Genomic DNA, 230686 nt, shown 5'->3' on the forward strand with positions numbered 1-230686 from the left:
CGAGGTATGACCCGCGTCCAGGCCTCAAATGTGTAAACGATGTCCCCGGTTTCAGATGTAAACGATGTCTACGGTTCTACACCCCGATGGCAGTGGGTCAGTCAATGAATCTGTTGACTGATACACCGACATCGGGGGCAAGCCCCCTCCCACATTTGCTCTCCGGTGTCCTCAGGATTGAGCCGGGATATTCTCGGCAATCTTCTTGCCCATGCTGATCCTCGGCTCCACCCCATACCCCAGCGCCTCATAGAACCCCACCACCGCCTCATTGCCACCGGTGATCTGCAGATTGATCTTCATGCAGCCCAGGGCCGTCAGGGCCTGTTCCGCATGCCGCACCAGCGAGGAACCGAGGCCATGACGCCGATAGCCCGGGTGCACGGCCACCGAGTACAACCAGCCGCGATGACCGTCGTAGCCGGCAAGCACCGTCCCGATAACAGTCTTTTTGTCCGTCGCCACAAAAAACAGCCCGTCATTGACCGCCAGTTTCTTATCGATCGCCAGGGTCGGCAGGTTATGCGCCGTGTCATACCCAAATACCTCCTGCCATAACGCCACCACTTGCCCACGGTGCTGGCGGTCGCGATACGGACCGATGGGATGGCGCGACAACAGCGCCTTTTCCATCACCAGCGTGCGCTCATTGCCGTGGTAGACGTCGCGTACCGTGTGAAAACCCAGCTTGGTGTAGAACGGCTCGGCGGTCAGCGAGGACGGCACACTCAGCGTCGTCACCCCCGCTTCCCGCGCGCGCAGTTCGATTTCAATCATCAGCAACCGGCCAATGCCCTGCCCTTGCAGCGTCGGGTTGACGAACACCGAGCGCACCACATTGGCATCCAGGGCCGCCGTGGCGACGATCACCCGGTCCTGGACCGCCACCAGCACCACACGGCGCTTGAGCAGGTCGAGCACCGCGTCCGGGGTGAAGTTGCTGGCCACCCGGGCAATCACATCCGCCGGATAGTCCCGCGCATTGCTGCTGTGCAAGGCCGCCAGGATGACCTGGCTGATCCCTTCGGCATCCTCGGATTGGGCAAGACGTACGACGGTAGACATGATTCCTCCTGGCTGACGGCGCGAATACAGTCGCCACTGTACCAATGTGGGAGGGGGCTTGCTCCCGATGGCGGTGTGCCAGTTGATGGATTGAGTGACTGATATACCGCAATCGGGGGCAAGCCCCCTCTCACCTTTTGACCGCGCTCCAGCTCCAACAGCCGATTCGGCTGCCTCACCCCCCTTTTCAGCTTTCCCGGCTGGGCCGCCCCTTGGTTTCAGCCGGGATTCCCCTGCCACAGCGAACAAAATAGCCCCACTGCTCAACCCCATGGATTCGTGCACCCATGCAAACCACCAATACCGTCCTGATGATTCGCCCGGCGCGCTTTGCCTTCAACCCGGATACCGCGATCAACAACCGTTTCCAACGCCCGCCCCTCGACCCGCTCAGTGCACAGCAGAAAGCGCTGGAAGAGTTCGACGGCTATGTCGACACCCTGCGCCGGCACGGCGTGGAAGTGCTGGTGGTGCAAGACACTCCGGCGCCCCACACACCCGACTCGATCTTCCCCAACAACTGGTGGAGCAGCCACGCCGACGGCAGCCTGGTGCTGTACCCGATGGAAGGCCACAACCGACGACTGGAGCGCAACAAAGGCGTACTGCAAGTGCTGGAGCAGCGCTTTGCGATCAAGGACACCATCGACCTCAGCCACCTCGAACAACAGAACATCTTCCTCGAAGGCACCGGCAGCATGGTCCTCGACCGCCAGCACCGCATCAGCTACGCCTGTCACTCCGGGCGCACCCACCACGACGCGCTGCGCCAGTTTGCCGAACGCCTCGACTACCGGCTCTGCGTGTTCCACGCCGTCGACCGCCACCACGCACCGATCTACCACAGCAACGTGATGATGAGCGTCGGCCGCGACCTCTCGGTGGTGTGCCTGCAAGCGCTGCCCGACGCCGACGAACGCCAGGCCCTGGAACGCTCGCTGCGCGACACCGGCAAAGACATCCTCGGCCTCGACTTCGACCAGCTCGAAGCCTTCGCCGGCAACATGCTCGAAGTCCACGACCGCGACCGCCAGCCGCTGCTGGTGATGTCTGCCAGTGCCTGGGGCGCGCTGCAACCGGCGCAGCGCCGGCATGTGGAGCGCCACACACGGCCGGTGGTGGTGAACATCGACAACATCGAACGCATCGGCGGCGGCAGTGCCCGCTGCATGCTGGCAGAAGTGCATCTGCCCGCCCGTCCCTCATTTCAATAAGGAGTCTTGCCATGACCCGCTATATCGACGTCAACGACCTCAGCTATCTGGTTTCGCAAAAGGGCCTGCACACCTGCATCACCGAGATGGCCGAGTACATCCGCGCTGACTACCTGCGCTGGCAGGATTTTGAAAAATGCGCACGCCTGGCCAACCACTCGCCGGATGGCGTGATCGAGTTGATGCCGGTCTCCGACGCCTCGCTGTACGCCTTCAAATACGTCAACGGCCACCCGAAGAACACCTTGGCCGGCATGCTCACGGTGATGGCCTTTGGTGCACTGGGCGACGTCGACACCGGCAGACCGGTGCTGCTGGCGGAAATGACCCTGACCACTGCCATTCGTACCGCCGCCACGTCGGCCCTGGTGGCCCGCTACCTGGCCCGCGCCAACAGCCGCAGCATGGCGTTGATCGGCAACGGCTCCCAGAGCGAATTCCAGGCCCTGGCCTTCCACGCCATGCTCGGCATCAACGAAATCCGCCTGTTCGACATCGACGCCAGGGCCACCGCCAAGCTGGCAGCCAACCTCAAGGCGTTCCCGGCGATCAAGGTGATCCTGGCCGGCAGCGTGGCCGAAGCGGTCAAGGGCGCGGACATCATCACCACCGTCACCGCCGATAAGGCCTACGCGACCATCCTCACCGACGACATGATCGAGCCCGGCATGCACCTCAACGCCGTGGGCGGCGACTGCCCAGGCAAGACCGAGCTGGACCGCCGCATCGTCGAGCGCGCCCGTGTGATCGTCGAGTACGAACCGCAAAGCCGCATCGAAGGTGAAATCCAGCACATGCCGGAAGACTCGCCGGTGACCGAGTTGTGGCAGGTCATCAACGGCCAGGTCGCCGGCCGCGAGAGTGAGCGCCAGGTCACCCTGTTCGACTCGGTAGGCTTTGCCATCGAAGACTACTCGGCCCTGCGCTATGTACTGGACGTCGCCAAGGCCCTGGATATCGGCAGCGAGCTGGAACTGGTGCCGGACCTGGCCGACCCGAAAGACCTGTTCGCACGCCTGGCCCAACAGCCTCGTGCACAGCACAAAAAGCGCGCCTGAGACCGCTCTGGCCTGCCCCTTTGCGCCAAGGGCAGGCCGGATTTCCAGGACTGAAAAGCCGATTCATAAGGTGACACAGCCGATTCCGCTGCATTGCGTGTTTTAACAGCGCAATTTGCGCTTTGAGCACCGGGTAAACGACACAAAAAACGCACCATCATGAAGCATTCTGAGCCCGGCCAAAGCGTCACCGAATACATGCACGCTGCACCCTTTCTACTGCCCTGACATCAATTACAAAATATAGGGACTGACACATGACTCCACTGCGATCACTCTTCGCTGCGTTGCTGTTGCCACTGTGCGCCAGCGCCGCCCACGCCCAGGATTGGAAAGAAATCCGCTTCGGCGTATTCCCCGAGTACCCCCCGTTTGAATCCGTGGCCGCCGACGGCAGCCTGCAAGGCTTCGATATCGAGTTGGGCAATGCCATCTGCGCCAAGCTCGAGGTCAAATGCACCTGGGTGCACAACGAATTCGACGGCATGATCCCGGCCCTGCGCGCGCGCAAGTTCGACGCGATCATGTCGTCCATGGCCGTGACCCCGGCGCGCGCGAGAGTCATCGACTTCACCGACCGCCTGTTCCTCAGCCCCACGTCGGTGATCACGCGCAAAAACGCCGACTTCGGCGACACCCCGGAATCGTTGAAAGGCAAACAGGTCGGCGTGCTGCAAGGTTCGTTGCAGGAAGCCTATGCCCGCGCGCACCTGGCCAAACTGGGCGCGCAGATCAAGGCGTACCAGTCCCAGGAACAGAACTACGCCGACCTGCAGAACGGCCGTCTCGACGCCACCCTGACCGACAAGCTCGAAGCCCAGCTCAACTTCCTGTCCAAGCCTGAAGGCGCCGACTTCAAGACCGGCCCGGCCTTCAAGGACCCGACCCTGCCCCTGGACATCGCCATGGGCCTGCGCAAGAACGACCAGGACTTGCGTGCGCTGATCAACAAAGGCATCGCCGCCGTCCAGGCCGATGGCACCTACGCACAGATCCAGAAGAAATACTTCGGCGATCAAGACATCTACAACGAATAAGCCAACACAATCCCTTGTGGGAAGGGGCTTGCTCCCGATAGCGGCGGGTCAGTCAATACAGGTGTCGACTGGCACGCCCTCATCGGGAGCAAGCCCCCTCCCACAGGGGTATGTCTGCGCCCTTTAGAGATCTCCCCATGAACGAACTCCTCAACCTGCAAGGCTACGGCCCGATGCTCGCCCAGGGTGCCTGGATGACGGTCAAGCTGGCGCTCCTGGCGCTGGCCCTGAGCCTTGCCCTGGGCCTGATCGCCGCCGGCGCCAAACTTTCCAGCGCCCAATGGCTGCGGGTGCCGGCCACGCTGTACACCACGCTGATCCGCAGCGTGCCGGACCTGGTGCTGATCCTGCTGATTTTCTACAGCCTGCAACTGTGGCTCAACGACCTGAGCGAAGTGTTCGGCTGGGACTACTTTGAAATCGACCCGTTTACCGCCGGGGTCATCACCCTGGGGTTTATCTACGGCGCTTATTTCACCGAGAACTTCCGTGGTGCGATCCTCAGTGTGCCGGTCGGCCAACTCGAAGCCGCCACCGCCTACGGCCTGAGCCGCTGGCAGCGTTTTCACCTGGTGCTGTTCCCGCAGTTGATGCGCTTTGCCCTGCCGGGCCTGGGCAATAACTGGCTGGTGCTGCTCAAGTCCACGGCGCTGGTGTCGATCATCGGCCTGTCGGACCTGGTCAAGGCTGCGCAGAACGCCGGCAAGACCACCAACGAGCCGTTGTACTTCCTGATCCTCGCGGGCCTGGTGTACCTGGTGATCACCACCCTCTCCAACCGCATCTTCAAGCGCCTCGAACGGCGCTACAACCTCGGCATCAAGGGGATGGCGCGATGATCGAACTGTTCCAGCAATACGGCCTGGCCTACCTGTTCAGCGATGGCACCGGGTTGTCCGGCGTTGCCATGACCTTGTGGCTGTTCATTATCTCGGTGGTACTGGGGTTTTTCCTGTCGATCCCCCTGGCGCTGGCCCGCGTGTCGGAACACTTCTGGCTGCGCTGGCCGGTGGAGGTCTACACCTATCTGTTTCGCGGCACGCCGTTGTATATCCAACTGTTGATCTGCTACACCGGGCTGTACAGCCTGGAGGTGGTGCAGGACAACGCCCTGCTCAACCAGTTTTTCCGCAATGCCCTCAACTGCACCCTGCTGGCCTTCGTGCTCAACACCTGCGCCTACACCGTGGAAATCTTCGCCGGGGCGATCCGCAACATTCCCCACGGCGAACTCGAAGCGGCCCGCGCCTATGGCCTGCACGGCTGGCGCCTCAACCTGTTTGTGGTGGTGCCTGCCGCACTGCGCCGGGCGCTGCCGGCCTACAGCAATGAAATGATCCTGATGCTGCACGCCACGTCGCTGGCGTTTACCGCCACCGTCGCCGACATCCTCAAGGTGGCGCGCGATGCCAATGCCGAGACGTTCCTGACGTTCCAGGCCTTCGGCATCGCCGCCCTGCTCTACATGCTGCTGTCCTTTGCACTGGTGGGCCTGTTCCGACTGGCCGAACGTCGCTGGATGCGTTTTCTTGTTCCTACCCGAGGCTAACCCATGAATCAGTCCGCGCAGGCCCTGGCCACTTATCCTGTCGATGTACCCGTTACCCAGGCGGCAACTGCTGCCGTCAAGCTGCAGGTCGAAGGCATCCATAAACGCTACGGCGAACACGAAGTGCTCAAGGGTGTGTCCCTCAACGCACGCCACGGCGACGTGATCAGCCTGATCGGCGCCAGCGGCTCGGGCAAAAGCACGATGCTGCGCTGCATCAACTTTCTCGAACAGCCGGACGCCGGCGTCATCACCCTGGACGGCATCAGCATCGAAATGCGCCAGGGCCGCGCCGGCGCCCGCGCGCCGCACCAGGAACAATTGCAGAACCTGCGCACGCGCCTGGCCATGGTGTTCCAGCACTTCAACCTGTGGAGCCACATGACCGTGCTGGAAAACATCACCATGGCCCCGCGCCGGGTGCTGGGGGTAAGTGCCGCCGAAGCGGAAAAACGCGCGCGCATGTACCTCGACAAGGTCGGCCTGCCGGGCCGCGTGGCCGATCAGTACCCGGCGTTCCTGTCCGGCGGCCAACAACAGCGCGTGGCCATCGCGCGGGCCCTGGCGATGGAGCCGGAAATCATTCTGTTCGATGAGCCCACCTCCGCCCTCGACCCCGAGCTTGTAGGAGAAGTCCTCAAAGTCATACAGACGTTGGCTGAGGAAGGTCGTACCATGCTCATGGTCACCCACGAAATGGGCTTTGCCCGCCAGGTGTCCAGCCAAGTGCTGTTCCTGCATCAGGGCCGAGTCGAGGAACAAGGCGGCGCCGAGATCCTCGACCACCCCAACAGCGAGCGCTTGCAGCAATTTCTTTCCAACCGTTTGAAGTGAAACCCATGGATACCAAGGCCAACGGACCCCATACCTCCCCTGCGCTGGATCGCATCGATGAGGCGATCATCGACGTGCTGCGCCACCAGGGGCGTATCACCTATGAAAAGCTCTCGTCACTGGTGCACCTCACCCCCAGGCCCTGCCTGGAACGGGTGCGCAAGCTGGAGAGACGCGGGGTGATTCGCGGGTACGGCGCGATCATCGATGTACAGATGGTCTCGCCCGGGCTGTCGCTGCTGGTGCTGGTGGCCTTGTCCAACCAGAGCGGGCGCTCGGCGCAAAAGGCCTTCGAAGCATGCATGAAGGCGTGCCCCCAGGTGTTCGAATGCCAGTTGATCAGCGGGCCGTTCGACTACAGCCTGCGCATGCGCTGCCGGGACATGGAGCACTACCGGGTGGTATCGGAGATCTGGCTGAACAATGATGAGCTGCACATCGATAAGTTGGTGGCGCATCCGGAGTTGGCGGTGGTGAAGAATACCGCCATCGAGCTGGCCTGAGCCCCACTCGCCAAGCCAATGAGGATCGAATGTGGGAGCAAGTCGAATCGTCGCACCGCCCCTCCCACATTTTTAACCATGCCCGCTTAAGATTTTCTTACCTTGGCGCGCCCCCACCAGCTTCGCCTGCCCATCCTTCTGCTTCCCTGTACGCGCCTCGCTGATCAACCCCGGGATCAACCTGCCCTCCGGCAGATTCTTCCAGAACCGACTCGGCAAGTGCCCTTCCATCACCTTGGGGTTCAACCGCGCCGGGTTGAAAATGTGGCTGTAGTACGTCAGCCACATCGCGCTGTGGGGATCCTCGACATTCTGCGCCAGCTGCTGCCAGGCCTCAGGGCATTGGCGTTGATGAATCAGCTGTTCGCCATCGTAATAAACCCCGTCCAACGGCGTGGCGATCATCCAGCGATGGCGCCCCATGCGCCCGACAAAATGCTGGCTGGCCGATTTGAGGATGTCATGGGCCGGTTCATGCCAGGCCACGTACTCCGGCAACTCGGGCCCTGCTTCTGCCGGCAGGGCGATAAAGCGCACAAACGCATGCAGGTGATGGGCCTCGCGACTCACCTGCTTGATGCGTCGCTGCAATTCAGTGCCGAGTTTATCCCCCGCCAGCATCGCGGTGCGGTCGCCATGGCTGACGCGCCAGAGCACTTCGTACAACAGGCTCCAACGCTGGTCGCCGTGGTAACAGGCGGCTGACTCCAACAGCTCCAGCAGCGCCTTGGGAATACGCGCCTGGAACGGCCCCAAGCCTGCGGGTATCGGCTCATCGGTGGCAAACAGGTCCGCCGCCTGCATCTCGCCCCAGCTGACCTGGCTGGGGTCGACCTGATGGCTGAGCAGCCAGCGCGCCTGTTCACGCCAGGTGCTGAAAAGGTTGTCGCATTCCAGGCTGATCATCCCCACAACCCCATCTGCTGCGGCTGCGGGCGGTCGCGCAGTTGTTCGCGCAGCAGCACGCTGGTGCTGTCCGCCTGTTGCGGGTGGTAGTCACTGGTGATGAAAAACGGCTTGGCCTTGGCCAGCACACAGCGCATGCGCGCCAGGTCTTCAAAGCGGATCTTGCGTTCGCGGCGCAGGTCCACCAGGCGCTAGGTGGTGCGCAGGCCGATGCCCGGGATGCGGGCGATCAAGGTCGGCTCGGCGCGATTCAGGTCCAGGGGGAACACCTCGCGGTGCTCCAGGGCCCAGGCCAGCTTGGGGTCGATGTCCAGGGCCAGGTGGCCGGGGCCTTCGAACAGTTCGTTGGCACTGAAGCCGTAGCTGCGCAGCAGGAAATCCGCCTGGTACAAGCGATGCTCGCGCATCAACGGCGGCGCGGCCAGTGGCACGCTTTTCGGGCTGTTGGGGATGGGGCTGAAGGCCGAGTAATACACGCGGCGCAGCTTGAAGTTGCCATACAGCGCCTCGGCACTGTGGAGGATGGTGCTGTCGTCGGTCTCGTCGGCGCCGACGATCATCTGGGTGCTCTGCCCGGCCGGGGCGAAACGCGGTGCGCGAGGTTCGTTCAGGACGGTCTGCTCGCCGGTGTAGATGGTCTGCATGGCCTGCTTGATCGAGACGATCTGTTTTTCCGGCGCAAGGGTTTGCAGGCTGGCATCGGTGGGCAGTTCGATATTCACGCTGAGGCGATCGGCGTAGCGCCCGGCCTCGGCAATCAGCGCCGGGTCGGCTTCGGGGATGGTCTTGAGGTGGATGTAACCGCGAAAGTCATGCTCTTCGCGCAGCAGTTTGGCCACCCGCACCAACTGCTCCATGGTGTAGTCGGCCGAACGAATGATGCCGGAACTGAGGAACAGCCCGCTGACGCAGTTGCGCTTGTAGAAATCCAGGGTCAGGGTCACCACCTCCTCCGGGCTGAAGCGTGCACGGGGCACGTCGCTGGAGCGGCGGTTGACGCAGTATTGGCAGTCGTAGAGACAGAAGTTGGTGAGCAACACCTTGAGCAAGGATACGCAGCGACCGTCCGGCGTGTAGCTGTGGCAGATGCCCATGCCATCGGTGGAGCCCAGCCCCGCCTTGCCTTCCGAGCTGCGCTTGGGCGCGCCGCTGCTGGCGCAGGAGGCGTCGTACTTGGCGGCATCGGCGAGGATGCTGAGTTTTTCGATCAACTGCATGGGGGCTTACCGATACTGGTTTTTTGTACAGTATCAGCCAGCCCCCCGTGTCACAAGTACAGCCTGTCAGCTGGCAGTGGCGAGGAGCAGATCCTGTACCGAACGCCCCTTGCCACGGCTACGGTCATTTTCAAACAGCGACGCCGCAATCTCATCCGCGCGAATCGGCAGTACCGACAGCAACGTATCGCTCAAGCCATGGCTGGCCTGGCTGAAGCCCTGGATGTAGATGCCGGCCTTGCAGCGCTCATCGGTGACGATGCGGTAATCGCGCGCCACTTCAAAATCACCCAGATACTCCTCCAGCGGCGCCAGCAATGCGCGGTGGGTCTCGCGCTCGTAGCCGGTGGCGAGGATCACCGCGTCGTAATGGTTGACGCTGGTTTCGCCGCTGGCGTTGTTGCGCAGGGCCAGTTCGATGCCCAGGGGGCCGGGGGTGGCCTTCTCGACCACGGTCATGGTGCGGAAGGCCTGGCGGGCGATGCCGGAGACTTTCTGGCGGTAGAAAATCCCGTAGATGCGCTCGATCAGGTCGAGGTCGACCACCGAATAGTTGGTGTTCTGGTACTCGGCGACCAGGCGCTCGCGCTCGGCACCGACTTGCTGGAACACCAGGTCGGTGAAGGCCGGCGAGAACACTTCGTTGACGAACGGGCTGTCATCGGCGGGCTTGAGCGCCGAACCGCGCAGGATCATATCGACCTGTACCGAGGGGAAGCTGTCGTTCAGGTCGATAAAGGCTTCGGCCGCGCTCTGGCCACCACCGATGATGGCGATGCGCATCGCCTTGCCGTCCACGCAAGGCTGGGCGGCCATGCGCTCCAGGTACTGGGAATGGTGGAACACCCGGCTGTCGCCCTTGAGGACCTTGAAGGTTTCGGGAATGCGCGGTGTGCCGCCGGCGCTGACCACCACCGAACGGGTGGTGCGCACATGCTGCTCGCCCAGGGTATCGCGGGAGATCACACGCAATGCCTCGACCTGTTGCTGGTGCAGGATCGGCTCGATGGCCAGTACTTCCTCGCCGTAGCGGGCCTGGGCCTGGAACTGCCCCGCGACCCAGCGCAGGTAGTCGTTGTACTCCATGCGGCACGGGTAGAAGGTGCCCAGGTTGATGAAGTCCACCAGGCGGTCGTGGGCTTTCAGGTAATTGACGAAGGAGTACGGGCTGGTGGGGTTGCGCAGGGTCACCAGGTCCTTGAGGAACGAAATCTGCAATTCGCTCTGGGTCACCAGGGTATTGCCGTGCCAGCGGTAATCGGCCTGTTTGTCGAGAAACAGTACGTCCAGTTTGCCCTGGGCCTTTTCGCGCTCCTGCAGGGCGATGGCCAGCGCCAGGTTCGAAGGGCCAAAACCGATACCGATCAGGTCGTGAACCGCGGGCGAAGCAATTGCCTGTGTCATTCCAGTGTCCTCTGGATAAGCCCCTTGGCGGTGGGGCGGGAATACCTTCGAGACCTGCACAACAGGTCATGTGTTGATAGGAAACGAGGACAGTGAAAAAAAATTTAACCGATCGGTGATCAGTGCGCGTCCCACTCGCGCATCCGCACCCGGCAGTGTTTCATGGCGTTGACGATGTGTTTTTCCACCAGGGCGCGGGAAATACCCAGGCGCTCGGCGATTTGCAGGTGGCTCAAGCCCTCGAGTTTGCGCAACAGGAAGCTGTCGCGGCAGGCCGACGGCAGCTCGGCCAGGGCGCGCTCAAGCAAGGCCAGGCGTTGGTCGTAGTCATGAGTGGCATGGGGCGAACAGGCGGCAAAGCGCTCCTCGCTGTCGAGTACCTCCAGGGGTTCGACCTGGCGCAGGGCATTGCGCCGGTGGCCGTCGATCACCAGGTTCAGCGCGGTGCGATACAAAAAGGCACGCGGCTGTTCGATAGGCGTCTCGCTGGAACGTTCCAGCACCCGGACATAAGCGTCATGCACCACATCCTCGGCCACCTGACGGTTGCCCAGCTTGGCGTTGAGGAAACACACCAGCTCGCGATAGTAGTTTTCCAACATGACTCCCGGCCGCCGGGTGGCGGCATTAGGTCCTTGAGTGCGAAAAAAGACAGCGTATTCAGTAATGGCAGTTTGGGTAGGTGCAATTTATAGTAATTCTCATCTACTTTTAAACAAGACTTGCACCTACAGACCGTTTTTTTTCTGCCCAAGACCTGTAACCACTTATGTAACGACCTAAATCCTCGGGCAATTCTCTCGTTTAACTGTCAGCTCTGCGCAACTGCGCTCCGAACTTTCCCGGCTGGAACCTAAGCATGAAACGCCCTCGACCTGCCCGACGCGCCTTGCTCGCTATCGCGTGCCTGATTCCCATCATCGCCGTGGCCGCCTGGCAGGTGTTGCCGCCGGGGCGTGACGACCTGACCACCGTCACCGTCACCCGCGGCACTATCGAAAACAGCGTCACGGCCCTGGGCACCCTGCAACCGCGCCGGTATGTCGACGTGGGCGCCCAGGCGTCCGGACAGATTCGCAAGATCCACGTTGAAGCCGGCGATCAGGTGCAGGAGGGCCAATTGCTGGTGGAGATCGACCCCTCGACGCAAAAAGCCAAGCTCGACGCCAGCCGCTACGCCATCGAAAACCTCAAGGCCCAGTTGCAGGAGCAAAAGGCCCAGCATGCCCTCGCCCGCCAGAAGTACCAGCGCCAGCAGCGCCTGGCCGCCGGCAACGCCACCCGCGAGGAAGACGTGCAAACCGCCAAGGCCGAACTGAGTGCCACCCAGGCCCGGATGGACATGTTCCAGGCGCAGATTCTCCAGGCCCAGGCCAGCCTGCGCAGCGATGAAGCGGAACTGGGCTATACGCGCATCTACGCACCGATGACCGGCACCGTGGTCGCGGTGGACGCGCGCGTCGGCCAGACCCTCAATGCCCAGCAGCAGACGCCGCTGATCCTGCGGATCGCCAAGTTGTCGCCGATGACCGTGTGGGCGGAAGTCTCGGAAGCCGACATCGGCCACGTCAAGCCGGGCATGACCGCCTATTTCACCACCCTCAGCGGCGGCAGCCGGCGCTGGACCAGCACCGTGCGGCAGATCCTGCCGATCCCGCCCAAGCCACTGAATGAAACCCAGGGCAGCGGCAGCCCCAACAGTTCCAGCAAGAGCGGCAGCGGTCGCGTGGTGCTGTACACCGTGCTGCTGGACGTGGACAACAGCGACAACGCGCTGATGGCCGAAATGACCGCCCAGGTATTTTTCGTCGCCAGCCAGGTCAAGGATGTCCTCACCGCACCGGTGGCCGCGCTGCTGGGCACCTCAAGTGCCGACAAGCAGATCGCCCGCGTGGTCGCCACCAACGGCCGCATCGAAGAACGTGAAGTGCACCTGGGCATCAGCGATCGCCTGCGGGTCGAAGTGCTCGACGGCCTGCGCGAAGGCGATCACCTGCTGATCGGCCCGGCCGACGGCAACGGGGGTTGAGGTGACCACGCCCCTGATCGAACTCAAGAACATCCGCAAATCCTACGGCGGTGGCGACAGCCCGCAGGTCGACGTGTTGCGCGGCATCGACCTGTCGATCCATGCCGGTGAATTCGTCGCCATCGTCGGGGCTTCCGGTTCCGGCAAGTCCACGCTGATGAATATCCTCGGTTGCCTCGACCGCCCAAGCACAGGCGAGTACCTGTTCGCGGGGGAAAACGTCGCCCACCTGGACAGCGACGAATTGGCCTGGCTGCGCCGCGAGGCCTTTGGCTTCGTGTTCCAGGGCTACCATTTGATCCCCTCGGGTTCGGCCCAGGAGAACGTCGAGATGCCGGCGATCTATGCCGGCATCAGTGCGGCCGAGCGCCATGCCCGCGCCCACGCCCTGCTTGCGCGCCTGGGCCTGGCCGAGCGCACCGGTAACCGTCCGCACCAGCTGTCCGGCGGCCAGCAACAGCGTGTCTCGATCGCTCGGGCGCTGATGAACGGCGGCCATATCATCCTTGCCGATGAACCCACCGGCGCCCTCGACAGCCACAGCGGCGCCGAGGTAATGACCCTGCTGGACGAACTGGCCAGCCAGGGCCATGTGGTGATCCTGATCACCCACGACCGCGAAGTGGCGGCGCGGGCCAACCGCATCATCGAGATTCGCGATGGCCTGATCATCAGTGACTCGGCCGATGACGGCGCCGCTCCCCTACCGGCCACCAGCGGCGCGCTGCAAGCCGTGGACCTGCGCCAGCGCCTGGCCGACGGCGCCGAACACAATGGCGCGTGGAAAGCCGAATTGCTGGACGCGGTCCAGGCCGCCTGGCGGGTGATGTGGATCAACCGTTTTCGCACCGCGCTGACCCTGCTGGGGATCATCATCGGCGTGGCCTCGGTGGTAGTAATGCTGGCGGTGGGCGAAGGCAGCAAACGCCAGGTCATGGCGCAGATGGGCGCGTTCGGCTCCAACATCCTCTACCTCAGCGGCTCATCGCCCAACCCGCGCACGCCGCTGGGTATCGTCACCCTCAACGACGTCGCGGCGCTGGCGGCGCTGCCCCAGATCAAGCGCATCATGCCGGTCAACGGCACCGAAGCCGGCGTGCGCTATGGCAACGTCGACTACATGGCCTATGTGGGCGGCAATGACACCAATTTCCCGGACATTTTCAACTGGCCGGTGGTCGAGGGCAGTTACTTCACCGCGGCCGACGAGCGTGCGGCCGCCACCGTGGCGGTGATCGGTCATCGCGTGCGGGAAAAGCTGTTCAAGGGAGAGGTCGACCCCATCGGCCAATACATCCTGATCGAAAACGTGCCGTTCCAGGTGATCGGCGTGCTGGCGGAAAAAGGCGCCAGCTCCGGCAACAAAGACAGTGATGACCGTATCGCCATCCCCTACTCCGCCGCCAGCGTGCGCCTGTTCGGCAGCTACAACCCCGAATACGTGGTGATTGCCGCCGCCGATGCGCGCAAGGTCCACGAGGCCGAAGTGGCCATCGATCAGTTGATGCAAAAGCTGCACAACGGCAAGCGCGACTACGAGCTGACCAACAACGCGGCGATGATCCAGGCCGAGGCGCGCACCCAGAACACCCTGTCGCTGATGCTCGGCTCGATTGCCGCGATTTCCCTGTTGGTAGGCGGCATTGGCGTGATGAACATCATGCTGATGACCGTGCGCGAACGCACCCGCGAGATCGGCATTCGCATGGCCACCGGCGCGCGCCAGCGCGACATCCTGCGCCAGTTCCTGACCGAGGCGGTGATGCTGTCGGTGGTCGGCGGCCTGTGTGGCATTGCCCTGGCCCTGCTGGTGGGTGGCGTGCTGGTGCTGGCCAAGGTGGCGGTGCAGTTCTCCCTGGTGGCGGTGCTTGGCGCATTCGCTTGCGCGCTGGTCACCGGCGTCGTATTCGGCTTCATGCCGGCCCGTAAAGCTGCCCGGCTCGATCCGGTTAAGGCGTTGACCAGTGAATAAACGATCCATTCCCCCGTACCTGCCCGCACTTGGCCTGTGCCTGCTGCTCACGGCCTGCGCCGGTGACCCGCCCACCGTGGACAGCGCTATTGCGCCGCCGGCCGCCTGGCAGTTCGCCGAACGCGACGCCGCCCAGGCCAGCAACCAGCGCTGGTGGACGCAGTTCGGCAGCCCGCAGTTGAACCGCCTGGTCGACCAGGCCCGGCGTGACAGCTTCGACGTGGCCGCCGCCATGGCCCGCGTGCGCCAGGCCCAGGCCACGGCGGTGATTGCCGGGGCGCCACTGTTGCCCGAGGTGAAGTTCAACCTTGCCGCCAGCCACCAGAAGTTATTGCACGGCACGGGCGGGCCGGACCTTGACGCCTCACAAAGCGATGACGCCGTCGATAATTTCGGCGCTAACTTCACCGCCAGCTACGAAGTGGATTTCTGGGGTGGCCGCGCCGCTGCCCGTGACAGTGCCCTGCACAGCCTGCGCGCCAGCGAGTTCGACCAGGCCACCGTGGAACTGACCTTGCTCAGCAACGTCGCCGACCGTTATGTGCAAACCCTCGCGGCCCGCCAGCGCCAGCAGATCGCCGAGTTGAACCTGGCCAATGCGCGTAACGTCCTCGACCTGGTGCAGACCCGTTACGATGCAGGCTCCGCCACGGCCCTGGAACTGGCCCAGCAGAAAAGCCTGGTGGCCAGCCAGCAACGCCAGCTGCCGTTGATTCAACAACTGGCCGAAGAATCCCAGATCACCCTTGCCGCCCTCCTCGGCCAACCGGTCCAGGCCCTGGACCTGGGCGCCGAACCCTTCCAGGACCTGACCTGGCCAACCATCGGCGCCGGCATGCCCAGCCAGTTGCTCAGCCGCCGGCCGGACATTGCCAAGGCCGAGGCCGAACTGGCGGCAGCCCAGGCGGACGTCACCGTGGCCCGCGCCGCCATGCTGCCGGCCCTGACCCTCGGCGCCACGCTCGGCTCCGACGCCTACAAGGCCGTGGACGTCCTGCGCAGCCCCTACTACACGCTGACGGCCGGCCTGGTCGGGCCGATCTTCAACAACGGCCGTTTAAGTGCCGAGCGCGACAAGGCCCGCGCCCGCCAGGATGAACTGTTGCAAACCTACCGTGGCGCGATCATCAATGGCTTTGCCGATGTGGAAAAAGCCCTCAGCAGCATCACGCGCCTGGACCAGCAGCGCCACTGGCAAACGGAAGAACTGCAACAGGCCCAAACCGCCTTCCAGATCGCCGAAAGCCGCTACCAGGCGGGTGCCGAGGACTTGCTGACGGTACTGGAAACCCAGCGCACCCTGTATGCCGCCCAGGACTTGAACGTGCAATTGCGACTGTCACGCCTGCAGGCCAGCATTGCGCTGTACAAGGCATTGGGCGGCGGTTGGAAAACCAGCATCTGATAAACGAAACTCCAGTTTCGTACATAAGTCGTCTACCGCCCCTACATTCTTCGACTCAGGTTCCTTGGTAAAAAATGCCGCTATCACACGGCTGCCAGGGAACACTGGATGAATGTTGCAAAATACCTCGCGTGCGGCTGTCTCTGGTTGATGGCAAACCTTGGCCAGGCAGAGCCACTGATCAAACCCACCGCCATTGATTGGCTGCTCGATTGCCCCCTCCCCACCACCGAACGGCTTGACCCCGAGGTGCTGTCGCGCACCCAGTGCGGCATCGTCACCGTACCGCGCAACCATGCCGCCCCCTGGCAAGGCCACCAGCGCCTCTACCTGACCCGTGTCGGCGCCCGCGACCCCCTGAACCGCAAAGGCGTGGTCTTCACCCAGGCCGGCGACACCGCGCAAAAAAACTACGGAAGCACCTTCGCCATTCACCTCGCCAGCCGCTGGGAGACTTATTCCACACAAGCCTATCGCACGCTGCTCAACCGCTACGACATGATCGAACTCAGCCCCCGCGACCTCACTCAGGAGCATGGCGTCGAACAGGCCGTACGGGATATGGAATACGTACGCGCCCAGTTGGGCGACGCCCAACTGCATTACCTGGGGGACACCATCGCCACGCGCCTGGGCAGCCGCTATGCCGCACTGTTTCCCGAGCGTGTCGCACGCATGGTGCTGGTCAACGCCGAACACACCATGGCGGGTAGGCTTGAGGTCGAACAACTGCGCCTCAAGGAGCCCGCCAAACCGGACGCCGGCGGCTGTATCAACCGATGGGTGGGTGACTTCCTCGCCTATGGCAAACAGCCGCCACCGTCGACTCGCTGCCTTGACGTGGCAGGCAGGCAGTAGCGCGTCGTTTACGACCTGTTGCCGCCGAAAACGACACCCTGCGTTGACGCTCCGTCGCAATCGTTATTAAGTGCTATTTATCCGCATTAATACGATAAATCGAACCCATGCTGACTCGCCCGCTACGCCGCAAACGCCAGAAGCTGTCCGACGTGATTGTCGAGTCGGTCAAGCGCTCCATCGTCACCGATGCCTTGAAGCCCGGCGACCGCCTGCCCACCGAGCGTGAGCTGATGGAAAGCTTCCAGTGCTCCAAGGGCTCGGCCCGCGAAGCGCTCAAGGCCCTGGAGGTCGAGGGGCTGGTGAGTACGCGCACCGGCCCCAGCGGCGGTGCCTACCTGAACCAGGCCGGCACTGAACCCGCCAGCCGTGCGCTGCGTAACTACCTGCACTTCCAGCACCTGGATGGCGAGCAGGTGTACCAGTTGCGCAAGGTCATCGAAGTGGAACTGGCGGTGTCAGTGCTCGGGCGCCTGAGTGAGGACGACTACCGGGCATTACAGGACAACGTGGATTTCTGCAGCGCCCCCGAAGACAGCGAAGCCGGCCAGCGCGAGCAACGCCTGGCGGAACTGGAGTTCCACAACCTGCTGGCCAAGGCCTGCCCCAACCCGTTGCTGAGCTTTATGGCGCAATTTCTCAACGACCTGCTGCGCGACCTGGTGGTACTGAAAAAAGCCTACAAGCCCAAGCGCAAGCAGTTCGACGCGGCCAACCTCGACTATCACAAACAGCTGCTGAACGCCTTTCGCGCCGGGGATGAAGGCGCGGTACGCAGCCTGATGCATGAACATATGTGCGACGCCGAACACCATATGACCGCGCTGGAAGGCGAGGTCAGCCCGCACTTTCTACTGGAGTTCGACCACAACCACTGAAAACACCCCGCCCACAGTTGACTGCATTCACTGCGTTATCCCAATAACAGGCCTGCCCACAGGCCCTGCTCCACCGTATCGCCCTTGCTACTCCTGCCAATAACTAAACCAGGGAGTCACCCCATGCAGCGTCGTACGTTATTGAAAGCCAGTCTTACCGCAGCCGCCGCCCTCAGCCTTCCGCTGAGCGTGCGTTCGGCATTCGCCGCCGAGCCCTTTACCTTTTACGGCCTCAAGTCCATGTCCGGCGCCTTTGCCAGCTATGGCAAGTTTGCCGACATGGGTTCGCGCCTGGCGGTGGCACAACACACCGAGCTACTGGGCCGGCCCTTGAACTACAAAGTCATCGACACCGAGGGCAATGCCGGCAAGGCCGTGCGCAAGGTGCAGGAGGCGATCCAGCAGGACGGCGCGCGGTTCTTCCAGGGCTGCACGCTGTCGTCGTCGGCGCTGGCGGTGGCCAAGGAGGTCGACAAGGTCGGCGGCGTGTTCATGACCCCGGTCGGTGCCGATGAAGTCACCGGCAAAGACTGTAACCACGCCACGTTCCGCTGGTCGGTGCCCACCTACGGCGCGATCCGCGAAACCATGGTGCCGCTGATCAAGCTGCTGCCGGATGCCAAGCGCTGGTACACCATCACGCCACAATATGTGTTCGGCGAAGCGCTGCTCGAAGGCGCCAGAAACGTGCTCAAGGAACATGGCCTGGAGCATGTCGGCAACAGCTACCACTCGCTGCAGGAGCAGGAATTCTCCGGCTACCTGACCAACGCCATCTCCACCAAACCCGACGTGCTGGTGTTGCTGAATTTCGGCAGCCAATCGTCCAACACCCTGCGCCAGGCGGTGAACTTCGGCATCAAGGAACGCATGAAAGTGCTGCTGGTGTGGTCCGCCGGCCTCGACCAGTTCCAGGAACTGGGCAGCGATATCCTAGAAGGCGTGTACCTCGGCGCGCAATACTGGCATCAGGTCGACACCCCGCTCAACCGCGAGCTGGTCAAGCTGACCCAGGCCAAGTACGGCATCAACCCCACCTACCCGTTGGCCGCCGACTACATCAGCACCAAAGTCATGCTCGACACCATCATCGCCACCGGCAGCTTCGACGGGCCGACCGTGGCCAAGGCCATGCAGGGCCTGAGCTTCGAAGGCCCCACCGGCAAGGAGTCGATCCGCGCCGGCGACCACCAGGTGATCAAGGACTACTACCTGCTGGTCGGCAAGGCCGCCGGCGAGATGGCCGACAAGGATGACCTGGCCAAGGTACTCAGCGCCGGCCAGTCCTTCCCGCCGGTGGAAGCCACGGGCTGCACGCTCGCCTGATCCGCTAAAACACCACCGTTGTACACGGCAGGGCCGCCCCGGCGGCCACCTGTTCGAGGGTTTCTGCATGCTTAATCTTTACCTGTTCCAGATACTCAACGGCCTTGGATTGGGAATGATCTACTTCCTGATCGCGGTCGGGCTGACGATCATTTTCGGCCTGCTCAACTTCGTCAACTTCGCCCACGGCGCGTTCTTCCTGCTGGGCGCCTACATCTGTTACACCGCCGTGAGCCTCACCGGCAACTTCTGGCTGGCGCTGCTGATTGCGCCGCTGGTGGTGGCCGCGTTGGCCTGGGTGATCGAGCGGGTGTTGATCCAGCGGATCTATCACTTGCCGCACATGTTCCAGATCCTGGTCACCCTGGGCATCGCACTGATCATCCAGGAAACCAGCGTGATGATCTGGGGCCCGGTGGGCAAAAGCGTCGCCGTGCCGGAACTGCTGCGCGGCGTACTGGTGGTGGGTGATTTCGTCTACCCCTACTACCGCCTGTTCCTCATCGTATTTTCCGGGCTGGTGGGCCTGGGCCTGTGGCTGCTGCTGGAGCGCACACGCTTCGGCGCCCTGGTGCGCGCCGGCAGTGAAAGCACCGAGACCGTGTCGCTGCTCGGCACGAATATCTTCCGCCTGTTCTCCATGACCTTCGCCCTCGGCGTGGGCCTGGCCGGCATGGCCGGGGTGCTGTTCGCGCCGTTGCGCGGTGCGCAGCCGTTCGTTGGCCCCGAGATTCTCGGCATCGCCTTCGTGGTGGTGGTGATCGGCGGCATGGGCTCGTTCAGCGGTGCGCTGGTCGGCGGTTTGCTGGTGGGCGTGGTGCAAAGCCTGATGACCACACTCTGGCCCCAAGGCGCGAGCCTGATGATCTACGGCGCCATGGCCGTGGTGATTCTGGTGCGGCCTTACGGCCTGTTTGGGAGAGCCTGACATGAGCGAGAAAAATCCCCTGCCGTTTGCCAAAACCCAATCGCGCGCCATGTTGTTGTGGGTCGTGGCGGTGCTGATCGGCCTGCCCTTGATAGTGCCCTCGGCGACCCTGGCCAGCGAGATCCTGATCTTTGCCATGGCCGCCCTGGCCTGCAACCTGTTGCTGGGCTACACCGGGCTGCTGTCATTCGGCCAAGGCATCTTCTTTGGTGCCGGTGCCTACTGCGCGGCGCTGCTGATGATCCACCTGCAACTGGGCCTGTTCACCGCGCTGCTGGGCGCGGCCATCGCCGGTGGTTTCCTGGCCTTGCTGGTGGGTGCCCTGGCAATACGGCGCACCGGCATCTACTTCGTGATGCTCACATTGGCCTTCAGCCAGATGGCGTACTTTGTCGCCTACACCCTCAGCGACTGGACCGGTGGCGACAACGGCTTGCTCAGCGTACCGCGCCCCGAGATTCGCCTGGGTGACACCGTGCTGCTGTCCCTGGCCGACGCCCGTGCGTTCTATGGCTTTGTCGCGGTGCTGTTTTTGCTGATCTTTATCGGCGCACGCCGGGTGATCGCCTCGCCGTTCGGCAGCACGTTGATGGCGATCCGCGAAAACGAAACCCGCGCCTCGGCCATCGGCTACGACACGCGGCACTTCAAGATCCTGGTGTTCGTGCTGTCCGGTGCAGTCACCGGGATTGCCGGGGCGCTGTACGCCATGCTGCTGCACTTTGTGCCGCTGTCGAATATCGACCTGGCGATGTCCGAGAACATCCTGATCATGACCATTATCGGCGGCACCGGCTCGCTGTTCGGTTCGTTGCTGGGCGCCGGGTCCATCGTACTGCTGGGGGATTTTCTCTCCGACCTGTGGCCGCGTTGGCTGATGCTGCTGGGGGTGATCCTGATCCTGGTGGTGATCTTCATGCGCGGCGGTTTGTGGGGCGGCCTGGCCGCGTTGTTCGAGCGCGTGCGCGGCCGTCGCAAGGCCGTCGTCGTCGCCAAGGAGGAAGGGCTATGAGCATCCTGTTGGAAACCCAGGACCTGGAACTGGCCTATGGCGCGTTCCGTGCGGTGAACGGCGTGAACCTCAAGGTCGAAGCCGGCACCATCCACACCATCATCGGCCCCAACGGTGCGGGCAAGACCAGCCTGTTCCACTGCCTGACCGGTGAACGCCAGGCCACGGCCGGGGCGATTCATTTCGACGGCAGGAACCTGATGCGCAAGCCGGCCCACGCGCGCGTCGGCCTGGGCATGGCGCGCTCGTTCCAGCTCACCAGCCTGTTCCAGAACCTCAGCGTGCGCGAAAACCTGCGCCTCGCCGCCCAGGGCCGCGACGGTGCACGTGCGCTGAATTTCTGGCGCCGCGTGGACAGCAAGCGCGAACACCTGGAGATGGCCGACCAGGTGCTCGAACGCCTGCAACTCAGCGCCCGCGCCGAGACCCTGGCCGGCGAGTTGTCCCACGGCCAGCAACGGGTGCTGGAGGTGGGCATGTCGATCTGCTCCAAGCCTAAACTGTTGATGCTCGACGAGCCCACCTCGGGCATGGGCATCGATGACATCCCGATCATGACCCAACTGATCAGCGACCTCGGCCGCGACCACACGGTGCTGTTGATCGAACACAACATGAGCATCGTCATGTCCATCAGCCAACGCATCACCGTGATGAGCCACGGGCAGATCCTGGTGGAAGGCACGCCGGAGTTCGTGCGTGCCGATGAACGCGTGCGCAGTGCTTATCTTGGGGAGGCTGCCTGATGCTGATCGTCGAGAATATCCATTCCTACTATGACAAGAGCCACGTGCTCGAAGGCGTGTCGCTGAGGGTCAACCCCGGCGAACTGGTGACCCTGCTCGGGCGCAACGGTGCCGGCAAGACCACTACCCTGCGCAGCATCCTCGGCATCATCTGCCCGCGCCAGGGCCAGATCCACTTCAACGGCCAGGCGCTGGTGGGGCAGAAAATCTTTGAAATCGCGCGCCAGGGCCTGGCGCTGGTGCCGGAAAATCGCGGGATCTTCCGCCTGCTGACCGTCGAGGAAAACCTGCGCATCGCCGTGCGCAAGACCAGCCGCTGGCAGCTCGAAGACGTGTACGGCATGTTCCCGCGCCTCAAGGAGCGGCGCAGGAACGCCGGCCATGCACTCTCCGGCGGCGAGCAACAGATGCTCGCCATCGCCCGCGCCCTGCTCAACGACCCCAAGTTGCTGATCCTCGACGAACCCACCGAAGGCCTGGCCCCGGTGATCGTCGACGAACTGGTGAAGATCCTGCGCAAGGTCAAGGACGACGGCCTGCCGGTGCTGCTGGTGGAACAGAACCTGATGGTCTGCGACAAGCTCGCCGACCGCCATTACGTCCTCGAACAGGGCCGCGTGGTCTACGAGGGCAGCGCCGCCGCCTTCCGCGCCGACCCGACCATCAAGAACCGCTACCTGGCGCTGAGCGCCTGACGGGAGAATGCAGATGAATAGTTTTGCGCAACCGCTCCAGGGCAACGCCCCCCTCATCAACCGCGACCGCCTGTGGCAATCGCTGATGGACCTGGCGCAACTGGGCGCCACGGTCAAGGGCGGCGTATGCCGCCTGGCCCTCACCGACCTGGACCGCCAGGCCCGTGACTTGTTTGTGCAGTGGTGCGAGGCCGCCGGGTGCAGCGTCAGTGTCGACGCCATCGGCAATATCTTCGCCCGCCGCCCTGGGCGTAATCCCGCCCTGCCGCCGGTGATGACCGGCAGCCATATCGACACCCAACCCACCGGCGGCAAGTTCGACGGCTGCTACGGGGTGATGGCCGGCCTGGAAGTGATCCGCACCCTCAATGACTTGAAGATCGAGACCCAGGCGCCGATCGAAGTGGTGGTATGGACCAACGAAGAAGGCTCGCGCTTCCCGCCGTGCATGATGGGCTCCGGGGTATTTGCCGGTAAGTTCGACCTGCAGGACACCCTCGACAAGCAGGACGAACAGGGCCTGTCGGTGGGCGCCGAGTTGCAGCGCATCGGCTATGCCGGTTCACGTGCGGTGTCGGGCCACCCGGTCGGCGCGTATTTCGAAGCGCATATCGAGCAAGGCCCGGTGCTGGAAGACCAGGCCACCACTATTGGTGTGGTCATGGGCTGCCTGGGCCAGAAGTGGTTCGACCTGACCCTCACCGGCGTCGAAGCCCATGCCGGGCCGACGCCGATGCACCTGCGCAAGGACGCCCTGGTGGGCGCCGCCGAGGTGGTCAGCGCGGTCAACCGTATCGCCCACCAGCAACAACCTCACGCCTGCGGCACGGTCGGCTGCCTGAGCCTGCACCCGGGGTCGCGCAATGTGATTCCCGGCCAGGTGCACATGACCCTCGACCTGCGTCACTTGCATGCCGACAAGCTGCAGGCCATGGTCGATGAAGTACGTGGCGTGATCGAAGCCACAGCAGTCCGGCACGGGTTGATCTTCGAACTGACGCCCACCGCCGACTTCCCGCCCCTGGACTTCCACCCGGCCTGCGTCAACGCCGTGCGCGATGCGGCGGGTGCCTTGGGCCTGAGCCATATGGACATCGTCAGCGGCGCCGGGCATGACGCGATTTTCGTCGCCGAGCTGGGCCCGGCCGGGATGATCTTTGTGCCGTGCGAAGGCGGCATCAGCCATAACGAAATCGAAAACGCCGCGCCGGATGACCTGGCGGCCGGGTGCGCCGTGTTGTTGCGCGCCATGGTCAACGCGGCACAGGGGGAACAGCCATGAGTGACATAGGTGAACTGACGGCCGTACAACTGCTGGCGCATTTTTGCGACAAGACCCTGTCGCCGGTGGACGTCACCGAGGACGCATTGCTGCGCATCGAACGCCACAACCCGGTGGTCAACGCCTACTGCCATGTGGACCCCGAGGGCGCGCTGCGCGCCGCGCGGGCGTCGGAGCAACGCTGGTTGAAGGGGGAGCCCTGCGGTGCCCTGGATGGCGTGCCCGCCTCGATCAAGGACCTCACGCTGACGCTCGGCATGCCCACCCGCAAGGGCTCGCGCACCTCGTCGGCCGAGGGGCCGTGGGACGTCGACGCGCCCTTCCCGGCCTTTATGCGCAAGGCCGGCGCGGTGCTGCTGGGCAAGACCACCACCCCGGAATTCGGCTGGAAAGGCGTCACCGATAACCCGCTGTACGGCATCACGCGCAACCCGTGGGACACCCGCACCACGGCGGGCGGTTCGTCCGGCGGCGCGGGGGCGGCAGCGGCGCTGAACCTGGGCGTGCTGCACCAAGGCAGCGATGCCGGCGGCTCGATCCGCATCCCCTGTGCGTTCACCGGCACCTTCGGGATCAAGCCGACGTTCGGCTATGTACCGCAGTGGCCGGCCAGTTCGATGACCATCCTTTCGCACCTGGGGCCGATGACCCGCACCGTGGAAGACAGCGTGCTGATGCTGCAGGCCGTGGCACAGCCGGATGCGCGGGATGGCCTGATCGGCGCGCCAAGGACCACGCCATGGCTCACGCCGCACACGGATTTGAACGGCCTGCGCGTGGCCTACAGCCCCACGTTTGGCTACGTGGATGTCGACCCGCAGGTGGCCAGGGTGGTCGCCCGGGCGGTCGAGGGCCTGGTGCAGTTGGGTGCCCATGTCGAGCAGATCGACCCTGGCTTCAGCGACCCGCTGGAAGTGTTCAGCACCTTGTGGGCAGCGGGCGCGGCACGCCTGACCGGGTCCATGAGCGACGCACAGAAACAACTGCTGGACCCTGGGCTGCTGCGCATTGCCCAGCGTGGCGAGCAACTGAGCCTGGATGACTTCAACGCAGCCCTCGAAGCCCGCGCCGCGCTGGTGGCCCGTATGGCGGCGTTCCACGAGCATTACGACGTGCTGGTCTCGCCGATGATGCCGATCACCGCGTTCGAGGCCGGGCACAACGTACCGCCCGGTTCCGGGATGCAGGAATGGACCGAGTGGACACCGTTCACCTACCCCTTCAACCTCACCCAGCAACCGGCAGCGTCGGTGCCGTGCGGCTTGGCGGCGAATGGCTTGCCGGTGGGGTTGCATGTGGTGGGCGCGCGGTTTGCCGATGAGCAGGTGTTGCGAGTGTGCCGGGTGTATGCCAAGGCGTTTCCGAACCGGCACTTACAGACACCGATCACCCCAACACTGTAGATCCAAATGTGGGAGGGGCGGTGCGACGATTCGACTTGCCTCTCCCACATTTTCTGAGCGCACTCCAATCCCCTGCCTCTACAATGCCTCCCATTCATCCCCGGGGGCTTCATGGACATCGAACTGGCACGCACTTTCCTGGAAATCACCCGCTGCGGCAGCCTGGCCGCCGCAGCCGAGAAACTGCACGTCACCCAGACCGCCATCACCGCACGCGTTAAAAACCTGGAAAGCCAGCTGGGCAGTACGCTGTTCGTGCGCAACCGTGCCGGTGCGCGCCTGACCGCCGACGGCGAGGCATTTGTGGTGTACGCCAACCAGTTGCTGCAAACCTGGGAAGCCGCGCGGCGCGACCTGCCGTTGCCCGATGGCTACCGCAATGTGCTGCATATCGGCGGGGAAGTCAGCCTGTGCAACCCGCTGATACTCGGTTGGGCCCGGGCCCTGCGCGAACAGATCCCCGGGCATGCCCTGCGCACCGAAGTGCGTGAAGGTGAATACCTGCTGCGGCAGCTGGAGCTCGGCGTACTCGATGCCGCGCTGGTGTTCCAGCCGCAGTACTGGCCGGGGTTGCAGGTGGAGCAGGTGCTGGAAGAAAAACTGATCCTGGTGCAATTGACGAGCAAACCGGCCCCGTACGTCTACATCGACTGGGGCCCGGGTTTCCGCCAGCAGCACGACGCCGCTTTGCCCGACAGGGCTCGCGCGGCGGTGAGTTTCAACCTCGGGCCGCTGGCATTGCAGTACATCCTCGAGAACGGCGGCGCCGGGTATTTCCGCACGCGGGTGGTACAGAGCTACCTGGACAGCGGCGTGATGCAGCGCGTGCCCAAGGCCCCGGAGTTCAGCTTCCCGACGTTCCTGGTGTACTCGCGGGCACGGGATTCGGCGGTGTTGCAACAGGCCCTGGGGCTGCTGCGTGAAGTGGTCAAGGCCGAGAGTGACTGGTCGCAGCGCTGGGACCCGTTGATTTGAATCACCGTATGTCGCCGCACATGCTAGCCTGCGGGTGTGTCCTCTCGCAGCCTTACCGATGAACAAGAAAAAGTCCGTCACCATCAGCGACATCGCCAAACGCGTCGGCATGACCACCATTACCGTGTCCCGGGCGTTGAGCAAACCTGACCTGGTCAAACCGGCCACCTTGGCGCGCATCCTCGACGTAGCGCGCGAACTCGACTATGTGCCCAACGCCTTCGCCCGCGGGCTCAAGCGCAGTGAAAGCCTGATCATCGGCGTGATCACCGCGTCAGTGGACAATCCGTTCTACAGCGAGATGATCAAGGCGATTTCCCGCGAGGCCAAACAGCACGGCTACACCATCATGCTGGTGGACACCGATGAGCTGGAGGAATTGGAAAGCAAGGCGGTCGATACCCTGCTGGGCTACCGCGTAGCAGGGATCATCCTGTCGCCGGTCTCCGACGAGCCAAGCTACCAACCCGATTACCTGGAGCGACTGGGCAATGGCAAGACCCCAGTGGTGCTGCTCGACCGTACGATCCACGACAGCCCATTCAGCCGCGTGGTGCTCGACAACTACCACAGCGGCATCCAGGCTGCACATTACCTGCTGCGCCAAACGCCCGATCTCAAGCGCCTGCTGGTGCTGACCGGCCCCGAGCATTCGCGCATCACCGTCGAACGCCTCAAGGGCCTGCGCGAAGTGCTGGCCGAACACCCGCAGGTACAGGTGGAAGTGCAAGCCGGCGACTACACGCTGATGCCCTCTTACCTGCACACCCTCGACTACCTCGCCGAACACTCGGCGCCGGACGCGATCATGGGCTTCAACCAGTTGATCACCCTGGGTGCCCTGCGCGCCCTGCGCATGCACAACATTCCCCATGACAGCCTGACCATCTGCGGCATCGATCGCCTGCCCTTCGCCGATATCTTCGGCGTACCGATTGCGTGCGTGGCCCACGACGCCTCGCTGGCCGGCAGCAGCGCGGTACGCCTGCTGCTCGATCGCCTGGAAGACCCGCACAAACCTCGGGACAAGGTGGTGATCGCCGGCAAGCTGGAGAACGGCTAGCGGCTGGTGTAGCCGCCGTCGATCGGCAGGCTCACTCCGCTGATCATGCTGGCGGCATCGCTGAGCAGGAACAGCACGGGTAACGCCACTTCCACGGTCTCGGCAAAGCGCCCCAGGGGGATTGCCGCCAATGCAGGATCACGCTTGGCCGGGTCGGACCAGGCCATGGTTGCCATCGGCGTGAGCGTTACCGTGGGGTTGACACTGTTCACGCGAATGCCAAATCGGCCCCATTCGGCGCACTGCACACGGGTAATCGCATCCAGCGCGGCCTTGGAGGCGCAGTAGCTGAGGTGGTCGTCCAGCGCGACCAACGAGGCTTGGCTGGAGATGTTGACAATGCTGCCGGCGATGTTCGCTTCGATCATTTTGGCCGCCACTCGGCTGGCCACCTGGGCGGCGGCGCGGGCGTTGATCTGCATGACCTGATCAAAGGCTTTTGCACTGATGGAGGCGGCGGGTTCCAGGCGCGAGATGCCCGCGCAGTTAACCAGGCCATGCAAGGGCGGCAAGTCTTGCAGGGCGTTGTCGAGGGCGGTGCTGTCGGCGATGTCCAGGCACAGGGTGTGGCAGCCCAGTTGCGACAGGGCATTGGCGTCGCGGCCGAGGGCAAAAACTTCGGCGCCGCTGGCGATCAGTTGCCGGGCAATTTCACGGCCGATGCCACTGCTGGCGCCGGTGACGAGAATGCGTCGGTGGGTGAAGTTGAAGACTGCGTTCATGATCACTATTCCCTAGGCGATAAAGATCCCCTGTGGGAGTGAGCAAACCCGCTCCCACACTTTTGGACCGTGTTGATTCAGGTGGCTTGCAGGTTGTGCATGATCGGTCTCAGGGCCGGATACAGTTTCAGATACTCGGCGAACACCCGGTCATACGCCTCGACGTTTTCCGCTTTGGGCTCAGCCCGCAACGCCAGGTGCACCCACCCTTTATCCATTTCCCCATCACTCACCAGCCCCACCGTATGCGCCGCCAGCAACGCCGCGCCCAAGGCGGCCTCGACTTCCTGGACAATGGTGTACACCGGTAACCGCGTGACGTCCGCGATGATCTGCATCCACAAATCCGAATGGCTCGCGCCCCCTACCACGATCAAGCGCGGGTCCAACGAGTGCGCGCCACGAGTACCCGCCTCGATGTTATGGCGCAGGGCAAAACTCACCCCCTCCAATACCGCGCGGTACAGGTGGATACGGCTGTGATACAGGTTCAGCCCGACAAAACTGCCGCTGGCGCGGTCGTCCCACACCGGGCTGCGCTCACCCATCAGGTACGGCAGGAACAACACCCCTTCGCTGCCCGCCGGAATGTTCATCGCGCTCTGTTCCAGCAGGACCAGGCTGTCCTGACCGCTGGCCTTGGCCTGTTGTTCCTCGGCCTGGCAGAACTGTTCGCGAAACCAGCTCACCGACGCCCCGGCGGTGATCGCGCCACCGAAGATGTACAGGTCCCGGTGGCCGTTGTAGACATGGGGCATGCTGACCAGGCCGTGGTGCGCCTCCACCTGCTGGTTCAGGTAGCCCCAGCACATACTGGTACCGATCATCGCCACATGGTTGCCCGGCTGCGTGACGCCGGCAGCCAGCGTTGCCATGGCCGCGTCCACGCCACCGGCAAGCACCGGAGTGCCCGCCTGCAAGCCCAGGCGCGTGGCCCAGTCTTCAAGCAAACCACCGACGACTTCGCCGGAATACAACAGTCGCTGCGGCATCATCGCCAACGGTATATCCAGCGCCGCGAGCATTGCTTCGGACCAACCCCGCGCCGCCACATCGTAGACCCCGCCGATATTACCGGCGCTGCTATGGTCCACCGCCAGCGCACCCGTGAGGCACCAGTTGATATAGCTGTTGGGCGGCAGCAAGTAGCGGGTTTTCGCCCAGACCGCGGGCTGGTGCTGCTTGAGCCAGAGCATCTTGGTGAAACCGTAATAACTGTCCACCGAGTTGCCGGTGATCGTGAACAGACGATCCAGGTCGACATGCTCGCGCACCCACGCCACCTGCTCGCCGGCGCGGCGGTCCATCCAGATCAGGCAGGGGTGCAACGGTGTCATCTGCCCATCCACCGCGATGCCCGAACCGCCATACAGGCTGCTGATGCACAGCGCCTTGACCTGGTCTTTGGCCACTCCGGCCTTGACCATGCATTGCGCCACGCAGGCCTCGACCGCATCCAGCCAGACCTGCGGCCATTGCTCCGCCCAGCGCACCTTGGGGGTATCCACGCTATACCCCTGGCGGTGCTGGGCAATGATCGTGCCTTGAGCATCCACCAGCAGCGCCTTGGTACTCTGGGTTCCTATGTCCACACCCATCACGTAGTTCATGCTGCTACTCCTGGGATGGCAGCACCGGTTTCAACAACACCTTGATCGACTTCGTCGAATTGGCCAGCTCAAAGGCTTCGGCAAAGTCATCCAGCGGGAAATCATGGGTGACGATGCCCTTGGAGGTGACCAGTCCGCGCTCGAACAGGTCGATGGCAATCGGGTAGCAGTAAGGGCCGAGGTGGGCGCCACGCACGTCCAGCTCCTTGCGGTCGCCGATGATCGACCAGTCCACGCTGGTCTCGGCGCCGAACACACTGAACTCGACAAACCGACCAAGCTTGCGGATCAGGTCCAGGCCCTGGGTGACGCCGGCCGGCACGCCGGTGGTTTCGATGTAGACGTCGCAGCCGTAATTGTCGGTAAGGCCATTGATCATCTCGCGGGCGTTGTCCCGTGCCGGGTTGATCACCACGTCGGCGCCGAATTTTTTCGCCAGCTCCAGGCGCTCATCGACCATGTCGATCACCACCAGTTTCTTCGGTGTTTTGAGCGCCGCGACCTGCACCATGCACAGCCCGAGGGTGCCCGCACCGGCGATCACCACCACGTCGTCAAGCTGGATATCGCCACGGTTGACGGTGTGGATCGAGCAGGCCATCGGCTCCACCAGCGCCGAGTCTTCCAGCGAAACCGACGCGGGAATCTTGTGCACAATGGCGGTCTTGGGAATGCGCATGTACTGCGCCATGCCACCTTCGGCCACTTCACGCTGGAAGCCGAAGATGTTGTGCACTTCGCACATCCAGTACTTACCCGACTTGCAGAAACGACACTTGCCGCACGGCACGATCTGTTCGGCGATAACCTTGTCGCCCACCTGTACCTCGAAGTGTTCCTCGGCGCCCTCCCCCACTTGCTCCACATAACCGAAAAACTCGTGGCCCGGTACCACCGGCGCCTTGACCCACGGGTTGTCGCCGCCCCAGAACATCGCCGCGCCCGAGTGGCACTTGCAGTCACTGGCGCAGATGCCGCACGCGGCGATGCGGATCACCAGTTCATTGGGCCGCGCCTGGGGTTTGCCGATGCGTTCCAGGCGGTAGTCTTTGGGGCCGTGGCAGACGACGGCTTGCATTTGGGTGTGCTTGTCCATGATGGTTGGCCTGTATGAGAGAAGTTTATTTATGGCGCTGACGGCTGATGAAAATCGCCAGCAAAATGATCCCGCCCTTGATCACGCTCTGGACGTAGGGCGACACCCCGAGCATGTTCAATCCGTTATTCAAGACCCCGAGCAGCATGGCGCCGAGCAAGGTGCCGACAATCACCCCACGCCCGCCGGCAATCGACGCGCCGCCGAGTACCACGGCGGCAATCGCATCCAATTCGAACGACACGCCGGCATTCGGCTGGCCGCTCATCAGGCGTGAGGTGAGCACCAGCCCGGCAATCGCGGCGGTCAGGCCGCTGATGCCGTACACCAGCAACTTGAAGCGCGCCGCGCGCAAGCCGGACAAACGCACGGCTTCTTCATTGCCGCCGATGGCGTAGATGTAGCGGCCGATGCGCGTGTGTTGCAGCAGCACGTAGGCGGCCAGGTAAGTGATCAACATGATCAGGATCGGCACCTGGATGCCGAACACGCTTTCGCGACCGAAGAAGGCAAACCAGTCCGGCAGCCCGGAAATCGGGTAGCCGTCGGTGTACATCAGGCCCAGGCCCCGGGCGATGCCCATGGTCGCCAGGGTGACGATGATCGGTGGCATGTGCAGGTAGGCCACGAACAGACCGTTGCCGATGCCGAACGCCACGCCGATCAGCATACCGACACCTATCGCCAGCCCCGGCGGCAGCCCCGCGACCATCAGCCCGGCCGTCAGCGTGCCGGACAACGCCATCACGGGTCCTACCGACAAATCGATGCCACCGGTGAGAATCACGCAGGTCATGCCCACCGCGATAATCGCGTTGATCGATACCTGGCGCGCGATGTTCGACAGGTTGCTGGCGGTCAGGAACGTGTCGCTGGCCAGGATCATCACCAGGGTCACCACCACCAGCCCCACGAACGGATAGAACGCCGGCGAGCGCACCAGCCGCGCCAGGTTCAGGCGCAGCCGAGCGGTGTCAGCGCGGTTAATGGACGTATTCACTTGAGCCCCCTGTTGCATGGCGCATGACCTCTTGAGGATTGACGGCGGACGCTTCCAGGACCTTGACGATCGCGCCCTTGTGGAACACGGCGACGCGGTCGCACATGCCGATGACTTCGGGCAGTTCGGAGGAAATCATGATGATCGCGTAGCCCTGTTCGGTGAGGCTGCGCATCAGCGCGTAGATCTGTGCCTTGGCGCCCACGTCGATGCCGCGCGTGGGCTCGTCGAACACCAGCACATCGCAGTGGTGGTTGATCCAGCGGGCGATCACCACCTTTTGCTGGTTGCCGCCGCTGAGGTTGAACACTCGGCTTTCGCCGCTCGGGGCCTTGATCGACAGCTGCTTCATCAATGCCTCGACGCTGGCGCACTCCTTGGCCTTGTCGATCAGGCCGCCGGCGTTCTGGTATTTGGGCAGGTTATTCAGGGAAATATTTTCGCGAATGCTGAAATCAGTGATCAGCCCTTCGCTCTTGCGGCTTTCCGGCAGCAGCCCGATGCCATGGGCCAGCGCCTGGGCCGGGTCGTCAAGGCGGATTTTTTCACCACGCAGCCACACCTCTTTGCTCACCGACGGCAGCGCGCCGAGCATGCCCAGGGCCAATTCAGTGCGACCGGAGCCGACCAGACCGGCAAAGCCGAGGATCTCGCCCTTGTGCAGTTGAAAGCTGTTATGCGGCCCGTTGCGCACGAGCTGGATGTCCTTGACCTCCAACAACAACGGACCGCGTTCGGCGCCGGGCTTGGGCGGGAAACTGCATTCCAGGCGGCGGCCCACCATCATTTCCACCAGGCGGTCGATATCGCTGTCGGCCACATCGGTCACGCCCACGTTGCCGCCGTCGCGCAGTACGCTGATGCGGTCGCACACCTGAAAAATCTCTTCCAGGTGATGGGAGATAAAAATCACCGCCACGCCCTGCCGCTTGAGCTCACGCATGATCTCGAACAGCAGTTCGGCCTCGCTGGGCGTCAGGGTCGCGGTGGGCTCATCCAGCACCAGCAAACGCGCATCCAGGGCCAGGGCCTTGGCGATTTCGACGAATTGCTGCTCGGCCACGCTCAAATGCTTGACCGCGCAATGCAGGTCGATGCTCACGCCCAAACGCTGGAACAACGCCTCGGCGGCCTCGGCCATCTCGCGTTTGCGCAGCAGGCCAAAGCGGTTGCTCAGCTCATGGCCGAGGAAGATATTTTCCACCGCCGTGAGGTAGGGAATCAGGCTGAACTCCTGGAACACGATACCGATCCCGGCAGCGATTGCGTCGCGGTAAGTAGCGAAACGTTGTGTCTGGCCGTCGATGAGGATGCGCCCTTCGTCCTGATGCTCGACGCCGCCGAGGATCTTCATCAGGGTTGATTTACCCGCGCCATTTTCGCCGAGCAAGGCATGGATCTCGCCGCGCTCGACTTGCAGGTTGATGGACTTGAGGGCCTGCACCCCCGGGTAACGCTTACAGATATTTTCCAGCTTCAGAAGACTGCTCATGCCGCCGACCTCTCGCTCAGAAGGATGACCAGGGCCCCACGCATGCCGAGGGGCCTGGGCGGTTTACCAGCTGAAGTCCTTGGCCTTGGCCTGGTCGATCAGAGTGATGTCCACCGGGATAGTGGCGGGCACTTGCGAGCCCCACTTCCTGGCCAGGGCAATACCCAGGGCCAGGCGGACCTGGTCACGGGGGTACTGGGCCGAGGTGGCGATGAATTTACTGCCGGGTTTCTGGATCGCCTTGATCGCTTCCGGCGCGCCGTCGACGCTGACCAGTTTCACGTCCAGGCCGCTGGCCTCAATGGCAGAAAGCGCACCGAGGGAGCCGTTGTCGTTCACGCTGAAAATACCCTTGAGGCCGGGTTGGGCCTGCAGCATGTTTTCGGTGACGGTCAGCGCCTGGTCACGCTCCTGCTTGCCGTTCTGGACGCTCACGATCTTGATGTCCGGGTGCTTGGCCACGGCCTCTTTGCAACCGCGCACGCGCTCTAGGATCGGCACCACGGCGATGCCGGCGAGGATGGCGATATTGCCTTTGTCGCCGATGTGCTGGGCCAGGTATTCACACGCCTGGAAACCGGCGTCGAAGTTCTTCGAACCGACGAATGAATCCAGCGGGCCTTCGGCCTGGGCGTCCACCGCCACCACCACGACACCGGCGGCGTGGGCGGACTTGACGGCCGATTGCACGCCTACCGAATCAGTGGGGTTGATCAGCAGGATATCGATGCCTTTTTGCAACATGTCTTCCACGTCGCTGACCTGCTTGGACACGTCGTGGCGGGCATCGGTGATGATGAGTTTCGCACCGATGCTCGCGCCGGCTTCTTCCAGGGCGTTTTTCATCGTGACGAAATAGGGGTTGTTGATTTCCTGGAACGACGCGCCGATGCGGATCGGCTTGGGGGCGTCGGCGAACGCCGGTACAGCGTTGCCGAGAGTGATGCTTACAGCCAATAAACACAGGGTTTTCGGGAGCATTTTCATGGCGTGGTCTCTGTTTTGTTTTTATTTTTAGAGCAAATGTTATCGTTAACATTTTGCGAGAAACTAGCAAGGAAACCAGGCCGGTGCAAGAGGCCGTTGGTCAGTCCCGAACAAATGTGGGATCGCCGGTGGCGAGCCTGTCGCCGAAACGAGCGTTGGCGAAACGAAAAAAAAGGAGCAGCCGGTTCCGGCTGCCCCTTTCATTTATCGCGATGTATCAGTGTGTGATGTTCTGGGTGCAGATGTGCCCCAGGCTCACGTAAGGGACGTTATCGCCGCCCACTCCCACACCTTGGAACTCATCCAGCTCGATGCGCCAGCCACCGAAGTTGAAGGTGGTGTCCCAGTTGTACGCCACGCCGGTGCTGCTGTCCGGGATTACCACACGGTAGTCGCCGAAGCACTCACCCAGGGAGGCGCTGGCCAGGGTCGCGCCAGCACTGTTGGTGGTGGCCTTGAAGTCGGTCCAATGGAACTCGGCACCGTCAAAGCGTTTGTCGACGCGCAGGATCGGCGTTACCCCCAGCAGCGGCACGCCCGTGGAGTCGGCCCATTGGGTCGACCAATTCAACGTGCGCGCGGTCTGCGTTGCCAGAGGGAACACCGACACCGGTACCCGCACAATGTTGTCGCCCTTCACGTCGAAGCTCTTCAACTGAGGCGCCGAACCCAAGGTCAGGTTGTATTGGACACTCGGATCCTGGGTGACGCCAGGGTTGGCACGAACCCGCACTTGCGCCACATAGCCAGGTGCCAGACCGGAGGCAACCAGGTCATCGCCGACCGGTACCTGGACCCAGTTGTTACCTTCCAGACGCTCGAAGATCCACTGGTCACTCACCTCTTTTTTGTCATCGCTCAGGGACATCGCCACGTTCTGGCCACGGGTGGCCTGGAACGCGAAGTAGTCGACATCATCCGGGTTGTCGAGATTGCCCGTCACCTTGTTCAGGGCGTCGGGCAGCACGAACGAGGCTTGCGGGGTGTCGTTGGGTTCATAGGCATCGATGTTGGTGTCCACCGCCACGCCAAAACTGAACTGCGCGTCGGTGGCCTCATTGGCCACCATGTACCAGTAATAATCCCCCGCCGGCAGCACGCCATCCAGGAACTCATCGGCATTGCCCGCGTTGTCGGAGGTACCGATCAGTTGCGGATTGCCCTGGCCGTCATCCCGGAACAGGCTCAGCGACATATTGGCACCGGCACTTTGGTCAATCAGTTGCACCAGCACGCGAGCACTTTGCGGCAGGTTGAAGTGGTAGGGAAACTCCTGGCCTGTCTGCACATCGGTGATGGTGTAGAGGGTATTGACGTCCAGTGTCGGAAACAGCGGCACGAATTCGGCAACCGCCGTTTTCAACTGGTCCTGGGCGGGTTTCTTCAGTTCGCTGTCAGCGGTGGCAACCGTGGTGGTTTTTGCCGGTTGACTGGCCACGGCCTTGGATTTTGCGGCCGCCTTGACCGTCATCGCCGCCTTGAGTTTTTGCTGCAACTGCGCGGAGATGGGTTTGGCTTCGAGCGTACCGCCCGACTTGAGGGCTTTTCCCGCGGCCTGCTTGACCGCCTGTGCACTCAGTTTGGGGGTGGGCTGCGAAGGGTATTGCTCGGCCAGGGCGAAGGCCGAAACGAAGCAGGAGGCCGCCATGGCCGCGCCCAGCATAAAGGCTTTTTTCGATTTCATTTTTTATCCATCCATAGTTAAAAACTGAAGGTCAGGTGACATCCGGTCACCTGGGATGGAATCTAGCCAACAACTGTATGTATGTCCAGTATTTTTGTAGGAAATTTCTTCATCTAATACCCGGTCATCTCCAGGTACCCCACCCCACCCTCAAACCGCACCGGCCCTTCCCAGTACGGAATACTCAGGTTCATCCAGGCCTTGGGGTTGACGGCCTGGGTGGTGATATCCAGCTGCTTGCCGGGAATCTTCAGCGACCAGCGTGTAGGAATCTGGCGGCCGTCAATCACCGTGGTGTCCAGCGGTGCCAGTTGGATGTCGGCGTTGTGCAGGGTCTGGGTGTGGCCTTCGCGGTCGATCCAGGTGCCGGTCAGGTAGGACGCGCCGTCGGTTTGCCGCACCCGAAACAGCATCAGTTGCTCGCCTCGGTCCAGGTGCAGGGAGAACCAGTCCCAGCCGGTCTGGCTGGCGGTCAGCGGTTGGCTGCTCCATTCGCGGTCGAGCCACGCAGGGCCGCTGACCTGATACGTCTTGCCGTCGATGCTGACACTGCCCTCGGCGGTAAAAAACGGCTGGCTGTAGTAGTACGACGCCTGGCCCTGATCGGACTTGCGGCTGTAGCCGTTGTCGCCTTGCAACACCAATGGCCGGCTGGAGGTGAGGCGCAGGTCGTAGGCAAATTGCGCACCGCTGGCCTTGAGCTGCATGTCCGCCAACGCGCTCGCGGCGCCGGGCTGGCTGGCGAAATTCCAGTCGTCGATCCAGGCGTTGAACGGCGCGGCCTGCGCCCCGGCCTGGCCGACGCCACCGCGGGCGAAGCGTTCGGCGGCGTAGTGGCGGGTGGCGGAGGTGACGGCGGCGTGGCCGAGCCATACGGTCGAGTCGTGCCAGCCCGCTTGGGTCGGCCCGGCCTTGAGGGCGTTGCGAAACAGCGTCCATTGCACGCCGAACACATTGCCCTGGGCGTCCTTGAGGTTGGCGGTGACGTACCACCACTCGATCCGAAAGCCATCGTGGGGGCCATGGTCCTCGGGAAAGCTGAAGACCTTGCCGGGCAGCACCTGGGCAAAGTCGGCGGCGTCACTGCCCAGGCCGGCGAAGCTTTCCTGGGGCGCGGGGACTTTGTCACAGGCCGCCAGCAGTAATACAGCGCACATCAACGCCCTAATCTTCATGGGCAAACGTCCTCAACAAATCCGCCGGACGGCTGCGGTACAGCTGCCACAGCGGCCAAGCCGACGCCAACAACGTGGCCAGCAGCGCCAGCCCCAGCAATTGTGCGAGCTGCCACGGGAACACTTGCAACGGCAGGCGCCAGCCAAAGGCCTGCACGTTGATCACCGCATCCAGGCACCACGCCAGCAACAGGCCCAAGGGCAATGCCAGCAGCAGCGTGAGCACCGCCAGCAGCCAGGTTTGCCCCAGGTTCAGCAGCATCAATTGCCTGCGCGTCACCCCCAATGCCCACAGCGGGGCGAGTTGACCGAGGCGGCTCTGGCTCTGGGTCAGCAGGCTGATGAACAGCGCCACGCCGGCCACGCCCAAGGTCAGGCTATTGAGCGCGGCGGTGGCGGCGAAGGTGCGCTCGAACACCTGGCTCGACCAGCCCTTGAGTTGCTGTTGATCGACGATACGGCTGTCTTCCAGGGCAAAGGCGCGCTGCACTTCAGCCACCAGCGGCGCCACGTTTTCCGGCAATACCCGCAGGTTGAATCGCGCCGGCGTCAGTGTCGGCCAGTGGGCCAGCAGGTGCCGGGAATTGACCAGCACGTGGCCCTTGGGGTTGCCGTAATCGGCGTACACCCCCACTACGGTGGGCGACCACACCCCCTGGGGCGTGGGAATGCTCACCGTATCACCCAGCGTCACCCCGAGCCGCCGCGCCAGCTGTTCGCTGAGCATCAGGGTCTCGCCTTGCTGCAACTGGTCCCACGGCGCCCTCGCCGCTTCCAGCAACGGCCAGTGCTGGCGATAGGTCGGGTCGTCGACCACGCCAAACAGATCCGCCGGCCAACCCTGCAATTGCACAGCGACCTGCCAGGTGGGCAACACGGTTTGTACCAGCGGTTGCTGCGCCAGCCAGGCGCTGAGTTGCTCTGCCTGGGCCGGGGTTTGCGGGTTGAGGTACAGCTCGGCGGTGAGGCGTTGCTCCAGCCAGTTGTTGAACGTGTGGCGAAAGCCCGAGGTCATGGAGCCCGCGCCGATATTCGCGGCCAAGGCCAACAGCAGCGCCATCAATGCCAGGCTCAGGGCCGGCAATTGTTGGCGGCAGTCAGCCAGGAACCATTGGCCGAGGACCGAACGGCTTCGCCCCAGCAGCGCCTCCAACAGGCCATTGAGCAGCACCGGCAGGCCCAGGGCGGCGCCGAGCAGCAAGGCCGCCATCAACACAAAACCGGCGGCCAGGCTGTCGCCCAGCCATAACGCCAACAACGCGATCAGCAAGGCCGTGGCCGCGACCCAGCCCTGGCGCCGCAACCAGCGCCCATGGGCCTCGCGCCAGGCCTGGGCGTTGGCCAGCGCCAGCAACGGCAAACGCGCCGCGCGCCATAGGCTGCTGGCGCCGGCAAGCAAGGCGCCGAGCAGGCTCAAGCCCAACCCTGCCGCCCACCACCAGGGACTCAAGCTCAATTGGCCCGGCACCTCGGCGCCATACAAGCCACGCAGGCTGGCGGCCACATCCGGCAGCAACAGGCTGGCCAGCAGGTAACCGCTGGCGACGCCGAGCACGCCCCCCAACAGTGACAACGCCCCCAGCTCCACCCCCAGGCCGAGGATCAACATCCGCGCACTCACCCCACAGGCGCGCAAGGTGCGCAACAACCCGCGCCGCTGCTCCAGGGCCAGGCCAATGGCCGCGTGCACGATAAACAGCCCCACCACAAACGACAGGAAACCCAGCGCATCAAGGTTCAGGTGAAAGCTCTCGGTCAACCGTGCAAGGTTATTCTCCTCGCCCTGCTTGAGCTGCAGCCCGGCGGGCGGTGTGGGATGGCGAGCGGCGAAGGCCTTGTCCACCAGCAGGCGCGAGAGCTGGCCGGGCATCTCCAGCAGCGCCTGGGCAAACCCGATATCGGTGAGCAACAGGCCGGGCGCCATATCCGCCTGGACCTGCAACGGCGGCAGGCGCTGCCCATTCAGCGTGAGCGGTTGCTGGCCCTCACGCAGTCCCAGGGCCTGCAAGGTGTGCGGCGCAATCCAGGTACGCCCCGGCGGTTCAAAGAAAGCCAGCATCTGCGCCTGGCTCAGGCGCTGCCCCGCCACCGCGCCGCTGCCGGGCAACGACAGTGGTTCGATGCCCATCAACTGCAGGCGCACGTCCTCATGCCCCTTGAGTTGCAGCCGCCCCTGCACCACCGGCGACACCGGCCACCCGGCGCGACGCAGTTGGGCAAACAGCGTTTGCGCGAAACTGGCAGCGTCCGGCGCACTCAGGCTGGCCTGGGGTTCGCCGCCGATCAATTGGCTGGCGCGCGCGTAACTGTCGCGGGCCTGGCTGTTGAGGGCCTGCACCCCGGTCAGCAGCGCGGTGGCCAGCCACAGGCCGGTGAGCACGCTGAAGAACTGCACCAGATGGCGTCGCCAATGGCTGAGCAAGGCACGCAAGGTCCAGTAAAACACCCTCACGTCGGCATGACCTGTCCATGATGCAGCACCACTTGCCGGTCCAGTCGGGCGGCGATGCGTGGGCTGTGGGTGACCATCAACAGACTGGTGGGACTGTCGCGCAGCAGGTCCAGCAGCAGTTGCAGGACCTCGTCGCTGGTGGCTTCGTCCAGGTTGCCGGTGGGCTCGTCAGCCAACAGCAAACCTGGGCGCGAGGCCAACGCCCGCCCCACGGCCACCCGTTGCTGCTGGCCGCCCGAGAGTTGTTCCGGATAGCGCTTGAGCAAGTCCCCCAGGCCCAGGCGTTCGACCAATTGCGCCTGCCACTGCGGATCAAAACGCCCCGCCAGGCGGGCCTGGAACGCCAGGTTGTCGTCGACGCGCAAGCTGCCGATCAGGTTGAACTGCTGGAACACCAGGCCAATCTCGGTACGCCGCCAGAGGGCCAGTTGCGCCTCGCTCATCCGGTCGAGGCGCTGCTCACCCACCTCGATGCTGCCGCCGTCCACCCGATCAAGCCCGGCAACCAGGTGCAGCAGGGTGCTCTTGCCGCTGCCGGACTCACCCATCAACGCCAGGCTGCTGCGCGCCCCCAGGTGCAGGTCGACCCCCGCCAGTACCGCCAACGGGCCCTGGGGGGTGGCGTAGCTTTTGAAGACACCTTGCACCTGCAACATGGGAACACTCATCGGATGGCTGGCAATCGAGAATAACGGCTGAGGATCAAGGTCACGCAAATTTTTCACATGGTTTTCACCGGCCGCCCACCCACCGCACTTTAAATTGCCGGCCAAGCGTCACTCGTCGACAACTTATTAGTTGCCACGCCTGGCAACTTTTAACCGCAGCATGTTCAGCGAAAAGACAGCCACCCTGTGACAGCCTCGCGCTTCACTTCGGGCACTTGCCGACAAGTTGCGCCTAATTAATACAACACAGCCGATAGTGACCATGGTGAATGTAGTGGTTGACCTTACCCTGATTAAACCACGCTCGCGCCGAGCCTTTTTCAAGCGCCTCAAACCGCTTTGGCTCGGGCTTACGGTGGTCGCCGTGCTGCTCACTTGCGTGCTGTTCTGGCCGACCTCCCCACGTGACCTCGGCGTGGGCAACCGCCTGCTGACGTCCCAGGTACTGCCGCTGTGGCGCGACGGCGACCTGATCGTACTGGTGCGTCATGAAGAGCGCTGCGACCGCTCGAGCAACCCGTGCCTGGGCCCGGTGGAAGGCGTGACGATCAATGGCAGCCAGCACGCCGAAAACCTGGGAAAAGCCTTTAAATCCCTGGGCATGGATGGCACCGACGTACTCTCAAGCCCCGCCATTCGCACGGCCCAGACCTCGCGCTTCATGTTCGGCAAAACCGACATGACCTCCAGCGAACAAGCCGTCTGCGGCAAGGCCATGGGCGAAGAACTGCTCGGCCACAAACAGGCTGGACGCAACCTCGTATTCGTCACCCACAGCGGTTGCATCGCCGACTTTGAAACCGCCCTGGGCTTCCCCCACGCCAAGTTTTCCGAGTACGGCAGCGCGCTGTTCGTGCAGGTGCTGGCCAACGGCAAGTTCAAGGCCCTGGGCATCATGAAAAACCAGGACTGGCCTGCCGCGCTCAAATAAATCCACGTCATTCCCTTTCCGCCACTACGGCATATGTTCAGCAAAAAGACAGCCCTGTTCTGGCATGTTTAGTTGCGCCCTTAATTAAGGTCGTTATGACTATTTCCTGTTATTTAGTGAACGCCGTGACGACTTTCACCATTACTTCATTAATTGAAAAAAACACCATCAGACGTCAAGGAGCGACGTTTTCATGACTCGCCTGAAACCCCTGCCGGTACTCTTGCTGGCCTTCGTCGCGTTTTATCTGTTGCCACTGGGCATGCACGGTTTGTGGATACCGGATGAAACCCGCTACGCCCAGATCAGCCAGGAGATGCTCCTGAGCGGCAACTGGGTGGCACCGCATTTCATGGGCATCCGCTATTTCGAAAAACCGGCCGCCGGTTACTGGCTGATCGCCCTGGGCCAGGCCGTGTTTGGCCAGAACCTGTTCGGCGTGCGCATCGCCTCGGCCCTGACCACCGGCTTGAGCGTGCTGCTCGCTTACCTGATCGCCCGTCGCCTGTGGAACGACCCGCGAAAAAGCTTCGCCTGTGCCCTGCTCTACCTGAGCTTTGGCCTGGTGGCCGGGCAGGCGGGGTATTCCAACCTCGATCCGCAATTCACCCTGTGGGTCAACCTGAGCCTGGTGGCGCTGTGGTTTGCCCTCGACAGCAGCACCCTGCGCAGCCGCCTGGGCGCCTGGGCCGTGCTGGGGTTTGCCTGTGCCATGGGGTTCATGACCAAGGGTTTCCTGGCGTGGGCGCTGCCGGTGCTGATTGCCGTGCCTTATATGCTATGGCAGCGGCGCCTGGGCGAGTTGCTGCGGTATGGCCCGCTGGCCGTCGGTGTGGCCGTGCTGGTGTGTTTGCCCTGGGTGCTGGCGATCCACACTCAGGAACCGGATTTCTGGCGCTTCTTTTTCTGGAATGAACACATCCGCCGCTTCAGCGCCGATAACGCGCAACACGTGCGGCCCTGGTGGTTCTTCCTGCCGATCATGGCGGTGGCTTGCCTGCCGTGGGCCGGGCTGCTGCCCGACACCCTGTACCAGGCCTGGAAAGAAAAGCGCCACCCGGCAATCGCCTTCCTGGCCCTGTGGTTGCTGCTGCCCCTGGGCTTGTTCAGCCTGAGCAACGGCAAGCTGCCGACCTACATCATGCCGTGCCTGCTGCCCCTCGCATTGCTGATGGGGCATACCCTGAGCGATCTGGTCAGCCAGGGCAAAACCCGCACCCTGCGCCTCAATGGCCTGCTCAACTTCGTGATCGGCATGGCCGCCATGGTCGGGCTGATCTACCTGCAAATCGCCAGGCCGCTGTACAGCAACAGCCATGCCGAGATGTTCAGCCTGTCCCTGGCGTTTATCGTGCTGCTGGGCTGGATCCTCACCAACCTGCTGCAAAGCATGCGGCCGCTGACGCTGTGGGCGATGCCGGCCCTGGGCATCGGCCTGCTGGTGGTGCTGCTGCCGTCGAGCATGCCGGCCTGCATCGCCGATAACGAAATGCCCGACCAATTTGTGCTGGAGCATCTGGATGAGTTGCAGCACACCCACGCGCTGCTGAGCAATGAACTGGAAAGCGCCAGCGCCTTGGCCTGGCGCCTGCAACGACCCGACGTGGCGCTGTATGACACCGAAGGCGAGTTGCGCTACGGCTTGCAGTACGCCGGTGCGGTCACACGCAAAGTGGAGTTGGAACAGGTTCAGGGCTGGCTCAAGGAGGCGCGCCAGCACGGCTCGGTCGGCGTGCTGCTGCGAGTCAACAGCACCAGTGAAATGCGCGAGGCCGGGCAATTGCCGCCCGGAGGCAAACGCTATTACAAGGGCTACCTGGAGCTTATCCTCTACCCGCAGGCGCCATGATGCCGGGTTATTTCAAGACCGAACGCGGCGCCCTGCTGCTGTTGCTCGGCGTCTCGGCCCTGCTGCTGCTCACCGGCCTGGGCGCACGTGACCTGTGGGGCCCGGAAACCCGCTGGGCGAATATCGCCTTGCAGATGCTGCAGAGCGGTGACTATTTCGACCCGTACCTCAAGGGCGTGCCCTATTACGACAAACCCCTGCCCTCCTACTGGCTGATCACCGGCGCGGCCCACCTGATGGGGGGCTTCGGCCCCTGGTCGTTGCGCCTGCCGTCGGTGATCGGCGCGTGGTTGAGTGTGTGGCTGGTGTACCTGATCGGCGAACGCCTGTTCCGCAAGGGCACCGGGCTGATCGCCGGCTGGATGCTCGCCACCACGTTCTACTTCCTGTTCTGGGCCCGCGTGGCCACGGCGGATGTGCTCACCGTGTGCGGCGTGCTGGCGGCCGTCGCCTGGTATTGGCGCGGCCCCGACGACACACGGCTGTGGCGCTACACGGTGTTTTTCCTGTTGCTGGCCCTGACGTCCTTGTTCAAAGGCCTGATCGGCTTCGTGCTGCCCGGCCTGGTGCTGCTGCCGCACCTGCTCGGCGAACAGCGCTACAAGCGCCACCTCAACCTGCGCCTGCTTTTGGCCGTACTGATCGCCGCCGCGGTGTACGCCGTGCCCTTCGTGCTGTCGCACGTCTACGGCGCACCGACCTATGGCGCGAGCGGCCTGGCCTTGGTGTTCCGGGAAAACGTGGTGCGTTTCTTCGACCCCTTCGACCATATGGGGCCGATCTACACCTACCTGATCTACCTGCCCGCCTACACCCTGCCCTGGACGCCGTGCTGGCTGCTCGGCCTGTGGCTGGCGGTGCGGCACTGGCGTCACACCCCACCGAACGTGCGTTGGCTGGTGTGGGGCCTGGGCCTGCTGTTTGTGTTCTTTACCGCCAGCGGCAGCCGGCGCAGCTACTACGTACTGCCGCTGGTGCCGTTTGCCCAGTTGCTGGCGGCGTGGTGGCTGAGTGAACGCGTGTTGAAAAAGCCCGCCAGCTGGCCGCGCTGGCAGAAGGCTCTGGGGATCGCTGCCGCACTCATGCTGTTGATACTTGGCGTGGCCTATCCCTGGTCCAACAGCAATGGCGGCGTGACCCGCTTCGCCGAAGAGGTGCAAGCCGAGGCCGTGAAAAGCGCGCCCTGGAACCAATGGCAGATGGTGCTGGTGGAAGTCGACAACAAGGTCCCGATGTACCTGCAAAATGGCGGCAAGCCGTTCTACTACATCGCCGAGACCCAGGACTTTCCCCGCCAGGGTGACACGGCCGCGCTGATGGCCTGGCTGGAAAAAACCAGCGGCCAAGGCTTTGACCCGCAACATACGATCATCGTCGCGCAGTTTTCCAAGGACGATCCGACGCCGCTGGCGTATTTGGGTGTGGATCATCAGGCGATCACGACCCAGCCGGACAATGGCGAGCGGCTGTTTCACAAGCGTGACGAGGGCAGTGTGGCGTTTATCCCTGCGTCACGCTGATGGCTGCGTATCAGGTGCGCGTGTACCGCACCGGCCGGGGCGGGGGACAGTGAGCCGCGGGATCATGGCAAACAGGTTTTGGCGTGAACATGCTTGTTGTGGCCTTATTTCGGTGAAATCACCGCCTCCGCCTCGATTTCGATCAACCACTCCGGCAACGAAAGCCCACTGACAATAATCCAGGACGACGGCGGCGGGTTATGGGGGAAGCGCTCACGCAGCGCCTGGGCGATGAGCTCCTGCTGATCACGTGCGGACTCGACGATATACAGCCGCAGCATTACCACATGGGACAAGTCACCCTCGACCTCGGCCAGGACTTTTTCGATATTGTCCAACGCCGTATCGGTTTGCTCGGCAATGCCTGGACCGACCGTAAGCTCCTGGGCATCCACACCTACCTGGCCGGAAAGCAGAATACGCCGGCCATCAGGCACTTCGATAGCTTGGCTGAAGCCGTATTGCAGGGAGTTGAATACGCTCTTGGGATTGATGACCTTGGGTTGCATGACGAGTCCTTGTTGTCGGTAGGAGTGCAAGGCTAACGTTAAAATTCTTACGTCTCCAGGAGAGGGCTTTGGGTGATGAAGATGAGCAGGTCCATCGGACCGCTCTTACGCAACTTTCGGGTTGTATCTGATCAACCTCGCCGCCCCCCCTTCGCGGGTCGCTGCACATTCAGAGAACGGGTGTGGAAGCCCGAACTCCCATCATGTGGAAGTGATTAGGGCCGCTGCGCAGCCCCACGCGGGACAAGCCCGCTCACCACAGAGGGAGTTCCCCCATTTGCTCTTCAACAGGCCGTGATAAATACGCTGACGCTACCAACCGCCCATCGCCAGGCTGAACGGCGAAAACTCCGCGAACTGCCAGCGCAAGGCCAACGCCGCCGGGCGGCGGACCACGTGGTCCACGGTCACCGTCCAGAGCCGCTGCGCGCCCTCGAAGCGGGCGACTTCAGGGCCGTCGAGGATCAGCGAGGTATGCCCCGCGATCTGCAGCACATCCCCCGTTTCAAAGTCGATAAACAACAGCCCCGCCACCGGGTTGGCCGCCAGGTTGCCCAGGGTGTTGAAGAACAGGTTGCCGGCAAAATCGGGGATGGTCAGCACGTCGCCCTCCACGCGCACGAAGCCGGTATTGCCGCCGCGATGGGAGACGTCCACCGAGCGTTCGCCGTCGACCTCCACGTAGCTGGCGACGAAGAAGGTGTCGGCGTTGCGGATCATGCTTTCGGCTGCGGCGTCCAGGCCGCCAAGACGCTCGACCCGGGTGCCGGGTTTACGCGCAACCCCATCGACCGGCCGCAGCTGGATGTATTTGGGGCAATTGCCGTAGGTCTGCACCACGTCGACCGACAGGCCATCGTGATCGAGCGCGCCGATACGCCCATTCATGCGGTTGCGGCGCCGGGTGTTGAGGTCGATACCCAGCAGGCCCACGGCAGCGCCCTTGTGCAAGGCCGCGCGGGCCGGGTCGCTGGCAGAAGGCAGGCTGTCAATCTGCAACGTATGAGGGTCGGGAGAGTGGACGAACCCCGGCGCGCCTTCAATCAGGGTCGCCCAGGGAATCCCCTGCTCATCCACCACGCCAAGCATCAGGTAGGGCAACAGCGGATAAAAATCCCGATGCTGCTCCGGCAGGTGATCGCGTATCACCTTGGGCCCGACCACCGCCATGCGCTCGGCCACGCCGACCGCTGCTTGTAACTGCCGTTCGCCGGCATGCCAGGGGGATTGTTCAATAGGGTTCATGGTGATCACCTCCAGTGGGTTGCCCCCATGCTGCGCCCCGCCAGCCAAACGCAGAATACCCAGCCCAGGCAATCCAGTGTTACGCCAACTGAAATGCCGAATGCTCACGCAACGCCGCCACGCAATGATCGACAAAACTGCGCACACGCATCGGCCCATGGCGCCCTTCGCCGTACACCACATGCACCGGCAGGGGCGCTGGCTCATAACCCTGCAGGACGCGGCATAACTGGCCGCTGAGCAGATGCTCATGCAGCGGATAGCTCAAGCAACGCACCAGCCCCGCGCCCTGCACCGCCGCATTGATCGTGCCTTGCACCGTGGCGCAACTCAGCCGCGCGCGGGCCTTGAGCTGGCAACCCTGGAACGCCCAATGCACCGGGTCGGCAGTGGCGATCAGGCGATGCCGCTTGAGGTCGTCCGGGTGTCGGGGTTCGCCGTGCGCCGCGAGGTAAGCGGGACTGGCGCAGAGGATCTGCCGCACGTGCCCGACCGGCCGCGCGATCAGTGAGGAGCTGGGCAACTCGCCGACCAGGATCGCCACGTCCAGCCCCTCTTCGTGCAGGTTGGGGTAATAGTCGTGGTAGTGGGCGGTAAGCTGCACCGCGGGGTAACGATCCATGTAGCTGGCCAACAGCGGCGCCATCACATAGCGGCTGAACAGCAACGGCATGAACACCCGCAGATTGCCCTGGGCCTGTACATGCAAGCCGTTGGCCGAGGCTTCGGCGGCGTCCACGGCGGCCAGCAGGCGCACGCAGTCGGCCATGTAGGCAGTGCCCGTGTCGGTAAGGCTGACACCCCGCGTGCTGCGTTGCAGCAACGGTACGCGCAGGCGTGCTTCCAAGCGCGCAATCGCACGCATCAACGTCGGCGCCGAGACCTGGGCTGCACGTGCGGCCGAGGCCAGGCTCGGTTGCTCGGCGAGCGCGGCAAACAGCTGCATATCGCGATAACGCTCCATCAACCGCGCCGCTTCATCGCCGGATTCAAGGCCGTGTCCTGGCCCAGGCGATGGCTGAGGAAATCCACAAAGGTGTGGATCTTGGCCGGCACGCGCGCGCTTTTCTGGAACACCACCTGGATCGGCAACGGGGCCGGCTCGAAGTCCTCGAGGACAATTTCCAGCTCACCGGCCGCCACCGCCGCCGCGACCTGATAGGACAGCACCCGCGCCACCCCCCAGCCCAGGCGTGCCAGGTTGATCGCTGCGTTATTCGCCGAGACCACCAGGCGCGGTTCGATGGGCACCGTCAGCGGCTGGCCGGCGTCGACAAACGCCCATTCACTCACCAATCGGCTGGAGGACAGGCCGACGACCTGCGCCGCAGGCAATTGCCCGGGGTGCAGGGGGCGGCCGTGCTGGTCGAGATAGCCGGGCGAGGCGCAGACCACCCGACGCACCTCGCCCACCTTGATCGCCTGTTGCCCCGGCTCGTGCAGATGGCCGATGCGCACGGCCACATCGATGCCCTCGTCGCTCAGGTTGACCACCCGATCCACCAGCAAGGCATTGATATTCACCAGCGGAAAACGGTCGAGGTACTCGCCCAGCACCGGCGCCACATACAGCTCGCCAAACAGTACCGGTGCGGTCACCGTGAGGTGGCCGCAGGGGATCGAATAACTGCCCGCCGCCGCTTCTTCGGCTTCGTCCAGCTCGGCGAGGATGCGCCGGCAATCTTCGAGGTAACGCTGGCCGGCCTCGGTCAGGTGCAGGCTGCGGGTGGTGCGCGCCAGCAGCTGGGTGCCGATGCGCGCTTCCATGGCGGCGATGGCCCGGGTCACGCTGGGGGGCGAGGTGTTCAGGCGGCGCGCCGCGGCGGCAAACCCCTCCTCCTCGACCACCGCCAGGAACACCTGCATTTCGTGAAATCGGTCCATCGATGCGCCTCAGCAACGTTAATGTGATTGCAACCCTACCGCCGTACGCGGCATGCCCACAAATCCCGGCAAGGCCTCGATGCTGGCAAGCCAGGCGCGCACCTTAGGGTAGTCGGCCAGCGACACATTGCCTTCCGGCGCATGGGCCACGTAGGTGTAGAACGCAATATCGGCGATGCTCGCTTGCTCCCCCGCCAGGAAGCGGGTTTCGCTCAGTTGCTGCTCCACCAGTGCCAACAAGGCATGGGCACGGCTGATCGCCGCCGCCGCATCCACATCGGCACCGAACACCACGGCCAGCCGTGCGGTGGCCGGCCCGGCGTGCAACTGGCCGGCGGCGGCCGACAGCCAGCGCTGTACGCGCGCCTGCCCCATCGGGTCGCTTGGCAACCATTGGCCCTTGCCGTATTTCGTGGCGAGGTAGACCAGGATCGCGTTGGAGTCCGCCAGTACGGTGCCGTTGTCGTCAATCGCCGGGACCTGGCCGAAAGGGTTGATGGTCGCAGTGAAGTCAGCGCTTTTATGCGCGCCTTGCTTGAGGTCCACCAGGATGAACTCGCTGGGCAACCCCAGCAGGGACAGCATCAGCTCGGCCCGATGGGAATGGCCGGACAAGGGGAAACCATAGAGTTTGATCGCAGGCTGGGACATGTAAGGCTCCAAAGGGTGGGGGTTTGACACCGGCATGTTCCACCGCTGCGCCGACCACTGGAATCACCAGCTTTTACAATCCAGCATTTCAGTGGGTGAAACAATCACTCGCCAAACAGTTCGACGATCAACGCAAACAACGTGGTCTTTACCGCACTGTCCAACGTGGTCCAGGCCAACCCCGTGCGCGCCTGAAACGCCCCCAACGCCAGTGGCCGCGACACGCAATTGGCCGGCAACGCCCGCGCGGCCTGCTGCGGCAAGACGCCGACGCCCAACCCGGCGCAGACCAGCGCGAGCATGGTGGTGAACTCGCCCAGTTCGGACGCGATCTGCAAAGGAATGCCCACGGCCTGGATAAATTCGTCGTAGAACCCCGGCGCATAGCGCCGCGCGAGGATGTACACCGGCACGTCGAGCAGGTCGCCGGGCTGGATCGAATCCTGCGTGGCCAACGGATGATCCATCGGCAGGGCCACGCAGAACGGCTCGCGCAACACCACGCGAGTCTGCACCCCAGGGTAGGCGGCAGGCAGGCGCATCAGGCCGAAATCCAGGCGATCATTCTTCAGCGCGGCGGCTTGATCGGGGCCGGGCATGTCCTTGAGTTCCAGCTCGATCCGCGGGTAACGCTGATGCACCGTGCGGATCAACTCGGGTAACAGGTGCGGCAATACCGACGACACAAAGCCCAGGCGCACCCGGCCGATTTCCCCCCGGTTGGACGCCCGTGCCGCCTCCGTCGCCCGCGCGGCCTGGTGCAGGGTCGCCTGGGCTTCGGGCAGGAACACCCGACCGGCATCGGTCAAGGTCACCGAGTGGCGATTGCGGTCCAGCAGGCGTACGCCCAGGCCAGCTTCGAGCAGCTTGATCTGCATGCTCAGGGCCGGTTGCACAATCGACAACTGCGCCGCCGCCCGGCCGAAATGCAGCTCCTGGGCCAGTACCACAAAGGCGCGCAAGTGCTTGAGCTCCATCGAGCCTCCCCGGTTATCACGGATATTGATCAGCTGATCATAAATGAACATTGGACCTACACCCTATACCGGAGTGAAGTTAAGCCCATCAGCCAACGTTTTGATTATCACAAGCGCGCCCGGAGAAACATGCCCATGCAAAGCGTTCTAGACACCTTTCGCCTCGATGGCCGGCTGGCGCTGGTCACCGGCTCCAGTGCCGGTATCGGCCTGGCCATCGCCCGAGGCCTGGCCCAGGCCGGTGCGCGGGTGGTGCTCAACGGGCGTAACCGCAGCACCCTGCGCGATGCCGCCGCGCTGCTGACCCGCGAGGGCCTGGAGGTGCACACCGAGGCCTTCGACGTCACCGACAGCGCGGCGATCCAGGTCGGCGTGGCGGCTATCGAGGAACGCCTCGGGCCCTTGGATATCCTGGTCAACAACGCCGGCATGCAACGCCGTGGGCCGCTGGAAGACTACAGCGAGCAGCATTGGCGCGAACTGATCAGCACCAACCTCGACAGCGCCTTCCTGGTGGGCCAGGCCGTGGCGCGGGCGATGATCCCGCGCAAGCGTGGGCGCATCATCAATATCTGTTCGGTGCAAAGTGAATTGGGCCGCCCGGGCATCGCGCCGTATGCGGCGAGCAAAGGTGCGTTGAAGATGCTCACCAAGGGCATGGCCATCGACTGGGGCCCCCACGGGCTGACGGTCAACGGTATCGGCCCCGGCTACTTCAAGACCGAGTTGAACGCCAACCTGGTGGCCAACCCCGAGTTCAGCGACTGGCTGGTGCAACGTACGCCGAGCCGACGCTGGGGCGACGTCGCCGAACTGGCCGGTGCGGCGGTGTTCCTGGCCAGCGATGCCGCGAGTTTCGTCAACGGTCATATCCTCTACGTCGACGGTGGCATCACCGCGTCGCTGTAACCCTGGAGAACCTTATGCACGCCATTGTCTGCCACGCCTCAAAAGACCTGCGGGTCAGCCCCCAGGACGAACCCCATAGCCTGGGCCCCGAGCAACTGCGCGTGCGCATCGCCCGCGGCGGCATCTGCGGCTCGGACTTGCACTACTACCAGCACGGCGGCTTCGGCACCGTGCGCCTGCGCGAGCCGATGGTGCTCGGCCACGAAGTCTCGGCAGTGATCGACGCCGTGGGCTCCGACGCCGGCCGGTTCAAGGTCGGCCAGCGCATCGCCGTATCGCCGTCGCGTCCCTGCGGCGCTTGCCGCTATTGCCATCAAGGCCTGCCCAACCACTGCCTGGACATGCGCTTCTACGGCAGCGCGATGCCCTTCCCGCATATCCAGGGCGCGTTTCGCCAGAGCCTGGTGATCGAGACGCATCAGGCACATGTGCTGGCTGATCACGTCAGCCTCGCCGAAGGTGCATTGGCCGAGCCGTTGTCGGTGGGGTTGCATGCGATCCAACGGGCCGGCGCAGTGTTCGGCAAGCGCGTGCTGGTGACCGGTTGCGGCCCCATCGGCAACCTGCTGATCGCCGGCCTGCGCGCCGCCGGTGCGGCTGAAATCGTCGCGGTGGACCTGTCCGCCAGCGCCCTGGCCTGCGCGGAAAAAATGGGCGCCACGCGCACCCACAACATTGCCGACGGCATCGACGCGCTCAAGCGCTACACCGCTGAGAAGGGTTACTTCGAGGTGATGTTCGAAGTCTCCGGCAGCGCCCAGGCCCTGCGTAACGGCCTGGACTGCATCGCCCCACGCGGCGTGCTGGTCACGGTCGGCTTGGGCGGCGAGGTGTCGCTGCCGCTGAACCTGCTGGTCAGCCGCGAGATCGACCTGCGCGGCACCTTCCGCTTCCACAGCGAGTTTGCCCAGGCGGTGGACCTGCTCAATCGCCAGGTTATCGACGTGCGCCCGGTGATCTCCCACACGGTGCCGTTCGAGCAGGCGGTGCAGGCGTTTGAACTGGCGGCGGACAAGACCCAGGCGATGAAGGTGGTGCTGGATTTTGGCGTGGTGGACGTGGAGTAAGGCCTACCCGCTTTCGGTCAGATACCCCCCCTCGACCTCAAGTGCGCGAATCCTAAGGTAATCTGCGGCGATTACCTTAGGATCGACATGAACCAGATACACCGTCCCCGGTTGACTGAACACGTCCTGCGTCGGACCAATTTGTTGTCCATTCTCGACGTAGAAAACTGCATCGAAGAAAGACTCAAGTTTGAGCAGCTCTTTCAAGAATAGATCCTTATCGAAACAGCCATTTGAACGGTTGATCAGGCAGACATTATAGGTATGTTGCAACAGTGGAGAGTCGGCCTCCCTTGCCAGCAATTGTGCAAAAAACTCCGGCTCGGCGATGGATAAAGCCACAGCTTCAATCTGCCCAAGCCCGGTGGTTTGCCTGGATACACCGGGACGCAGAATACCGTCGGTTCGCGCAGCAATTTCTACCAGTTTCGGCCCCTCTGCGGTGAACATGACTTCTGCATGACTGGGGCCGTTGCGAATACCCAGACACCGCACCACTGCCCGAGTGTAATCCACCAGCAGCGGGTAAACCGATGAGTCAGGTCCGATCAACTCATCGATGTCATAGAGTACGCCGCCCTCTTTTGTGCGCTGTTTTTGGTACCTCACGACCTCGGTAACGAGCTGTTGACCATTGAGTGAAACCATATTCACCACATATTCCGTCCCCGCCAGGTACTCCTGAATCAGCACCTGCGTATTAGGCAGGTTCAACTTATTCGTTGCTCCCAACAGCTTGCCCACCGCAGTCTCGCAGGCCTGCCTGTCCGCGCAGATAAACACACCGTCGGCGCCTGCGCTGTCGAGGGGTTTTACCACGAGAGGAAAGTGCCCATGGTCTTTGATCCAGCCGTCGGCCAACGCCCAACTGCCTGCAACGAACTGTCGGGGTGCGGGCAACTGAGCCTGGGCAACACATTGAATCATGTCGTACTTGTTTCGGCGGGCATTGGTCTTGTCGAAGTCATTACGATAGGGCAGTTGCAGTCGTTCGTTTAACAGGTCAGCCAGAAGCACACCGGTTTCGGCACCGGCGATGATGAAGTCAGGCTTGAAGCATTCGACGCCCGCCAAGGTAGTCGTCATAGAGCCATTGACAATCATCTGCACATAAATCGAATGATCGAAGCCCTTGTAGTAGTAACTGTCCAAGGCTCCCGTTGACGCAACATGCATGAGCACACAACCCTTTTCACTCAACCGCTTCGCCACAAATTTTCCCGAAGAAAAACCATCAACCACGACCACTCTAATCATGTTGCCTCCTTCCTGATTGCATACATCGCCCGACCCAAAAGCAACAACACAATGACGCTGACCGCCACCACACTGGCCATGGAAAACTCCACTCTGGTATCCAGGTATTGGAGTAACAGTACAAAGACAGGAAGTGTCAGCAAAACCAGGGAGACATGGATGGGTGTGAGGTAGTAGATGGTTTTCTGAATCAGGTAAATCGGCAACAAATGCCCGATCACAACCAAGACCACCATCGGCAGAATCAATTCGCGGTCGAGCAAAAAACTCACCTCGGAAGCAGGAATTGCGATGACGCAGACACCAATCATCGCCACGCTCCTGACAGCCAGTATTTCATGGACAGACCAATGGCGAGCGAACATCTCCTTGGAGAAAACCGTGTAAATGACGGTACCCAACGCGCAAACCATGACGCTGCCAATACCCAACAGTCGCTCCTCCACGGTAGTAGCGACCACACCGCTGTCACCGGCAAAGGAATTGAACAACATGATCCCTACCGACGTGAGCACCAGACATGAAACCAGCGTATCTGCGAAGGCAACCTTAGCACCGCGTTTATTCAGCAGCGAGATAATCAACGTGAAGGCTGGGCCGCAGGCTACTGAGGCGACTCCGACCACTGCTGGCTCTAAATAACGCAACGCATAAAACAGGCCTCCCCAGTTGAGTAGAACTGCAATATTTACGATAAAGACAAACGTCCAACAGGATCTAAACTTTGAAACCAAAGAACCTGCATCGCGATACAGCGCGCACACGATAAAAAACACTGCCGACGTTGCAAAACAATAAAAAACAACGATCAGCGTATTGATCGATTGCGTAACATAAGCGACATACACATCGAATGCTGCACTGAGCAAGCAAAAAACCAAGCCAATTATTACACCCAGCCTAAGCATATCTATCAACCGAAAAAATACCGACCTATGAAATCACGTTCACACCTTCGTCTCTAACCACTATTTTCATAATGGTTTTCACATCGATACCCGTTTGTTTTTTAACCTTTTCAGCGCCATTATTCCCCACCTTTTCAACGGCACAAATAACGTCCACTAATTCGCCACCAGCACCTTTCACTGCATTAACCAGCGCAATCACTGCGCCACCAGTACTCAACGTATCATCAATAACAGTTACGCGATCACCAGCATTAACGCCATTAAGATACATATCTCCTTGAAAATACTCTGACTGCACATTAACCACCTGCTCATTGATATCCCCCAGACTGTAGGAATACCATCTAGCCATTGCCATAGGAATACCTGTAGGCAAAGAGACCGTCGTAGCAAGTGCAGCACCCTTATCTTCTTCAGTTACAATTTTTGAAATATTAAAATCCATGAGTCTAACGATTTTTTGAGCCACCTCCATTAATACCTCCGGCCTTAATGCCGGAATTTGATCAGTAAACTCGTTTACGGTAGTCAATGCTGCACCAGAGTTCACAACTCTGGCATTCCTATAAACTTCTTCAAGTAACATCATTCACCTCACTGTATTCTGGATAAACACCATCCCAGCGACTTTCGTACTTCCATGAACTATCAAAAAACAAGGTGACTATATTTTTTTTGTGGAATGTTCGTGCAAACTCATCGCAGACCAGCAAGTTCGCACCACAGGTCGGGCCAATTGGGATTTTTTCTTCGTCAATAAAGAGCTTCATTCGAGCCCATGCGTCTGAGCCTTCAATCACTCGGACCTCATCAACGAGTTCAGAGATTGTATTAGCTGACAAGACTCCGGCACCGAGCCCCATTAAGTTATGAGGTCGATGTTCAAAAGCCAAGTGATGCCTTTCTGCAAATAATGGAGCAGAATTATTGACTTCAACCCCTACGGTTCTAATTTCGCTGTACTCTCGCTTCAAGACCTCAGCAATACCAGAAAACGTTCCACCCGTGCCTATCGAGCAAACAAAAAAATCAGGTACTACGCCATGCACCTTCAGGTCCCGTACTATTTCCTCACCACAGACCTTCCAACTTTGCCTGTTCAATAAATTGCTGGACTGATCCAGAAAATAACTTTCTCTCGCCGAGTTCTCCGCTTGATAACGTTTGGCTCGAAGTACGGCTTCTGATAAAAAACCTTCTCTTGGCGTTTCAACTATTTCAGCCCCATAAGAGCGTATTTGAACTTTCCGCTCCTCAGTCATACCTTCCGGCATAAAGATTTTCACCTTATAGCCTTTTAGCCTTCCGATCCATGCAAGTGCTGCTCCACCATTCCCGGTAGAACAATCTATCAAGGTCATGCCCGGCCAAATGACGCCGGCCTCTTCCAATCGGCTAACAATATTTAGATAAGTCCTGTCCTTGTGACTTCCTGAGGGATTCAAAAACTCACACTTAGAAAAAACTTTGTTGCCATTTATCGAGAGTGTTTTCAACTCTACAAGTGGCGTACCACCGATATCTGCGAGCTCCATTCTGAAGCCCCCTATCCTCGACATAGAATACTTGAACGCTAACAGATTACTTCCCAGGCAAATAGCTAGCCGAACGGATAGGTAGTTTCAAGCTCGAAGTGGCGACCTGAGTGTGGGATTTTTCTGCAAGCAATCCCTGCAAGAACTAACACATACAAAAAACAATCAAGCACGCCCACCAGTGACTTACAGTCTCTGCTTATCAGCGATCGGACCGGTCGCGCGGTTTCTAGAATGGAGCGCAGCATCGATTTAACATTGCCCGCAACAAGCTCGAGTGCAACCTCGAACCGTCGCGGCCGCACATCTGCGATGAAGATTCGATTGCTAAGGGTTGCAACACCTGAGGCTCAGACGCGCTCTTGCAAGCGCTCACGCAAAAACCGGTGGCTCCTGGAAAACAACCGCCGATAGGTCAGCAACACCGCCCCCACCGTACCCAACGCCGACGACGCGGCAATCAGGAACATGATCACGATCTGATAGCGCACCGCGTCCACCGGGCTTTCCCCCGCCAGCACCTGGCCGGTCATCATGCCGGGCAGGCTGACGATGCCGACCACGGTCATCTGGTTCAGGGTCGGGATCATCCCCGCGCGTACCGCCTGGCGGATCGCTTCCTGGGCGGCCTCCCAGCGTGAGCCGCCGAGGGCCAGGATCATCTCGATGGTGTTGCGCCCCGAGGTCAGTTCCTGGGTCATGCGTTCGATCCCCAGGGACACGCCGGTCAGGGTATTACCGAGGATCATGCCGAGGATCGGGATCGCGTACTGCGGCTCGTACCACGGGTGGATGCGGATCACCGCAAACAAACCCACTGCCGTCACCAGCCACGAACTGCCCCACACCGACAGGATGCTGTCGACCCTTTGCCCACGGTACGTCCTGCGCCCGCGCCCCGCCGCCGACAGCCCGGCGATCAGGGTCATTGCGCCCATCAACGGCAGTACCACATACCAGTAGGCGAACTCGAACACCCAGCCCAGCAGGTAACCGATGGCCAACAGTTGCACCACGGTGCGCACCGCCGCCCACAGCAACTGGCGGCCCAGGCCCAGGCGCAGCAGCAGGGAGAGCGCACCGTTGACCAGAATCAGCGAAGCGGCGATGCCCATGTCCAGAGCGGTGAGGTTTTGGTAATTCATGGCTGGGTCGCCTCGCTCAACACGCCGGCACTCATGTGCCAGTGGATGTCGCTCATGCGCCGCGCCTGGTCGAGGTCGTGGGACACCCAGACATAGGCGCGGGCGTTATCACCGGCAAACCAGGCGCTGATCAACGCTTCCACATCGCGGGATGAGGTGGGGTCGAGGGCGGCGGTGGGTTCGTCCAGCAGCAGCACCTCGGGGTTGAGTTGCAGGGTGCGGATCAGCGAGACCACCTGGGCCTCGCCACCCGAGAGGTCCAACGCGTTCCTGGTCAAAAAATCGGCCGTCTTACCGGCATGCCCCAGCAAGGCGGTCACCGCTTGCGGGTCGAAGCGGCGCTGGCGCAGGGTCTTGAGGCTGAAGGGAAAGCGCAGGTTGTCCTCCACCGTGCCTTCGAGCAGCGCGGGGCGTTGGGAGAGGTAGCTGATATGGCTGCGGTAATGGGGAATCTCGGCATTGGCAATCGGCTGGCCGTTCCACAGGACCTGCCCGCTGGTGGGTGCATCCAGCAGTGCCAATGCACGCAGCAATACGCTTTTGCCGGAACCGGAAGCGCCGGTGATCGACACGCGGTCGGCGCGGTTCAAGGTGAAATCCGTGGGCTGCAGCAAGGGCACCTGGCGGCGTTCGTCCATGCGCGTGAGGGCGCGGGTTTCGATCAGTGCACTCATGGACGCGGTGTTCCTCTTAAACCTGTTGGGTGCAATGGTGCGGCAGGCGCGGGAAGTTTTCATGAGAAATTTCAAACTATCGCCACCCACGTCGTTCAGAACTTCAGGTTCAACGTTAAGTAGGAGACGATATGCAATACCGACAACTGGGCCATTCGGGCCTGCTGGTATCCGAAATCATCCTCGGCACCGTGCCCTTTGGCGGTCGCGCCGAGTTTGAAAAATGCGGATCGGTAGACGTGCCCCAGGCCAGGCGCATGTTCGATATCGCGTTCGACGCCGGGGTGAATATGGTCGACACCGCCGACCTTTACTCCCACGGACTGGCCGAAGAAGTGGTCGGCAAAGCCTTGGGCGACAAACGCAACGATATCCTGCTGGCCACCAAGGGCCGTAGCCCCGTGGACAACAACCCGAACAACTCAGGCTCGTCGCGCTACCACCTGATTCGTGCGTGCGAAGCGAGCTTGAAGCGCCTGGGCACCGACCATATCGACCTCTACCAATTGCACAATTGGGACGGCATGACCCCCATCGAGGAAACCCTCGAAGCCCTGCGGCTGTTGGTTGGCTCAGGCAAGATCCGCTACTTTGGCACCAGCAACTTCACCGCCTGGCAGATGATGAAAACCCTCGGCAAGGCCGAATTGCACGGCATGCTCAAGCCCATCACCCAGCAGATCTACTACACCCCGGAATCCCGCGAGGCCGAGTACGAGTTACTGCCCCTGGCCCTGGACCAGCACGTGGGGACGCTGGTGTGGGGGCCGATGGGCGAAGGCCTGCTGACCGGTTCCACCCGGCGCGGGCAGCAGCCACCGGCCAATACCCGCCAGGGCAGCGGCTGGCCCGAACCCTACGTGCATGACCAGGAACGTGCGCTGGACATCATCGAGACCCTCGCCGCCGTGGGCGATGAACAGGGCGTATCGGTGGCGCGCACCTGCCTGGCCTGGCTCAAGGACCGTCCGGGAATCACCTCGCTGATCGTCGGCGCCCGCACTGAAGCGCATCTGCGTGACAACCTGGCGGCCACAGAATTGAAACTCACCGATGAACAGTTCTCGCGTATTGAAGCGGTGACACGGCGCCAACCGTTGTATCCGTACTGGCATCGTTTTACTGCCGGGATTGATCGCTTCGACCCGGCAGAACGGCCGTTCCTGGCCGAGCACCAGAAGACCATGGATGCACGCAAGGACAAATAATCCAGAACAGCGTACCTATGGCGAGGGAGGTGCCACTACCTCTTCGACGTAGCGCTGTCGCGCAGCAAACTGGGACCTCTGTGGCGAGCGGGCTTGTCCCGCGCTGGGGTGCGAAGCACCCCTGATGGAGACAAATGTGGTGTATCAGACACTCCTCTGCGCCTGGTTTTGGGGCTGCTGCGCAGCCCAACGCGGGACAAGCCCGCTCACCACAAGAATGCGCTCGCCTGAAATTATTTATGCAGGACTCAAAACTTCAGTGTGAAATTTTACCCCTTTAAAATCAGTAAGTTATTTTAAGTTTGATAAGAGCTTGTTCCCTCGCCACAGGTTACTTTTGGCCCTTTCTACGTCTTCATTGACTGGCATGAGGGCAAATCCCCCTCGCACATTTAATCCCGTACACCCCCCAAAAAGAGTACGGCTTTGATCCCAAGCCTGATTTGCAATCAAACGCCGCAATGCCTATATTTCCCGCCTGGCGCTCTCTACGCCACCTTCCGCGGAAAGGGATGCGCCCAGGACAATGAAGCTTTACCTCATTTCTACGACTCCCAACCTTAAAGCGGAAAAGGTTTGTGCAAGGAGATCGTATGTCGCAACGCCCTGTATCCTCCAACACCGATGGCCGTCTCAACCTTGAGCAGCAGCGCAAGCGCGCCAAGGAACTGTTGCGCCAGCTGAAAGCCCAGGACCCCTGCGCCACCCTGTCCCAAGCCCAATGGCAGATCGCCAGGCAACTGGGCTTCAGCAGTTGGCCCAAGCTCAAGGCCCATGTCGACGCCATTGACTTCGCCGCCCGCCATCCCGACTTTGCCGCCAGCGACGAAGCGCGCACCACCCACTGGCGCTGCGGCAATGACATTGCCCACAGCCTCCAGGTGGCCGGGTTCAAAGGCCGCTTCCAGATGCTCACCGACCCGCTGTGCATGGGCCCGGTGCGCGACGTCCCCGCCGCAGAATTCCGCGCCCTGCGCAGCGCGTTCATCAGCCAGGCATTTGCCCTGCCCTTAGCGGACGTCACGCGCCGCGTCGACGATGAATACGATCAGCTCCACACCTTGGCCAGTGCCGAGCACAGCGTGCTGTGGTGCGAGGCGGACGCCTATGACCAGTTGTTCCTGATCCGCGCCCTGGCCGGCCTGGAGCAGGCACCGCCCAAGCTGGAGCTGATCGAGGTGGATCGTATCCCCGGTGTCGAGCGCTTTATCGGTATCGGCCAACTGGCGCCGGATGTATTGGCGTGGCTATGGCCACAGCGGCGCTTGATCGGTGACGATGCGGTGCACCTGGCCAAACAGGCCTGGTCGGCCTATTGCGACAGCTCACCGACCCAGTTGGCCGAGCTTGCCCATGGCAAACACCCGGCCCTGCCGTTGCTGGCTCCAGCGCTGTTGCGTCAGTTGCAGGAGTTGCCGGGAACACACGATGGCCTGTCGCTGACCGAACGCCTGGCCCTGACCTACCTAGCCGAAGCCGGGCCGCTGCCATTTGGCCGAGTGTTCGCCGAGCTGATGGCCAGGCGCGACCCGTTGCCGTTCCTGGGGGACATGATGTTTCATGCGCTGTTGCGGCCGTTGATCGATGGCGAGCAGCCGTTGCTGACGGAAACCGAGACGCATCTGGACTGGCCCCGCCGCACGTTGTCGCTGACCACATTGGGCCATAGCGTGCTCAACGGACAGGCGTACTGGCTCGACCATGCCAGCCACGAACGCTGGGTGGGCGGTACATGCATCAGGCCCGGCCAACCGCACTGGATGATTGATGACGCCCTGCGCCCCCAGTACAGAACACCGTAAAAAAACAGCCCGCCGTGCATCACGCACGGCGGGCTGTTTTAGTAGTCATCGGCGCCCAGGCTGAAGACGGTGGTGCATCAACGCCGAATCAGGCTAAGGTGCCGCCCACGCGCCCTTTCCCTGCGAGACCTCTGCATGCGACCCCTGATCTTCGCCAGCCTGTGCCTGCTGGCAGGCTGTCAACAAACGCCGCCGGCCAACGACCAGCTCGACGCCGTACTCTGGACCCAGACCTCCATCGAACACGAGTTGATCTATCGCCAGGTCTTCGCCCATGCCACCCGCCAGCTCGACGTGGCGCTGGCCGATCCCCGCTGGGACGCGCTGCCCTTCCCGCCCCGCAACCTCAGCGGCCTGCCGCCGGCGGTGGTGGTGGATATTGATGAAACCCTGCTGGACAACGTGCCGCTCAATGCCCGCGACGTGATCAATAACCAGGTGTATGGCTACGACCGCTGGAACACCTGGGTTGACCAGGCCAAGGCCCAGGCCCTTCCCGGTGCCGTGGCGTTCCTGCAAGCGGCGAAGCAAAAAGGCATCCAGGTTTACTACCTGACCAACCGCGAACACAGCCAGGTCGCGGCCACGGTGGCCAACCTGCGCCTGCGCGGTTTTCCGGTGGAGAGCAATCAACAGGTGCTCGCCGCCAGCACGCCTACCGGGCACTGCGAAAGCGCCGGCTACGGCAAGAACTGCCGCCGCCAATGGGTCGCCAGCCAGGCTCGCGTGCTGTTGATGGCCGGTGATTCCCTGGGGGATTTCGTCCAGGCCGAACGCAACACCCTCGAGGCCCAGCGCAAGGCCGTCGCCCCCTATGTGAACTGGCTCGGGCAGCGCTGGTTTTTGCTGCCCAACCCGACTTACGGCAACTGGTACAGCGCGCCCTATGGGGACGATGAAAAGCTGCCGTTCGCGCAGAAACGCCAGCTCAAGCAGCAGGCGTTGCAGTTGCAGGAGTAACGCCGACCTAGTGCAAGCGCCCGCCCAACGGGTACTCGACCGCCAGGCGGATCTGGTTGGCATCCAGCTCCGCCTGGGCCGCATTGCCCCGGTGCACGGCGTGGCGCAGGGTAAAGGCAAGGTTTTTCGCAACACCGGACTGCACCACATAACGTGCTTGCAGGTCACGTTCCCAATGCTTGCCCCCTTCACCGTAGCCGAGCCATTGGTAGCCGCCGCCAGGATCCATGTGGCGGCCGTCAATGCCACTGCCACGTACATACAACGCCGCCAGGCTCAGGCCGGGCATGCCATGGCCCGCCAGGTCCAGGTCATAGCGCGCCTGCCACGAGGCTTCCCGGGGAGCGTTGAAGTCGGACAGCGCCACGGCGTTGCTCAGGTAAATCGCCCCCCGCGTCACGTAGTCGAACGGCGTGTCGCCACGGACTTTCTGATAGCCCACGCCCACACTGTGGGCGCCGAGCCGATAGGTCGAGAGCAGGCTCCAGGTGGTGTTATCGATGCGCCCCGACAACGCCTTGCCGGTGTCCTGGGTGCGATACAGGTTCAGGTCAACGGTCAGTGCCTGGCCGGGAAACAGCGGCCGGGTGTAGACCGCCCCCAGGTAATGCTGGCGCCAGGTATCTTCATAGACAGCACTGAACACGCTGGCGCTCAGCCCCTTGATGGCCGTATTGCGCACGCCCACCAGATCAAAGCGATCGCCTTGCTTGCCATTGGAATAGTTGACGACAAATCCTCGGTCATGGCTGCTGGCGTTGCGGTCGGTGCTCTCATTGAAGTGCCCCGCGAACAGGGTGGTGGCCGGCAACTCGCGGCTGGTCAACCACCATCCCGTTGCGGTTTCCGGCAGCAAGCGGCTGTCGGACGAGGCAAACACCGGGGTTTTCACCCGCTGCTCGCCGTAGCGCAATTCGGTGGAGGAAACGCGTAGTTTGGCAACTGCGCCACCGCGGCTGAACTGCTCCTTGGGGTGGCCGTCATTGTCCACCGCCAATAGCCGTGCCTTCCCGGCGCGCCCACCGCCACTGTCCAATTGCCAGGCGGAATAAACGTGCGCATCCAGGCCAAAACCCAGGGTGCCGGTGGTGAAACCCGAGGCGTAGTCAGCCATCAGGCCATAGGCCCATTCTTCCGCCAGGTCGCTGCGCTGGGATCGAGGCTTGTAGGCGTTGCGTGCGCCGTTGCTGAGGGCGCCATGCCGGTAGTCGCGGCGGTCGTAGACACTGCGGTTGAGCAGGTTCCACTGACTGTCCTCGATAAAGCCGTTGGCGGTGTCTTGTTCGGCGGCGAAGGCGAGCAGGCTCTGCCCTCCCAGTGCCAATAGCAGGGTGCGGGTCGATAGCATCTTCACGGTTTGACTCCAGAACGTGTCAGGCAAAGGTGTTCCGCAGGGCGCAGAACACCGTTGGTTCCGTCAGAGGTATTTGAGAATCGCGATGTCGCGACGACGCTGTTTGAGGTCGGCGAACCAGCGTGTCGGGAAGAACAGCAACACCCCGAGTATCACGCTCCACAACCACACCATCGGCAGGTCGTCAAAACCATAGTAGGTGCCCTGGTTGGCGCCCCAGATCGCCAGCGCGACCAGGTACATGGCCTTGAGCACGTAGAGGTGCAGCAAGTAGAAAAACATCGGCGCCCCACCGTAGATCGCCAGGGTCGCGGTAGCCCAACGGGCCTGCCATTTCTCGAACAGCGCCAACAGCAGCAGCGACAGGCCCAGGGTCGGCATCAGGAACATCAGCGACGGCGGGTATTTCTTCGCGCTCATGAAGCTCATAAAGGTGCGCAATGCATCACCGGTCTGCACCCAGGGTTTCTCGCCGTACACGTTGAGGTAGCGGATAAACACAAACGCGACCAGCAAGCCTGCTCCCAGCTTGACCAAGCGGGTGATACGCTCGGCCGAAGGCATCGCCTTGCCAAACCACGGGCCGATGCCCCAGCCCAGCAGGATCACACCGATCCACGGCAATATCGGGTACGTCGTGCGGGCGCGGGTGAATTCGGTAATGTCGATAAATACCCGCTGATGCAGGATCGACCAGGGCACGAAGAACGGCGACTCCGGCCCGACGGTCACGCCGTCGAGCAAGTTATGCCCAGCGACAATCGCCACCCCCAGCACGATCAGCCAGGCGCGCTTGAAGTGCAGCAAACCGGCGAGCACGATCATGCACAGGCCGATACACCAGATCACTTGCAGCCACAACGTCTTGGGTGGGAACTCGGCGTTCCAGGCAAAGCACACGAAGGTGATTTCCAGGAACACCAGGAACAGCCCGCGCTTGAGCAAAAACACCGAGGTTTCGCGGGCGCTGTGTTTCTGGCTGTAGAGCCAGGCCGACAAGCCCGTCAGGAAGATAAACGCCGGGGCGCAGATCTCGCTGAGCATACGGGTGAAATACAGGTCCGGGGTGACACTCAAGGCGTCGATCGGGTCGGTGACCTGCCGGTGCAGCAAGAAGGTTTCGCGCACATGGTCGATGAGCATCAACAGCATCACAAAACCACGCAGCGCATCGATAGCCAGCATGCGTGTGGCCGTCGTGACGTTCGTGCGGGCAAGCGTCGGCGCAACAGTGCCCGCCTGACCGGCCAATCCTGAAGAAAGGGTCATATCAATCACTCATGAAGGAGGCAATGAATCAGGCTGACTTTTTCAGCCTGGCGACTTCCGATGCCGGCAGTTGCGACGGCGCGCGAGGTAACGGCGCCTGGCCTTGCTGGCGGTGGAACGACAACGTCGAACTGAAACGTTTGACGTCAAACCGCTCGGGCTTGCCCGCCGGATCAAGACGCTCCCCAGGGCTGTTGTCCTGGTACTCGACGGCCACCACATAAGTGCCCTGCCAGGGCAGCGCGAAGCTGACGTTGCCGGCGGCATCGCTGCGCTGCTTGAAGACTTCACCGGAGGCGGTTTCCAGCAGAACCTCCTGGCCCGTCAGCGGCTTGCCCGCGTAGAACACCCGGAACTGTGCACCGCCCGCATCGGCAACGCCGGTGGGGACGATATCCAGGGTCAGCTCCGGGCTACGGGCCCGCAGGTCACCGACCCAACGCGTGGCCGGGGTCCAGGCGGCTTTCAAGGTCTTGGCGCCTTCATGCACATCGAACATCGGATAGTGCAGGTCTTGCGCCAGCAGCGAATCCTCTTGCCCGGGCTGCTCCGCCAGCAGGAACGCCTGGCGCTGCAGGCTCAGTTGCAACGGTGCCGACCGGTCGGCCATCGACCAGGCCTGGAGCTGCCTGAACCGATCCATTCCCCCCGGGGTCACCTCCAGAACATTCTTGTCATACTCCCCGTAGTACAAGGCCAAGGGCTGGCCGGGAAGTTGTTCGTACCAAATCTGATGCGCCTCGCTGGCGGTTGCCAACATGAACGCGCCATAACCCAACAGTGCTTTTGCGTTGCTCATTCGCATTTTTTTCGCTCCGATTGGTGGTGTTCAACCCAAGGCTGTCGCGGCTGGAAAACACCGCACAACCCTGCGCTCCCTCACTCTGCGAGCATTACAGCGCAGGCCCTTTTGCGTTTTTCGCCGAATTGCGCCCACGGATCGGCGCAGACCACTGTTTAAGGGCCCGAAAAAGTGTTTTATGCGGGTTGCGTCGAGATGAGGCGTTTAGCCAAGACTACGAGTGAGCGTGTCCAATTGAGGTGCAAAAGCAGTGAGCTTTGATCGTTCCCACGCCCTGCGCAAAGCTGTGTACCTGATGTACCGAGGTGCCTGCATCGCAGGCAAGCCAGCTCCCACCTTTAGGTCGTGGGGCATCCGTTAGATAGTCGTCGGCTCCCGAGCCGTCACGGGAGCAAGCTCCCTCGCCACAGCTTCAGGGCCGCGCCAAAGTTGTGTAGATACCTATGGCCATCGGGGGCAAGCCCCCTCCCACAGGAAAGCGAGCGTGGGTCAGTGCCGCAGCAACTTGCGCAACGGCACGCCATCCTTGAGTACCGGTGACTTGATCACGATGTAGCTGAAGTACTTGGAGATGCCAATGTTCTTGTCCAACAGGCTCTCGACCACTTCCTGGTAGTGCTGGATGCTGCGGGTCATGAAACGCACCAGATAGTCGTAGCCACCGCTGATCAAGTGGCACTCAAGTACCTCGTCCACCAGGCGGATATTCGATTCGAACTTGGCGAAGTCTTCACGCTTGTGGTCGCTGAGGGTGATCTCGGTAAACACCGTCACCGAGTCGGTGATCTTGGCCAGGTTCAAGTGCGCCTTGTAGCTGGAAATATACCCGGCCGATTCCAGCCGCTTGACCCGTTGCAGGCAGGGGCTGGCGGACAGGCCCACGGCGTCGGCAAGGCTGACATTGGTCATCCGCCCGTCTTTTTGCAGTTCAACCAGAATACTGATGTCGATCCGGTCCAGCTTGACTTGCCCTTCCATCACGTACCTCTTGACTGCCGTTTGTAAGACAATCTTCTAGCAAAATCAGCGCCGTAAAGACAGCTGATGCTGCGCCACCAGATCCGCCATGCTGTTGATGCAGTACTCCGCCGCACAAGGCGAAGGCTGCCGCGCCCGGTGGCGGCCGATCAAACAGCGGTCCAACGCCCCATGTGCGCCGACCGACGGTCGCGTTACATGCAGCACCGGTTGCAGCTGCGTGCCTCGGTCCGTGAGCCATTGCGGGTCTTCGGCGAGGGAAATGAAATCTTCCGGTGCAATCCCCAATCGCTCGCACAACACCCCGCGGTCCTCGGCATCACGGTCGCCACGCACCAGCAAACGGTAGAACTTGCGCAGGTACAGCATCGCCCCCGGCGCATCCTCGAACAACGACCAATTGCCCGCCGAACGCGCAAAGCTCATGCCCTCCTCCCAACTGGCGTGCAGCCCCCAACTCTCAGCCAGTTGGCGATGGGCAAAACACAACACGCCACTGAAGCCCAGCTCGGCGAAGCGCGGGTAGAGCCTGGCGACCTGCGTGTTGAATTCGGCCAGCACCTGATCCTTGGCCGGCTGCCCGCCACGGCTGTCGAGCAGCGGCTGCAACGCCGCCCACACCCCTGAATCGCGATCCACCAGCACTTCATCGCAATCGATCAGCAACGCTCGATAATCTGTCAGTCCCATGTGGGGTCAAGCCTCCAATGCCGCAGTTGGCCCGTAGCGGGCACAGCCTCAGTTCAAGACCCGTGCCAAGGCGCCGTCGAGGATTTCCAGCGCTTCGTCAACCTGGGCTTCGCTGGTCACCAGCGGCGCGAGGAAGCGCAGCACATTGCGATGCACCCCGCACTTGATCACCAGCAAACCACCGGCCCGGGCTGCATCGATCAGGCGTTGATTGAGGTCGGCATCCGGGGTGCGGGCCGGGTCATCCTTGATCAACTCCATCGCCAACATAAAGCCGGTGCCGCGCACATCGCCGATGCGCGAGCAGCGCGCCTGCAAATCGAGCAACCCCTGGCGCAGGCGCTCGCCCAGCACTTGGCTGCGCGCCAGCAACTGCTCCTGCTCGAACGCATCGATCACCGCCAGCGCCGCCGCACAGGCCAGCGCATTACCACCGTAGGTGCCGCCCAGCCCGCCGGGCAGCGGTGCATCCATGATGTGCGCCTTGCCGACCACGCCGGACAACGGCAAGCCGCCGGCCAGGCTCTTGGCCACGGTGACCAGGTCGGGCTGGATACCCGCGTGCTGGAAACCGAACCAGGTGCCGGTGCGACCGAAGCCGGTCTGGATTTCGTCGAGGATCAACACGATGCCATGCTTGTCGGCCAACGCTCGCAGCGTCTGGAGAAACTCAGGGGGTGCGGTGAGGAAACCGCCGTCGCCCTGCACCGGTTCGATGATGATCGCAGCCACCCGCTCCGGCGCTACCTGGGTCGCCAGCAACTCATCCAGGGCCTTGAGTGCGATGTCGCTGGTCACGCCGCGATAAGTGTTCGGGTACGGGGTATGGAACACCTCCGGCGCAAACGGCCCGAAGTTCTGCTTGTAGGGTTGGCTCATGCCGGTGAGCGTGGTGCCCAGCAACGTGCGCCCGTGGAAACCGCCACGGAAGGCGATGACCGCCGAGCGATTGGTATGGGCGCGGGCGATCTTCACCGCATTTTCCACCGCCTCGGCGCCGGAGGTGAAAAACGCCGCTTTATAGGCTGCCTGGCCGCCGATCATTTCACACAGGCGCTGGGCCAGGTCGAGGTAAGGCTGGTAGGCCACCACCTGGAAGCAGGCATGGGAAACCTTCTGCAACTGGGCCTGCACGGCGGCGACCACCTTGGGGTGGTTATGGCCGATGTTGAGCACGCCGATACCGCCGACGAAGTCCAGGTAACGCTTGCCATCCACATCCCACAATTCGGCGCCCTGGGCGCGGTCGATCACCAGCGGGTGCGCGGTCACCAGGCCACGAGGCACGAACTGCTCGCGCTGACGGAGCAAATGAGGGGTTTCGTCGACTTTGCTATTCATGGCATTTCCCATCGTGAGTCCGGCAACCGGAAGGTGGTTGCGATGCAGTCCAGAGTACGGCCTGCGGGCAACCAACTACGCCGAACTTGCCCCGTGAGAAATTCGGATCAACTGTTTTCGCCCCGCGTTTCAACAGATCCTGCGCCGGGCTTTGGGCGATGATGATGCTTCCGTTTATCCAGCAGGAAATGCCCATGGCCTTGCTCTACAAAGCTGACCCGGTGCGCGGCCGACACTGGCAGGCACTGTTCGCCCAACACGCGCCGGAGATCGAGTGGCGCACCTGGCCCGACCTCGGCAACCCCGCCGAGGTCGACTACCTGGCCGCCTGGCAGGCACCGGAAGATCTGGCCCGCGTGCTGCCCAACCTGAAGGTGTTGTTCGCCCTGTCGGCCGGTGTCGATCAGTTGGACCTTGATCGCCTGCCTGCGGGCCTGCCGGTGGTGCGCCTGCTGGATCCGGGCATCACCCGCGGCATGTGCGAATACGCCAGTTGGGCGGTGCTGAGCCTGCACCGGGATATGTTGCGCTACCGCCAGCAGCAGGTGGCGCGCTGTTGGCAGGCGCACCTGTTGCAGCCGGCTGCGAACCGGCGTGTGGGGGTAATGGGGTTGGGTGCCCAGGCCCAGCAGATCCTGGCGACCTTGGCACCGCTGGGCTTTGCCCTGTCCGGCTGGGCGCGCAGTACGCACCGGGTGCCGGGGGTGGCGTGTTATGCGGGGGAAGCGCAACTGCCGGCGTTTCTCAGCCAGTGCGATATTTTGCTGTGCGTGCTGCCGTTGACGGAGCAGACCCAGGGGATCCTGGACCGGCGCTTGTTTGCGCAACTGCCACGGGGGGCAGGGTTGGTGAATATGGGCCGTGGGGGGCACCTGGTTGAAGAGGATTTGCTCGAGGCGTTGGAGAGTGGGCAGTTGAGTGGGGCGGTGCTGGATGTGCTGCGGGAAGAGCCGGCGGCACCGGAGCATCCGTTTTGGGAGCATCCGCAGGTGTTGTTGACGCCACATATTGCGGCCATGACCCAGCCGGAGAGTGCGTTTGCGGTGTTGTTGGAGAATATTCGGCGGTTTGAGCGGGGTGAAGAGATGGTCGGTGAAGTGGATCGGTTGCGGGGGTATTAAGTACCTATTCGGTTCCAAGGCAGTCGGTTCCAAGGCAGTCGGTTCCAAGGCCGAAAGAGCAGGCCAAGGTTTACCTGATGTATGCAGATCAAACGGTGGAAGGGGGCTTGCCCCCTCCCACATTTTTAACCCAGTACACCAGGCACAATGCCGGTCGGCTATAAGGCGGCCGCGCTTTGATCAATTCGTCTCAGTCAACCGCGTCGCAATTGCCAATCCCACATCCTGAGTCGATCCCCGGCCCCCCAGATCCGGCGTCACCACCCCTTCTGCAATCACCGCCTCAATCGCCCGCAATATCCCATCATGCGCGTCCCGATAACGCCCTTCCCCATTGCCCAAAAAGTCCAACATCAATGCCCCCGACCAGATCATCGCAATCGGATTGGCAATGTTCTGCCCATAGATATCCGGCGCCGACCCATGCACCGGTTCGAACAATGACGGAAACCGCCGCTCCGGGTCCAGGTTCGCCGAGGGTGCTATCCCGATGGTCCCCGCACACGCCGGTCCCAGGTCCGACAGGATGTCGCCGAACAGATTCGAGGCCACCACCACATCAAAGCGGTCCGGCTGCAACACAAAGCGCGCACACAGGATGTCGATGTGCTGCTTATCCCACGTCACCTCGGGATAGTTCGCTGCCATCAATGCCGTGCGCTCATCCCAGTAAGGCATGCTGATGGAAATCCCATTGGACTTGGTCGCCGCCGTCAGCTTCTTGCGCGGACGGGTCTGGGCCAGGTCGAAGGCAAACTTGAGAATGCGATCAACCCCACGTCGAGTGAACACCGATTCCTGCAGGACGAATTCATGCTCGGTGCCTTCGAACATCTTGCCGCCCACCGAGGAGTATTCGCCCTCGGTGTTTTCGCGGATCACCACAAAGTCGATGTCCCCCGGCGCGCGCCCGGCCAAGGGGCATGGCACGCCGGGGAACAGCCGCACCGGGCGGATGTTCACGTACTGGTCGAAGTCGCGGCGGAACTTGAGCAGCGAGCCCCACAGGGAAATATGGTCCGGGACTTTGTCGGGCCAGCCCACGGCGCCGAAGTAGATCGCGTCAAAGCCCTTGAGCTGCTCGAACCAGTCCTCGGGCATCATCTGCCCGTGTTCCAGGTAGTAATCGCAGTGGGCCCAGTCGAGCACTTCGATGCTCAGGTCCAGGTCCCAGATCCTGGCGGCCTGTTCCAGTACCCGCAGCCCTTCGGGCAGGACTTCCTTGCCGATGCCATCGCCGGCAATCGCGGCGATTCTGAATGCCTTGCTCATGGTGCGTGCCTCGCAAAAATTCAGTTCAAGCCGCCGATATGGAAGGCTTTGACTTCAAGGTATTCGTCCAGGCCGTACTTGCTGCCTTCGCGCCCCAGGCCCGATTGCTTGATGCCGCCGAACGGCGCGACTTCCATCGAGATGATCCCGGTGTTGAGCCCGACCATGCCGAACTCCAGGGCCTCGCCAAAACGCCACGAACGCTGCAGGTCCTGGGTGAAATAGTAGGCGCCCAGGCCGTACGGGGTAGCGTTGGCCAGGGCGAGGGCCTGGGCTTCGTCGGTAAAGCGCATCAGCGGTGCCACCGGGCCGAAGGTTTCTTCATTGGCCAGCAACATCCCGGCGTGGGTGTCGCCGAGTACCGTGGGTTGCACGAACTGGCTGTCGCCGCTGGGGACGGCGCCGCACAGCAGCCGGGCGCCCTGGCTCAGGGCGTCGTCGATATGCCGCGCGACTTTGCTCACCGCTGCGGGGTTGATCAGCGGGCCGATGGTCACGCCGTCGTCCAGGCCGTTGCCGACCTTGAGCTTGCCCACCTCTTCCACCAGCCGCGCCGCGAAACGCGCGTAGATACCGTCCTGCACCAGGATGCGGTTGGCGCACACGCAGGTTTGCCCGGCGTTGCGGAACTTGCTGAGCATCACCCCGGCCACCGCCTGTTCGAGGTCAGCGTCATCGAACACGATAAACGGCGCATTGCCGCCCAGTTCCAAACTCAAGCGCTTGATGTGCTCGGCGCTCTGGCGCATCAACAGGCGGCCGACGGCGGTGGAGCCGGTAAAGGAAATCTTGCGCACCGCCGGGTTGCCGGTCAGCTCTTCGCCAATGCCGGCGGGCAAGCCGGTGATCACATTGAACACCCCGGCCGGAATGCCGACGCGCTCGGCCAGCACCGCCAGGGCCAGGGCCGACAGCGGCGTGAGGTCCGAGGGTTTGACGATGATCGGGCAACCGGCGGCCAGGGCCGGCGCGCATTTGCGCGTGATCATCGCGTTGGGGAAATTCCATGGGGTGATGGCGGCGCATACACCCACCGGTTGCTTGAGGGTCAGCAAACGCCGATCACCGCTGGGCGCGGGCATGGTTTCGCCGTAGACCCGGCGCGCTTCTTCGGCGAACCATTTGACGAAACCGGCACCGTAGCGCACTTCGCCCTTGGCTTCGTTCAGGGGTTTGCCCTGCTCGCCGGTCATGATCAGCGCCAGGTCATCGAGGTTGTCGATCATCGCCTGGTACCAACGCTCCAGCAGCGCCGCACGTTCGGCAGCCGGTCGTGCGCGCCAGGCGGGCCAGGCACGCTCGGCGGCTTCGATGGCGCGGCGGGTGTCCACCGCGTCCATGGCCGGCACCTGGGCAATCAAGTGGCCGGTGGCCGGGTCGCGGATGTCCAGGGTGGCACCGCTGTCGGCAGCGATCCACTGGCCATCTACGTAGGCGAGTTCAGCCAGCAGGCTGGGGTCTTGCAAGCGATTCTTGAGCATGGTCGAGTCCTGATCCGAGACACGCTCCAGTCTAGGGAGGTACCGCAAACGAGGATGCCGAAAGCGCGGTTAAAGCAGCGTGCCGTGCTGAAATTCACCCCAGGACGGCAGGCTCTGCTAGGCCGTCAGCGAACCGAGCAAGCCTTGCAAAAAGCGCTCGCCGGCGTCCATCTGGCTGATCTCGATAAACTCGTCGGGCTTGTGCGCCTGCTCGATGGAACCCGGCCCGCACACCACTACTGGCACGTCCAGGCGCTGCTTGAACAGGCCGCCTTCGGTGCCGAACGAGACCTTGGACGTGCCGGTGCCCGGCGCGGCGAATTGCTTGAGAAAGTGCACCGCCTCAACGCTGGGATGGGTGTCGAGGCCAGGATAGACGTTGATCGTTTCGATCTCGATGGCCGCCACGCTGGACAGCTTCTGCGCCTCACGCACGATCACCTCGGCGCGCTCGCGCATCTGCTCCAGGAACGCGTCCAGGTCGTCGGCCGGCAGGTTGCGCACTTCGAAATCCAGGGTGCACAGGTTGGGCACGATATTCAGCGCCTTGCCGCCGATAATCTGGCCCACATGCACGGTGCTGTAGGGCACGTCATAGTCGTTGTCCTGGGCGCCATGGCGTTGCAACTGCTGCTGACTGTCACGCAGGGCGGCGATAAAGTCACAGGCCACGTGGATGGCGTTGACCGAGCGCGGCGCCAGGGATGAATGCGCCTCCTGGCCTCGGCAGTACGTGCGGTAGGAGCCCTTGCCCTTGTGGCCGAGGACAAACTGCATGTTGGTCGGCTCGCCGATCACACACAGAAACGGCCGCACCGGCGCCAGCTGCAGCACGTCGAGCAAGCGCCGCACGCCGACGCAGCCGATTTCTTCGTCATGGGACAGGGCCAGTTGCAGTGGGCGGTTCAACGTGTGGTCGGCGGCATCCAGCATGGCGTCGATGGCCAGGGCGATAAAGCCCTTCATGTCGCAGCTGCCGCGCCCATAAATGCGCCCGTCCTGCACGGTGGCGGCAAAGGCGGGAAAGGTCCAGGCCTGCCCCGCCGCCGGCACCACGTCGGTGTGCCCGGACAGCAGCACGCCGGGCTGTTCCCTGGGCCCGGTGCTGGCGAACAGGTTGGCTTTCTTGCCGCTGGGGTCCTTGACGATCAGCGAGTCGATGCCCTTGCTCAGCAGCAGGTCGCGCACATACTCGATCAAGGCCATGTTCGACGCCGATGACACGGTGTCGAAGGCCATCAGCTGTTTGAGAATCTCCAATACGCGGGGTTTCATGAGGCCTGGCTCCGTTGCTCGGCAGGTGGGGCGAACCGGGTGATGGAGAACGGCTCGATCGGGGTGCTGGTGCTGCCGGTGGCAAGCAGTTCGGCCATCACATCGCCGACGCCCGGGCCCAGCTGGAAACCGTGGCCGCAGAACCCGAAGGCATAGAACAGCCCGTCGACAGTACCGCTGGGGCCCATCACCGGCAGCGAGTCCGGCAGGTAGCCTTCGATGCCGCTCCACACGCGGATGATGTTCAGGTTGCCGACGCCCGGCAGCAGGCGGCGCATCTGGCTGACCTGGTTGAGGATGCTGCGCGGTTCCACATAGGCGCGGCGGTTGAGCATATCCGGCTTGCTGCGGTAGCCGCCGCCGATGACGATATTGCCCCGGGGAATCTGGCGGAAGTAGATCACCTCTTCGGGCACCTTGGTGTACACGCCGATCACGGTGGGCAAGGCATAAGGCACCGGCTCGGTGACGGCCATTTGCGGGCCGTGGGTGTCCAGCGGCACCGGTTCGCCGAACTGCGCCGAGAGCTTCTGGCCCCAGGCGCCGGCGGTGATCAACAGTTGCGCGGCGTGGAACTGGCGGCCGTCGGTGGTGGTGACCTGGAAGTCGGCGCCGACCTTCTGCACCTCGGCCACTTCGGTGCGTTCTTCGATCTGCGCACCCAGGCGCCGGGCGGCGCGGGCAAACGCGGGCGCGGCCAGGCGCGGGTTGGCATGACCATCGTGGGGCGCGTAGGAGCCGCCCTTGACGTCCGGGCCGAGGAAGCCGAAGCGTTGATGCAGTTCGGCGCCACGATAAATCTTCAGGTCCAGTTGTTGCGCTTCCGGTGCGGCGGCGTAGGCCTCCAGCTCGGCGATTTCATCTTCGCGGTAACACACGCGCATATGCCCGCTGGGGATGAATTCCAGGTCGTCGTCGATCAGTTCCGGCAGGCGCTTCCACAGCGCCCAGGAGCGGTTGGCCAGGGCCAGTTGGCCGAGGAAACGCCCTTGCCGGCGTACATTGCCGAAGTTGACGCCACTGGCGTACTGGCCGATCTGGTCGCGCTCCAGCAGGATCACCGACTGCCCGCGACGGCGCAGAAAAAACGCGGCCGCCGAGCCCATCAGCCCCCCGCCGACAATCACCACATCGGCTTTTTGCACGCTCATGACGAGACCTCCTCGGTGATCAGCATCGACAACGGTTTGACCGGCGCCTGGCCGCGCTGGCGCCCGACCGCCTGCACCGGCACGCCGGCAGCGGCGGCGATCACTTCGGCCCCGGCCTGGGAGCAATAACGCCCCTGGCAACGACCCATGCCCACGCGGCTGAACGCCTTGGCGCGATTGACTTCGCAGGCGCCCTTCTCCTTCACCGTGCGGCGCAGCTCGCCGGCGCTGATCATCTCGCAGCGACACACAATGGCGCTGTCCGGCAACGCCTTGGCCTGTTCGCTCGGCCACGGGAACGCCTGGGCCAGGCCCAGGCGGAATTGATCCATCACCGCCAGGGCCTGCTGTTGTTCATCCCGCAGGCCGGTGTCCACCGGTCGTTGCAGGTCTTCCAGCAGCGCCAGCGCCACCAGGCGCCCGGCGTGCTCGGCGGCATCGGCGCCGCGAATTTTCGCACCGTCACCGGCCGCGTACACGCCCTTGACCGAGGTGCGTCCGGCGTCATCCGTGGCCAGCCACCATTGGCTCGATGCCTCATCGAACGCCATGCGACAGCCGGCCAGGTCACCCAGCTGGGTTTCCGGGCGCAGGTGGTAACCCAGCGCAACGGCATCGGCCTGCACCGTGACGGCCTGCCCGTTGCCGGTGGTAAAGCGCACACCGCTCACACCATTGGCTGCGTCGCCCATCACTTGCAGCGGCTTGACCCCGAGGTGCACCGCCACCTTGGCGCGGTACAGTTGCGCCAATAGGGTGATCCCGGTGAACAGCACGCCAGGCCGCGCCAGCAGTTTGGGCAAGGCTTTCAGACGCAGGCTCAGAGGCGAGGTGTCGAGCACCGCCGCCACCTCGGCGCCGGCCTTCACGTACTGGCTGGCGACCAGGTACAGCAACGGACCACTGCCCATGAACACCACGCGATGGCCGATGGACACGGCCTGGTTTTTCAACGCGATCTGCGCCCCGCCCAGGCTGTAGGTGCCCGCCAGTTGCCAGCCCTCGATGGGCATCAGGCGGTCGGTGGCGCCGGTGCAGAGGATCAGTGCGTCGTAATCCACCGTGGTGTGGCGGCCCTGGCTTACGCAGCATAGTTGCCCCGGCGTGAGGTTCCACACCAGGGTATCGGGGCGGTAGTCGATGGCGTCGCGCAGGCGGTCGAAACTCTGGTGCAGGGCCAGGGCCTTGGCGGCCTCGCTGCCGTACAGGGTCGCGTAGTCGCGGGTGAAGCCTTCTGGCTGACGCCGATAGATCTGGCCACCGTCGCGGCGGTTTTCATCGATCAGGATCGGTTTGATCCCGGCCGCCAGCAGAGTTTCGGCGCAGCGCACCCCGGCCGGTCCGGCGCCCACAATAACTACCCGTGCAGTGGCCATGTCGCCTCCGGTTGTGTGGTAACGATATCCAGCCCGTCGCGGACCTCATTGGAACAGGCGCGCAGGCGTTCGCCGCTGCGGGTCCACACCCAGCAATCCTGGCACGCGCCCATCAGGCAGAAGCCAGCGCGGCGGCCGCTGTCGAATTCCGACTGGCGCAGCGCGTTGCCCTGGGTCAGCAGCGCAACCATCAGGGTGTCGCCCTGCAGGGCTTGGACGGCGGCGCCATCCACGGTCAGGCTGACCGTCGGCCGGCCCTGTTCGGCCAGCCTCACAAAACGCGCGTTCATGCATAGGCTCCCACAGTGAGGGTGTTGACGCCCTGCTGGGTATCCAGCAAATGGGCGCTGTCGTGGTGGCAAAGGATTTCACCACCGTCGTCAAGGCGGCGGCGCGGCGGCGCGGTGCGGTTGCACAGGCCGTCGACGCGCACCGGGCAGCGATTGAGGAAGGTGCACAGTTCCGACCCATTGGCCCGCTCGCCGAGCGCCGGCAGCGTGTCGCCTGCAGTACCGCAGGTTTCCAGCCAGCCCTGGCGCAACTCGGGCACCGAGTGAATCAACAGGTCGGTGTAAGGATGGAACGGCGGCTCGGCAAACGCCTGGCGACTGCCGGCCTGGACCTTGCGGCCGCTGTACATCACCACGATGTCATCGCACAGCGCGCGCACGGTAGAAATGTCGTGGCTGATAAACAGGTACGACACCCCCAGTTGCTGGCGCAGGTCGCGCAGCAGTTCGAGGATCGCCGCGCCCACCACGGTGTCGAGGGCCGAGGTCACTTCGTCGCAGAGGATCAGGTCGGGTTTGGCCGCCAGCGCGCGGGCCAGGTTGACCCGCTGCTTTTGCCCGCCGGACAACTCATTCGGGCGCCGTTCGGCGAGGTCACGGGGCAGGCGCACCAGGTCGAGCAGTTCGCCGATGCGGGTTTGCAGCGCCGTACCCTTGAGGCCGAAATACATTTTCAACGGCCGACCGATGATGGCCGCCACGCTGTGCATGGGGTTGAGCGCGGTGTCGGCGTTCTGGAACACCATCTGGATCCGCCGGAACTGTTCCGGGGTGCGCTCGGCGAGGCTGCCGCCCAAGGGCTGCCCGTCGAAGGCCAGGCAGCCGAGGGCCGGGGTCAGCAGCCCAGCCACCACCCGGGCCAGGGTGGACTTGCCCGAGCCCGACTCGCCGATCACGCCGATGGCCTGGCCACGGCGCACGGTGAGGTCAATGTCTTCCAATACCCGAATCGACGGCATGCCGTGCAGGTTCTTGTTGCCGTAGCCGGCGGTGAGGCCGGTGATGGTCAGCAGCGGTACCTCCCCGGCGACGCCGCAGGGCGGACGAATGCTGCTGTCGGGCCGTGCGGCGGCCAGCAGGCTGCGGGTGTAGGCGTGAGCCGGGGCATTGAGCAGCGGCGCCGTGGCGCTCTGTTCGAGGATCTGCCCGCCGTTGAGCACCACGATCTGGTCGGCCATTTGCGCCACCACCGCGAGGTCGTGGGACACGTACACCGCCGTGGCACCGCGCTCGCGCACCACGCGCTTGAAGGCGCGCAGCACGTCGATCTGGGTGGTCACGTCCAGGGCGGTGGTCGGCTCGTCGAGCACCACCAGCAGCGGGTCGCTGATCAGCGCCATCGCCGCCATCACCCGTTGCAGTTGCCCGCCGGAGACCTGGTGCGGGTAGCGTTGGCCGATGCGTTCCGGGCCTGGCAGCGCCAGGTCGCGGAACAGGCCGATAGCCTTGGCGTACAGCTCGGCGCGCGTGCCCAGGCCATGGATCAGTGCGCCTTCGATGACCTGGTCGATGAGTCTTTTCGCCGGGTTGAACGCGGCGGCGGCGCTTTGCGCGATATAGGACACACGGTTGCCGCGCAGGCGCTGCAGTTGGTGTTCGCCCAGGGCGAGCATGTCGTGCTCGCCGACCTGCACCACGCCGCCGGACAGCCGACACCCGCGCCGTGCATACCCCAGCAAGGCCAGGGCGATGGTGGTCTTGCCGGAGCCGGACTCACCGATCAACGCCAGCACTTCACCTTGTTTCAGGGCAAAGCTCACGCCCTTGACGATTTCCACCTCGCCGCGCTCGCCACAGGCGACCACGCGCAGGTCTTCGACGCGAATCAATTCAGTCATTTCAATGGCCTCCCGTGCGTCGACTACGTCGCGAGGACAGATAGTCGATCAGCAAATTCACGCCGATGGTCAGCGTGCCGATGGCCAGCGCCGGAAGGATGATGGCCAGCGCGCCCTGGTTGAGGCCGCCGATGTTTTCCCGCACCAGCGAGCCGAGGTCGGCATCCGGCGGTTGCACGCCCAGGCCAAGAAAACTCATGCCGCTGAGCAACAGCACGATGTAACCGAAACGCAGGCCCAGGTCGGTCAATACCGGGTTGAGCATGTTCGGCAGGATCTCCACGCACGCCACGTACAGCCGGCGCTCGCCACGGGTACGCGCGACCTGCACGTACTCCAGGGCTTCAATGTTGACCGCCATGCTGCGGGCGACGCGGAAGGAGCCGGGGATATAACTGATCACGGCCGTACAGATCAGCAACGTCACCGATGAGCCAAACGCCGAGACCATGATCAGCGCGAGCATTTTGCTCGGGATCGAAATAAAGGCGTCCATGATGCGGCTGATGATCTCGTCCAGCCACTTGGGCGAGACCACCGACAACAGCGCACAGCCGGTGCCGAAGATGCTGGCCAGTAACGCAGCCACCAGCGCCAGCCCGACAGTAAAGCGCGCGCCCACCAGCACCCGGCTGAGCATGTCGCGGCCCAGGTAATCGGTGCCGAATGGATGCGCGAGGCTGAAGCCTTCGAAGATGTTATCGGACACCACCTCCCCCACCGGATGGGGCGCCAGCCACGGACCGAGCAGCGCCACCAGCAGCCAGGCGACACACACCACGCCGCCCAGCAGCCCCAGCCACGACGGGCCGCTGGACACCTTGGCGAGTGCCAGGGCGGAGGAAACAGGCTTGGATTTCGCAATGAGGTTGTTCATTGGTTTCTCAGCCTCGGATTGGACAGGATCGCGCACAGGTCGGCGAGCAGCACCAGGCCCAGGTAGGCCGCGCAGAACAACATGGTGCACGCCTGCACCAGTGCCATGTCGCGGTTGGTCACGGCATCGACCATCAAGCTGGCAATGCCGGGGTAGTTGAAAATGGTTTCGACGATCACCACCCCGCCCAACAGGTACGACAGGCTCAGGGCGATGGCGTTGGCAATCGGCCCGATCGCATTGGGCAAGGCATGGCGCAGCACGATGCGGATCGGGCTGACGCCTTTGAGGCGGGCCATTTCCACATAGGGACTGTCGAGCTGGTCGATCACGGCGGCGCGGGTCATGCGCGCCATTTGCGCGACGATCACGCAGCACAGCGTCATCACCGGCAAGGCATAGGTACGCAGAAATTGCAGCGGTGAGCTGATGTCGCTGGCATACGAGAGGGCCGACAACCAACCGAGGTTGACCGCGAAAATCAGCACCGCCAGGGTCGCCACCAGGAATTCCGGCACCGCGACCATCGCCAGGGTGATAAAGCTCAGGCAACTGTCGATGCGCCCGCCCCGGCCCATCGCCGAACCGATGCCGAGCACCAGTGCCACCGGCACCGAGACCAGCGCCGTGGCGCCCGCCAGCATCAGGGTGTTGGGCACCCGGCCCGCCATCAACTCACCCACCGGCATGGCGTTGGAGACCGATACGCCCATGTCGCCGCTGAGCAGGCTCATCAACCAGTGCAGGTACCGCAACACACCGGGCTGGTCCAACCCCAGTTTCAGGCGCAGGGCCGCCACCTGTTCAGGGGTCGCGAACTGGCCCAGGGATTGTTGCGCCGCGTCCCCCGGCAGTACCGCCGTGATCGCGAACACGACCATGGACACGATCAACAAGGTCAAGGCCCCGGCGCCGAAGCGCCGGCCGATCAACCACAGTGTATTGCTATTCATCCCACCACCCTCCTCAAGCGTCCAACCACACCTGCTCGGCAAACATGTAGCCCATGAAACCGCCCAGTGGGTTGCTGTCGTAGCCCTTGATGCGCTGGTCGACGCCGTCGATATTGCTGATGAACACCGGCACGCCGATGCCGCAGTGGTCGTGCACCAGGACCTGCATGTCGCCATACATTTTGGCGCGCTTGGCGTCGTCGGTTTCGCCACGGGCCAGCATCAGCAACTGGTCGAACTGATCGTTCTGCCAGCCGGACTCGTTCCACGGCGCCTTGGACTGGAAGAACTGCGAGAACATCACGTCGGCATTCGGCCGGGGGTTGATGTTGCCGAAGCTCAGCGGGTGCTTCATCCAGTGGTTGGACCAGTAGCCATCGCTCGGCAGGCGGTTGACGTCGAGCTTGAGCCCGGCCTGCTTGGCCGACTGCTGCAACAGCACGGCGATGTCCACCGAACCGGTGGCGGCAGGCGAGGCCATCACGGGCATGGTGATGCTTTCCATGCCGGCTTTCTTCAGCAGGAACCTGGCTTTTTCCGGGTCGTAGACCGTCTGCGGCAAGTCGGTGTTGAAGTAGCGCGAGCCCGGCGCAATCGGGTGGTCGTTGCCCACCACCGCAAAGCCACGGAATACGGCGGACTTGACCTGCTCACGGTCGAGCAGCAGCTTCATGGCCTGGGTGAATTCCGGGCTTTTGCCGGGCAGTTGGTCCTGGCGAATGATCAGGTCAGTGTAGTTGCCCGACGGCGCGTCGACCACGCGGTGCTTGGCGCTGGCCTTGATGCGCGTGGTGGAGCGCGGGTTGACCTCGTTGATCATGTGCACATCGCCCGACAGCAGCGCATTGACCCGCGATGGCTCGTCGGCAATCGCGATGAACTCGATCTCGTCGAGGTACGGCAGGCCCGGTTTCCAGTAGTTCTTGTTGCGCACCGCAATCGAACGCACGCCGGGCTTGAACTCGCCCACGGTGAACGGCCCGGTACCGATGCCTTTACTGAAGTCGCTGGTGCCCTCGGGGACGATCAACAGGTGGGACACCGCGAGGATCGACGGCAATTCGGCGTTGGCCGCGCTGAGGCGGATCTGCACTTCGTTCGGCCCGCTGGCCTTGATCTCGGCGAACTGCTCCATCAGCGGCATGACCTTGGAACCGGTCAGCGGGTCTTTGTGGCGGTTCAGGGAGAACACCACGTCGGCGGCGGTCAGGGCCTTGCCGTTGTGGAAGGTCACGTCCTTGCGCAAGGTAATGGTCCAGACAGTGGCGTCGGTATTGTCGATGCGCTCGGCCAGTTCCAGTTGCGGCACCAGGTGCTTATCGAAGCGGGTCAGGCCGTTGTAGAACATGTAGTGACGCACATAGTCGGTGGACAGCGCGCCCTTGGCCGGGTCGAGGGTGTCGGCGGTGGAGCTGGACATGCCGGCCACGCGGATCCTGCCGCCTGGCTTGCCTTTGCCGGCCACGGCGGCCTCGTCGGCGAACAGCTTGCCGGCGGCGCCGAACAGACTGCCGGCACCGGCGGCGGCGACACCGGCCACACCGAGCATTTGCAAGGCGTTGCGGCGCGACATGCCACGGTTGAGACGTTCGAACACCCGCAGGCTGTCCTGGCCGGAGATGAGTTCGGGGGTGTTTTTGTTGTCAGTCATAGCAAGGCTACCTGTCGATAATCGGAAGAGTCGAGTGCTCACGGATGTCCGGAGCGTCCTGGAAACACAAACGACGGTGACGCAACAACGGCAACTCAGTGCAGATAGTCCTGGAAGCGGTAGTAAGCCCCCACGAACGGCAGGAACCACGGCTTGCCGAAATGCCCGGGAATCGCCGGCCATTCCAGTTCGCGCCAGGGGTTGGCCGCGGTATTGCCGGCCATGACCTCGGCCATCACCTGGCCCATGTGCACCGACATCTGCACGCCATGGCCGCTGTAGCCCATGGAGTGGAACACGCCGCCATGCTGGCCGGCCCGGGGCAGGCGGTCGGACGTCATGTCCACCAGGCCACCCCAGCAGTAGTCGATCTTCACGTGCGCCAACTGCGGGAACATGTTCAGCATCGCCGCTTGCAGTACCTTGCCGCTCTTGGCGTCGGAGACGCTGTCGGACATGGCAAACCGCGCACGCCCGCCAAACAGCAGGCGGTTGTCCGGGGTCAGGCGAAAGTAGTTGCCGATCATGCGGCTGGTCACATAGGCCCGGTGCCGAGGCAGCAACTGGTCGATCAGCGCCTGGGGCAAGACTTCGGTGGCGATGACAAAACTGCCCACCGGCACAATGCGCCGGCGGTACCAGCCGAGGTCGCCATGCTGGCAGGCGCCGGTGGCCAGCAGCACTTGCCCGGCGTGCAGCGAGCCCTTGGCGGTGTTGACCTGGTAGCCGCCGGCCTGGGCCTTCCAATCCTTGACGGGGGTGTGCTCGTAGATCATCGCACCACGCCGCGCCGCCGCTTCGGCCAGGCCGACGCCGAAGCGGCCGACATGCATCTGCACGCCGTTGCGCTGCAGCAGGCCGCCATGAAACTGCGCCGAATTGACTTCAGCACGGGTCTGCTCGGCGCTGAGCAACTCGACCTCGGCATCCACCTCCTGACGGATCAGCTCGCAGGTGCGCGCCAGACCTTCGTAGTGCATCGGCTTGGCCGCCAGCTTGAGCTTGCCGTTGCGCACCAGGTCGCAGGCAATGCCTTCCTGCTCGACCAGCGACACCACCGTCTGCACGGCACTTTCATAGGCCTTGTAATAGGCGCGTGCCCTGGCGGCACCGAGGCTGGCGTGCAGCCCGGCGTAATCCTGGGCCACCCCGGTGTTGCACTGCCCACCGTTGCGCCCCGAGGCCTCGCCGATCACCCGCCCGGCGTCGAGCACCACCACACTGGCGCCCTTGAGCGCCAACGCCCGCGCTGCCGCCAGGCCGGTGAACCCGCCGCCGACCACAGCCACATCGACCTGGCCGGGCAAATCACCCAGCCGGGCACCGGTAAACGCCGGTGCGGTGTCGAGCCAATAGGATTCACTGCCCATGTCTTGCCCTCAGAGGTGTGCGGTTACAGGCCGACCAGCGCCGGCAGCCCACCGATATCGGTGATCTGCTGGTAACCGTAGAACGCGTTCCCCGGCACTTCGTGGCCACGGGCAACGAAGGCTTTGTTTTTGATCTTCATGTCATGGGCCGGCATCAGGTCGTAACGGAAGCTGGAAGACACATGCAAGATGTCTTCCGGGCCGCAGCCGAGGTTGTCGAGCATGAATTCAAACGCGGCCAGGCGCGGCTTGTAGGCCTGGGCCTGCTCGGCGGTGAACACCTTGTGGAACGGCGCGCCGAGCTTGTCGACGTTGGACATGATCTGACTGTCGCTGGCATTGGAGAAGATCACCAGGGGAATCTTGTCGGCAATCTTCGACAGCCCGGCCGGCACGTCCGCATGGGGGCCCCAGGTCGGCACGGCGTCGTAATACAGCTGGCCTTCCTCGCGATAGTCGATACCCCAGCGCTTGCAGGTACGGGCCAGGGCGGTCTTGAGGATTTCATCGTAGGGGCGCCAGTCGCCCATGACCTGGTCGAGGCGATAAGCCGAGAAGTCTTTGACGAACTGGTCCATTTGTTCAGGCTTGATGCGATCGGCGAACAGCTCGCGGGTCATGGTGCCCATATGGAAGTTGGTCAGCGTACCGTAGCAGTCGAACGTAATGAATTTGGGACGAAGAAAGCTCATTGAGTGCGGTCCTGAAGTTCGTTGAGTGTGACAAGCGTTCGCTGCCCTGGCGGCGCGTCGGCCTCGTTGCAGCACAGGTTCATTACACCACTGTGAAATCAGCATATGCCGTCTAAAAAGACCTGCGCTCAATACAAACCACCGTTTTGGTGGCCGGGCTCAGCAGACTTTGCGGTGCGCGCCAGGCTTGGGCAGGGCCAGTGTTTGTGCGCTTTTAGGGGGCTTTTGGGGATGGAGAGGCTTAAGCACGGGGGTGGGGGCGGCAGAAAGTGTGGCGGGTTGAACGGTGGGAGGGCGCTTGGTTCCAGGGCATGATCAGTTACCTCCTGATCATGCGTATTAACCTGTAAACCATGTCCCCGGTTAGAAATGTAAACGATGTCCCCGGTTTGTACCGGGGCAAGCCCCCTCCCACATTTTTAACCCAGTACACCAGACCCAACTCCGGTCGGCTCTAAGGCCGCCGCGCTTTGGCTTTTGATCTCAAATCGCCCCGTCAAACACGCTGGCCGAACGCAGGCTTTGGAGCGTGGGTAACCCGGCAGGACGCCGGGTTAGCCGCGCTGGGCCATGGATGGCCCATCGCGGCGGCCCACGCTCCAAAGCCGGAGTGAGGGCACACCGAGCCTAGGCGAGGTGCCGAGTGTTGGGGCGAAGACCTTTTGGTTACTTTTGGGTCTTTCCAAAAGTGACCCGCTGTAAGAGCGGAACCATAGGCAGCCGTTACCGCAGGAACGGATATGTACTCACCCCAAAAAAAAGCGGTCGGCCCGAAGGCCGCCACGGAAGCAAGCTCCCTCGCCACAGCCCACTGAAAAAAATTGTGTAGGTACTAATGCCCCGATGGCAGTGGGTCAGCTACAGATGTATCCACTGACACGGCCTCATCGGGAGCAAGCCCCCTCCCAAATTTGTACCGTGTACACCCGCCCTACTCCAGTTGGCTCCAACGCCAACCCCATGGCATTTGCTGCTGCCCCCCAACCGCAATTAAGTAGTAACTGTGGTCTCGCCCCACACTCCACGAGGAATCTACCGAATATTCCCGCCCCCCTTGCCAGCCCCTGACCCAGGTGGGATACAAGCACCCTGACGCGACAAAAAACAACGTTCTACGGAGGCTCGCCATGTCCGCCCTGCCACACCCCACTTATCTCTACCGCCCAATGACCGCAGCCGACCTGCCGGCCGCCCACGATTTGTCGGTGCAACTCAAATGGCCTCACCGCCTGGAAGACTGGGCAATGTTGCAACGGGTCAGCGACGGCTTCGTGGCAATGGATGGCGAGCGGCTGATCGGCAGCGCGTTCACCTGCCCCCAGGGCGACTACGCCACCATCGGCCTGGTGATCGTCAGCAATGACTACCAGGGCCAGGGCATCGGCCGGCGCTTGATGGAGAAGGCCATTGCCGCTTGCGATACGCGCACGCCGGTCCTCAACGCCACCCTCGCCGGCGCGCCGTTGTATGCCAGCCAGGGGTTCGTCGAGTTCGGCCGGGTGCAGCAGCATCAGGGCCAGGCGTTGGTGCCCGCGCTGCCGACGCTGGCCGACGGCGAAACCTGCCGGGCGCTTAACGCCGATGATCACGCCAGCCTGCTCGCGCTGGCCAAGGCCGCCAGCGGTATGGACCGCCGTGAAGTGCTGCGTGACCTGCAGGTGGAGCACGCCGTGGGTATCGAACGCGACGGCCGCCTACGCGGCTTCGCCCTGCTGCGGCCGTTTGGGCGTGGGCGGTGCATCGGCCCGGTGGTGGCGGAAAATATCGAGCAGGCCAAGTACCTGATCGCCACCTTGCTGGCCCAGGTGCCGGACACCTTTGTGCGCATCGACATTCCCGTCGCCTGCGGCCTCAGCGACTGGCTCGAACAGGCCGGCCTGAAGAACATCGACACCGTCGCGCAGATGGCCCTGGGTACGCCGCCCCAGGCCAGCCACGGCGTACACCCCTTTGCCCTGATCACCCAGGCGATCGGCTGACTTTTCTCCCGGAGCACTCCCCATGTCATCTCCCCGTATCCTGCTGTTGGCACGCGCCGACGGCAGCCGCGTTGCCACGTCTTTCAACAAGGCCGCCTTGAGCGCGCTGGACCCGTTCGGCGACAGCCGCCAACTTGCCTGGATGGGCGACGATGGCGTGTCCGCCGGCTTGGTGTCCTTCAGCGGCGAAGCGGTGATCGAAGAGTTCCCCCACAGCGAAACGCTGGTGGTACATGCAGGCCATGTCGTGCTCAGTGCCGCGGAACAGACCTTGGAATTGGACGTCGGCGCCAGCGCCGTAATCGGCTTCGGCACACGCCTCACGGTGCAGGCCAGTGCAGGCAGCGAATGGGCGTTCTGCGCAGTCGAGCAGGCCGATGCCCCGGTGTGCCCCGGCCTGACCCTGCTCGACCCGCACACCCTGCTCAACTCCTCCGCCGCGCCGGAACCCCAGATACTGATCGGCCCTACCCCGCAGTGCCGCGCCCTCAACCTGTTCGACGATGCCGTGACCGAGCTGCGCGTCGGCATCTGGGACTCGACGCCCTACGCCCGCAACGGCCGCCCGCACAAACTGCACGAACTGATGCACCTGCTCGAAGGCCGCGTCACCCTGCTGGATAACGAGGGTGGCGAGGTCACGGTAAAAACCGGGGACACGGTATTCGTGGCCAAGGGCGCGCCCTGCGCCTGGACCAGCACGGTGTACGTGCGCAAGGTCTACGCGGTGAAGTGACTCAGGCCTTCAACGCCTGTTCCAGAAACGTCACCAACGCCTGTACGCGCGGGCTGCGCAGTTTGCGCGACGGCACCAGCAGCAGCACCGGTGCGCTGTCAAAGCTCCAGTCCGCCAACACACGTACCAGGCTGCCGCTGGCCACGGCGTCACTCACGTCCCACTGCGAACGCAGCACCAGCCCCAAGCCTTGCTCGGCCCAACGCCGGGCAACGCTGCCATCGTTGCTCAACAACGCAGGTTCCACGCGCAGGGTCTTGCGGCCCTGGCCTTTGCGCAGGTGCCACAGGGTCACGTCCTCATCATTTTCCCGAATGCAGATGCAGCGATGGGACGCCAGCTCGTCCGGCGAAGACGGCACGCCGTGGGCGTGCAGATAGGCCGGGCTGGCGCACAACCAGCGCTCGTTTGGTGTCAGTGGCCGCGCGGTCCACAGGCTGTCATTCAGATGGCCGATGTGAATCACCGCATCGCTGTCATGGCGATCGGGCCAGGGCGTCTCGCGCAAATCCAGATGCAAACACAGCTGCGGGTGCAGTTTGGCAAACCGCGCCAACAGCGGTGCGATGCGCTGGCGGCCATAGCCAAACGGCGCCGCCACCCTCAAGGTGCCCACCAGGGTTTCATCCTGGTGCCGGAACGACTCCGGCAGCGCCTCAAGCTGCTCCAGCAACAGCGCGCTCTCCCGCGAAAACCGCTCGCCATCCGCCGTCAGGCTGAGGCGCCGCGCATCGCGATTGGCCAGGCTCAGCCCGAGCAGCGTCTCCAACTTGCGCAGGCGCATGGACAACGCCGGCGGCGACACATTCAGGGTGCGGGCGGCGGCGCTCAGCGACTCCGAGCGGGCCAGGGTCACGGCAAGACGCAGGTCTTCGATGGAAATCATTCAATTTTACTTAATGATTGATGAGCATCGATTGAACCACAGGTTAACAACAGCTGAGTAGAGTGCAGCCTGTCCCCCGCCACACGAGTTCCGCCATGCCCACGCCGATTGCTTCCCTCGACACGCCCGCCGCGCTCGTCGACATCCCGCAGATGCAGCGCAATATCCAGCGCATGCAAGACCGCATGAACAGCCTGGGCGTGCGCTTGCGCCCACATATCAAGACCAGCAAGTGCCTGCCGGTGATCCACGCCCAGATCGCCGCCGGGGCCAGCGGTGTCACAGTGTCCACCCTCAAGGAAGCCGAGCATTGTTTCGCCGCCGGCATACGCGATGTGTTCTACGCCGTGGCCATCGCCCCAGGCAAACTGCCCCAGGCCCTGGCCCTGTGGCGCAAAGGCTGCAACCTCAGCCTGCTCACCGACAGCGTCCAAGGCGCCGAGGCCATCGTCGCTTTCGCACAGCAGCATGACGTACGCTTCGACGTGTGGATCGAAATCGATTGCGACGGCCATCGCTCCGGCCTGGCCGCACAGGACCCGGTACTGATCGACGTCGCCCGCATCCTCAGCGAGGGCGGCCTGCACCTGCGTGGCGTGATGACCCACGCCGGCTCGAGTTACGAGCTGGACAGCCTTGAACCCCTGCAAGCGCTGGCCGAACAGGAACGCGCACTTTGCGTACACGCCGCAGACACCCTCCGCGCAGCCGGGCTGGCGTGCCCCGAGGTCAGCATCGGCTCCACCCCCACGGCCCTCTCGGCGCTGAACCTGGACGGCGTCACCGAAGTACGCGCAGGTGTGTATGTGTTCTTCGACCTGGTCATGCGCAACATCGGCGTGTGCCAAGCCGATGAGTTGGCGTTGAGCGTACTGACCACCGTGATCGGCCATCAGCCGGAAAAAGGCTGGATCATCACCGACGCCGGTTGGATGGCCATGAGCCGTGACCGTGGCACCCAGCGCCAGCACCAGGACTTCGGTTACGGCCAGGTGTGCAGCGAAGCGGGCGACTGGATCGACGGCGCGCGGGTCACCGCTGCCAACCAGGAACACGGCATCGTCAGCCTGGGCGCTGCCCACAGTGACGCGCTTGTCACGCGCTTCCCCATCGGCAGTCGGCTGCGCATCCTGCCCAACCATGCCTGTGCCACCGGCGCGCAGTTCCCGGATTATCACGCGGTGGAGGCCGATGGCAGCGTGCACACCTGGAGTCGCCTGCATGGCTGGTAATCGCATCCACTCGATTCATAGCACTCACGCGGCACCGCCGGGCGGGCACTATTCCCAGGCGGTGGCACACGGTGGCGTGCTGTATGTGTCGGGGCAACTGCCGGTACGCGCCAATAGCGAGCACAGCACCGGGCAACCGTTCGCGGTGCAAGCCTCGATTGCCCTGGATAACCTGGTGGCGATCCTGGGTGAAGCGGGCCTGAGCCCACGAGACCTGCTCAAAGTGACGGTGTACGTCGTCGGCATAGAACACTGGCCCGCCTTTGATCAGATTTACGCGCGCTACCTCGGTGAACATAAACCGGCCCGCGCGGTGGTGCCCGTGCCGGTGTTGCACCATGGCTACCTGATCGAAATCGACGCCGTGGCCCGTACCGCACAGGAGCAGCCCGCATGAACCCGCAAAAAAGCGCTGTGCTGATCATCGGCGGCGGCATCATGGGCGCCTCGTCGGCGTTTTTCCTGCGCCGCCGCGGCTGCTCGGTCACGCTGCTGGAACGCGACCAGATCGGTCAGTACGCCAGCGGTGTGAACTTCGGCAATGTGCGCCGCCAGGGCCGCTACCTGGGGCAACTGGAACTGGCCAACCGTTCGTGGGCACTGTGGAAGCGCCTGCCGGAGCTGATCGACGATGACCTGGAATTCATCCCCAGCGGCCACATGCGCGTGTGCTATCGCGAAGATGAAATTGCCGAACTGGAGGCCTACGCCGCCGCGCCGGAAGCCGCGCAACTGGACCTGAAAATCTATCGCGGCGCCGAGTTGCACCAGCGCTTCGGTTTCCTCGGCCCCGAGGTGAAAGGCGGCTCCTACGCGCCCCACGACGGCCACGCCAACCCACGGCTGGCCGCGCCGGCGTTTGCCCGCGCCGCACGGCGCCTCGGTGCACGCATCGAGGAAAGCACCGAAGTGGCCGACGTGGAAAAGGTCAACGGCCTGTTCCACGTCACCACCACCGACGGTCAGTTGTTTGTTGCCGAGCAACTGTTGATTACCGCCGGCGCCTGGGCCGCGCGCCTGTCCGAGCGCTTCGGCGAGCCGGTGCCGCTGGAGCCCAACGGCCCACAGATGTCGGTGACGGAACCGGTGCCCTATGCGCTGAAAACCGTGATCGGTGTGTTCACCAAGCTCAAGGAAGAGGTGATCTACTTCCGCCAGATCCCGCGCGGCAACATCATCATCGGTGGCGGTGCCCGCTGCACGCCGGACATGCTCAACCGCCGCGCGTTTTTCAAACCCGAAAGCCTGCTCAACCAGATGCGCCAGATGAAACGGCTGTTACCGGGCGCCGAGAAACTGAACATCATCCGCGTGTGGAGCGGCATCGAAAGCTACACACCCGACTCCCTGCCGGTGATGGGCCCCAGCGGCAGCGTGGACGGGCTGTTTTATGCCTTCGGCTTCTGCGGCCACGGCTTCCAGCTCGGCCCTGGCGTGGGGGATGTGATGGCCGAACTGATCAGTACCGGCAGTACCAGCACCTTGATCAGCCCGTTCGATATCCGGCGCTTTACCCAACCTTCGACGGTGCCTGCAAACGCCCCCACCACGGGAAAACTGATATGAGCCACGCCAGCCTGCCAGATTCAGCAGATTATCCCTTGCAGCGTTGAATAACGGCATCTTTGCGCGGGAGCCTTTTGCTAGCTTATCCGGACACCGGGCCGTGCTGTTTGCAGCGCCTATTACCGCTCTAGGGAGCCAGTTGGATGACAACTCAATCTTCAAACAGCTACAGCGTTGATGCGCAAACGGCTCACCAGTTTTACATCAACGGGCGTTGGACGTCCCCGGCGATCCCGGCGACGCTGCCAGTGATCAACCCGGCCACTGAAGCCGTGGTTGCCGAGGTGGCACGCGGGTCTGCCGAGGATGTCGACCGGGCCGTCGCGGCGGCACGCGGGGCGTTCGCCGGTTGGTCTGCGACCCCGGCTGCTGCGAGAGCCCAGGTGCTGGGGAAAATCCACGCACTGATCATTGAACGCAAAGAGCAGCTGGCACAGGCGCTGTCCCTGGAAATGGGCGCGGCCATCGGTTTTGCGCGGGCCATGCAAGTGCCGCTGGCGGCCGAACACGTGCGGGTCGCCCGTGACCTGCTGTCCAGCTATCGCTTTCAGACCGTGGAAGGTGGTACCGCAATCGAGCGCGAGTCTATCGGCGTGTGCGGCCTGATCACGCCGTGGAACTGGCCGTTGTATCAAATCACCGCGAAAGTCGCCCCGGCCATCGCCGCCGGCTGCACCGTGGTGTTGAAACCCAGCGAACTGTCGCCATTGAGCGCCCTGCTGTTTGCGCAACTGGTGCATGACGCCGGCCTGCCGCCTGGGGTGTTCAACCTGGTGAACGGCAGCGGCGCGGAAGTCGGCGCGGCCATGGCCGCCCATGGGGATATCGACATGATTTCCATCACCGGCTCCAACCGCGCGGGAGCATTGGTTGCCCAGGCGGCTGCGCCGACGGTCAAGCGGGTCACCCAGGAATTGGGGGGCAAGTCGCCGAATGTGCTGCTGCCCGACGCCGACTTCGCCAAGGCTGTGCCGCTGGGGGTGATGTCGGCGTTTCGCAACGTCGGCCAGTCGTGCAGCGCGCCGACCCGAATGATCGTGCCAAGAAGCCGCCTGGCCGAAGTCGAAGCCCTGGCGGCGGCCACCGCAAATGCACTGATCGTCGGCGACCCGCAATCGGAACAGACGCAGTTGGGCCCGATTGCCAACGAAGCCCAGTTCCATCGCGTCCAAAGCATGATCCAGGCCGGCCTCGACGAGGGGGCCAGGCTGGTGTGCGGTGGGCCTGGACGGGCGGCGGGTTTTGACAAGGGCTTCTATACACGGCCAACGGTTTTCTCCGAAGTGGACAACGCCATGCGCATTGCCCAGGAGGAAATATTCGGCCCGGTGCTGTGCATCATTGCCTATGACACGGTGGATGAAGCCGTCGCCATCGCCAACGACACGGTGTACGGGCTGGGCGCCCACGTTCAGGGACAGGACCTTGATCTTGCGCGGGCGGTGGCGTCGCGCATACGGGCAGGCCAGGTGCACCTGAACCATCCGGCGTGGAATCCGATGGCGCCGTTTGGGGGCTACAAGCGCTCGGGAAATGGGCGGGAGTATGGGGTGCAGGGGTTTGAGGAGTATCTGGAAACCAAGGCGATTATCGGGTTTGGCGAGTGAGTGATGGGCCTTTATCAAGATCAAAATAACTTATTGATTTTAAAGGGTTAAATTCTCACTCTAAAATATTCAATCTTGCATAAACAAATTTCAGGCGACCACATTCTTGTGGTGAGCGGGCTTGTCCCGCTCACCACAGGGAGATGTGTCAGGGTTTGAAAGGTTGTGTGGATACCTATGCCCTCTCAGCGCATCACACCTTGACGTTCTGCCGGATATTCCAGCCAAACTTCACCGGTCCACCGTCCTTGGCACCATCGGCCTTCTGCGGCTGATAGCTGACGTCGACGGTGGCGAAGTTCAAGGCGATGCTGTCGTACAACACATCATCGGCCGTTTCAGCGCGGGTGCTGTAGGACACCACCATGACCTCCTTCAAGGTGATCACCAGATATTCCACCGGGCTGACTCCGCCGGCCTTGCGCACCACCAGTCTGGCTTCGGGATAATGCTTGCCGCTGGCGCACGCCATCATCAGGTTGGGGCTGGATTTATCCAGGGGTTTGGTCAGGTTCAGGTTGGCAAAGTCGGCCTTGCCCGAGCCGCCTCCCGTACCGGAATGCATCGAGCCCGTTTGCGATAAACACCAGCCCCAGTTGGTAATGTCGATCTCGTCACGATGGGCCTGGTCCCGCGATTCACCCTTGATATCGCCCAGTTTCAAAAACATATCGACTGCCATGTTGGCTCCTTGTCCTGTGGTCCGCCGGAAGTGACGTGGGGCGCACTTTTCCTCAATCGGGAGCGGGCCTACAAGACGTCAAAGTCGCATCAGGAAGTGCCCGACTGCAAATGGCGAAGCTTCCGACATTCATCCCAGCCGAGGCGTCTTTACTCTCTCAACTCCCAAAAAAAGGAGTTCAGGAATGACCGTCGCCCTGTTCAAGGATGGATTCCCATCAGCCCACCGCACTACACGCCAACGCATTGAAAGCAGCCTCGACCTGCGGCGGTTGTTTTTCGCCATAGACGTCGACCCCGCGTTGATCGGCGCGGGGGTGGTGTATATCGATGGGGATTTCAACGTGGTGGTACTACGTGAGTTCCAGGCGATTTGCAGTGTGCGGCCGATCAAGGTGGTGCTGCGGGAAGCGCCGAGGTCTGTGGGCCCGGTGGAGTTCAAGCGGATGTTGGAGCATGAGCCTCGGGAGTCGGAATGGGTAACGGAGGCTTTGAGGACGGCGGTGACGTGTACCGGGGCGCTGTTGAGTTGGCATGTTATTTACAGCGGAATCGCCTTGATGCCTTTTACGGGTGGCGCAAGTGTTGTTATCTCATTCATTGGCACCGCAGCAGCAGCGGGGTTGTTCCAGTGCGCCGCCGGAGTCTATCGAACGGTAAACGAAGTTTGGGATCCGCAGATGAATGACTACCTGGACAGTAATGCTCGGTACGAAGGGATGATGGCAGCTCTGGATGCTGTGTCTTTACTTGGTGTCGCCTCTTCTGCCGTAACGACAGTGAAAGTCATCAACCTGTCCAAGCGCGCAACAGGTAAACCACTAAGAAAAGTATTGCGTGGGCTGAGTCGACAGGAACGGGCAAAATTAACGAATGAGCTCCTGAGAATCCAAGACCCGCGCCTGACACCCAAGCTCCTCAAGCTCAAGCAAGCCGCACGTAACGCGCCAAAACGCATTCCAGCAACAAAGATAAAACCCATCATCGCGACCCATCGCAATGATGCCATTGCAGCAGCATTGGGCCTCGCCAGCAGCGGTATGTCCGGAAACACCAAGACGCTGGCCATCGGTATCTACGAAGAGTTCAGCGAATGAAAAACCGCCAGGAGCCCCTTTACCTTATAGATCCTCGCCCTCTTTGGGCGCGTCACAGACTGGCGTTGTTTGGCGGCCTTATAGCCTTGTGCCTTTCGATTGCCACCACCGGCACCCTGATGAATCTCACCTACTTCGCCCACGCATCCGATGAACTGACCAGTAATGCGTTCTTCATCGCAGGCGGGATTGCGTGTGCGGTATTCGGCGTCGCGCAGAGCTTGGTCCTTCACGGTTACCCACGATGGGTGTGGCTTCAGGTTGGGGTGTTCATCATCTACTTACTGCTCGTATTACCGACAATCCTTTACAGCCCCGATCACCTCCTATTTACCCTTGCCTTACTAAGCCCGCTGATCGGACTTCTCTGCCTGAACAGCAAACGCCAACGACAAATGCGCCGAGAGATGTTGGAAATCAGGCATAAACGCAACAGCGTTATCGCGACCCTGAAACAACAGGGCCGCTGGAAATGGTGGTGACCCTCACGCCGCCTCGCTCCTTGCCGCCGTATGCCGATTCACCGGCACCGGCAAGCCCAGATGCCCACGCAACGTGCTGTGGCTGTACTCACTGCGAAACAACCCACGCTCACGCAACAACGGCAGCACCTGGTCGGTAAACCGCGCAAAGTCATCCGGCGCGCCGACGTGGATATTGAACCCATCCACCGCACCTTCGACAAACCAGCGTTCGATCTCGTCGGCCACGGTCTTGGGCGAGCCGACAAAGCTGGAAAACGGCTTGGCAAAACGCAACGCCGCCTCGCGCAGGGTCAGGCGCTGGTCGCGGGCGACTTGCTTGATATTTTCGGCATGCCCGCGATAGCCGTTGCTGCCCAGGTCGCCCAGGTCCGGAAAGGGTTCGTCCAGCGGGTACTGGCTGAAGTCGTGGTAGTTGAACGGCCGCCCCAACTGCACCAGGGCCTTGTTCAAATCCAGCTCGCCATTGCGTTCGCGGTCGATGGCCTGGGCCTGTTCGTCGGTGTCGGCAATGATCGGCGAAATGCCCGGCAGGATGGTCACGTGGTCGGGGTTGCGTCCGGCGGCGGCAGTGCGTTGTTTGATATCGCGGTAGTAAGCCTGGGCGTCCTCGAAATTGCCCACGCCGGCAAAAATGCCCTCGGCATGCCTGGCCGCCAGGCTGCGCCCGGACTCGGAAATACCCGCCTGGAAAATCACCGGCTGGCCTTGGGCTGAGCGTGCGATATTCAACGGCCCGGTCACCGAGAAGAACTCGCCATGGTGATCCAGGCGATGCTGGCGTTGCGGGTCGAGGAACACGCCGCTGGCCTTGTCGCGCACGAAGGCGTCGTCTTCGTAGGAATCCCATAGCCCTTGCACCACCTCCAGGTGCTCGGCCGCGCGGCGATAGCGCTCGGTGTGATCGATATGCTGCTCACGGCCGAAGTTGCCGGCCGCGCCTTCCAGGCCGGTGGTGACCACGTTCCAGCCGGCACGGCCGCCGCTGATCAGGTCCAGGGAGGCAAACTGGCGGGCGACGTTGAAGGGTTCGGTATAGGACGTGGTCAGGGTCGCCACCAGGCCGATCTTCGAGGTGGCGCCGGCCACGGCCGAGAGCAGGGTCAGCGGCTCCAGGCGGTTGAGAAAGTGCGGTGCCGAATCCGGGGTGATGTAGGGGCTGTCGACGATGAACACCAGGTCGAACTTCGCTGCTTCCGCCTGTTGCGCCTGGGTGCGGTACCAATTGATGTCCACACTGGCATCGCCGGGGATTTGCGGGTGCAACCATTCGTTTTGCGCGGTGCCGACGCCGGTGAGGATGGCACCGAGCCTGAGTTGCCGGGGTAAGTGGGACATCACGATATTCCTCCGTGGATGGCAGCAACGCTGACCTGTGGAGAAGGACCATAATGCCCGCCGGCAGGCTTGTGAAATGCTTTGTGGATCTATGCTAATCATTAAAAATAATGATCAAAACAATTAATGACATTCCATAAACGCATAATAAGCCCAACGCTCTCCCATCAGCAGACTGACCCGATCGAGCAGCACCGCCCACTAAGCCGTTTGTTAAATCGAGGCGTTGCGCCTAATATCGCAAGCAATACCTTGTATAAAAACCACCAAGGCTTGCTCATCACCCAGCCCGCATATTCGAAGGAGTGGCATGCAGATGAAAGAATCCAAAGAAGTGTACGAACGCATCAGTGAACAGTTCGAGGATTTCACCGCCAGGGCCTCTCAGCGCAAGGTCGAGGTCGATACCTTCCGCAGCATGGTCGGTAATATCGAGGGCCTGCATATCCTGGACCTGGCGTGTGGGCATGGCTTCTTCAGTCGCCAGTTGAAGGACTGGGGTGCGGCCAAGGTACATGGCGTGGATATTTCCGAAAACATGATTTACCAGGCGCGGCAAGCCAACGACGGTATCGCCTACGAAGTACGGGACGTGGCGAAGATGGGCCGTATCGGCGCCTACGACATGGTGACGGCGGCCTGGCTGTTCAACTATGCCAGCAGTGTCGACGAACTGAGCAAGATGTTTCAGTCGGCGGCCGACAACCTGAAGCCCGGCGGCCAATTGGTGGCCTACACCGCCAACCCGTCGTTCGAACTGCAAAAAGGCAATTTCACTCGCTATGGGATTGAGGTGTTCGATGAAACCCCGGTCGCTGGCGGGTTTCGCTGCAATGCGCAATTCATGTCATCGCCACCCGCACCGTTTACCTACTACCGCTGGGAGCAAGGCGTGTACGAAGAAGCCGCACGGGTGGCTGGTTTCAACCAGCTCACCTGGGTCGCCCCGCTGATCAGCGAACACAGCCGCACCACCATGGGTGCGGGGTACTGGCAGCTGTTCGAGCGCAACAGCCTGCAGATCGGTTTGACCTGCCGCAAATAATCACGCCGGGGCGGCGACCGGGCGCAGTCGCACCCGGATGTCCGCCCCCACCAGGCACTGCTCGATGATCGACAAGGGTTGCGCCTGGCCCAGATCGGTCAAGCCATCCAGCGCCAGCAACGGCCGTGCATCACTGCCCAGGAACAGCGGGGCGATGTAGACCAGCCATTCATCCACCAGGCCTGCCGCCGCAAAGGCGCCACACAATACCGGGCCGGCCTCGACCTGGACTTCGTTGCACCCCTCCTCAGCCAGGACCGTCATAACCTCTCGCAGGTCGATCCCTTCGCCGTTCACCCCGACCTGCCGGAAACGCACACCCGCAGGGGGTGGGTGCGCCGGCTGGACGCCGGGCCCATGAAACACCAGGGTCGGTGCCGCACCATCCAGCACATGGGCCTGGGCATCGCCCTTGAGATGCTGGTCGAGCACCACCCGCAGCGGAACGGAAAATGCCGCGTGCGGGTCGGGCAGGCGCACCGTCAGGCGCGGGTTGTCCGCCAGCAGCGTGCCACTGCCGGTGAGTACCGCGCAGGCCCGGGCGCGCCACACTTGTACATCGTCCCGGGCCTCGGGCGAGGTGATCCATTTGGATTGCCCGTTACCCAGGGCCGTGCGCCCGTCCAGGCTCATGGCCAGCTTGACCCTCAGCCACGGCCGCTTGCGCTCGGTACGCGAGAAAAACCCCTGGTTCAACTCGCGCGCCTCCGGACACGGCAAGTGTTCGACCAGCACCCCCGCCGCCTCAAGCCGCTCAACGCCATGATGCTCATGCTGAGAGCGGTCGACACTGGCGATCACCACCCGCGCCACCCCGGCCCTGATCAACGCGTCGGCACAGGGCGGCGTGCGCCCATGACCGCCGCACGGCTCCAGGGTGACATAGGCGGTGGCGCCCCGCGCATCGACGCCCGCCTCGCGCAACGCATTGACTTCGGCGTGTGCCTGCCCCGCCCACTCGTGCCAGCCCTGGCCAAGCAGCAAATCGCCCTTGGCGATCACGCAACCGACCCGGGGGTTGGGTGCCGTGGTAAAGGCCCCCCGGTCAGCCAGTTTCAGGGCGAGCCGCATGAAGTGCATGTCGCGCGCCAGCGCCAGGCTCATGTGCGAACCAGCGCCAACAGGTACACCGCCTCACCATGCTGGCGCTCGATCACCACCAGATCCTGCCAGGTGAAACCAAACGCTTCCAGGGTGTCGCGCACACCCTGTTCGGTGAAGAAATAACCTTGACGCTGGTTATCCATCTCGCGCCAGCCCGGCTCCGGGTTGCTCGCGTCGACGCCGAAGACGTTGAGCCCCATCAACGCGCCAGGGCGCGCGTACTGGCGGATATTGGCCAGGTAACGGTCCCATTCATCCGGATGCTGGTGATGGAAGCAGCCATTGTCGAGTACACCGTCAAACGCCTCCCCCGCCGGTGGCTGCCAATCCTGCAGGGCGCTGCACACCAGGCTGAGACGCTCGCCCCAGCGTTTGCGCAGCAGCGGCCAGCTGGAATTCTCGACGATGTCCAGGCCGGTCACCCGGTGCCCTGCCAGGATGAACTCCGAGGCGTCCCGCGCACGGCCGACGCCCACGTCGAGGATATGCTGGTCCGGCGTCGGCCCCAGTGCCTCGAGGAAAACCCGGGCGGCCTTGGCCATGCCGATGTCCCAGGACCACTCATCTTCACCATGGCTGTAGCGATGGACAAATGAGGTGTCGAGCGCCCGGCGGTACGTCGATACGTCCATGAATTGCGCTTGCTTGCTCATATCAGGCAGTCCTTGGGTCAAGAGGCGCGACGGGTGGCGATCCCGTAGATCTGGCCATCGTAGGAACTGGCCAGGAAATCATCGCTGGCCGCGCTGTGGGTGATGCAGGAGATGCCACTGGCCGTGGGACGCTGCACTTGCTGCCAGGAACGGCTGGGCAAGTCGAACAGCGCGATGGTGCCGCTGTAGTTCGCGGTGGCAATCACCTCCCCGTCGGCCGAGGCACAAATGCACTTGATGGAATTGCGGTGCGGCGTGTCATAGACCTCGTCACCGGACTCCAGCCACAGGCGCAGCTTCAGGTCGCGACCAATGCTGGCGAAACCGCCGTCGACCCGGCAGCAGCCGTTGGAGATACGCGTGTGGGCATTTTCGATATGCCGCGCGCAACTGAAGTCGCTGATGGTGTGCAGGGCGGCGGCGGCCGAGGCGCACACGCTGAACAAGTGATGCTCGTTGGCCGCCACGCCTTTGATCGCGTTGTCGTGCATCGGGATCGACGCCACCAGTTCCAGGCTGTTATCGCCGGCGATGACAAACACCAGGCCTTCGCCGGTGTAGGTTCCGATCAGTGCATGCAGTTGGCCATTGCGCTGGAACGTGGTGCCGCAATTGAGCGGCGAGCGATGCTGATACAACAGGCGCCCGCTGAGGGCATCGAACACCTGGCCCATCTGCCCACCGGTCAGCAGCAGCGGACCGAACGGCAGCAGGAAGTTGCACAGGCTGCCGACGCCGCTCACGGGCTGGTTATCGCGAAACAGCAGGCCCGCGTCACCGATGCTGTATTGCCCGCCCTCGGTGGTCACCACGGCGTTGATACTCACCGCAGGCTGAATGCCGTCCACGGTCCACTGATCGTGTTCATAATCCCAGGTGGCGTAGCGCGAGCCGAAGGTGGCGAACACCAAGGCATCGCTGCCGACGAACGCACAACTGCGTGGCCAGACGATGCTCGGCAAATTGGTGCTGCGCAGGCGCTCCAGCTGGGTGCCATCGAAGCGCCAGAGGATCGCCAGGCGGTCATAACTCAAGGTCACCAGCAGCTGTTTTTCATCATTCCAGACAATGCGCTTGATCCCGGCATCGTGGGCAGGAATGGAGCGGATCTCGCCCCCATGGATGATCGAGATGCGCCCTTCATCGTCACCGGCAAACACCACGCCGGCACGGGTAATGGCGACGGTATCGGTCTCGACGCCGCCGATGTCGACTTCATCGCATTGCTCGAAGGTGCTGGTGTCCCACTGGCGTACAGTGCCGTCGTCGCTGCTGGAAATCAGGCGCTTGCCATCCGGCGACCAGACCACGGAAATCACATCGGCCTGATGCCCCCGACAGGTGCCCTTGAGGTTGCCGTCGAGGTCGAAGAGGCGCAGTTGATGATCGCGCGAGCAGGTCGCGATCGACGCACCGTCCGGCGAGAACACCGCCATTTCCACGTCGTCGTCATGCCCCGACAGCACGGCCTTGAGGCGCATGCTCGGCACTTCCCAGACGCGGGCGGTGTAGTCGCTGCTGGCGCTCACCAGGTACTTGCCATCGGCACTGAACGCGCACTGGTTGGCCAGGTGGTCATGGCTGACACGGTGGATCGAATGCCCGGTCTGGGCGTTCCACAGAATGACTTGGTTGTCGTAGCCGGCGGTGGCGATGAACTCACCAGCATGGGCGGCGACGCCGCTGATAGGGCCTATGTGTCTCATCGAAAAGTCCTTTTCCTGGAGGATGAAATCAAAGCTTGATGGTGTGGCTCGACTTGCTGACTTTTGATCGCAGGTAGTTGTGGTTGTGCTTGGTCAGGAACACCCCGGTCGGCACTGAGCTGACCACGTCGATCCCGCCATCGCGCAACTGCTTGACCTTGTCCGGGTTGTTGGTCAGGAGCCGGCAGCGATGCACATCCAGGGCCCGCAGCATGGCGACCGCCGGGGCGAAACTGCGCGAGTCTTCCGGGTGGTTGAGCTTCACGTTGGCCTCGTAGGTGTCCATGCCGGCGTCTTGCAGCAGGTAGGTTTCGAACTTCGAATACAGGCCGATACCGCGACCTTCCTGGCGCAGGTAGATCAGGTAGCCGCCTTCGGCATCGAGCGCCTTCAGGGCTTCCTGCAGCTGCGGGCCGCAATCGCAGCGCTGGGAACCGAATACATCACCGGTGATGCATTCGGAATGCACGCGCACCAGGGGCACATCGGCATCGGGCTCACCGGCTTTGACGGCAAAGTGTTCATTGTTCTTGTCAAAGCCCTTGAACCCGTAGAAGTGGGCGTTGACCTCACCGCCAAGAATGGAGATGGGAACTTGCGTATGAAGCGTTACTGGAGTGTCCATGGCATAGCCTCTATGGAAGTGTCGCGTTCTGGCCAGAGTGGTTTTCTACCAAACGGAATCCCATGACATAGATGGGTCTTGGATAACGTCCATGTCGGCGCTGATTGCGCGCAAGATCCCTGAAGCGGGTGAAACTGCCGCCACGGGCTACCCGGTGCCGACCAACATCCAGCACCAGGTCATCGTTGATCTCAGGCCCGCCCGGATAGGCCCGATAATCGTCGGCAACGTACTCTTCCACGTTGCCGGCCATGTCCAGCGCGCCAAACATCGAGGCGCCCTCGAGGAACACCCCGACGGGTGTCGACGTGAGCAACCCCAACTCGATGGTGTTGGCGTACTCGACATTGAAGGTTTCGCCCCAGGGAAACTGAGAGCGCTGCGGCCCTGCCGCGGCGTATTCCCACTGCGCTTCGCTGGGCAGCGCGAACGCCCGGCCGGTGCGTCGGCTCAGCCATTGGGCGTAGGCGTCGGCATCCACGTCGCTGACGCTGTAGACCGGGTGGTTGGCCTGGTGCTGGGGAAAGCGGCCAAAGGCCCAGCCGGTCGGCAGGAACGGATAACCGGTATCCAGCAGGAAGGCGCGATATTCGCTGTTGGTGACCGGGTAGCGACCGATGCGAAAGCTCGCCAGGTCGACCCGATGGTTGGGGGTTTCTTTCTCGATCCAACTGCGGTCCAGGCCCAGCCCGGCGTAGGCGGTCATGACCGCATCGACGCGCTGCGGCTCCAGGCCGATCTCGACCTGGGCGGCAGGAACGTCGCACATGGCGGGGCTGAACACGTCGATGCGCGGGTCGCCCTTGTAGCCCAGCACTTCACCGGCGGCGATACGCCGCACCAGGGGTTCGGCAACCGACTCGACCACCCGCAGCAGTTGCTCGATGGGCGCACTCATCAGCTGTCCGGTGGCGTCGGCGATTTGCCGGGTCAGTTCATATTCGACGTAAGCCTGCGGGTAGCCCATCAATACCCGATCAGACACGTTCTTTGGCAAAGGGCTCGGCAGCGTCGGCCAATGCCAACCGTATTGATTCGTCATAGGTACACCTTTATTCCGAGCGAACACATCCACGACCGAGCGCGAAACCGCTCGGCGTGTGGATCAGTCAGGTATCAGAGTCGGTCGAGCAGCAACCTTCGATTGGTCTCGATCATCTCGATTTCGGTGGAGTACACCTCAACCACCAGGCCATCGGGATCTTCGAAGTACACGGCCGTGCGGACGTTGTCCGGGCCGTGGTGATAACCCGGCGCGGGGCCATTACCCTTGACCAGGGTGATGTTGTCGTCGGCAGCCACCTTGTCGGCGATGCGCTTGACATCCTCGGGCAGCGCACGAATGCCGATGTGGTAGCCCGGCGGGTAGACAAAGTCGGGATTGTGCTCGATGAAGAAGTCGAACCCGTTCAACTCCATCACCACTTTGCGTGGCCCCAGGTTGTAGCAATAGTGGGCGCCGAAAATGTCGCGGTAAAACGCCTGGGAGGCTTCCAGGTTACGGGTGAGGATGTTGATGTGGGTCAGTTGCGGACGCTGGGATTCCAGCGCGGCCGCCTCGATGGATACGCCTTCCAGGGACCGCCACATTTTGATCGCGGCGGCGAATTTGGAGAAACCGGCCAGCCAGTTTTTCACCGTGTCCGGGGATACGCCCGCGTCAGTGATCGTTAGGCCATGGGGGTAAATGAAACAGGCCGTGCGTTGCAGCAATGCCGCGTTCAGCGGATCGCCGGCAGGTTGCCCGGCGCTGCCTTCGGCAAGGCGCACGATGCTGACCGCCTTGTTGTGGTAGCCATCGGCCAATGCCGCGAGCCGGGTAGTGAGGGTATCGAGGCTGTCTGCCGCCGACACCAGCAGGATAAACCCGTCGGCCTGGGGTAACTGCGCGCCCTCAACCGCCGCGCACAGTTCAAAACCGGCGGCTTTCGCGCAGGTGTTCAACGGTTCGAGAAAGCCGTTCAGACGTGCGGCCGTGTCGGAGCTGTACAAGGTAATAAAGCGCAGCATCAGGCAACCCTCCCCTCAGTGCGGCGACCGATCAACAGGCTGTAGCGCCCGATAGGCTCCTGGACCACCTCAAAGCCCTGGGCAACCATCTGTTCGGCGATCCAGCGGGTGGGATGCAGTTCGCCGTGCACCGTGTTGACCATCATGTGCAGGGAGAAATCCGCCGACAGCGCCGGGTGAATTTCATCGTCTTCCAGGGTCATGCTCAGCACCAGCAACGAACCGCCGTCGTTGACCAATTGGGCCGCCGAGCGGATCAGCGTGCTGGTTTCTTCGCGGGTGAAATAGTGCAGGCAATCATTGACCATGATCACGTCGGCGCTTTCACCTTCGTAGCGGGCCAGGTCCAGCAGGTTACGCTCCTTGAACGTCAGGCGCCCAGCCAACTGGTACTTCTCGACGGTGCTTTCGGCGGACTGGCGCGTGGCGGCCAGGTCCCAGATTTCGCCCTGGACCTGAGGGTGCCGCCGAGCGATTTCGGCGATGTAGGTGCCGTGTCCACCGGCCAGGTCGATGACCTTGCTGGCGGTATCGAACACTGGCAATTCCTTGAGCACATCGACCATGGGTTGACTGAAGCGCACCATCGCATCGTTGAAGGCATCACGTGCGGCGATGTCGTGCTTGAAGCGGTTCTCCTGCTGGAAATCCATGGACTCGGCGCTGCTCAGGATTTCCCCGAGGCGTGGCCAGTTCTGCCACTGCAAGCGCTGGTGGGCAATGATCGGGCCGATGAACTCGGCGCTGCGGCTGACCAGGAAACGCTCGGCCAGGGGCTGGTTGGTATAGGTGTCGGCGGACTTTTTCAACAGGCCCAGGGCGACCAGGCCATTGAGAAAGATCTTCGCCTTGTTGGGCACCCAGCCCAATTGCTGGCTGATTGCGTCGGCGGTAGCCGGGCGGGTGGTTTGATCGAAGAGGTGCTGCGCCACGGCGAAGTGAAGGATGGCGGATTGTCGATACTGGTCGGAGAGTTTCACCAGGTCGACCACGCTGGACAGAGCGGTTACTTCATCGGCGTGCTCATAGATGGTCGTCGGCTTTTGCGCATTCATACAGATTCTCTTCCTTGGATGTTTTTGTCTTCACCGGCGTCGGCAAGCGATCAGTGCTTGAGACGTAGCGTGTTTTCTAACGGTCCGGAGTCGTGTGCAAATGTATGTTTAGAAGCAGCTTCCAAAAAGCTAGCTACGATCCTAGTCGTAAGCCCTACAAAAGCAAGTCAAACCTTTTATAATTATTTGATATTTATAATTACTCATTGATTCCATTTATTTATTATTTTCCTGAGCAGCAAAAATGACTATGCTCATGCCCACTACCCCTTACGCAATGGATGGCGCCAAAGGTCGACGAACTCCAGTGATGCCCTCACTCCCCATGGTTACACGCGATTTATGACCTCCAGACCTGCCGACGATAGCCAGTCATCCACCGCTGAACGCATCCTGTTTTTGCTCAAGACCCGTGGCCCGTTGAAAACCACCGAGCTGGCGTCCCTGCTGGAACTCACGTTCGAGGCAACCCGGCAACAAATCCAGAAGTTGCAGACATCGGAGCTGATCGTCGGCGTTTCGGCACCCACCTCCGGGGCCGGCCGCCCTTCGTTGAAGTGGGCGCTGACGGACACCGCGCAGAATAAATTCCCCGATTCCCACAGCGTGCTGACCCTGCACCTGATCGAATCCATCGAGGGCGTTTTCGGCAGCGACGGCATCGAAAAAATCATCTCCAGCATGGAAGCGACCAACCGCCAGGAATACGTCCAGGCGTGTTCGCAAGCCTCATCCCTGGAAGAAAAAGTCGCCATCCTGGTGCGCATCCGCGAACTCGCCGGCTATATGGCGCATATGGAACCCGCAGGTGAAGGTTGGCTGCTGATCGAAAACCATTGCCCGATCTGCGCTGCCGCGCGCAAATGCCAGGGTTTCTGCCGCTCGGAGCTGCAGATATTTCGTGCAGCCATGGGTGACGACACCCTTGTCGAACGCTGCGAACACCTGATCTCCGGGGACCGGCGTTGCGTCTATAACATTCAACCGCGCACCTGACCGCCCCACACCAACCGCCCTAAAGGAATAAGGCCATGACCCCGACTATCGACTTGCTCGCCAACCACCGCAGCGAGCGCAGCTTCCAACCCACGCCCGTCAGCGACGAACACCTGGATGCCATCTTGCGTGCCGGCCACCTGGCGCCGACGTCCTTCAATGCCCAGCATATTTCCGTGGTGGTCGTGCGCGACGCAGGTACCCGCCAACGCATTGCGGCAATAGCCGGCGGCCAGCCCTGGATCGCGTCGGCACCGGTGTTTATCACCCTGGTGGTGGACTTTCACAAAACCGCCGTCGGTGCCGCACTCAATGGCCAGCAACAGCAGATCCAGCGGCATTTGGAAGGGCTGATCGCCGCCAGCACCGACGGCGGCATCATCCTCAGCACGCTGATGATCGCCGCACGCTCATTGGGGTTGGGCGTGGTGCCGGTGGGCGGCATTCGTGCCAACGCCGAGGCGATGATCGAGCTGCTCGGGCTGCCCGAGCAGACCTTCGCCCTGTGCGGCCTGGCCCTGGGTCATGTGCACGAGCCGGCGGCACAGAAACCGCGCATGGGCATCGAAGCCTTCCGTCACGACGAGCGCTACAACCCGGCCGCGCTGGCACCGGCGATCAGTGCCTATGACCAGCATCTGATGCGCCATTGGCAGATCATCGGCCGTGCGGACGGCCAGTCCTGGTCAAGTACCGTGGGCCGCACGTATGCACGTAACTACCGGCCCGATCTCAAGGCTCAGTTGCTGGCCAATGGTTTGTCCGCTGATTGAGCCTGCTGCGCACCGCCACTGCCCCAGCCCAGCGCCTTGTATAACGCGATGGCGTTGAGGTAGGACGCCGTCTCGGCATCGGCCACGTCCTTCTTGATCAGGAAAAACGCACGCTGGTTTTCCAGCACCGCCATGTAGGTGCCCGAACCGCTGCGGTAGCGTTTGCTGGCGATGTCGATCGCCTGCTCGGCATGGGTGGCGGACGCCAGCAACGCGCCCAGGCGGGTCTGGTCCTGCGCCAGGCGCATCAGCGCATTTTCCACATCTTCCTGGGCCTTGAGCAGCGACTGTTGATAGCGCGCCAGGGCACCTTCGGCCTGGGCCTGGGAACCGCGCAGGCGAGCACGCACATTGCCCAGGCGAAACGCCGGCCAGTCCACCGACGGCGCCAGCTCATACGCGCGGGACGCGCTGCCCAGATCGCCGCCGCGCAGGGCGAAGAAGCCAATGAAACCGCCCAGGTTCAGGCGTGGGTACAACTCCGCCGTGGCGGCGCCGACGTCTTCGGTGCTGGCGGCCAGCAGGCGTTCGGCGCTGACCACATCCGGACGATTGCGGATCAACTGGTCGACATCGCCCAAGGGCAGTTGCCGGGCCAGGGGCGCGAGGAAATGCGCCTTGGCCAGGGCCTGCTGTTGACGCGGTGGTTGGCCGGTCAATACGTCCAGGCGATAACCGGTTTCCTGGATCCGCGTCAGCAACGGTGGAATCGCCGCCTCACTGAGCAGCAGGTTGGCATGGGCGTTTTGCTGATCCTCGAATTGGCCGCTGCCGGCGCGCACCTGAGCGCTGGTCAGCGTGAGCGTTTCGCGCCAGGCACTGACCTGGGCCTGGGCCACTTCCAGGCTGCGGCTCAAGCCTTGCTGCTCGTAGTAATAACGCGCGACATCGGCAGCGATGCTCAACTGCATCAGCGCCAGGTCCGCCTGCGCCGCCTCCGAGCGTGCCATGGCCGAGGCGGTCAGGCGTTGCAAACGCCCGAACACGTCGATCTCCCACTGCACATCAAAGCCGGCGCGATAGGTCTGCGACAGCATCCGCTCCGGTGGCCCACCGTCGAACGGCAACTGCTGCTCCAGGCTGCGGCCATAGGCGGTACGGGCGGTGACGCCGGGATACTGGTCGAGCCGGCGGTCATCGAACACCGCACGGGAGGCCAACAGGTTGGCCTGGGCCTGGCGAATGTCATGGTTATGCGCCAGCGCCGTGTCGATCAGGCGATCGAGCTCGGCGTCGTCAAAAAACGACCACCACTGGGCCTGCACCGGCGCCTGTTGGGCGAACAAGGCCTTTTGTGCAGTGACCAGGCTGATCGGCGGGGTTATGGGCTTTTCGTAATGCGGCCCGACCATGCAGCCGTTGAGCAGCGCCAACGCCAGCAGGATCGTGACAGTTTTGCCGGGCTTCATGGTTCACTCCTCAGGGTTTGCGCCAGGGACTGGGCCCGTGGGGTCGAGGCCGCCACTGAATGCTTGCGGGCCAGCAGGGTGTAGACCGTCGGCAGCACGAACAGGGTGAAGCAGGTACCGATCAGCATGCCCGATACAATTACCACCCCCAGGCCATAGCGGCTGTTGGCCCCGGCACCCGAGGCGAACAGCAGCGGCACCAGGCCGACCACCATGGCCGCCGTCGTCATCAGGATCGGCCGCAAGCGAATCTGCGCGGCCTTGCGTATCGCCTCGGAACGGTCGAGGTGTTCCTGGGCCTGCAGGGCGTTGGCGAACTCGACCATCAGGATGCCGTGCTTGCTGATCAGCCCGATCAGGGTCACCAGGCCGATCTGGGTGTAGATATTGATCGTGGCGTAGCCCAGCGCCAGGGGAATCAGCGCGCCGCTGATGGACAGCGGCACGGTGATCAGGATGATCAGCGGGTCCATCAGGCTTTCGTACTGCGCCGCCAGTACCAGGTAAATCACGATCACCGCCGCCAGGAACGCCAGCAGCAGCGCATTGCCTTCCTGGGTGTACTGCCGCGCATCGGATTGCCAGTCGTAGCTGAACCCGACGGGCAACTCGGCGGTGACGCCCTCCAGGAACGCCACGGCGTCGCCCAGGGTGACCCCGGCCGCCGGCACGCCCTGGAAGGTCGCGGCGTTCTGCTGGTTGAACTGGGTCAGCTTGTTGGGTTCGACGTGCTCGGACACCTGGATCACCGTCGACAGCGGAATCAGCGTGCCATCCTCGGTGCGCACGTACTGGCGGGTCAGGGCTTCAGGCGTCAGGCGTTCGCTGCCGGGGCTCTGGGCTATCACATCATAGGAGCGGCCCTCCAGGCCAAAGCGGTTGAGGTAGTTTTCCCCCACCAGCACCGCCAGCGATTCGCCGATGTCCTGCATGCGGATCCCCAGGCTGTTGGCCTTGGCCCGGTCCACCCGCACCTGTACCACCGGGTTGTTATAGTCCAGGTCACTGTCGACCACGGCGAACAACCCACTGTCGCGGGCCTTCTGCTTGATCTGCTCCATGGTTTCGTACAGCACGCGGTAATCCTGGGAGCTGCGCAGCACCAGTTGCACCGGCAGGCCACCGGTGGAGCCCGGCAAGGCCGGCAACTGGAAGGCAAAGATGCTGGTGCCTTCCACGTCGTTGGTGGCCGCCTGCAGGTCTACCTGGATCTGCGCGGCAGTGCGCTCGCGCTCGCCCCACAACGTCAGGTTGATGCCGCCAATGCTCGAGGCGATGCCGTCGCTGCCATTGATGATCCAGGTGCTGACGGTTTCCGGCAGGCGCCCATAGACCTCATTCAGCTTGGCGGAAAAGCGTTCGACGTATTCCAGGTTGGCATGTTGCGGCGCCTTGATGGCGGTGAGCAGCCCGGCCTGGTCTTCGGTGGGCGCCAGCTCCCGCTGCGGCAGCTGGTACAGCCACGGCAGGCTGATCATCACCAGCAAGGCAAACAGCCCGCTGAGCCAGCGATGCCGCAACGACAGGTCCAGTACCTTGGCATAACGCAGGGCCAGGCCGTCGAAGAAACGGTTGGCCAGGTGTGCCATGCGCCCTTCCGATTGCTTGGACTGCAGCAGGAACGAGCTCATGACCGGCGACAACGTCAGCGCCACCACGCCGGACACGATCACCGCGCCGGCCAGGGTCAGGGCGAACTCACGAAACAACGCCCCCGTGAGGCCGCCCATCATGCCGATAGGCGCATACACCGCCGCCAGGGTAATGGTCATGGCGATCACCGGCCCCGCCACTTCCCGCGCACCGACCAGGGCGGCCGCCACCGGGGTCTTGCCCTCCTCGATATGCCGGTGCACGTTCTCCACCACCACAATCGCATCGTCCACCACCAGCCCCACGGCCAGCACCATCGCCAGCAGCGTCAACAGGTTGAGGCTGAAACCGAACGCCAGCATCAGCGCCGCGGCCCCCAGCATCGACAAGGGGATGGTTACCACCGGAATCAGTACCGTGCGCAACGACCCCAGGCACAGGTAGATGACGATCACCACGATCAGCAAGGCCTCGAGCAGGGTCTTCATCACCTCGTCGATGGAGGTCTGGATAAAGCGCGCGGTTTCAAACGCCAGCTCGGCCTTGACGTCCGGCGGCAGGGTCTTGCGCACGTCCGGCAGGAGTTTCTTGATACCGTCGACGATCACCAGCGGGTTGCCGCCGGGCGTCGGGAACAACCCCAGGTGCACGGCCGAAACGCCGTCCATGGTGGCGCTGGTTTCGCTGGACGCCGCGCCCAGCTCCACGGTACCGACATCCTTCAGGCGCACCAGGCCGTTGCCATCGTTGCGCAGCACCAAATCGCGAAATTCATTGACGTTGGTCAGGTCGGTATTGACCCGCAGGTTGGCGACCACGAACAGGCCTTTGACCTTGCCCGGCGCCGCCTGGTAGTTGTTGCGGCGCACCGCGTCGGCCACATCGGCGGCGGTCAGGCCGCGAGCGGCCAGCCGTGCGGGGTCGATCCACAGGCGCATCGCCAGGGTTTGCCCGCCGAACACCTGGACCTTGGCCACGCCCTCGATGGTGCTCATCACCGGCTCCACCACCCGCGCCAGGTAATCGGTCAAGGCCGGGGTCGACAGGGTCGGGCTGGAGAACCCGATATAGGCCACCGCCGTCGACTCGCCGGACGAGCGCTCGATCACCGGGTCATAGGCCTGCTCCGGCAGCCGGAAACGCACCTGGTTGACCTTGGCCATGACTTCCGTGAGGGCCTGGGTCGAGTCCCGGTTGAGCTCCATGCGCACCGTGACCACGCTGCGCCCCTGCACCGACGAACTCGACAGGTAATCCACGCCTTCCACCGATGACACCGCCTGGGCAATCGGTTGAGTGACGAAGCCTTGCATCAGGTCGGATGACGCGCCGGGGTATTCGGTGGTCACGGTGATGGTGGAGCTTTCCAGCATCGGGTACTGGCGGATCGGCAGCTGCAACAAGGACATGATCCCCAGCAGCAGGATCAGAATACTGACGACAAGCGCGAGCACCGGCCGCCGAACGAAAATATCGGTGAAAGTCATGAGCGTTCTCTGGGCGAAGAATCAGATGCCCGTCACAGGCGGTTTGGACGCAGGCAGGGCCAGGGTGTCATCGGTCGGCTGCACCGCCATGCCGTCACTGAGCTTGAGTTGCCCGGAGGTCACCACCTGGTCACCCTCGTGCAAGCCTTCCTGGATCTGGACCCAACCGTCCTGGCGCTGGCCGATTTTCACCGCCACCCGCTTGACCACCAGCGTGGCGCCCTGGTCCGGGCGGGCAAGGAAAACGGTATCGCCATAGGCGGTGTAGGCCACCGCCGTTTCCGGCACGGTGAGCACATCGGCCACCTCGGTATCGGCCACTTTGACGCTGGCGTACATGCCCGGCTTGAGGGGGGCGTCCGGGCTCTCCAGCGTGGCCTGCACCTGCACCGTGCGTGAGCGGCCGATCATCGGGTCGACGGCACTGATCCGCGCCTTGAACACCCGGTCAGGGTAGGCGTCGATCAGCACGCCCACGGTTTGCCCGACGACCAGGCGGCGACTGAGCTGCTCATCCAGGGAAAAATTGACATAGAGCACCTGGGTGTTGACCAGGCTGACGATGCGGTCGCCGACATTGAGGTACTGCCCTTCGTTGACCTGGCGAATCCCCAGCACTCCGGCGAAGGGTGCGCGGATAGTCTTCTGGGCAATCAGTGCCTGGACTTTTTTCAACTCGCCCAAGGCCATGTCATGGGCGGCCCGGGCGTTGTCGAGCTGTTCCTGGGTCGCGGCGTTTTCCCTGACCAGCCCGGTCACCCGCTTGCGGATGATCTCGGCATTGCGCACCTGGGCCTGCAGCCGCAACTGCTCGGCCTGTTCCGGGGCATCGTTGAGTTTGACCAGCACCTCGCCAGCCTTGACCTGGCGGCCCGACTCGAAGTTGATCAAGGTGACCCGCCCACCTGCCTCGGCGGAAACCTGCACCTGGGAGGCCGCTTCCAGCTCACCAACGCCGGCGAAATACACATTGGCCGGGCGCAATTGCACCACCCCCAGGGCCACCTTGGTCAAGGCGCTGGCGGGGGCATCGGCAGATTGGGCCTGGGACGGCGCGCGCGACATCATCACCACCGCGATGACCGCCACCGGAATCAACACCAGGCTGGTTATCTTCTTCTTGTTCATGGACGTCCTTATCACGATGAGTACGTTACGCGCGGTTCACAGCCAGCTGTGGTTGAACAGGAAGAAGGCCAGTACCGCCCAGATCGACAGCACCAGGTGAGTCAGTTGCAACCCCTCCTGGCGAATCCAGTAGCCGAACCACAAGCCCCCCAGCAGCATCGCGAAGACAAACGCCGAAAACGCACTCAGGGCGAGGTTGAGCCAGGGCCGTGCCGACAGCAGGCCGTCGCCGAGGATCAACTGATAACTGCCGGTCCAGGCCGCGAGCGCGGCGACCAATTGCAGGGCCAGCACCACCAGCAGCGCCAGTTGGTGCAAACGGGGTGAACGCACGGCCCGCACCAGCAAGGGAATATCGATGGCGGGGCTCTGGCGCAACGGCTCCATGGCCATGGTCGCGCCTACCGCGCCTACCGAGCTGCGAAACGCTTGCCAGTTGTTAAGCACCGCAATGCTCAGCCACAGGCTCAAGCCAATGGCCTGTACGCACAGGAACACCGACATCGAGTGACCCAGTAACCCTGCCTCCACAGTCATTCAAACCTCCGTATTTGCCGAAAGGGAAATCCAGCCTCAGGTATATACACAAGACATTGCTTGGATAATACGTCGCAGGCGTTTAAATACAAGATTTATCTTTGTGCGGGAGGGGCTTCAGGAAGGTTGGAAACGCTGTCTGGCAGGCGCCCGCCGGGGCGTTCGGCGCAGTCACGCCGAAGCCCGGAAGCGGTTGTGAGGGGGGTTACTTGCGAGGGATTATCACGCCGTCCTGGCAGCGATGGCTTCGATTTCCACCAGTGCACCGGGCAATGGCAACGCCACGACCTGCAACGCGGTGCGTGCCGGCTTGTTCGGCTGCTCGGGGGTGCCGAAGAACTGCGTATACCCACGCTGCAACCCGGCGAAATCCAGCTTGCCGCCCGTTTCCTCGGCGCCGACCAGGAATACCCGTAACTGCACGATATCGCCCAGGTCCAGGTCTTGCTGGCGCAGGATCTGGCGCAGCTTGTTGAACACCGAAACCGTCTGCACTTCGGTGTTGCCAAACACCCCGGGAACCGTTGGATCAACCAGGTCCGGCAAGGTCCCGCTGACAAAGATCAGGCTGGCGGACGCCGGTACGGTGACGGTCTGCGAGATCGGGAAATCGCCGACGCTGGTGCGTTGAATGCTGTCGCTCATGATGTGTCTCCTTAAGAGGCGGCGAGTGCCGCGACCTGTCGTTGTTGGGTCACGCGGTCAGCCAGTTGCGCGACCACATGCCGCGCCGAGTTGGCCGCCGATTCCTGCCAGATGCCCACCCCGCTTTGCACCAGGCCGTCGCCGGCGAAGTACACGCGGCCGTGGCCCTCTTCGAGCAAGGCGCTGGCATCGGCGGGGAAGTGTTCACGTTGCAGCCACGGGCCTTCGCTGAAGGGGATCTGTTCCCAGGACACCGCCAGCGGGTGACGCAGGTGCCTGGAGTAGCCCGGATGCAGCAGTTCCACCGCTTCCTTGGAAGTGGCGTACTGCTGGTCGAACGGTCGCGCACCAAACGCATCGGCGCCCTCCCCGGTCACGTAGCCGGCTACCAACAAGCCCTCGCGGGTGTTGAGGTCGTTGCTCGGGTACCAGAGCAGGCGCGCCGGGTGTTCGATCCACGACAGGCCGCCGTAGGTGCGGTAGTCGGTTTCCCAGAAGCGTGGGGACTGCCACGCCACTTTGGTGGCTTGGTCGCTGCGGGTGCTGAGCAAGGCGGCCTTGATCGGGTCGCTGAAGTCGGTGTCGAGCTTGGCCAGCAGTGGCAGCGGCAAGGTCGAGACCAGATAGTCGGCGCGCACCACCTGCTCGCGACCGCTGCGTTGGTCGTGGTAGGTCACGGCCACGCCGTCTTCCAACTGACGGATCTGGCGCACCTGGGCACCCAGTTGCACGTGATCGCTGACGCGCCGGTAGAAGGCGTCGGTGATGCGGTCCATGCCGCCCACCGGTTGGAACATGGTCGCCGAAAACTCCGGAAATTCGGTGTGCAGCAAGGCGCCCCACAGTTCGGGGTGCAGCAGTTGGTCCAGTGCCAACGGGCTGCGGCTGGCGGGCAAGGCGCCAGGATGTGCAGGCGATTCCAGGTGCCCCGAACGGATCGTGCCCTCGAAGGCCAGCTCCTGGGACAGGTCGCCATACACTTGCAAAAACGCCAGTAAGCGCGTGCGTTCCTCGGCGCTCAGCACATCGTCGAGGGCATCGCGCTGCACCGCCTTGGCCAGCAACCCGGATAAATGCCCGCGCGCATCGTTGATCGCCTGGCCGACGCTGAACGCCGGCTTTTGCACATCCGGCCGCACCTGGGCGCCATGGCTGCTGTTGACCAGCACTTCCAGCGGCACCCCCAGCTCACTGCAATAATCGAGGATCGTGCGGTGCTGGCTGGGAATCCGTGCCGGCCCGGCGTTGAAGTAATGCCCCGGCTCGAACGCGGCGGTCTGCGTACGGCCATCCTGGTAGTCCACGCGGTCGCCATGACGGATTGTCCAGGTGCGACCGCCGACCCGCTCACGGGCTTCCAGCACCTGCACGCTGAACCCGGCGCGGGTCAGTTCCAGGGCGGTGACCAGCCCGGCAATCCCGGCACCCAGCACCAGCACGCGGGTGCCCTGCCCCAGGCCGTCCTTGAGTTTCAACGGTTGCGGCCGCCGATGCGATGACGGACCCAGGCCGAGTACCGCGAGTGCATCCTTGACGGCTTTTTCGCCGCCTACCGCAGCGATGCTCGACAACGCTTCACGTCGTGTCAGTCCCATGTCGATTGCTCCTTAATCCGGCAGGCCCGGTGGGTTGATCAGCGACTTGTCGACGCGCTCCACATCCAGGCCCCAGCGTTGCAGAACCTGCTCGTACTGGCCGCCGGCAATCGCGCCCTCCAGGGCGGTGTGGATCGGCTTGACCAGGCCGTTGTCCTTGCGGGTGGTCACGGCAATGTCCGCCTGCAATGGCCAGCCACCGTTCACCGTGCCGACGCGCTTGATGCCGCCGGTAATCGCCGCCGAATAGGCGTACACCGAGTTGGGCCCGAACAGCGCATCGCTGCGCCCCGATTGCACCGCCAGTTGCGCGGCGGCCTGGTCGTCGAAGTACTGCAACAGCGCGGGCTTGAGACCGGCCTTTTCGTTGGCCTCGTTCCAGGCCAGCAGGACTTTTTCCTGGTTGGTGCCGGAGCCGACGATGATCTTCAACCCGGCAATATCGGCTGCCTGCTTGATCTCGCTGATCTGGCTGGTGGTCTTGACGTAGAAGCCGAGCACATCCTGGCGATAGGTGGCGAAGTCAAAGCGCTTCTTGCGCGCCTCGGTCACGGTGACGTTGCTGATCACCGCGTCGTACTTGCCCGAGCTGACGCCCAGGGGCCAGTCTTCCCAGCTGGTCTGCACCACATTGAGTTGCAGGCCGAGGCTGTCGGCCACCAGTTGCGCGGTGTCGGCTTCGCTGCCGATGGTGGTCTTGTCGTCGCTGGCCAACAGCGCCAGGGGCGGCCCGGCCACGCCGGACACGGCCACGGTGAACTTGCCCGGTTGGGCGAACTTGAAGCCCGGCGGGATCTGCGCAATCGCCGCTTCGTTACGCGGCACATGGATGCGTGGGCGGTCGGGGCTGAGGTCGACCTGTTGCACGGCGAACGCGCTTTGCGCAGCACTGACGGCCAGCGCCAGCAGGGCCACGCGGGTGGTGTTGATGAACATGGGCAGTCACTCCTTGAACTAAAGCACCTTGCCGAGAAAGGCCACGGTGCGGGGATGTCGGGGTTGGCGGAAAATCTGTTCGGGCGGGCCTTCTTCGATCAACTCGCCGTCGCAGAGGAACACCACGTGGTCGGCCACTTCGCGGGCAAAACCGATTTCGTGGGTGACGATCACCAGGGTCACGCCCAGCTGGGTCAGGCCCTTGATCACGTCGAGTACTTCGCCCACCAGTTCCGGGTCGAGGGCCGAGGTGGGTTCATCGAACAGCAGCACCTTGGGGTCCAGCGCCAGTGCGCGGGCAATCGCCACGCGCTGTTGCTGGCCGCCGGAAAGCTGGCGTGGGTAGGCATCGACCTTGTCCGCCAGGCCAACCTTGGCCAACAGTGCGGTGGCCTTGGCCTGGGCGCCGGCCTTGCTCCAGCGCTTGTGCGCCAGCGGCGCCTCGGCGACGTTTTCCCAGGCGGTGAGGTGCGGGAACAGGTTGAAGTTCTGGAACACAAAACCGACGTCGATACGGCGCTTGAGAATCTCGCGTTCCTTGAGCTCGTAAAGCAGGTCGCCCTTGCGTCGATAACCCACGTATTCACCGTCGATGGTGATGTGCCCGCTGTCGATCTTTTCCAGGTGGTTGATGGTGCGCAGCAAGGTGGATTTACCCGAGCCGGACGGCCCGAGAATCACCGTGACCTTGCCCGGATCGATGGTCAGGTCGATGTCTTTCAACACCTGTTGATTGCCAAAGCGCTTGCCCACGCCCTGGATCTGGATACGGCCGGCGCGGGCTTCACTCATGGGTGTTCTCCTTCAGCCAGCGGCGCACGCGTTGCAACGGCGTGGGCGGCAGCACCCTGGCCGTACCCCGGGCGAAATGACGCTCGACGTAGTACTGGGCGCTGGTGAGCACGGTGGTGATGATCAGGTACCAGACGGTGGCGACGATCAGCAGCGGGATCACCGCCTGGGTGCGGTTGTAGATGACCTGCACGGTGTAGAACAGCTCCGGCAAGGCCAACACGTAGACGATGGAGGTGCCCTTGACCAGGCCGATGATTTCATTGAACCCCGACGGCAGGATCGAGCGCAGCGCCTGGGGCAGGATGATCCGGAAGATGCGCCGCGAGGCCGGCAGGCCCAGGGCCGCCGCCGCCTCATGCTGGCCGGCATCCACACCGATCAGGCCGCCGCGAATGATCTCCGCCGCGTACGCCGCCTGCATCAGGCTCAGGCCCAGTACGGCCACGGTGAATTGGCTGAGCACGTCCACCGTCGACCACTCGGCGAACACCACGCCGGTAAACGGCACACCGAGGACGATGTGGTCGTACAGGTAAGCGAAGTTGTAGAGGATGATCAGCACCAGCAGCGCCGGCATCGAGCGGAAAAACCAGATGTAGCCCCAGGCCAGGGCCGCCAGCAGCGGCGAGCCCGACAGCCGCGCCAACGCCAGCGCAGTGCCGAGGATGGCGCTGAACACCGTGCTCAGCAGCGTCAGCAACAGGGTCTGGCCGAGGCCACGCAGCACCGACGGCGAGAAGAACCACTGGCCGAACACGCCCCACTCCCAGCGCGGGTTGGTGGCCAGGGAATGCCCGATGGCGAGCAGCACCAGCGCGGCAAAGATCGACCCGGCCCAGCGCCAGGGATGCCGCGCGGGCACCACCTGCAGGGCTTTGATCGGCGTGGACACACGGGCCTGGCGCAGCGCGCCGGGCGAGTCAATCAGGTCATAGGATTTGGCAACGATGGGCATGGTGTATTCCTCGGCCTAGAAGGCATAGGTCAAGCGGGTGTAGTAGTACCCGCCGGTAAAACCGTAGGGCGAATAGGTGCCGTAGCTGCTGACCATGGTGCTGCTCGGTACACCTTGTTTTTTCGGGTAGACGTCGAACAGGTTCTTGGCGCCGATGGCCACGTTGAGGTCTTTGGTGAGGTTGTAGCCAAGGTCGAGGTCGGTGATCCACTTGGCGCTGTAGACCCGGTCGAGGCTGCGGTCGGCGGAGACGTTGACCTCTTTGTAAGAGCCGTAGCGGGTCAGGGCCAGGTTGAGGTTGAAGCGCTCGATGCTCCAGTCGCCACCGAGGATCAGCTTGGTGCTGGGCTGCACGCCGGTGATCAGGTTGCGGGCCTGGCGGTCCATCAGGTCATAGGCCGTGCCCAGGATCGTGGTGGATTCCTTGTAATTGAGGATTCTGGTCTGGTTCCAGTTGAACGCGGCGGTCCATTTCAGCGCGCCATAGGGGCCGAGGTCCTGGCTGTAGTTGCCGACCAGGTCCAGGCCTTTGGTGCGGGTGTCGGCGCCGTTGATGAAGTACTGGCCGCCGGAGGTGGAGGTGATGCCATTGCCTTGCAGCACCTGGGTGATTTCCGGGCCGAGCAAGGTGCCCGTGAGGGTGATGCGGTCGCGCAGGTTGATCACGTAGGCGTCGGCGGTGAAGCGCAGGCGATCGCTGGGGGTCAGCGTGAAACCCAGGCTGAAGTTGGTGGAACGCTCGGGTTTCAGTTCCTGCGCCCCCAAGGCCTGGGCAGCGGCCGAACCTACCGGCAGCACGCCGTAGTTGATCGATTGGTACACGCCGTCGACCACGCCATAGGTGGTGGACCGCGCACTGAACAGGCTGTTGGCCAGGGACGGTGCACGGAAGCCATTGCTCACGGTGGCGCGCACGGCGAACTGCGGGGTGAAGTCGTAGCGGGTGGTCAGCTTGCCGCTGCGGGTAGCGCCCACGCCCTGGTTGTAATGCTCGTAGCGAAACGCGGTACCCACGTACCAGTCCGGCACCGGGTTGAAGCCCACGTCGACGTAACTGGCGAGGCTGTTGCGCGAGGCGCTGCTTTCTTCATCCGGCGAGATGCCGTTGGTGACCTGGGCCCCGGACGACGCACAGTTACCCGGTGCCACGCAGTAGCCGCCGTTGGCGTAGGACTCATAGTCACCGGCCTGCACCTCGTAGGTGTCGCGGCGATGTTCGAAACCGTAGCTCAGGTCCAGCGGCTTTTGCAGGCCGATGTCGAAGCCGCGCTTGAAATCGAGGTTGGTGGTCAGCTCGGTGGAAATCCAGGTACCGGAGGTGAAGCTGTTCGGCGTGGCCTCGCCCAGGGATGGGTTCTGGTTATGGGTGGTGCCCTGCTCCGCCTCGTTGCGTCCGTAGGTGGTGGACAGGTCCCAGTCCCACTCGCCGACGGTGCCTTTACCGCCGAATGCGGCCTGGAAGTCGTCCTCGTCGATATACCAGGTCGGCGTGTAGCCGCCGGGGTAACCGTTAGGCCCGGTGGTGATGGTGTTGGTGATGGTCGGCAGGCGGAAGTTCTGGCCCTGCTCGGCCTTGCGCCGCGAATAGGTGGTGAAGGAATACAGGCTGAAGCTGTCGTCGATCGGCAATTCGGCGTTGTAGCCCAGGGTCAGCAGGTTGGTCTTCGGTGTGCCGTAGCCGCCATAGGTGGAGCGGCCGGCCTGCTCAAAGGCCTGGGCGTAGGTGTAGCCGTTGGCGCTGGCCTTGTTGTCGTCGTTCTGACTGCGCGCGTCCAGGGCCAACTGCACGATGCCGCCGTTGCCGATCTCGAAGCCCTTGTTGAGGCTTTGCTGCACGGTCTGTTTCTTGCCGTCGTAACCCTGGCCGACATTGGTCACCGAGGTGCCACTGGTGTCGGCCTTGAGGATTACGTTGATGACCCCGGCGATGGCATCGGAGCCGTACTGGGCGGCGGCCCCGTCGCGCAGGACTTCGACGTGGTCGATGGCGCTGATGGGGATCAAATCCAGGTCTGCCGGCGCGGCGCCGGTGTTGATGCCGTTGATGTTCAGGGTGGCCGCGGTGTGGCGGCGCTTGCCATTGACCAGCACCAGCACTTCGGCGGCACTCATGCCGCGCAGGTTCGGCGCACGGGCGATGCCGCTGGCGTCCCAACCGGTTTTTTCCGGCAGGGTCAGCGACGGGATCACCGCGCTCAAGGCCTCCATCAGACCGGGCTTGCCGGTGCTCTGCAATTGCTTGGCGCTGACCACATCGATCGGCACCGGGCTGCTGGTGACCGTGCGTTGTTCGGCGCCACGGTTACCGGTGACCACCACGGTGGACAGGGTGCTGTCGTCCTGGGCCCGGGCGGTAGTGGCCAGGATTGCCAGCGCCAGGATGGCGGTCGGTTGTAAGACTTGCTTCATAGCCACTCCAGACATTCCAAATCGCGAAGTCGGGCAGTCACGCGGGCGGGCGCGGTGCTCGATTTTTTTCAGGGGTGTTGCGGCGATTGGGGACTAGGTGTGGGGCAGTCGAGGGGTTTGAGTCGGCAACATACGTTGAGCTCCCTTCCAACGATTCTGCCGCGGGGCTATCCCCCGGTTATGGCGCGCAGAATCTGAATCACGCTGGGTACCATCCGAGGTCAGGGGTAGGCTGTTGCGATCAAACATAACGGAATGGGTTTTGAAAATATAATGCTGTTTTGGTATAAGCTAATATTCTCTAATTTTATTATTCTTTAGTTTTTTTATTCATATAAATAATGTTTTTTGAGATTGGCCTTTAGCTCGGGCCGAGGTCTACCTGATGTAGAGAGATCAAACTGTGAGAGGGGGCAAGCCCCCTCCCACATTTCAGTTAGCCGGCTTCAACAACTGCATCTGCTGGCGATAGTCATCCGTCACCTGCCGCGCCTGGCTGCTGCTGGTAATCACCCTCGGGGTAATCAGCACAATCAATTCCGTGCGGTCCTTGGACTTGCTGGTATTGCCAAACAACCAGCGCAACCCCGGAATTTTCCCAAGGTAAGGCACCGCACTGACACTCTCCGCGTTGTCCTGCTTGATCAACCCGCCCAGTAGCACTGTCTGCCCACTCTGCACCGCGACCTGGGTGGATACCGAGCGCGTGGAGATACGCGGGTTGGCCTGGGTGTCGTTGCTGGACGCCTGCTGGTCCTGGGCATCGCTGACCTGCTGCTGGATGTCCATGTACACCAAACCACCCGGATTGATGCGTGGCACGACGTCGAGGATCACCCCGGTCTGCACGTATTCAACACTGCTCAACGTGGTGTCGGAGGTGCCGGTGTTGACCGTGGTCTGGCTGATCGGGATGTTGTCGCCCACCTGGATCTGCGCCGGTTGGTTGTTCATCACCACCAGCGACGGCGCCGACAGCACCTGGGTGCGACCGTTGGTTTCGAGGGCGTGCAAGGCCACTTGCAGGTTGGAGCTGACGAAGGAGTAGAACAACGAATCCGTCGCGCCCAACCCTGCCCCGCCACCGCCCAACGCGCCTTGGCTGCCGGCGGTGTTACCCACGGTGGTGCTGTTGGAATTGCCCGCCAGGCGACCGAGGTACCACTGCACGCCCAGGTCCAGTTCGCCGGTGAGCTTGACCTCGAGGATGCGCGTTTCGATCTGCACTTGCAGCGGTGGGTTGTCGAGGCGTTTGATCGCCGATTCGATCTCTTTCCACTGCACCGGGCGGGTGCGGACCAGCAGTTGGTTACTGCTTTTCTGCGCGGTGATGCGGGTGCCGGCGTCGAGGCTTTTGGCCGGGGCGTCTTCGCTCGCGCCCTGCTCGGCGGTGTCCTGCTCGGCGTCGGGCGCCTGCTCCTCATCCTCTGCGGCGGGTGGGTTGCCATTGAGGTTGTTGCTCAGGCCACCGGGCGTGCTGCCGGAGGTGCTGTTGGTGCCCGGCGAGGACAGGGTCGCGGTGCGCAAACCGGGGGCGACCTTGGCCGGGGTGTCGTCCTTGATCGCGCCCGTGCCGTAGATCTGGCGCAGGTACTTGGCGAGGTCGGTGGCCTTCATGTTGCGCACGTCGTAGACATACATCTGCGGCTCGTTGCCGCCGCCTTCGTCGATGGTGTGGATCCAGTCGCCGACTTCACTGAGGTACTGCGGCTGCGACGAGATCGCCACCACCGAGTTGGTCCGCTCGATGGGCAAGAAGCGCACCATGCCGGCCAGGGGCATGCCGCTGTCGGGGCCGAACATTTTTTGCAGCTCGGGCATCAGCTCGGCCACCGACGCCCGTTGCAGGCCGAACACGCCCACCGACATGCCCTTGAGCCAGTCCACGTCGAAGGTGTCGATGGTGTCCTGGTAGTTGGCCAGTTCCTCGGGGGTGCCGGCCAGGCTCAACACATTGCGCGCCGGGTCCACCAGCAGGAACGCATTCTCGCGGGCGAACGGCTTGAGCAGTTTCTGCATCTCGGTGGCCGAGATATAACGCAACGGAAACAGGCGTGCCGACAAACCGCTGGAGGGCTGCGACACGCGCATCTCCGGCACCAGCTTGCCCGCCACCGCCTGGTTGGCCGGCAGGATCACATAGCGGTTGCCCTGTTTGATCATGGCGTTGTCGGTCCACGACAACAGGGTCTCCAGAATCGACAAGGCCTGCTGCTTGTTCACCGGCTTGGACGTGGAAAAGCTGACATTGCCCTTCACGCCCTGGGCGATGCTGTAATTCTCGTGCAGCAGGTCGCCCATCACGCTGTTGATCACCGCTTCGATCGGCTGGTCGGCGAAGTTGAACACGATGTCGCCGCTGCCCTCCTCCTTGGCGGCCGAGACCGCTGCCGGTTGGCGCACGAACTGCTGGTTGCCGCGTATCAACTGGCGCTGGGGCGGTGTCTTCGCCTGGGGTTGGCCGCTGTCGACCGGCGCCTGTTCGCTGGCCGGGTCCACGGGTGGGCGTTGCGAACCGGTGCCCTGCATCGCCTCATGCAGCAGGGCCTCGTCCGGGTCGAGATGCTCGGGGAAGGTGCCACAGCCACCGAGGGAAACGGCGGTGGTCAGGCACAACACGGTGGTGCGCAAGGCGCCAGGGAAGGTATCGATCAAGGGGTGGACTCGTGAGGAAGGGTAATCGGGGGTGTGGTGGACGGCGGCGGCAAACGCAGGGCCCGCAGGCTCAGGGTTTGCGTACGGCCGTCGAGGACAAAGCGGGCATCGCGGGGCGTCAGCTGTTCCAGGCGCCAGCCGTTGGGCAGGGTCTGGCCCTGCTGGACTTTGAGCGGCGGGCCATCGGCACGCTTGAGCAGCGCCACGCGCAGGTCGCCGTCAAGGACGATCCCGGTCAGCACCAGGCTCGACAGGCTGGAAACACCGGCCTGGCCCACCGCACGGTCGGGACTGCGGTCGGGGCTGAACAGCGGCGCTTGCCAGGTGCCGGCCAGGCTTTCAAGGGTCGCGCTCGGCGCCACCAGCACCTTGGCGGCGGTGTTGGCGCGCGCATCGGGGTCCGGCGCCGGCAACCACTGCGGCGCATCGCCGATGCTGCTGAGGATGCCGACCATCAGCAGGCCCAACAGCCCGGCCACACCGAGCAACAGCCATTCCAGGGGACGCAATGCATGGATCATCGTTGCACCTGCCGGGCGGCGGCCGGTTGCAGGTAACCGCGCACCAACAGGTGCACCACCAGTTGCCCGGCGCCGCCACTGGCCGGCGCGTTCGGTGGGCGGCGAATGCTCATCTCATCGACAAACAGAAACGGCCGCTGGTACTCCAGCTCATGCAGGATCGCGGTCAAGGGTTCGATGGCGCAGTTGAGGGTCAGGCTGACCTTGACCTGGCGATAGGGCTCGGCGTCGTCCTGCTCCGGGGTGATGGGCATGCGCTGGGTCAGGCTGCAACCGCCACCGAGGCCGGCGCGGCTGTTGATCAGGTCGGCGATGCGCTGCATCAGGTCCGCCGCCACCGCGCTTGGGTCGTCGCCGGGCAACAGGCTGGTGCTGCTGGCCGGGTCCTGCCGCGCCTGTTCCAACTGTTGGCGCAGGCTGTCGCCCTGGCGCAACACGCCGGCGTAGCGTTGCTGCTGTTCACGCAGTTGCTCGGCCTGCTCGCCCATGGCGCGCAAGGGGCCGGCGAACCAGCTGTCGATCAACAGCCAGTAACCGGCGCCGAGCACCAGGGCCAGGGCGATCAGGGCCGCGCCACGGCGTTCACGGGGTGTCAGTGGTCGGCGCATCGGCGGCCTCCTGGTGCAGGTGGGCGCGCAAGGAAAATTGATCCTTGCCGGTTTGCGCATCGGGTTGGATCACCCCTTCGAACTGGGCGTTTTCCAGGCTGTGGCAGCCCTTGATCCGGGTGATCAAGGCGCTGGCCTTGGCGCTCTGCCCGGAGAAGGACACGTCGGCGCCGTCGTTGACTTCCAACTGGTCGAGCCAGGTGTCCGAGGGCAGGCATGCGGTCAGCTCGTTGAGCAGCGCCGCCAACGGCGGTTGGGCGGCCTTGCGGCGAATCAGGTACTGGGCGGCGCCACGGGTATTGAGCAATTGCTGGCGCAGGGCCTGGATCTCGGCGACCTGGGCTTTCTGCTCGCGCACGCTGTGTTGCATGGCATCGAGTACGCGCTGGCGGTCGTTGAGCCACAGCAGCATCGCCGCAATCAGCAAGGCGCCGCACAACCACGGCAGGCTGCGTTGCAGGCCCTTGCCCTGGGGACGCTGGCGGGGACGCAACGGCGCCGGCAGCAAGTCGATGCCCATGGGTTTGCCTGCGCTATCGGCGACATCCACGGCATGGGGCTGCAAGCCGAGGGCCGCGCAGTCATTGAGGATCTGGTCGAGGCGCTCACGCAGGATCGCCACCAGCGTGACGTGCAGGTGCGTGGGGGTACGGCGCTCCTGGCGCGCGACGAAGTAAAGCTGGGCGGCTTCGAACGGCGTGAAACGGTCCAGTTCATAGCCGACCACCGTCGACAGGTTGCGCGCCGTCGCCGGGGGCAATTGCAGGGTTTGCACCAGCACCGTTTCAGGCGGCAGCACCAGCACCTGACGCGCTTCGCCAGGCAGCTTTTCGACCGGCGCGGTCAGCGGCCAGGCGTAGACATGCTCGGGAATATCGGCAAACGACAACCACGCCGGCAGGCAGCCACGCAGCTCCTTGAGCCACAGGCGCCAGCCCAGTTGCAGCAGGCTGCCGCGCCAGCGCTGGATGATGGGCTGCGCCAGCGCCTGAAACCGTGCGCTCAACTGTTCGTTCATTCTTGCCAACGTAGGACTCGATAAGGTTGTGCGCTGCCTTGCGCGGGGCTCAATAACACGGTGGCTTGCACCTGGGCGTGGTAACCGCCGGGGCGTTGGGCGCGGCTGCTGACCACCAGCACGTCGCCGGGATCGGCACTCACCGCGCTCTGGTGCGGCAGGTTCAGTGCGCGGCGCATCAAGGCACTGGCGAATGCCGGATCGGGCCGGTCCAGGCCGCTCCACAGGCTGATCTCGGGCACCAGCTCGCTGTACAGCGCCTGGGTCATGCCCGGCAGTTGGCGCACCTCTTCCACCACCCGAAACGGCGCCAGGCCCTGGTTACGCCGCACCTCCAGGGCTCTGGCGAGTTGGTTGGCCTGGGCCTGGATCGCTCCGCAGGCCAGGGCCAGGCGGGCAAAATCACCCACCTCGGCGCTGTTCAAATACAACTTGCCGCGCTCGCTGTGCAGGCTGACGTGCAGCTGCGCATCGTCGAACACCAGCGGAATTTCACGCCCGTCGGCAATCCACTGCTTGCGCTGCAACGGGTCCGCCAGGGCCTGCATCGCCAACGCCACCCCAGCCTCGGCCGCCAGCACCGCCTGGGTATGCTGGCGGTGCCAGGCGGCCTGGCGGGTTTCCAGTTGCACCCAGCCGGCCAGGCCGCCGAGCAACAGGCTGAGCAAGGCCAGCACCCACAGCACCAGCAGCAGAGCCACGCCGCGTTGATGCCGGATCATTCGGGCGCCCCGCCGGACAGGTTCAGGCGCAAGGCAACCACCTGGGTTACCCACGGCACCGGGCCATTCACCCGTGCGTCAATCCGCACCGTGTAAGGCAGGCGCTTGGTCCACGGCCACGTACTGATCCAGCCGGTGGCCTGGCCCTTGGGCGACACGCCGCGATAGCTGAATTGCAGGTCCTCGACATCCTTCAACAACACCTGCGGCTCACTGCGCGAGGCCGGGACGCTGACTTGCGCGGGGGACTCAAACCGCGCGAACGCCACCTGCAAGTCGCGCTGCGATTCAGGACCCACCAACTGCAAGGTGAAGCGCTGGATACCGCCGCCGAGCACACCCGGCAAGGTCGCGACAAACTGCATGCGCTGCGGCCCACCGGCGAAAAAGCCATCGGTCTGGCTGTCGTCCTCGGTCACGTCCAGCGGCAACGCCTCGCTGATGGCCGTGCGCAAAAACTGCTGCGCGGCGCGCATTTCATCCAGGCTGACCGTGTAGCGCTGGGCCTTGAGCACGGCGCGATTGGCCCCCAGCAACGCGCCGCCGACCAGGGTCAGCAACACCCCGAGCAGGCTCAGTACGATCATGATCTCAAGCAAGGTAAAGCCCTGCTGACGCGCCTTCACAAGCCGGCCCCGACGCCGGCAGCGCGCAGTTTCAAGGTGCTGAAACGGGCCTGGCGCGGGCCTTCGCTGACGGTGAGGTCCAGGCGAAACAGATGGGCCTGGCCGATGCGGCTGGGCTGCTGGGCGATGCGCAATTGCCAGGCAATACCGTCAAGCTCGCCCTGGCGGGTGCCGCTGGCCAAAGGGCCCATGCCTTCCTGATCCATAACACTCACGGCGGCATGGGTCAGGCGGTCGCTGTGGGCCACCTGCAACAACGAACGTGCGCTCTGGCCGAAGGCGACCAGCAGCACGGTGCTACAGATCGCCATCAGCGTCAGCGCGGCGAGCATTTCCAGCAGGGTGAAACCCGCCTGGCGCTTCATGGCAGGGCCTTGGATTCGACGCTGCCGGTCAGCCAGCCGATGTCGATGCGCCAACGCCGACTGCCGTTGGCCAGCAACACGTGGCCGCCGGTGGAGCTGCCATCGGGGTAGAAATCCACCGCCGCGCCGGCTTGCTCGGCGGTGTGCAGGGTCACTTGCAGCCCGGCCGGCCAATACTTTTTCGGACGGCCCGGCGCCTGCACACTGAGGTTGCGCAAATCGAACACCGTGCTTTCGGTAGTGCCACTGACAATCGCCCGCGCCCGCGTGCTGCGCAACGCCTCGACCACCTGCCCGACGGCCTGGCGCTCTTTGGCCGCACGCAGGCCTTGTTGCAGGCCAAACCCCACCAACCCGGCCGCGATGCTGATCAAGACGATCACCACCAGCATTTCCAGCAGGGTAAAGCCGCGTTGGGCGTTGGCCATGGTCGTGGGTTATTCCCAGTTGCCCAGGTCGGCGCTGTAGCCTTCGCCGCCGGGCTGGCCGTCCTGACCGTAGAAAATCAGGTCGAACGCACCGTGCTCACCGGGGAAGCGATAGCCGAAGGCATGGCCGAACGGGTCCTTGAGGTCCGACGGCTTGGCATACGGCCCGGCCCAACCGGCGCTGTTGCCCGGCTTGTCGACCAGTTGCTGCAGGCTCTTGGGCGGCGAACCGACGTCCAGGCCGTAGCTTTCGATCTTCATGCTCAGGCTGGCCAGCTGGGCCTTGCCCGCGCCGTATTTGCCCTTGTCCACATTGCCGCCGACCTGGCGCACCACGATGGTCGCGACAATGCCCAGCAGCACGATCACGGCGAGCATTTCCAACAAGGTAAAACCGCCCTGGCGGCGGGCGGGCTTGAATCGGGTATGGCGCATCAGCGTGTTTCCTTAAGGGTTCATATATTGCTGGTCAGGCTCATCAGCGGCAGCATGATCGCCAGCATGATCACCGCCACCAGCACCGCCATGACCACGGTCAGGGACGGCACCAGCGCGGCGAGCAGGCGGTCGATGCCGCGTTTGGCTTCGACGTCGAACACCGCGGCGACCTTGAGCAGCATGCTGTCGAGTTCGCCGGCCTGTTCGCCGACTTCAATCATTTGCAACGCCAGGTCGGGCAGCAACGGCTCGCTGCCGAAGGCGCTGGCCAGGGTGCCGCCGCCCTTGACCGACTCGGCGGCCTGGGCGACCTGGGCTTGCAGGGCGCGGTTGGTGCAGACCTGGCGGGCAATCACCAGCGCTTGCAGCAGCGCCACACCGTTGCTCAGCAGGGTGCCGAGGGTGCGCGCCAAACGGGCGGCTTCGACCCGTTGCAGCAACGGGCCGATGATGCGGATGCCCAGCACGCGGCGGTCATAACGTTCGCGGCGCTGGGGATCGCGCAGGCGCGCGGCCAGGGCCCATGCGCCGACAATCAACCCGGCCAGCACCGCCAGGCCGTAGGCCCCGAGGAATTGGCCGAGGTCCAGGATCACTTCGGTAATCAGTGGAATCGGCACGCCCAGGTCCTTGAAGATCGGCACGAACTGCGGCACCACATAGGCCAGCAGCAACGCCAGCGAACCGAGCACGCCGACCACCAGAAACGCCGGGTAGATCAACGCGTTGATCACTTCGCCCCTGAGCAGTTGGCTGCGCTCCAGGTAGTCGCTGAGCTGGCGCAGGGTGTCTTCGAGGGCGCCGCCCGCCTCGCCGGCGCGGACCATGCTCAAGTACAGCGGCGAAAACTGGCTGCCCTCCGCCTCCAGCGCCTTGGATAACGGCTGGCCGGCCTTGACCTGTTCGCGGATGCGCTCGATCAGCGCGCGGGTCTGGGGCTGGCCGGGCTGCTTGAGCAGGATGCCCAGGGAGCGTTCCAGCGGCTGGCCGGCGCCCAATAGTGTGGCCAATTGTTGAGTGAAACTGACCAGCGCCGCGCCGTTCAACTGACCCCGGCCAAAGGCCTTGCGCAGGCCCTGGGCGCCCGCCACCTCGATCTGCAACAGCAGCAAACCGCGCTTGTGCAGGGCGGCGACTGCAGCGTCCTGGTCCTTGGCTTCGAGGGTGCCGTTTTGCGCCTGGCCCTGGCTGTCGAGGGCGCGGTATTTGAACAGGCTCATGCGCCCTCTCCCCGGGTGACGCGCAGCACCTCCTCAAGTGAGGTGACACCGGCCACGGCCTGGCGCAGGCCTTCTTCATGCAAGGTGCGCAGGCCGCCACGGCGGGCGGCCTGTTCGAGGGTGGCGGCGTCGGCCTGGCGCATCAACAGGCTGCGCAGTTCGTCGTTCATCACCAGCAGTTCGGTGATCGCACTGCGGCCGTGGTAACCACCGCCCGGCGCATCGGCGCGGGGGCGATAAAGCATGATCGGACGCTGCTCGGTAAACCGGTCGAGGCCGTGTTCGGCGATCAATTCCGCCGGTGCTTCGAAGGCTTCGCGGGTGGCCGGATCCAGGCGCCGCACCAGGCGCTGGGCAAGGATGCCGTTGACGGTCGAGGCAATCAGGTAGCTTTCGACACCCATGTCCAGCAAGCGCGTGATACTCGCTGCCGCGCTGTTGGTGTGCAGGGTCGAGAGCACCAGGTGGCCGGTGAGGGACGACTGGATGGCGATGCGGCAGGTTTCCAGGTCGCGGATTTCACCGATCATGATTACGTCCGGGTCCTGACGCACGATGGAGCGCAGCGCGCCGGCGAAGTCCAGGCCGATGGCCGGCTTGACCTGGATCTGGTTGATGCCCTCAAGCTGGTATTCCACCGGGTCTTCGACGGTGATGATCTTGCGCTCGGCGGTATTGAGCCGCGACAGCGCGGTGTACAAGGTGGTGGTCTTGCCCGAGCCGGTGGGCCCGGTGACGAGCAGGATGCCGTGGGGCCGCTCGAGCACTTCGAGGAAGGTTTCCAGGCGCTGGCCATCAAAGCCCAGGCTCTGGAAATCGAACTGCACGGTCTGGCGGTCGAGCAAACGCATGACCACCGACTCGCCAAAACTGGTGGGCACCGTGGACACCCGCAAGTCCAGCTCCTTGCCCTGGATGCGCAGCATGATGCGCCCGTCCTGGGGCAGGCGCCGCTCGGCGATGTCCAGGCGCGCCATGATCTTCACCCGCGAAATCACCGCTGCCGAAGAGCTGGACGGCGGCGCCTCGGCGTCGTGCAGTACGCCGTCGATGCGGTAGCGCACCTTAAGCTGGTTTTCGAAGGGTTCGATATGAATGTCCGAGGCGCGATGTTCCACCGCGCGCTGCAGGATCAGGTTGACCAGGCGAATCACCGGCGCTTCGGAGGCCATGTCCTTGAGGTGTTCGATGTCTTCCAGGGCACCGCCCTGCTCGTCGAGGTTTTCGATCAGGGTACCCATGGCCGAACGGCCCTGGCCGTAGTAACGCTCGATCAGGGTTTCGACTTCGTTGCGCGGCCCCACCGCCAGCCACACCGGCACGCCACAGGCATAGGCCATAGCCTGGAACGGATACACCAGCGACGGGTTGGCCGCCAGCACCCGCAGGCCGCCCTGGCTCCAGCCCACGGGCACCACCTGGTAGTGGCGCATGAAACGCTCGGTCAATACCGGCAACGGGTCCAGCAGCGGCGGCGCGGCATCGGCCAACAGCAGCGGTGCGCCGAGCAGGTCGGCCCAGGCACGGGCCAGTTCCACTTCGGAAACCAGCCCCAGGCGCGTGAGCAGGCCCAGTAATTCGGTGTCACCGCCCTCCTGGGACAAGCGTCGGGCGCGCTCCAGGTCAACGGTTTTCAAGCCGGCATGTTGCATCAGCCACGCGCAGACCTGTTCGGTGTGCGGGATGTGCAGTTGGCAGGCATTGAGAGGTGTTGAGGAGCTGGGCATGGGTAAAAATCTGAGGGGCGATGTTCTAAAGGGCGATGGGAAACCCCTGTGGGAGGGAGCTTGCCCCCTCCCACAGGGGACCGCATTTCCCCGTTAGTTCGAGGTCTTCGGCGCGGCCTGGCTGCTGCTCAGCGGCCGCCCACCCTTGGTAGTTTCAGCTTTCTGTTTTTTGACGGCCTTGGCATCGTGAGCCTGGGTCAACACCGTGGAATCGGCAGCCCCGGATTTCGCATCGGCGTCCGTGGACTCGGCCGCCATCGCCGCGCCACTTAGCGCAACGCCCAATACAACACCGGCACCCAACAGGGAAATCTTCATCAACTTTCTCCAGATCAAAAACAGCAGATAGCCCAAGTGGCGCCTTGAACTCGATCAAGACCCTACACCAAAGCGTTGTGTATGACAGCTTGTGTAAACATGGCACTTTAGAACTACCGAGCAATGCCACTAGTTAGCCATGACTCGACAAATTTTCTTAAACCAATCGACTGGTAGGTTTAGCCTTAGTTCCGAAAGGTAAGAAAATATTTCTTATTTCACGCAAAAATTAGCTTTCGTTTGACTTATAACCGCAAGAATTGCCTTAATTATGCGGTTTTCGCGGTTCAAAATGCCATCCCGTGATATCGCTTAGACACTACCCACAACAATAACTAATACAATTATTACACTTATAAAACTGCGAAATTCGCCAAATAGTTGCAATTAGCCATCGGTTGAAAATTGCGATCACGGGCAACTATTGCCCAGAAAAAAGTGACGAGGTGCAGTGCAACACGCACTTCTCGGCGCGCCATGTTTACTGAATTGTTGTCGGAGAGCCCCATGAATAAACGCAAAATGATCGGTGCACAGTCGGCTTTCGCCCTGCTGGCACTGGCCGTGTCCCAGGTGCATGCAGCCACCAGCCCGGCCCTGGATGAAGGCCGGGTCAGCCGCGCGGAAAAAGCTGCGGACAAAACCCTGGCGAAGATGACTATGGAAGAAAAACTCGCCTACATCGGCGGCACCGGTGGCTGGGACGTCAAGCCACTGACCCAGTACGGTATCCCGCAGATCCACGGCGCCGATGGCGGTGTGGGCGTGCGCTACACCAGCGAAGGCAACGCCCAGGGCGTGGTCTACCCGTCGGGGCCGAACCTGGCCGCCAGCTGGAACCCGCGTCGCGCCATCGACCTGGGCCGTGCCCTGGGCTATGACACCGCCAGCGGCGGCTATCAGTTCGTCACCGGCCCTGGTGTGAATCTGTACCGCATGCCGTACAGCGGCCGGGCGTTCGAGTACCTGTCCGGTGAAGACCCGTTCCTCGGCGCCAGCCTGGCGCCGGCCGTGATCAACGGCATTCAGTCCCGTGGCGTGTGGGCCAATGCCAAGCATTTCGCCGCCAACGACCAGGAAAGCAACCGCTTCCACCTCAATGAAATCATCAGCGAACGCGTGCTGCGCGAGATGACCCTGCCGCCGTTCGAGTCCGCCTCGAAGAACAGCAAGGTCGCGATGATGATGTGCGCCTTCCAGAAGGTGAACGGCGAGTTCGCGTGCCAGAACAAGCACCTGATGCGTGACATCCTCAAGACCGAATGGGGCTACCCGGGCTTCGTGCAGAGCGACTACAACGCGGTGGTCGACGGTTTGCCGGCGGCACAGGCGGGTACCGACCTGGACATGATGGGCTACCAGATGAACAGCACCATCCTCAAGCCGTACCTGGACAGCGGCGAGCTGAGCAGTGCGACCATCGATGACAAGGTGCGCCGCATACTCAAGCAGATCTACCTGTACAAGTTCGACAGCAAGGCGCCGCTGACCAGCCACAACATGAACAGCGCCACCAGCAACCGCGTGGCCCTGAACGCCGCGCGCGAAGGCATCGTGCTGCTGAAAAACCAGAACAGCCTGCTGCCGCTGGACGCCAGGAAGGTCAAGCGCATCGCCGTGGTCGGCACCCTGGCCAAGTACGCGCCGCCTACCGGTTTCGGCAGCGCCAACGTCATGGCCGCCAACTACATCAGTGAGCTGAGCGGCTTGCAGCAACTGGCGCCAGGCGCCAAGGTCGAGTTCATCGACGGGCTGTCCCTGGATCCGGCCACCTCGACCTGGACCCATGCCGACGGCAATGGCAACAGCGTCAAAGGCCTGAAGACCGAGTTCTTCAGCAACACCAACTGGTCCGGCGACCCGGCCGCCAGCCGCACCGACACCCATGTCGACCTGGACTGGTCCACCGACAGCCTGCCGGTGAACGGCGATACCGCCGCCACCTCGATTCGCTACAGCGGCCAGATCACCCCGACGGTCAGCGGCGAGCAGGTGTTCAAGGTGCGTGCCGACGGCGCCGTGCGCCTCTACGTCAACGGCAAGAAAGTCCTCGACAACGGCGACGGCAAACCGCTGCCGAACAACAGCATTCCGCCGACCATCCCGGTGTTTGCCAAGGTCAACCTGGAAGCCGGCAAACCGGTCGACATCAAGCTGGAATACTCACGCCGCAACGGTTACCTGTCGACCATGGGCGGCCTCGTCGGTGTGCAGATGAGCTGGGCCTCGCTGGTGGCACCGCAGGACCTGGCCAAGTACGACGCGGTACTGGTCGCGGCCGGTAACAGCAATGAGTACGAAGGCGAAGGCTTCGACCACAGCTTCGACCTGCCCGAATACCAGAACCTGCTGATCCAGAGCATCGCCAAGGTCAACCCGAATACCGTGGTCACCCTGCACGGCGGTACCGGCCTGAAGATGAGCGACTGGATCGATCAGGTACCGGCTGCGCTGCATGCGTTCTACCCTGGGCAGAACGGCGGCCAGGCCCTGGCGGAGATCCTGCTGGGCAAGGTCAACCCGTCGGCCAAGCTGCCGATCAGCATCGAGCGCAACATCGAAGACAACCCGATCTACGCGACCTTCCCCAAGTTCGACAACCAGGAAACCCTGGCCGAAATGAGCTACAAGGACGACCTGTTCCTGGGCTATCGCGGCTACGAGAAAAAGGGCATCAAGCCGCTCTACCCGTTCGGCTATGGCTTGTCGTACACCACCTTCGGCTACAGCAACATCAGCGTGACCCCTGGGGTAGCGGTGGGCGGTGCGCCGATCAAGGTGTCGTTCGACCTGGCCAACACCGGCAAGGTCGCGGGCGCCGAAGTGGCCGAGTTGTACGTGGGCCAGAACAACCCGAAAGTCGAACGCGCGATCAAGGAACTCAAGGGCTACAAGAAGGTGTTCCTCAAGCCGGGCGAGAGCAAGCGCGTGACCATCGAGCTCAACGATCGCTCGCTGGCCTACTACGACGTGGCGAGCAAGCAATGGGTCGTGGATGCCGACAGCTTCAACCTGTCGGTGGGCGCGTCGTCCCAGGATATTCGCCTGAACGCCAAGCTGGTCAACCCGTTCCGCCAGGAGCTGTCGACCACCACCAGCAACCCGCTGCCGCGCTCGGCGCTCAACTCGACGCTGCGTGAATCGACGGTGAAGACCGGCGGTGTGCTGCATCAAAACGAAGGTGACAGCGGCACCAGCGACGGTGATGGCTATGACATGAGCGATGACAGCAGCCAGGGCAGTGCCACCGGCAACTGATCCCCAACGATCGTGCCCACGCTCTGCGTGGGAACGATCAATGTGTTCAACTCAGGTTCTGATGGCTGCCTCGACCCGCGCGATGTAGCTGTCAAACCGCGCCACCAGGTCCACCTGCTCGGGAAACCGCAGCCACTGGATCTGCAGGCCATCCATCATGGCCAGGATTTCTTCCACCAGCCCGGCGATGTCCACATCGCTGCGCATCTCCCCCGCCGCGACCAGGTCGGCAAACTGCCCCTGCATGCGCTGGTGAATCGCCGCATAGCGCGCCTGGAACCAGGCCCAGGCCGGATGGGTGTCCAGCAGGCTTTCGGCATTCAAGATGGTAAACGCGCGCACCACGCCCGGTGCCGTGGCATTCGAACGATTGATCGCACGCAGGCTGCCAAGTAAGCCATTGAGGGTTTTCTCCGCACGAACCTCATCGGCAATCCGTTGATTGACCTCATCGCGACGCTGCAACACCCCCATCAACAGCGAGATCTTACTGGGAAAATGATGCAGCAGCCCGGCCACCGAAATACCCACGATCGCCGCCACCTGGGCCATCGAGGCGCCGCTGTAGCCTTCCAGGGAGAACACCTGCAGGGCCGCGTCCAGCAGCTCTTCGCGGCGTTTTTCACCTTTGGGGGCGCGGCGGGTCTTGGGGGCGGGTTCGGTCATGGGCAGGTCCTAGTGGGCGGTAAAAAAGCTCAGGCGCTTTCCCGTTCGATCAAGCGGCAATCCAACAGGTTCAAACGCTGTACGGCATCCGGCAACACGCCGAGGCTTTCCAGCACGCGGGTTGCCGCCAGTACGCCGATCTCCAGGGCCGGCGGTTTGATCGTACTCAGGCTGGGCAACAGCATTTCGGCAAACGGGTAGTCACCGAATCCAAGCACCGCGCACTTTAACCCGGAACGCTGCCCCGCCAGCAAACCACCGGCGGCGAGGTTGTCATTGGCGAAGAAGATCGCGTCAGGTGGGGTGGCGTGGTTCATCAGGGCTTGCATCGCCTGCTTGCCGGCCTCGAAGGGCGCGCTGTCGGCATCCGGGACGAAGACCCGGGGCTGTACACCCAGTTCGATCAGGGTCGCGGCAAACCCATCGCCCCGTTCCAGCGCGCTGAAGTCGCCCGTGGCGCTGTTCTGCACGAAGGCCATGCGCCGATAGCCCTTGCCATGCAGGTAGCGCGCGGCCGTGACGCCGACGTCGTAGTGGGAAAAACCGATCTGCACCGGCGCGCGTTCGGGCACGTAGTCCCAGGTTTCCACCACCGGGATATCGGTGTCGGCGATCATCTTTTCGGTGCCCGCGCTGTGGAAGCGGCTGGTCAGCACCAGCGCTGCCGGCGACCAGCCGAGGAACGCGCGCACCGCGCTTTCTTCCTGCTCGGCGCTGAAGTAACTGGACGCCAGCAACAGCTGATACCCATGGCGACTGAGGGTGTCGCTGAAGCCCTGGATCGTGTTGGCAAAGATCGGCCCCGAGATGTTCGGGATCACCATCGCCACGATCCGCCCCCGCGCCGATGCCAGCCCGCCGGCCACCAGGTTGGGCACATAACCCAGCTCGGCCACCACCTCGGCGATGCGCTCGCGACGCTCGGGCGAAACCTGCTCCGGCTGGTTGAAATAGCGCGACACGGTGATCGCCGACACCCCGGCCTGGCGGGCCACGGTGTTCAAGGTGACGCGCCCGGCGCCACGGCGTTTACGCGGTTTGTCTTCGCTCACGGGACCACCCTGCTAACAACCAAAAAGAATATAGGAATAATTTTTAAGTCTTTGACGCTCTAAACCCGAGCTACCAATAATGCCGATGTTAGCGCTAACAAAGCGCGCTGTCTGCTACTCGCTCAAGCGAATGCCCAAGGCAGTTTCCACAGGCGCTGACGGTCGTAAGAACCGCAGCGGTTCAGGGCATTTTTTCGAGCGAACACACCATGCACAGGCACACGCACTTATTCCTTCTCGCCGGTCTGACCGCCCTCCCCGTGCCCGGCGCCTTTGCCGCCGACGAGCAGGAACCCACGCTCAAAGCGGTGACGGTCACCGCCACCCGGCGTGAAGAGTCACTGCAAAAAGTCCCGGTGGCGGTCTCGGTGCTGGACGGCGAACAACTGGAGCGCGACAACCGCAACGGCGTCGCAAGCATCGCCCAGCAAGTGCCGTCGCTGAACTTCCGCACCGGCGCTTCGAACAAAGACACCTCGCTGTTCGTGCGCGGCGTGGGCACCATTTCCACCTCTCCTGGCGTGGAGCCGACGGTGGCCACGGTGATCGACGGCGTGGTCTACGCGCGCCCCGGCCAGGCCACCCTCGACTTGCTGGACCTGGAACGCATCGAAGTGCTGCGCGGCCCGCAAGGCACCTTGTTCGGCAAGAACGCCTCGGCCGGCGTGCTCAACATCACCAGCAAGGCGCCCACCGCCGAGACCCACGGCTATATCGACCAGGCGTACTACAGCGGCAATGAAAGCCGCACCCGTTTCGGCATCGGCGGCAGCCTGGTGCCGGAGGTGCTCAAAGGCTCGATCAGCACGCTGTTCGGCAGCTACGACGGTAACGTCGATAACCCGCACAACGGCCAGGAGGTCAACGGCTACAACCACAAGGGCATCCGCGGCAAGCTGGAATTCACCCCCAACGATGACGTGAAACTGACCCTGATCGCCGACTACATGCAGTCCCACGACGACGCGCCGAATGGCGTGGTCAGCAAGTCCCTGAGCCCGGCCTTCAGCAATGCCTTGAGCCCGGTGCGCGCCTCCGGCGACAACCGCGACATCAACACCGATGCGCGCAGCCATGTCGAGGACACCAACAAAGGCTTGTCCGCTCAGTTGGACTGGAACCTGGGCGACTACACCCTGACCTCGATCACCGCCTGGCGCGGTTGGGACAACACCCAGTACCAGGACGGCGACCGCCTCGGCACGGTGACTGGCGCCTTCCCCGGCACCGCCGACAAGGGCGAGCTGGCCTTCGACCAATACTCCCAGGAACTGCGCCTGGCCTCGCCCAAGGGTGAGTTCCTGGAATACGTCGGCGGCCTGTTCTACATGCACGGCAAGGACGAGGAAACCTATCAGCGCACGCTCACGACCACCACGCGCACCGACCGTGGCATCGCCGACTACAGCACCACCAGCGACAGCTACGCGGTGTTCGGCGAGACCACGCTGAACTTCACCTCGCGCTTTCGTGGCATCGCCGGCCTGCGCTACACCCACGATGAGCTGAAATACGATCACCGCCGCGTCTCCACCTCGGCCACCACGGTCAGCGGGATTCAACCGGCCACCTCCAGCTCCGGCTCGGTGGACGAAGACGGCTGGTCCGGCCGCCTCGGGGTGCAGTACGACATCAGCGACAGCGTCACCAGCTACCTCACCTACTCGCGCGGCTACAAGGGCCCGGCCTACAACGTGTTCTTCAATATGCAGCCGCGCGACACCGACGCGCTCAAGCCGGAAACCTCCAACACCTGGGAAGCCGGGATCAAGGCCACCGCCTGGAACAACCGCCTGACCACCAACCTGGCGGTATTCCACAGCGACTACGACAACTACCAGGCGAACTTTTTCGACACCGTCGCCGGCCAGGTCGTGACCCGCCTGATCAACGCCGGCAGCGTCAGCACCGAAGGCGTCGAGCTGGATTACGCCCTGCAGGCCACCCAGCAACTCAAGCTCTCCGGCGCCCTGGCCTACACCCGTGCGCGCATCGATGAGTTCGCCTGCCCGGCCGGTGCGGCGGCCACCTGTAACGTGAACGGCAAGCCACTGCCCTTCAGCCCGGACTGGAAAAGCTACGTGCGCGCCGACTACACGATCCCGCTGGATAACGGCCTGGACATCGAAGTGGGCACCGACTACAGCTGGCAGAGCGAAGTGCAGTACGACATCAGCCAGAACGTCGACACCAAGCAAGGCGCCTACGGCATCTGGAACGCCAGCGTGGCCCTGGCCGACTACACCAACGGGTGGCGCGTGGCGTTGCTGGCCAAGAACCTCGCCGACAAGTCCTACTCACCGCTGCTGGCCAGCGGTGGCAACTACATTTACCGCGCCGTACCCCGTGACGATGAGCGTTACTTCGGCGTGCAACTGCGCAAGGATTTCTAGCATGAGCCGTCAACTGAAACTCGGCGCCTTTCTCATGGCCACCGGGCACCATGTCGCCGCCTGGCGCCACCCGGATGTACCGGCGGATGCCGGGCTGGATTTCGCCCAGTACAAACACCTGGCGCGGGTGGCCGAAGCGGCGAAGTTCGATGCGCTGTTCGTGGCCGACAGCATCGCCGCCGCCACCGGTGAGATCGCCAGCCATATGGCGCGCTCGGATCATTTCGAGCCGCTCACCCTGCTCTCGGCGCTGAGTGCGGTGACCGATAACATCGGCCTGATCGCCACGGCGACCACCAGCTACAACGAGCCCTACCATGTGGCGCGCAAATTCGCTTCGCTGGATCACCTGTCCGGCGGGCGTGCGGGCTGGAACCTGGTGACCTCGGACAACGCCGCCGAAGCGCAGAATTTTGGCCGCGACGAACACCTCGGCCATGGCGAACGCTACAGCCGCACCAGGGAGTTTCATCAGGTGGTGACCGGGCTGTGGGACAGCTGGGAAGACGATGCCTTTGTGCGCGACAAGGCCAGCGGCAACTATTACGACCCGACGAAACTGCATGTACTGGACCATGTGGGCGAACACTTCCGGGTCAAGGGCCCGCTGAATGTGGCGCGCTCGCCCCAGGGCCAGCCGGTGATCGTGCAGGCCGGCTCGTCCGAAGCCGGCCGTGAGCTGGCCGCGCAGACCGCCGAGGTGGTATTTACCGCACAGACCTCGCTGGCCAATGCCCAGGCGTTTTATGCCGACCTCAAGGGCCGCTTGAGCCAGTACGGGCGCGAGCCGGATTCGCTGAAAATCATGCCCGGCGTGTTGGTGGTGGTCGGGGCGACCGAGGCCGAGGCCCAGGCCAAATTCGAGGCGTTCCAGGATCTCGTCGAGCCGGAGGTGGGTGTCGCGTTGCTGGGGCGCATGCTGGGCAATTTCGACCTGTCCGGCTACCCGCTGGACGGGCCGTTGCCGGCGCTGCCGTTGACCGACAGCGGGCAACGCAGTCGTCAGCAACTGCTGAGCGACTTGGCCAACCGTGAGCAACTGACCCTCGCGCAATTGGGTCGGCGAGTTGCCGGTGGCCGCGGGCATTACAGCCTGATCGGCACGCCTGCGCAGATTGCCGATGAGCTGCAGAACTGGTTCGAAAACGGCGCGGCCGATGGTTTCAATATCCTGGTGCCGCACTTGCCGGGTGGGTTGGAAGACGTCGCGCAATGGCTGGTGCCCGAGCTGCAGCGGCGCGGCCTGTTTCGCACTGAATACAGCGGTTCCACCTTGCGCGAAAACCTCGGCCTGGCGCGCCCGACCCATCGATTTACAGAGGGTAAAGCATGAAGTTTCCAGCACTGCTCCTGGCCTTGCTGGCGGTGACGCAAACCGCCCTGGCCGCCGACCCCGCCACCCTGCGTATCGGCTACCAAAAAGGCTCCATCGCCCTGGTCCTCGCCAAGCAACATGACCTGCTGGAAAAGCGCTTCCCGAAGACGGAGGTGAAGTGGATCGAGTTCCCCGCCGGCCCGCAGATGCTTGAAGCGCTGAACGTGGGGGCACTGGATGTGGGTTCCACCGGCGACATCCCGCCGCTGTTCGCCCAAGCCGCCGGGGCTGACCTGGTCTACATCGGCGCCGAACCGCCCAAGCCCAGCGCCGAGACGATCCTGGTGCGCAATGACAGCCCGCTGCATTCGGTCGCGGACCTCAAGGGCAAGAAAGTGGCGTTCCAAAAGGGTTCCAGCTCCCACAACCTGATCCTGCGCGCGCTGAACAACGCCGGCCTGAGCTACAAGGACATCCAACCGGTGTACCTGCCGCCGGCCGATGCGCGAGCGGCGTTCGAACAAGGCAGCGTCGATGCCTGGGCGATCTGGGAACCCTACTCGTCACTCGCCTTGAGCCAGAGCCCGAGCCATGTGCTGGCCAATGGCGAAGGCTTGGGGTTGTCGGGGCCGGTGTACAGCGCCCGGCGCGAGTATGCGCGGGACAATGGGGCCTTTATCCATGACCTGCTCGACGAGCTCACCGCCGCCGAAGCCCTCACCCGCAGCCAGCGCGAAGACAGCCTGAACGTACTGACCGACTTCATGGGCCTGCCCGTCGACGTGGTTGCACGCTACATGGACAACCGCCCGCCTTCGCCGATTTTGCCGATTGATGACAAGATTATTGAGGCGCAGCAGGCGACGGCGGATCTGTTTTTCCAGAACCGGTTGTTGCCCAAGGCCATTGAGGTGAAGAAGGCCGTGTGGAATTCCCAAGCCAACTGAGATCCAAATATGGGAGGGGGCAAGCCCTAATGGCAGTCAGTTAAGGGCGAACACCGTACCTGTGGCGAGGGAGCTTGCTCCCGTTGGGCCGCGAAGCGGCCCCAGCTCTTTGTTTGAAAAAAACGGGACTGCTGCGCAGTCCAACGGGAGCAAGCTCCCTCGCCACAGGTTACTTTTTACCCTTTTCACTTCTTAACTGACTGGCATTAGGGCTTGCCCCTCCCACATTTTTAATCCGCGTCTAGAAGTCGACGGTGGCAGACAGCAGGTAGGTACGCGGGGTCGACAGGGTCAGCCCCGGCTCGCTGTCATCCGACGCGCCGGCCGAACTCCAGTAGCGCTTGTCGGCGACGTTCTCCACATTCGCCCGCAGGGTGATGTGCTTGTCATCGACCTTGAACGCATAGCGGGCGCCGACGTCGATGCGGTTCCAGGCGTCGATTTCCTTGACGTTGGACTGGTCCAGGTATTGGGAACTGGAGTGGATGCCACGGCTGGTCAGGGTCAGGCCTTCGAGGGTCGGGACATCCCACTCGGCACCGAGGTTGACGTTGTACTTGGGCGTGGCCGGCGCGCGGTTGCCGTCCCAGGCGCCATTGGTGGTGTCCTTCAATTTGCTGTCGATGTACATCACGCCGCCGAGCAGGCGCACGCCCTTGAGGGGCTCGCCGAACACGCTCAGCTCCGCACCGGTGTTCTGGCGCTTGCCATTGGGACCGAACAGCCGCGACGTGGCGTTGGTCTCGTAGGCCGGTTGCTTGATGCGGAACACCGCGGCGGTCACGGCAAAGGCGCCAGCGTCATACTTGGCGCCGACTTCCACCTGGCGGCTGATAAACGGCGGGAAGATCTGGTCTTCGTTGCGCGACGTGGACGGGGCGATCTTGCCCTGGCTCAACCCTTCCATGTAGTTGGCGTACAGCGACAGCTTGTCGGTGGCTTTGAACAGCAGGCCGCCCGAAGGCGAGATCTTTTCTTCATCGTAGTTGGTCTTGCCTTTGATGCCGTTGCTCCAGTCGTCCACGATCACGCGCTGCCAGCGCGCACCGAGGGTGAGCAACAGGCGGTCATCGAAGAAACCCAGGGTGTCGGACAAGGCCACGCCACTGAACTTGTTCTCGGTATAGACCTTCGCATCCTGGCGCGTGGCCACCGACGGCGTCGGGGTTTGCACCGGGTTGTAGAGATTGCTCGATGCGTTGGCATAACGCGCACCGCCGTTGGTGAAGTCCATATAGAAGTAGCTGGCGGCCAGGTTGACCTCATGGCTCACCGGCCCGGTGTGGAACCAGTTACGCACGCCGGCCGTGGCGGTGCGGACGTTTTCATCGCGGGTGAAGTCCCGAGGCTGCACGGTGAAATCACCGGCCGCATTGGTCACCGAAACAGCATGGCGCAGGAACTCATGGTTACTTTTACGCGCGCCCACACCGCCGTAGAGCATCACCGAATCGCTGAGGTCATATTCGGCATTCACCGTACCGAAGGTGTCCTTGGTGCGGGCCTTGCTCCAGGACTGCGCATAGTTGCGGCGCACATCGTTGGCGCTGGGCACCGGCGCGGCAGCCGCGACTTGCACACGCTCCTGCGGCGCATCGGTATCGCGCTCGGTGCGGCCGATATCGGTGGAAAGGCGCAGGCGCTCGCCACGAAAATCCAGGCCCAGCACGGCCATCTCACGGTCGACGCTCTGGTGGTCCCATTCGGTATCGCCGGACTGCTTCACGCCGTTGAAGCGCAGGCCGAACTTGTTGTCCTCACCGAAACGCCGGCCCACATCCACGGCGCCACCGGCCTGGCTGTCGGAGGCCCAGGTGCCGGTGAACGAGGTGATGTCCTTGTCGGTAGCGCGCTTGGGCACCACGTTGATCCCGCCGCCCACGCTGCCGCGCGGCGAGATGCCGTTGATCAACTGGGTGGGGCCTTTGAAGATGTCGACGCGGTCGGCCATTTCCATGTCGATGGTGTAGGTCGGCAGCACGCCGTACAGGCCGTTGTACGACACATCACTGTTGAACAGGCTGAAGCCGCGAATGGTGAACTGTTCATAACGCCCACCGGCCGGGTTGGTGGCGCGTACCGACGGGTCGCTGGCGATCAGGTCGCCGAGGGTGCGCGCCTGCTGGTTTTTCACCGCGTCCTGGGTGTAGGTGGTCATGCTGAACGGGGTTTCCATGAAGTCCCGGGTGCCCAGCAGGCCTTGCGAGCCACGCCGCGCCACCTGGCCACCGGCGTAGGTGTCGCCGTCGTACAGGCCGGTGGTGCCGAGGATCGACGTGGGCGCCAGTTCCAGGCTGCCGCCCTCCGGCACCGGCACCAGCATGTAGGCCTGCTCCCCCATGGGCTGCAATTGCAGGCCGGAGCCTTGCAGCAAGCGGGCAAAACCCTCTTCCACGCCGTATTCGCCGGATAAACCGCTGCTGCTGCGCCCGCTGACCAGCGCCGGGTCCACCGACAGGTTGACCCCCGACAGCCCGGCAAAACGGGTCAACGCCGCACTCAGGCTACCGGCCGGCACCTGGTAGCTGCGGCGCGCGGCGCTGTCTTCGGCATAGCTGACGGGGACGAACAAGGGGCTGGCGCTGAGGCTCAGCATCAGGCTCAGTTTGAGCAACGGGCGCAAGCGCAAGGGTTGGACTGCGGGCATTGGAAGAAGCTCTCGATTTTGTTCACTTGCCTGGAATGACAGGCGAGGTGAAAAAAGGGGACAGGCTTCGACCAACTTTTTTCAAAATGGCAGGGCAATGGCGGCGCCATGCCCTGCTTTGGCTACCATACCGCGATATGGGAATCCGCACGCGGTTCGGTGCCGCCGCACAGCACGCCGCTGACCGGGTCGCGCAGGATGATCTGCCCACGGCCGTAGTCGGTGAGGTCGCTGGCGATCTGCACCTGATGACCACGCCGGGCCAGGGCATTGGCCAGGTCGCGGGAGGCGCCCTGCTCGATGCCGACCTTCATGTCGCCCAGCCATTGCCAGCGCGGTGCATCCAGTGCGGCCTGGGGGTTGAGGCCGAAGTCCACCAGGTTCATCACCATCTGTACGTGACCCTGGGGCTGCATGTAGCCGCCCATCACGCCGAACGGGCCAAGGGCCTGGCCGTCCTTGGTGAGGAAACCGGGGATGATGGTGTGGAAGGTCTTCTTGCCTGCTGCCAGGCAGTTGGCGTGGGTCGGGTCGAGACTGAATTCCTGCCCACGGTTCTGCAACGCAATGCCGCTGTCGGGCAACACCACGCCGGAGCCGAAGCCGTGGTAGTTGCTCTGGATGAACGAGACCATATTGCCTTCGGCGTCCGCCGTGGCCAGGTACACCGTGCCGCTGGCGTGCGGGTCACCGGGCTTGGGCGCCTGTGCCTGCTCGCCGATCTGGCTGCGACGGCGCGCGCTGTAGTCGTCGCTGAGCAGGTCGGCCACTGCCACGCGCATGTGCAGCGGGTCGGTGATGTAGTGCAGGCCGTCGCTGTAGGCGAGCTTCATGGCCTCGAGCTGGCGGTGCCAGGTCTGTTGGCTGTCGCGGTGATCGAAGGTGAAGCCTTCGAGGATGTTCAGCGCCATCAGCGCCACCAGGCCCTGGCCGCTGGGGGGGATTTCCCAGACGTCGACACCGCGATAATTGATGTGGATCGGGTCCACCCACTGTGCGCGGTAGTCCTTGAGATCACTGGCGCGCAGGTATCCCCCGGTGGCCCGTGAGTGGGCGTCCAGGCGTGCGGCCAGGGCACCGCGATACAGGCTTTCGCAACGGCTGGCGGCCAGTTCTTCCAGGGTGCGCGCCTGGGCCGGGTTGCGGAAGATCTCGCCCGCTTGGGGTGCGCGCCCATCGATGAGGAACGTGTCGAACCAGGCTTGCAGCACTTCATCGCGATGCAGGCTGAATTCGTTCAAGGAGATCTGCCATTGGTGGGCAACCACCGGTGACAGCGGGAAACCCTCGCGGGCCAGGCGGATGGCCGGTTGCAGCAACTCGGCAAACGCCAGCTTGCCGAAGCGTTGCGACAGCTCCGCCCAGGCCGATGGGCAGCCGGGCACGGTCACCGGGGTCCAGCCGTACAGCGGCATCCGGTCGTGCCCGGCAGCCTTGACCGCCTCGACACTCAAGGCGCCCGGCGCATGGCCGTTGCCGTTCAGGCCATGCAACTGGCCCTTGCACCACACCAGGGCAAACGCATCGCCGCCCAGGCCGCAGCCGGTGGGCTCCACCACCGTGAGCGCGGCCGCCGTGGCGATGGCCGCGTCGATGGCGTTGCCGCCCTTTTGCATGATCTCGATACCAGCCTGGGCGGCCAGGGGTTGGGACGCAGCGACCATGCCACGTCGGGCAAATACGCTCTGGCGCTGCGACGGATAGGGGTACTCGTGGGCAGAAAATTTCAACATGGCAAAGGCTCTTCAAAAAAAGTCATAACACACGGCTGAGAAACGCCCGGGTACGGGGATGGCTGGGGTGGCTGAAGATCTGTTCCGGCGGCCCTTGTTCGATGAGTTCGCCCTGGTCGAGTACCACCACGCGGTCCGCCACTTCCCGGGCAAAGCCCATTTCATGGGTGACCACCACCATGGTCATGCCCTCCTCGGCCAGCTCTTTCATCACCTGCAGCACTTCGCCGACGGTTTCCGGGTCGAGGGCGCTGGTGGGTTCGTCGAACAGCATGGCCTGGGGTTTCATCGCCAGGGCGCGGGCGATGGCGACCCGTTGCTGCTGGCCGCCGGAGAGCATCGACGGGTAGTGGCTGGCCTTGTCCGCCAGGCCGACCCGCGCCAACAGGCCACGGGCCTGTTCCAGCGCTTCGGCACGTGGCGTGCCGAGGACCTGGATCGGTGCTTCGATGATGTTTTCCAGCGCCGTCATATGGGGGAACAGGTTGAAGCGCTGGAACACCATGCCGATGTCGCGGCGCTGGCGGGCGATGTTGCGCTCCGAATCGCGCACCAGGCTGCCGTCGCTGCGCTCGCGATAGCCCATGGCGCGGCCGTTGACGCGGATGCGCCCGCCCTGGATATCTTCCAGCAGGTTGATGCAGCGGATAAAGGTGGTCTTGCCCGAGCCCGAGGCGCCGATCAGCACCACCACTTCGCCGCGTCGTACTTGCAACGAGATGCCCTTGAGAATCTGCAGCGCGCCGAACGACTTGTGGATATCCAGCGCTTCGATGATCAGTTCGTCACTTTGGTGTGCCATGGTTATCGTCCCCTCAGCAGTTTCAGGGTGCTACGTCCGAACATGCGGCTGGCTGCCGGTGGTGGCGCGGAAGGCCGGTCGGACTGGCTGAAACGGGCTTCGAGCCCGCGCTGGAAAAAGCCCCAGAGGGTGGTCAGCGTCAGGAAGTACAAGGCAACCACCAGGTACAGCTCGAACACCCGGAAGGTGGCCGAGGTGATCATCTGGGTGCTGAGCAGCAGTTCCTGCACACCAATCACGCTGACCAGGGTGGTGTTCTTGAGCATCACGTTGAACTCATTACCCAGCGGCGGCACGATCACCCGGAACGCCTGGGGCAACACGATGCGCCGCATCAGCTTGGCGAAGCCCATGCCCAGGGAGCGCCCGGCTTCATATTGGCCCTTGTCCACCGCGCCGATGCCGGCACGGATGATCTCGGCCATATAGGCACCTTCGTTGAGGCCCAGGGCAATGATCGCCGCCTGGATATTGCCGGGGACAATCAGGCCGAACAGTTCGATATCTTCGAAGCGGAAAATCCCGCCCGCCGCCAGCGCCGTGTACAGAAACACGATCTGCACCAGCAGCGGCGTGCCGCGCATCAGCCACACATAAAAACGCACCGGCAGATGCAACAGCGGGTTCTTCGACAAGCGCAACAACGCCGCCGCCAGCCCCAGCGCGCAGCCCAACAGCATCGCCAGTACGCTGATCAGGCACGTCAGCCACAACCCCGTGAGGTAAACCCCGCTGGGCTGCAGCAGGTACTGCCAGAACACATCCCAATTGAAATTCATCGCAGGTACGCCTCAGTCGAGTGTGTCGCTGCTGACATGCCATTTGTCCAGCAACTGCACATAGCTGCCATCGCTGCGCATATCGCTGATGATCTGCTGCACGGCGGCAGTGAGTTGCGGGTCGTCCTTGCGTATGCCCAGGCCGGTGAGGATGCGGCTGAACGCCGGCACGCCTTCCTGGAACAGGTCCGGGGCCATTGCTGCGTAGTAACCGGCGGTTTCCACGGTGGTGCCGTAGGCGTCGACCTGGCTGATGCGCAGGGCCTGGAAGGCATCGGTGTCGGTGTTGTAGACCACCAGTTTCATCGGGGGCTTGCCGGCCTTGGCCAGGCTTTCATTGTGGGCATCGAGCAGGGTCTTGATGGTGGAGCCGTTGAGCACCGCGACCTTGTGCCCGGACAGGTCATCCAGCGCCTTGATGCCCTTGGGGTTGCCCTTGGGCACCACCACCGACTGGCTGGAATACATGTAGTTGACGATGTCGATCACCTGGCGCCGCTCGGGTTTGTCGAACAGCTGGTCGACGATCATGTCGCACTGCTGGGCGAGCAGCGCCGGCACCAGGCCAGAGAACGGAATCACCCGCCATTGCACTTGCTTGTGGCCCAGCCGCTTGGCGATTTCCAGGCCCAGGTCGACGGTGAGCCCGCGGGGTTTCTGGGCTTCGTCGAAGGACACCAGGGGCGGGGAATCCATCCCCGAGCAATAGACAAGTTTGTCGACTTTTTGCAGACGATCCGGCACTTGAGGCGCAGCAAAGGCCCCTTGTGCGCAGAGACCGAAGGAGACAGCCACCAGCAAGGCGCGGCATTTATGCATGACCAGACACTCCAGTTCGTTGAATAACGGGGCAGGACTAAAGTCAAAACACAGCGGGTGTTTCTTATTGTTCGGTTTGCAGGAACTGGATCAGTGCCGGCACGGTGCCTTCGATGTGTTCGCGCACCACGGCTTCGGCGCGGGCGGCATCGCCGGCGCGGATCGCATCGAGGATCACCGCGTGTTCCTGGCGGGCGCTGAGGGGTTTTTCGCCGTGCTGCAGCCACAAGCGCATAGGTGCCTCGACCAGCGAGTACAGCGCCGAAATCTGCTTCATCAGGCGCGGGCGGCCGCTGAGGCTGCACAGGTATTCGTGGAACGCGCGATGGCGGCTGACCCAGGCGGCGCTCTCGTCGCGGTAGTCGTCCATCTCATCGAGCATGCGCTCCAGGGCCGCCAGTTGACGCTCACCGATACGGCCGACGGCCACGCGCACCGCCAGGCCTTCGAGGGCGCTGCGCATCTCGAACACTTCGTGCAGTTCATCGATATCCAGACCGCTGACGATCGCGCCACGGTTGGGGCGCAAGGTCACCAGGCCCTGGGCGTCCAGGCGGCGAAAGGCTTCGCGCACCGGCATGCGGCTCATGCCGATCTCGCTGGCGATGTCTTCGGCAATCAGCCGGTCACCCTTGCGGTAGCGGCCGCCGCAAATGGCATCGAGCAGAAAGTTGTAGGCCTCCTCCTCGGCAGTGAGGGGCTGGCGGTCAACGTAAGCGGGAGCGAATTGCATCGGCAGCACCTTTTGAATTTTTGTATCCAATTATCCACGGATGCAAAAAAGCAGGATGCGTGCCAACGGCTTGGGACAGGAGCCAAGTGATTGATTCAGATCGGATAGAAGGGAAAAAGCTGGGGCTGGCGTTGAAAAGTCGCGTGGGAATTTGCTACCCAATGGCGCAGAAGACGCCCCATTGGTGGGCGGAAGTAACAAGCGGGACGTGGGCGAGATGCTTTTGCTTGAGGCGAATCCAGCCCACCGCTGGCGTTATGGCTCGACCGAATAGATGACGGTTTGCGCGCTGTTTTCGCCGACCGCCCGGCGGGTGAAATAGGTGTCGCCTTCGTCGGTGAGGATCTCGTAGTCGGCCTTGCGGGCCGGACTGGCGTGCTTGATGATTTTCAGCACGCGCTGGAATTTCACGCTTAGCGTGCCGTTGTGGCTGGGCCCGGTGAGCACATTGACGCTTTGAAACCAGCCGGCGTGCCGCTGGTTGCTCACCAACGCGTGGCTCATCGCCTCGAAACGTTCCAACCGCGTGAAGCCCCACAGGGTCTGTTCTTCGACGGTGGCGCCCGGCGTAGCGGCGCCGGTAAACACAAACAGATTGATCGCCGGGCTGTCTTCGCAAAAGAAGTCGTAAGGGACCAGGCCGTCGACCATTTTCCTGCCGGGCACAAAGCCCTTTTTATGCACCTGAAACATCGCCACCTCCACTCAATCAAGGGTGACAAGTCTAATCAGGCGCGACGTACAGGGCGGTCAAGCCAGTGTAATGTCGTGTAAAGATCGCGCGCTGTGCAGGGTGATCTCCACTGTCAGCCCACCGCCTGGCTCGTTGCGCGCGAGGATGTGGCCGCCGTGCATCTGAACGGCCCTCGCAGCAATGGCCAGCCCCAGGCCAAACCCCACGCTGGCATCGCCCACCCCACGCTCGAACGGCTGGAAAATGCTGTTCAACCGGTCATTGTCGACGCCCGGCCCTTGGTCGGTGATCAGCACCGTGAGGCGGTTCGCATCGCGGTTGACCTGCGCCGACACGCACACGGTGGTGTCCGGCCGGGTGTAGCGCACGGCATTGCGAATCACGTTCTCGAAGCAGCGGTACAACAACTCACCGCTGACGCAGGCGATAAACGGCGGGCACGCCTGCAGGTGCACGCGGCAGCCTTTGATGCCGGCTTCGAACTGCGCATCTTCAACGATCATCGCCAGCAATTCGACGATATCCACGGGCTCGCGCTCGATACTTTCCGGGCGGCCTTGCAGGCGCGCCAGGGTCAGCAACGCTTCGATCAGGGTGTCCATGCGCTCGGATTCGCGCTCGATGCGTTCGAGCATTTCCAGGCGGGCGGCGTCCTGGCGCAACAGGCCGATGGCCGCCTGCATGCGCGTCAGCGGGGAGCGCAGTTCATGGGAGATGTCGTGCAGCAACTGCTGCTGGGCCTCCACCAGCACCTTCAACTGGTTGGCCATGCGGTCGCAGTCTTCCGCCAGGTCGACGATCTCGTCGCGACGCTTGCCCATGGCCGGTTTGACCCGGGTTTCGAAGCGTCCGTGGGCCGCGTCGCTCATGGCGCGCTTCAGGTAAGCCAGGGGCCAGGCCAGGTAATAGGCCATGTAGCCGCTGAACAGCGCACTCATCAACGTGCCGATGATCAGCGGAATCTGGTGCCAGGGCCGGCCGGGCGGGTTACCGGGCGCGTGGGTCGATCTGATCGACAGCGCCAGGCCTTCCTTGCTGACGACCGCTCGCTCATAGACCGGCTGTGTCACCGGCCCACCTACCAGCAATTGACCGGCACTGTTGTAGACGCCGATGGCCTCATCCGCCGGGCGCTCCCACACCGCCAGGAGCTGGCCGCCCGCCTCGACACCGAACGTTTGCAGCAGCTTGTCTTCGGCCGCCAGCATGGCTTCCACATGCGGGTCATTCGGCTGGAAACGGCCCAGTTCAAGCACGCCGACGCCCACCAGGAAGGTCAAGGTGGTCGCCAGCCAGAAGGCCAGGAACAGTTTCCAGAACAGCAGGCTGGGCTTGGTCATTCGGCAATCAACAAATAGCCGAGGCCACGTACGCTCTGGATCCAGGCCTTGGCGTCCGGGCGCGGCCCGAGTTTTTGCCGGATGCTGCTGATATGCACGTCGATGCGCCGATCGTAGCGGGTCAGCGGGCAACCGAGGGCATTGAGTGACAGATCCTTTTTACTCACTACCTGGCCGGCACTGCGGGCCAGCTCTTCCAGCAGGCTGAACTCGGTGCTGGTCACACCCAGCTCGAGGCCGTTCCACAGGGCCTGGCGCCTGCCGGGCCACAACACCAGCGCGCCGGTCGTGATTACTTCGGTGGTCGGCTGGTCCACCGGCTGCACCCTGCGCATGATGGCGCGCAGGCGCGCGACCAGTTCGCCGGGGGAGCTGGGCTTGGGCACGTAATCATCGGCGCCGAGTTCCAGGCCGGTGATGCGGTCGATGTTGTCGCCACGGGCGGTGAGCAGCACCACCGGCACCTGGCTGACGACGCGGATGCGCCGGAGCACCTCGATGCCCGAGCGCTGGGGCAGCATGACGTCCAGCACCACAATGCTGTAGCGCCCCGACAGCGCCTCCACCTCACCCTCCTCCCCCGTGTGCACGGCCGTGGCCTCGAAGCCTTCCCGCGCGAGGTATTGGCTCAGCATGTCAGTCAGTTCCTGGTCGTCGTCGACCAACAGTACGCGGATCATCTCGGGCTCGTCGGTGGGGGGTTGCGCATTATCGGCCCGGCATCGGCATCCCAGGCCAAACTTTACCTAACTTGACATTCGGTTAACCGCACCAAACGCCCCTCGCTCGTATGCTGGATGTTCACCAGTCCGGCCGCGCGGCGAGTTGTCCATGCGTGCCGGCGCTGCTTGTCGATGTGTTCTGGAAAAGATCTTGATGAATTTTTCGCGCCTGCTCTGCTCGGTTGCGCTGCTGCTCAATGCCTCACTGGCACTCGCCCAAGGCTTCAAAATCTCGGATATTCGAATCAACGGCCTGCAACGGGTCTCTGCGGGCAGCGTGTTCGGGGCATTACCCCTGAACGTCGGCGACGAAGCGGATGACCGGCGCCTGGTGGACTCGACCCGCGCGCTGTTCAAGACCGGTTACTTCCAGGACATCCAACTGAGCCGCGAAGGCGATGTGTTGATCATCAATGTAGTCGAGCGTCCTTCGGTTGCCAGTATCGAGTTCGAGGGCAACAAGGCGATTGCCACCGATGACCTGATGAAAGGCATGAAGCAATCGGGCCTTGCCGAGGGCGAGATTTTCCAGCGCGCCACCCTGGAAGGGATACGCAACGAGTTGCAGCGCCAGTACGTTGCCCAGGGCCGGTACTCGGCGTCGGTCGACGCGCAGGTGGTGGCTCAGCCGCGTAACCGCGTGGGCTTGAAAATCAAGATCGACGAAGGTGAAGTGGCGTCGATCCAGCACATCAACGTAGTGGGTAACACGGTGTTCGCCGACGACGCCCTGATCGACCAGTTCACCCTCAAGACCAGCAACTGGCTGTCGTTTTTCAAGAACGACGACAAATACGCACGGGAGAAGCTGTCGGGCGACCTTGAACGCTTGCGCTCCTATTACCTGGACCGTGGCTATATCAACATGGATACCACCTCGACCCAGGTCTCGATGACCCCGGACAAAAAGCACGTCTACATCACCGTGAACATCCAGGAAGGCCAGAAATACACGGTGCGCGAGGTGAAGCTCAGTGGTGAGCTGAAAGTCCCGCAGGACCAGGTCCAGTCCTTGCTGCTGGTGCAGAAGGGCCAGGTGTTCTCACGCAAACTGATGACCACCACTTCGGAGCTGATTACCCGTCGCCTGGGCAACGAAGGCTACACCTTCGCCAACGTCAACGGCGTGCCGCAGGCCCACGATGAAGACCACACGGTTGACGTCACGTTCTCCGTCGCCCCCGGTAAGCGGGCCTACGTCAACCGTATCAACTTCCGTGGCAATACCAAGACCGACGACAAGGTGCTGCGGCGGGAAATGCGCCAGATGGAAGGTGGCTGGGCGTCAACCTATCTGATCGACCAGTCCAAGGTGCGCCTGGAGCGCCTGGGGTTCTTCAAGGAGGTGAACGTCGAGACGCCTGCGGTGGCCGGCCTCGATGACCAGTTGGATGTGAACTACGCCGTGGAAGAACAAGCGTCCGGTTCGATTACCGCCAGCGTCGGCTTTGCCCAGAGTTCGGGCCTGATCCTCGGCGGCTCGATCACCCAGAACAACTTCCTCGGCACCGGCAACTACGCCAGCCTGGGGCTGACCCGCTCGTCCTACCAGAGCAAGTACAACATCGGCTTCACCGATCCCTACTTCACCACCGACGGGGTGAGCCTGGGTTACAACGCGTTCTACAGCAAGACCGACTACAACAAGTACTACGATGACGGGGTGTCCTATTACGCCATCAATAGTTTTGGCCTGGGCGCCACCCTCGGTTACCCGATCAATGAAACCTCGCGCTTGAACTTTGGCCTGACCGTACAACACGACAGCATCGAACCGGGCACCTACAGCGCCGACGAGATCTACGACTTTATCGAGCGCGAAGGCAAGGAATTCACCAACTTCAAGGCCAACCTTGGCTGGTCGGAGTCGACCTTGAACAAAGGCGTGCTGGCGACTCGCGGGCACTCGCAAAACCTCAACCTGATGGTGACGGTGCCCGGCAGCGACCTGAGTTTCTACAAAATCGACTACACGGGGCAGACGTTCCTGCCTGTCAGCAACAACACATCACTGCGCTTTCACACCAAGCTCGGCTACGGCAGCGGCTACGGCTCCACGGACGGGCTGCCCTTCTATGAAACCTACACCGCCGGCGGCGAAGGCACGGTGCGCGGCTTTGAAAGCGGCACCCTCGGCCCGCGCAACACCCCGGCAACCGGTGCCTACGCCAGTGCCGGGCAGGCGTACTACTCGGACCGGGACACCGAGTCGCTGGGCGGCAATATCCTGATAACAGGCGGAGCGGAGTACTTATTCCCGGTGCCGTTCATCAAAGACAACAAATCCGTGCGAACCTCGTTGTTCTGGGACGTGGGCACGGTGTATTCCGACAAGTGCTACCTCAGCACGACCCAGGGCTGCGGCAGCGTGGACCTAAGCCAGATGGCCAGTTCGGTGGGAGTTGGGGTGACCTGGTACAGCCCGCTGGGGCCGCTGAGTGTGAATTTGGCGTATCCGATTCGCACGCCGGAGAACGCGGACAAGCAGGTGTTTCAGTTCTCCATGGGGCAGACGTTTTAAAGGTTGCGGCGTGTTGATGCGTTTCCCCCTTCTCGGAAAGGCCCTACACAAATACCGGACGTCTGGCGAAGCCGCGGTTATGTATTGTTTTTTATAAAGGAACTCTGCTGTCAAGCCTTGGTCGGCTGATGTGTGGATTTTCCTTTCACTACGCGGATAAATCGGATGAAACAGATGCCCTTCGTCGAGGCCAAGCCTGTTGCCGACAAAAAGCTGGCTTTGTTTGCACCCGTGTCAGCGCCATGGCGTTCAAGCGCACGCCCGCTGCACCTGCACGATTTTGCTGCCTGTCGGAATGTCGAATCAGGCGCGGTTTTTATTATCGCTTCCGGCCTGTCAGCCAAATCTTTTCCCCTCGAAAAGTTTGCGCACGTGCCCATGATCACCATGAATGGCGCGATTTCGATGTTTATGAATACCGACATCAAACCGAGTTTTTACGCCTGCACGGACAGAAGCTTTTCCAACCAGCAGCCGGATTTATTCAACTACGCCATGGCTGTCAGCCAAAGGGTCGCGCTATGGGAAGACCATGCGCAATCCTCCCATGCTCGTCCAACCGGGCAGCTCTACCCGCTGTCCAAGGCTCCAAAACCGTCGTGGATCGATGTGGCGCTCGGAAGATCAAAAGAGCTGGTTACTGATCACTCCTTGATCGCCTTTCGGAAACGGTCCATCGGGTTCAGCAAGGACATGAGCCAGGGCTTTTTTGATGCTCGAACCGTGGCCTACCTGGCCATCCAGCTGGCATTCCACGTCGGGTTCTCCAAGGTTTTCCTGGTGGGCGTCGACCTGGACGAAAAGTCGGGGAGGTTTTACGAAACGAAAAACTCCACAAACTCCCCCTGCGGGCTCGACCAGCACTATTACACCCGCATACTGCCGTCGTTCGAGTTGATGTCCAAAAAGGTCATGGGGGATGACTTCATGGTTTACAACTTATCCGGTATTTCGAAGATCCCGGACAGCGTCATTGCGCGTGTAACCGTTGCGGAAGTGGAAGCGATGCTCCAAAAGTCATGAAGCAAGAAGGGTTGACGCGAGCCCTTAGCGACTGCTGCCCTTTCACATACCTTTCACAGTCGAGCGTCTAGGGTTAACCCAGCTCCTGGTGAACATCCCTTTAAGCCCGCACTCCCCATCGCGGGCTTTTCTTTGCCTGGGATTTAACCGTGTGAAACCAGGTCAGTGCCGGGCTTCTTGCATCTGCCTGCCGCTGCAACCTGGTCCCTATCCAAGCATAAGGCCCTGTGATATCACTGCTCTCGAGAAAGCGGCCTATCTGGGAGCGGTCGATGAGGGTATTTGGCCTGGCAATACTCATCCCTACCTGCGTCATCAGTTATTTCATTTGCGCCGGGGACACAGCAGTAGCCTTAGCGTCCAACTTCGCGCTCTATTTCAGCGCCGTCATGCTCTACATGTATCCGTCGATCTGCATAGCCCTCCTGCATCCTAGCCCTCCCCGCGTCCTGCTGATGGCAAATCTCCTCGCTGGATGGACCCTATTCGGCTGGTTCAAGACTTACCGTCGGGCACTGACGTAATTGAGCCAGAACGATGGCGCCCAGCCTAAACGCTGACATCCAGGATCATGGCCCGTTGGCACTTTTTCAATCGAGGCATGTCAATCCTGCATAACCACCACGTCAGTACCTCATCATGCACAGTTGGAAGAAGATATCGTTGACTGAGGGTCTACAACGGAACCTGCCCGGTCACCAAGTGGATTGCATTCTGATCAATGGCTGGACGGCGACCGTTTTCGTCAGACAGCTCGAACATGACTCAATGTTTTGCACAACGGGTATCAACCTCGCCAAGCTGGCAGATAGCTCAAGTATTCAAAAACTTGCTGAAGAGCTTGTGTTCGAGATCGACATGTCGGGGGGGAGAGCTGGCTAGCTCTCCCCTAGTCATTCATTCTGCTGTGCTGGGGATGTGTGTCCGATCTAACCGGACACATTGTTGGCCTGCTGGTGAGGATGTGGTGTCGGTGATTCAGCCGATATCGACATTTATGGCGATGTCCCAGGTGCCGGCGCCGTTTTTAGCCAGGCCGATCATCATCAGACCGAGCCACTCGAGCGACTGGGCCATCTGCAGGTTGCCGACATCCAACGGACGCAGCCCGAGACTCTCGAGGAGGGTCGAGACGCTCGCCTTGGCGTGCGCATCGTCCGCCGCGATGAACGCGTCGAGGCGTTTATCCTTGGTAAGCACATGGCCGAAGAGGGTATTGAACGCCTTGACGACATGCGCGCTGGCCGGGACGACCTTGGCGATCTCCTGCGCGCCGGAACTGCCGTGAGGGGTAACGAGGCCCGAGAGATCGGAAGCGACCGGGTTGGTGATATCGATGATCACCTTACCGCCGAGCGCTTTCCCAAAGTCGGCCAGTACTGCCAGCGCATGGGTGTACGGTACGGCGAGAATGACGATCTCGCCCGCCGGGGTGGCGCCGTAAGTTCCCGTGATCGCTCCGGATGCGAGCGTGTCGGCAAGCGCCTGTGCCTTGGCGGGATCGCGGCTGACCACCTCGACGGTGTATCCGGCCTTGGCGATACGGCCGCCGACAGCCGCGGCCATGCCTCCCGAACCGATGATGCTGATAGTGCTCATGTGCAGTCTCCGTTTGAAATCGGGTGGTTTTCCAGCGTTTCTGGACGGGTTACGCCGTCACTTCATCAGTCGGCCGGAAAGTAGTGACCGCCATCAAGATCGGCGAAGAGTCCAGGCTGGGTCGGTTCCCAGCCAAGCACCCGGCGCGTGATGGCGTTCGATGTCGGGGTGTCCAGCGTGACCAGATTCGCAAGGAACCCGAAGTAGCCAGGCAGCATCAGCACGTCCGCAGGGATGGGCACGGCCGGCAGATTCAAGCGGCTGGCAATGGCTTCGGCGATCTGACGGTATGGGATAGCCACCTCGGCGATTGCATGCCAGCTTCTGCCCGCCGCACCTTTTTCCAGCGCCAGGCGAAACACGGTGGCGAGGTCACGGGCATGCACGGCCCCCCAACGGTTGGTACCTTCTCCGGGGTAGCCGACAACCCCCTTTTCCTTGGCCAGCCCGATCAACAACGGTAGGAAGCCGGCGTTATCGGTGGAGCTGTGCATGATCTCGGGGATCCGCACGATAGAAGACCGTACGCCCTTGTCCGCAAGACCGATCACCGTGGTTTCCACGATGTTCCGAACCCGCAGGGTATTCTTGTACGGATCGCCGCCTGGAAGGGGCGGATCCTCCTCGGTGGCCGGCCGGCCCAAGCCCTCCCACCCCGGCGAGCCGACGCTTCCAGACACGACCAACGGCTTTGCGCTTCCGGCCAATGCTTCGCCATAGGCGAGCATGATCTCAAGCTCCGCGGCCGCAACGGCGTTGATCCCACCGGTTGGAATCAGGTCCTGCCGATGCGCGAGGTGAATGACGCCGTCCGAGGCTGCAGCCGCTTCCTTGAGACCTTCGAGGTCCTCGAGATTGCCGCGACGTACCTTGGCGCCGAGCGCAGCAGCCTGCGCCGCGGCCGTGTCGGACCGAACCAGAGCCGTGACCTCATGGCCGGCAGCAATAAGGTCGGAGATGACGTACGGACCGGAATGGCCGGTGCCGCCGGTAACAAAAACCTGCATATGCGTGTTCCTCATGGGTGATGGGTGCGGAAAAAGGTGCAAGGGGGGGCTGTGCCGGGCACCTGTGTAATCCGGCGCCCCACCGTCAGCTCAGGTCGTCGGCGGAAAATAATGGCCGTTGTCGAAGTCCTCAATCAGGCCGGGCTGGACGGGGTCCCAGCCAAGCGCCTGGCGGGTGATGGCATTCGACGCGGGGAGGTCCAGCGTGGCCACTGCCGCCAGGAACCCGAAGTAGCCCGGCAGCATCAGTTCGTCCGCGGGGATGCTCACGGCTGGGACTCCCAGGCGAGCGGCTATAGCCTCGGCGATCTCGCGGAACGGGATTCCCTCGTCGCCGATCCCGTGCCAGGTTTTGCCTGCGGCCCCCTTCTCGAGCGCCAGGCGGAACAGAGCGGCAAGATCGCGGACGTGCACGGCGGGCCAGCGGTTCTTGCCGTCTCCCGGATAGCCGGCGAAACCCTTTGTTTTCGCGAGCATGATCAGTTGCAGGCGACCGGTCGCACTGTGTAAGAGAGTGGGAATCCGCACGACCGACGATCTGACTCCTCGCTCGGCGAGGCCCAAGACGGCGGTTTCCACGACATTGCGTGCCAACAGAGTGCCTGAATCGATAGGGCCGTTAGGTAGAGCGGGATCATCCTCGGTCGCCGGGCGGCCCAGGCTGACCGGTGCGCCGATAGGCGCCGCCCTGCCCACGTTCATGGGCGTGCCGATACTGCCTGCAACGACCAATGGCTTATCCGTACCCGCCAGCGCTTCGCCGAACGCGAGGACGGTCGCGAGTTCCGATTCGACTAAGGCGGCGATCCCGCCGGACGGAAGCAGTTCGGCCCTGTATCCGAGGTGGATGACGCCGTCGGACTCGACCGCCGCCGCCTTGAGCCCTTCGAGGTCGGCAAGATCTCCACGACGCACCCTGGCGCCGAGCGCGGACGCCGTTGCTGCGGACGCGTCTGACCTTGCCAGAGCGACGACCTCATGGCCGGCTGCGATGAGGTCGGGGATGACGTACGAACCGACGTGGCCGGTGCCGCCAGTGACAAAAACGAGCATGTTATTGGCCCTTCTGAGCAGAGTGGTACGAGACGCGCTGGTGCGATCCGGTGAACTCACTCAACGTAGGATCCATGCTGGTCTTTTCACTTGCAAAAAGCAAGTGATCGATTGATTTTTACTTGCGACATGCAAGTGATGCTAATATCCAGCCATGAAAACGACTCTTAAAGAAGACTTTCGGTCCCATTGCGCGGTGAACTACGGCGTGGAGATTTTCGGCGACCGGTGGTCGCTCCTGATCATTCGCGACATCGTTTTTGTTGGGAAGAAGACGTATGGGGATTTCCTGAGGTCGGAAGAAGGAATCGCGACCAATGTGCTTGCTTCTCGCCTTGCCTTTCTGGAGGAGCAAGGCGTTCTCTCGAAGGCGCCCAGCCCCGACGACAGACGCAAGGACTTTTACACGTTGACCGAGAAGGGCCTGGACCTCATTCCAATTGTGATCAACATCGTGCTCTGGAGCGCGAAGCATGATTCGAAGTCATATGTGCGGCGCCGCGAGGAGTTTGTTGCTCGATTAACTCAAAACCCGATGCAGGTGAGCGAGGAAGTGAAAGCACTGGTCCGCAACGGCGGGTGCATCTTTCCTGAGAGTGGGGGATGAATCAGGCGACAAACGCGCCTTGTGAGGGCGCAATTGGCACTTATCCAAACGCATAAGTGCCATCAATCGAACTTGACCAAGTCCTTGAAGATCAGCTGACCCCAGCTATTTCCGCGCGCCTGCACAAGCATTCCACCTTCGGAAAACCCGCCCAGTTTGATCGGCGAGAAACCGAGATTTTCCGCGAGCGCACCAATCTCCGCTGCGGCGCCGTCATCATCGCTCGCCAGGAACACCACTCTCCTGCCACCCTGTACGGCCGGGTCCTGGTCTAAAACGGCAGCGACCAAATGGTTGAAGCCTTTGACCAGTCTCGCACCCGTAAAGGCCTGCGCGACGACCCTGGAGGATGGCTGTCCGCCGAGTTCCTCAGGGGGCACGCCGTAGGCATTGGTCACATCGATGACGGTCTTGCCTTCCCAGTTCTGCAGCGCCTTCGCGACTTCTCGGTGCGACTCGTAACGGACAGCCAAAAAGACAATGTCCGCCTCGAGGGCTTGCGCCAGTGTTTTTGGAATAATCCCGGGGCCAATCGCGGCCGCATCGGCTGCAAAACTTTGCGGATCGCGCGTGGTTGCAACGAATACTTCGATGCCTTTGCGGGCAAACGCCTTGGCAAGCGCCTGGCCCAGTTTGCCGAAGCCGATAATTGCGTAGCTCATAAAAATCTCCTTTGGTTTACCACGCCTTGCGGGCTCCGAAGAGGGAATGGAGTGACCGCTCGGGCGTAGCGAATCAGATTTGTGCCAGGCCGCCGTCGACGGCGACCTCACTGGCGGTCATGAAGCTGCTGTCCTGCGACGCGAGAAACGCGGCTGCCGCTCCGATCTCCTTCGGGTCGGCCATGCGTTGGAGCGGATTCATCGCGGCGAAGACCTTCATGCCTTCCTCGCCGAGCGCTGCCTTCGCGAGTTCGGTGGCCGTCGGCCCGGGCGACAACACGTTGACCCGGATACCGGTGCCCCTCAGGTCCTCCGCCCAGGTCCGCGCGAGGTTGCGCACGGCCGCCTTGCTTGCGCTGTAGACACTGAATGCCGGGGCGCCCGTGGTGCCGGCGCTCGACCCGGTCAGGATGATCGAACCGCCCTGCCCCATCAGCGGCAATGCCTTCTGGACCGTGAAGATCACGCCCTTTACGTTGGTCTCGAAGGTTTCGTCAATGTGCTCGACGGTGATCTTGCCGAGCGCAAGCGGGCTTCCCGCCCCGGCATTGGCGAAGACGATGTCGAGGGTTCCGCGCTCGGTCTTCACCGCCGCGTAGAGTCGATCGAGGTCGGCCAGATCGGAGACCGAGCCCTTCACCGCACGGGCATTGGGCCCGAGCTCGGCCACAGCGGCGTCGAGCGCGTCCTGGCGGCGGCCGAAGATGAAGACGAAGGCCCCCTCCTCGATAAAGCGTCTTGCTGCGGCGAGGCCGATACCGGTAGCGCCGCCGGTGATCACGGCGGTCTTTCCATTCAGTCTGGTCATGACGTGCATCCTTCGTTGGTGGTGTACCCAAGCAGGAAATTGCTTGCTTGAGACGAGGATGCAGCGCTGATAACCTAAGGACAAGTATGCACCTTTTGGTAAGTATCAAAAAATGACGACGACATCTGAAATCTGCGACACCGGTTGCGGGCTCAACGCCACGCTGCGCATCATCTCGGGCAAGTGGAAACCGCTGGTCCTGTTTTTCCTGCGCGGTGGCCCGAAACGCTATGGCGAGCTCAAGCGTTTGATCCCTGGCGTCAGCGACAAGGTGCTGATCCAGCAGTTGAAGGATCTGGAAGCCGATCAAGTGCTTGCACGCAACGACTACAAGGAAGTGCCCCCGCGCGTGGACTACACGCTGACCCCGCTTGGCCGTAGTCTGGCTGATGCGATCATCCCGCTGTGCACCTGGGGGACCGAGAACGCAGCGCAAATGGCAAGCATCTTCGCCGAGCGCGATACCTTGGCCTAGCGGGATGCAGACGGACCGCTGAGTGGGACGCATGCGAAATAGCTGAGAAAGATAGAGAAAACTCAGACAGGATTGGTGCCAAAGGCAGCGCGAAGAATGGCCAGTGATGACGTGAACTCACATCACAAGATGCGCTGATGATTCTACTGAGAACCTACCGTTTTGTAGGGGTAAAAACGATCAACAATAAAAAAGGGCCGCGAGATAAAATCTCGCGGCCCTTTGTATTATATGGTCGGGACGGAGTGATTCGAACACTCGACCCCTAGCACCCCATGCTAGTGCGCTACCGGACTGCGCTACGCCCCGACTAGGCGTGTTACTGGGTTCGCTTCGTAACGAAGCGATCAGGAATATACCGCAAGCTTTTGAAATGTGGAAGTATTTTAAAAGCCTGTATCACTTCTTCAAAACCACCAGCACATCTTCCAGTTCGGAGATCATCTGGCGGATCAGTTGCTTGTACTGGGTGGTGTCGTCTTTGGCTTCATCACCGGACATACGCTGGCGCGCGCCGCTGATGGTGAACCCCTGGTCATACAGCAACGCACGGATCTGTCGGATCATCAGCACATCCTGGCGCTGATAATACCGACGGTTCCCAGTGCGTTTGACGGGGTTGAGTTGAGGAAACTCCTGCTCCCAATAGCGCAGCACGTGCGGTTTTACCGCACAGAGCTCGCTGACTTCACCAATGGTGAAGTAGCGTTTGCCAGGGATGACGGGTAGCTCGTCGTTATGACTTGGTTCCAGCATAAGCCTCAACTCGGGCCTTCAACTTCTGCCCTGGACGAAAGGTGACCACACGGCGAGCCGTGATCGGGATTTCTTCTCCCGTTTTTGGATTGCGGCCAGGCCGCTGGCGTTTGTCCCGCAGATCAAAATTGCCGAAACCGGACAATTTGACCTGTTCGTTGTCTTCCAGAGCGTGTCTGATCTCTTCAAAAAACAGCTCGACCAATTCCTTGGCCTCGCGCTTGTTCAGACCCAACTCTTCGTACAGACGTTCCGCCATCTCAGCTTTCGTCAAAGCCCCCATACGTCACTTCCTTAACGTGGCGTTTAACCTTTGTTCGAGCGAGGTGAGGATATTTTGTGTCGTGGTATTCACCTCATCGTCATTAAGAGTGCGCGATGGATGCTGCCAGGTCAAGCCAACTGCAAGGCTTTTTCTATGCGGATCAATGCCTTTACCCTGATAAACGTCAAATAGCCTGAGGTCTGTCAGCCATTCCCCTGCATTTTCACGGATTACATCCAGAACGGCCGTGGCGGCGACTTCACGATCGGCAATCAGGGCCAGGTCGCGACGCACTTCAGGGAAGCGCGACAACTCGCTGAATTTAGGCATTTTGCCCGAGGCCACTTCAGCCAGGACCAGTTCGAAGACGAAGACCGGGCGGTCGAGCCCAAGGGTTTTCGACAGTTCCGGGTGGATGGCGCCGACGAAGCCCACCAGGCGACCTTCGCGCTCGATACGCGCAGTCTGACCTGGGTGCAGCGCCGGGTGGTTGCCTGGCACAAATGTGAAGTCGTCCAGTGCACCGGCAAAGCCCAGTACCGCTTCCACGTCCGCTTTAACGTCGAAGAAGTCCACGGCATCCCGGCCTTGCGCCCAGCCTTCCGGCAAGCGGCTGCCGCAAACAACGCCGGCCAGCATTGGCTCTTGCTTCAGGCCGTCGAGTTGCCCGACAAACCGCAGGCCGCTTTCGAACATGCGCACGCGGTCTTGCTGACGGTTCAGGTTATGGGAAAGGGCTTTCACCAGGCCCGGCCACAGGGATGAACGCATGGCGGCCATGTCGTTGGAGATCGGATTGGCCAGCAGCAGCGGCTCGACGCCCGGGTTGAACAGTTCGAACTGCTTCGGATCGATGAAGCTGTAGGTCACCGCTTCCTGATAGCCACGGGCAACCAGCAGACGGCGCAGCTCAGGCAGGTGAGCACGCGCTTCTGCCTTGGGTTGCGGTGCCAGGCGCGCTTGCGGGTAACGAACCGGCAGGCGGTTGTAACCGTACAGGCGAGCCAACTCTTCGATCAGATCGACTTCCAGGCTGATATCGAAGCGATGGCTTGGCACTTCAACATGCCACTGCCCTTCCCCACCCGCAGAAATGTTCAACCCGAGGGCCGACAGCAGTTGTTCGATTTCAGCCGGTGCGATGACCAGGCCAAGCATTTGCTCGACACTTTTGGCACGCAGGGTAATCGGCGCAACGGACGGCAGGTACTGTTCGTTGACGGTTTCAATGATCGGACCGGCCTCGCCCCCGGTGATCTCCAGCAGCAGGCCAGTGGCACGCTCCATGGCTTCACGGGCGAGCTTCCAGTCCACACCGCGCTCATAGCGATGCGAGGCATCGGTGTGCAGGCCGTAGGAGCGGGCCTTGCCAGCGATAGCAATCTGGTCGAAGAACGCGCTTTCAAGGAACACATCGCGCGTGGTCGCGGACACACCGCTGTGCTCGCCCCCCATCACACCGGCAATCGCCAGGGCGCGGGAATGGTCAGCGATAACCAGGGTGTCGGCGCGCAGGCTGACTTCCTGGCCGTCGAGCAGAACCAGCTTCTCGCCTTCTTCGGCCATGCGCACGCGGATGCCGCCATTGATTTCAGCGAGATCGAAAGCGTGCAGCGGTTGGCCCAGTTCAAGCATCACGTAGTTGGTGATATCGACGGCAGCGTCGATGCTGCGCACGTCGGCGCGACGCAGGCGCTCAACCATCCACAGCGGGGTTGGCTTGGACAGGTCGACGTTGCGGATCACGCGCCCCAGGTAACGCGGGCAGGCGCTTGGCGCCAGCACTTCGATCGGACGCACTTCATCGTGCACCGCAGCCACTGCGGCAACCACTGGACGAGTGACTGGCGCGTTGTACAGCGCACCCACTTCACGTGCCAGGCCAGCCAGGGACAGGCAATCGCCACGATTCGGAGTCAGGTCGACCTCGATGCTGGCGTCTTCCAGCTCCAGGTAGACGCGAATGTCCTGGCCCACGGGCGCATCGCCCGGCAGTTCCATCAGGCCATCGTTGCCCTCGCCTACTTGCAACTCTGCCTGGGAGCACAGCATGCCGTTGGACTCGACGCCACGCAGCTTGGCTTTCTTGATCTTGAAGTCGCCCGGCAGTTCAGCGCCGATCATGGCGAACGGGATCTTCAGGCCCGGGCGCACGTTGGGCGCTCCGCACACGACCTGGAACGTTTGTGCGCCATTGCTGACCTGGCACACACGCAATTTGTCAGCATCGGGGTGTTGCTCGGTGCTCAGCACCTCGCCCACCACCACACCACTGAAAACACCGGCGGCCGGCGTAACGCTATCGACCTCAAGACCGGCCATCGACAGACGCGCAACCAGCGCATCGCGATCTACCTGCGGGCTTACCCAGCCGCGCAGCCATTGTTCACTGAATTTCATCCTGCTCTCCTAAAGATTCGTTACGACTAGCGAAATTGCGCGAGGAACCGCAAGTCGTTGTCGAAGAACAGACGCAAGTCGTTCACGCCGTAACGCAGCATGGCCAGACGCTCAACGCCCATGCCGAAGGCAAAGCCCGAGAACTCTTCCGGATCGATCCCGGACATGCGCAGCACGTTGGGGTGAACCATGCCGCAGCCCATCACTTCCAGCCAGCCAGTCTGCTTGCAGACGCGGCAGCCTTTACCGCTGCACATCACGCATTCCATGTCGACTTCTGCGGATGGCTCGGTGAACGGGAAGAATGATGGACGGAAACGCACCGCCAGCTCTTTCTCGAAGAACACTCGCAGGAACTCTTCGATGGTGCCCTTGAGGTCGGCGAAGTTGATGTCGCGATCAACCAGCAGGCCTTCGACCTGGTGGAACATCGGCGAGTGGGTGATATCGGAGTCGCTGCGGTACACACGGCCTGGGCAGACAATGCGGATCGGCGGCTTGTTCGCTTCCATGGTGCGGACCTGTACCGGGGAGGTATGGGTGCGCAACAGCATGTTTGCATTGAAATAGAAGGTGTCGTGCATCGACCGGGCCGGGTGATGGCCTGGGATGTTGAGCGCCTCGAAGTTGTGATAGTCGTCTTCGACCTCAGGGCCTTCGGCAATGCCGTAGCCGATGTGGGTGAAGAACTGCTCGATACGTTCCAGAGTCCGGGTGATCGGATGCAGACCGCCCGAGGCCTGGCCGCGACCAGGCAGGGTTACATCAATGGACTCGGCGGCGAGTTTGGCCGCGAGATCGGCCTCCTCCATGGTCGCCTTGCGCGCATTGAGCACCTCTGTGACACGCTCCTTGGCAACGTTGATCAGCGCGCCGACTTGCGGGCGCTCTTCAGCCGGCAAATTTCCCAGGGTCTTCATCACCTGAGTCAATTCACCCTTTTTGCCAAGGTAGTGAACCCGGATTTGCTCCAGGGCATTGATATCTTCAGCGCTTTGCACAGCCTCAAGAGCTTGAGCGACGAGCGCGTCCAGGTTTTCCATGTACAGACTCCAGATACAAAATAGGGGAAGAGCTTGAAGGCTCTTCCCCTATTTATGACGTTTACCACCTTGGGCTACAGGCGCAGCCCAGGGTGACTGTCGGGGGTACTTAAGCCAAGGTGGCTTTAGCTTTCTCGACAATCGCAGCAAACACCGCTTTTTCGTTCACGGCCAGTTCAGCCAGAACCTTACGGTCGATTTCGATGGACGCCTTTTTCAGGCCAGCGATGAAACGGCTGTAGGACAGACCGTTAACACGTGCACCAGCGTTGATACGAGCGATCCACAGAGCGCGGAACTGACGTTTTTTCTGACGACGGTCGCGGTAGGCGTATTGGCCTGCCTTGATTACCGCTTGCTTGGCAACACGGAATACGCGTGAACGCGCGCCGTAGTAGCCTTTAGCGAGTTTCAGAATTTTTTTGTGACGTTTACGGGCAATGACGCCACGCTTTACACGAGCCATGAGTTACTTCCTCTATTCTTGATCCAAAATTAACGAAGGCGCAGCATGCGCTCGACTTTTGCCACGTCAGACGGATGCAGCAAGCTGCTACCGCGAAGTTGACGCTTACGCTTGGTCGACATTTTGGTCAGGATGTGGCTCTTGAAAGCGTGCTTGTGCTTGATACCGTTAGCAGTTTTCAGAAACCGCTTAGCAGCACCACTTTTAGTCTTCATCTTTGGCATGTTCGGATACTCCGCATTCAGTTGATAAACATAATCAGAAGGCCTGCCGTGCCCTGTTGATTACTTCTTCTTTTTCGGGGCGATGACCATGATCAGCTGGCGTCCTTCCATCTTAGGATGCTGTTCGACCGAACCGTACTCGAGCAGGTCAGCTTCAACCCGCTTGAGGAGTTCCATCCCCAGCTCCTGGTGGGCCATCTCACGGCCGCGGAATCGCAAGGATACCTTGGCCCTGTCCCCATCACTCAGGAAACGTACCAGGTTGCGCAGTTTTACCTGGTAATCCCCTTCCTCCGTCCCTGGACGAAACTTGATTTCTTTTACTTGAATCTGCTTCTGGTTCTTCTTCGCCGCGGCAACCTGCTTCTTCTTTTCGAAGATCGACTTGCCGTAGTCCATCACCCGGCAAACGGGTGGGATTGCATCGGCGGAGATTTCCACCAGGTCCAACTTGGACTCTTCTGCAATACGAAGCGCTTCATCAATCGAGACGATGCCAATCTGCTCGCCGTCAGCGCCAATTAACCGAACCTCGCGTGCCGAGATATTCTCGTTGATCGGGGCTTTCGGTGCAGCTCGTTTATCTTGTCTCATTTCACGCTTAATAATAATTACTCCGAATCTGGGCGACCACGCCGGGAAACCGCTTGCGCGAGGAACTCAGCGAACTGGGCGACGGGCATCGAGCCCAGGTCAGCACCTTCACGAGTACGCACAGCGACAGTCTGCATCTCGACTTCCCGATCTCCGATAACCAAAAGATAGGGAACCTTGAGCAAAGTATGCTCGCGGATTTTAAAGCCGATCTTTTCATTTCTCAAGTCGGACTTGGCACGAAATCCGCTTTCGTTGAGAGTTTTTTCAACTTCAGCAGCAAAATCCGCCTGTTTATCAGTGATATTCATGATCACTGCCTGAGTCGGAGCCAGCCACGCAGGGAACGCACCCTCGTAGTGCTCGATCAGGATACCGACGAACCGTTCGAACGAGCCGAGGATCGCCCGGTGCAGCATAACCGGGTGTTTACGACTGTTATCTTCGGAGACGTATTCGGCTCCCAAACGGATCGGCAGGTTAAAATCGAGCTGCAAGGTACCACATTGCCAGACACGGCCAAGGCAATCTTTCAACGAGAACTCGATCTTCGGGCCGTAGAAGGCGCCCTCACCCGGTTGCAGATCGTACGCAAGGCCCGCACTGTCTAGCGCTGCGGCCAGGGCCGCTTCGGCGCGATCCCATAGTTCATCGGAACCGACGCGTTTTTCCGGACGAGTGGACAGCTTCATCTCGACTTCGGTAAAGCCGAAATCACGATAAACGTCCATGGTCAGCTTGATGAACGCGGCGGATTCGGCCTGCATCTGCTCTTCTGTACAGAAGATGTGGGCGTCGTCCTGGGTGAAGCCGCGCACACGCATGATGCCGTGCAGCGCACCCGATGGCTCGTTACGGTGGCAGGCACCGAACTCGGCCAGGCGCATCGGCAACTCGCGGTAGCTCTTCAGGCCTTGATTGAACACCTGCACGTGGCACGGGCAGTTCATCGGCTTGATGGCGTAGTCGCGGTTTTCCGACTGGGTGGTGAACATATTGTCGGCGTAGTTGGCCCAGTGCCCGGATTTCTCCCACAGGCTGCGATCAACGACCTGCGGGGTCTTGATCTCCAGGTAACCGTTGTCGCGCTGAACCTTGCGCATGTACTGCTCGAGCACCTGGTACAGGGTCCAGCCGTTCGGGTGCCAGAACACCATGCCCGGCGCTTCTTCCTGGAGGTGGAACAGGTTCAGGCGCTTGCCGATCTTGCGGTGGTCGCGTTTTTCGGCCTCCTCGATGCGTTGGATATAAGCGGCCAGCTGCTTCTTGTCAGCCCAGGCAGTGCCGTAGATGCGTTGCAGTTGCTCGTTCTTCGCGTCGCCGCGCCAGTAGGCACCGGACAGCTTGGTCAGCTTGAAGGACTTGAGGAAGCGCGTGTTCGGCACGTGCGGGCCACGGCACATGTCGACGTATTCTTCGTGGTAGTACAGGCCCATGGCCTGCTCGTCCGGCATGTCTTCCACCAGGCGCAGCTTGTAGTCTTCGCCACGCGCAGTGAACACGTCGATCACTTCGGCGCGCGGGGTGACTTTCTTGATAACGTCATAATCTTTTTCGATCAGGACGTGCATGCGCTGTTCGATAGCGGCCAGATCGTCCGGGGTGAAAGGACGCTCGTAGGCGATGTCGTAGTAAAAGCCTTCGTCGATGACCGGGCCGATCACCATCTTCGCAGTCGGATACAGCTGCTTGACCGCATGGCCAATCAAGTGCGCGCAGGAGTGGCGAATGATCTCCAGCCCCTCTTGATCCTTGGGCGTGATGATTTGCAGGCTGGCATCGGAGGTGATCAGGTCGCTGGCGTCAACCAGCTTGCCATCGACCTTGCCGGCCACGGTGGCCTTGGCCAGGCCAGCACCAATGGATGCGGCGACCTCGGCTACGGAAACCGAATGATCGAATGAACGTTGACTGCCGTCGGGAAGAGTAATAGTTGGCATGGCGCCTCCTCTCCTAGTGGTGACCCCTACCAAAGGTCACGTGGGTTGGGATGAGCCAGTACAAGATCCAATACCAGGCCGTTCAGTGATGAACGCCTGCCTTACAGCGGCAGGAGCCTTTCGGCCAACCGATAATCGAACCACAGTGACTGGAGTGAGCTGAAAAGAAACATGGCAAGGCGGCAAATGGCGCGCCCGGAATTAGCCAGGCCGAAGATGCTAGCACAGATGAACGGTCATCGCGCCGGCAGTATCCGCTGCAAAGACAAATTCCAGCCTTTATAGCTGCAAAAGTGAACTTGAGCTGTACGCCACACCTCAAACCCACTGAGAATCGCCGTTCGTCCTCGAATCAAAGGAGCATCCCATGATGCGTTTTACCTCGACCCTCGCTTTCGCCGCTACCCTGAGCCTCCTTTCCCTCGGCGCGCAGGCTGCCGCTCCATCCAATTGGCCAGCCGGTGCCCGTGACAGTTTCGTCAGCGACTGCAGCGCGGCCGCCAGCCAGAACGTAGACGTCAAGACTGCCAAGGCCCACTGCGAATGTGGCGCCGACAAGATCAACGCCGAATTGAGCACTGCGGAAATCAAAGAGCTCATGACTAACCAGAACGCCAGCCCGGAGCTTAAAAACAAGGCAGTCGCGGCTATTTCGTCCTGCAAAGTCGTGAAGAAAAAGTAAGATCGGGCCTTGATCAGACGGCCGTTTTGCCAGGAAAACAGCCTGAAAACTGCCATTTCGCACAAATTACGCAGCTTTTACGGCTTTTTTTACCAGCTGATATTTCGCGCCGAAGCCCCGTAGATCGGGGCTTCCAGCCGACACAAGTAGCAAACGCAACGCTATTGATTAGCAAACAATGCCTTGGGGGGGCTCCCAAGCCGAACATTTCGACTATGATAGCCCGGTGTGCCCAGTTGGCCTGAGCAGCACAGCACTACTGAAAATATATGTTTCTTGGAGATACACCATGTCTAATCGCCAAACCGGCACCGTTAAATGGTTCAACGATGAAAAAGGCTTCGGCTTCATCACTCCTCAAGGTGGCGGTGACGACCTGTTCGTACACTTCAAAGCTATCGAAAGCGACGGTTTCAAAAGCCTGAAAGAAGGCCAAACCGTTTCCTTCGTGGCTGAGAAAGGCCAAAAGGGTATGCAAGCTGCACAGGTTCGCGGCGAGTAATTCTCCGCTGAGCTAAAAAAAACCCCGTCCATGTGACGGGGTTTTTTATGGGCGTTGCAAAAGCCTGGAAACGATCAGCCGCAATTAACGCGCGTGATCACCAGGTTGTCATCGGTGTTCAGGTTCAGGCGGTCGGAGCGGTATTCCAGCGTGATCATATCGTTGGGCTTGAGGATCCGGGCGTTCTGTGCGCCAGCACGGGTACGGGCCTGCTCCAGCAACTGCGGCGAGGCTTTCTGGCCAATGCTGAATTCGGCGGCCTTCGACTCACAGCGGCTATGACCGGCATCGGTCACGGCGGCGTCTTTGGCTGGCTCAGAGGCACCCGGGGTGCTGCAACCCGCCAACGCGAGTGCTGCCAACAAAGTACCGAATGATGCGAGCTTCCAAGGCATGAAGCCTCCTATTGAAAAATGAACAGAGATCGTGCGACAGCGGTCTGGCCGATAGGTTTCAAAACGTAAACCGCCGATAGGTAAGTCTGCCCGACTATCAGCAGGCATTCGCCCGATCAATCGTGACCAAATATGAGCGCAATCAGTAGACGTCGATGTAATCAAACGGCGGCTTAGGCCAGTTCTGCTTCAGCGCATTGAAAATCTGTGTAACCCAGACCTCATCGCTGGCCGCGACATTGCCGACATAACCGGACCCCTTGGCCCAGGTCTCCAGGCGGAACAGCAGGCCATCGATGTCAGTGCCTCCCACCACCCCAGAAGATATGTAGGCAATTCCGGCCTTGGTCACACGCAACTGGGTATGCTCGTCATCACTGGCACTGGCAATCAGTTGACGCACGGCGGCCAGTGTCAGGTTCTCGGGGTTATTCAAATCGATCTGCACGCGGTGTCCCCCGGCAATTAAACAGGAGGACAGTGTCGCACAGCACCTGCTTCATGCCTAAGTAGCAGTGCCAAGCCCCGCGCAAAATGATTAACTGCGCCGTTTAGAGCCGCGTTCCAGCGCATTGCCCAGCATTTCAACCCGTGAGACCTCCATGACCACCGTAACGCTCCAAGCCGACATCAAAGCCAAATGGCCCCAAGGACAAAGTTCCTACAGCCCAGGAAGCCCGGAGGAACTGGCAATCATCGGTATCGACCTGCTGGTTAAGGAACTCGGCACCCAGGCGGCACAGGCATTCATCGGCCAGGTATTCGAAAAATACCCGGCCGATCACATGGGGGCACCACACCCCGAGCGCGAATAAGAACCGGCTGGCGAACGTCGACCGGGTTACTTCAAGCGTGCCAGGCGCTCGGTGAGCAGATCGAAGAAGCCCTGGGCGTCGCCGTTCTCAACCCAGAACACATTTTTTGTCTGCTTCAGACCGTCGTACCAATCAACGATGGTCTGGCCGAAGGTCGGGCCTTCGCGGCTGTCCACCACCATATTGGCCTGGCGCCCGGTGAACAAAGACGGCTTGAGCAGATAGGCGATGACAGTCGCGTCATGTACCGGGCCGCCCGGGATGCCGTAGTGTTCCATATCGCCCTTGACGTATTCATTGAGAATATCGCCGACGACCTTGCTCGCGTTGTTGTTGATGTCGGCGATCTTCTTCAGGCGCGCCTCGCTGGTCAGCACCTTGTGGGTGACGTCCAGCGGCAGGTAGGTCAGCTTGACGCCACTCTTGAGCACAATCTCGGCTGCAATCGGATCGGCGAACAGGTTGAACTCGGCAACCGGGGTGATATTGCCGCCGTTGAAGTGCGCGCCCCCCATCACCACCACTTCCTTGATGCCTTGGGTGATTTCCGGGTCCTGGGTCAAGGCCAGCGCCAGGTTGGTCTGCGGACCGAGCATGGCAATGGTGATGCTGTGAGGCTTGGCCGCACGCAGGGTCTTGATCAGGTAATCAACGGCGTTGCCTTCGGCCAGGCCCTTTTTAGGCTCATGGACGGTGACGCCGGAAATACCTTCTTTGCCATGGATGTTCTCGGCATAGATCGGTGTGCGCAACAGCGGCTTGGGTGCGCCGGCGTACACCGGGATTTCCTCGCGCCCGGCCCACTCGCGGGCCAGGCGCGCGTTACGCGAGGTCTTGTCCAGGCGCACGTTGCCGGCGACGGTGGTCAGCGCACGAATGTTCAATTCGTCCGGGGAAGCCATGGCGAAGAGCAAGGCCACCACGTCGTCGGCACCTGGGTCGGTGTCGATGATCAAGTCGATTTTTTCCGCCGCTTGGGCGCTGGCAGCAGTGAGTGCGGACAAAAGCAGGACACTCCGAAACAGATTTCTCAGGGTTGGCAGACCACGTTGCATAAAACACTCCTTGTCGTTGGGAAACTCTAGAAGGTTACGCCGGAGACCAGCGCGATATTGCAGTAAGGCTGGCACTCGCCGGTACGCACGACAGCGCGCGCGCTACGGCTCAGTTGCTTGAATTGTTCATGGCTGAGCAGCCTTCGCTCGCCGAGGGCGGCCTGTTCAGCCAAAGCGTTCAGCTCCGTCAGCGCGGGTGGCTGCTTGAGCAGGATTTCTTCCGCCAGCACGTGGCTTTCCACCTGCATTTCACTGAGCACGATACGCAAGGTGCTGATGAAGTCGGGAATGCCTTGGGTCAGCGCCAGGTCGATCAACTCGACCCCGGGCGGCACTGGCAGGCCGGCGTCGCCGATCACCAGGATGTCACCATGGCCCAGGGATGCGATCAACCGCGACAAGGCGATATTGAGCAGAGGCGTCTTTTTCATAAAAGCACAAAACCTTGAACGTCATGCAGCGTAGGAATGGAGGGTTGCGCACCAGCACGGGTGACTGACAAGGCTGCCGCGACCTGGCCGAAACGGATGGCCTCGGCTTCACTTTTACCACTGGCCAGTGCTGCGGCAAAACCACCGACAAAGGTATCGCCGGCAGCGGTGGTATCCACCGCCTTGACCTTGGGCGCCACCAGGTGCTCAAAGCCCTGCCCATCGGCAAACAACGCACCTTGGGCGCCCAGGGTGATGATGACTTTGCCCGCCCCCGCCTTGATCAGGTGGGTCGCCGCGACCTTGGCACTGTCGAGGGAGTCGACTGTCACGCCGCTCAGTGCACTGGCTTCGCTTTCGTTGGGAATCAGGTAGTCGACCGAGGCGTACCAGTCGGCGGGCAACGGGCCGCTGGCCGGCGCCGGGTTGAGGATCACGGTCTTGCCCAGTTCACGTCCGCGCTTGAGGGTGTAGCCCACGGTATCCATCGGCACTTCCAGCTGGCAGATAATCACATCGGCAGCCTGCAGCACCGCATCGGACGCCTGCAGTGAGGCGGGTGTCAGCTCGCCGTTGCTGCCGGCAACGATCACAATCGCGTTCTGGCTGCTGTCGTCCACCACAATCAAGGCCACGCCACTGGAACCGTCCACGGTGCTCACCGCCTGGCAGTCGATACCTTCCACCAGCAAGGCGTCACGCAGTTCAGTGCCATAGGCATCGCTACCGACACAGCCGATCATTGCCACATCCGCACCCAGTCGCGCCGAGGCCACGGCCTGGTTGGCGCCCTTGCCGCCAGGCACCGTGGAAAACGTCTGGCCGACCAGGGTCTCACCGGCACGGGGCAGCCGACTCGCGCGGGTGACCAGGTCCATGTTCAAGCTGCCTATTACCACTACTTTTGCTGGCATACATCAGTACTCATCAATTCGGTTCAGCGGTATTGGGCGAACACACCGGCGACGGGCGCCGTCGATTCACGCAACACGATGCTCGGCGTCACGATGCGTTGATCGATCGGCAGTTGGGGGGTTGCAATTCGTCGCAGTAAAAGCTCGGCCGCGGTCTCGCCCAGTTGCAGGATCGACTGCCCGACCGTGGTCAGCGCCGGGTACACGTAGCGGCCCATTTGAATGTCATCGAAACCGATCACCGACAGCTCGCCGGGCACGCGGATATTGCGCTCCGCCGCCGCGCGCAACACGCCGAAGCCGATCATGTCGTTGCTGGCAAAAATCGCGCTGGGCGGGTTCTGCGCCAGCAATTGCACGGCAGCAGCATAACCGCCGGTGCTGGTGAAGTCGCTTTCCTGGATGCGATTGGCCACCACCGCCACACCGGCCTCATGGAGCGCACGCTGGTAACCCGCCAGGCGCATTTGCGCGACGCGGGTGTGGGCCGGGCCGCCGATGCAGGCGATTTCCCGATGCCCCAGCTCAAGCAAGTGCCGGGTCGCCAGGTAGGCGCCCTCCTCGTGGTCGATGCGTACCAGGTCGACATCGATGCCATCCAGCGCCCGGTCGACAATCACCATGGGCGTGCGCACGGCGCTCAAGCCTGCGGCGAGGCCGCTGTCATCACCGCCTACCGAAGTCACGATCAAGCCATCGACGCGCTTCTCCAGCAACACCCGCAAATAGCTACGCTGCTTCTCTGCGTTGTCGTCGGAGTTGCAGAGAATCACGCAGTAGCCGTTACGCTCACAATAATCCTCGATGCCCCGGGCCAGCTCGGCAAAATACGGGTTGAGGCTGTTGGGCACCAGCAATCCGATGGTGGCCGTGGTCTTGGCCTTGAGCGAACGCGCGACGGCACTGGGCACGTAGTCGAGCTGCTTGATCGCTGCTTCAACCTTGATCCGTACAGGCTCGCTCACCGGGCGCGTCTTGTTCACCACATGGGACACGGTGGTGTAGGAAATACCTGCAATCGCGGCCACATCCTTGATCGTTGCCATGGTTCAGCCTCGCCGACTGGCACGACGGCTGCGATAAGTATCCAGGACCACGGCAATCACGATCACGGCACCGGTGATGATGCGCTTGGTGGGCTCCGTGGCACCGATCTGCGCCAGGCCGGCGGCCAATACCGAAATAATCAACACACCGAAGAAGGTACTGATCACCGAACCACGCCCGCCCATCAGGCTGGTGCCGCCGATCACCACTGCGGCGATCACTTGCAGCTCGAGGCCGGCACCGGCATTCGGGTCTGCCGCTTCCAGGCGCGAAATCTGGAACAGCGCCGCCACACCGGCCAGCAGGCCCATGAGGCTGAACACCAGGATCTTGTACGGCTTGGGATTGATCCCGGCCAGGCGTACGGCTTCTTCGTTGGTGCCGATACCGATCAGGTAACGACCGAATACGGTGCGGGTCAATACCAGCTGGGCGGCAATGATCACCAGCAAAGCGATGATAAACGACGGCGAAATGCCGAAGGCGATCGGGTTGGACAGCCAGGCAAACGAATCGCCGATATAGGCCGTGCGCGAGCCGGTCATCTGGTACGCGACGCCCCGGGCCATTTCCAACACGCCGAGGGACACGATAAACGAGGGAATGCGCCAGGCCACCGTGATCGAGCCGGTGATAGTGCCGGCCAACGCGGCGCAACCCATGCCGAGCAAGGCCGCCGGCAAGACACTCCAGCCCCACCCGAGAATCGCCACGCTGACCGCCGATGCCGCCAACGCCAGTACCGAGCCCACCGACAGGTCGATACCGCCGATGATCAGGATGAAGGTCATGCCCACCGCCAGCACCATCAGGTCAGGAATCTGGTTGGCCAGGGTGCTGAACGTGTCATAGGACAGGAAGTGATCACTGAGCACCGAAAACAGCGCGATCATCGCCAGCAATGCACCGGCCAGCCCCAGGTAGGTGCCCAGGCCGTAGAAGTTGCCGCCGGTTTTACCGGGGGAAGTTGTTAGTTTCATGGGGTATCCCTAAGCACTGCGTCGTTGAGCAGCGCATCACGTTTCTGATAGCCGGCAAAGGCGGCGGCGAGCAATTCGTCCTGGGTCCAGCTGTCGCGCTCGAAGGTTTCGATCAAGCGCCCGGCGGACAGCACGCCGATGCGGTCGCAGATCAGCATGAGTTCACGCAGGTCGCTGGACACCACCACCAGCGCCTTGCCCTGGCGAGTCAATTCACCCAGCAAGGCATAAATGTCGAACTTGGCACCGACATCGATGCCGCGGGTGGGCTCGTCGAACAGCATCACCGAGCAGTCGCGCTCCAGCCAGCGGCCGATCACGACTTTCTGTTGGTTGCCACCGGACAGTTCGGACACCAATTGCGCCGGGCTGGAACTGCGGATCCGCATGGCATCGATCTGACGCTTGGCCAAGGCAGTTTCATCGCGGCTATTGACCAGACCGCCAGCGGAAATTTCCGGCATGTTGCCCAATGCGATATTCGCACTGATCGACTGGGTCAGCAGCAGCCCTTCGCCCTTGCGGTCCTCGGTGATCAGGGCAATGCCATGACCCACGGCATCCACCGGCGAGCGAATACTCACCACCTGGGCCGGCGAGCCCAGGGCGACGGTGCCGCTGTCGGCCAGGTCAGCACCGAAGATAAGCCGCAGTAACTCTGTACGACCGGCGCCGATCAGGCCGGAGATGCCATAGATCTCACCGGCACGCACTTCAAAGGATACGTCGCGGACCTTGTCCGAGCGCGTCAGGCCCTTCACGGTCAGGGCCGGGCCGCCGAGGCTGCGCGGTCCCAGGTCGATGTGTTCACCCAACTCCCGGCCGACCATCAAGGTGACCAGTTGTTCGCTGTTGTAATTGGCCATCGGCTCGACGCAGACCAGCTTGCCGTCGCGCAGTACCGCAATGCGCTGGGCGACACGGGCCAGTTCTTCGAGCCGGTGCGAAATATAAATGATCGCCACGCCTCGGGCCTGCAGGCGGGTGATTTGCTCAAACAGCATCTCGACTTCGCGGGCCGTGAGCATCGCGGTGGGCTCGTCGAGGATCAGCACATGGCAGTCGCCGATCAGGTTGCGGGCGATCTCGACCATCTGTTGATGGCCGATGCCGAGGCTGCCGACCAGGGTGTCCGGATCGATGGCGTCGAGACCGACCTGGGCCATGGCCTCGATCGCGGCTTTGCGCAATTGCTTGCGGCTGATCCAGCCACAGTGGCTGGGCAGGTTATCCAGAAACAGGTTTTCGGCCACGGTCAGCGTCGGCAGCAGATTGAGTTCCTGCATGACCATGCGCACGCCCAACGCTTCAGCCTGGGTACGGCTGGCCGGACGGTAATCCTGCCCCTGGAATTGCATGTGCCCGGTGGTCGGGGTGACCAGCCCACCGACGATTTTCGACAAGGTACTCTTGCCCGCGCCGTTTTCACCGGTCAGCGCCAGTACTTCACCCCGGTTAAGCGTGAGGGTGATGTCGGACAGAACCGGTTGGGCATAGGTCTTACCGATACCGCTGACCGAGAGGACAGCGTTCGGGGCGGAAGATGACATAGGAAAATCTCCAGGCGTCCGCCCAGGACGGGCGGACGCTGTTGGGTGCTGCCAGGATTACTTCTTGAGGACAAGTTCGACCGGGGTTTCGATCATGCCGTCCTTGGCATCGACTTTCTCACCCTTGACCAGCTTGAGGGCGTTCTGGATACCGAACACCGCTTGCTGCGCAGCCGCCTGGTCGGCGGTCGCCAGCACACGACCGTCTTGCAGCATCGGCTTGATGGCGTCGATGTTGTCGTAACCCACCACCAGGACCTTACCGGCCTTGCCTGCTGCACGTACGGCAGAGACGGCGCCCAGGGCCATGTTGTCGTTACCGGCCAGCAGCGCCTTGAGGTCCGGGTGTTCGCTGAGCATGGCCGAGGCCACTTTCTGGCCCTGGTCAATTTCCCAGTTGCCGGATTGGGTGGAAACGATCTTCATACCGGCAGCGTCCATCGCATCCTTGAAGCCCGCGGTGCGCTGCTGCGCGTTGGTGGTGGTCGGTACACCTTCGATGATGCCGACCTTGTCGCCGGCAGCCAGTTGCTTGGCCAGGTAGTCGCCCACCAGTTTGGCGCCTTTGCGGTTGTCGGGGCCGACGAAGGGAATATCGAGGTTTTTGCTTTTCAGCACGTCCGGGTCCAGGCGGTTATCGATGTTGACGATCTTGATCCCGGCTTTAGAGGCATCCTCCAGCACTTTTACCAGGGCCTTGGAATCAGCAGGCGCGATAACGATGGCATTGACCTTGGCCAGGATCATCTGCTTGACGATACCGATTTGCGCGCTGGTATCGGTTTCGTCCTTGATGCCGTTAGTGATCATGTCGAAATCGGCGGCATGGTCTTTCTGATACGCCTTGGCACCGTCCTGCATGGTCACGAAAAATTCGTTGGCGAGGGATTTCATCACCAGGCCGACCTTGGGTTTGGCGGCAGCGTCATCAGCGAATGCAGAGGAGAAAGGTAAGGCGGCGGATGCGGCAGCAAGCACAGCGACAGCAAGAAGACGTCCAGCGAATGGCAGCTTCATGGGTTCACTCCGATCTTATGATTATTGTGAGCAACGCGTGCACCGAAGTGTGCTTCGGCGGCCCTCCCACCCGGGTGGCTGATACGAGCTGACAGGAGACTCTAATTAAGGGTCTCATGAAACATCTCGCAAACGTTTGCGTTATCCAAACTATGAGAACCTTGTCGAGATTTGTCAACGGTAGAACATGGCCTTTCATGTAAGACCTCCAGCCCCGGCTCTTGCGTCCTGCGAAGGCCGCTCTTAAACATCTGCCACGTTCGGTCGTTCTCTGAAACGACAGGTTTTGGCGCGGCACTCAGGATTCTTTCGTCATAACTTTCGGACAACCGAACGCCACACCCCAGGTTGTTCGGAAAGCCGGACATCCAGCAAGCAAAACCTCATCGCCCAATCAATAAAAATTTATATATATCAACAATTTAATTTATATGCTCGAACATATTCGGCATGGTACAGATCCTGCTCCTACACAGCGCCTGGAGGCATTCAGCAATGCCCAGGTGTTCTAGATGAACCTGCTACAGCACTCATCAAAAACCAGAGAGAAAAATAATGAAATCTGCATTGAAGAACTTTGTTCCGGGGGCGTTGGCCCTTCTGCTGCTGTTCCCCGTTGCCGTCCAGGCAAAGGAGGTTGAATCCAAGACCAAACTGTCCAACGTGGTGATCCTCGCCACCGGCGGCACCATTGCCGGCGCGGGCGCCAGCGCCGCCAACAGTGCGACGTACCAGGCTGCCAAAGTCGGTATCGAGCAATTGATCGCCGGTGTTCCTGAGCTTAGCCAGATCGCCAATGTGCGTGGCGAGCAAGTGATGCAAATTGCGTCCGAAAGCATCAACAACGAGAACCTGCTGCAACTGGGTCGCCGCGTCGCCGAACTGGCCGACAGCAAGGACGTGGACGGCATCGTGATCACCCACGGTACCGACACCCTGGAAGAGACCGCCTACTTCCTGAACCTGGTGGAAAAAACCGACAAGCCTATCGTGGTGGTCGGCTCCATGCGCCCAGGCACCGCCATGTCGGCCGACGGCATGCTCAACCTGTACAACGCCGTAGCCGTGGCCGGCAGCAAGGATGCACGTGGCAAAGGCGTACTGGTGACCATGAACGACGAGATCCAATCGGGTCGCGACGTCAGCAAGATGATCAATATCAAGACCGAAGCCTTCAAGAGCCCATGGGGCCCGCTGGGTATGGTCGTTGAAGGCAAGTCCTACTGGTTCCGCCTGCCAGCCAAGCGTCATACCATGGACTCGGAGTTCGACATCAAGAACATCAAGAGCCTGCCCGATGTTGAAATCGCCTACGGCTACGGCAACGTGAGCGACACCGCCTACAAGGCACTGGCCCAGGCTGGCGCCAAAGCCATCATCCACGCCGGCACCGGCAATGGTTCGGTGTCGTCCAAAGTGGTTCCTGCGCTGGTGGAATTGCGCAAGCAAGGTGTGCAGATCATCCGTTCTTCCCACGTAAATGCCGGGGGCATGGTGCTGCGTAATGCCGAACAGCCGGACGACAAGTACGACTGGGTCGCCGCACTCGACCTGAACCCGCAGAAAGCGCGGATTCTGGCGATGGTCGCCCTGACCAAGACCCAGGACAGCAAAGAACTGCAACGGATGTTCTGGGAATATTGATTCCTGCCGGCATCTCTGTAGAGGCGGGTTTACCCGCCTCTACTTCATGTGTAAATCCCGCAACCAACACCTCCCCGCCTTACACCAAGTCATCTAAACCACTGTCAGACGAACTTAATGAATTTTAAGCAGTTGCGAAATTGCCTACAGTTAAATACTGTATGCACGTACAGCTTATTAAGGAACACTCCGTGGCAAAGTCCTCTTCCGCAGCCCTAACCCCACCTGATGCCTACGAACGCCTGGCCATTCGTGTGCAAAAGATCATCAACTCCACCAACGCCCAAAAAGCCAAGGCAGCCTTGATCTTCCGCTTGCCGGACGAGCCAGAAGACGAGTGGCAGCGCTTGCTGGAGGAAATCGCGGAGAACGACAACGTCACCCTCGCCTATCGGGATGACGGCGGCGTGCAGATTTTCTGGGTTGTGCCGAAGGAAGATTGATTCAATGAGTGCCCGTTTTATTGCAGTGTGCTGCCTGCTTTTTGCTGTCACTGCCCATGCCCAGGCGCCCCGAACCTTCAGCGAAGCCAAAAAGGTCGCCTGGAAGCTGTACGCGCCACAATCCACCGAGTTCTATTGCGGCTGCAAATACACCGGCAACCGCGTTGACCTGAAAGCCTGCGGCTACATCCCACGCAAAAACGCCAACCGTGCCGCGCGCATCGAATGGGAGCACATTGTTCCGGCCTGGCAGATCGGACATCAGCGCCAGTGCTGGCAGAACGGTGGACGCAAGAACTGCACCCGCCATGACGACGTATTCAAGCGTGCCGAAGCGGATCTGCACAACCTGGTGCCGAGCATCGGCGAGGTCAATGGAGATCGAAGTAACTTCAGTTTTGGCTGGCTGCCGCTGCAAAGCGGACAGTACGGTTCGTGCCTGACCCAGGTGGATTTCAAGGCCAAGAAGGTCATGCCGCGCCCGTCCATTCGCGGGATGATCGCACGCACGTATTTCTACATGAGCAAGCAGTACGGCTTGCGCCTGTCGAAACAGGATCGCCAGTTGTACGAAGCCTGGAACAAGACCTATCCGGTACAAGCCTGGGAGCGCCAGCGGAACCAAACGGTGGCGTGCGTGATGGGCCGCGGCAATGAGTTTGTCGGCCCGGTTAACCTGAAAGCCTGCAGTTGAACAGGGGCGGTACTGCCGCCCGATCTGCTGTTACTGCGCGGTCTTGTGCTCGATGATCTCGGACACCGTGTCAGTTTTCTTGGCCCGCGCCATCTTCTCGTTGAGCAGCGTCTGCTTGGCCTCGGCCTCGGCCCTGGTTGCAAATGGCCCCAGCAGCACTTCGTCCTTGCCGTCGACCTTCACGATATAAAAACTGAACCCGTGTTCGAGCAACCAGGCGGTCAGGTCGGTGATTGCCTGCAGCTTGTGGTCCGGCGGGCCTACTCGCAGGTCCCATTCCTGGGCAGCAATCGCGCCGGTTTGTGGCTGGCTTTCGGTTACGGCAGGCTTGACCTTGGGAGCATCGACGCTTTTGCCTTCACCGCAACCGGCCAATGCCAACACCGCAATTGCCATCGCTACTTTACGCACTGCCCTGCTCCTTCAACGGATAAAGAGGCGACTTTATCATTCGCTGTCTATTCTGGCCGTCATAAACGTTGGCTTAAACAATGCGAATGATGTATCCCAGACCTGTATGATGCCGCCATGGGAATTAATGTCGCCTCTATGCGTCCTAAAAGAGGCAGTCACAGGGACGCGCTTAGCAGTAAGCTACACACATACGACACCTGCCCTGTCTGAAACATGTGTCCTTAAAAGTAATCAAGGAGAAGTCCATGCTTATACTCACCCGCAAAGTCGGTGAAAGCATAAACATCGGTGATGACATTACGATCACCATCCTGGGCGTCAGCGGCCAGCAAGTACGAATCGGCATCAACGCCCCCAAGGATGTTGCCGTGCATCGCGAGGAGATTTACCAGCGCATCCAGGCCGGTCTGTCCGCTCCGGACAAAAACCAGACGCCTTGAAGCGCCCCTCAGTAGCCAGCCCTTTCGTTCACTGTAACGGCTGGCGAAAACCTCTTTGGTCTGCTTTTGTCTGTGTTGCGCGAAGCGCTTTTTGCCGCATGCCCATCCATGCATCAAGATGAAACTATCTTCACGCCTGGAACTTATTACACCCTTTGCAACCGAATCCTCTGACTGATATCCCGCCATCCGTGTGCACTTAGGAGCACGTCGATGCTGCCAGGCAATGCCCAGCCATTTTTCTCCAGATCCTGGATGATCGCCCTGCTGACGGGGCTGGTCTTTGTCGGCTTGGAATATGGCCTGAAGCTTGAAATAGAGGGCGCCGAAGCGCCCCGTTCGCGGCTGGACCTGGTACTCCTGCTGTGTGGCTACCTGTTCATGTTCTGCCTCAAGCCCATCCAGATGGCCGTGCAGCGCAAGTTGTGCCAACGCATCGTGCGCAAAACCGTACGCTGACGCCCGCCCCTGACTCGCTATCAGATCGCTGGTATTTACAGCCGTGCAGCAAGACCTATTCTTGGGTGTATTTGCACAGTCAGTAGAAGGTGCCGGTACAGATGGACACGCTCACTAAAACCCAAATCGAATCTGAATTGGCAGCCCGCCTGCCCAGCTACACGGTCACTTGTACGCTGCACGCCGACGGTACCCTCTCGGCCGTGCTCAGCGGTCCGGAGACCGACCACTTCGCAATCACCGGAATCGTGCGCGCGCATTATCGCGGTGCCGAAGCGATTGCCCGGCTCGCCAACGAGATTCTCAGGGAGATGGTGCTGTCACGCCAAGGCATGCGCAGTGATCGAATGCAGGCGTCGCCTGACCCAGCCACCCGCGAAACAGGCCGAGTCCGGTAGCCGGCTCGGCCTTGCTGCGTCAGCCCGTCGCGCGCGCCAAGTACAGCAAGCCATCAGCGCCGCGTTGCACCTGCAGCTGTTCATACCCATCGATCGAAGGATGCTCCGTCGCCATGGGCTTGAGGTGCGTCGAGGTCACGACTATCACATCCGCGCCAGCCGCCTCCCCTGCACGGATCCCCACCGTCGCATCCTCAAACACCAGGCAATCCTGCGTCGACACCCCCAGGCGCTGCGCACCGAGCACATAACAGGCAGGGTTCGGTTTGCCGATAGCCACGTCTTCAGCCGTGACCAGCACCGCTGGCGGCGTAATACCTGCCGCTTGCAGTCGACGCAACGCCAGTTCCCTGGGTGCGGAGGTGACCAGCGCCCACTGATCGCCGGGCAAGCGGTTCAGAAACTCGATGGCGCCGGCAATCGCAACGACACCTTGCACATCATTGATTTCAGCCTCGGTAATCCACTGCGCTTCAACCTCCGGGTCGACGCCGGGCAAGGCCTGACGCGTGATGGTGTCGATCGCCCGGGCGCCATGGATGGTGGCCAGGAACGTCGCCACCTCCAGCCCATGGCGTTCAGCCCAGATACTCCATACCCGCTCGGCGGCGGCAATCGAATTGAGCAGAGTCCCATCCATATCGAACAGAAAGGCGCGGTAAGGGCGGGCAAATACGGCTGAACCTCGGATGGACACTGCGGGGTTTCCTCGTGAGCTGAAACGAATAATCGACGCAATGCAATCTACGGATCACCTGGCGGCTTGTAAACGCCATCGACACCGGCAATAACACGGCGGCGTCGAGCGCCATGCGGGCGACACCGTCAGCTCAATCGAGGGCGCCATTGAGGACTTCGTAGATGATGCCCGTCGCGATGGCCACCAGTATCAAGTCGGTGCCCGCCTGCTGCCACTCGTACCCATCGTAATGGGGCAAGCGGCCCAACAAACGCCCGTCCAGTTTCTTGGCAATGCCCGGCGGCAGCGGCTTGCCGCGGGCCAGGTTCTTCTGGATGCCAGGCGGCAAGGCGGGCCCCGGGCTCCAGTAGTCGCGATAACCGCCCAACACATTCAGCACGCTGCCACGGTCGACGCTGGGGCCATGACTGCCTGCCGCACCTTTGCCCTTGGGCTTGTCATGCCCCTGTCCGCCGTGACCATTGCCTTTATCGTTGCCTTGCCCCTTGCCATTGCCTGGATCAGCCAGGGCCATACCGCCAGCGGCAAACAACACAAGCGAAAGCGCAACAGACACGAATTTCGGGCACTTGATCATGGCGATTATCCAACACAGGAATGTAGCTGAACTGTAGTCGAGGTTATCGCACCACGTGGGAAGTCAACTCACCTGACCGCCCACCTCCAGCACATCCACCGGGGTATTCCACGCCGCCGACACCGCGATGCGCAGCCCATCGACCAGGCCCGCTCCCAGCTGGTTCGGCACGTGGATAAAACCACTGCGTACACCGGTGCCCGCGAGTTCGTGCTGCAAGCGGTAGAACACCTGGTTGCACACGAATGTACCCGCCGTCTGCGATACCGACACCGCAATCCCTGCTTCGCGCACCTCCCTGGCCATGGCCTTGATCGGCAGCGTCGAGAAGTACGCCGCCGGGCCGCCGACCACCACCGCCGTGTCGATGGGCTGCTCCCCCAGATTATCGGGGATGCGTGCATCGTTGACGTTGATCGCCACCCGCTCGATGGATATTTCGCTGCGCCCGGGGGCCAACCCAGTGGCGATGACCATCGCCGGGCGCAGTTCACTGATCAGTTGGAGCAGGCACTCACCCGCCGTAGCAAACGCACAGGGCAATCGGCGCGCAACAATGCGCACATCATCGTCGAGTTGCACGCCATCCAACTGGCGCACCGCTTCCCAGGAAGGATTCACCAGATCTTGATCAAAGGGCTCGAACCCCGTCAGCAATACAGTTCGCATCGTCGCCTCACATCAACACATAAAGCAGGACAATATTGACCACCAGCATCATCAATGCGGTCGGCAGTTGCGCCTTGATCACCGCGTTCTTGTCCGGCAACTCCAGCAACGCCGCCGGCACGATATTGAAGTTGGCCGCCATCGGCGTCATCAGCGTACCGCAGTAGCCGGAGAACATACCGATGGCGGCCATCACCGCCGGGTTACCGCCGTAGATACCCACCAGCACCGGCACGCCGACGCCTCCGGTCATCACCGGGAACGCCGCGAAGCCATTGCCCATGATCACAGTAAACAGCGCCATGCCCAGCACGTACACCATGACCGCCACCAACTTGAAATCCAGGTTGATGTAGGTGGTGGTGACATGGGCGACAGCCGTGCCGACACCGGCTTCATTGAACAGCAGGCCAAGCATCGCCAGCATCTGCGGCAGCACCATGGCCCAGCCCAGGGCCTCGGTGAGTCGCCGGGATTCGCGCAAGGCTTGCACCGGGGTATCACGGGTCAGCCAGCACGCCAGGCCGAGGGCGATCAGGCAGCCGATGCCGAGGGACACGAAGGTGGTGTTTTTCGGATCCAGCAGCGGTACGCCGCCAATCTCGGTGTGCTTGAGCAAGACCGAACCGATCACGGTGGTCAGGGGGATCGCCAGCGCCGGGATAAACAGCTTGTGCCCGAGGCGGCCGGCACTGGCGCGCGAAGCCTTGTCATGCAACTCAGCATGGGTGCCACGGCCGACGCCGCCCAGGCCGGCGATCAGCGCCATCACCACCACTCCCGCACCGACAACCACCGAGGGCAGGCGCTCCCCCACCAGGAACGGGATGGCGAACAGCAGCCAGAACAGTGCGCTGGACCAGCGCTTGGGATGGGTTCGATCCAACAGGATCATGCCGGCGGTGATCAGCAGCAGGACCCCGGCGAGCCAGTACAGGTATTGGATAGAGATGATCATTGCGCGGCCTCCACTGGGGTCGCGGCGGTCGTCATCTCGCGGGTCAGTCTTCGGTCAAACCGATGAAGTCGGAGCGCGTGAATGATAAAGGCGCAAATCGCCGTAGGAATACCCCACACCGCAATGTGCAGCGGCTCCACATCAATCCCCGAACCGAGCAGGAAGGTATGCATCAACGCAATCGCACCAAAGGCGACGAAGATGTCCTCACCAAAAAACAGGCCGACGTTATCGGTAGCGGCGCACATGGCCAACACCTTGTGACGCAGTTTGTCCGGCAGTTTGCCGTAGCGCTTTTCCGCCGCGCCTTCGGCCATCGGGGCCAGTAGCGGGCGCACCATCTGCGGGTGCCCGCCGAGGCTGGTCAAGCCCATGGCTGCAGTGGATTCGCGTACAAACAGATAGATGATCAGCAGGCGTCCGACCGTGGCGCGCTCAAACCGCGCAATCCAGTTCTGCGCGTGCAGGCGCAAGCCGTGGCGCTCCAGCAGACCGATGACGGCAAGGGGCAACAACAAGATCAATTGCAGGGCGCGAGTCTGTAGGAAACCATCCCCCATAGTGGCGAGGATTTTCTCCAGCGGGAAGTGGGCAGCGAGCCCGGTGGCGATAGCTGCGGCGGTGACCACCAACAGCGGATTGAAACGCAAAACAAAGCCAACCACGATCACAAGTACGCCGATCAACGGCCATAAGTTCACAACAGTTTGCATGGCGGAGAGGTCCTTAAGTGCGCGCTGCGGCGCCATTACAGCAGGATGCGAACAAAGGGTTCACAGCAGGAAGTGGCGTGCAGTCGGCTCGGTTTTTTATTGTTGGCCCGTCAGGGCGAGCGTCAGTGGCGGCAACTGTGCTGCCTGGGAGCAGGAGGTGTCCAACAAGAAAAATTGTTGCTGCAAACCAATAAATTTTGTGGGTAATTGAGTAGCCCGCGAGTAACAAGACGTGGACAGACCATGAAGGATTCGCTCATCTTAACGCCGCCCGTTTATCGTGCGCGGCGCATCGGGCAGTTGGTCGGCCTTCTTCCTCAAACCGTTCACTGAAAAAGGGCAGCACCGGTGAGCTCAGCCATTCCAGATTCCGCCGCGCAAAACCGCCTTAGCCTACAAACCAGTCTGATCGCCCTGGTGGTCGCCGTGACCTTCTTCATGGAGAACCTCGACGCCACGGTTATCGCCACCGCGCTGCCAACCATGGCATCGGCCTTTGGCGTGACACCGGTCGACATGAACATCGGCATCACTGCCTATATCCTCGCCGTGGCGATCTTCATACCGTTGTCCAGCTGGGTCGCCGACCGCTTTGGTGCGCGCCGGGTATTCGCTGGCGCAATCATCCTGTTCACCCTCGCCTCGCTGCTCTGCGGGCTCAGCCAAAGTATTGAGATGTTCGTGTTCGCCCGCGTCCTGCAGGGCATCGGCGGCGCATTGATGGTGCCCGTGGGGCGCCTGGCCGTGCTGCGTAATACGGATAAGAAAGACTTGGTGAAAATGATCGCGATCATTACCTGGCCCGGCCTGGTCGCGCCGATTCTGGGGCCGCTGGTCGGCGGCTTGATCGTGACGCATGCATCGTGGCCATGGATCTTCTACGTGAATCTGCCGCTGGGTGCGCTGGCATTGGCCGCCGCACTGTGGCTGGTACCGGAAGGCCGTGAAGCCAGCGCGCGCCAGTTCGATGCCAAGGGGTTTGTACTGCTGGCAGGCGCCTGTGTGGCCCTGCTGGGCGGGCTGGAATGGCTGGGTAACCAGACCGGTGAACGCCTTATTCCAGGCGCCGTGCTGGTCGCGGCAGGCATCGCGCTGGCAGTGTGGGCCGTGCACCATTGCCGCCATGCCAGCGACCCGTTATTGCCGCTCGAGACCCTGTCCATCGATACATTTCGCGTGAGCATCTATGGCGGCTCGCTGTTTCGCCTGGCCATCAGCGCCCTGCCGTTCCTGCTGCCGCTGCTGTTTCAAGTCGCCTTTGGCTTGTCCCCGGTGGACGCAGGCTTGCTGGTGCTGGCGGTATTCGCTGGCAATCTGGCGATGAAGCCGTTCACCACGGCCATCATGCGCCGCTATGGGTTTCGACAAGTCTTGCTGATGAACGGGGTGATCGGCGTGGTGTCGATAGCCGCTTGCGCGCTTTTCACGGTGCAGACCCCATTTGTGCTGATCGCGGCCGTGTTGTTTGTGGGAGGGTTGTCCCGCTCGATGCAGTTCACCTGCTACAACTCGATCGGCTTCGCGGATGTGCCCAAACCGCGCATGAGCGAGGCCTCGGCGCTGTTCAGCATGTCATTCCAGCTGGCCATGGGGATGGGCGTAACGGTGGCGGCGCTGCTGCTACGGGCATCCATGACCCTGCAGGGGCATGAGATGCAGGCACAGGTCGGGGATTTTCGCGTGGCGTTCGTCGGCGTGGCGCTGCTGGGAGCGTGGGCGCTGGTAGATGTATATCGCTTGACGGTGGGAGCGGGAGAAAGTGTGTTGAATCGACAGTGAAGACTGCGACTCAACACACTGTTGCCAGTATCAGGCGGTGGTACTGACCATCGAACCCGACGTGCTGTTGCCCTCATCGGTGACTGCCTGCAACAGCGCGGAAGTCACTGTCTGCAACGCCGCCGCAGTGCCGGCGATCTGCATCTGCGCCGCCGCTACTGCCGCCGCTTTGGCTTCTGCACTCTGGTTGCTGGACTGAGCTTTCTGCAAGGCTTGCTGCTGCGCTTGAAGCTGCTTTTGCAACTGCTCGATCTGCTTCTTCAATTCTTTGACGGTATCGGACTCCTTCGAGAGCGAGGAGGCTTGGCCACCGCCACCGCCACTTACACCTGCCGCACCATTGGAATCAGCGTGCATGTTGACGGTCATGCCGCCTGCGCTGCTTGTGCTTTCCTGGGTCGCGGCAGCCGTCGAGCTGACAGTGCTTGGGGTGCTTGCTACGGAGGCGGTAGTGCTGATGTTGATAAGCATGCCAAGTGTCCGAGAGTAAGAGATTTGCGATCTCTATCGGCCTGGGGGTCGATTACTTTAGGCAGGGAATTTTCGGTAGTAATAAATCGCATGAACAAAAAAGGGCCCACCTTTCGGTGAACCCTTCCAGACCGCCCAGCAGAGCGGATTTTGTTTGGTAGGCGCGATTGGACTCGAACCAACGACCCCCACCATGTCAAGGTGGTGCTCTAACCAACTGAGCTACGTGCCTGCTGTGAGGCGGCATTCTACGGAATTCCGGAGGGGTGTCAACATCTTTTTTGCAGCTAACCCTATGAATATGCGAATTATTTATTTGCAGCCGGCGCACCGCACTTTTTGGGGTGGCTGGCAGGCAATTTTCAACTCAGGTAGGATCGGGGCACTCGTAAAAAATATAAAACAGAGGTTCCAGGATGGCGAACACCCCCTACCCCCAGTCGTATTACGCCGCTTCCGCAAATGCCATGCCGCCACGCCCAATGTTGCAAGGCGACGTCGAAACCGATGTGTGCGTGATCGGCGCAGGCTATACCGGCCTGTCCAGCGCGCTGTTCCTGCTGGAGAACGGTTTTCGCGTCACGGTGCTGGAAGCCGCCAAGGTGGGTTTTGGCGCGTCGGGCCGCAATGGCGGACAGATCGTCAACAGCTACAGCCGTGACATTGATGTGATCGAGCGCAGCGTCGGCCCCCAGCAGGCGCAGTTGCTGGGGCAGATGGCGTTCGAGGGCGGCAGGATCATTCGCGAGCGGGTCGCCAAGTACCAGATCCAGTGCGACCTCAAGGACGGCGGCGTGTTCGCAGCACTCAACAGCAAGCACATGGGCCACCTGGAGTCGCAGAAACGCTTGTGGGAGCGCTACGGCCATACACAGCTGGAGTTGCTGGACGAGCGCCGCATTCGCGAGGTCGTGGCCTGTGACAACTATGTCGGCGGACTGCTGGACATGAGTGGCGGCCATATCCACCCACTCAACCTGGCACTCGGTGAAGCCGCAGCCGTGGAGTCCCTGGGCGGGACGATCTACGAACAATCGGCGGCGGTGCGCATCGAGCGTGGCGCCAACCCGGTGGTCCATACGGCAGAAGGCAAGGTCAGGGCCAAGTTCATCATCGTCGCGGGCAATGCCTACCTGGGCAACCTGGTGCCGGAGCTGGCGGCCAAATCGATGCCCTGTGGCACCCAGGTGATCACTACCGCACCACTCGGGGATGAGCTGGCCAGGACACTCCTGCCGCAGGATTACTGCGTAGAGGACTGCAACTACCTGCTCGACTACTATCGCCTCACCAATGACAAGCGCCTGATCTTCGGCGGCGGCGTGGTGTATGGCGCGCGCGACCCGGCGAACATCGAAGCAATCATCCGCCCGAAGATGCTCAAGGCCTTCCCGCAACTCAAGGATGTGAAGATCGACTACGCCTGGACCGGCAACTTCCTGCTGACCCTGTCGCGCTTGCCGCAGGTCGGTCGCCTGGGCGACAACATCTACTACTCACAAGGCTGCAGCGGCCATGGCGTGACGTACACCCACCTGGCGGGCAAGGTGCTGGCGGAAGCGCTGAGAGGCCAGGCAGAGCGCTTTGATGCGTTTGCCGACCTGCCGCACTACCCATTCCCGGGCGGGCAACTGTTGCGCACACCGTTTGCGGCACTGGGGGCCTGGTATTACGGGCTGCGGGATAAGCTGGGCTTCTGACAAATCAATGGGAGCCGGTTCGCCGGCTCCCGCAAAAAATTGCCAAATTGCAGACACAAAAAACCCCGGTCTTTCGACCAGGGTCTTTGCTATCGGATCAAAGTAGCCAGTGGCTTTCTTTGTGCTTCAAGGCGTTCAGTGGGCCTTGAGGCAGATATGGCGCAGCGGACGGGACTCGAACCCGCGACCCCCGGCGTGACAGGCCGGTATTCTAACCGACTGAACTACCGCTGCGTATCGCTTGACCGGCCGAGCAAACCGCCTCAACCGTCCTTGAACATCTGATTGATCAGCTTGGCTGTTCAACCTCAAGCCCGATAAATCGAACCTGGAAAATATGGCGCAGCGGACGGGACTCGAACCCGCGACCCCCGGCGTGACAGGCCGGTATTCTAACCGACTGAACTACCGCTGCGCGTCGGTGCAACCTTTAACGTTGCGTCCTGCCCGAAGGCAAAACTCTCAAGAAGTGGTGGGTGATGACGGGATCGAACCGCCGACCCTCTGCTTGTAAGGCAGATGCTCTCCCAGCTGAGCTAATCACCCTTTGCTTCGTTGAGGCCGCGAAATTTACGCAGGTAGCGGACCTAAGTCAATAGCCTGCTTGAAGTTTTTCTGAAAAAGACAAAATAGCTTCAAGACGGCTACCGGTCCTACTCGCTGTAAATCATCTTCTTGCTCATGCCACCGTCCACCACAAACTCTTGCCCGGTGACAAACCCGGCCTGGCGCGACAGCAACCACGCCACCATCGCTGCCACGTCCTCTACCGTACCCACCCTGCCCGCCGGATGTTGGGCATGATCGGCATCGGTCAAAGGCTCGGCACGCCGCGCAGCAGGATCACGGGCATCAATCCAGCCAGGGCTGACCGCATTCACCCGCACTTCCGGCCCGAGGCTGATCGCCAAGGCGTGAGTAAGCGCCAACAGGCCACCCTTGCTCGCCGCATAAGCCTCGGTATCCGGCTCCGACTGACGAGCCCGGGTCGACGCCAGGTTGACGATGGCCCCGCCGTGGGCGCGCAGGTATGGCGCACAATGCTTGGCCAGCAACATCGGCCCACTCAGGTTAACGGCCAGCACGCGGTTCCAGTAGGCCAGGTCGAGGCTTTCCAGGGTGATATTATGCGGGTCGGCCACCGCAGCGTTACACACCAACGCGTCCAGGCGCCCGAACTGCCCCAGGACTTCGGCGACCCCCTGGGCCACCTGTTTCTCGTCAGCCACGTCCATGGTGATAAACCAGGCGTTTTCGCCCAGCACCTTGGACACCTTGGAACCGCGCTCGCGGTCGAGGTCGGTCAAGACCACCTGCCAGCCTTCGCTGATCAGCCACGCCGCAATCCCGAGGCCAATACCCCGCGCCGCGCCCGTCACCAGGGCGACGCGCCCATTACTGGCCGCCGCGGCCTCCAGGGACCACTCGATCACAAGGCAGCCAGCCCGCGAGCCAGGTCAGCCTGCAGATCCGTGACATCTTCCAGGCCGACCGCGATGCGGATCAGGCTGTCCCGGATACCGGCCGCCTCACGCTCCTGCGGTGCCAGGCGTCCGTGGGACGTGGTGCTCGGATGGGTAATGGTGGTCTTGCTGTCGCCCAGGTTGGCCGTGATGGAGATCAGGCGCGTCGCATCGATAAAGCGCCAGGCGCCCTCTTTGCCGCCCTTCACTTCGAAACTTACCACGGCGCCGAAACCACGCTGCTGGCGCTGGGCCAATGCGTGCTGCGGGTGGCTCTTGAGGCCGGCGTAATGCACTTTTTCGATACCGTCCTGCTGCTCCAGCCACTCGGCCAGGGCCTGGGCGTTGGCGCAATGGGCCTTCATGCGCAGGCTGAGGGTTTCCAGGCCCTTGAGGAAGATCCAGGCATTGAACGGGCTCAGGGTCGGGCCGGCGGTGCGCAGGAAGCCCACCACTTCCTTCATCTGCTCGCTGCGACCGGCAACCACGCCGCCCATGCAACGGCCCTGGCCATCGATAAACTTGGTGGCCGAGTGCACCACAATGTCCGCGCCCAGCTTCAGCGGCTGCTGCAAGGCCGGCGTGCAGAAACAGTTGTCGACCACCAGCATTGCGCCTTTGGCGTGAGCCACTTCGGACAACGCGGCGATATCCACCAACTCGGCCAACGGATTGGACGGCGACTCGACGAACAGCAGCTTGGTGTTGGACTTGATTGCCGCCCCCCACCCGGACAGATCCGCCAGGGGCACGTAGTCCACTTCGATACCGAAGCGCTTGAAATACTTCTCGAACAGGCTGATGGTCGAACCAAACACGCTGCGCGACACCAGCACGTGGTCGCCGGCACTGCACAGGCTCATCACCACCGCCAGGATCGCCGCCATGCCGGTGGCCGTCGCCACCGCCTGCTCTGCGCCTTCCAGGGCCGCGATACGCTCTTCGAACGCGCGCACAGTCGGGTTGGTGTAGCGGGAATAAACGTTACCCGGCACTTCGCCAGCAAAGCGCGCAGCGGCGTCGGCCGCCGTGCGGAACACGTAGCTGGAGGTGAAGAACATCGGGTCACCGTGTTCACCTTCCGGGGTACGGTGCTGGCCGGCGCGCACAGCCAGGGTATCGAAAGCTACGCCATCGAGGTCGCTGTCCAAGCGACCGGCATCCCATTCCTGACTCATGCTGCGACTCCTTACTCAATTCTTTATTTAAGATACAAAACCGGCCCCTCAGGGCCGGTGTCTACTCAGTTGTTGTACAGATCGATGATCGCGCTGACCGCCTGGGTCTTGATCTTCGACGAGTCGTTACGCGCCTGCTCGATCTTGTTCAGGTAGGCCTCGTCGACGTCACCGGTCACGTACTTGCCGTCGAACACGGCGCAGTCGAACTGCTCGATCTTGATCTTGCCACCACCGACCGCTTCGATCAGGTCCGGCAGGTCCTGGTAGATCAGCCAATCGGCGCCGATCAGGTCGGCCACGTCCTGGGTCGTGCGGTTGTGGGCGATCAGTTCGTGGGCGCTCGGCATGTCGATACCGTACACGTTCGGGTAACGCACGGCAGGCGCTGCGGAACAAAAGTACACGTTCTTCGCACCGGCTTCGCGGGCCATCTGGATGATTTGCTTGCAGGTGGTGCCGCGTACGATGGAATCGTCCACCAGCATCACGTTCTTGCCGCGGAATTCCAGCTCGATGGCGTTGAGCTTCTGGCGCACCGACTTCTTGCGCGCCGCCTGGCCCGGCATGATGAAGGTGCGACCGATGTAACGGTTCTTCACGAAGCCTTCGCGGAACTTGACGCCCAGGTGGTTGGCCAACTCCAGCGCCGCGGTACGGCTGGTGTCCGGGATCGGGATCACCACGTCGATGTCGTGCTCGGGACGCTCGCGCAGGATCTTGTCGGCCAGCTTCTCGCCCATGCGCAGGCGCGCCTTGTACACCGACACACCATCGATGATCGAATCCGGACGCGCCAGGTAGACGTGTTCGAAGATGCACGGGGTGAGTTTCGGCGCGACAGCGCACTGACGGGTGTGCAGCTTGCCGTCTTCGGTGATGTACACCGCTTCGCCCGGCGCGAGGTCGCGGATCAGGGTGAAGCCCAGCACGTCCAGGGACACGCTTTCGGACGCGATCATGTACTCGACACCTTCGTCGGTGTGACGCTGGCCGAACACGATCGGGCGAATACCGTGGGGGTCACGGAAGCCGACGATGCCGTAGCCGGTGATCATCGCAACGACGGCATAACCGCCGACGCAACGGTTATGCACGTCGATCACGGCGGCGAACACATCTTCTTCGGTCGGCTGCAGCTTGCCGCGCTGGGCCAGCTCGTGGGCGAACACGTTGAGCAGCACTTCCGAGTCGGAGCTGGTGTTGACGTGGCGCAGGTCAGATTCGTAAATCTCCTTGGCCAGTTGCTCAACGTTGGTCAGGTTACCGTTATGCGCCAGGGTAATGCCGTAAGGCGAGTTGACGTAGAACGGCTGAGCTTCGGCCGACGTCGAGCTACCGGCGGTCGGGTAACGCACGTGGCCAATGCCCATGTGCCCGACGAGGCGCTGCATGTGACGCTGATGGAACACGTCACGTACCAGGCCATTGTCCTTGCGCAGGAATAACCGGCCGTCGTGGCTGGTCACAATACCGGCAGCGTCCTGGCCGCGGTGCTGGAGGACGGTTAGCGCGTCATACAGCGCCTGATTGACGTTCGACTTACCGACGATACCGACGATGCCACACATGCGACGCAACCCCTACTTAATGAATCTTGACTGAACACAACTTACTGCGGCGTTTTGGCCGGCAAGAGGTGTTCCTTGAACGGAAGATCAGCGGGTACGCTGATTCCGCTGGCCAGCCACTGACTGCTCCACCCCAATATGAGGTTCTTGGACCAATCTGCAACCAATAGAAATTTTGGCACGAGTACCGACTCCTGCCACCACGAATCCTGCTGTACCGGCCCCAGGCTCAACAGCCCGACCGCCACGACCACCAGCAACGCACCACGCGCGGCACCGAAGGCCATGCCGAGAAATCGATCGGTCCCGGAGAGGCCGGTGACACGTATCAACTCGCCAATAAGATAATTGACCATTGCCCCCACCAGCAGCGTGGCGATGAACATGATGGCGCAGCCCGCGATGACGCGAGCCGAAGGTGTCTCGATGTATCCGGCCAGGTAGACCGACAACGAACCGCCGAACATCCAGGCTACGACTCCTGCGATGATCCAGGTCAGCAACGACAGTGCTTCTTTTACGAAGCCGCGGCTTAGACTGATCAAAGCGGAGATGGCGACGATTGCAACGATCGCCCAGTCAACCCAGGTAAATGGCACGTTTGAGCCTACGGACGGATAAGGCGGCGCATTTTAGCAGAGCGTCGGGCTGTCGGTAAGCTGTGATTGCGGCTGCTTTGCAAATCAATAGATTGTGGCGGGCCGATCACATTTCAACCTCACCACAAAACCAATGTGGGAGGGGTTTGCCCCTCCCACATTTGATTGGACTTCAGGTTTAAACCGATGCGGGCTCAGCCGCGCTCAGGCTGGAAGCGTGTGACGAAGCCTTTCAGGTTCTGCTGACGGTCCAGCAAATCCCGCAGCCGGTCGGCCTCGGCGCGCTCGATCAGCGGCCCGATAAACACACGGTTCTTGCCGTCGGCGCTACGGATGTAGGCGTTGTAGCCCTGGGCACGCAGCTTCTTCTGCAAGGCGTCGGCGCCTTCACGATTGCCCAGGCTGGCCACCTGGATCGACCAACTGATCGGCAGACCATTCGGGTCGATACGGCTCTGCCCCACATCCGGCTTGCCCGGCGCAGCAGGCTGTGGTGCTACAGGCTTGGGCGCAGGCGCAGGTGTCGCCGGCTTGGCGGCGACCGCCGGAGCAGGTGTCGGTTTGACCACCGGCACGCTTGGCTGCACCGGCATCGACGGCGCCTGCTGCGCGGCCACCTCATCATCGGTCGGCACCGGTTCTTCTTCCGGCAACGCCTGCGGCTCAGGCACCACCACCGGCTCCACCTGCACTTGGGGCACTGCCGGTGCCTGGGGCGCAGCCGGAGCCTCGACGACCACCTGGCGCTGCTCGTCCTGGCGGGAAAACAGCATCGGCAGGAAAATCACCGCCAATGCCACCAGCACCAGGGCTCCAACCATTCGCTGCTTGTATGCGCTATCCAGTAATGCCATGTGCAGCTTCCTCCGTGGAGCGCCGGGCCAACCACTCAAGCGCCTCGGCAACACAATAAAATGATCCGAACAACAGAATCTCGTCCTCGGCCGTCGCTACCGCGCACTGCGCCTCCAGGGCAGCAGTCACGCTTGCATACGACGCCACCGGCGCACCAAGGTTCTGTAACGCGATCTCAAGTTCGTGGGCCGGACGGCTGCGGGGCGTATCCAGCGGCGCTACCGCCCAAGCCTGGACGCTGCCCAGCAACGGCGCAACCACGCCCTCCAGGTCCTTATCGGCGAGCAAACCGAATACAGCCAGGCGACGCCCCACCGGCGGGGTGCGTGCCAGGCGCTTGGCCAGGTATTGCGCTGCATGGGGGTTATGCCCCACATCCAGCAGCAGGTTCAGGCGCTTGCCGTGCCAGTCGAACGCACGACGATCCAGGCGTCCCACCACGCGAGTCGCCAGCAACGTCGCAGCAATCTGCTCAGCATGCCAAGGCAGGTCCAGCAACAGATAGGCTTGCAGCGCGAGCGCGGCGTTCTCCATCGGCAGATTCAACAAGGGCAGATCACGCAGCTCCACAGCCAGCCCACGGGCATCCCGGCCGCACCACTGCCAGTGCCGATCACCGACCTCAAGATTGAATTCGCGGCCCCGCAGGAAGAATGGGCAGCCCAGCTCACGCACCTTGTCCAGCAAGGGCTGCGGAGGATCCAGGTCACCGCACAGCGCAGGCTTGCCCTGGCGGAAAATCCCGGCCTTCTCATAGGCCACGGACTCGCGGGTATCCCCCAGGTAGTCGGCATGGTCCACGCCGATACTGGTGACCAGCGCCAGGTCGGCATCCACCACGTTGACGGTATCCAGGCGCCCGCCCAGGCCCACTTCCAATACGACCACATCCAGCTGCGCACGCTCGAACAGCCAGAACGCCGCCAGGGTGCCCATTTCGAAGTAAGTCAGGGAAATCTCGCCCCGCCCGGCATCGAGTGCGGCAAAGGCTTCGCAGAGTTGCTCATCGCTGGCTTCGACGCCATTGAGCTGCACCCGCTCGTTGTAACGCAGCAAGTGCGGCGAGCTGTACACGCCGACTTTCAGGCCTTGGGCTTGCAGCAGCGCGGCAACAAAGGCGCAGGTAGAGCCCTTGCCGTTGGTGCCGGTCACCGTGATCACTCGCGGTGCCGGCCGGCCCAACCCAAGGCGGGCCGCTACCTGTTGCGAGCGCTCCAGGCCCATGTCGATGGCGGACGGATGCAACTGCTCAAGGTAGGCGAGCCATTCGCCCAGGGTACGTTGGGTCATAGGTTCGCAGGCACCGGCGGCACAACGATCGGCTCGACTTTAGGCGCGACGTAAACAGGTGTCGGCAGGCCCATCATCTGCGCCAGCAGGCTACCCAGGCGTGGACGCAGCTCACCGCGCGGAATGATCAGGTCGATTGCGCCGTGCTCCAGCAGGAACTCGCTGCGCTGGAAGCCTTCCGGCAGTTTTTCGCGCACGGTCTGCTCGATCACGCGCGGGCCGGCAAAGCCGATCAGGGCTTTTGGCTCACCGACGATCACGTCGCCCAGCATCGCCAGGCTGGCGGAAACACCGCCGTAGACCGGGTCGGTCAGCACGGAGATGAACGGAATGCCTTCTTCGCGCAGACGCGCCAGCACCGCAGAGGTCTTGGCCATTTGCATCAGGGAGATCAACGCTTCCTGCATCCGCGCACCACCGGAGGCGGCGAAGCAGATCATCGGGCAACGGTTTTCCAGGGCGTAGTTGGCCGCGCGCACGAAGCGTTCGCCGACGATGGCCCCCATGGAGCCACCCATGAAGGAGAACTCGAACGCCGACACTACCACCGGCATGCCCAGCAGCTTGCCGCTGACGGAAATCAACGCGTCCTTCTCACCGGTCTGCTTTTGCGCAGCGGTCAGGCGGTCCTTGTACTTCTTGCCGTCGCGGAACTTCAGACGGTCGACCGGCTCCAGGTCGGCGCCCAGCTCGTTACGGCCGTCGGCGTCAAGAAAGATGTCGATGCGGGCGCGGGCGCCGATACGCATGTGGTGGTTGCACTTGGGGCAAACATCCAGGGTCTTTTCCAGCTCGGGGCGGTACAGCACCGCGTCGCAGGATGGGCACTTGTGCCACAGACCTTCAGGAACCGAGCTTTTCTTCACCTCGGAACGCATGATCGAAGGGATCAGTTTGTCTACTAACCAGTTGCTCATGCTTTCTTTCTCCAGTACCGGTGGCTTGAACACAGCCCCGCGTATGCCCTTGAGCTAAATTCATATGTGGCGATGACACCGGCTGGACGGGGTCAGACGTTCGACCTGCCATTTCCAGCCTGCATCCTCAGCCTTCCAGACAGCCTGCCAGTGCAGGTTGCCACTTCATTTCCGGGCCGCCCTCAGGCGACGCCGGGCTGTTTTACACAGCGGTAGTTATGGACGGCGGCAGACTGCCAGCCGTCACATCCCGTCACTGCTGTTGCGCACCGCGTGCATGAAAGCGCGAATCCTGTCGTGATCCTTGATGCCCTTGCCTTGCTCTACCCCACCGCTGACATCCACGGCATACGGCCGGACCTGTTGAATCGCCGCACCGACATTCCCAGGGTTGAGCCCCCCGGCCAGGATGATCGGCTTGCTCAATCCTTCAGGGATCAGCGACCAATCGAACGCTTCGCCGGTACCGCCAGGCACGCCTTCGACATACGTGTCCAGCAGAATGCCACGCGCGCCGGAATAGGCAGCGCAGGCCCTCGCGATGTCGTCACCCGCCTTGACCCGCAACGCCTTGATATACGGGCGTTGGTAGCTTTCACATTGATCCGGGGTTTCGTCGCCGTGAAACTGCAGCATATCCAGCTGCACGGCATCCAGGGTTTCGTTGAGTTCGCAGCGGCTGGCGTTGACGAACAAGCCCACGGTGGTGACGAACGGCGGCAACGCCGCAATGATCGCCCGCGCCTGCAACACATTCACCGCCCGTGGGCTCCTGGCAAAAAACACCAGGCCAATGGCATCCGCTCCCGCCTCGACTGCCGCCAGCGCGTCTTCTATGCGGGTAATCCCGCAAATCTTGCTGCGAACGACGGACATGTCGTAGAAACCTCAGGGGTGGGACCTAGAAAGTCCCGGATGGTAACAAAAGCTTTTCCGGGCGTCAGCCGCCAAGTTCACTGAACCCTGTGAGGAAGTGTGGCCCGATGAAGCGCTGCGGCAGTTCGAACTCGTCGCGGTACTCCACATCCACCAGGTACAGTCCAAACGGATGCGCCGTGACGCCGCCCGTGCGGCGGATGCGGCTTTCCAGCACTTCCCTGGCCCATTCCACCGGGCGTTCGCCGGTGCCGATGGTCATCAATACGCCCGCAATGTTACGCACCATATGGTGCAGGAAGGCGCCGGCGCGGATGTCCAGCACGATCATCTTGCCGTGGCGGGTCACCCGCAGGTGGTGGACTTCCTTGATCGGCGACTTGGCCTGGCACTGGCCGGCACGAAACGCACTGAAATCATGCACGCCCACCAGATGCTGCGCAGCCTCGGCCATGCGTTCTGCATCCAACGGACGGTGGTTCCAGGTGATTTCTTCGTTGAGGTGCGCGGGACGGATCTGGTCGTTGTAGATCACATAGCGATAACGCCGGGCAATCGCCTTGAAGCGCGCATGAAAGTGCGCAGGCATGACCTTGGCCCAACTGACGCTGACGTCATGGGGCAAATTGATATTGGCGCCCATCACCCAGGCCTTCATCGTGCGTTCGGCCTGGGTATCGAAGTGCACCACCTGGCCGCAGGCATGTACACCGGCATCGGTACGCCCGGCGCACATCAACGACACCGGGGAGTCAGCCACTTTCGACAGCGCCTTCTCCAGGGTTTCCTGCACCGTCAGCACGCCTGACGCCTGGCGCTGCCAGCCGCGATAGCGCGAGCCTTTGTATTCCACGCCGAGGGCGATGCGGTAAAAGCCAGCGGCCGCCATTTCGGCGGCCGGGTTATCTATATTTGCCAAGAACTGAGAGCCTGATGAGTTGCGCGAAGGCGGCCATTATAAATGCGGCAGCTGCGTGGCGTGCGCTTTTGTTAGGGATTGACCTTCCCACACCGCTCCGGCATCGACCTTCAGATTTTGCCGAGCATTTCCTTGGCCTCGCCGCGCTGCGCCTCATCACCTTCGGTGAGCACTTCGGAGAGGATGTCCCGCGCGCCGTCGGCATCCCCCATGTCGATATAGGCCTGGGCAAGGTCGAGCTTGGTGGCCACTTCATTCGTACCGGACAGGAAATCGAACTCCGGCTCATCATCGCCCAGCGCCGCGTCCTCAGCGGTAAAGGAAGGTTCGATGGGCGGACTTTCCAGGCTCTGGGACAGGCGATCCAGCTCGGCGTTGACATCGTCCAGCTCCGAAGCGAAGGCATCAGGCTTGGCCACTGCGTCTGGTTCGTCCGCCAGGGACAGGTCGAAATCCTCCGGCAAATCGAAGTCATCCAGCGCCGATGGGGTCAGCGTCGGCGGCTCCACGGCAGACACATCCTTCATCTGGTCCTCAAGACCGGAAAGGAAGTCGTCGTCGGATTGCTCGGACGCCGGGTCATTCAGTTGCAGGTCCAGATCGAAGTCCGACAGGTCTTCCTCGCCGGCCTTGGGCGCCGATTGCTGCTCCAGGAGCGCTGCAAACGTCTGCTCGTCGTCCAGGCTGGCTGGCGAAGCCGCCTCCAGCTCATCCAGGCTCAGGTCGAAATCGGTGTCGAGTGCATCGGGCTCGGCGGCCGGGGCAGCCGGTTTGTCTTCCAGCAGGTCCTTGACGTACTGAGCGTCAAGGGCCGCGGCGGCAACCGCGGCACTGACGCCCGCCGCCAATACCGCCATCGCAGGAAAGCGCGACTTGAGCTGCTCGACCTGGGCATGGTTTTCACCATTGGCCACCAGTTGACGCTCCTGGGTCACGAAACCGTCCTTGTCGCTTTGCAGGCCGTAGACTTCCATCAGCTTCAACCGCAGGTCGCTGCGCTTGGGCTCGTGCTTGATCGCTTGCTCCAGCACATCGGCGGCCTGGTTCAGGTGACCACGGTCGATATGGGACTGGGCTTGCGCCAGGGCATCGTTGGCGTTTTGCGGGGCCACGGCAGCGGCCAGCGGCGCGAGCACGGAGGCAACCGTCGGAACCGCCACCGCCGGCGCAACCACTGGAGCAGGTGCCGGAGCGGCTGCCAGCTTGACGTTCGGCGGCGGCACTTCGAGGCCTTCGAAACTGTCCGACGGCAGGTCCTGTTCGATGTTCGAGGTAAATTCCGGCTCTTCAGCCAGCGCCCGCGCCATGCGCAAGTGCTTTTCCTCTTCACGGCGGGCGTTGCGATGGCGCGCCCACAGCAGCAGGAGCAGCAACACCACCAGGCCAGCCGCGCCGCCGATCACACCGAGGACAACCGGGTTGGTCAGCAGATCATTGAACTTGCCTTCCGTGGTGTCAGGTGCCGCGGCCGGCGTAGCCGCCTCAGGTACCGGCGCCGCCGGGGTTGGCGTTGGCGCGGCAGCCTGTGCAGCGGGTGCGGCCGGCGTGGCGGCCGGGTCGCTTGCCAGCTGTGCGGGCATCGCTGCCGTCGCCGCTACGGCCGGGTCGCCTTTTTCTGCCTGCAAACGGGCCAGCTGATCGTTTTTCAGTTGAATCAACTTTTGCAGTTTATCCAACTGGCTTTGCAGATCTGCGGCACGGCTCTTGAGCTCTTCGTTATCGCGGCGAGTGGTGTCCAGTTGCTCCTGGGTCATCGCCAGCTTGTCGCTCAGGACCTGGCTGTCGCCTGCCTTGCCCTTGCCGCCTTTCCTGGCTGCTTCAGCCGAGACCAGGCTCAGGTTGTCCTGGGTATTGGTGGTCGACGGCGCATTGCCGGCCTGGGCACGCTTGGTGGCGTCCAGTTGCTGCTTACCGGCCGCCTGATTGGTCGCCCCGCGCCGACCCTGGCGCCAGGCGGCATTTTGTACCCTCACTTCGGCGATTGCCTGAGGTTGCGGCAACGCCGTGCTTTGTACGGTGTCCGGCAGGCGCAGCACCTGGCCGGTTTTCAGGCGGTTGATATTGCCGTCGATAAAGGCATCGGGGTTGAGTGCCTGAATGGCCAGCATGGTCTGCTGCACCGAGCCGCCATTGCGGTGCTTCTGCGCAATTTCCCACAGGGTGTCGCGGGAGGTGGTGGTGTGCTGGGCCGGCGTGCTCACAACGGGCGCAGTGCGGGCGGGCGTTCCCACGCGCGGTGCAGGCGCTGCGGGGGTCGAAGCCGACTGGTCGAACTTGGCAGGGTCGAGCAACACGCTGTAGTCGCGCATCAAGCGGCCATTGGGCCATTGCACCTGCAGCAGGAAACGTACGTAGGAATCCGGCAGCGGCTTGCTGGAGGTGACACGCACCACGCTGCGACCGCTGGGATTGATGACCGGGGTAAACGTCAGGTCATCGAGAAACGCCTGGCGATCGACGCCCGCGTCCACGAACGCCTGGGATGAGGCCAGGCTCGGGGTGATCTCGGACGCCGTGAGGCCACCGACATCGAGCAATTCGATTTCCACCGACAACGGCTGGTTCAACGTCGACTTGAGGGTCATTTCCCCCAGCTGCAGCGCCTGCGCCATACCGGAGGACAGCGCCGAGGCGGCCGCTATTGCTAACACCAGTTTGCGAACTTGAACCATAGCCTCATCCTTTGTTTGAACACTCCCCGGCCTGCGAGAAGGTTGGTAACCGCTTGCCATAAGGCATGGCGAGCCGATAGGTCACCGACGCGCAATTGTTCCTGCTTGGGGCCAAGCATAGCGCCTGGTTAGAATCAATCTACAAATTGCCGCCAAGTATCTTTTACGCAAGGCGTTTTATCAACAACTGCGCCAGTTGCACGGCGTTAAGGGCGGCGCCCTTGCGTACGTTATCTGACGTCAGCCACAGATTTAGTTCAGCCGGGTCATCCACGCCCGCGCGCACCCGGCCTACATAGACCACATCCTGGCCCACTGCGTCGCCCACGGCTGTAGGGTAATCCCCCTCTTCTACCAGCTCGATACCCGGCGCGGCCTCCAATGCGCGGTTGACGGCGGCAAGATCGACCGCCGCGCCCAGTTGCAACGACACCGTCAGGCTATCGCCAAAAAACACCGGGGCTTGAACGCAAGTTGCGGAAATCTTTAGCAAAGGTAATTCCAGGACTGCGCGCAGCTCGTGAACCAGGCGCTTTTCCAAGGCGGTATGACCTTGGGCGTCTGGCGTGCCGACCTGTGCCAACAGGTTAAAGGCCATTTGCCGGTCAAAGAACTTGGGCTCCAGAGGGCGCACGTTCAGGAGTTCGGCGGTCTGACGTGCCAATTCGCTGACGGCTTCGCGGCCCTGGGCAGACACTGCCAGGCTGGCAGTGACGGCGACACGCTGGATGTCCAGCAAGCCGCGCAACGGCGCCAGCACCACCGCCAGGTTGGTGGCGGACGGGCTCGGGCTGCCGAGCTGGAACGGTTTTTCCAGGCCGTCGAGGACATGGGCATTGGCTTCCGGCACCACCTGGGGCGCCTGCTCGGCGGGCAAGGCTCCCGACAAGTCGATCACCGAGCAACCCGCCGCCGCGGCACGGGGCGCGAAGCTCAGGGTGACTGCCGGGCCTGCGGCGAAGAAAGCCAATTGCGCCTTGCTGAAATCGAATTCGTCGACCTCCTTGACCCGTACGTTCTTGCCGCGAAACGGTACCGACGCGCCAGCAGAATTACTGCCCGCCAGCAGGTACAGGGTGCCCACCGGGAATGCCAGCTCTTCCAGAATCTGCACCAGGGTTTCGCCGACCGTACCGGTGGCACCGATCACGGCAATTTCAAAGGTCTGGGTCATGGGGGCTGCCTCGGGCATTGCGGGGGGAGCGGCACTTTACCGGGTGGCCGGGAGCGAGGCAATTAACCTGGGTCTGGTGGAGTGGCTGATGGCCCTATCGGGGGCAAGCCCCCTCCCACATTCAACCGAGCTCCAACGTTGAAATGCTGTTCACTGTGGGAGGGGGCTTGCTCCCGATAGCGCCCGAAAGAACAATAAAAAACCCGCGCCTGTCACCAGAACGCGGGTTTCTATTATTGCTTCAAGCGATCAACGCTCCAGCAAAATCCGCAGCATGCGACGCAGCGGCTCCGCCGCGCCCCACAGCAGTTGGTCGCCGACGGTGAACGCCCCCAGGTACTGGGTGCCCATGTTCAGCTTGCGCAGACGGCCCACCGGTACATTCAGGGTGCCGGTGACCTTGGTCGGGCTCAGCTCCTGCATGCTGATGTCGCGGTTGTTCGGCACCAGCTTGACCCAGGGGTTGTGCTGGCTGATCAGCCCTTCGATATCGGCGATCGGCACGTCTTTGTTCAGCTTGATGGTCAGCGCCTGGCTGTGGCAGCGCATGGCGCCGATGCGCACGCAGATGCCATCCACCGGGATCGGGCTCTTGAATCGGCCGAGGATCTTGTTGGTCTCGGCCTGGGCCTTCCACTCTTCGCGGCTCTGGCCGTTCGGCAGTTCTTTGTCGATCCACGGGATCAGGCTGCCGGCCAATGGCACACCGAAGTTCTCGGTCGGGTAGGCATCGCTGCGCATGGCTTCAGCCACACGGCGGTCGATGTCGAGGATCGCGCTGGCCGGGTCGGCCAGTTGATCGGCGACGGCGGCGTGGGTCGCGCCCATCTGCTTGATCAACTCACGCATGTTCTGCGCGCCGGCACCGGAAGCGGCCTGGTAGGTCATGGCGCTCATCCACTCGACCAGGCCGGCTTCGAACAAGCCGCCCAGGCCCATCAGCATCAGGCTGACGGTGCAGTTGCCGCCCACATAATTCTTGGTGCCGGCATCCAGCTGCTGGTCGATGACCTTGCGGTTGACCGGGTCGAGGATGATCACGGCGTCGTCCTGCATGCGCAGGCTCGAGGCGGCGTCGATCCAGTAACCCTGCCAGCCGGCTTCACGCAGCTTGGGGAAGACTTCGCTGGTGTAGTCGCCACCCTGGCAGGTGAGGATCACGTCGAGGGTTTTCAGCTCTTCAATGCTGTAGGCGTCCTTGAGCGGGGCAATATCCTTGCCCACGGACGGCCCTTGGCCACCTACGTTCGAAGTGGTGAAAAACACCGGCTCAATAAGATCGAAATCCTGCTCTTCCAGCATCCGCTGCATGAGCACGGAACCGACCATACCGCGCCAACCGATCAGACCTACACGTTTCATCGCAACTACACCTTGTTAAAAAGTGGGCCGCCTTGCAGCAACAACTGCAAGCGGGCCCGAGAGATTACAGATTCCGCAGCGCGGCGACTACTGCGTCGCCCATTTCCTGCGTACCCACCTTGGTGCAACCCTGCGACCAGATGTCGCCGGTGCGCAGGCCCTGGTCCAGCACCAGGCTCACGGCCTTCTCGATCGCGTCCGCAGCGTCGCTCAGGTTGAAGCTGTAGCGCAGCATCATCGAGACCGACAGGATGGTCGCCAGCGGGTTGGCAATACCCTGGCCCGCAATGTCCGGCGCCGAGCCGTGGCAAGGCTCGTACATGCCCTTGTTATTGGTGTCCAGGGACGCCGACGGCAGCATGCCGATGGAACCGGTGAGCATCGACGCCTGGTCGGACAGGATGTCGCCGAACAGGTTGTCGGTGACGATCACGTCGAACTGCTTCGGCGCACGGACCAATTGCATGGCGGCGTTGTCGACGTACATGTGGCTCAGTTCGACGTCCGGGTAGTCCTTGGCCACTTCTTCGACGATTTCGCGCCACAGCTGGCTGGATGCCAGGACGTTGGCCTTGTCCACCGAGCAGACCTTCTTGCCACGCACGCGGGCCATGTCGAAACCGACACGGGCGATACGGCGGATTTCACTCTCGCTGTACGGCAGGGTGTCGTAGGCCTGGCGCTCACCATTCTCCAACTCACGCACGCCGCGTGGCGAGCCGAAGTAGATGCCGCCGGTCAGTTCACGCACGATCAGGATGTCCAGGCCCGCCACCACTTCCGGCTTCAGGCTCGAAGCATCGGCCAGTTGCGGGTAGAGGATCGCCGGGCGCAGGTTGCCGAACAGGCCCAGTTGCGCGCGGATTTTCAGCAGGCCGCGCTCAGGGCGGATATCACGCTCGATCTTGTCCCACTTCGGGCCACCCACGGCACCCAGCAGCACGGCATCGGCGGCGCGGGCGCGGTCCAGGGTTTCGTCGGCCAGGGGCACGCCGTGCTTGTCGATGGCGGCGCCGCCGATCACGTCGTGGCTCAATTCGAAGCCCAGGCTGTACTTGCTGTTGGCGAGTTCCAGGACCTTGACCGCTTCGGCCATGATTTCCGGACCAATACCGTCGCCAGGGAGAATCAGAATCTGCTTGCTCATGGGTTCCTCATTTCATCGAGCGACCTGCCCGTGGGCAGGCCGGGAAAATTAATCAGCGTTCGGCCCAGACCACCAGCACGTCGGTGCTGAAGGTGCCGTCGGCCTGAATCTCGTAGTAATCGCGCACTTCCTGGCCCATCGCCTGCTGCAACTGCAGGATCGCGGCGCGCAACACTTGCGGTGTACGCATGCGTTCGACCCACGAGGTGTATTCCAGGCGCAGGCGCTGGCGACTGCTGTTGCGTACGTGCAAGCCGGCTTCGCTGAGCTGGCGCATCCATTCGGCGGCGGAGTAGTCACGCACGTGGCTGGTGTCGCGCAGCACTTCGACGGTTTGCAGGTAAGTGTCCAGCAACGGGCTGCCCGGTGACAAGACATCGACAAACGCCGCCATGCCGCCCGGCTTGAGCACGCGGCGCACTTCGCGCAGGGCCACGCCGAGGTCGCTCCAATGGTGCGCCGAATAACGGCTGAACACGAAGTCGAATTCGCCATCGGCGAACGGCAGGCGCTCGGCGGCGCCGTTTACGGTGCTGATATTGGTGAGACCGCGATCTTGCGCAGCGGCGGCCACCACATCGAGCATCTGCTGGGACAGATCGTAGGCCACCACTTCCTTGACCAATGGCGCCACATGGAAACTCACATGACCGGCACCGCAGCCCAGGTCCAGCAGCCGTGCATGGCCCTGCCCGGCCAGTTCGGCCTGGAGCAGCGCGAATTCGGTGCCTTGGGCGTGCACGGCACTGCTCAGGTAGGCAGACGCCTGTTCGCCGAATTGTTTTTGCACGACTTGGGTGTGGGCGGTGCTGGTCATGGTGGCATCCTTCAAGGGTTGTGTTGCTGGTACCGGCCCTATCGGGGGCAAGCCCCTCCCACATTTGAATGTATTCACAACTCAAAAGGTGGGAGGGGGCTTGCCCCCGATGAAGCCGGTCCTGCCTACATCAATTTATGCGTCACGAAACAACCAGGGCTGGCTCGCCCGGTGCCTGGCTTCGAACGCGGCAATCGCATCGCCGTCCTGCAAGGTCAGGCCGATATCGTCCAGGCCGTTGATCAGGCAGTGCTTGCGGAAGGCGTCCACCTCAAAGTGGTACACCTTGCCGTCCGGACGGGTCACGGTTTGCGCAGCCAGGTCGATGGTCAGTTGGTAGCCCTCGTCGGCTTCCACTTGCTTGAACAGTTCGTCGACTTCTTCGTCGGTCAGGATGATCGGCAACAGGCCGTTCTTGAAGCTGTTGTTGAAGAAAATGTCGGCATAGCTCGGCGCGATGATGCTGCGAAAGCCATATTCTTCCAGGGCCCACGGCGCGTGCTCGCGACTGGAGCCGCAACCGAAGTTTTCCCGGGCCAGCAACACGCTGGCGCCCTGGTAGCGCTCGGCGTTGAGCACGAAGTCCTTGTTCAGCGGGCGCTTGGAGTTGTCCTGGTAGGCGTAGCCCACGTCCAGGTAGCGCCACTCGTCGAACAGGTTGGGGCCGAAACCGGTGCGCTTGATGGACTTCAAGAACTGCTTGGGGATGATCTGGTCGGTGTCGACGTTGGCACGGTCCAACGGCGCGACCAAACCGGTATGTTGGGTAAAAGCTTTCATCGGGTTTTCCTCAGATCAATTCGCGAACGTCGATGAAACGACCGTTGACGGCAGCGGCGGCGGCCATGGCCGGGCTGACCAGGTGGGTACGGCCACCGGCGCCCTGACGCCCTTCGAAGTTACGGTTGGAGGTGGACGCGCAATGCTCGCCCGACTCCAGGCGGTCCGGGTTCATCGCCAGGCACATCGAGCAGCCCGGTTCACGCCACTCGAAACCGGCTTCGAGGAAGATCTTGTCCAGGCCTTCGGCCTCAGCCTGGGCTTTTACCAGGCCCGAGCCTGGCACTACGATGGCCTGCTTGATGGTCGAGGCGACTTTGCGGCCCTTGGCGATAACCGCCGCCGCGCGCAGGTCTTCGATCCGCGAGTTGGTGCAGGAGCCGATAAACACGCGATCCAACTGGATGTCGGTGATCGCCTGGTTGGCCTTCAAGCCCATGTACTTCAAGGCGCGCTCGATGGAACCGCGCTTGACCAGGTCGGCTTCCTGCGCCGGGTCCGGCACGTTCTGGTCGACGGCCAGGACCATTTCCGGCGAAGTGCCCCAGCTGACCTGCGGCTTGATCTGGGCAGCGTCGAGTTCAACCACGGTGTCGAACACCGCATCGGCGTCTGACACCAGGTCTTTCCAGGCTTCAACCGCGGCGTCCCAATCGGCGCCTTGCGGTGCAAATGGGCGCCCCTTCACGTATTCAACGGTTTTCTCGTCCGCCGCCACCATGCCAACGCGGGCACCGGCTTCGATGGACATGTTGCAGATGGTCATGCGGCCTTCGATGGACAGGTCGCGAATAGCGCTGCCGGCGAACTCGATGGCATGGCCGTTACCGCCGGCGGTGCCGATCTTGCCGATCACGGCGAGCACGATGTCCTTGGCGGTCACGCCGAACGGCAAGGTGCCTTCGACACGGACCAGCATGTTCTTCATTTTCTTCGCGACCAGGCACTGGGTGGCGAACACATGCTCCACCTCCGAGGTGCCGATGCCGTGGGCCAGGGCGCCAAACGCACCGTGGGTGGAGGTGTGGGAGTCGCCGCAGACCACGGTCATACCCGGCAAGGTGGCGCCCTGCTCCGGGCCGATCACGTGGACGATCCCTTGACGCACGTCATTCATCTTGAATTCGGTGATGCCATATTCGTCGCAGTAGTCGTCGAGGGTCTGCACCTGCAAGCGCGACACGGTGTCGACAATGGCGTCGATCCCGCCCTTGCGCTCCGGGGTGGTCGGTACGTTGTGGTCCGGGGTGGCGATGATCGAGTCGACGCGCCAGGGCTTGCGCCCGGCCAGCCGCAGGCCTTCGAACGCTTGGGGCGAGGTCACTTCATGGATGATGTGACGGTCGATATAGATCAGCGACGAGCCATCGTCGCGCCGTTTCACTTCATGGGAATCCCAAAGCTTGTCGTAAAGCGTTTTGCCGGCCATCAGTCGGTCCTCATCAGCGGTGTTTCTATGCGCCGGGCTTTTCAATAACCCTTTGGCTTGTGAGGCTGATGGTATGGCGCTACATTAAATAACTCAAATTCATATTTTTTATGCTTTGGATTACCAACTGGAATACACCCATGGACCTGGCCAACCTCAATGCCTTTATTGCCATCGCCGAAACCGGCAGCTTCTCAGGTGCCGGTGAACGCCTGCACCTGACCCAACCGGCCATCAGCAAGCGCATCGCCGGCCTGGAACAGCAATTGAAGGTGCGACTGTTCGATCGCCTGGGCCGTGAAGTCGGCCTGACCGAAGCCGGCCGGGCCTTGCTGCCGCGCGCTTATCAGATTCTCAACGTGCTGGACGACACCCGCCGCGCCCTCACCAACCTCACCGGAGAAGTCAGCGGCCGCCTCACTTTGGCCACCAGCCACCACATCGGCCTGCATCGTTTGCCACCGATCCTGCGCACCTTCACCCGGGAATACCCGAACGTGGCCCTGGATATTCAGTTTCTCGATTCGGAAGTGGCCTACGAAGAAATCCTCCACGGCCGCGCCGAAGTGGCAGTGATCACCCTGGCGCCCGCCCCCCATCACCTGGTACGCGCCACCCCGGTGTGGGACGACCCGCTGGATTTCGTGGTGGCGCCGGAGCATAGCCTCACCGGCAACCGCAACGTCAGCCTGGCCGATATTGCCGGCCACCCGGCGGTTTTCCCTGGCGGTAATACCTTTACCCACCATATTGTCAGCCGACTGTTCGAGGCCCAGGGCCTTACGCCGAACATCGCCATGAGTACCAACTACCTGGAAACCATCAAGATGATGGTCTCCATCGGCCTGGCCTGGAGCGTCTTGCCGCGCACCATGCTCGATGAGCAGGTGGCGAGTATCGCTTTGCCGGGCATACAACTCAGTCGCCAGCTAGGCTATATCGTGCACACCGAAAGGACGCTGTCGAACGCTGCGCGGGCGTTCATGAGCCTGTTGGATGCACAGGTGGATCTGCCAGTGATACCGGTATGACGCCGTGCGGCCCCAGGTTGTGAATAAAACCGCGCTGTTTGCCCATCGAGCCAAGGCCCTTTGATAATGCGCAACCCTGTCGACCCTCTACCTCCCCTGCCCCGCATCTACGCCCTGGACCCCCAGCAGGCGGAACAAAGCTGGGACAGCGCCCCACAACTGCTGGCAGCCCTGAATGCGGCCCGGCTGGGCGCGTGGTGCTGGGAAATCGACACCGGAAGAATAAGCTGGTCACGGGGCACCCAGGCGCTGTTCGGCTTCGACCCGCGCCAACCGTTGCCCAAGGACCTGGATTACCTCGACCTGCTGGCGCCGTCGGATCGGGACCGTGTGGTACGCGCCTTTCATGCAGTCTTGGCCGGCGAGCCGTTCGAGCAGGCCATGCACCATCACATCCAATGGCCGGACGGCACCCATCACTGGCTGGAGATCAATGGCAGCCTGGCACCAGACAAGGTCGGCCGGCGCCGCATGATCGGCGTGATCCGCGAGACCACTCGCCAGCGCGAGCGGGAGCATGCCCTCAGCCATTCCGAAAAACGCTTCGCCACGCTGTTCCACCTGTGCCCGAACATGGTGTTGTTGACCCGTCAGCGCGACGGCCTCATCAGCGAAGCCAACCAGTATTTCGAGATGCTCTTCGGTTGGCCGGTGGCCGATGCCATCGGCCGCACCACCCTGGACCTGGGCCTGTGGCGCCACCCCGAACAACGCGCGCAGTTGGTCCAGGCCACCCAGCGCAAGGGTGAACCCATCACCATGGAAGTGCAGTTCTGCGCCAGCAACGGCCAGATCCACGATGGCACCCTCAGCGCACAAAAGGTCGAGCTGGAGGGCGAGGCCTACTTGATCAGCACCTTTCTCGACACTACCGAGCGCAAAAACGCCGAAAATGCCCTCAAGGACAGCCAGGAGCGCCTGGACCTGGCCCTGGACTCGGCGCAACTGGGCACCTGGGACTGGCATATCCCCACCGGCATGCTCTACGGCTCGGCCCGCGCCGCTCAACTGCACGGCCTGCCACCCGAGCCCTTCCATGAATCCTTCGAGGCGTTTTTCGAGGGCATGCCCAGGCAAGAGCGCGAGAACATGCGCAACGCTTACCGCACCCTGCGCGAAGGCCCGGCCGGCAATTACCAACTCACTTACCGCGTGCCACTGGAAGACGGCAGCTCGCGCTACCTGGAAAGCCGCGCCCGCCTCTACCGCGACGAACAAGGGGCGCCGCTGCGCATGGCCGGCACCCTGCTGGACATCACCGACCAGGTGGAACGCGAACAACGCCTGACCGCCTCCGAAGAAAAGTTCGCCAGCCTGTTCCAGGCCAGCCCCGATCCCATCTGCGTGACCTGCCTGGACAGTGGCGCGTTCATCGAGATCAACCCCGCCTTCACCCAGACGTTTGGCTGGACGGCGGCCGAGGTGATCGACAGGAGCGCCGAGCAGATCGGCCTGTGGGACGAGTCAAGCAAACGCCTGCAGCGTATCGAACAGGTGATTCGCGACCAGGCGTTGAGCAATGTAGCCATCGTGGTGCACCACAAGAACGGCCAAACCCTGACCTGCATGATTTCCAGCCGACTGATCAAGGTGGGCGACCAGCCGTGCATCGTCACCACGTTGCGCGACATCACCCAGCAACAACGCTCGGAGGCCGCGCTGAAGGCCAGCGAGGAGAAATTCGCCAAGGCCTTCCATTCCAGCCCCGACGCCATCTCCATCACCGAGCGCGACACCGGCCGTTATGTGGAGGTCAACGACGGATTCTGCCGCCTCACCGGCTACCGCGCCGAAGAAGCCATTGGCCTGACGCTGTACCAGATCGGCATCTGGGCCGATGAAAACCAGCGTTCAGCCTTGTTGGCCGAATTGCAGATCAAGGGGCGTATCCCTCACCTGGAAATGCTCTGGCACAACAAGCGCGGCGACGTATTGGCGGTAGAAGTCTCGGTCGAGCCGATCACCCTCAATGAAACCCCGTGCCTGCTGCTGACCGCGCGGGACGTGAGCCTGCTGAAAAACGCCCAGGCGCAGATTCGTCACCTGGCCTATCACGACCCGCTGACCAACCTGCCCAACCGTGCGCTGCTGATGGATCGCCTGAGCCAACAGATCGCCTTGCTCAAGCGCCATAACCTGCGCGGCGCCCTGCTGTTTCTCGACCTCGACCATTTCAAGCACATCAACGATTCCCTCGGCCACCCGGTGGGCGACACCGTGCTGAAAATCGTCACCGCGCGCCTGGAAGCCAGCGTGCGCATGGAGGACACGGTGGCGCGCCTGGGCGGCGATGAGTTCGTGGTACTGCTCAGCGGCCTGGATGGCACCCGCACGCAAGTCAGCGCCCAGGTGCAGGAACTGGCCGATACCCTGCGCGAATTGCTTTCGGAGCCGATGTTCCTCGATGGCCATCGCCTGCAGGTCACGCCAAGCATCGGCGTGGCGTTGATTCCCGACCATGGCACGACCCCGGCGGACCTGCTCAAGCGCGCCGACATCGCCCTGTACCGGGCCAAGGATTCGGGGCGCAACACCACGCAGATGTTCCACAACAGCATGCAAAAGGCCGCCAGCGAGCGCCTGCGCATGGAAACCGACCTGCGCCTGGCCCTGTCACGCGGCGAGTTCAGCGTGCATTACCAGCCCCAGGTGGACGCGCGCGGCAACAAGATCGTCGGCGCCGAGGCCCTGGTGCGCTGGCAGCATCCGCAGCTGGGCGCGCAGTCGCCGTCCGAATTCATCAAGGTCCTGGAGGACAGCGGCCTGATCCTCGAAGTGGGTACCTGGATCCTCGACGAGGCCTGCGCCGCCTTTGCACAGCTGATTGCCGAAGGCTTGGTGGACCCGCTGAATTTCAGCCTGTGCGTGAACATCAGCCCCCGGCAGTTTCGCCAGAACGACTTTGTCGAACGGGTGGAGCGCAGCCTCAAGCGGCATCAACTGCCCTGCAACCTGCTGAAACTGGAAATCACCGAAGGCATCGTGATTCAGAACCTGGACGACACCGTGGCGAAGATGCGCCGCCTGAAAAAGCTCGGTGTCAGTTTTGCCATGGATGACTTCGGTACCGGCTACTCATCGCTGACGTACCTCAAGCGCCTGCCGGTGGATGCGCTGAAGATCGACCAGTCTTTCGTACGCGACGCGACCCATGACCCCAACGACGCCGAAATCATCCGCGCCATCGTGGCCATGGCCCGCAGCCTGAACCTGACAGTGATTGCCGAAGGCGTGGAAACCCCGGAACAACTGGCATTCCTGCAAAAGCTGGGCTGCCATTTGTTCCAGGGGTATTTGCACAGTCGGCCACTGCCGATCGAAGGATTTCGGCGGTTGTTGGGCTAGCCCTTACACCAGCTTCAAAGCAGTGAGCGTTTTGCGCCGCCAGGGCGACCCGTTCAAGTCGTACTTTTGCCCATACAGGTCCAGCATCCCTTTGACGACCACCACGGAATGCCAACCGTCTGCAATCGTACCGATTGCACCGCTGACCAACTCCTCGACAGTGCTGTTACGGATGTAGCCGAACAGGCCCAGGCGCTGGAGAGCCTCGCCTGGGTATTCGCCATCGTTGAGGGTTTCCAGGGCCGCCGCAAAGCTTTTCCCCGCACGGAAATCGTTGTTTTCCAACTGAGCCCGCTTGGCGCTGCAGGCGTAGAGGAAATTGGCATAGTCCAGTAATACCGGGTCGCTGCCATAGAAGTTCGACGCAGCGGTTGCCTGCCTCAGCTCCTCATGGCTCAAGCGCAACCGGAACCCATCGCGCATGGTCACTTCGCATCCGACTGGCGTTCTATAGATGGCCGTGTAGATGCCTTCGGGGAAACGGGTGATAGCTGCCTTGATTGCCGACACCGTCACACAATTGCCCTCCACACCTTGATAAAAACCGCTCCAGATATCGGCGCGCCGGATGCTTTCCGATACCTGAGCCAGCCCCCCATCACGCTGCGGTGGTGCTTCACGATCATCAAACAGCACATAACCGTAACCTTCGCCCCGCGCGTGATTGGTGCCGCCCACCACGAGCGCCGCTCCGAAGTCATGGGTCTGGCGGACCCAGGCCAAATCCCTGCCGACCATGTCGCGGGCAGCAACCCATCGCGACAACCCATACACGCCCATTCCCTCCAGGCAACGCTTGCTTGTCTCGCCCTCAAGGCTCTTCGCCAGGGCAGCACCGAACGTCGCGTAGCCGCCCAGTTGCTGCTTGCGCTTTACAAAGGCCGCCAACATGAAGTTAGCGTGCTGCAACACATCAGGGTCCTGCCCTGTGAACCTTGACGCCCGGGCGACCTGCTCAAGCTCTGCCTGGGACAGATGCACCCTGTATTGATCCTTCATGGTGATGGCAAAACCTTTACCTGCCGGGGTTACCTGGTGGAAAACATCGGAGGGACGCGGGCCGAGGCTCATCATCATCAGTTTGATAACCGCCACGTGAGTACTGCAGTCCACATTTTCGCCGAATCGACGCTCGGCGGCTGCGAATGCATTCACGGGCCCATCAAGGCTCATCCCGGCCCCGACGCGGACAATACTTGAACCATGCCCAGGCAGCCGTTTTGCCATGGCCGTGCGATGCCCCTCAATCAAAGTGTTCATCGGACTGCTCACTCAAGGCTGGACGAAAACGTACAGCCAGGGCACTGGCTGCACCTCTGCACGCGCACATCACACCAACGCGATGGCGTCCCCACGTGTCGGCGCGGAACCCTGGCGCCCATACATCTCTTCGCGGCCATTGATCACCGCCACGGAATGGAAGGCTCGATTGCACATGCCCAGCTGCCCCCTGGCGAGATCTCGCACACTCACCCTCTTCATGTGCTTCCTGAGGCCCAAACGCAGGAAACCCTCGCCAGGCCCATACTCATCCTCACCATTGTTCAAGCTTCTCACTCCGGCGGTATAACTGCGGTTCGCCCAGCCGTCGTTGTTTTCCATATGCGCGCGCTTGGCACTGACGGCGAACAGGAATTGCGCGTCCTTGAGCATGCCTTTATCACGGCCGATAAAACGCGAACCCGCGGCGCCAATTTTTAACTCTTGATCCGTCAAGTTAAGTACAAAATCATCGCGCATCGTCACCCGGTAACCATCACTTGTCTTGGTCACCTGTTTATAGATATCCGTTGGACTTTGGCCGAACTTGTACATGGCCGCCTTGATGGCCGAGACCGTGACACAGTTACCATCCGGGCCTTGACGAAACCCACTCCAGATATTGTCAGGTTTTGCGCCATTACGTTTATCCGACAAATTCGGTATAGGCACGTACTGTTTCGGTTGCGGCTCCGGCGGCACCACGGGTTCGACGGTCGGATTTACTTGAGGACGCGGCGTACTATCGGGAACCAACTTATCCGTTTTACTCGTTAAAAGATTAAATAACTGCGTAAAAAACGAAGTGAACAACGCAATCACGCTGGCCGCCGGGTCTGGATCAGCTCCTATCGCCGCCTGACTGTGTCGCCCGCCTGCGGTAGCAGATGCAGCGCCTGTACCAAATTCGATAGATTTAAACCGGTAGGAAGGTGCCGGTTCGTTAACAGCAGCCGGCAAGTTTCCGTTATACGCCTGACGAACATTCACTACGCGCGCAATATTATGAATCGAACAGTACGACATGCTTTTTCCCTCCACTTTCCGAGTGCTTCTCCGGGCGCCGTGCCGCCCGGAGAAACCCCGTTTTTATTTATCCAAGAAGTTGCGACGCGATGGCAGCAATCAGCTTCCTAACCGACGACGATTGATAAAGGCCCAGCCCTTGAAGTCATTCTCATTTTCTGCAGGACCAGGACTGGTGACGTCCGCTTCGGGCTTTGGCTGATCGGGAATATCCTTCTGCCTGTTATCGGTCGAGGTCAGGGTCTTTGTGTCAGGTCGCGGTGTAGTTCCGGGCAGGGGCGTCGATTCAAGCCGGTGCAGCGCGCCAGGGTGGATGCCTGAAGACTTGGCTTTGGAGGGTGGTGTCACCTTGGCGTCAGGAGCCTTGGTGTCCGGCACCTTGGCGTCCGGCACCTTGGTGTCCGGCACCTTGGCGTCCGGCACCTTGGTGTCCGGCACCTTGGTGTCCGGCACCTTGGCGTCCGGCACCTTGGTGTCCGGCACCTTGGTGTCCGGCACCTTGGTGTCCGGCACCTTGGTGTCCGGCACCTTGGTGTCCGGCACCTTGGCGTCCGGCACCTTGGCGTCCGGCACCTTGGCGTCTGGCACCTTGGTGTCCGGCACCTTGGTGTCCGGCACCTTGGTACCCAGCTTCGTATCCGTCGCCCTGTTGTCCGGCATCTTGGTGTCGTGCCGTGGAGTCACGTCGAGCCTGTGCAACGGGTGAGCATTGGGCCGTACCTCTGGCCTGACGGGCGGCACCTTGGCATCGGGTTGTGGAGTCACCCCGGGGGTGGGCACCGAAAGAGGATTGACCCCTCCTCCGTTGCGTTCGACATGGGCATCAGGACAATGACAATTGGCGATATTGAGCTCCACCTTGACCTGCGCATTCGAGTCGTTGCTCACGTTGACATGGGGCACAGGGACCGACTGAAGCGTCCCTTTGTCGACTTTCACTGTCAGCTGGTTCGTCGTATCCGATGTAGCCGTGGGCGTTGTGCCTGGTTCCACCTTCACTTTCAATTGGGTCGCCAGGTCCGGGGTGGTCCCCGGCAACTTGGCTGGTTCCGCCTTTGCTTTCAGCTGGGTCGTCGCATCCGACGTGACCGCCGTCAGCTGAGCGGGTTCTGCCTTTGCTTTCAGCTGGGTCATCATGGCCGGCGCGGCCTGCGGCAACTTGGCTGGATCTGCCTTGGCTTTCAACTGGGTCGTCGTGTCCGACATGACCGCCGTCAACTGTGCGGGATCTGCCTTCACTTTCAGCTGCGTCGTCATATCCGGCGTGTGCTTGGGTGCTTTATCGGAATGTGTGGTCAGGGCAGGCGTCATGTTTCTCACCGACACCATCTCACGCATGGTTTTGAAGACTTGCTCAAGCATGTCGAACAATTTTGAAAATGCTCCGGCGTTGATCATCATTTCACCGTGAGGCGCTCGGGCGATGTCAGGCCGAAGCGCAGGCGAAATCCATACTGGATCCGCCTTGGAAGAACTCAGCGGTTCATTGGTTTTAAGAGGTGTCGATGGCAGCAAGTGGTGACGCGGGGTCTCAACCTTTACAGAGGGTGAACCATTAATCGAGATGGACATAAATACGCTCCTTAGTGGGCGCCCCTCCCCGGCGGTTAACACCAGGAGTGGCGATAGGATTTATAGATACTGGAAAACAACAGCGCTGCCTTACAGTCCCTACTTCGTGGAGCGTGAGACTATCGAGTTCCAGAAATCGCGCCTCACATAAGGAAACCAACGAGAACTTTCAGACTTTACCCCGTGGTCATTCCAAGAAAACCTTGATTCATCGCACACCGGCGCCGTGCTAACAGACATACCCGCTCATAAAGTGCCGGACATGCAATTAAGAGACATAACTGAACACACCACTAATAGTTGAACTGTGATAATTCACACGCACAGAACATCCACCCGCAATCATCAAAGCGTCGCAGGAACACTCACCAAAACATGCAGAATGATTCAGTCATTATCCAAAGACTTTTAAACGCAGAAGGCTCCTTGTCTTTCGACAAGGAGCCTTCTGCGAAACATATCAGGCGTTCGATACAGGCTTTGAAAGGTCAGGCTGCGACCGGAGTATCCATCCCCAACAACCGGCTGACCTGCTCCAGTTCGGTCTCGCGGCGCAACGCGGTAAACAGCGCGACAGCTTCGGGGTAGTTGCGCGTCAGCATTGCCAGCCACTGCTTCAAACGGCCAGGGGCCTGGCGCTCGGTCAACTGTGCGACCGACTGGGTCCAGAATTCCTGGAGCATGGGTTGCATTTGCGCCCAGGTCATTTCCACGACATCTTCGCCTGCACGCGCGGCGGCGATTTGCCGGGCCAGGTCCGGGCGCGCCACCAGGCCACGACCGAGCATGATGTCTTCGACACCACTGATCTCCCGACAGCGCCGCCAGTCTTCGACGCTCCAGATATCGCCGTTGGCGAACACCGGCACCTTGACCACCTCCTGCACACGCGGAATCCACTCCCAGTGGGCGGGCGGTTTGTAGCCATCGGTCTTGGTACGCGCATGCACCACGATATGCGCCGCACCGCCTTCGGCCAGGGCCGTAGCACACACCAGCGCGCCATCCGGGCTGTCGAAGCCCAGGCGCATCTTGGCGGTCACCGGGATATGGGCAGGCACGGCACGACGCACGTGTTCAACGATCTGGTTGAGCAGCTCCGGCTCCTTGAGCAGCACCGCACCGCCGCGGGACTTATTGACGGTCTTGGCCGGGCAGCCGAAGTTCAGGTCGATCACCTCGGAACCCAGCTCGCAGGCCAGGGCGGCGTTTTCCGCCAGGCATACCGGGTCGGAACCGAGCAATTGCACGCGCAACGGCACACCGGCTGCGGTGTGGGCGCCGTGCAGCAGTTCCGGGGCGAGCTTGTGGAAATACGCCGGGGTGAGCAGGCGGTCGTTGACGCGGATGAACTCGGTCACGCACCAGTCGATACCGCCCACGCGGGTCAACACGTCCCGCAGGATGTTGTCGACCAACCCCTCCATGGGCGCCAAAGCAATTTGCATGGAAAACACTCAACAAAAATCGTGGCGCAGTTTACTGGGTTTCCTGCGGCAACCGTTAACCCCCTGTCAGGGCGGGACCATAACCGTCGAGAAATTCGGCCGGCATGCGCTTGGGCTTGCCGCTGGACAATTCGATGCAGACAAAGGTGGTGTGCGCCCGCAGCAAGGTCGCACCGTCACGCGGGCGTACCAGCTGGAAACGACGGGTCATCTTCAGACGCTGGTCCCAATCGACGATCCAGGTGGCCAACTGCAACTCGTCGCCTTCGTAGGCTGCCGCGAGGTAATCGATTTCATGGCGCACCACGGCCATGGCACGGTCCAGGCGGCGGTACTCGGTGAGGTCCAGCCCCAGGCGCTGGGAATGGCGCCAGGCGCAGCGCTCCAGCCAGGACACGTACACCGCGTTATTGGCGTGCCCCAGGCCGTCGATGTCTTCAGGGGCGACCTGCAGATCGATGATAAACGGCGTTGCCAAATCCCAGCCCATGCCTTGCTCCAGTCGATTGATGTCGGCGGGAGCAGTGTATCAGGCGGTTTGCCGGTCCTGTAGACGACAGCCGGCCAATAGCGCCAGCACGCCCTCGATCACCCGGGGATCGGCCAGCACTTTCTGGTGCCCGCCCTGCTCCAGGCGCAGCAGACGGCTGTCGAACCAGGCTTCGTGGATGGCTTGAGACGCTTTGACCGGAACAAAGGTATCGTCTTCGGCGTGCACGATCAGGCCGGGGATATTCATCTGGTAATGGGCCACATCCAGGTGCTTGAGCGGCATGCCGAACGTCAACTCCACCTCCTGGATGAAGGCCGAGCGTGCCCGCGCCGGTAAACCGACCATATGGGTAAAGCCGCGCAGCACATCCAGGAAGCGTGACGGTGCGGCGATGCTCACCAACGCCTCGGTACGCAGCCCCAACTGCACTGCCAGCATCGCACTGGCGCCGCCCATGGAATGACCGATCACGGCGTGCAGCGGCGGCAGTTCGGCAGCCGCCTCCAGCATGGCTCGGGCGAACAGCAGCACGTGAGCTTCCCGTCCCGGTGAACGACCATGGGCCGGACCGTCCAGGGCGATCACGGAGTAACCGTTGTCTATCAACGCGGTGATCAAGCTGGCGAATTGGGTTGGACGGCCTTCCCAGCCGTGCATCAACAACACCGCAGGGCCTTGGCCCCAGCGCAGGGCCGACAGGCCGAAACGCAAGGTGATGCGCTCCGATTGCGCCAGCAGCGGCAGCTCCCAGTCACGTGGCGGCAGGTCGCGCGGCGTCATGAAGGCACGCCGCATCTTGTTGGCCACCGTTTGCGGCGCCAGGTGCCCCAGCGTGCCGTTGAAGCGACGAATCCAGGTTAACGCGCCCATCCTTGCACCCTCTTCTAGCGCACAGCCGACTTGGCCGCGCGTAACACTCGGTCCGACAACTCGCCCGGCCCCAGGGCGCGCGCCAAGGCCAGCCCGCCGATCATCAACGCCATATCAGCCAAGGCTTTGTCAGTGTCTTCGGGACTCGCGGCAAGCTGGGCCGCCATCAGCTCCACATGCTCGCTCAGCGCCTCGCGAAAGGCGTCCGGCAGCCGCGCCATCTCGCCCACAGTAGCCGGGATCGGGCATGCCTGGACTGTTGAATCGCGGTGCTTGCGTGACAGATAAAACGCCGCCACCAGGCCCCTGCGCTCTTCTCCTGTCAGCTGTGCGTCCATATCGTCGATAGATGCCCGCCGCCGCGCCAATAACTGGGTGAACGCCTCCAGCATCAAGGCGTCCTTGCTTTCAAAGTGTGCGTAGAAACCACCGACGGTCAGCCCCGCCGCACCCATGACTTCGCCCACGCTAGGCTCGGCCGGACCACGCTGGGTCAATGCAGCGCTGGCGGCTTGCAGAATACGTTCGCGGGTTTGCGCTTTTTTATCGCTCATCGTTGCCTCCGACTTTCATGGGTTGAATATTATTACCATAATAATATTTGGCAAGCGACAAGCATGACCACTGGTCAGCAAAGCAAAGGGAATGGGGAGAGAGAATTGGCCAAACGCCAGACAAACAAAAGGGCCATTCAATAATTGAATGACCCTTAAAAATCCCGCAAAGCGGGTAATCGTGGCGTCCCCTAGGGGACTCGAACCCCTGTTACCGCCGTGAAAGGGCGGTGTCCTAGGCCACTAGACGAAGGGGACACAAACCTTCTATACAACTGACCAGGCTGAGACTGGTCGATTCAAGGATGGAGTGGCCAAAACCTTGAACCCGTAAATTGGTGGAGCTAAACGGGATCGAACCGTTGACCTCTTGCATGCCATGCAAGCGCTCTCCCAGCTGAGCTATAGCCCCGGATTTTTCGCCTCGCGGCGCAGCAGGCCTTTCGAACTGCTTGTTGAAACTGGCGTCCCCTAGGGGACTCGAACCCCTGTTACCGCCGTGAAAGGGCGGTGTCCTAGGCCACTAGACGAAGGGGACAAAACCTTCTGTACAGCTGACCAGCGCTGAGAGCTGATCGATTCAAGGACGGTGTGGCCAGACCTTGAACCTGTAGATTGGTGGAGCTAAACGGGATCGAACCGTTGACCTCTTGCATGCCATGCAAGCGCTCTCCCAGCTGAGCTATAGCCCCTCATCGGTGAGGACGGGGCGAATCTTAATGGCGGTTTGGAAAGGTGTCAAATTTATTTTCAACATTTTCCAAAATTTTTTGCCGGGATAACAATCACTTACCGACGAAACCCCGGAAAACCTGGGTTTCGTCGCTGCAACGGACTGCTTAAGCGATAGCGCCCAGCAGCTTTTCCCACTCTTTGTTTTCTTTCTTCGATACACCACCAAGCAAATCAAGGGCTTGGCGCAGGCGGAAACGGGTCAGGTCCGGGCCGAGAATTTCCATCGCATCCAGCACCGACACCGAACTGGCCTGCCCGGTGATCGCGGCAAACATCAGCGGCATGGCATCGCGCAATTTCAGCTCCAGGGATTCCACCACCGCCTGGATCGTCGCAGTGATCGCGTCCTTCTCCCACTGGCGCAGGCTTTCCAGCTTCCACAGGATCAGTTGCATGAGCTGGCGAACCTGGTCGCCCGAGAGCTTCTTGGACTCGAACAACCTGACATCCGGGTTCACACCACCGGCAAAGAAGAAGCTGGCCAACGGTGCGACCTGGCTGAACGTCTCCACCCTGCCCTGCACCAGCGGCGCGATCTTCATCATGTATTCTGGGTTCAGCGCCCATTGCTGCACGCGGCTGGCAAATTCTTCCACCGGCAGATCACGCAGCCACTGGCCATTGAGCCACGAGAGTTTCTCGATATCGAAGATCGGCCCGCCCAGCGACACGCGGGACAGATCGAAGTTATCGACCATTTCCTGCAGGGAGAACTTCTCGCGCTCGTCCGGCATCGACCAGCCCATGCGACCCAGGTAGTTGAGCATCGCTTCGGGCATGAAGCCCATGCGCTCGTAAAACGTCACCGACGTGGGGTTCTTGCGCTTGGACAGCTTGCTCTTGTCCGGGTTACGCAGCAGCGGCATGTAGCACAGCTGCGGTTGTTCCCAGCCGAAGTATTCGTAGAGAAGGATCAACTTCGGCGCCGATGGCAGCCATTCTTCACCGCGCAATACGTGGGTGATGCCCATCAGGTGGTCGTCGACCACGTTGGCCAGGAAGTACGTCGGCAGGCCGTCGGTCTTCATCAGCACCTGCATGTCCATGCGGTCCCACGGGATCTCGACGTCACCGCGCAGCATGTCCGGCACCACGCACACGCCTTCGCTCGGCACCTTCATGCGGATAACGTGAGGTTCACCGGCGGCCAGGCGGGCAGCCACCTCCTCTTTCGACAGCAGCAATGCGCGGCCATCGTAGCGCGGGGTTTCGCCACGGGCCTGTTGCTCGGCGCGCATCTGGTCGAGTTCTTCAGCGGTGCAGAAGCATGGGAACGCATGGCCCATGTCGACCAGCTGCTGGGTGTACTGCTTGTAGATGTCGCTGCGCTCGCTCTGGCGATACGGACCGTGCGGGCCGCCAACGTCCGGGCCTTCGGCCCAGGTAATGCCCAACCAGCGCAGGGCATCGAAAATCTGCTGTTCCGACTCGCGGGTGGAGCGCAGTTGGTCGGTGTCTTCGATCCGCAGGATGAATTCACCGCCGTGCTGCTTGGCAAAGCAGTAGTTGAACAAGGCGATGTAGGCAGTGCCGACGTGGGGATCCCCAGTAGGCGATGGCGCAATGCGCGTGCGGACGGTGGTCATGGCAGGTCTCGAATGGGCGATATAACTGAAAATTGAAACAAGGGGCGGATGGTAACAGCCTGGGGGATTTCTGGAAAACCGAGGCGCAACCATCGGGGGCAAGTCGAATCGTCGCACCGCCCCTCCCCCATTTGACGGTGTTCACAAGTCAAAGTGTGGGAGGGGGCTTGCCCCCGATGAGGCCAGTCCAGCCACCGCAGATCAGACAGCCAGCAACCGCTCGCGCAACTTGCCAATCTCATCGCGCGTCTGCGCCGCCGCCTCGAACTCCAGGTCGCGCGCCAACTGATACATCTTCTCTTCCAACTGGCGGATACGCTTGGTGATCTCACTCGGCGAGCGCAGTTCGTTCTCGTACTTGGCGCTCTCTTCGGCGGCCTTGGCCATACCCTTGCGCTTCTTGCTGCGCGAGCCCGGCACGGTGGCGCCTTCCATGATGTCGGCAACGTCCTTGAACACGCCCTTGGGCGTAATGCCGTTTTCCAGGTTGAAGGCAATTTGCTTGTCGCGACGGCGTTGGGTCTCGCCAATCGCCCGCTCCATGGAACCGGTGATGCGATCCGCGTAGAGAATCGCCCGGCCATTGAGGTTACGCGCCGCACGACCGATGGTCTGGATCAGCGAGCGTTCGGAACGCAGAAAGCCCTCCTTGTCCGCATCGAGGATCGCCACCAGCGACACTTCCGGCATGTCCAGGCCTTCGCGCAGCAGGTTGATGCCCACCAGCACATCAAAGGTGCCCAGGCGCAGGTCGCGGATGATTTCCACGCGCTCCACGGTGTCGATGTCCGAGTGCAGGTAGCGCACGCGCACACCGTGGTCGGCAAGGTAGTCGGTCAAGTCTTCGGACATGCGCTTGGTCAGCGTGGTGACCAGCACCCGCTCCTCCAGCGCCACGCGCTTGGTGATTTCCGAGAGCAAGTCGTCGACCTGGGTCAGCGCCGGGCGAATTTCGATCTCCGGGTCGACCAGGCCGGTGGGACGCACCAGTTGCTCGATCACACGGCCGGCATGCTCGGCCTCGTAGTTGCCCGGCGTGGCGGACACAAAGATGGTCTGCGGGCTGATGGCTTCCCACTCGTCGAAGCGCATCGGCCGGTTATCCAGCGCCGACGGCAGGCGGAAGCCGTACTCCACCAGGGTTTCCTTGCGCGAACGGTCGCCCTTATACATGGCGCCCACTTGCGGCACGCTGACGTGGGACTCGTCGATCACCAGCAGCGCGTCGTCGGGCAGGTAGTCGTAGAGGGTCGGCGGCGGCGCGCCGGACTCACGGCCAGAGAGGTAGCGCGAGTAGTTTTCGATGCCGTTGCAGTAGCCCAGCTCGAGGATCATCTCCAGGTCAAAGCGCGTGCGTTGCTCCAAACGCTGGGCTTCCACCAGCTTGTTGTTGGCACGCAGGTACTCCAGGCGCTCGGCCAACTCGACCTTGATGCCCTCGATGGCGCCCATCAGGGTTTCGCGCGGGGTCACGTAGTGACTTTTCGGATAAAAGGTGAAACGCGGCAGCTTGCGGATCACTTCGCCGGTCAACGGGTCGAAGGCCGACAGGCTCTCGACCTCATCGTCAAACAGCTCGATGCGGATCGCCTCCAGGTCGGATTCGGCCGGATAGATGTCGATCACATCGCCACGCACGCGGAAAGTGGCGCGGGCAAAATCCATGTCGTTGCGGGTGTACTGCAGGCTGGTCAGGCGGCGCAGCAGCTCGCGCTGGTCGAGCTTGTCGCCGCGGTCGACGTGCAACACCATCTTCAAATAGGTTTCCGGGCTGCCCAGGCCATAGATGCACGACACCGTGGTGACGATGATCGCGTCCTTGCGCTCCAGCAACGCCTTGGTCGCCGACAGCCGCATCTGCTCGATATGGTCGTTGATCGACGCATCCTTCTCGATAAAGGTATCGGAGGACGGCACATACGCTTCGGGCTGGTAGTAGTCGTAGTAGGAAACGAAGTATTCCACCGCGTTGTTCGGGAAGAACGCCTTGAACTCGCCGTACAACTGCGCGGCCAGGGTCTTGTTCGGGGCCAGCACCAGCGTGGGGCGGTTGATCTGCGCAATCACGTTGGCGATGCTGAAGGTCTTGCCCGAACCGGTCACCCCGAGCAGCGTCTGGTGCGCCAGGCCGGCCTCGATGCCTTCGACCATCTGGCGAATGGCCTCGGGCTGGTCGCCGGCAGGTTCAAAGCGGGTGACTAGTTGGAAATCCGACATAACGTACCTCTTGAAGTCACCCCAGACTGTAAACCCGTCGGGGACGAAAAAGACCACAACCCGCGAAGTTTCAGAGCGGACCGTAGGAAAAAACCATGATAGCTGTAGAAGTGGTGGCGAATGTGACGGGTTTCAAGGCAACCGTCCCGCCTGCCGTCATTGATCCATGTTGCAATAAGACTAACGGTCGGCAAATAAACCGAAAAACTTGGCCGAAAAGCCGTTTCGGTTGTCGCCCTCAGCGGTGATGGCCTCTATACTAGCTCCCCGTTTGTGCACCGCTCTAGTGCATTCGGCTGGAGCGCGACACGTCCCTCCCTTCCCCCATAGAGCTGCCGCAAAAATGAGCCTGTTCTCCGCTGTCGAAATGGCACCACGCGATCCAATCCTGGGCCTCAACGAAGCATTCAACGCCGATACACGAACCACCAAGGTCAACCTTGGCGTGGGCGTTTACTGCAACGAGGAGGGGAAGATTCCACTCTTGCGTGCCGTTGCCGAAGCGGAAGCCATTCGCGTGGCGCAACACGCCGCCCGTGGCTACTTGCCGATCGACGGCATCGCGGCCTACGACAAGGCCGTGCAAACCCTGCTGTTCGGCGCTGAATCGCCACTGCTGAACGCTGGCCGCGTCACCACCGTACAAGCGGTAGGCGGCACCGGCGCCCTGAAGCTGGGTGCAGACTTCCTCAAGCAATTGCTGCCAGGCGCCGTCGTAGCGATCAGCGACCCGAGCTGGGAAAACCACCGCGCCCTGTTCGAAACCGCCGGTTTCCCGGTGCAGAACTACCGCTACTACGACGCCGCCACCCACGACGTGAACCGCGCCGGCCTGCTCGAAGACCTCAACGCCCTGCCGCCCCAGTCCATCGTGGTGCTGCACGCCTGCTGCCATAACCCGACCGGCGTCGACCTGAGCCCGGCCGACTGGCAGAACGTGTTGGACGTGGTCAAGGCCAGGAACCTGGTGCCGTTCCTCGACATGGCCTACCAGGGCTTTGGCGACGGTATCCACGAAGACGCCGCCGCCGTGCGCCTGTTCGCCGAATCGGGCCTGACCTTCTTTGTCTCCAGCTCGTTCTCCAAGTCGTTCTCCCTGTACGGCGAGCGTGTGGGCGCGCTGTCCATCGTCGGCGACTCCAAGGAAGAAAGCGCGCGCATCCTGTCCCAGGTCAAGCGCGTGATCCGCACCAACTACTCCAACCCGCCAACCCATGGCGCAGCGATTGTTGCCGCGGTGCTGAACAGCCCTGAGCTGCGCGCCCAGTGGGAAGCCGAACTGGCCGAGATGCGCCTGCGCATCCGTGGCATGCGTGAGCAGATGGTTGCCGAGCTGGCCAAGACTGCTCCGGGCCACGACTTCAGCTTCGTCGGTCGCCAGCGCGGGATGTTCTCCTACTCCGGCCTGACCGTTGAGCAAGTCACCCGCCTGCGCAGCGAGTTTGGTATCTACGCGCTGGATACCGGGCGTATCTGTGTGGCGGCGTTGAACCAGTCGAACATTGCTGCGGTAACAAAGGCGATTGTTCAGGTTCTATAAGCCTGACGGCGTCATACGAAGGGGGAAGCCGATGGCTTCCCCCTTTTTATTGGCGAACCCACTAGACTGAACCCTGATTGCCCCTTTGCTGTGAGAGCCCTATGAGAAACGACGACCTGGACCTGCGCGCCGACCGCGACGAACTGCACGACTACACCCCGCGCGCGCCCCAAGCCAAGCGCCAGAAAAGCCTGGTACTGCAAGTGGCGCTGGGGGTGTTCCTGGGCGGTTTGGCGTTGTGGCTGGTGCAATTGGGCGCGACGGCAATCATGGCCAAGCTGGCCATGGGCACCTTCCAGTTTGGCGGCTAGGCCGACGCCACACCCTGCTCTTCCAGCAACTTCACAAAACTGTTCAAACTCTGCGACACGGTGCCACGGCGCCAGATCAGCCAGGTATGCAGGGTGCGAAAACTGTCCGTCAGCGGCCACACGCTCACCGTGGTAAACCCCGGCATGCTTTCCAGCATGCTGCGTGGCATCAGCGCCAGGCCCGCCCCGGCGCTGACGCAGGCGAGCATGCCGTGGTAGGACTCCATCTCGAAGATCCTCCCCGGCACCGCGCTGTCCTGGGCGAACCAGCGCTCGAAATGGTGCCGGTAGGAACAGTTGGAGCGAAAGGTGTAGATGCTCTCCCCGTTCACATCCTGCCCTCGCGTGATAGGCGCGTGGTGCAGCGGCGCAATCACCACCATCTCCTCCTCGAACACCGCCACGCCTTCCAGGGTGGCATGCAATACCGGCCCATCCACAAACGCCGCCGCCAGCCGCCCCGACAACACCCCCTCGATCATCGTGCCTGAAGGCCCGGTGCTCAGGTCCAACTCGACCTTGGTGTGCTTCTGGTTGTACGCCGCGAGCAGCGCCGGGATGCGCACCGCCGCCGTGCTTTCCAGTGAACCAAGGGCAAACGCGCCCTGGGGCTCCTCCCCCGCCACCGTCGCGCGGGCTTCCTGCACCAGGTCGAGAATACGCCGCGCATAGCCGAGGAAATTCCATCCGGCGGGCGATAGGCGCAGGCGACTTTTCTCGCGGATAAACAACTCCACGCCCAGATCCTGCTCCAGTTGCTTGATGCGCGTGGTCAGGTTCGACGGCACCCGATGAATCAACTGTGCGGCGGCGCTGATGCTGCCTTGCTCGGCAACGGCCTTGAAGATTTCCAGCTGCACCAGATCCAAGTCATTCTCCAATCGTGAACGTATTGCTCAATATTATTCAGTTTCCAGAAAACATGCATCCCCGTAGGCTGACCCTATTCCACTCCTTCAGCCGGACGGTGCCATGAACGCTATTTCCCACCAGACCCACGCCCTGTCGATCAACCCCGCCACCGGCGAAACAGTCGGCAGCTACCCCTACGAAAACGCCGCGCAACTGGACGCCGCCCTCGACCGTGCCACCGCAGCCTTCCGCACCTGGCGCCGCCGGCCGGTCAGCCAGCGTGCCGAACTGCTGCTGGCCCTGGCCGGCGCCCTGCGCGATCAAGCCGAAGAAATGGCGCAGATGATCACCCTGGAAATGGGCAAGCCCATCACCCAGGCCCGCGCCGAAATCGAAAAATGCGCCCAGCTCAGCGAGTGGTATGCCGCCCACGGCCCGGCCATGTTGGCCCCGGAACCCACCCTGGTGGACAACGGCAGCGCCCGGATCGAATACCGCCCGCTGGGCCCGATCCTCGCCGTGATGCCGTGGAACTTCCCGGTATGGCAAGTGCTGCGCGGCGCCGTGCCGACCCTGCTCGCCGGCAACACCTACGTGCTCAAACACGCGCCGAACGTGATGGGCAGCGCCTACCTGATGAAAGCGGCGTTGCAGAAGGCCGGTTTCGCCGAAGGCCTGTTCGAAGTGATCAACGTGACCCAGGACGGCGTATCCACCGCCATCGCCGACCCGCGCATCGCCGCCGTCACCCTCACCGGCAGCGTACGCGCCGGCATGGCCATCGGCTCCCAGGCCGGCGCCGCGCTGAAAAAATGCGTGCTGGAACTGGGCGGCTCCGACCCGTTCATCGTGCTCAACGACGCCGACCTCGACGCCGCCGTGCAGGCCGCCGTGATCGGTCGTTTCCAGAACAGCGGCCAGGTCTGCGCCGCCGCCAAGCGCCTGATCATCGAGGCCGGGGTGGTGGACGCCTTCACCGCCAAGTTCGTCGAAGCCAGCCGCGCGCTGGTGATGGGCGACCCGACCTCGGCCAGCACCTACGTCGGCCCGATGGCGCGCTTCGACCTGCGCGACGAGCTGCACGGCCAGGTCCAGGCCACCCTGGAAGAAGGCGCCACCCTGCTGCTGGGCGGCCACAAAGTCGCCGGTGCCGCCAACTACTATGAGCCGACCGTACTGGCCGACGTCACCGACCAGATGACTTCGTTCAAGCAGGAACTGTTTGGCCCCGTGGCGTCGATCATCACCGCCCGCGATGCCGACCACGCCGTGGCCCTGGCCAATGACAGCGAGTTCGGCCTCACCGCCAGCCTCTTCACCACCGACCCGGTCAAGGCCCGCGACATCGCCAACCAGCTGGACACCGGCGGGATCTTCGTCAATGCGTTCAGCGTGTCCGACCCTCGGGTGGCGTTTGGCGGCGTGAAGAAGAGCGGGTTCGGGCGCGAGTTGTCGCATTTTGGCCTGCGCGAATTCTGCAATGCGCAGACCGTATGGCTGGATCGCAAGTAGCAGCAGTGAACAAATGGCGTTAGCATTCTGTCCACTCGGCTTAACAGCATGTTTTTAGGGTCAGGATCGCACTGTGGAAAAGCTAAATCGCCTTCAAAGCGGAATCGAAGGGCTGGACGCTCTGCTCAAGGGAGGGCTGGTGTCTGGGGCGTCCTACATCATTCAGGGCCGCCCCGGCTCAGGTAAAACCATCCTTGCCAACCAGCTGGGGTTTCATCACGCGCGTAATGGCGGCCGAGTCCTGGTTGCCACGCTGTTGGCGGAATCCCACGACCGCCTTTTCCAGTTCCTCTCTACCCTGAGCTTTTTTGACGCCTCCCGTGTCGGCGCCGAAATCCAGTTTGTCAGCGCCTTCGACACCCTGGAAAACGAAGGCCTCGACGAAGTGGTCAAGCTGCTCAGGCGTGAGATCAGCAGGCAGAGGGCCACTGTCATGGTGGTGGACGGCTTGTTGAACGCGCGCTCAAAGGCTGACTCGCCGATCGACACGAAAAAATTCATTTCCGAACTGCAAGGGCATGCCGCCTTCGCCGGTTGCACGGTGTTGTTCCTCACCAGCTCACGCCTGGATGACGGCAGTCCCGAGCACACCATGGTCGATGGCGTGATCGAAATGGGCGAGGAACTGTTCGGCACCCGTTCCGTGCGCCGTATCCAGTTACGCAAGACCCGCGGAAGCGGCGCGCTCACCGGCCTGCACGAGTGTGAAATCAACGACGACGGCCTGGTGGTGTACCCGCGCCTGGAAAGCCTCTATGGCCGGCCGTCCGCGCCCGACAGCGCCGACCTGACGCGCATCGCCAGCGGTATCGGCTCGTTGGACGGCATCCTCGGCGGCGGGCTGCACAGTTCCAGCGTGACCCTGGTCATGGGGCCGTCGGGCATCGGCAAGACCACCCTGGGCCTCAAGTTCCTCTCGGAATCGACGGTAGACGCCCCCGGCCTGCACTTCGGCTTCTACGAAAGCCCTCAGCGCCTGCGGCTCAAAGGCCAATCCCTGGGCATCGATATCCAGAAGATGGAAGACAGCGGCGCACTGACCATCGCCTGGCAGCCCACCACCGAAGGCCTGCTGGACGGGCTTGGCGCGCGATTGCTGCGCCTGGTCGAGGAAAAGGGCATCAAGCGCCTGTTCATCGACAGCTTGAGCGGCATGACCCGCGTCTCCAACAACCCGGCACGGATCACCGATTTCTACAGCGCACTGATGAACGAACTGCGCGCCAGGGGCGTCACGGTCTTCGCCACGTGGGAGATGCATGATCTGTTCGGCGCGGAGGTCACTTCCCCCGCGTCTGAACTGTCGAGCATTGCCGACAACCTCATGCTTATGCGTTTCTTCGAGATTCAGTCTGAACTTAGAAGGACGCTTTCCATTCTTAAGGTCAGAGACAGCTTTTATGACCCCTCATTATTGGAGGTGGTGATCCGTGACCAAGCCGTTGACTTAAGAAAGGTTTCAACAAATGCCCCCTCAGTTGCATCCAATTCAGCGCTGCCTGGTTCAGCTTTTTAAGTCTTTGGGTAGGTTGAATTGACATGGCCACCATCCTGGTCGTCGATGACGAGTACTTGATCGCCGATATCCTTGCCTACGCACTGGAAGATGAGGGGTTCATGGTCGTCACAGCTGGCAATGGGAAAAAGGCGCTGGAGGTGCTGGAGCGAGAACGGCCGTCGCTGATCATCACCGATTTCATGATGCCGGTGATGGACGGTGAGGAGTTCGCCGAAGCGGTCCGTGCACTGCCGGCCGTCAAGCACCTGCCGATTATCCTGATCAGCGGCGCGCAGGCCCATATCGGCATGCAGCGCTCGGACCTGTTCGATGCGGTGCTGGACAAGCCGTTCGACATCAACAAGCTCATTTCCAAGGTGAAGGAACTGCTGGGGTGACCTCAACTGCGGATATGCCGGCGCACACACTGCACCAGCCCATCCAGCGCCTGCGACTTCACCGGCGCGAGCACGCACACCGTATGTTCCTGCTGGCCTTCCTTCACGGTCAGGGTGTAGTGCACCTGGCCCGGATTTCCGGGCTCTGGCGTGGTGCTCTGCGGCAATTGAAAGAAGTTTGAAGCCTCGATCAGCTGCCGCAACTCTTGCTGGTCCGGCTCGGGCAACGTGTTCAACTCCACCGTACGAGGCTTGGTCAAACCCGGAAAAAACGCCGGCCCGCCGTTTTCCTTGATCGAAATTTGCATGGCTGTTCCTCACGTCAGACGTTAATGCCAACCGCTTTCCAGCCCTCCTTGACCGCCTTGTGCTCATCCTTGTTCGCGCCGTAGAGACGACCGGCGATATCGTAGGTTATACGCGCAAAACGTAAAAACCCCGAGTTAGGCCGCAACCGCGCATCGCGCAGCGCGTCATACCAGATACGTCCTGCACGCTCCCAGGCAAACCCGCCAATCCGGGTCGCCACCTGATAGAACGCATGGTTGGGAATGCCGGAATTGATATGCACCCCGCCATTGTCCTCGTAGGTCTGGACAAAATCATCCATATGCCCTGGCTGAGGGTCCTTGCCCAGCAGCTTGTCATCGAACGCGGTGCCGGGGGCCTTCATCGAACGCAGGGCGACGCCTTTGATCTTCTTGGTGAACAACCCTTTGCCGATCAGCCAATCGGCGTCTTCGGCCGTTTGCTTCAAAGCATACTGCTTGATCAGTGAGCCGAACACGTCCGAGAGTGACTCGTTCAGCGCGCCGGACTGATTGAAATACATCAGCTTGGCCTCGTCCTCGGTGACGCCGTGGGCCAATTCATGGCCAATCACATCGAGGGCCACCGTGAAGCGGTTGAACAACTGCCCATCGCCGTCGCCAAACACCATCTGGGTCGAGTTCCAGAACGCATTGTTATAGTTCTGGCCAAAGTGCACGGTGGCATCCAGCGCCATGCCGGCGTCGTCGATGGAGTTGCGGTCGAACACCTCTTCGAAAAAATCGAACGTGGCACCCAAGCCGTCATAGGCTTCGTCCACGGCGGCGTCGCCACTGGCGGGCTGGCCTTCACCGCGGATCAGCTTGCCCGGCAGGCTGTCGGTGCCTTCGGCGCTGTAGATCGAGCGCCGTTTGCCGGCGCCCATGACCAAGGCCATGTGGGCCGGCCCCTTGGCGGGCACTGCGACCATGCGCAGCGAACGGAACGTGCTGTCCTTGGCGCGGGTGCGCAGCGCGATGTCGCGCTGGGCCTTATCACCGTGACGCGCGATCTGGTCGAGCATGTACGGCGGGATCAGGCAGAAAATCGGGTTGCGTTGGTGGCGATCACACATTAGCTGGCTCCCTGTTGGCATATGGTGTAGCTCCGGTAACCGTTTGAGGATAGCCCCCCAGGGTTAACCCGTGTCATCAATTGTCATCAATCTATGTTGCAGTCGTGTTTATCCAAGGAGGACTTACCCATGCCAGCCCGCAAAGCCAAAATCGATCTTGCGCACCGCCCACGACTCGCCGATCTGCGCCCGTTGATCGCGACCAATCCCACCCTGATGGAAGCCCGGGCGGCGACGCCCCGTGTCACTGCGGCCAAGGATCTACAGGACCGACGCGGCTACGCCGAGGATTTTCTCAGCAGCTTCGCGGTGCCCTGGCCCACCGCCGATGAGGCATTGGCGGATGACGTCCAACCGCTGCGCCTGGACTACACGCATTTCTCGGTGACGATGTCCCGTTCCCGACGACTGGCGCTCTACGTGGGCGTCAATATCGATGGCGGGCAGCA

At 62.1% G+C, this 230686-nt stretch carries 212 protein-coding genes, 9 tRNA genes and 2 pseudogenes (1 of these 223 cut by a window edge); 69 read left to right on the forward strand and 154 right to left on the reverse strand.

Annotation, left to right across the window (positions count from 1 at the left end; all coding sequences use genetic code 11):
• Window positions 1-171: 171 nt before the first annotated feature.
• Window positions 172-1065, reverse strand: coding sequence for a GNAT family acetyltransferase (locus BM416_RS03750; RefSeq protein ID WP_092485632.1), 894 nt, complete (start codon window positions 1063-1065; stop codon window positions 172-174).
• 287 nt (window positions 1066-1352) lie between these two features.
• On the opposite strand from BM416_RS03750, the gene ctlX reads away from it, so the two are divergent.
• From ctlX to BM416_RS03785, 7 genes are all read left to right on the forward strand, one after another.
• Window positions 1353-2279 (forward strand): citrulline utilization hydrolase CtlX, encoded by a 927-nt coding sequence (gene ctlX / locus BM416_RS03755; protein ID WP_092485635.1) that lies wholly within the window; start codon window positions 1353-1355, stop codon window positions 2277-2279.
• An 11-nt stretch (window positions 2280-2290) separates the two neighbouring features.
• Window positions 2291-3337 (forward strand): ornithine cyclodeaminase, encoded by a 1047-nt coding sequence (locus tag BM416_RS03760; RefSeq protein WP_092485638.1) that lies wholly within the window; start codon window positions 2291-2293, stop codon window positions 3335-3337.
• Between the two features lie 257 nt (window positions 3338-3594).
• Window positions 3595-4374 (forward strand): ABC transporter substrate-binding protein, encoded by a 780-nt coding sequence (locus tag BM416_RS03765; protein WP_092485641.1) that lies wholly within the window; start codon window positions 3595-3597, stop codon window positions 4372-4374.
• 137 nt (window positions 4375-4511) lie between these two features.
• The gene (locus tag BM416_RS03770; protein WP_027606180.1) at window positions 4512-5213 is read left to right on the forward strand and encodes an ABC transporter permease; all 702 of its coding nucleotides are present in this window, start codon (window positions 4512-4514) and stop codon (window positions 5211-5213) included.
• Entirely contained in the window at window positions 5210-5923 is a 714-nt protein-coding gene (locus BM416_RS03775) for an ABC transporter permease (RefSeq protein ID WP_065923793.1), read from the forward strand. The genes BM416_RS03770 and BM416_RS03775 overlap by 4 nt, the downstream gene beginning before the upstream one ends.
• 3 nt (window positions 5924-5926) lie before the next feature.
• The gene (locus tag BM416_RS03780; RefSeq protein WP_027606178.1) at window positions 5927-6757 is read left to right on the forward strand and encodes an ABC transporter ATP-binding protein; all 831 of its coding nucleotides are present in this window, start codon (window positions 5927-5929) and stop codon (window positions 6755-6757) included.
• Window positions 6758-6762: 5 nt separating this feature from the next.
• Window positions 6763-7260, forward strand: a complete 498-nt coding sequence (locus BM416_RS03785; protein ID WP_092485644.1) for an Lrp/AsnC family transcriptional regulator — start codon at window positions 6763-6765, stop codon at window positions 7258-7260.
• 72 nt (window positions 7261-7332) lie between these two features.
• On the opposite strand, the gene BM416_RS03790 is transcribed toward BM416_RS03785, so the two are convergent.
• The 4 genes and pseudogenes from BM416_RS03790 to BM416_RS03805 form a co-directional block, all read right to left on the reverse strand.
• Window positions 7333-8166 (reverse strand): TIGR03915 family putative DNA repair protein, encoded by an 834-nt coding sequence (locus BM416_RS03790; RefSeq protein ID WP_092485647.1) that lies wholly within the window; start codon window positions 8164-8166, stop codon window positions 7333-7335.
• A pseudogene (locus BM416_RS03795) lies at window positions 8163-9383 on the reverse strand (putative DNA modification/repair radical SAM protein). The gene BM416_RS03790 and the pseudogene BM416_RS03795 overlap by 4 nt, the downstream one beginning before the upstream one ends.
• A 66-nt stretch (window positions 9384-9449) precedes the next feature.
• Window positions 9450-10787, reverse strand: coding sequence for a lysine N(6)-hydroxylase/L-ornithine N(5)-oxygenase family protein (locus BM416_RS03800; protein ID WP_092485650.1), 1338 nt, complete (start codon window positions 10785-10787; stop codon window positions 9450-9452).
• Window positions 10788-10906: 119 nt separating this feature from the next.
• Window positions 10907-11389, reverse strand: a complete 483-nt coding sequence (locus BM416_RS03805; protein ID WP_092485653.1) for a sigma-70 family RNA polymerase sigma factor — start codon at window positions 11387-11389, stop codon at window positions 10907-10909.
• A gap of 257 nt (window positions 11390-11646) precedes the next feature.
• Between BM416_RS03805 and BM416_RS03810 the strand changes: the two genes are divergently transcribed.
• The 14 genes from BM416_RS03810 to BM416_RS03875 all read left to right on the forward strand — a co-directional run bounded on the left by BM416_RS03810 (window position 11647) and on the right by BM416_RS03875 (window position 27359).
• Window positions 11647-12816 (forward strand): efflux RND transporter periplasmic adaptor subunit, encoded by a 1170-nt coding sequence (locus BM416_RS03810; RefSeq protein WP_092485656.1) that lies wholly within the window; start codon window positions 11647-11649, stop codon window positions 12814-12816.
• A 1-nt stretch (window position 12817) separates the two neighbouring features.
• On the forward strand, window positions 12818-14788 hold the full coding sequence (locus BM416_RS03815; protein ID WP_092485659.1) for a MacB family efflux pump subunit: 1971 nt from the start codon (window positions 12818-12820) through the stop codon (window positions 14786-14788).
• Window positions 14781-16193: an efflux transporter outer membrane subunit gene (locus tag BM416_RS03820; protein WP_092485662.1), complete on the forward strand. Its 1413-nt coding sequence runs from the start codon at window positions 14781-14783 to the stop codon at window positions 16191-16193. The genes BM416_RS03815 and BM416_RS03820 overlap by 8 nt, the downstream gene beginning before the upstream one ends.
• Window positions 16194-16301: 108 nt before the next feature.
• Window positions 16302-17051, forward strand: coding sequence for an alpha/beta fold hydrolase (locus tag BM416_RS03825; protein WP_092485664.1), 750 nt, complete (start codon window positions 16302-16304; stop codon window positions 17049-17051).
• A gap of 107 nt (window positions 17052-17158) precedes the next feature.
• Window positions 17159-17929 carry a FadR/GntR family transcriptional regulator gene (locus BM416_RS03830; RefSeq protein ID WP_092485668.1) on the forward strand — a complete coding sequence of 257 codons (771 nt, stop codon included), beginning with the start codon at window positions 17159-17161 and terminating at the stop codon, window positions 17927-17929.
• A 123-nt stretch (window positions 17930-18052) separates the two neighbouring features.
• Window positions 18053-19255, forward strand: a complete 1203-nt coding sequence (locus BM416_RS03835) for an ABC transporter substrate-binding protein (protein ID WP_092485671.1) — start codon at window positions 18053-18055, stop codon at window positions 19253-19255.
• A gap of 67 nt (window positions 19256-19322) precedes the next feature.
• Window positions 19323-20183 carry a branched-chain amino acid ABC transporter permease gene (locus BM416_RS03840; protein ID WP_092485674.1) on the forward strand — a complete coding sequence of 287 codons (861 nt, stop codon included), beginning with the start codon at window positions 19323-19325 and terminating at the stop codon, window positions 20181-20183.
• A 1-nt stretch (window position 20184) separates the two neighbouring features.
• Window positions 20185-21195 carry a branched-chain amino acid ABC transporter permease gene (locus tag BM416_RS03845; RefSeq protein WP_092485677.1) on the forward strand — a complete coding sequence of 337 codons (1011 nt, stop codon included), beginning with the start codon at window positions 20185-20187 and terminating at the stop codon, window positions 21193-21195.
• A complete protein-coding gene (locus tag BM416_RS03850) occupies window positions 21192-21941 on the forward strand; it encodes an ABC transporter ATP-binding protein (RefSeq protein ID WP_092485680.1) in 750 nt (249 codons plus the stop codon). The genes BM416_RS03845 and BM416_RS03850 overlap by 4 nt, the downstream gene beginning before the upstream one ends.
• Window positions 21941-22636, forward strand: a complete 696-nt coding sequence (locus BM416_RS03855) for an ABC transporter ATP-binding protein (protein WP_027606163.1) — start codon at window positions 21941-21943, stop codon at window positions 22634-22636. The genes BM416_RS03850 and BM416_RS03855 overlap by 1 nt, the downstream gene beginning before the upstream one ends.
• A gap of 13 nt (window positions 22637-22649) precedes the next feature.
• Window positions 22650-23918 carry a Zn-dependent hydrolase gene (locus tag BM416_RS03860; protein ID WP_092485683.1) on the forward strand — a complete coding sequence of 423 codons (1269 nt, stop codon included), beginning with the start codon at window positions 22650-22652 and terminating at the stop codon, window positions 23916-23918.
• A complete protein-coding gene (locus BM416_RS03865) occupies window positions 23915-25321 on the forward strand; it encodes an amidase (protein WP_092485686.1) in 1407 nt (468 codons plus the stop codon). Before BM416_RS03860 ends, BM416_RS03865 begins: the two co-directional genes overlap by 4 nt.
• 111 nt (window positions 25322-25432) lie before the next feature.
• A complete protein-coding gene (locus BM416_RS03870; RefSeq protein ID WP_092485689.1) occupies window positions 25433-26296 on the forward strand; it encodes a LysR family transcriptional regulator in 864 nt (287 codons plus the stop codon).
• Between the two features lie 58 nt (window positions 26297-26354).
• Window positions 26355-27359, forward strand: coding sequence for a LacI family DNA-binding transcriptional regulator (locus tag BM416_RS03875; protein ID WP_065923776.1), 1005 nt, complete (start codon window positions 26355-26357; stop codon window positions 27357-27359).
• Here the strand turns inward: BM416_RS03875 and BM416_RS03880 are convergent.
• The 10 genes from BM416_RS03880 to BM416_RS03925 form a co-directional block, all read right to left on the reverse strand.
• Window positions 27356-28081 (reverse strand): SDR family oxidoreductase, encoded by a 726-nt coding sequence (locus BM416_RS03880; protein WP_092485692.1) that lies wholly within the window; start codon window positions 28079-28081, stop codon window positions 27356-27358. The genes BM416_RS03875 and BM416_RS03880 overlap by 4 nt on opposite strands.
• Before the next feature lie 77 nt (window positions 28082-28158).
• The gene (locus tag BM416_RS03885; protein WP_065923774.1) at window positions 28159-29691 is read right to left on the reverse strand and encodes an FGGY-family carbohydrate kinase; all 1533 of its coding nucleotides are present in this window, start codon (window positions 29689-29691) and stop codon (window positions 28159-28161) included.
• Window positions 29692-29695: 4 nt separating this feature from the next.
• Window positions 29696-30787, reverse strand: coding sequence for an alcohol dehydrogenase catalytic domain-containing protein (locus BM416_RS03890; RefSeq protein ID WP_065923773.1), 1092 nt, complete (start codon window positions 30785-30787; stop codon window positions 29696-29698).
• A gap of 25 nt (window positions 30788-30812) precedes the next feature.
• Window positions 30813-31805, reverse strand: coding sequence for an ABC transporter permease (locus tag BM416_RS03895; RefSeq protein ID WP_092485695.1), 993 nt, complete (start codon window positions 31803-31805; stop codon window positions 30813-30815).
• Window positions 31771-33279, reverse strand: coding sequence for a sugar ABC transporter ATP-binding protein (locus tag BM416_RS03900; RefSeq protein WP_092485698.1), 1509 nt, complete (start codon window positions 33277-33279; stop codon window positions 31771-31773). Before BM416_RS03900 ends, BM416_RS03895 begins: the two co-directional genes overlap by 35 nt.
• Window positions 33280-33342: 63 nt before the next feature.
• A complete protein-coding gene (locus BM416_RS03905) occupies window positions 33343-34266 on the reverse strand; it encodes a substrate-binding domain-containing protein (protein ID WP_092485700.1) in 924 nt (307 codons plus the stop codon).
• Window positions 34267-34483: 217 nt separating this feature from the next.
• A complete protein-coding gene (locus tag BM416_RS03910) occupies window positions 34484-35950 on the reverse strand; it encodes a hypothetical protein (protein WP_092485703.1) in 1467 nt (488 codons plus the stop codon).
• A 113-nt stretch (window positions 35951-36063) separates the two neighbouring features.
• Window positions 36064-37125, reverse strand: a complete 1062-nt coding sequence (locus tag BM416_RS03915) for a lipocalin-like domain-containing protein (RefSeq protein WP_092485706.1) — start codon at window positions 37123-37125, stop codon at window positions 36064-36066.
• Window positions 37115-39577 (reverse strand): ABC transporter permease, encoded by a 2463-nt coding sequence (locus BM416_RS03920; protein ID WP_092485709.1) that lies wholly within the window; start codon window positions 39575-39577, stop codon window positions 37115-37117. The genes BM416_RS03915 and BM416_RS03920 overlap by 11 nt, the downstream gene beginning before the upstream one ends.
• Window positions 39574-40233 carry an ABC transporter ATP-binding protein gene (locus BM416_RS03925; protein ID WP_092485713.1) on the reverse strand — a complete coding sequence of 220 codons (660 nt, stop codon included), beginning with the start codon at window positions 40231-40233 and terminating at the stop codon, window positions 39574-39576. The genes BM416_RS03920 and BM416_RS03925 overlap by 4 nt, the downstream gene beginning before the upstream one ends.
• 274 nt (window positions 40234-40507) lie before the next feature.
• On the opposite strand from BM416_RS03925, the gene BM416_RS03930 reads away from it, so the two are divergent.
• The 3 genes from BM416_RS03930 to BM416_RS03940 all read left to right on the forward strand — a co-directional run bounded on the left by BM416_RS03930 (window position 40508) and on the right by BM416_RS03940 (window position 44545).
• Window positions 40508-41176, forward strand: coding sequence for a lipopolysaccharide core heptose(II)-phosphate phosphatase PmrG (locus BM416_RS03930; RefSeq protein ID WP_092485716.1), 669 nt, complete (start codon window positions 40508-40510; stop codon window positions 41174-41176).
• 193 nt (window positions 41177-41369) lie between these two features.
• On the forward strand, window positions 41370-43025 hold the full coding sequence (gene arnT, locus BM416_RS03935) for a lipid IV(A) 4-amino-4-deoxy-L-arabinosyltransferase (RefSeq protein WP_092485719.1): 1656 nt from the start codon (window positions 41370-41372) through the stop codon (window positions 43023-43025).
• Complete coding sequence (locus BM416_RS03940) at window positions 43025-44545, forward strand: ArnT family glycosyltransferase (protein WP_092486882.1); 1521 nt, start codon at window positions 43025-43027, stop codon at window positions 44543-44545. Before arnT ends, BM416_RS03940 begins: the two co-directional genes overlap by 1 nt.
• Window positions 44546-44649: 104 nt before the next feature.
• Here the strand turns inward: BM416_RS03940 and BM416_RS03945 are convergent, their stop codons facing one another.
• The 6 genes from BM416_RS03945 to BM416_RS03970 form a co-directional block, all read right to left on the reverse strand.
• Window positions 44650-45054: a RidA family protein gene (locus BM416_RS03945; RefSeq protein ID WP_065946430.1), complete on the reverse strand. Its 405-nt coding sequence runs from the start codon at window positions 45052-45054 to the stop codon at window positions 44650-44652.
• Window positions 45055-45366: 312 nt separating this feature from the next.
• Window positions 45367-46299 (reverse strand): pyridoxamine 5'-phosphate oxidase family protein, encoded by a 933-nt coding sequence (locus BM416_RS03950; protein ID WP_092485722.1) that lies wholly within the window; start codon window positions 46297-46299, stop codon window positions 45367-45369.
• A gap of 79 nt (window positions 46300-46378) precedes the next feature.
• Window positions 46379-47263, reverse strand: coding sequence for a LysR family transcriptional regulator (locus BM416_RS03955; RefSeq protein ID WP_092485725.1), 885 nt, complete (start codon window positions 47261-47263; stop codon window positions 46379-46381).
• Entirely contained in the window at window positions 47263-48183 is a 921-nt protein-coding gene (locus BM416_RS03960; RefSeq protein ID WP_092485728.1) for a LysR family transcriptional regulator, read from the reverse strand. The genes BM416_RS03955 and BM416_RS03960 overlap by 1 nt, the downstream gene beginning before the upstream one ends.
• A gap of 18 nt (window positions 48184-48201) precedes the next feature.
• Window positions 48202-48834, reverse strand: coding sequence for a glutathione S-transferase family protein (locus tag BM416_RS03965; RefSeq protein ID WP_092485731.1), 633 nt, complete (start codon window positions 48832-48834; stop codon window positions 48202-48204).
• 104 nt (window positions 48835-48938) lie between these two features.
• Entirely contained in the window at window positions 48939-49811 is an 873-nt protein-coding gene (locus BM416_RS03970) for a LysR family transcriptional regulator (RefSeq protein WP_092486885.1), read from the reverse strand.
• A gap of 135 nt (window positions 49812-49946) precedes the next feature.
• Here BM416_RS03970 and BM416_RS03975 point away from each other — a divergent pair, with 135 nt between their 5' ends.
• Both BM416_RS03975 and BM416_RS03980 read left to right on the forward strand, forming a co-directional pair.
• The gene (locus tag BM416_RS03975; protein ID WP_092485734.1) at window positions 49947-50720 is read left to right on the forward strand and encodes a glucose 1-dehydrogenase; all 774 of its coding nucleotides are present in this window, start codon (window positions 49947-49949) and stop codon (window positions 50718-50720) included.
• A 14-nt stretch (window positions 50721-50734) separates the two neighbouring features.
• The gene (locus BM416_RS03980) at window positions 50735-51787 is read left to right on the forward strand and encodes an L-idonate 5-dehydrogenase (protein ID WP_092485737.1); all 1053 of its coding nucleotides are present in this window, start codon (window positions 50735-50737) and stop codon (window positions 51785-51787) included.
• Between the two features lie 3 nt (window positions 51788-51790).
• On the opposite strand, the gene BM416_RS03985 is transcribed toward BM416_RS03980, so the two are convergent.
• From BM416_RS03985 to BM416_RS04000, 4 genes are all read right to left on the reverse strand, one after another.
• Window positions 51791-53044 carry an ATP-grasp domain-containing protein gene (locus BM416_RS03985; RefSeq protein WP_092485740.1) on the reverse strand — a complete coding sequence of 418 codons (1254 nt, stop codon included), beginning with the start codon at window positions 53042-53044 and terminating at the stop codon, window positions 51791-51793.
• Window positions 53041-53913, reverse strand: a complete 873-nt coding sequence (locus BM416_RS03990) for an EamA family transporter (RefSeq protein ID WP_256577435.1) — start codon at window positions 53911-53913, stop codon at window positions 53041-53043. Before BM416_RS03990 ends, BM416_RS03985 begins: the two co-directional genes overlap by 4 nt.
• A 64-nt stretch (window positions 53914-53977) precedes the next feature.
• The gene (locus BM416_RS03995; RefSeq protein WP_092485746.1) at window positions 53978-54541 is read right to left on the reverse strand and encodes a phosphoribosyltransferase family protein; all 564 of its coding nucleotides are present in this window, start codon (window positions 54539-54541) and stop codon (window positions 53978-53980) included.
• The gene (locus tag BM416_RS04000) at window positions 54531-55490 is read right to left on the reverse strand and encodes a cysteine synthase family protein (RefSeq protein ID WP_092485749.1); all 960 of its coding nucleotides are present in this window, start codon (window positions 55488-55490) and stop codon (window positions 54531-54533) included. The genes BM416_RS03995 and BM416_RS04000 overlap by 11 nt, the downstream gene beginning before the upstream one ends.
• Window positions 55491-55741: 251 nt before the next feature.
• Here BM416_RS04000 and BM416_RS04005 point away from each other — a divergent pair.
• A pseudogene (locus tag BM416_RS04005) lies at window positions 55742-55837 on the forward strand (DUF2599 domain-containing protein); the annotation flags it as partial.
• Between the two features lie 3 nt (window positions 55838-55840).
• Here the strand turns inward: BM416_RS04005 and fetB are convergent.
• Window positions 55841-56635, reverse strand: a complete 795-nt coding sequence (fetB, locus tag BM416_RS04010; RefSeq protein ID WP_092485752.1) for an ABC transporter permease — start codon at window positions 56633-56635, stop codon at window positions 55841-55843.
• Window positions 56632-57309: an ABC transporter ATP-binding protein gene (locus BM416_RS04015; protein ID WP_092485755.1), complete on the reverse strand. Its 678-nt coding sequence runs from the start codon at window positions 57307-57309 to the stop codon at window positions 56632-56634. Before BM416_RS04015 ends, fetB begins: the two co-directional genes overlap by 4 nt.
• A 131-nt stretch (window positions 57310-57440) precedes the next feature.
• Here BM416_RS04015 and BM416_RS04020 point away from each other — a divergent pair, with 131 nt between their 5' ends.
• The 3 genes from BM416_RS04020 to BM416_RS04030 all read left to right on the forward strand — a co-directional run bounded on the left by BM416_RS04020 (window position 57441) and on the right by BM416_RS04030 (window position 61279).
• Window positions 57441-58517 (forward strand): aldo/keto reductase, encoded by a 1077-nt coding sequence (locus BM416_RS04020; protein ID WP_092485758.1) that lies wholly within the window; start codon window positions 57441-57443, stop codon window positions 58515-58517.
• Between the two features lie 593 nt (window positions 58518-59110).
• Window positions 59111-60319: a DUF1835 domain-containing protein gene (locus BM416_RS04025; RefSeq protein ID WP_092485761.1), complete on the forward strand. Its 1209-nt coding sequence runs from the start codon at window positions 59111-59113 to the stop codon at window positions 60317-60319.
• 135 nt (window positions 60320-60454) lie between these two features.
• On the forward strand, window positions 60455-61279 hold the full coding sequence (locus BM416_RS04030; RefSeq protein WP_092485763.1) for a 5'-nucleotidase, lipoprotein e(P4) family: 825 nt from the start codon (window positions 60455-60457) through the stop codon (window positions 61277-61279).
• A gap of 7 nt (window positions 61280-61286) precedes the next feature.
• Here the strand turns inward: BM416_RS04030 and BM416_RS04035 are convergent, their stop codons facing one another.
• The 6 genes from BM416_RS04035 to gabT form a co-directional block, all read right to left on the reverse strand.
• Window positions 61287-62627, reverse strand: a complete 1341-nt coding sequence (locus tag BM416_RS04035; protein ID WP_371856042.1) for an OprD family porin — start codon at window positions 62625-62627, stop codon at window positions 61287-61289.
• 69 nt (window positions 62628-62696) lie between these two features.
• A complete protein-coding gene (locus BM416_RS04040) occupies window positions 62697-63902 on the reverse strand; it encodes an acetyltransferase domain-containing protein (protein WP_092485767.1) in 1206 nt (401 codons plus the stop codon).
• A 28-nt stretch (window positions 63903-63930) separates the two neighbouring features.
• A complete protein-coding gene (locus BM416_RS04045; RefSeq protein ID WP_256577436.1) occupies window positions 63931-64701 on the reverse strand; it encodes a DUF4198 domain-containing protein in 771 nt (256 codons plus the stop codon).
• Between the two features lie 492 nt (window positions 64702-65193).
• On the reverse strand, window positions 65194-65682 hold the full coding sequence (locus BM416_RS04050; protein ID WP_010449292.1) for an Lrp/AsnC family transcriptional regulator: 489 nt from the start codon (window positions 65680-65682) through the stop codon (window positions 65194-65196).
• Window positions 65683-65727: 45 nt separating this feature from the next.
• Window positions 65728-66372 carry an HAD family hydrolase gene (locus tag BM416_RS04055; RefSeq protein WP_092485772.1) on the reverse strand — a complete coding sequence of 215 codons (645 nt, stop codon included), beginning with the start codon at window positions 66370-66372 and terminating at the stop codon, window positions 65728-65730.
• Window positions 66373-66420: 48 nt separating this feature from the next.
• On the reverse strand, window positions 66421-67713 hold the full coding sequence (gene gabT, locus BM416_RS04060) for a 4-aminobutyrate--2-oxoglutarate transaminase (protein WP_092485775.1): 1293 nt from the start codon (window positions 67711-67713) through the stop codon (window positions 66421-66423).
• 194 nt (window positions 67714-67907) lie between these two features.
• Here gabT and BM416_RS04065 point away from each other — a divergent pair, with 194 nt between their 5' ends.
• Window positions 67908-68834 (forward strand): 2-hydroxyacid dehydrogenase, encoded by a 927-nt coding sequence (locus BM416_RS04065; RefSeq protein WP_092485778.1) that lies wholly within the window; start codon window positions 67908-67910, stop codon window positions 68832-68834.
• Between the two features lie 180 nt (window positions 68835-69014).
• Here BM416_RS04065 and BM416_RS04070 read toward each other — a convergent pair whose 3' ends face one another.
• The 12 genes from BM416_RS04070 to BM416_RS04125 all read right to left on the reverse strand — a co-directional run bounded on the left by BM416_RS04070 (window position 69015) and on the right by BM416_RS04125 (window position 83060).
• Window positions 69015-70106 (reverse strand): tartrate dehydrogenase, encoded by a 1092-nt coding sequence (locus BM416_RS04070; RefSeq protein ID WP_092485781.1) that lies wholly within the window; start codon window positions 70104-70106, stop codon window positions 69015-69017.
• Between the two features lie 20 nt (window positions 70107-70126).
• On the reverse strand, window positions 70127-71587 hold the full coding sequence (locus BM416_RS04075) for an NAD-dependent succinate-semialdehyde dehydrogenase (protein WP_092485784.1): 1461 nt from the start codon (window positions 71585-71587) through the stop codon (window positions 70127-70129).
• 117 nt (window positions 71588-71704) lie between these two features.
• Window positions 71705-72862, reverse strand: coding sequence for an acetylornithine deacetylase (gene argE, locus BM416_RS04080; RefSeq protein WP_092485787.1), 1158 nt, complete (start codon window positions 72860-72862; stop codon window positions 71705-71707).
• Window positions 72859-74013, reverse strand: a complete 1155-nt coding sequence (locus tag BM416_RS04085; RefSeq protein ID WP_092485790.1) for an NAD(P)/FAD-dependent oxidoreductase — start codon at window positions 74011-74013, stop codon at window positions 72859-72861. Before BM416_RS04085 ends, argE begins: the two co-directional genes overlap by 4 nt.
• Window positions 74010-75389: an FAD/NAD(P)-dependent oxidoreductase gene (locus BM416_RS04090; protein WP_092485793.1), complete on the reverse strand. Its 1380-nt coding sequence runs from the start codon at window positions 75387-75389 to the stop codon at window positions 74010-74012. Before BM416_RS04090 ends, BM416_RS04085 begins: the two co-directional genes overlap by 4 nt.
• Window positions 75371-75679, reverse strand: coding sequence for a (2Fe-2S)-binding protein (locus BM416_RS04095; RefSeq protein WP_065940275.1), 309 nt, complete (start codon window positions 75677-75679; stop codon window positions 75371-75373). Before BM416_RS04095 ends, BM416_RS04090 begins: the two co-directional genes overlap by 19 nt.
• On the reverse strand, window positions 75676-77517 hold the full coding sequence (locus BM416_RS04100; RefSeq protein ID WP_092485796.1) for an ABC transporter ATP-binding protein: 1842 nt from the start codon (window positions 77515-77517) through the stop codon (window positions 75676-75678). Before BM416_RS04100 ends, BM416_RS04095 begins: the two co-directional genes overlap by 4 nt.
• A 1-nt stretch (window position 77518) precedes the next feature.
• The gene (locus BM416_RS04105) at window positions 77519-78394 is read right to left on the reverse strand and encodes an ABC transporter permease (protein WP_092485798.1); all 876 of its coding nucleotides are present in this window, start codon (window positions 78392-78394) and stop codon (window positions 77519-77521) included.
• Complete coding sequence (locus BM416_RS04110; protein WP_092485801.1) at window positions 78391-79347, reverse strand: ABC transporter permease; 957 nt, start codon at window positions 79345-79347, stop codon at window positions 78391-78393. The genes BM416_RS04105 and BM416_RS04110 overlap by 4 nt, the downstream gene beginning before the upstream one ends.
• A 13-nt stretch (window positions 79348-79360) precedes the next feature.
• Complete coding sequence (locus BM416_RS04115; RefSeq protein ID WP_092485804.1) at window positions 79361-80998, reverse strand: ABC transporter substrate-binding protein; 1638 nt, start codon at window positions 80996-80998, stop codon at window positions 79361-79363.
• A gap of 95 nt (window positions 80999-81093) precedes the next feature.
• Window positions 81094-82368, reverse strand: coding sequence for an NAD(P)/FAD-dependent oxidoreductase (locus BM416_RS04120; protein WP_092485806.1), 1275 nt, complete (start codon window positions 82366-82368; stop codon window positions 81094-81096).
• Between the two features lie 23 nt (window positions 82369-82391).
• Window positions 82392-83060 carry a haloacid dehalogenase type II gene (locus BM416_RS04125; RefSeq protein WP_065924408.1) on the reverse strand — a complete coding sequence of 223 codons (669 nt, stop codon included), beginning with the start codon at window positions 83058-83060 and terminating at the stop codon, window positions 82392-82394.
• 1127 nt (window positions 83061-84187) lie between these two features.
• Between BM416_RS04125 and BM416_RS04135 the strand changes: the two genes are divergently transcribed.
• A complete protein-coding gene (locus BM416_RS04135) occupies window positions 84188-85039 on the forward strand; it encodes a GNAT family N-acetyltransferase (protein WP_092485812.1) in 852 nt (283 codons plus the stop codon).
• A 22-nt stretch (window positions 85040-85061) separates the two neighbouring features.
• Window positions 85062-85775, forward strand: a complete 714-nt coding sequence (locus BM416_RS04140; protein ID WP_092485815.1) for a cupin domain-containing protein — start codon at window positions 85062-85064, stop codon at window positions 85773-85775.
• 1 nt (window position 85776) lies between these two features.
• Here the strand turns inward: BM416_RS04140 and BM416_RS04145 are convergent, their stop codons facing one another.
• Window positions 85777-86661 carry a LysR family transcriptional regulator gene (locus BM416_RS04145; RefSeq protein ID WP_092485819.1) on the reverse strand — a complete coding sequence of 295 codons (885 nt, stop codon included), beginning with the start codon at window positions 86659-86661 and terminating at the stop codon, window positions 85777-85779.
• Between the two features lie 95 nt (window positions 86662-86756).
• On the opposite strand from BM416_RS04145, the gene BM416_RS04150 reads away from it, so the two are divergent.
• The 4 genes from BM416_RS04150 (at window position 86757) to BM416_RS04165 (ending at window position 91066) form a co-directional block, all read left to right on the forward strand.
• Entirely contained in the window at window positions 86757-87893 is a 1137-nt protein-coding gene (locus BM416_RS04150) for a DSD1 family PLP-dependent enzyme (RefSeq protein WP_092485822.1), read from the forward strand.
• Window positions 87883-88290, forward strand: coding sequence for a RidA family protein (locus tag BM416_RS04155; protein ID WP_092485825.1), 408 nt, complete (start codon window positions 87883-87885; stop codon window positions 88288-88290). The genes BM416_RS04150 and BM416_RS04155 overlap by 11 nt, the downstream gene beginning before the upstream one ends.
• The gene (locus BM416_RS04160) at window positions 88287-89459 is read left to right on the forward strand and encodes an NAD(P)/FAD-dependent oxidoreductase (RefSeq protein WP_092485828.1); all 1173 of its coding nucleotides are present in this window, start codon (window positions 88287-88289) and stop codon (window positions 89457-89459) included. The genes BM416_RS04155 and BM416_RS04160 overlap by 4 nt, the downstream gene beginning before the upstream one ends.
• 143 nt (window positions 89460-89602) lie before the next feature.
• Entirely contained in the window at window positions 89603-91066 is a 1464-nt protein-coding gene (locus tag BM416_RS04165) for an aldehyde dehydrogenase family protein (protein WP_092485831.1), read from the forward strand.
• Between the two features lie 193 nt (window positions 91067-91259).
• Here BM416_RS04165 and BM416_RS04170 read toward each other — a convergent pair whose 3' ends face one another.
• Window positions 91260-91748 carry an Hcp family type VI secretion system effector gene (locus tag BM416_RS04170; RefSeq protein WP_092485834.1) on the reverse strand — a complete coding sequence of 163 codons (489 nt, stop codon included), beginning with the start codon at window positions 91746-91748 and terminating at the stop codon, window positions 91260-91262.
• 184 nt (window positions 91749-91932) lie between these two features.
• Here BM416_RS04170 and BM416_RS04175 point away from each other — a divergent pair, with 184 nt between their 5' ends.
• Both BM416_RS04175 and BM416_RS04180 read left to right on the forward strand, forming a co-directional pair.
• A complete protein-coding gene (locus tag BM416_RS04175) occupies window positions 91933-92844 on the forward strand; it encodes an Ssp4 family T6SS effector (RefSeq protein ID WP_092485837.1) in 912 nt (303 codons plus the stop codon).
• On the forward strand, window positions 92841-93326 hold the full coding sequence (locus tag BM416_RS04180; protein ID WP_051429394.1) for a hypothetical protein: 486 nt from the start codon (window positions 92841-92843) through the stop codon (window positions 93324-93326). Before BM416_RS04175 ends, BM416_RS04180 begins: the two co-directional genes overlap by 4 nt.
• A 3-nt stretch (window positions 93327-93329) precedes the next feature.
• Here BM416_RS04180 and BM416_RS04185 read toward each other — a convergent pair whose 3' ends face one another.
• Window positions 93330-94664 carry an LLM class flavin-dependent oxidoreductase gene (locus tag BM416_RS04185; protein WP_092485841.1) on the reverse strand — a complete coding sequence of 445 codons (1335 nt, stop codon included), beginning with the start codon at window positions 94662-94664 and terminating at the stop codon, window positions 93330-93332.
• 316 nt (window positions 94665-94980) lie between these two features.
• On the opposite strand from BM416_RS04185, the gene BM416_RS04190 reads away from it, so the two are divergent.
• Complete coding sequence (locus BM416_RS04190; RefSeq protein WP_065940432.1) at window positions 94981-95709, forward strand: class I SAM-dependent methyltransferase; 729 nt, start codon at window positions 94981-94983, stop codon at window positions 95707-95709.
• Here BM416_RS04190 and ribD read toward each other — a convergent pair whose 3' ends face one another.
• The 7 genes from ribD to BM416_RS04225 form a co-directional block, all read right to left on the reverse strand.
• Window positions 95710-96813, reverse strand: a complete 1104-nt coding sequence (ribD, locus tag BM416_RS04195) for a bifunctional diaminohydroxyphosphoribosylaminopyrimidine deaminase/5-amino-6-(5-phosphoribosylamino)uracil reductase RibD (RefSeq protein WP_256577439.1) — start codon at window positions 96811-96813, stop codon at window positions 95710-95712.
• Window positions 96810-97466 carry an SAM-dependent methyltransferase gene (locus BM416_RS04200; RefSeq protein ID WP_092485844.1) on the reverse strand — a complete coding sequence of 219 codons (657 nt, stop codon included), beginning with the start codon at window positions 97464-97466 and terminating at the stop codon, window positions 96810-96812. Before BM416_RS04200 ends, ribD begins: the two co-directional genes overlap by 4 nt.
• Window positions 97467-97483: 17 nt before the next feature.
• Window positions 97484-99172, reverse strand: a complete 1689-nt coding sequence (locus BM416_RS04205; RefSeq protein WP_092485847.1) for a WD40 repeat domain-containing protein — start codon at window positions 99170-99172, stop codon at window positions 97484-97486.
• A 28-nt stretch (window positions 99173-99200) separates the two neighbouring features.
• Window positions 99201-99797, reverse strand: coding sequence for a GTP cyclohydrolase II RibA (gene ribA, locus BM416_RS04210; protein ID WP_065940295.1), 597 nt, complete (start codon window positions 99795-99797; stop codon window positions 99201-99203).
• A gap of 10 nt (window positions 99798-99807) precedes the next feature.
• Window positions 99808-100839 (reverse strand): formylglycine-generating enzyme family protein, encoded by a 1032-nt coding sequence (locus BM416_RS04215; protein WP_027607437.1) that lies wholly within the window; start codon window positions 100837-100839, stop codon window positions 99808-99810.
• A 74-nt stretch (window positions 100840-100913) separates the two neighbouring features.
• Entirely contained in the window at window positions 100914-101807 is an 894-nt protein-coding gene (locus BM416_RS04220) for a VOC family protein (protein WP_092485850.1), read from the reverse strand.
• Entirely contained in the window at window positions 101807-102862 is a 1056-nt protein-coding gene (locus BM416_RS04225; protein WP_065927307.1) for a class I SAM-dependent methyltransferase, read from the reverse strand. The genes BM416_RS04220 and BM416_RS04225 overlap by 1 nt, the downstream gene beginning before the upstream one ends.
• A gap of 342 nt (window positions 102863-103204) precedes the next feature.
• Between BM416_RS04225 and BM416_RS04230 the strand changes: the two genes are divergently transcribed.
• Together BM416_RS04230 and BM416_RS04235 are read left to right on the forward strand one after the other, a co-directional pair.
• Window positions 103205-103858, forward strand: coding sequence for a helix-turn-helix transcriptional regulator (locus BM416_RS04230; RefSeq protein ID WP_092485852.1), 654 nt, complete (start codon window positions 103205-103207; stop codon window positions 103856-103858).
• 35 nt (window positions 103859-103893) lie between these two features.
• The gene (locus BM416_RS04235) at window positions 103894-104631 is read left to right on the forward strand and encodes a nitroreductase family protein (protein WP_027607433.1); all 738 of its coding nucleotides are present in this window, start codon (window positions 103894-103896) and stop codon (window positions 104629-104631) included.
• Here BM416_RS04235 and BM416_RS04240 read toward each other — a convergent pair.
• From BM416_RS04240 to BM416_RS04345, 22 genes are all read right to left on the reverse strand, one after another.
• On the reverse strand, window positions 104598-106040 hold the full coding sequence (locus BM416_RS04240) for an efflux transporter outer membrane subunit (protein ID WP_092485855.1): 1443 nt from the start codon (window positions 106038-106040) through the stop codon (window positions 104598-104600). The two genes, BM416_RS04235 and BM416_RS04240, sit on opposite strands and share 34 nt — an antisense overlap.
• A complete protein-coding gene (locus BM416_RS04245) occupies window positions 106037-109120 on the reverse strand; it encodes a MexW/MexI family multidrug efflux RND transporter permease subunit (RefSeq protein WP_092485858.1) in 3084 nt (1027 codons plus the stop codon). The genes BM416_RS04240 and BM416_RS04245 overlap by 4 nt, the downstream gene beginning before the upstream one ends.
• 21 nt (window positions 109121-109141) lie before the next feature.
• Entirely contained in the window at window positions 109142-110248 is a 1107-nt protein-coding gene (locus BM416_RS04250; RefSeq protein ID WP_092485861.1) for an efflux RND transporter periplasmic adaptor subunit, read from the reverse strand.
• A 36-nt stretch (window positions 110249-110284) separates the two neighbouring features.
• Window positions 110285-110785 carry a DUF2165 family protein gene (locus BM416_RS04255; RefSeq protein ID WP_092485864.1) on the reverse strand — a complete coding sequence of 167 codons (501 nt, stop codon included), beginning with the start codon at window positions 110783-110785 and terminating at the stop codon, window positions 110285-110287.
• 222 nt (window positions 110786-111007) lie between these two features.
• Window positions 111008-111430, reverse strand: coding sequence for a RidA family protein (locus tag BM416_RS04260; RefSeq protein WP_027607428.1), 423 nt, complete (start codon window positions 111428-111430; stop codon window positions 111008-111010).
• A gap of 11 nt (window positions 111431-111441) precedes the next feature.
• Entirely contained in the window at window positions 111442-113025 is a 1584-nt protein-coding gene (locus BM416_RS04265; protein ID WP_092485868.1) for a flavin monoamine oxidase family protein, read from the reverse strand.
• A 12-nt stretch (window positions 113026-113037) separates the two neighbouring features.
• Window positions 113038-113961 carry an ABC transporter substrate-binding protein gene (locus tag BM416_RS04270; RefSeq protein WP_092485871.1) on the reverse strand — a complete coding sequence of 308 codons (924 nt, stop codon included), beginning with the start codon at window positions 113959-113961 and terminating at the stop codon, window positions 113038-113040.
• Between the two features lie 18 nt (window positions 113962-113979).
• Window positions 113980-114753 carry an amino acid ABC transporter ATP-binding protein gene (locus tag BM416_RS04275; RefSeq protein WP_092485874.1) on the reverse strand — a complete coding sequence of 258 codons (774 nt, stop codon included), beginning with the start codon at window positions 114751-114753 and terminating at the stop codon, window positions 113980-113982.
• A complete protein-coding gene (locus BM416_RS04280; RefSeq protein WP_092485876.1) occupies window positions 114746-115711 on the reverse strand; it encodes an amino acid ABC transporter permease in 966 nt (321 codons plus the stop codon). Before BM416_RS04280 ends, BM416_RS04275 begins: the two co-directional genes overlap by 8 nt.
• A 15-nt stretch (window positions 115712-115726) precedes the next feature.
• Window positions 115727-118120, reverse strand: coding sequence for a TonB-dependent receptor plug domain-containing protein (locus BM416_RS04285; RefSeq protein ID WP_027607423.1), 2394 nt, complete (start codon window positions 118118-118120; stop codon window positions 115727-115729).
• Window positions 118121-118552: 432 nt separating this feature from the next.
• Complete coding sequence (gene gspD, locus BM416_RS04290; RefSeq protein WP_092485879.1) at window positions 118553-120775, reverse strand: type II secretion system secretin GspD; 2223 nt, start codon at window positions 120773-120775, stop codon at window positions 118553-118555.
• Window positions 120772-121296, reverse strand: coding sequence for a general secretion pathway protein GspN (locus BM416_RS04295; protein WP_092485882.1), 525 nt, complete (start codon window positions 121294-121296; stop codon window positions 120772-120774). The genes gspD and BM416_RS04295 overlap by 4 nt, the downstream gene beginning before the upstream one ends.
• Window positions 121293-121904, reverse strand: coding sequence for a type II secretion system protein GspM (gspM, locus tag BM416_RS04300; RefSeq protein WP_065940309.1), 612 nt, complete (start codon window positions 121902-121904; stop codon window positions 121293-121295). The genes BM416_RS04295 and gspM overlap by 4 nt, the downstream gene beginning before the upstream one ends.
• Window positions 121879-122922, reverse strand: a complete 1044-nt coding sequence (locus BM416_RS04305) for a PilN domain-containing protein (RefSeq protein ID WP_092485885.1) — start codon at window positions 122920-122922, stop codon at window positions 121879-121881. The genes gspM and BM416_RS04305 overlap by 26 nt, the downstream gene beginning before the upstream one ends.
• Window positions 122919-123644 carry a general secretion pathway protein GspK gene (locus BM416_RS04310; RefSeq protein ID WP_092485888.1) on the reverse strand — a complete coding sequence of 242 codons (726 nt, stop codon included), beginning with the start codon at window positions 123642-123644 and terminating at the stop codon, window positions 122919-122921. The genes BM416_RS04305 and BM416_RS04310 overlap by 4 nt, the downstream gene beginning before the upstream one ends.
• The gene (locus BM416_RS04315; protein WP_092485891.1) at window positions 123641-124270 is read right to left on the reverse strand and encodes a prepilin-type N-terminal cleavage/methylation domain-containing protein; all 630 of its coding nucleotides are present in this window, start codon (window positions 124268-124270) and stop codon (window positions 123641-123643) included. The genes BM416_RS04310 and BM416_RS04315 overlap by 4 nt, the downstream gene beginning before the upstream one ends.
• Window positions 124267-124635 (reverse strand): type II secretion system protein, encoded by a 369-nt coding sequence (locus BM416_RS04320; RefSeq protein WP_092485894.1) that lies wholly within the window; start codon window positions 124633-124635, stop codon window positions 124267-124269. The genes BM416_RS04315 and BM416_RS04320 overlap by 4 nt, the downstream gene beginning before the upstream one ends.
• Complete coding sequence (locus tag BM416_RS04325; protein WP_027607416.1) at window positions 124632-125063, reverse strand: type II secretion system protein; 432 nt, start codon at window positions 125061-125063, stop codon at window positions 124632-124634. The genes BM416_RS04320 and BM416_RS04325 overlap by 4 nt, the downstream gene beginning before the upstream one ends.
• 9 nt (window positions 125064-125072) lie before the next feature.
• Entirely contained in the window at window positions 125073-125498 is a 426-nt protein-coding gene (gene gspG / locus BM416_RS04330) for a type II secretion system major pseudopilin GspG (protein ID WP_027607415.1), read from the reverse strand.
• Between the two features lie 20 nt (window positions 125499-125518).
• Window positions 125519-126721, reverse strand: coding sequence for a type II secretion system inner membrane protein GspF (gene gspF, locus BM416_RS04335; RefSeq protein ID WP_092485897.1), 1203 nt, complete (start codon window positions 126719-126721; stop codon window positions 125519-125521).
• Entirely contained in the window at window positions 126718-128448 is a 1731-nt protein-coding gene (gspE, locus tag BM416_RS04340; RefSeq protein ID WP_092485900.1) for a type II secretion system ATPase GspE, read from the reverse strand. Before gspE ends, gspF begins: the two co-directional genes overlap by 4 nt.
• A 93-nt stretch (window positions 128449-128541) precedes the next feature.
• A complete protein-coding gene (locus BM416_RS04345) occupies window positions 128542-128766 on the reverse strand; it encodes a hypothetical protein (RefSeq protein WP_027607412.1) in 225 nt (74 codons plus the stop codon).
• 507 nt (window positions 128767-129273) lie between these two features.
• Here BM416_RS04345 and BM416_RS04350 point away from each other — a divergent pair.
• Window positions 129274-132024: a beta-glucosidase gene (locus tag BM416_RS04350; protein ID WP_092485903.1), complete on the forward strand. Its 2751-nt coding sequence runs from the start codon at window positions 129274-129276 to the stop codon at window positions 132022-132024.
• 51 nt (window positions 132025-132075) lie between these two features.
• On the opposite strand, the gene BM416_RS04355 is transcribed toward BM416_RS04350, so the two are convergent.
• Window positions 132076-132690: a TetR/AcrR family transcriptional regulator gene (locus tag BM416_RS04355; RefSeq protein WP_092485906.1), complete on the reverse strand. Its 615-nt coding sequence runs from the start codon at window positions 132688-132690 to the stop codon at window positions 132076-132078.
• Between the two features lie 29 nt (window positions 132691-132719).
• Window positions 132720-133742 (reverse strand): LacI family DNA-binding transcriptional regulator, encoded by a 1023-nt coding sequence (locus BM416_RS04360; RefSeq protein ID WP_092485908.1) that lies wholly within the window; start codon window positions 133740-133742, stop codon window positions 132720-132722.
• A gap of 209 nt (window positions 133743-133951) precedes the next feature.
• On the opposite strand from BM416_RS04360, the gene BM416_RS04365 reads away from it, so the two are divergent.
• From BM416_RS04365 to BM416_RS04375, 3 genes are read left to right on the forward strand one after another with little or no spacing between them, the layout of a single operon-like run.
• A complete protein-coding gene (locus BM416_RS04365) occupies window positions 133952-136135 on the forward strand; it encodes a TonB-dependent receptor (protein WP_092485911.1) in 2184 nt (727 codons plus the stop codon).
• Window positions 136128-137468, forward strand: a complete 1341-nt coding sequence (locus BM416_RS04370; RefSeq protein WP_175539038.1) for an LLM class flavin-dependent oxidoreductase — start codon at window positions 136128-136130, stop codon at window positions 137466-137468. The genes BM416_RS04365 and BM416_RS04370 overlap by 8 nt, the downstream gene beginning before the upstream one ends.
• Window positions 137465-138397, forward strand: coding sequence for a sulfonate ABC transporter substrate-binding protein (locus BM416_RS04375; RefSeq protein ID WP_092485917.1), 933 nt, complete (start codon window positions 137465-137467; stop codon window positions 138395-138397). The genes BM416_RS04370 and BM416_RS04375 overlap by 4 nt, the downstream gene beginning before the upstream one ends.
• Before the next feature lie 241 nt (window positions 138398-138638).
• Here the strand turns inward: BM416_RS04375 and BM416_RS04380 are convergent, their stop codons facing one another.
• The 9 genes from BM416_RS04380 to BM416_RS04420 form a co-directional block, all read right to left on the reverse strand.
• Window positions 138639-141044 (reverse strand): TonB-dependent receptor, encoded by a 2406-nt coding sequence (locus BM416_RS04380; protein WP_092485920.1) that lies wholly within the window; start codon window positions 141042-141044, stop codon window positions 138639-138641.
• A gap of 122 nt (window positions 141045-141166) precedes the next feature.
• Window positions 141167-142777 (reverse strand): gamma-glutamyltransferase family protein, encoded by a 1611-nt coding sequence (locus BM416_RS04385; RefSeq protein WP_092485923.1) that lies wholly within the window; start codon window positions 142775-142777, stop codon window positions 141167-141169.
• Window positions 142778-142799: 22 nt separating this feature from the next.
• Window positions 142800-143579 (reverse strand): amino acid ABC transporter ATP-binding protein, encoded by a 780-nt coding sequence (locus BM416_RS04390; protein WP_092485926.1) that lies wholly within the window; start codon window positions 143577-143579, stop codon window positions 142800-142802.
• Between the two features lie 2 nt (window positions 143580-143581).
• Complete coding sequence (locus BM416_RS04395) at window positions 143582-144358, reverse strand: amino acid ABC transporter permease (RefSeq protein ID WP_092485929.1); 777 nt, start codon at window positions 144356-144358, stop codon at window positions 143582-143584.
• Between the two features lie 12 nt (window positions 144359-144370).
• Entirely contained in the window at window positions 144371-145177 is an 807-nt protein-coding gene (locus BM416_RS04400) for an ABC transporter substrate-binding protein (protein ID WP_092485931.1), read from the reverse strand.
• A 64-nt stretch (window positions 145178-145241) separates the two neighbouring features.
• Complete coding sequence (locus tag BM416_RS04405; RefSeq protein WP_092485934.1) at window positions 145242-145910, reverse strand: GntR family transcriptional regulator; 669 nt, start codon at window positions 145908-145910, stop codon at window positions 145242-145244.
• Window positions 145911-146165: 255 nt separating this feature from the next.
• Complete coding sequence (locus BM416_RS04410; RefSeq protein ID WP_092485937.1) at window positions 146166-146603, reverse strand: hypothetical protein; 438 nt, start codon at window positions 146601-146603, stop codon at window positions 146166-146168.
• A gap of 57 nt (window positions 146604-146660) precedes the next feature.
• Entirely contained in the window at window positions 146661-147944 is a 1284-nt protein-coding gene (locus BM416_RS04415; protein ID WP_092485940.1) for a HAMP domain-containing sensor histidine kinase, read from the reverse strand.
• Window positions 147941-148624, reverse strand: coding sequence for a response regulator transcription factor (locus tag BM416_RS04420; RefSeq protein WP_092485943.1), 684 nt, complete (start codon window positions 148622-148624; stop codon window positions 147941-147943). Before BM416_RS04420 ends, BM416_RS04415 begins: the two co-directional genes overlap by 4 nt.
• Window positions 148625-148820: 196 nt before the next feature.
• On the opposite strand from BM416_RS04420, the gene bamA reads away from it, so the two are divergent.
• Window positions 148821-151187 carry an outer membrane protein assembly factor BamA gene (gene bamA, locus BM416_RS04425; RefSeq protein WP_092485945.1) on the forward strand — a complete coding sequence of 789 codons (2367 nt, stop codon included), beginning with the start codon at window positions 148821-148823 and terminating at the stop codon, window positions 151185-151187.
• Window positions 151188-151352: 165 nt separating this feature from the next.
• Window positions 151353-152210 carry a lipopolysaccharide biosynthesis protein gene (locus BM416_RS04430; RefSeq protein WP_092485948.1) on the forward strand — a complete coding sequence of 286 codons (858 nt, stop codon included), beginning with the start codon at window positions 151353-151355 and terminating at the stop codon, window positions 152208-152210.
• A gap of 978 nt (window positions 152211-153188) precedes the next feature.
• Here BM416_RS04430 and BM416_RS04445 read toward each other — a convergent pair.
• The 3 genes from BM416_RS04445 to BM416_RS04455 form a co-directional block, all read right to left on the reverse strand.
• Complete coding sequence (locus BM416_RS04445) at window positions 153189-153809, reverse strand: NADPH-dependent F420 reductase (RefSeq protein WP_092485957.1); 621 nt, start codon at window positions 153807-153809, stop codon at window positions 153189-153191.
• Between the two features lie 65 nt (window positions 153810-153874).
• A complete protein-coding gene (locus BM416_RS04450) occupies window positions 153875-154816 on the reverse strand; it encodes an SDR family oxidoreductase (RefSeq protein WP_092485960.1) in 942 nt (313 codons plus the stop codon).
• A gap of 90 nt (window positions 154817-154906) precedes the next feature.
• Window positions 154907-155869, reverse strand: coding sequence for an SDR family oxidoreductase (locus BM416_RS04455; protein WP_092485963.1), 963 nt, complete (start codon window positions 155867-155869; stop codon window positions 154907-154909).
• A 154-nt stretch (window positions 155870-156023) separates the two neighbouring features.
• Here BM416_RS04455 and BM416_RS04460 point away from each other — a divergent pair, with 154 nt between their 5' ends.
• Window positions 156024-156476 carry a winged helix-turn-helix transcriptional regulator gene (locus tag BM416_RS04460; RefSeq protein ID WP_092485966.1) on the forward strand — a complete coding sequence of 151 codons (453 nt, stop codon included), beginning with the start codon at window positions 156024-156026 and terminating at the stop codon, window positions 156474-156476.
• A gap of 62 nt (window positions 156477-156538) precedes the next feature.
• Here the strand turns inward: BM416_RS04460 and BM416_RS04465 are convergent, their stop codons facing one another.
• Together BM416_RS04465 and BM416_RS04470 are read right to left on the reverse strand one after the other, a co-directional pair.
• Window positions 156539-157138 carry an NADPH-dependent F420 reductase gene (locus BM416_RS04465; protein WP_092485969.1) on the reverse strand — a complete coding sequence of 200 codons (600 nt, stop codon included), beginning with the start codon at window positions 157136-157138 and terminating at the stop codon, window positions 156539-156541.
• Between the two features lie 73 nt (window positions 157139-157211).
• On the reverse strand, window positions 157212-157946 hold the full coding sequence (locus BM416_RS04470) for an SDR family NAD(P)-dependent oxidoreductase (protein WP_092485972.1): 735 nt from the start codon (window positions 157944-157946) through the stop codon (window positions 157212-157214).
• A gap of 112 nt (window positions 157947-158058) precedes the next feature.
• On the opposite strand from BM416_RS04470, the gene BM416_RS04475 reads away from it, so the two are divergent.
• Window positions 158059-158421 (forward strand): winged helix-turn-helix transcriptional regulator, encoded by a 363-nt coding sequence (locus BM416_RS04475; RefSeq protein ID WP_092485975.1) that lies wholly within the window; start codon window positions 158059-158061, stop codon window positions 158419-158421.
• Window positions 158422-158653: 232 nt separating this feature from the next.
• Here BM416_RS04475 and BM416_RS04480 read toward each other — a convergent pair.
• The 9 genes from BM416_RS04480 to thrS form a co-directional block, all read right to left on the reverse strand.
• Window positions 158654-158730, reverse strand: a tRNA-Pro gene (locus BM416_RS04480).
• 90 nt (window positions 158731-158820) lie between these two features.
• Window positions 158821-159177 carry a MerR family transcriptional regulator gene (locus BM416_RS04485; protein WP_003174972.1) on the reverse strand — a complete coding sequence of 119 codons (357 nt, stop codon included), beginning with the start codon at window positions 159175-159177 and terminating at the stop codon, window positions 158821-158823.
• Window positions 159158-159460 carry an integration host factor subunit alpha gene (ihfA, locus tag BM416_RS04490; protein WP_002553164.1) on the reverse strand — a complete coding sequence of 101 codons (303 nt, stop codon included), beginning with the start codon at window positions 159458-159460 and terminating at the stop codon, window positions 159158-159160. Before ihfA ends, BM416_RS04485 begins: the two co-directional genes overlap by 20 nt.
• Before the next feature lie 3 nt (window positions 159461-159463).
• A complete protein-coding gene (pheT, locus tag BM416_RS04495; protein ID WP_092485978.1) occupies window positions 159464-161842 on the reverse strand; it encodes a phenylalanine--tRNA ligase subunit beta in 2379 nt (792 codons plus the stop codon).
• 26 nt (window positions 161843-161868) lie between these two features.
• The gene (gene pheS / locus BM416_RS04500; RefSeq protein ID WP_017737822.1) at window positions 161869-162885 is read right to left on the reverse strand and encodes a phenylalanine--tRNA ligase subunit alpha; all 1017 of its coding nucleotides are present in this window, start codon (window positions 162883-162885) and stop codon (window positions 161869-161871) included.
• 109 nt (window positions 162886-162994) lie between these two features.
• On the reverse strand, window positions 162995-163351 hold the full coding sequence (rplT, locus tag BM416_RS04505) for a 50S ribosomal protein L20 (protein ID WP_003174975.1): 357 nt from the start codon (window positions 163349-163351) through the stop codon (window positions 162995-162997).
• Window positions 163352-163380: 29 nt separating this feature from the next.
• Window positions 163381-163575: a 50S ribosomal protein L35 gene (gene rpmI / locus BM416_RS04510; protein ID WP_002553160.1), complete on the reverse strand. Its 195-nt coding sequence runs from the start codon at window positions 163573-163575 to the stop codon at window positions 163381-163383.
• A gap of 60 nt (window positions 163576-163635) precedes the next feature.
• Complete coding sequence (gene infC, locus BM416_RS04515; protein WP_015884933.1) at window positions 163636-164187, reverse strand: translation initiation factor IF-3; 552 nt, start codon at window positions 164185-164187, stop codon at window positions 163636-163638.
• A complete protein-coding gene (thrS, locus tag BM416_RS04520) occupies window positions 164187-166109 on the reverse strand; it encodes a threonine--tRNA ligase (protein ID WP_092485981.1) in 1923 nt (640 codons plus the stop codon). Before thrS ends, infC begins: the two co-directional genes overlap by 1 nt.
• Before the next feature lie 367 nt (window positions 166110-166476).
• On the opposite strand from thrS, the gene BM416_RS04525 reads away from it, so the two are divergent.
• Both BM416_RS04525 and BM416_RS04530 read left to right on the forward strand, forming a co-directional pair.
• Window positions 166477-166791, forward strand: coding sequence for a hypothetical protein (locus BM416_RS04525; RefSeq protein ID WP_027604109.1), 315 nt, complete (start codon window positions 166477-166479; stop codon window positions 166789-166791).
• Between the two features lie 289 nt (window positions 166792-167080).
• Complete coding sequence (locus BM416_RS04530) at window positions 167081-167293, forward strand: cold-shock protein (RefSeq protein ID WP_003234260.1); 213 nt, start codon at window positions 167081-167083, stop codon at window positions 167291-167293.
• 74 nt (window positions 167294-167367) lie between these two features.
• Here the strand turns inward: BM416_RS04530 and BM416_RS04535 are convergent, their stop codons facing one another.
• Both BM416_RS04535 and BM416_RS04540 read right to left on the reverse strand, forming a co-directional pair.
• Window positions 167368-167688: an I78 family peptidase inhibitor gene (locus BM416_RS04535; protein WP_027604108.1), complete on the reverse strand. Its 321-nt coding sequence runs from the start codon at window positions 167686-167688 to the stop codon at window positions 167368-167370.
• Window positions 167689-167830: 142 nt separating this feature from the next.
• Window positions 167831-168136, reverse strand: a complete 306-nt coding sequence (locus tag BM416_RS04540) for a hypothetical protein (RefSeq protein ID WP_092485984.1) — start codon at window positions 168134-168136, stop codon at window positions 167831-167833.
• Between the two features lie 154 nt (window positions 168137-168290).
• Between BM416_RS04540 and BM416_RS04545 the strand changes: the two genes are divergently transcribed.
• Window positions 168291-168503, forward strand: coding sequence for a hypothetical protein (locus tag BM416_RS04545; protein ID WP_092485987.1), 213 nt, complete (start codon window positions 168291-168293; stop codon window positions 168501-168503).
• A gap of 26 nt (window positions 168504-168529) precedes the next feature.
• Here BM416_RS04545 and BM416_RS04550 read toward each other — a convergent pair whose 3' ends face one another.
• Genes BM416_RS04550 through BM416_RS04580 form a run of 7 tightly spaced genes read right to left on the reverse strand, consistent with a single transcriptional unit; the run spans window position 168530 to window position 175497 of the window.
• The gene (locus BM416_RS04550) at window positions 168530-169558 is read right to left on the reverse strand and encodes a nucleoside hydrolase (RefSeq protein WP_092485990.1); all 1029 of its coding nucleotides are present in this window, start codon (window positions 169556-169558) and stop codon (window positions 168530-168532) included.
• A gap of 26 nt (window positions 169559-169584) precedes the next feature.
• Window positions 169585-169989, reverse strand: a complete 405-nt coding sequence (rbsD, locus tag BM416_RS04555; RefSeq protein ID WP_065927260.1) for a D-ribose pyranase — start codon at window positions 169987-169989, stop codon at window positions 169585-169587.
• Complete coding sequence (rbsK, locus tag BM416_RS04560) at window positions 169986-170903, reverse strand: ribokinase (RefSeq protein ID WP_092485993.1); 918 nt, start codon at window positions 170901-170903, stop codon at window positions 169986-169988. Before rbsK ends, rbsD begins: the two co-directional genes overlap by 4 nt.
• Before the next feature lie 23 nt (window positions 170904-170926).
• A complete protein-coding gene (locus tag BM416_RS04565) occupies window positions 170927-171949 on the reverse strand; it encodes a LacI family DNA-binding transcriptional regulator (RefSeq protein WP_092485998.1) in 1023 nt (340 codons plus the stop codon).
• A 3-nt stretch (window positions 171950-171952) separates the two neighbouring features.
• Window positions 171953-172930 carry an ABC transporter permease gene (locus BM416_RS04570; RefSeq protein WP_065927257.1) on the reverse strand — a complete coding sequence of 326 codons (978 nt, stop codon included), beginning with the start codon at window positions 172928-172930 and terminating at the stop codon, window positions 171953-171955.
• Window positions 172927-174480 carry a sugar ABC transporter ATP-binding protein gene (locus BM416_RS04575; RefSeq protein ID WP_092486001.1) on the reverse strand — a complete coding sequence of 518 codons (1554 nt, stop codon included), beginning with the start codon at window positions 174478-174480 and terminating at the stop codon, window positions 172927-172929. The genes BM416_RS04570 and BM416_RS04575 overlap by 4 nt, the downstream gene beginning before the upstream one ends.
• A 57-nt stretch (window positions 174481-174537) precedes the next feature.
• Window positions 174538-175497: a sugar ABC transporter substrate-binding protein gene (locus BM416_RS04580; RefSeq protein ID WP_092486003.1), complete on the reverse strand. Its 960-nt coding sequence runs from the start codon at window positions 175495-175497 to the stop codon at window positions 174538-174540.
• A gap of 555 nt (window positions 175498-176052) precedes the next feature.
• Here BM416_RS04580 and BM416_RS04585 point away from each other — a divergent pair.
• The 3 genes from BM416_RS04585 (at window position 176053) to BM416_RS04595 (ending at window position 178278) form a co-directional block, all read left to right on the forward strand.
• A complete protein-coding gene (locus tag BM416_RS04585) occupies window positions 176053-177141 on the forward strand; it encodes an asparaginase (RefSeq protein WP_092486006.1) in 1089 nt (362 codons plus the stop codon).
• A 191-nt stretch (window positions 177142-177332) separates the two neighbouring features.
• Window positions 177333-177584, forward strand: a complete 252-nt coding sequence (locus BM416_RS04590; protein ID WP_174562738.1) for a DUF1654 domain-containing protein — start codon at window positions 177333-177335, stop codon at window positions 177582-177584.
• Window positions 177585-177588: 4 nt separating this feature from the next.
• Complete coding sequence (locus BM416_RS04595) at window positions 177589-178278, forward strand: endonuclease (protein WP_092486009.1); 690 nt, start codon at window positions 177589-177591, stop codon at window positions 178276-178278.
• A 30-nt stretch (window positions 178279-178308) separates the two neighbouring features.
• On the opposite strand, the gene BM416_RS04600 is transcribed toward BM416_RS04595, so the two are convergent.
• A complete protein-coding gene (locus tag BM416_RS04600; protein WP_175539040.1) occupies window positions 178309-178674 on the reverse strand; it encodes an SPOR domain-containing protein in 366 nt (121 codons plus the stop codon).
• A 263-nt stretch (window positions 178675-178937) separates the two neighbouring features.
• Between BM416_RS04600 and csrA the strand changes: the two genes are divergently transcribed.
• The 3 genes from csrA (at window position 178938) to BM416_RS04615 (ending at window position 179989) form a co-directional block, all read left to right on the forward strand.
• The gene (gene csrA / locus BM416_RS04605) at window positions 178938-179132 is read left to right on the forward strand and encodes a carbon storage regulator CsrA (RefSeq protein WP_027604095.1); all 195 of its coding nucleotides are present in this window, start codon (window positions 178938-178940) and stop codon (window positions 179130-179132) included.
• Between the two features lie 213 nt (window positions 179133-179345).
• A complete protein-coding gene (locus tag BM416_RS04610; RefSeq protein ID WP_027604094.1) occupies window positions 179346-179591 on the forward strand; it encodes a hypothetical protein in 246 nt (81 codons plus the stop codon).
• A 101-nt stretch (window positions 179592-179692) separates the two neighbouring features.
• Window positions 179693-179989, forward strand: a complete 297-nt coding sequence (locus BM416_RS04615; protein ID WP_027604093.1) for a hypothetical protein — start codon at window positions 179693-179695, stop codon at window positions 179987-179989.
• Between the two features lie 19 nt (window positions 179990-180008).
• Here BM416_RS04615 and BM416_RS04620 read toward each other — a convergent pair whose 3' ends face one another.
• The 5 genes from BM416_RS04620 to BM416_RS04640 all read right to left on the reverse strand — a co-directional run bounded on the left by BM416_RS04620 (window position 180009) and on the right by BM416_RS04640 (window position 183606).
• Complete coding sequence (locus BM416_RS04620) at window positions 180009-180686, reverse strand: HAD-IA family hydrolase (protein WP_092486015.1); 678 nt, start codon at window positions 180684-180686, stop codon at window positions 180009-180011.
• A 133-nt stretch (window positions 180687-180819) separates the two neighbouring features.
• Window positions 180820-181266, reverse strand: a complete 447-nt coding sequence (locus BM416_RS04625; RefSeq protein ID WP_092486019.1) for an anti-virulence regulator CigR family protein — start codon at window positions 181264-181266, stop codon at window positions 180820-180822.
• Window positions 181267-181329: 63 nt separating this feature from the next.
• Entirely contained in the window at window positions 181330-181935 is a 606-nt protein-coding gene (gene pcp, locus BM416_RS04630) for a pyroglutamyl-peptidase I (protein WP_092486022.1), read from the reverse strand.
• A gap of 7 nt (window positions 181936-181942) precedes the next feature.
• Window positions 181943-182893: a DUF979 domain-containing protein gene (locus BM416_RS04635; RefSeq protein WP_065927250.1), complete on the reverse strand. Its 951-nt coding sequence runs from the start codon at window positions 182891-182893 to the stop codon at window positions 181943-181945.
• Window positions 182890-183606: a DUF969 domain-containing protein gene (locus tag BM416_RS04640; protein ID WP_092486025.1), complete on the reverse strand. Its 717-nt coding sequence runs from the start codon at window positions 183604-183606 to the stop codon at window positions 182890-182892. Before BM416_RS04640 ends, BM416_RS04635 begins: the two co-directional genes overlap by 4 nt.
• Window positions 183607-183954: 348 nt before the next feature.
• Here BM416_RS04640 and BM416_RS04645 point away from each other — a divergent pair, with 348 nt between their 5' ends.
• Window positions 183955-185385, forward strand: a complete 1431-nt coding sequence (locus BM416_RS04645) for a DHA2 family efflux MFS transporter permease subunit (protein ID WP_092486028.1) — start codon at window positions 183955-183957, stop codon at window positions 185383-185385.
• 30 nt (window positions 185386-185415) lie between these two features.
• On the opposite strand, the gene BM416_RS04650 is transcribed toward BM416_RS04645, so the two are convergent.
• Entirely contained in the window at window positions 185416-185856 is a 441-nt protein-coding gene (locus BM416_RS04650; protein ID WP_092486031.1) for a hypothetical protein, read from the reverse strand.
• A gap of 155 nt (window positions 185857-186011) precedes the next feature.
• A tRNA-Val gene (locus BM416_RS04655) sits at window positions 186012-186088 on the reverse strand.
• Window positions 186089-186272: 184 nt separating this feature from the next.
• On the opposite strand from BM416_RS04655, the gene BM416_RS04660 reads away from it, so the two are divergent.
• Complete coding sequence (locus BM416_RS04660) at window positions 186273-187556, forward strand: NAD(P)/FAD-dependent oxidoreductase (RefSeq protein WP_092486034.1); 1284 nt, start codon at window positions 186273-186275, stop codon at window positions 187554-187556.
• Between the two features lie 157 nt (window positions 187557-187713).
• Here the strand turns inward: BM416_RS04660 and BM416_RS04665 are convergent.
• The 19 genes from BM416_RS04665 to leuC form a co-directional block, all read right to left on the reverse strand.
• Window positions 187714-187790: transfer RNA gene (locus tag BM416_RS04665), tRNA-Asp, on the reverse strand.
• 104 nt (window positions 187791-187894) lie between these two features.
• Window positions 187895-187971, reverse strand: a tRNA-Asp gene (locus tag BM416_RS04670).
• 55 nt (window positions 187972-188026) lie between these two features.
• Window positions 188027-188102: transfer RNA gene (locus BM416_RS04675), tRNA-Val, on the reverse strand.
• A gap of 107 nt (window positions 188103-188209) precedes the next feature.
• A complete protein-coding gene (locus BM416_RS04680; protein ID WP_027604081.1) occupies window positions 188210-188974 on the reverse strand; it encodes an SDR family oxidoreductase in 765 nt (254 codons plus the stop codon).
• An 11-nt stretch (window positions 188975-188985) separates the two neighbouring features.
• Window positions 188986-190197, reverse strand: coding sequence for an O-succinylhomoserine sulfhydrylase (locus tag BM416_RS04685; protein WP_065927246.1), 1212 nt, complete (start codon window positions 190195-190197; stop codon window positions 188986-188988).
• Between the two features lie 65 nt (window positions 190198-190262).
• Complete coding sequence (gene purF / locus BM416_RS04690) at window positions 190263-191768, reverse strand: amidophosphoribosyltransferase (RefSeq protein WP_027604079.1); 1506 nt, start codon at window positions 191766-191768, stop codon at window positions 190263-190265.
• A 41-nt stretch (window positions 191769-191809) separates the two neighbouring features.
• On the reverse strand, window positions 191810-192367 hold the full coding sequence (locus tag BM416_RS04695) for a CvpA family protein (protein ID WP_003192538.1): 558 nt from the start codon (window positions 192365-192367) through the stop codon (window positions 191810-191812).
• Between the two features lie 194 nt (window positions 192368-192561).
• The gene (locus BM416_RS04700; RefSeq protein WP_027604078.1) at window positions 192562-193221 is read right to left on the reverse strand and encodes an SPOR domain-containing protein; all 660 of its coding nucleotides are present in this window, start codon (window positions 193219-193221) and stop codon (window positions 192562-192564) included.
• Entirely contained in the window at window positions 193205-194512 is a 1308-nt protein-coding gene (gene folC / locus BM416_RS04705) for a bifunctional tetrahydrofolate synthase/dihydrofolate synthase (RefSeq protein ID WP_092486037.1), read from the reverse strand. The genes BM416_RS04700 and folC overlap by 17 nt, the downstream gene beginning before the upstream one ends.
• Window positions 194509-195429 carry an acetyl-CoA carboxylase, carboxyltransferase subunit beta gene (gene accD, locus BM416_RS04710; RefSeq protein WP_027604076.1) on the reverse strand — a complete coding sequence of 307 codons (921 nt, stop codon included), beginning with the start codon at window positions 195427-195429 and terminating at the stop codon, window positions 194509-194511. The genes folC and accD overlap by 4 nt, the downstream gene beginning before the upstream one ends.
• 243 nt (window positions 195430-195672) lie before the next feature.
• A complete protein-coding gene (locus tag BM416_RS04715; RefSeq protein WP_092486039.1) occupies window positions 195673-196305 on the reverse strand; it encodes a phosphoribosylanthranilate isomerase in 633 nt (210 codons plus the stop codon).
• Between the two features lie 64 nt (window positions 196306-196369).
• A complete protein-coding gene (gene truA, locus BM416_RS04720; protein WP_027604074.1) occupies window positions 196370-197194 on the reverse strand; it encodes a tRNA pseudouridine(38-40) synthase TruA in 825 nt (274 codons plus the stop codon).
• 140 nt (window positions 197195-197334) lie between these two features.
• Window positions 197335-199896, reverse strand: a complete 2562-nt coding sequence (locus BM416_RS04725; protein ID WP_092486042.1) for a motility hub landmark protein FimV — start codon at window positions 199894-199896, stop codon at window positions 197335-197337.
• Between the two features lie 163 nt (window positions 199897-200059).
• Window positions 200060-201070: an aspartate-semialdehyde dehydrogenase gene (locus BM416_RS04730; protein WP_092486045.1), complete on the reverse strand. Its 1011-nt coding sequence runs from the start codon at window positions 201068-201070 to the stop codon at window positions 200060-200062.
• Between the two features lie 249 nt (window positions 201071-201319).
• Window positions 201320-202432: an aspartate-semialdehyde dehydrogenase gene (gene asd, locus BM416_RS04735; RefSeq protein ID WP_027604071.1), complete on the reverse strand. Its 1113-nt coding sequence runs from the start codon at window positions 202430-202432 to the stop codon at window positions 201320-201322.
• Window positions 202433-202496: 64 nt separating this feature from the next.
• A complete protein-coding gene (leuB, locus tag BM416_RS04740) occupies window positions 202497-203579 on the reverse strand; it encodes a 3-isopropylmalate dehydrogenase (protein WP_017530190.1) in 1083 nt (360 codons plus the stop codon).
• A 52-nt stretch (window positions 203580-203631) separates the two neighbouring features.
• A complete protein-coding gene (locus BM416_RS04745; protein ID WP_092486047.1) occupies window positions 203632-204396 on the reverse strand; it encodes a class I SAM-dependent methyltransferase in 765 nt (254 codons plus the stop codon).
• A 135-nt stretch (window positions 204397-204531) separates the two neighbouring features.
• On the reverse strand, window positions 204532-205176 hold the full coding sequence (gene leuD, locus BM416_RS04750; RefSeq protein ID WP_092486050.1) for a 3-isopropylmalate dehydratase small subunit: 645 nt from the start codon (window positions 205174-205176) through the stop codon (window positions 204532-204534).
• Window positions 205177-205186: 10 nt separating this feature from the next.
• Entirely contained in the window at window positions 205187-206605 is a 1419-nt protein-coding gene (leuC, locus tag BM416_RS04755; RefSeq protein WP_027604068.1) for a 3-isopropylmalate dehydratase large subunit, read from the reverse strand.
• A 140-nt stretch (window positions 206606-206745) separates the two neighbouring features.
• On the opposite strand from leuC, the gene BM416_RS04760 reads away from it, so the two are divergent.
• Complete coding sequence (locus BM416_RS04760; RefSeq protein WP_092486053.1) at window positions 206746-207636, forward strand: LysR family transcriptional regulator; 891 nt, start codon at window positions 206746-206748, stop codon at window positions 207634-207636.
• 66 nt (window positions 207637-207702) lie between these two features.
• Entirely contained in the window at window positions 207703-210981 is a 3279-nt protein-coding gene (locus BM416_RS04765) for an EAL domain-containing protein (RefSeq protein WP_092486056.1), read from the forward strand.
• Between the two features lie 3 nt (window positions 210982-210984).
• Here BM416_RS04765 and BM416_RS04770 read toward each other — a convergent pair whose 3' ends face one another.
• From BM416_RS04770 to uvrB, 13 genes are all read right to left on the reverse strand, one after another.
• Window positions 210985-212241, reverse strand: coding sequence for a hypothetical protein (locus BM416_RS04770; protein WP_092486059.1), 1257 nt, complete (start codon window positions 212239-212241; stop codon window positions 210985-210987).
• Between the two features lie 69 nt (window positions 212242-212310).
• Window positions 212311-213267, reverse strand: coding sequence for a hypothetical protein (locus tag BM416_RS04775; RefSeq protein WP_092486062.1), 957 nt, complete (start codon window positions 213265-213267; stop codon window positions 212311-212313).
• Window positions 213268-213366: 99 nt separating this feature from the next.
• Window positions 213367-214839, reverse strand: coding sequence for a hypothetical protein (locus BM416_RS04780; protein WP_139237732.1), 1473 nt, complete (start codon window positions 214837-214839; stop codon window positions 213367-213369).
• 488 nt (window positions 214840-215327) lie between these two features.
• The gene (locus BM416_RS04785; protein WP_092486068.1) at window positions 215328-216287 is read right to left on the reverse strand and encodes a tRNA dihydrouridine synthase; all 960 of its coding nucleotides are present in this window, start codon (window positions 216285-216287) and stop codon (window positions 215328-215330) included.
• Between the two features lie 55 nt (window positions 216288-216342).
• The gene (locus BM416_RS04790) at window positions 216343-216777 is read right to left on the reverse strand and encodes an acyl-CoA thioesterase (protein WP_092486071.1); all 435 of its coding nucleotides are present in this window, start codon (window positions 216775-216777) and stop codon (window positions 216343-216345) included.
• 39 nt (window positions 216778-216816) lie between these two features.
• The gene (locus BM416_RS04795; protein ID WP_065940382.1) at window positions 216817-217650 is read right to left on the reverse strand and encodes an alpha/beta hydrolase; all 834 of its coding nucleotides are present in this window, start codon (window positions 217648-217650) and stop codon (window positions 216817-216819) included.
• Between the two features lie 14 nt (window positions 217651-217664).
• Window positions 217665-218204, reverse strand: a complete 540-nt coding sequence (locus BM416_RS04800) for a TetR/AcrR family transcriptional regulator (protein ID WP_027604060.1) — start codon at window positions 218202-218204, stop codon at window positions 217665-217667.
• A gap of 182 nt (window positions 218205-218386) precedes the next feature.
• Window positions 218387-218462 (reverse strand) — tRNA-Glu (locus BM416_RS04805).
• A 78-nt stretch (window positions 218463-218540) separates the two neighbouring features.
• Window positions 218541-218616, reverse strand: a tRNA-Ala gene (locus BM416_RS04810).
• 50 nt (window positions 218617-218666) lie between these two features.
• A tRNA-Glu gene (locus tag BM416_RS04815) sits at window positions 218667-218742 on the reverse strand.
• A 78-nt stretch (window positions 218743-218820) separates the two neighbouring features.
• Window positions 218821-218896: transfer RNA gene (locus BM416_RS04820), tRNA-Ala, on the reverse strand.
• A gap of 147 nt (window positions 218897-219043) precedes the next feature.
• A complete protein-coding gene (gltX, locus tag BM416_RS04825; protein WP_092486074.1) occupies window positions 219044-220525 on the reverse strand; it encodes a glutamate--tRNA ligase in 1482 nt (493 codons plus the stop codon).
• A 201-nt stretch (window positions 220526-220726) separates the two neighbouring features.
• On the reverse strand, window positions 220727-222742 hold the full coding sequence (uvrB, locus tag BM416_RS04830; protein WP_027604059.1) for an excinuclease ABC subunit UvrB: 2016 nt from the start codon (window positions 222740-222742) through the stop codon (window positions 220727-220729).
• A 343-nt stretch (window positions 222743-223085) separates the two neighbouring features.
• Between uvrB and BM416_RS04835 the strand changes: the two genes are divergently transcribed.
• Both BM416_RS04835 and BM416_RS04840 read left to right on the forward strand, forming a co-directional pair.
• Window positions 223086-224282: an amino acid aminotransferase gene (locus BM416_RS04835; RefSeq protein WP_092486077.1), complete on the forward strand. Its 1197-nt coding sequence runs from the start codon at window positions 223086-223088 to the stop codon at window positions 224280-224282.
• 101 nt (window positions 224283-224383) lie between these two features.
• On the forward strand, window positions 224384-224593 hold the full coding sequence (locus BM416_RS04840; protein WP_016970937.1) for a hypothetical protein: 210 nt from the start codon (window positions 224384-224386) through the stop codon (window positions 224591-224593).
• Here the strand turns inward: BM416_RS04840 and BM416_RS04845 are convergent.
• Entirely contained in the window at window positions 224590-225462 is an 873-nt protein-coding gene (locus BM416_RS04845) for a putrescine utilization regulator PtrR (protein WP_092486080.1), read from the reverse strand. The genes BM416_RS04840 and BM416_RS04845 overlap by 4 nt on opposite strands.
• Window positions 225463-225565: 103 nt before the next feature.
• On the opposite strand from BM416_RS04845, the gene BM416_RS04850 reads away from it, so the two are divergent.
• The 3 genes from BM416_RS04850 (at window position 225566) to BM416_RS04860 (ending at window position 228853) form a co-directional block, all read left to right on the forward strand.
• Complete coding sequence (locus BM416_RS04850) at window positions 225566-226957, forward strand: aldehyde dehydrogenase family protein (protein ID WP_092486083.1); 1392 nt, start codon at window positions 225566-225568, stop codon at window positions 226955-226957.
• Window positions 226958-227030: 73 nt separating this feature from the next.
• Window positions 227031-228473 (forward strand): ATPase domain-containing protein, encoded by a 1443-nt coding sequence (locus tag BM416_RS04855; RefSeq protein WP_092354933.1) that lies wholly within the window; start codon window positions 227031-227033, stop codon window positions 228471-228473.
• Between the two features lie 23 nt (window positions 228474-228496).
• Window positions 228497-228853 carry a response regulator gene (locus tag BM416_RS04860; protein WP_092486086.1) on the forward strand — a complete coding sequence of 119 codons (357 nt, stop codon included), beginning with the start codon at window positions 228497-228499 and terminating at the stop codon, window positions 228851-228853.
• 2 nt (window positions 228854-228855) lie between these two features.
• Here the strand turns inward: BM416_RS04860 and BM416_RS04865 are convergent, their stop codons facing one another.
• Both BM416_RS04865 and BM416_RS04870 read right to left on the reverse strand, forming a co-directional pair.
• The gene (locus BM416_RS04865) at window positions 228856-229161 is read right to left on the reverse strand and encodes a protealysin inhibitor emfourin (RefSeq protein WP_027604053.1); all 306 of its coding nucleotides are present in this window, start codon (window positions 229159-229161) and stop codon (window positions 228856-228858) included.
• A 14-nt stretch (window positions 229162-229175) separates the two neighbouring features.
• A complete protein-coding gene (locus BM416_RS04870; RefSeq protein ID WP_092486089.1) occupies window positions 229176-230237 on the reverse strand; it encodes a M4 family metallopeptidase in 1062 nt (353 codons plus the stop codon).
• Between the two features lie 129 nt (window positions 230238-230366).
• Here BM416_RS04870 and BM416_RS04875 point away from each other — a divergent pair, with 129 nt between their 5' ends.
• Window positions 230367-230686 carry the beginning of a DNA/RNA non-specific endonuclease gene (locus BM416_RS04875; protein ID WP_092486092.1) on the forward strand. It continues 610 nt past the right edge of the window, so 320 of the gene's 930 nt are visible here — the first part of the coding sequence; the start codon lies at window positions 230367-230369; its stop codon lies beyond the right edge, outside the window.

This window comes from Pseudomonas sp. NFACC42-2, from assembly GCF_900116055.1.
GTDB classification, from domain to species: Bacteria; Pseudomonadota; Gammaproteobacteria; order Pseudomonadales; family Pseudomonadaceae; genus Aquipseudomonas; species Aquipseudomonas marginalis.

Coding starts and splice junctions, on each gene's coding strand:
- BM416_RS03810 (WP_092485656.1), top strand. CDS start 11,647: ATGAAACGCCCTCGACCTGCCCGACGCGCCTTGCTCGCTATCGCGTGC.
- ctlX (WP_092485635.1), top strand. CDS start 1,353: ATGCAAACCACCAATACCGTCCTGATGATTCGCCCGGCGCGCTTTGCC.
- BM416_RS04570 (WP_065927257.1), bottom strand. CDS start 172,930: ATGAAACTAACAACTTCCCCCGGTAAAACCGGCGGCAACTTCTACGGC.
- ribD (WP_256577439.1), bottom strand. CDS start 96,813: ATGAGCCTGGCGCTGGCGCGCGACATGCACTTCATGCGGCTCGCCCTG.
- thrS (WP_092485981.1), bottom strand. CDS start 166,109: ATGCCAACTATTACTCTTCCCGACGGCAGTCAACGTTCATTCGATCAT.
- BM416_RS04700 (WP_027604078.1), bottom strand. CDS start 193,221: ATGGCATTACTGGATAGCGCATACAAGCAGCGAATGGTTGGAGCCCTG.
- BM416_RS04785 (WP_092486068.1), bottom strand. CDS start 216,287: ATGCAAATTGCTTTGGCGCCCATGGAGGGGTTGGTCGACAACATCCTG.
- BM416_RS04595 (WP_092486009.1), top strand. CDS start 177,589: ATGAGTGCCCGTTTTATTGCAGTGTGCTGCCTGCTTTTTGCTGTCACT.
- BM416_RS04325 (WP_027607416.1), bottom strand. CDS start 125,063: ATGGCCAACGCCCAACGCGGCTTTACCCTGCTGGAAATGCTGGTGGTG.
- BM416_RS04525 (WP_027604109.1), top strand. CDS start 166,477: ATGATGCGTTTTACCTCGACCCTCGCTTTCGCCGCTACCCTGAGCCTC.
- BM416_RS04230 (WP_092485852.1), top strand. CDS start 103,205: ATGACCTCCAGACCTGCCGACGATAGCCAGTCATCCACCGCTGAACGC.
- BM416_RS04185 (WP_092485841.1), bottom strand. CDS start 94,664: ATGTCCCACTTACCCCGGCAACTCAGGCTCGGTGCCATCCTCACCGGC.
- BM416_RS04485 (WP_003174972.1), bottom strand. CDS start 159,177: ATGCTGGAACCAAGTCATAACGACGAGCTACCCGTCATCCCTGGCAAA.
- BM416_RS04170 (WP_092485834.1), bottom strand. CDS start 91,748: ATGGCAGTCGATATGTTTTTGAAACTGGGCGATATCAAGGGTGAATCG.
- BM416_RS04545 (WP_092485987.1), top strand. CDS start 168,291: ATGACCACCGTAACGCTCCAAGCCGACATCAAAGCCAAATGGCCCCAA.
- BM416_RS04395 (WP_092485929.1), bottom strand. CDS start 144,358: ATGAATTTCAATTGGGATGTGTTCTGGCAGTACCTGCTGCAGCCCAGC.
- BM416_RS04225 (WP_065927307.1), bottom strand. CDS start 102,862: ATGAATGCGCAAAAGCCGACGACCATCTATGAGCACGCCGATGAAGTA.
- BM416_RS04025 (WP_092485761.1), top strand. CDS start 59,111: ATGTCGCAACGCCCTGTATCCTCCAACACCGATGGCCGTCTCAACCTT.
- BM416_RS03880 (WP_092485692.1), bottom strand. CDS start 28,081: ATGAACGCAGTCTTCAACTTCACCCACCGACGCATTCTCGTCACCGGC.
- BM416_RS03890 (WP_065923773.1), bottom strand. CDS start 30,787: ATGGACAAGCACACCCAAATGCAAGCCGTCGTCTGCCACGGCCCCAAA.
- BM416_RS03965 (WP_092485731.1), bottom strand. CDS start 48,834: ATGTCCCAGCCTGCGATCAAACTCTATGGTTTCCCCTTGTCCGGCCAT.
- BM416_RS04865 (WP_027604053.1), bottom strand. CDS start 229,161: ATGCAAATTTCGATCAAGGAAAACGGCGGGCCGGCGTTTTTTCCGGGT.
- BM416_RS04430 (WP_092485948.1), top strand. CDS start 151,353: ATGAAACAGATGCCCTTCGTCGAGGCCAAGCCTGTTGCCGACAAAAAG.
- BM416_RS04375 (WP_092485917.1), top strand. CDS start 137,465: ATGAAGTTTCCAGCACTGCTCCTGGCCTTGCTGGCGGTGACGCAAACC.
- argE (WP_092485787.1), bottom strand. CDS start 72,862: ATGAAACCCCGCGTATTGGAGATTCTCAAACAGCTGATGGCCTTCGAC.
- BM416_RS04200 (WP_092485844.1), bottom strand. CDS start 97,466: ATGAGCAAGCAAGCGCAATTCATGGACGTATCGACGTACCGCCGGGCG.
- BM416_RS04420 (WP_092485943.1), bottom strand. CDS start 148,624: ATGATCCGCGTACTGTTGGTCGACGACGACCAGGAACTGACTGACATG.
- BM416_RS04285 (WP_027607423.1), bottom strand. CDS start 118,120: ATGAAGCAAGTCTTACAACCGACCGCCATCCTGGCGCTGGCAATCCTG.
- pheS (WP_017737822.1), bottom strand. CDS start 162,885: ATGGAAAACCTGGACGCGCTCGTCGCTCAAGCTCTTGAGGCTGTGCAA.
- BM416_RS04145 (WP_092485819.1), bottom strand. CDS start 86,661: ATGATTTCCATCGAAGACCTGCGTCTTGCCGTGACCCTGGCCCGCTCG.
- BM416_RS04455 (WP_092485963.1), bottom strand. CDS start 155,869: ATGCTCGTTTTTGTCACTGGCGGCACCGGCCACGTCGGTTCGTACGTC.
- gltX (WP_092486074.1), bottom strand. CDS start 220,525: ATGACCACCGTCCGCACGCGCATTGCGCCATCGCCTACTGGGGATCCC.
- BM416_RS04600 (WP_175539040.1), bottom strand. CDS start 178,674: ATGGCAATTGCGGTGTTGGCATTGGCCGGTTGCGGTGAAGGCAAAAGC.
- accD (WP_027604076.1), bottom strand. CDS start 195,429: ATGAGCAACTGGTTAGTAGACAAACTGATCCCTTCGATCATGCGTTCC.
- BM416_RS04075 (WP_092485784.1), bottom strand. CDS start 71,587: ATGCTCAAGAATCGCTTGCAAGACCCCAGCCTGCTGGCTGAACTCGCC.
- BM416_RS03955 (WP_092485725.1), bottom strand. CDS start 47,263: ATGGAGCGTTATCGCGATATGCAGCTGTTTGCCGCGCTCGCCGAGCAA.
- BM416_RS04625 (WP_092486019.1), bottom strand. CDS start 181,266: ATGATCAAGTGCCCGAAATTCGTGTCTGTTGCGCTTTCGCTTGTGTTG.
- BM416_RS04840 (WP_016970937.1), top strand. CDS start 224,384: ATGAGAAACGACGACCTGGACCTGCGCGCCGACCGCGACGAACTGCAC.
- BM416_RS04265 (WP_092485868.1), bottom strand. CDS start 113,025: ATGGGACTGACACGACGTGAAGCGTTGTCGAGCATCGCTGCGGTAGGC.
- BM416_RS04205 (WP_092485847.1), bottom strand. CDS start 99,172: ATGAGACACATAGGCCCTATCAGCGGCGTCGCCGCCCATGCTGGTGAG.
- BM416_RS04615 (WP_027604093.1), top strand. CDS start 179,693: ATGGACACGCTCACTAAAACCCAAATCGAATCTGAATTGGCAGCCCGC.
- BM416_RS04685 (WP_065927246.1), bottom strand. CDS start 190,197: ATGAGTCAGGAATGGGATGCCGGTCGCTTGGACAGCGACCTCGATGGC.
- BM416_RS04260 (WP_027607428.1), bottom strand. CDS start 111,430: ATGAGCGACAGCATTCAACGCACCAGCGTCGGCGATTTCCCGATCTCG.
- BM416_RS04660 (WP_092486034.1), top strand. CDS start 186,273: ATGGCGAACACCCCCTACCCCCAGTCGTATTACGCCGCTTCCGCAAAT.
- BM416_RS04445 (WP_092485957.1), bottom strand. CDS start 153,809: ATGAGCACTATCAGCATCATCGGTTCGGGAGGCATGGCCGCGGCTGTC.
- BM416_RS04380 (WP_092485920.1), bottom strand. CDS start 141,044: ATGCCCGCAGTCCAACCCTTGCGCTTGCGCCCGTTGCTCAAACTGAGC.
- BM416_RS03870 (WP_092485689.1), top strand. CDS start 25,433: ATGGACATCGAACTGGCACGCACTTTCCTGGAAATCACCCGCTGCGGC.
- BM416_RS04640 (WP_092486025.1), bottom strand. CDS start 183,606: ATGCAAACTGTTGTGAACTTATGGCCGTTGATCGGCGTACTTGTGATC.
- BM416_RS04115 (WP_092485804.1), bottom strand. CDS start 80,998: ATGACTGACAACAAAAACACCCCCGAACTCATCTCCGGCCAGGACAGC.
- BM416_RS03960 (WP_092485728.1), bottom strand. CDS start 48,183: ATGGACCGATTTCACGAAATGCAGGTGTTCCTGGCGGTGGTCGAGGAG.
- BM416_RS04175 (WP_092485837.1), top strand. CDS start 91,933: ATGACCGTCGCCCTGTTCAAGGATGGATTCCCATCAGCCCACCGCACT.
- BM416_RS03915 (WP_092485706.1), bottom strand. CDS start 37,125: ATGAAGATTAGGGCGTTGATGTGCGCTGTATTACTGCTGGCGGCCTGT.
- BM416_RS04390 (WP_092485926.1), bottom strand. CDS start 143,579: ATGGCACACCAAAGTGACGAACTGATCATCGAAGCGCTGGATATCCAC.
- BM416_RS03905 (WP_092485700.1), bottom strand. CDS start 34,266: ATGAAAATGCTCCCGAAAACCCTGTGTTTATTGGCTGTAAGCATCACT.
- gspM (WP_065940309.1), bottom strand. CDS start 121,904: ATGCGCCGACCACTGACACCCCGTGAACGCCGTGGCGCGGCCCTGATC.
- BM416_RS03775 (WP_065923793.1), top strand. CDS start 5,210: ATGATCGAACTGTTCCAGCAATACGGCCTGGCCTACCTGTTCAGCGAT.
- BM416_RS03900 (WP_092485698.1), bottom strand. CDS start 33,279: ATGAGCAGTCTTCTGAAGCTGGAAAATATCTGTAAGCGTTACCCGGGG.
- BM416_RS04725 (WP_092486042.1), bottom strand. CDS start 199,896: ATGGTTCAAGTTCGCAAACTGGTGTTAGCAATAGCGGCCGCCTCGGCG.
- BM416_RS03825 (WP_092485664.1), top strand. CDS start 16,302: ATGAATGTTGCAAAATACCTCGCGTGCGGCTGTCTCTGGTTGATGGCA.
- BM416_RS04180 (WP_051429394.1), top strand. CDS start 92,841: ATGAAAAACCGCCAGGAGCCCCTTTACCTTATAGATCCTCGCCCTCTT.
- BM416_RS04085 (WP_092485790.1), bottom strand. CDS start 74,013: ATGAGCGTGCAAAAAGCCGATGTGGTGATTGTCGGCGGGGGGCTGATG.
- BM416_RS04635 (WP_065927250.1), bottom strand. CDS start 182,893: ATGATCATCTCTATCCAATACCTGTACTGGCTCGCCGGGGTCCTGCTG.
- BM416_RS03785 (WP_092485644.1), top strand. CDS start 6,763: ATGGATACCAAGGCCAACGGACCCCATACCTCCCCTGCGCTGGATCGC.
- BM416_RS03830 (WP_092485668.1), top strand. CDS start 17,159: ATGCTGACTCGCCCGCTACGCCGCAAACGCCAGAAGCTGTCCGACGTG.
- BM416_RS03805 (WP_092485653.1), bottom strand. CDS start 11,389: ATGTTGGAAAACTACTATCGCGAGCTGGTGTGTTTCCTCAACGCCAAG.
- BM416_RS04775 (WP_092486062.1), bottom strand. CDS start 213,267: ATGTCGTACTGTTCGATTCATAATATTGCGCGCGTAGTGAATGTTCGT.
- leuC (WP_027604068.1), bottom strand. CDS start 206,605: ATGGCCGGCAAAACGCTTTACGACAAGCTTTGGGATTCCCATGAAGTG.
- BM416_RS04015 (WP_092485755.1), bottom strand. CDS start 57,309: ATGAGTGCACTGATCGAAACCCGCGCCCTCACGCGCATGGACGAACGC.
- BM416_RS04135 (WP_092485812.1), top strand. CDS start 84,188: ATGTCCGCCCTGCCACACCCCACTTATCTCTACCGCCCAATGACCGCA.
- BM416_RS04220 (WP_092485850.1), bottom strand. CDS start 101,807: ATGCTGCGCTTTATTACCTTGTACAGCTCCGACACGGCCGCACGTCTG.
- leuD (WP_092486050.1), bottom strand. CDS start 205,176: ATGAAAGCTTTTACCCAACATACCGGTTTGGTCGCGCCGTTGGACCGT.
- BM416_RS04280 (WP_092485876.1), bottom strand. CDS start 115,711: ATGCCCATCGTTGCCAAATCCTATGACCTGATTGACTCGCCCGGCGCG.
- BM416_RS04190 (WP_065940432.1), top strand. CDS start 94,981: ATGAAAGAATCCAAAGAAGTGTACGAACGCATCAGTGAACAGTTCGAG.
- ribA (WP_065940295.1), bottom strand. CDS start 99,797: ATGGACACTCCAGTAACGCTTCATACGCAAGTTCCCATCTCCATTCTT.
- BM416_RS04055 (WP_092485772.1), bottom strand. CDS start 66,372: ATGGGACTGACAGATTATCGAGCGTTGCTGATCGATTGCGATGAAGTG.
- BM416_RS03800 (WP_092485650.1), bottom strand. CDS start 10,787: ATGACACAGGCAATTGCTTCGCCCGCGGTTCACGACCTGATCGGTATC.
- BM416_RS03985 (WP_092485740.1), bottom strand. CDS start 53,044: ATGATTAGAGTGGTCGTGGTTGATGGTTTTTCTTCGGGAAAATTTGTG.
- BM416_RS03750 (WP_092485632.1), bottom strand. CDS start 1,065: ATGTCTACCGTCGTACGTCTTGCCCAATCCGAGGATGCCGAAGGGATC.
- rbsD (WP_065927260.1), bottom strand. CDS start 169,989: ATGAAAAAGACGCCTCTGCTCAATATCGCCTTGTCGCGGTTGATCGCA.
- BM416_RS04065 (WP_092485778.1), top strand. CDS start 67,908: ATGGCCTTGCTCTACAAAGCTGACCCGGTGCGCGGCCGACACTGGCAG.
- BM416_RS04355 (WP_092485906.1), bottom strand. CDS start 132,690: ATGACCGAACCCGCCCCCAAGACCCGCCGCGCCCCCAAAGGTGAAAAA.
- BM416_RS04530 (WP_003234260.1), top strand. CDS start 167,081: ATGTCTAATCGCCAAACCGGCACCGTTAAATGGTTCAACGATGAAAAA.
- BM416_RS03995 (WP_092485746.1), bottom strand. CDS start 54,541: ATGTTACTTGAAGAAGTTTATAGGAATGCCAGAGTTGTGAACTCTGGT.
- BM416_RS03865 (WP_092485686.1), top strand. CDS start 23,915: ATGAGTGACATAGGTGAACTGACGGCCGTACAACTGCTGGCGCATTTT.
- BM416_RS04650 (WP_092486031.1), bottom strand. CDS start 185,856: ATGCTTATCAACATCAGCACTACCGCCTCCGTAGCAAGCACCCCAAGC.
- BM416_RS04585 (WP_092486006.1), top strand. CDS start 176,053: ATGAAATCTGCATTGAAGAACTTTGTTCCGGGGGCGTTGGCCCTTCTG.
- pcp (WP_092486022.1), bottom strand. CDS start 181,935: ATGCGAACTGTATTGCTGACGGGGTTCGAGCCCTTTGATCAAGATCTG.
- BM416_RS03855 (WP_027606163.1), top strand. CDS start 21,941: ATGCTGATCGTCGAGAATATCCATTCCTACTATGACAAGAGCCACGTG.
- BM416_RS03925 (WP_092485713.1), bottom strand. CDS start 40,233: ATGTTGCAGGTGCAAGGTGTCTTCAAAAGCTACGCCACCCCCCAGGGC.
- BM416_RS04575 (WP_092486001.1), bottom strand. CDS start 174,480: ATGTCATCTTCCGCCCCGAACGCTGTCCTCTCGGTCAGCGGTATCGGT.
- BM416_RS04295 (WP_092485882.1), bottom strand. CDS start 121,296: ATGATCCATGCATTGCGTCCCCTGGAATGGCTGTTGCTCGGTGTGGCC.
- BM416_RS04730 (WP_092486045.1), bottom strand. CDS start 201,070: ATGACCCAGACCTTTGAAATTGCCGTGATCGGTGCCACCGGTACGGTC.
- rpmI (WP_002553160.1), bottom strand. CDS start 163,575: ATGCCAAAGATGAAGACTAAAAGTGGTGCTGCTAAGCGGTTTCTGAAA.
- BM416_RS04155 (WP_092485825.1), top strand. CDS start 87,883: ATGGCTGGTAATCGCATCCACTCGATTCATAGCACTCACGCGGCACCG.
- BM416_RS04350 (WP_092485903.1), top strand. CDS start 129,274: ATGAATAAACGCAAAATGATCGGTGCACAGTCGGCTTTCGCCCTGCTG.
- BM416_RS03875 (WP_065923776.1), top strand. CDS start 26,355: ATGAACAAGAAAAAGTCCGTCACCATCAGCGACATCGCCAAACGCGTC.
- folC (WP_092486037.1), bottom strand. CDS start 194,512: ATGACCCAACGTACCCTGGGCGAATGGCTCGCCTACCTTGAGCAGTTG.
- BM416_RS04270 (WP_092485871.1), bottom strand. CDS start 113,961: ATGTTCATCAACACCACCCGCGTGGCCCTGCTGGCGCTGGCCGTCAGT.
- gspE (WP_092485900.1), bottom strand. CDS start 128,448: ATGCCCAGCTCCTCAACACCTCTCAATGCCTGCCAACTGCACATCCCG.
- BM416_RS04070 (WP_092485781.1), bottom strand. CDS start 70,106: ATGAGCAAGGCATTCAGAATCGCCGCGATTGCCGGCGATGGCATCGGC.
- BM416_RS04795 (WP_065940382.1), bottom strand. CDS start 217,650: ATGGGCGCGTTAACCTGGATTCGTCGCTTCAACGGCACGCTGGGGCAC.
- BM416_RS04305 (WP_092485885.1), bottom strand. CDS start 122,922: ATGAACGAACAGTTGAGCGCACGGTTTCAGGCGCTGGCGCAGCCCATC.
- BM416_RS03840 (WP_092485674.1), top strand. CDS start 19,323: ATGCTTAATCTTTACCTGTTCCAGATACTCAACGGCCTTGGATTGGGA.
- BM416_RS03970 (WP_092486885.1), bottom strand. CDS start 49,811: ATGGAGCTCAAGCACTTGCGCGCCTTTGTGGTACTGGCCCAGGAGCTG.
- BM416_RS04800 (WP_027604060.1), bottom strand. CDS start 218,204: ATGAGCGATAAAAAAGCGCAAACCCGCGAACGTATTCTGCAAGCCGCC.
- BM416_RS04275 (WP_092485874.1), bottom strand. CDS start 114,753: ATGAGTGAAGCCCGCGCCGGCCGTATCCAGATCCAGGGCGTGGGCAAG.
- BM416_RS04475 (WP_092485975.1), top strand. CDS start 158,059: ATGACGACGACATCTGAAATCTGCGACACCGGTTGCGGGCTCAACGCC.
- BM416_RS04465 (WP_092485969.1), bottom strand. CDS start 157,138: ATGAGCTACGCAATTATCGGCTTCGGCAAACTGGGCCAGGCGCTTGCC.
- BM416_RS03895 (WP_092485695.1), bottom strand. CDS start 31,805: ATGCAACAGGGGGCTCAAGTGAATACGTCCATTAACCGCGCTGACACC.
- BM416_RS04385 (WP_092485923.1), bottom strand. CDS start 142,777: ATGTTGAAATTTTCTGCCCACGAGTACCCCTATCCGTCGCAGCGCCAG.
- BM416_RS04050 (WP_010449292.1), bottom strand. CDS start 65,682: ATGGAAGGGCAAGTCAAGCTGGACCGGATCGACATCAGTATTCTGGTT.
- BM416_RS04035 (WP_371856042.1), bottom strand. CDS start 62,627: ATGCTATCGACCCGCACCCTGCTATTGGCACTGGGAGGGCAGAGCCTG.
- BM416_RS04045 (WP_256577436.1), bottom strand. CDS start 64,701: ATGAGCAACGCAAAAGCACTGTTGGGTTATGGCGCGTTCATGTTGGCA.
- BM416_RS04320 (WP_092485894.1), bottom strand. CDS start 124,635: ATGAAGCGCCAGGCGGGTTTCACCCTGCTGGAAATGCTCGCCGCGCTG.
- BM416_RS04240 (WP_092485855.1), bottom strand. CDS start 106,040: ATGAAGCCCGGCAAAACTGTCACGATCCTGCTGGCGTTGGCGCTGCTC.
- gspG (WP_027607415.1), bottom strand. CDS start 125,498: ATGCGCCATACCCGATTCAAGCCCGCCCGCCGCCAGGGCGGTTTTACC.
- uvrB (WP_027604059.1), bottom strand. CDS start 222,742: ATGTCGGATTTCCAACTAGTCACCCGCTTTGAACCTGCCGGCGACCAG.
- BM416_RS03770 (WP_027606180.1), top strand. CDS start 4,512: ATGAACGAACTCCTCAACCTGCAAGGCTACGGCCCGATGCTCGCCCAG.
- BM416_RS04550 (WP_092485990.1), bottom strand. CDS start 169,558: ATGCAACGTGGTCTGCCAACCCTGAGAAATCTGTTTCGGAGTGTCCTG.
- rbsK (WP_092485993.1), bottom strand. CDS start 170,903: ATGCCAGCAAAAGTAGTGGTAATAGGCAGCTTGAACATGGACCTGGTC.
- BM416_RS04040 (WP_092485767.1), bottom strand. CDS start 63,902: ATGACCCTTTCTTCAGGATTGGCCGGTCAGGCGGGCACTGTTGCGCCG.
- BM416_RS03940 (WP_092486882.1), top strand. CDS start 43,025: ATGCCGGGTTATTTCAAGACCGAACGCGGCGCCCTGCTGCTGTTGCTC.
- BM416_RS03790 (WP_092485647.1), bottom strand. CDS start 8,166: ATGATCAGCCTGGAATGCGACAACCTTTTCAGCACCTGGCGTGAACAG.
- BM416_RS03910 (WP_092485703.1), bottom strand. CDS start 35,950: ATGAAATCGAAAAAAGCCTTTATGCTGGGCGCGGCCATGGCGGCCTCC.
- purF (WP_027604079.1), bottom strand. CDS start 191,768: ATGTGTGGCATCGTCGGTATCGTCGGTAAGTCGAACGTCAATCAGGCG.
- BM416_RS03950 (WP_092485722.1), bottom strand. CDS start 46,299: ATGAACCCTATTGAACAATCCCCCTGGCATGCCGGCGAACGGCAGTTA.
- BM416_RS04255 (WP_092485864.1), bottom strand. CDS start 110,785: ATGACTGTGGAGGCAGGGTTACTGGGTCACTCGATGTCGGTGTTCCTG.
- asd (WP_027604071.1), bottom strand. CDS start 202,432: ATGAAACGTGTAGGTCTGATCGGTTGGCGCGGTATGGTCGGTTCCGTG.
- fetB (WP_092485752.1), bottom strand. CDS start 56,635: ATGAATTACCAAAACCTCACCGCTCTGGACATGGGCATCGCCGCTTCG.
- BM416_RS04020 (WP_092485758.1), top strand. CDS start 57,441: ATGCAATACCGACAACTGGGCCATTCGGGCCTGCTGGTATCCGAAATC.
- BM416_RS03845 (WP_092485677.1), top strand. CDS start 20,185: ATGAGCGAGAAAAATCCCCTGCCGTTTGCCAAAACCCAATCGCGCGCC.
- BM416_RS04770 (WP_092486059.1), bottom strand. CDS start 212,241: ATGAACACTTTGATTGAGGGGCATCGCACGGCCATGGCAAAACGGCTG.
- BM416_RS04410 (WP_092485937.1), bottom strand. CDS start 146,603: ATGTTTCAGGTGCATAAAAAGGGCTTTGTGCCCGGCAGGAAAATGGTC.
- csrA (WP_027604095.1), top strand. CDS start 178,938: ATGCTTATACTCACCCGCAAAGTCGGTGAAAGCATAAACATCGGTGAT.
- BM416_RS04365 (WP_092485911.1), top strand. CDS start 133,952: ATGCACAGGCACACGCACTTATTCCTTCTCGCCGGTCTGACCGCCCTC.
- leuB (WP_017530190.1), bottom strand. CDS start 203,579: ATGAGCAAGCAGATTCTGATTCTCCCTGGCGACGGTATTGGTCCGGAA.
- BM416_RS04250 (WP_092485861.1), bottom strand. CDS start 110,248: ATGAACAAGAAGAAGATAACCAGCCTGGTGTTGATTCCGGTGGCGGTC.
- BM416_RS04405 (WP_092485934.1), bottom strand. CDS start 145,910: ATGCAATTCGCTCCCGCTTACGTTGACCGCCAGCCCCTCACTGCCGAG.
- truA (WP_027604074.1), bottom strand. CDS start 197,194: ATGGCGGCCGCTGGCTTTTACCGCATCGCCCTCGGCGTGGAATACAAA.
- BM416_RS04450 (WP_092485960.1), bottom strand. CDS start 154,816: ATGCAGGTTTTTGTTACCGGCGGCACCGGCCATTCCGGTCCGTACGTC.
- gabT (WP_092485775.1), bottom strand. CDS start 67,713: ATGAATAGCAAAGTCGACGAAACCCCTCATTTGCTCCGTCAGCGCGAG.
- BM416_RS03945 (WP_065946430.1), bottom strand. CDS start 45,054: ATGCAACCCAAGGTCATCAATCCCAAGAGCGTATTCAACTCCCTGCAA.
- BM416_RS04160 (WP_092485828.1), top strand. CDS start 88,287: ATGAACCCGCAAAAAAGCGCTGTGCTGATCATCGGCGGCGGCATCATG.
- BM416_RS03885 (WP_065923774.1), bottom strand. CDS start 29,691: ATGAACTACGTGATGGGTGTGGACATAGGAACCCAGAGTACCAAGGCG.
- BM416_RS04780 (WP_139237732.1), bottom strand. CDS start 214,839: ATGTCCATCTCGATTAATGGTTCACCCTCTGTAAAGGTTGAGACCCCG.
- BM416_RS04310 (WP_092485888.1), bottom strand. CDS start 123,644: ATGATCCGGCATCAACGCGGCGTGGCTCTGCTGCTGGTGCTGTGGGTG.
- BM416_RS04460 (WP_092485966.1), top strand. CDS start 156,024: ATGAAAACGACTCTTAAAGAAGACTTTCGGTCCCATTGCGCGGTGAAC.
- BM416_RS03760 (WP_092485638.1), top strand. CDS start 2,291: ATGACCCGCTATATCGACGTCAACGACCTCAGCTATCTGGTTTCGCAA.
- BM416_RS03930 (WP_092485716.1), top strand. CDS start 40,508: ATGGTGAATGTAGTGGTTGACCTTACCCTGATTAAACCACGCTCGCGC.
- BM416_RS04105 (WP_092485798.1), bottom strand. CDS start 78,394: ATGAACAACCTCATTGCGAAATCCAAGCCTGTTTCCTCCGCCCTGGCA.
- BM416_RS04235 (WP_027607433.1), top strand. CDS start 103,894: ATGACCCCGACTATCGACTTGCTCGCCAACCACCGCAGCGAGCGCAGC.
- BM416_RS04760 (WP_092486053.1), top strand. CDS start 206,746: ATGGACCTGGCCAACCTCAATGCCTTTATTGCCATCGCCGAAACCGGC.
- gspF (WP_092485897.1), bottom strand. CDS start 126,721: ATGAGCCTGTTCAAATACCGCGCCCTCGACAGCCAGGGCCAGGCGCAA.
- BM416_RS04765 (WP_092486056.1), top strand. CDS start 207,703: ATGCGCAACCCTGTCGACCCTCTACCTCCCCTGCCCCGCATCTACGCC.
- BM416_RS03860 (WP_092485683.1), top strand. CDS start 22,650: ATGAATAGTTTTGCGCAACCGCTCCAGGGCAACGCCCCCCTCATCAAC.
- BM416_RS04125 (WP_065924408.1), bottom strand. CDS start 83,060: ATGAGCTTTCTTCGTCCCAAATTCATTACGTTCGACTGCTACGGTACG.
- BM416_RS03980 (WP_092485737.1), top strand. CDS start 50,735: ATGCACGCCATTGTCTGCCACGCCTCAAAAGACCTGCGGGTCAGCCCC.
- BM416_RS04030 (WP_092485763.1), top strand. CDS start 60,455: ATGCGACCCCTGATCTTCGCCAGCCTGTGCCTGCTGGCAGGCTGTCAA.
- BM416_RS04470 (WP_092485972.1), bottom strand. CDS start 157,946: ATGACCAGACTGAATGGAAAGACCGCCGTGATCACCGGCGGCGCTACC.
- BM416_RS04165 (WP_092485831.1), top strand. CDS start 89,603: ATGACAACTCAATCTTCAAACAGCTACAGCGTTGATGCGCAAACGGCT.
- BM416_RS04140 (WP_092485815.1), top strand. CDS start 85,062: ATGTCATCTCCCCGTATCCTGCTGTTGGCACGCGCCGACGGCAGCCGC.
- BM416_RS04870 (WP_092486089.1), bottom strand. CDS start 230,237: ATGTGTGATCGCCACCAACGCAACCCGATTTTCTGCCTGATCCCGCCG.
- BM416_RS04400 (WP_092485931.1), bottom strand. CDS start 145,177: ATGCATAAATGCCGCGCCTTGCTGGTGGCTGTCTCCTTCGGTCTCTGC.
- BM416_RS03780 (WP_027606178.1), top strand. CDS start 5,927: ATGAATCAGTCCGCGCAGGCCCTGGCCACTTATCCTGTCGATGTACCC.
- BM416_RS04345 (WP_027607412.1), bottom strand. CDS start 128,766: ATGAAGATTTCCCTGTTGGGTGCCGGTGTTGTATTGGGCGTTGCGCTA.
- BM416_RS04215 (WP_027607437.1), bottom strand. CDS start 100,839: ATGACGAATCAATACGGTTGGCATTGGCCGACGCTGCCGAGCCCTTTG.
- BM416_RS04000 (WP_092485749.1), bottom strand. CDS start 55,490: ATGGAGCTCGCAGATATCGGTGGTACGCCACTTGTAGAGTTGAAAACA.
- BM416_RS03765 (WP_092485641.1), top strand. CDS start 3,595: ATGACTCCACTGCGATCACTCTTCGCTGCGTTGCTGTTGCCACTGTGC.
- BM416_RS04860 (WP_092486086.1), top strand. CDS start 228,497: ATGGCCACCATCCTGGTCGTCGATGACGAGTACTTGATCGCCGATATC.
- BM416_RS04095 (WP_065940275.1), bottom strand. CDS start 75,679: ATGAACGCGCGTTTTGTGAGGCTGGCCGAACAGGGCCGGCCGACGGTC.
- BM416_RS03835 (WP_092485671.1), top strand. CDS start 18,053: ATGCAGCGTCGTACGTTATTGAAAGCCAGTCTTACCGCAGCCGCCGCC.
- ihfA (WP_002553164.1), bottom strand. CDS start 159,460: ATGGGGGCTTTGACGAAAGCTGAGATGGCGGAACGTCTGTACGAAGAG.
- BM416_RS04790 (WP_092486071.1), bottom strand. CDS start 216,777: ATGGGCTGGGATTTGGCAACGCCGTTTATCATCGATCTGCAGGTCGCC.
- BM416_RS04100 (WP_092485796.1), bottom strand. CDS start 77,517: ATGACTGAATTGATTCGCGTCGAAGACCTGCGCGTGGTCGCCTGTGGC.
- BM416_RS04090 (WP_092485793.1), bottom strand. CDS start 75,389: ATGGCCACTGCACGGGTAGTTATTGTGGGCGCCGGACCGGCCGGGGTG.
- BM416_RS03975 (WP_092485734.1), top strand. CDS start 49,947: ATGCAAAGCGTTCTAGACACCTTTCGCCTCGATGGCCGGCTGGCGCTG.
- BM416_RS04245 (WP_092485858.1), bottom strand. CDS start 109,120: ATGACTTTCACCGATATTTTCGTTCGGCGGCCGGTGCTCGCGCTTGTC.
- BM416_RS04415 (WP_092485940.1), bottom strand. CDS start 147,944: ATGACCAAGCCCAGCCTGCTGTTCTGGAAACTGTTCCTGGCCTTCTGG.
- BM416_RS04565 (WP_092485998.1), bottom strand. CDS start 171,949: ATGGCAACGATCAAGGATGTGGCCGCGATTGCAGGTATTTCCTACACC.
- BM416_RS04715 (WP_092486039.1), bottom strand. CDS start 196,305: ATGTCCGTCGTTCGCAGCAAGATTTGCGGGATTACCCGCATAGAAGAC.
- BM416_RS03850 (WP_092485680.1), top strand. CDS start 21,192: ATGAGCATCCTGTTGGAAACCCAGGACCTGGAACTGGCCTATGGCGCG.
- BM416_RS04120 (WP_092485806.1), bottom strand. CDS start 82,368: ATGGGCAGTGAATCCTATTGGCTCGACACCGCACCGGCGTTTACCGGT.
- arnT (WP_092485719.1), top strand. CDS start 41,370: ATGACTCGCCTGAAACCCCTGCCGGTACTCTTGCTGGCCTTCGTCGCG.
- BM416_RS04150 (WP_092485822.1), top strand. CDS start 86,757: ATGCCCACGCCGATTGCTTCCCTCGACACGCCCGCCGCGCTCGTCGAC.
- BM416_RS04580 (WP_092486003.1), bottom strand. CDS start 175,497: ATGAAGCTGCCATTCGCTGGACGTCTTCTTGCTGTCGCTGTGCTTGCT.
- rplT (WP_003174975.1), bottom strand. CDS start 163,351: ATGGCTCGTGTAAAGCGTGGCGTCATTGCCCGTAAACGTCACAAAAAA.
- BM416_RS04835 (WP_092486077.1), top strand. CDS start 223,086: ATGAGCCTGTTCTCCGCTGTCGAAATGGCACCACGCGATCCAATCCTG.
- BM416_RS04745 (WP_092486047.1), bottom strand. CDS start 204,396: ATGACCAGCACCGCCCACACCCAAGTCGTGCAAAAACAATTCGGCGAA.
- BM416_RS04850 (WP_092486083.1), top strand. CDS start 225,566: ATGAACGCTATTTCCCACCAGACCCACGCCCTGTCGATCAACCCCGCC.
- bamA (WP_092485945.1), top strand. CDS start 148,821: ATGAATTTTTCGCGCCTGCTCTGCTCGGTTGCGCTGCTGCTCAATGCC.
- BM416_RS04535 (WP_027604108.1), bottom strand. CDS start 167,688: ATGCCTTGGAAGCTCGCATCATTCGGTACTTTGTTGGCAGCACTCGCG.
- BM416_RS04610 (WP_027604094.1), top strand. CDS start 179,346: ATGCTGCCAGGCAATGCCCAGCCATTTTTCTCCAGATCCTGGATGATC.
- BM416_RS04110 (WP_092485801.1), bottom strand. CDS start 79,347: ATGAATAGCAATACACTGTGGTTGATCGGCCGGCGCTTCGGCGCCGGG.
- pheT (WP_092485978.1), bottom strand. CDS start 161,842: ATGAAATTCAGTGAACAATGGCTGCGCGGCTGGGTAAGCCCGCAGGTA.